This window comes from Cellulomonas wangleii, from assembly GCF_018388445.1.
Classification (GTDB): Bacteria; Actinomycetota; Actinomycetes; order Actinomycetales; family Cellulomonadaceae; genus Cellulomonas; species Cellulomonas wangleii.
Genome location: NZ_CP074405.1, coordinates 2005174 through 2235859, shown reverse-complemented (window position 1 = coordinate 2235859; position 230686 = coordinate 2005174). Strand labels below are relative to the sequence as shown.

209 protein-coding genes, 2 tRNA genes, 3 pseudogenes and 1 riboswitch (2 of these 215 running past the window's edge) are annotated in these 230686 nt (G+C 74.3%); of the genes and pseudogenes, 114 read left to right on the top strand and 100 right to left on the bottom strand.

Annotated elements, in window-relative coordinates:
• Window positions 1-16, bottom strand: partial view of a DUF5703 family protein gene (locus KG103_RS10285; RefSeq protein ID WP_207341216.1) — the start only. Its footprint begins 233 nt before the window's first position; only the first 16 of its 249 coding nucleotides appear in the window; the start codon lies at window positions 14-16; the stop codon falls past the left edge of the window.
• Window positions 17-118: 102 nt separating this feature from the next.
• Between KG103_RS10285 and KG103_RS10280 the strand changes: the two genes are divergently transcribed.
• Window positions 119-448 carry a primosomal protein gene (locus KG103_RS10280; RefSeq protein WP_207341217.1) on the top strand — a complete coding sequence of 110 codons (330 nt, stop codon included), beginning with the start codon at window positions 119-121 and terminating at the stop codon, window positions 446-448.
• Window positions 449-498: 50 nt separating this feature from the next.
• Here the strand turns inward: KG103_RS10280 and KG103_RS10275 are convergent, their stop codons facing one another.
• Entirely contained in the window at window positions 499-1455 is a 957-nt protein-coding gene (locus KG103_RS10275) for an aldo/keto reductase (protein ID WP_207341218.1), read from the bottom strand.
• A gap of 99 nt (window positions 1456-1554) precedes the next feature.
• On the opposite strand from KG103_RS10275, the gene KG103_RS10270 reads away from it, so the two are divergent.
• The gene (locus KG103_RS10270) at window positions 1555-2445 is read left to right on the top strand and encodes an undecaprenyl-diphosphate phosphatase (protein ID WP_207341280.1); all 891 of its coding nucleotides are present in this window, start codon (window positions 1555-1557) and stop codon (window positions 2443-2445) included.
• Window positions 2446-2448: 3 nt separating this feature from the next.
• Here KG103_RS10270 and KG103_RS10265 read toward each other — a convergent pair whose 3' ends face one another.
• Window positions 2449-2673, bottom strand: a complete 225-nt coding sequence (locus tag KG103_RS10265) for a CorA family divalent cation transporter (RefSeq protein ID WP_249670895.1) — start codon at window positions 2671-2673, stop codon at window positions 2449-2451.
• A gap of 449 nt (window positions 2674-3122) precedes the next feature.
• On the opposite strand from KG103_RS10265, the gene mshC reads away from it, so the two are divergent.
• Window positions 3123-4367, top strand: a complete 1245-nt coding sequence (mshC, locus tag KG103_RS10260) for a cysteine--1-D-myo-inosityl 2-amino-2-deoxy-alpha-D-glucopyranoside ligase (protein WP_207341219.1) — start codon at window positions 3123-3125, stop codon at window positions 4365-4367.
• A gap of 92 nt (window positions 4368-4459) precedes the next feature.
• On the opposite strand, the gene KG103_RS10255 is transcribed toward mshC, so the two are convergent.
• Window positions 4460-5317, bottom strand: a complete 858-nt coding sequence (locus KG103_RS10255; protein WP_207341220.1) for a PAC2 family protein — start codon at window positions 5315-5317, stop codon at window positions 4460-4462.
• 171 nt (window positions 5318-5488) lie between these two features.
• On the opposite strand from KG103_RS10255, the gene KG103_RS10250 reads away from it, so the two are divergent.
• A complete protein-coding gene (locus tag KG103_RS10250; RefSeq protein ID WP_256439576.1) occupies window positions 5489-6157 on the top strand; it encodes an HAD family hydrolase in 669 nt (222 codons plus the stop codon).
• Window positions 6158-6161: 4 nt separating this feature from the next.
• Here KG103_RS10250 and KG103_RS10245 read toward each other — a convergent pair whose 3' ends face one another.
• Complete coding sequence (locus tag KG103_RS10245) at window positions 6162-7031, bottom strand: RecB family exonuclease (RefSeq protein WP_372434909.1); 870 nt, start codon at window positions 7029-7031, stop codon at window positions 6162-6164.
• 256 nt (window positions 7032-7287) lie between these two features.
• On the opposite strand from KG103_RS10245, the gene KG103_RS10240 reads away from it, so the two are divergent.
• Entirely contained in the window at window positions 7288-8421 is a 1134-nt protein-coding gene (locus tag KG103_RS10240) for a site-2 protease family protein (protein ID WP_207341221.1), read from the top strand.
• 94 nt (window positions 8422-8515) lie between these two features.
• Window positions 8516-11185 carry a LuxR C-terminal-related transcriptional regulator gene (locus KG103_RS10235; RefSeq protein ID WP_207341222.1) on the top strand — a complete coding sequence of 890 codons (2670 nt, stop codon included), beginning with the start codon at window positions 8516-8518 and terminating at the stop codon, window positions 11183-11185.
• Between the two features lie 33 nt (window positions 11186-11218).
• On the opposite strand, the gene KG103_RS10230 is transcribed toward KG103_RS10235, so the two are convergent.
• On the bottom strand, window positions 11219-11446 hold the full coding sequence (locus KG103_RS10230; protein WP_207341223.1) for a hypothetical protein: 228 nt from the start codon (window positions 11444-11446) through the stop codon (window positions 11219-11221).
• A 270-nt stretch (window positions 11447-11716) separates the two neighbouring features.
• Between KG103_RS10230 and KG103_RS10225 the strand changes: the two genes are divergently transcribed.
• From KG103_RS10225 to dop, 4 genes are all read left to right on the top strand, one after another.
• Complete coding sequence (locus KG103_RS10225; RefSeq protein ID WP_207341224.1) at window positions 11717-12130, top strand: hypothetical protein; 414 nt, start codon at window positions 11717-11719, stop codon at window positions 12128-12130.
• Window positions 12131-12168: 38 nt separating this feature from the next.
• Window positions 12169-13218 carry a tRNA (adenine-N1)-methyltransferase gene (locus tag KG103_RS10220; protein WP_249670541.1) on the top strand — a complete coding sequence of 350 codons (1050 nt, stop codon included), beginning with the start codon at window positions 12169-12171 and terminating at the stop codon, window positions 13216-13218.
• Window positions 13219-13418: 200 nt separating this feature from the next.
• Window positions 13419-15053: a proteasome ATPase gene (gene arc / locus KG103_RS10215; RefSeq protein ID WP_207341225.1), complete on the top strand. Its 1635-nt coding sequence runs from the start codon at window positions 13419-13421 to the stop codon at window positions 15051-15053.
• Window positions 15054-15152: 99 nt separating this feature from the next.
• Complete coding sequence (dop, locus tag KG103_RS10210; RefSeq protein WP_307860945.1) at window positions 15153-16760, top strand: depupylase/deamidase Dop; 1608 nt, start codon at window positions 15153-15155, stop codon at window positions 16758-16760.
• A gap of 26 nt (window positions 16761-16786) precedes the next feature.
• On the opposite strand, the gene KG103_RS10205 is transcribed toward dop, so the two are convergent.
• Window positions 16787-21316 carry an SCO7613 C-terminal domain-containing membrane protein gene (locus KG103_RS10205; protein WP_207341226.1) on the bottom strand — a complete coding sequence of 1510 codons (4530 nt, stop codon included), beginning with the start codon at window positions 21314-21316 and terminating at the stop codon, window positions 16787-16789.
• A 196-nt stretch (window positions 21317-21512) separates the two neighbouring features.
• Here KG103_RS10205 and KG103_RS10200 point away from each other — a divergent pair, with 196 nt between their 5' ends.
• From KG103_RS10200 to hisF, 6 genes are all read left to right on the top strand, one after another.
• A complete protein-coding gene (locus KG103_RS10200; RefSeq protein WP_089799290.1) occupies window positions 21513-21707 on the top strand; it encodes a ubiquitin-like protein Pup in 195 nt (64 codons plus the stop codon).
• 6 nt (window positions 21708-21713) lie between these two features.
• On the top strand, window positions 21714-22544 hold the full coding sequence (gene prcB / locus KG103_RS10195; RefSeq protein ID WP_207341227.1) for a proteasome subunit beta: 831 nt from the start codon (window positions 21714-21716) through the stop codon (window positions 22542-22544).
• Entirely contained in the window at window positions 22541-23278 is a 738-nt protein-coding gene (gene prcA, locus KG103_RS10190) for a proteasome subunit alpha (protein ID WP_207341228.1), read from the top strand. Before prcB ends, prcA begins: the two co-directional genes overlap by 4 nt.
• 47 nt (window positions 23279-23325) lie before the next feature.
• Window positions 23326-24687 (top strand): Pup--protein ligase, encoded by a 1362-nt coding sequence (gene pafA / locus KG103_RS10185; protein WP_207341229.1) that lies wholly within the window; start codon window positions 23326-23328, stop codon window positions 24685-24687.
• A 160-nt stretch (window positions 24688-24847) separates the two neighbouring features.
• Complete coding sequence (locus KG103_RS10180; protein WP_249670540.1) at window positions 24848-25711, top strand: FKBP-type peptidyl-prolyl cis-trans isomerase; 864 nt, start codon at window positions 24848-24850, stop codon at window positions 25709-25711.
• Window positions 25708-26478: an imidazole glycerol phosphate synthase subunit HisF gene (gene hisF, locus KG103_RS10175; RefSeq protein WP_207341230.1), complete on the top strand. Its 771-nt coding sequence runs from the start codon at window positions 25708-25710 to the stop codon at window positions 26476-26478. Before KG103_RS10180 ends, hisF begins: the two co-directional genes overlap by 4 nt.
• Before the next feature lie 11 nt (window positions 26479-26489).
• Here the strand turns inward: hisF and KG103_RS10170 are convergent, their stop codons facing one another.
• Entirely contained in the window at window positions 26490-27122 is a 633-nt protein-coding gene (locus KG103_RS10170) for a TIGR03085 family metal-binding protein (protein WP_207341231.1), read from the bottom strand.
• Window positions 27123-27299: 177 nt separating this feature from the next.
• Between KG103_RS10170 and KG103_RS10165 the strand changes: the two genes are divergently transcribed.
• The 7 genes and pseudogenes from KG103_RS10165 (at window position 27300) to KG103_RS10140 (ending at window position 33798) form a co-directional block, all read left to right on the top strand.
• Window positions 27300-29168 (top strand): ABC transporter ATP-binding protein, encoded by a 1869-nt coding sequence (locus KG103_RS10165; RefSeq protein ID WP_207341287.1) that lies wholly within the window; start codon window positions 27300-27302, stop codon window positions 29166-29168.
• A gap of 35 nt (window positions 29169-29203) precedes the next feature.
• A complete protein-coding gene (locus KG103_RS10160; protein WP_207341288.1) occupies window positions 29204-31009 on the top strand; it encodes an ABC transporter ATP-binding protein in 1806 nt (601 codons plus the stop codon).
• Window positions 31010-31161: 152 nt separating this feature from the next.
• Window positions 31162-31311, top strand: a complete 150-nt coding sequence (locus KG103_RS10155) for a hypothetical protein (protein ID WP_207341232.1) — start codon at window positions 31162-31164, stop codon at window positions 31309-31311.
• 645 nt (window positions 31312-31956) lie between these two features.
• The gene (locus KG103_RS10150) at window positions 31957-32313 is read left to right on the top strand and encodes a hypothetical protein (RefSeq protein ID WP_207341233.1); all 357 of its coding nucleotides are present in this window, start codon (window positions 31957-31959) and stop codon (window positions 32311-32313) included.
• A gap of 374 nt (window positions 32314-32687) precedes the next feature.
• Window positions 32688-32795, top strand: a pseudogene (locus KG103_RS19175) (IS3 family transposase); the annotation flags it as partial.
• Window positions 32796-33123: 328 nt separating this feature from the next.
• A pseudogene (locus KG103_RS18870) lies at window positions 33124-33219 on the top strand (DUF2510 domain-containing protein); the annotation flags it as partial.
• Window positions 33220-33261: 42 nt separating this feature from the next.
• Window positions 33262-33798, top strand: coding sequence for a hypothetical protein (locus tag KG103_RS10140; RefSeq protein ID WP_249670907.1), 537 nt, complete (start codon window positions 33262-33264; stop codon window positions 33796-33798).
• Window positions 33799-34306: 508 nt separating this feature from the next.
• Here KG103_RS10140 and KG103_RS19170 read toward each other — a convergent pair.
• Window positions 34307-34414 (bottom strand): annotated as a pseudogene (locus KG103_RS19170) (FAD-dependent monooxygenase); the annotation flags it as partial.
• A 4-nt stretch (window positions 34415-34418) separates the two neighbouring features.
• Between KG103_RS19170 and KG103_RS19130 the strand changes: the two are divergent.
• The 16 genes from KG103_RS19130 (at window position 34419) to KG103_RS10055 (ending at window position 52703) form a co-directional block, all read left to right on the top strand.
• Window positions 34419-34754, top strand: a complete 336-nt coding sequence (locus KG103_RS19130; RefSeq protein ID WP_213319904.1) for an ATP-binding cassette domain-containing protein — start codon at window positions 34419-34421, stop codon at window positions 34752-34754.
• Window positions 34755-34825: 71 nt separating this feature from the next.
• The gene (gene hisI, locus KG103_RS10125) at window positions 34826-35311 is read left to right on the top strand and encodes a phosphoribosyl-AMP cyclohydrolase (RefSeq protein WP_256439575.1); all 486 of its coding nucleotides are present in this window, start codon (window positions 34826-34828) and stop codon (window positions 35309-35311) included.
• Complete coding sequence (locus KG103_RS10120) at window positions 35308-36885, top strand: anthranilate synthase component I (RefSeq protein WP_207342149.1); 1578 nt, start codon at window positions 35308-35310, stop codon at window positions 36883-36885. Before hisI ends, KG103_RS10120 begins: the two co-directional genes overlap by 4 nt.
• Window positions 36886-36944: 59 nt before the next feature.
• A complete protein-coding gene (locus KG103_RS10115) occupies window positions 36945-37490 on the top strand; it encodes a Trp biosynthesis-associated membrane protein (RefSeq protein WP_207342150.1) in 546 nt (181 codons plus the stop codon).
• A gap of 67 nt (window positions 37491-37557) precedes the next feature.
• Window positions 37558-37863, top strand: coding sequence for an HGxxPAAW family protein (locus tag KG103_RS10110; RefSeq protein WP_207342151.1), 306 nt, complete (start codon window positions 37558-37560; stop codon window positions 37861-37863).
• Between the two features lie 70 nt (window positions 37864-37933).
• Window positions 37934-38596, top strand: coding sequence for a DUF4190 domain-containing protein (locus KG103_RS10105; RefSeq protein ID WP_207342152.1), 663 nt, complete (start codon window positions 37934-37936; stop codon window positions 38594-38596).
• Window positions 38593-39048, top strand: a complete 456-nt coding sequence (locus tag KG103_RS10100; RefSeq protein ID WP_249670538.1) for a DUF2752 domain-containing protein — start codon at window positions 38593-38595, stop codon at window positions 39046-39048. Before KG103_RS10105 ends, KG103_RS10100 begins: the two co-directional genes overlap by 4 nt.
• A 46-nt stretch (window positions 39049-39094) precedes the next feature.
• Window positions 39095-39613, top strand: a complete 519-nt coding sequence (locus KG103_RS19075; RefSeq protein WP_207342153.1) for a DUF4190 domain-containing protein — start codon at window positions 39095-39097, stop codon at window positions 39611-39613.
• Window positions 39614-39923: 310 nt separating this feature from the next.
• Window positions 39924-40736: an indole-3-glycerol phosphate synthase TrpC gene (gene trpC, locus KG103_RS10090; RefSeq protein WP_207342154.1), complete on the top strand. Its 813-nt coding sequence runs from the start codon at window positions 39924-39926 to the stop codon at window positions 40734-40736.
• A 35-nt stretch (window positions 40737-40771) separates the two neighbouring features.
• Entirely contained in the window at window positions 40772-42049 is a 1278-nt protein-coding gene (trpB, locus tag KG103_RS10085; RefSeq protein WP_207342284.1) for a tryptophan synthase subunit beta, read from the top strand.
• Complete coding sequence (trpA, locus tag KG103_RS10080; protein WP_207342155.1) at window positions 42046-42882, top strand: tryptophan synthase subunit alpha; 837 nt, start codon at window positions 42046-42048, stop codon at window positions 42880-42882. The genes trpB and trpA overlap by 4 nt, the downstream gene beginning before the upstream one ends.
• Window positions 42879-43757 carry a prolipoprotein diacylglyceryl transferase gene (gene lgt, locus KG103_RS10075; protein WP_207342156.1) on the top strand — a complete coding sequence of 293 codons (879 nt, stop codon included), beginning with the start codon at window positions 42879-42881 and terminating at the stop codon, window positions 43755-43757. The genes trpA and lgt overlap by 4 nt, the downstream gene beginning before the upstream one ends.
• 152 nt (window positions 43758-43909) lie before the next feature.
• On the top strand, window positions 43910-48475 hold the full coding sequence (gene gltB, locus KG103_RS10070) for a glutamate synthase large subunit (protein WP_207342157.1): 4566 nt from the start codon (window positions 43910-43912) through the stop codon (window positions 48473-48475).
• Window positions 48468-49934, top strand: coding sequence for a glutamate synthase subunit beta (locus tag KG103_RS10065; protein WP_207342158.1), 1467 nt, complete (start codon window positions 48468-48470; stop codon window positions 49932-49934). The genes gltB and KG103_RS10065 overlap by 8 nt, the downstream gene beginning before the upstream one ends.
• 113 nt (window positions 49935-50047) lie before the next feature.
• Window positions 50048-51484: a pyruvate kinase gene (gene pyk / locus KG103_RS10060; protein ID WP_207342159.1), complete on the top strand. Its 1437-nt coding sequence runs from the start codon at window positions 50048-50050 to the stop codon at window positions 51482-51484.
• A gap of 202 nt (window positions 51485-51686) precedes the next feature.
• Window positions 51687-52703: an RDD family protein gene (locus KG103_RS10055; protein ID WP_207342160.1), complete on the top strand. Its 1017-nt coding sequence runs from the start codon at window positions 51687-51689 to the stop codon at window positions 52701-52703.
• Window positions 52704-52722: 19 nt separating this feature from the next.
• Here KG103_RS10055 and KG103_RS10050 read toward each other — a convergent pair whose 3' ends face one another.
• Window positions 52723-53571 (bottom strand): hypothetical protein, encoded by an 849-nt coding sequence (locus KG103_RS10050; RefSeq protein ID WP_207342161.1) that lies wholly within the window; start codon window positions 53569-53571, stop codon window positions 52723-52725.
• A gap of 150 nt (window positions 53572-53721) precedes the next feature.
• Here KG103_RS10050 and KG103_RS10045 point away from each other — a divergent pair, with 150 nt between their 5' ends.
• Complete coding sequence (locus KG103_RS10045; RefSeq protein WP_207342162.1) at window positions 53722-54288, top strand: cysteine hydrolase family protein; 567 nt, start codon at window positions 53722-53724, stop codon at window positions 54286-54288.
• Between the two features lie 737 nt (window positions 54289-55025).
• Here the strand turns inward: KG103_RS10045 and KG103_RS10040 are convergent.
• Window positions 55026-55106, bottom strand: a tRNA-Leu gene (locus tag KG103_RS10040).
• A 203-nt stretch (window positions 55107-55309) separates the two neighbouring features.
• On the opposite strand from KG103_RS10040, the gene KG103_RS10035 reads away from it, so the two are divergent.
• Both KG103_RS10035 and KG103_RS10030 read left to right on the top strand, forming a co-directional pair.
• Window positions 55310-55993, top strand: a complete 684-nt coding sequence (locus tag KG103_RS10035; RefSeq protein WP_372434922.1) for an ANTAR domain-containing response regulator — start codon at window positions 55310-55312, stop codon at window positions 55991-55993.
• Window positions 55994-56208: 215 nt separating this feature from the next.
• Window positions 56209-57498 (top strand): ABC transporter substrate-binding protein, encoded by a 1290-nt coding sequence (locus KG103_RS10030; RefSeq protein ID WP_207342164.1) that lies wholly within the window; start codon window positions 56209-56211, stop codon window positions 57496-57498.
• Between the two features lie 221 nt (window positions 57499-57719).
• Here the strand turns inward: KG103_RS10030 and KG103_RS10025 are convergent, their stop codons facing one another.
• From KG103_RS10025 to KG103_RS10010, 4 genes are read right to left on the bottom strand one after another with little or no spacing between them, the layout of a single operon-like run.
• Window positions 57720-58535 carry an ABC transporter ATP-binding protein gene (locus tag KG103_RS10025; RefSeq protein ID WP_207342165.1) on the bottom strand — a complete coding sequence of 272 codons (816 nt, stop codon included), beginning with the start codon at window positions 58533-58535 and terminating at the stop codon, window positions 57720-57722.
• A complete protein-coding gene (locus KG103_RS10020; RefSeq protein ID WP_207342166.1) occupies window positions 58532-59479 on the bottom strand; it encodes an ABC transporter ATP-binding protein in 948 nt (315 codons plus the stop codon). The genes KG103_RS10025 and KG103_RS10020 overlap by 4 nt, the downstream gene beginning before the upstream one ends.
• Window positions 59469-60455: a branched-chain amino acid ABC transporter permease gene (locus tag KG103_RS10015; protein ID WP_207342167.1), complete on the bottom strand. Its 987-nt coding sequence runs from the start codon at window positions 60453-60455 to the stop codon at window positions 59469-59471. Before KG103_RS10015 ends, KG103_RS10020 begins: the two co-directional genes overlap by 11 nt.
• A 12-nt stretch (window positions 60456-60467) precedes the next feature.
• Window positions 60468-61910, bottom strand: a complete 1443-nt coding sequence (locus tag KG103_RS10010; protein WP_249670537.1) for an ABC transporter permease subunit — start codon at window positions 61908-61910, stop codon at window positions 60468-60470.
• A 467-nt stretch (window positions 61911-62377) separates the two neighbouring features.
• Between KG103_RS10010 and KG103_RS10005 the strand changes: the two genes are divergently transcribed.
• Entirely contained in the window at window positions 62378-62914 is a 537-nt protein-coding gene (locus tag KG103_RS10005; RefSeq protein WP_249670536.1) for a GNAT family N-acetyltransferase, read from the top strand.
• Here KG103_RS10005 and KG103_RS10000 read toward each other — a convergent pair.
• A complete protein-coding gene (locus KG103_RS10000; RefSeq protein WP_207342169.1) occupies window positions 62830-63234 on the bottom strand; it encodes a PaaI family thioesterase in 405 nt (134 codons plus the stop codon). The two genes, KG103_RS10005 and KG103_RS10000, sit on opposite strands and share 85 nt — an antisense overlap.
• On the opposite strand from KG103_RS10000, the gene polA reads away from it, so the two are divergent.
• The 3 genes from polA to KG103_RS09985 all read left to right on the top strand — a co-directional run bounded on the left by polA (window position 63233) and on the right by KG103_RS09985 (window position 68178).
• Entirely contained in the window at window positions 63233-65980 is a 2748-nt protein-coding gene (polA, locus tag KG103_RS09995; RefSeq protein WP_207342170.1) for a DNA polymerase I, read from the top strand. The two genes, KG103_RS10000 and polA, sit on opposite strands and share 2 nt — an antisense overlap.
• 168 nt (window positions 65981-66148) lie before the next feature.
• Entirely contained in the window at window positions 66149-66520 is a 372-nt protein-coding gene (locus KG103_RS09990; RefSeq protein WP_207342171.1) for a DUF485 domain-containing protein, read from the top strand.
• Window positions 66517-68178, top strand: coding sequence for a solute symporter family protein (locus KG103_RS09985; RefSeq protein WP_207342172.1), 1662 nt, complete (start codon window positions 66517-66519; stop codon window positions 68176-68178). Before KG103_RS09990 ends, KG103_RS09985 begins: the two co-directional genes overlap by 4 nt.
• A gap of 4 nt (window positions 68179-68182) precedes the next feature.
• Here the strand turns inward: KG103_RS09985 and KG103_RS09980 are convergent, their stop codons facing one another.
• Window positions 68183-69010 (bottom strand): class I SAM-dependent methyltransferase, encoded by an 828-nt coding sequence (locus KG103_RS09980; protein ID WP_207342173.1) that lies wholly within the window; start codon window positions 69008-69010, stop codon window positions 68183-68185.
• Window positions 69011-69153: 143 nt separating this feature from the next.
• On the opposite strand from KG103_RS09980, the gene KG103_RS09975 reads away from it, so the two are divergent.
• From KG103_RS09975 to KG103_RS09920, 12 genes are all read left to right on the top strand, one after another.
• Window positions 69154-70803 (top strand): ABC transporter substrate-binding protein, encoded by a 1650-nt coding sequence (locus tag KG103_RS09975; protein WP_207342286.1) that lies wholly within the window; start codon window positions 69154-69156, stop codon window positions 70801-70803.
• A 16-nt stretch (window positions 70804-70819) separates the two neighbouring features.
• Window positions 70820-71824: an ABC transporter permease gene (locus KG103_RS09970; RefSeq protein ID WP_207342174.1), complete on the top strand. Its 1005-nt coding sequence runs from the start codon at window positions 70820-70822 to the stop codon at window positions 71822-71824.
• Window positions 71821-72759: an ABC transporter permease gene (locus KG103_RS09965; RefSeq protein ID WP_207342175.1), complete on the top strand. Its 939-nt coding sequence runs from the start codon at window positions 71821-71823 to the stop codon at window positions 72757-72759. Before KG103_RS09970 ends, KG103_RS09965 begins: the two co-directional genes overlap by 4 nt.
• Window positions 72756-74549: an ABC transporter ATP-binding protein gene (locus tag KG103_RS09960; protein WP_207342176.1), complete on the top strand. Its 1794-nt coding sequence runs from the start codon at window positions 72756-72758 to the stop codon at window positions 74547-74549. The genes KG103_RS09965 and KG103_RS09960 overlap by 4 nt, the downstream gene beginning before the upstream one ends.
• A 154-nt stretch (window positions 74550-74703) precedes the next feature.
• Complete coding sequence (locus tag KG103_RS09955; protein ID WP_207342177.1) at window positions 74704-75729, top strand: 6-phosphofructokinase; 1026 nt, start codon at window positions 74704-74706, stop codon at window positions 75727-75729.
• Window positions 75730-75941: 212 nt separating this feature from the next.
• On the top strand, window positions 75942-77417 hold the full coding sequence (gene rpsA / locus KG103_RS09950; protein ID WP_089799217.1) for a 30S ribosomal protein S1: 1476 nt from the start codon (window positions 75942-75944) through the stop codon (window positions 77415-77417).
• A 143-nt stretch (window positions 77418-77560) separates the two neighbouring features.
• Window positions 77561-78190: a dephospho-CoA kinase gene (coaE, locus tag KG103_RS09945; protein WP_207342178.1), complete on the top strand. Its 630-nt coding sequence runs from the start codon at window positions 77561-77563 to the stop codon at window positions 78188-78190.
• A 177-nt stretch (window positions 78191-78367) separates the two neighbouring features.
• On the top strand, window positions 78368-78814 hold the full coding sequence (locus tag KG103_RS09940; RefSeq protein WP_207342179.1) for a hypothetical protein: 447 nt from the start codon (window positions 78368-78370) through the stop codon (window positions 78812-78814).
• 66 nt (window positions 78815-78880) lie between these two features.
• On the top strand, window positions 78881-80983 hold the full coding sequence (gene uvrB, locus KG103_RS09935; protein ID WP_207342180.1) for an excinuclease ABC subunit UvrB: 2103 nt from the start codon (window positions 78881-78883) through the stop codon (window positions 80981-80983).
• 53 nt (window positions 80984-81036) lie between these two features.
• Complete coding sequence (locus tag KG103_RS09930; RefSeq protein WP_207342181.1) at window positions 81037-81474, top strand: VOC family protein; 438 nt, start codon at window positions 81037-81039, stop codon at window positions 81472-81474.
• A gap of 234 nt (window positions 81475-81708) precedes the next feature.
• On the top strand, window positions 81709-82770 hold the full coding sequence (locus KG103_RS09925) for a TerC family protein (protein ID WP_207342182.1): 1062 nt from the start codon (window positions 81709-81711) through the stop codon (window positions 82768-82770).
• Entirely contained in the window at window positions 82767-83810 is a 1044-nt protein-coding gene (locus KG103_RS09920; protein ID WP_207342183.1) for a TerC family protein, read from the top strand. The genes KG103_RS09925 and KG103_RS09920 overlap by 4 nt, the downstream gene beginning before the upstream one ends.
• A 93-nt stretch (window positions 83811-83903) precedes the next feature.
• On the opposite strand, the gene KG103_RS09915 is transcribed toward KG103_RS09920, so the two are convergent.
• Window positions 83904-84194 carry a YciI family protein gene (locus tag KG103_RS09915; protein ID WP_207342184.1) on the bottom strand — a complete coding sequence of 97 codons (291 nt, stop codon included), beginning with the start codon at window positions 84192-84194 and terminating at the stop codon, window positions 83904-83906.
• Window positions 84195-84317: 123 nt separating this feature from the next.
• Here KG103_RS09915 and KG103_RS09910 point away from each other — a divergent pair, with 123 nt between their 5' ends.
• Entirely contained in the window at window positions 84318-85481 is a 1164-nt protein-coding gene (locus tag KG103_RS09910) for an acyl-CoA dehydrogenase family protein (RefSeq protein WP_207342185.1), read from the top strand.
• 3 nt (window positions 85482-85484) lie between these two features.
• On the opposite strand, the gene KG103_RS09905 is transcribed toward KG103_RS09910, so the two are convergent.
• Both KG103_RS09905 and KG103_RS09900 read right to left on the bottom strand, forming a co-directional pair.
• Window positions 85485-86210: an MBL fold metallo-hydrolase gene (locus tag KG103_RS09905; RefSeq protein ID WP_249670534.1), complete on the bottom strand. Its 726-nt coding sequence runs from the start codon at window positions 86208-86210 to the stop codon at window positions 85485-85487.
• Window positions 86207-88126 carry a glycoside hydrolase family 15 protein gene (locus KG103_RS09900; RefSeq protein WP_207342186.1) on the bottom strand — a complete coding sequence of 640 codons (1920 nt, stop codon included), beginning with the start codon at window positions 88124-88126 and terminating at the stop codon, window positions 86207-86209. Before KG103_RS09900 ends, KG103_RS09905 begins: the two co-directional genes overlap by 4 nt.
• Window positions 88127-88274: 148 nt before the next feature.
• On the opposite strand from KG103_RS09900, the gene uvrA reads away from it, so the two are divergent.
• A complete protein-coding gene (gene uvrA, locus KG103_RS09895) occupies window positions 88275-91136 on the top strand; it encodes an excinuclease ABC subunit UvrA (protein ID WP_207342288.1) in 2862 nt (953 codons plus the stop codon).
• A gap of 101 nt (window positions 91137-91237) precedes the next feature.
• Here the strand turns inward: uvrA and KG103_RS09890 are convergent, their stop codons facing one another.
• Complete coding sequence (locus KG103_RS09890) at window positions 91238-91741, bottom strand: OsmC family protein (RefSeq protein ID WP_207342187.1); 504 nt, start codon at window positions 91739-91741, stop codon at window positions 91238-91240.
• A gap of 78 nt (window positions 91742-91819) precedes the next feature.
• Here KG103_RS09890 and uvrC point away from each other — a divergent pair, with 78 nt between their 5' ends.
• The 9 genes from uvrC (at window position 91820) to KG103_RS09845 (ending at window position 101195) form a co-directional block, all read left to right on the top strand.
• On the top strand, window positions 91820-93850 hold the full coding sequence (uvrC, locus tag KG103_RS09885; RefSeq protein WP_207342188.1) for an excinuclease ABC subunit UvrC: 2031 nt from the start codon (window positions 91820-91822) through the stop codon (window positions 93848-93850).
• A complete protein-coding gene (gene rapZ, locus KG103_RS09880; protein WP_207342189.1) occupies window positions 93847-94788 on the top strand; it encodes an RNase adapter RapZ in 942 nt (313 codons plus the stop codon). Before uvrC ends, rapZ begins: the two co-directional genes overlap by 4 nt.
• The gene (locus tag KG103_RS09875; RefSeq protein ID WP_207342190.1) at window positions 94785-95774 is read left to right on the top strand and encodes a gluconeogenesis factor YvcK family protein; all 990 of its coding nucleotides are present in this window, start codon (window positions 94785-94787) and stop codon (window positions 95772-95774) included. Before rapZ ends, KG103_RS09875 begins: the two co-directional genes overlap by 4 nt.
• A 99-nt stretch (window positions 95775-95873) precedes the next feature.
• Window positions 95874-96854 (top strand): DNA-binding protein WhiA, encoded by a 981-nt coding sequence (whiA, locus tag KG103_RS09870; protein ID WP_089799190.1) that lies wholly within the window; start codon window positions 95874-95876, stop codon window positions 96852-96854.
• A gap of 297 nt (window positions 96855-97151) precedes the next feature.
• Window positions 97152-98156, top strand: a complete 1005-nt coding sequence (gap, locus tag KG103_RS09865) for a type I glyceraldehyde-3-phosphate dehydrogenase (protein ID WP_207342191.1) — start codon at window positions 97152-97154, stop codon at window positions 98154-98156.
• Between the two features lie 168 nt (window positions 98157-98324).
• Entirely contained in the window at window positions 98325-99524 is a 1200-nt protein-coding gene (locus KG103_RS09860) for a phosphoglycerate kinase (RefSeq protein WP_207342192.1), read from the top strand.
• A gap of 3 nt (window positions 99525-99527) precedes the next feature.
• On the top strand, window positions 99528-100322 hold the full coding sequence (tpiA, locus tag KG103_RS09855; RefSeq protein WP_207342193.1) for a triose-phosphate isomerase: 795 nt from the start codon (window positions 99528-99530) through the stop codon (window positions 100320-100322).
• A 267-nt stretch (window positions 100323-100589) separates the two neighbouring features.
• The gene (secG, locus tag KG103_RS09850; protein WP_089799182.1) at window positions 100590-100835 is read left to right on the top strand and encodes a preprotein translocase subunit SecG; all 246 of its coding nucleotides are present in this window, start codon (window positions 100590-100592) and stop codon (window positions 100833-100835) included.
• Between the two features lie 12 nt (window positions 100836-100847).
• The gene (locus KG103_RS09845; protein ID WP_089799180.1) at window positions 100848-101195 is read left to right on the top strand and encodes an RNA polymerase-binding protein RbpA; all 348 of its coding nucleotides are present in this window, start codon (window positions 100848-100850) and stop codon (window positions 101193-101195) included.
• A gap of 131 nt (window positions 101196-101326) precedes the next feature.
• Here the strand turns inward: KG103_RS09845 and pgl are convergent, their stop codons facing one another.
• From pgl to tkt, 5 genes are all read right to left on the bottom strand, one after another.
• Window positions 101327-102814 carry a 6-phosphogluconolactonase gene (gene pgl / locus KG103_RS19125; RefSeq protein WP_207342194.1) on the bottom strand — a complete coding sequence of 496 codons (1488 nt, stop codon included), beginning with the start codon at window positions 102812-102814 and terminating at the stop codon, window positions 101327-101329.
• Window positions 102815-102874: 60 nt separating this feature from the next.
• On the bottom strand, window positions 102875-103792 hold the full coding sequence (gene opcA, locus KG103_RS09835; RefSeq protein ID WP_207342195.1) for a glucose-6-phosphate dehydrogenase assembly protein OpcA: 918 nt from the start codon (window positions 103790-103792) through the stop codon (window positions 102875-102877).
• Window positions 103789-105330, bottom strand: a complete 1542-nt coding sequence (gene zwf, locus KG103_RS09830) for a glucose-6-phosphate dehydrogenase (protein ID WP_207342196.1) — start codon at window positions 105328-105330, stop codon at window positions 103789-103791. Before zwf ends, opcA begins: the two co-directional genes overlap by 4 nt.
• Window positions 105327-106457 (bottom strand): transaldolase, encoded by a 1131-nt coding sequence (tal, locus tag KG103_RS09825; protein ID WP_207342197.1) that lies wholly within the window; start codon window positions 106455-106457, stop codon window positions 105327-105329. The genes zwf and tal overlap by 4 nt, the downstream gene beginning before the upstream one ends.
• A gap of 85 nt (window positions 106458-106542) precedes the next feature.
• Entirely contained in the window at window positions 106543-108711 is a 2169-nt protein-coding gene (gene tkt, locus KG103_RS09820; RefSeq protein WP_207342198.1) for a transketolase, read from the bottom strand.
• Between the two features lie 531 nt (window positions 108712-109242).
• Between tkt and KG103_RS09815 the strand changes: the two genes are divergently transcribed.
• From KG103_RS09815 to KG103_RS09760, 12 genes are all read left to right on the top strand, one after another.
• Complete coding sequence (locus KG103_RS09815) at window positions 109243-110121, top strand: heme o synthase (protein WP_207800332.1); 879 nt, start codon at window positions 109243-109245, stop codon at window positions 110119-110121.
• A 10-nt stretch (window positions 110122-110131) separates the two neighbouring features.
• Complete coding sequence (locus tag KG103_RS09810; protein ID WP_207342200.1) at window positions 110132-111064, top strand: site-specific tyrosine recombinase XerD; 933 nt, start codon at window positions 110132-110134, stop codon at window positions 111062-111064.
• Window positions 111065-111170: 106 nt separating this feature from the next.
• On the top strand, window positions 111171-112034 hold the full coding sequence (locus KG103_RS09805; protein WP_207342201.1) for a ParA family protein: 864 nt from the start codon (window positions 111171-111173) through the stop codon (window positions 112032-112034).
• Window positions 112018-112956, top strand: coding sequence for a segregation and condensation protein A (locus tag KG103_RS09800; protein WP_207342202.1), 939 nt, complete (start codon window positions 112018-112020; stop codon window positions 112954-112956). Before KG103_RS09805 ends, KG103_RS09800 begins: the two co-directional genes overlap by 17 nt.
• Window positions 112953-113633, top strand: coding sequence for an SMC-Scp complex subunit ScpB (gene scpB, locus KG103_RS09795; protein ID WP_207342203.1), 681 nt, complete (start codon window positions 112953-112955; stop codon window positions 113631-113633). The genes KG103_RS09800 and scpB overlap by 4 nt, the downstream gene beginning before the upstream one ends.
• A 134-nt stretch (window positions 113634-113767) precedes the next feature.
• On the top strand, window positions 113768-114508 hold the full coding sequence (locus KG103_RS09790; RefSeq protein WP_207342289.1) for a pseudouridine synthase: 741 nt from the start codon (window positions 113768-113770) through the stop codon (window positions 114506-114508).
• Window positions 114505-115614: a prephenate dehydrogenase gene (locus tag KG103_RS09785; protein ID WP_207342204.1), complete on the top strand. Its 1110-nt coding sequence runs from the start codon at window positions 114505-114507 to the stop codon at window positions 115612-115614. Before KG103_RS09790 ends, KG103_RS09785 begins: the two co-directional genes overlap by 4 nt.
• On the top strand, window positions 115596-116324 hold the full coding sequence (gene cmk, locus KG103_RS09780; RefSeq protein ID WP_207342205.1) for a (d)CMP kinase: 729 nt from the start codon (window positions 115596-115598) through the stop codon (window positions 116322-116324). The genes KG103_RS09785 and cmk overlap by 19 nt, the downstream gene beginning before the upstream one ends.
• Window positions 116321-117007, top strand: a complete 687-nt coding sequence (locus tag KG103_RS09775; RefSeq protein ID WP_207342206.1) for a lysophospholipid acyltransferase family protein — start codon at window positions 116321-116323, stop codon at window positions 117005-117007. Before cmk ends, KG103_RS09775 begins: the two co-directional genes overlap by 4 nt.
• A 78-nt stretch (window positions 117008-117085) precedes the next feature.
• Window positions 117086-118624, top strand: a complete 1539-nt coding sequence (gene der / locus KG103_RS09770) for a ribosome biogenesis GTPase Der (protein ID WP_207342207.1) — start codon at window positions 117086-117088, stop codon at window positions 118622-118624.
• 7 nt (window positions 118625-118631) lie between these two features.
• The gene (locus KG103_RS09765) at window positions 118632-119690 is read left to right on the top strand and encodes a hypothetical protein (RefSeq protein WP_207342208.1); all 1059 of its coding nucleotides are present in this window, start codon (window positions 118632-118634) and stop codon (window positions 119688-119690) included.
• Window positions 119691-119779: 89 nt separating this feature from the next.
• A tRNA-Pro gene (locus KG103_RS09760) sits at window positions 119780-119853 on the top strand.
• 304 nt (window positions 119854-120157) lie between these two features.
• Here KG103_RS09760 and KG103_RS09755 read toward each other — a convergent pair.
• The gene (locus KG103_RS09755) at window positions 120158-121060 is read right to left on the bottom strand and encodes a universal stress protein (RefSeq protein ID WP_207342209.1); all 903 of its coding nucleotides are present in this window, start codon (window positions 121058-121060) and stop codon (window positions 120158-120160) included.
• A gap of 308 nt (window positions 121061-121368) precedes the next feature.
• Between KG103_RS09755 and KG103_RS09750 the strand changes: the two genes are divergently transcribed.
• From KG103_RS09750 to KG103_RS09740, 3 genes are all read left to right on the top strand, one after another.
• Entirely contained in the window at window positions 121369-122151 is a 783-nt protein-coding gene (locus tag KG103_RS09750; protein ID WP_207342210.1) for a DUF899 family protein, read from the top strand.
• A gap of 93 nt (window positions 122152-122244) precedes the next feature.
• On the top strand, window positions 122245-123198 hold the full coding sequence (locus KG103_RS09745; protein WP_207342211.1) for a manganese catalase family protein: 954 nt from the start codon (window positions 122245-122247) through the stop codon (window positions 123196-123198).
• A gap of 153 nt (window positions 123199-123351) precedes the next feature.
• Window positions 123352-124032, top strand: coding sequence for a phosphoribosyltransferase (locus KG103_RS09740; RefSeq protein WP_207342212.1), 681 nt, complete (start codon window positions 123352-123354; stop codon window positions 124030-124032).
• Window positions 124033-124078: 46 nt separating this feature from the next.
• Here the strand turns inward: KG103_RS09740 and KG103_RS09735 are convergent, their stop codons facing one another.
• Window positions 124079-124717, bottom strand: coding sequence for a DUF2231 domain-containing protein (locus KG103_RS09735; RefSeq protein ID WP_207342213.1), 639 nt, complete (start codon window positions 124715-124717; stop codon window positions 124079-124081).
• 323 nt (window positions 124718-125040) lie between these two features.
• On the opposite strand from KG103_RS09735, the gene KG103_RS09730 reads away from it, so the two are divergent.
• The 9 genes from KG103_RS09730 (at window position 125041) to KG103_RS09690 (ending at window position 132308) form a co-directional block, all read left to right on the top strand.
• Complete coding sequence (locus tag KG103_RS09730) at window positions 125041-125787, top strand: succinate dehydrogenase cytochrome b subunit (protein WP_207342214.1); 747 nt, start codon at window positions 125041-125043, stop codon at window positions 125785-125787.
• 86 nt (window positions 125788-125873) lie between these two features.
• Entirely contained in the window at window positions 125874-127865 is a 1992-nt protein-coding gene (locus KG103_RS09725; RefSeq protein ID WP_207342290.1) for a fumarate reductase/succinate dehydrogenase flavoprotein subunit, read from the top strand.
• Window positions 127862-128611 carry a succinate dehydrogenase/fumarate reductase iron-sulfur subunit gene (locus KG103_RS09720; RefSeq protein WP_207342215.1) on the top strand — a complete coding sequence of 250 codons (750 nt, stop codon included), beginning with the start codon at window positions 127862-127864 and terminating at the stop codon, window positions 128609-128611. The genes KG103_RS09725 and KG103_RS09720 overlap by 4 nt, the downstream gene beginning before the upstream one ends.
• Window positions 128612-128662: 51 nt before the next feature.
• Complete coding sequence (locus tag KG103_RS09715) at window positions 128663-129238, top strand: MFS transporter (protein WP_207342216.1); 576 nt, start codon at window positions 128663-128665, stop codon at window positions 129236-129238.
• A gap of 11 nt (window positions 129239-129249) precedes the next feature.
• Window positions 129250-129984 (top strand): MFS transporter, encoded by a 735-nt coding sequence (locus KG103_RS09710; protein WP_207342217.1) that lies wholly within the window; start codon window positions 129250-129252, stop codon window positions 129982-129984.
• Entirely contained in the window at window positions 129981-130817 is an 837-nt protein-coding gene (locus KG103_RS09705; RefSeq protein ID WP_207342218.1) for an aldo/keto reductase, read from the top strand. Before KG103_RS09710 ends, KG103_RS09705 begins: the two co-directional genes overlap by 4 nt.
• A gap of 71 nt (window positions 130818-130888) precedes the next feature.
• Complete coding sequence (locus KG103_RS09700) at window positions 130889-131395, top strand: RNA polymerase sigma factor (protein ID WP_207342219.1); 507 nt, start codon at window positions 130889-130891, stop codon at window positions 131393-131395.
• Entirely contained in the window at window positions 131392-132021 is a 630-nt protein-coding gene (locus tag KG103_RS09695; RefSeq protein WP_207342220.1) for a methylated-DNA--[protein]-cysteine S-methyltransferase, read from the top strand. Before KG103_RS09700 ends, KG103_RS09695 begins: the two co-directional genes overlap by 4 nt.
• Before the next feature lie 11 nt (window positions 132022-132032).
• Window positions 132033-132308, top strand: a complete 276-nt coding sequence (locus tag KG103_RS09690) for a DUF2277 domain-containing protein (RefSeq protein WP_207342221.1) — start codon at window positions 132033-132035, stop codon at window positions 132306-132308.
• A gap of 41 nt (window positions 132309-132349) precedes the next feature.
• On the opposite strand, the gene KG103_RS09685 is transcribed toward KG103_RS09690, so the two are convergent.
• Both KG103_RS09685 and mqo read right to left on the bottom strand, forming a co-directional pair.
• Window positions 132350-132715, bottom strand: a complete 366-nt coding sequence (locus KG103_RS09685) for a hypothetical protein (protein WP_249670533.1) — start codon at window positions 132713-132715, stop codon at window positions 132350-132352.
• Between the two features lie 4 nt (window positions 132716-132719).
• Complete coding sequence (mqo, locus tag KG103_RS09680) at window positions 132720-134207, bottom strand: malate dehydrogenase (quinone) (RefSeq protein WP_207342222.1); 1488 nt, start codon at window positions 134205-134207, stop codon at window positions 132720-132722.
• Between the two features lie 250 nt (window positions 134208-134457).
• Here mqo and KG103_RS09675 point away from each other — a divergent pair, with 250 nt between their 5' ends.
• Entirely contained in the window at window positions 134458-134670 is a 213-nt protein-coding gene (locus KG103_RS09675; protein WP_207342223.1) for a hypothetical protein, read from the top strand.
• Window positions 134671-134750: 80 nt separating this feature from the next.
• Here the strand turns inward: KG103_RS09675 and KG103_RS09670 are convergent, their stop codons facing one another.
• From KG103_RS09670 to ligD (KG103_RS09655), 4 genes are all read right to left on the bottom strand, one after another.
• Complete coding sequence (locus tag KG103_RS09670) at window positions 134751-135857, bottom strand: App1 family protein (RefSeq protein ID WP_249670532.1); 1107 nt, start codon at window positions 135855-135857, stop codon at window positions 134751-134753.
• 83 nt (window positions 135858-135940) lie between these two features.
• Entirely contained in the window at window positions 135941-136519 is a 579-nt protein-coding gene (locus tag KG103_RS09665) for a Dps family protein (RefSeq protein WP_207342225.1), read from the bottom strand.
• A 108-nt stretch (window positions 136520-136627) separates the two neighbouring features.
• The gene (gene ligD, locus KG103_RS09660; protein WP_207342226.1) at window positions 136628-137509 is read right to left on the bottom strand and encodes a non-homologous end-joining DNA ligase; all 882 of its coding nucleotides are present in this window, start codon (window positions 137507-137509) and stop codon (window positions 136628-136630) included.
• Window positions 137510-137543: 34 nt separating this feature from the next.
• On the bottom strand, window positions 137544-138470 hold the full coding sequence (gene ligD / locus KG103_RS09655; RefSeq protein ID WP_207801546.1) for a non-homologous end-joining DNA ligase: 927 nt from the start codon (window positions 138468-138470) through the stop codon (window positions 137544-137546).
• Between the two features lie 98 nt (window positions 138471-138568).
• Here ligD (KG103_RS09655) and ku point away from each other — a divergent pair, with 98 nt between their 5' ends.
• The 3 genes from ku (at window position 138569) to KG103_RS09640 (ending at window position 141093) form a co-directional block, all read left to right on the top strand.
• Window positions 138569-139639: a non-homologous end joining protein Ku gene (gene ku / locus KG103_RS09650; RefSeq protein ID WP_207342228.1), complete on the top strand. Its 1071-nt coding sequence runs from the start codon at window positions 138569-138571 to the stop codon at window positions 139637-139639.
• Window positions 139636-140673: a PHP domain-containing protein gene (locus KG103_RS09645; protein ID WP_207342229.1), complete on the top strand. Its 1038-nt coding sequence runs from the start codon at window positions 139636-139638 to the stop codon at window positions 140671-140673. Before ku ends, KG103_RS09645 begins: the two co-directional genes overlap by 4 nt.
• A gap of 138 nt (window positions 140674-140811) precedes the next feature.
• Window positions 140812-141093 carry an HU family DNA-binding protein gene (locus KG103_RS09640; protein WP_207342230.1) on the top strand — a complete coding sequence of 94 codons (282 nt, stop codon included), beginning with the start codon at window positions 140812-140814 and terminating at the stop codon, window positions 141091-141093.
• A gap of 62 nt (window positions 141094-141155) precedes the next feature.
• Here the strand turns inward: KG103_RS09640 and KG103_RS09635 are convergent, their stop codons facing one another.
• A complete protein-coding gene (locus tag KG103_RS09635) occupies window positions 141156-141704 on the bottom strand; it encodes a DUF6328 family protein (protein WP_256439574.1) in 549 nt (182 codons plus the stop codon).
• Window positions 141705-141737: 33 nt separating this feature from the next.
• On the opposite strand from KG103_RS09635, the gene KG103_RS09630 reads away from it, so the two are divergent.
• Window positions 141738-142865 carry a threonine aldolase family protein gene (locus tag KG103_RS09630; protein ID WP_207342231.1) on the top strand — a complete coding sequence of 376 codons (1128 nt, stop codon included), beginning with the start codon at window positions 141738-141740 and terminating at the stop codon, window positions 142863-142865.
• An 82-nt stretch (window positions 142866-142947) separates the two neighbouring features.
• Here KG103_RS09630 and KG103_RS09625 read toward each other — a convergent pair whose 3' ends face one another.
• From KG103_RS09625 to KG103_RS09615, 3 genes are all read right to left on the bottom strand, one after another.
• Window positions 142948-144756, bottom strand: a complete 1809-nt coding sequence (locus KG103_RS09625) for a cellulase family glycosylhydrolase (RefSeq protein ID WP_207342232.1) — start codon at window positions 144754-144756, stop codon at window positions 142948-142950.
• Window positions 144757-144901: 145 nt separating this feature from the next.
• Window positions 144902-146806 carry a glycoside hydrolase family 6 protein gene (locus KG103_RS09620; protein WP_207342233.1) on the bottom strand — a complete coding sequence of 635 codons (1905 nt, stop codon included), beginning with the start codon at window positions 146804-146806 and terminating at the stop codon, window positions 144902-144904.
• Between the two features lie 269 nt (window positions 146807-147075).
• Window positions 147076-148170, bottom strand: a complete 1095-nt coding sequence (locus tag KG103_RS09615; protein WP_207342234.1) for a LacI family DNA-binding transcriptional regulator — start codon at window positions 148168-148170, stop codon at window positions 147076-147078.
• Window positions 148171-148193: 23 nt separating this feature from the next.
• Here KG103_RS09615 and KG103_RS09610 point away from each other — a divergent pair, with 23 nt between their 5' ends.
• Window positions 148194-150908 (top strand): substrate-binding domain-containing protein, encoded by a 2715-nt coding sequence (locus KG103_RS09610; protein WP_249670529.1) that lies wholly within the window; start codon window positions 148194-148196, stop codon window positions 150906-150908.
• A 101-nt stretch (window positions 150909-151009) separates the two neighbouring features.
• On the opposite strand, the gene KG103_RS09605 is transcribed toward KG103_RS09610, so the two are convergent.
• A complete protein-coding gene (locus tag KG103_RS09605) occupies window positions 151010-152770 on the bottom strand; it encodes a DEAD/DEAH box helicase (protein ID WP_207342235.1) in 1761 nt (586 codons plus the stop codon).
• Window positions 152771-153043: 273 nt separating this feature from the next.
• Window positions 153044-153451, bottom strand: coding sequence for a CoA-binding protein (locus KG103_RS09600; RefSeq protein WP_207342236.1), 408 nt, complete (start codon window positions 153449-153451; stop codon window positions 153044-153046).
• Window positions 153452-153637: 186 nt separating this feature from the next.
• On the opposite strand from KG103_RS09600, the gene KG103_RS09595 reads away from it, so the two are divergent.
• From KG103_RS09595 to KG103_RS09560, 8 genes are all read left to right on the top strand, one after another.
• Window positions 153638-154192 carry a CDP-alcohol phosphatidyltransferase family protein gene (locus tag KG103_RS09595; RefSeq protein WP_207342237.1) on the top strand — a complete coding sequence of 185 codons (555 nt, stop codon included), beginning with the start codon at window positions 153638-153640 and terminating at the stop codon, window positions 154190-154192.
• On the top strand, window positions 154189-155136 hold the full coding sequence (locus KG103_RS09590) for a DUF881 domain-containing protein (RefSeq protein ID WP_207342238.1): 948 nt from the start codon (window positions 154189-154191) through the stop codon (window positions 155134-155136). Before KG103_RS09595 ends, KG103_RS09590 begins: the two co-directional genes overlap by 4 nt.
• Window positions 155133-155465: a small basic family protein gene (locus KG103_RS09585; RefSeq protein ID WP_089799054.1), complete on the top strand. Its 333-nt coding sequence runs from the start codon at window positions 155133-155135 to the stop codon at window positions 155463-155465. Before KG103_RS09590 ends, KG103_RS09585 begins: the two co-directional genes overlap by 4 nt.
• Entirely contained in the window at window positions 155462-156748 is a 1287-nt protein-coding gene (locus KG103_RS09580) for a DUF881 domain-containing protein (RefSeq protein WP_207342239.1), read from the top strand. Before KG103_RS09585 ends, KG103_RS09580 begins: the two co-directional genes overlap by 4 nt.
• Window positions 156749-156935: 187 nt before the next feature.
• Window positions 156936-157406: an FHA domain-containing protein gene (locus tag KG103_RS09575; protein ID WP_207342240.1), complete on the top strand. Its 471-nt coding sequence runs from the start codon at window positions 156936-156938 to the stop codon at window positions 157404-157406.
• A gap of 7 nt (window positions 157407-157413) precedes the next feature.
• A complete protein-coding gene (gene ftsR / locus KG103_RS09570) occupies window positions 157414-158166 on the top strand; it encodes a transcriptional regulator FtsR (RefSeq protein ID WP_249670528.1) in 753 nt (250 codons plus the stop codon).
• 105 nt (window positions 158167-158271) lie between these two features.
• Window positions 158272-158778, top strand: coding sequence for a bifunctional nuclease family protein (locus KG103_RS09565; protein ID WP_207342295.1), 507 nt, complete (start codon window positions 158272-158274; stop codon window positions 158776-158778).
• A gap of 156 nt (window positions 158779-158934) precedes the next feature.
• On the top strand, window positions 158935-159516 hold the full coding sequence (locus tag KG103_RS09560; protein WP_089799047.1) for a MerR family transcriptional regulator: 582 nt from the start codon (window positions 158935-158937) through the stop codon (window positions 159514-159516).
• 187 nt (window positions 159517-159703) lie between these two features.
• On the opposite strand, the gene KG103_RS09555 is transcribed toward KG103_RS09560, so the two are convergent.
• Entirely contained in the window at window positions 159704-160468 is a 765-nt protein-coding gene (locus tag KG103_RS09555) for a ParA family protein (RefSeq protein WP_207342241.1), read from the bottom strand.
• 246 nt (window positions 160469-160714) lie between these two features.
• On the opposite strand from KG103_RS09555, the gene KG103_RS09550 reads away from it, so the two are divergent.
• The 4 genes from KG103_RS09550 to KG103_RS09535 all read left to right on the top strand — a co-directional run bounded on the left by KG103_RS09550 (window position 160715) and on the right by KG103_RS09535 (window position 163867).
• On the top strand, window positions 160715-160903 hold the full coding sequence (locus tag KG103_RS09550) for a hypothetical protein (protein WP_207342242.1): 189 nt from the start codon (window positions 160715-160717) through the stop codon (window positions 160901-160903).
• 45 nt (window positions 160904-160948) lie between these two features.
• Window positions 160949-161455, top strand: a complete 507-nt coding sequence (locus KG103_RS09545) for a GNAT family N-acetyltransferase (protein WP_249670527.1) — start codon at window positions 160949-160951, stop codon at window positions 161453-161455.
• A 285-nt stretch (window positions 161456-161740) separates the two neighbouring features.
• On the top strand, window positions 161741-163201 hold the full coding sequence (locus tag KG103_RS09540; RefSeq protein ID WP_207342244.1) for a phytoene desaturase family protein: 1461 nt from the start codon (window positions 161741-161743) through the stop codon (window positions 163199-163201).
• Between the two features lie 213 nt (window positions 163202-163414).
• On the top strand, window positions 163415-163867 hold the full coding sequence (locus tag KG103_RS09535) for a hypothetical protein (RefSeq protein WP_207342245.1): 453 nt from the start codon (window positions 163415-163417) through the stop codon (window positions 163865-163867).
• Window positions 163868-163900: 33 nt separating this feature from the next.
• Here the strand turns inward: KG103_RS09535 and KG103_RS09530 are convergent, their stop codons facing one another.
• Window positions 163901-164848 (bottom strand): aldo/keto reductase, encoded by a 948-nt coding sequence (locus KG103_RS09530; RefSeq protein WP_207342296.1) that lies wholly within the window; start codon window positions 164846-164848, stop codon window positions 163901-163903.
• A 378-nt stretch (window positions 164849-165226) separates the two neighbouring features.
• On the opposite strand from KG103_RS09530, the gene KG103_RS09525 reads away from it, so the two are divergent.
• The gene (locus KG103_RS09525; RefSeq protein ID WP_207342246.1) at window positions 165227-165571 is read left to right on the top strand and encodes an RNA polymerase-binding protein RbpA; all 345 of its coding nucleotides are present in this window, start codon (window positions 165227-165229) and stop codon (window positions 165569-165571) included.
• Window positions 165572-165725: 154 nt separating this feature from the next.
• On the opposite strand, the gene lnt is transcribed toward KG103_RS09525, so the two are convergent.
• From lnt to KG103_RS09480, 9 genes are all read right to left on the bottom strand, one after another.
• Window positions 165726-167294 (bottom strand): apolipoprotein N-acyltransferase, encoded by a 1569-nt coding sequence (lnt, locus tag KG103_RS09520; protein WP_207342247.1) that lies wholly within the window; start codon window positions 167292-167294, stop codon window positions 165726-165728.
• Between the two features lie 466 nt (window positions 167295-167760).
• Window positions 167761-169380, bottom strand: coding sequence for an amidohydrolase (locus KG103_RS09515; protein ID WP_207342248.1), 1620 nt, complete (start codon window positions 169378-169380; stop codon window positions 167761-167763).
• Window positions 169381-169444: 64 nt separating this feature from the next.
• Window positions 169445-172336, bottom strand: a complete 2892-nt coding sequence (locus KG103_RS09510; RefSeq protein WP_207342249.1) for a DEAD/DEAH box helicase — start codon at window positions 172334-172336, stop codon at window positions 169445-169447.
• 31 nt (window positions 172337-172367) lie between these two features.
• A complete protein-coding gene (locus KG103_RS09505) occupies window positions 172368-173282 on the bottom strand; it encodes a diacylglycerol/lipid kinase family protein (RefSeq protein WP_207342250.1) in 915 nt (304 codons plus the stop codon).
• Window positions 173279-174121 (bottom strand): twin-arginine translocase subunit TatC, encoded by an 843-nt coding sequence (tatC, locus tag KG103_RS09500; protein WP_207342251.1) that lies wholly within the window; start codon window positions 174119-174121, stop codon window positions 173279-173281. The genes KG103_RS09505 and tatC overlap by 4 nt, the downstream gene beginning before the upstream one ends.
• A gap of 49 nt (window positions 174122-174170) precedes the next feature.
• Complete coding sequence (gene tatA / locus KG103_RS09495) at window positions 174171-174458, bottom strand: twin-arginine translocase TatA/TatE family subunit (protein WP_207342252.1); 288 nt, start codon at window positions 174456-174458, stop codon at window positions 174171-174173.
• A 95-nt stretch (window positions 174459-174553) separates the two neighbouring features.
• Window positions 174554-174886, bottom strand: coding sequence for a hypothetical protein (locus KG103_RS09490; protein ID WP_207342253.1), 333 nt, complete (start codon window positions 174884-174886; stop codon window positions 174554-174556).
• Window positions 174887-174888: 2 nt separating this feature from the next.
• Window positions 174889-175875, bottom strand: coding sequence for a helix-turn-helix transcriptional regulator (locus KG103_RS09485; RefSeq protein WP_207342254.1), 987 nt, complete (start codon window positions 175873-175875; stop codon window positions 174889-174891).
• A complete protein-coding gene (locus KG103_RS09480; RefSeq protein ID WP_207342255.1) occupies window positions 175868-176926 on the bottom strand; it encodes a helix-turn-helix transcriptional regulator in 1059 nt (352 codons plus the stop codon). Before KG103_RS09480 ends, KG103_RS09485 begins: the two co-directional genes overlap by 8 nt.
• Before the next feature lie 73 nt (window positions 176927-176999).
• On the opposite strand from KG103_RS09480, the gene KG103_RS09475 reads away from it, so the two are divergent.
• The gene (locus tag KG103_RS09475) at window positions 177000-178157 is read left to right on the top strand and encodes a DUF3866 family protein (protein ID WP_207342256.1); all 1158 of its coding nucleotides are present in this window, start codon (window positions 177000-177002) and stop codon (window positions 178155-178157) included.
• 43 nt (window positions 178158-178200) lie between these two features.
• Here KG103_RS09475 and KG103_RS09470 read toward each other — a convergent pair whose 3' ends face one another.
• The 24 genes from KG103_RS09470 to pyrR form a co-directional block, all read right to left on the bottom strand.
• The gene (locus KG103_RS09470) at window positions 178201-178647 is read right to left on the bottom strand and encodes a PH domain-containing protein (protein ID WP_207342257.1); all 447 of its coding nucleotides are present in this window, start codon (window positions 178645-178647) and stop codon (window positions 178201-178203) included.
• Window position 178648: 1 nt separating this feature from the next.
• Window positions 178649-179497 carry an ATP phosphoribosyltransferase gene (hisG, locus tag KG103_RS09465; protein WP_207342258.1) on the bottom strand — a complete coding sequence of 283 codons (849 nt, stop codon included), beginning with the start codon at window positions 179495-179497 and terminating at the stop codon, window positions 178649-178651.
• A 62-nt stretch (window positions 179498-179559) separates the two neighbouring features.
• Window positions 179560-179823 (bottom strand): phosphoribosyl-ATP diphosphatase, encoded by a 264-nt coding sequence (locus KG103_RS09460; RefSeq protein ID WP_207342259.1) that lies wholly within the window; start codon window positions 179821-179823, stop codon window positions 179560-179562.
• A 46-nt stretch (window positions 179824-179869) separates the two neighbouring features.
• Window positions 179870-180343, bottom strand: coding sequence for a 6,7-dimethyl-8-ribityllumazine synthase (gene ribH, locus KG103_RS09455; RefSeq protein ID WP_207342260.1), 474 nt, complete (start codon window positions 180341-180343; stop codon window positions 179870-179872).
• Window positions 180340-181716, bottom strand: a complete 1377-nt coding sequence (gene ribB / locus KG103_RS09450; RefSeq protein WP_207342261.1) for a 3,4-dihydroxy-2-butanone-4-phosphate synthase — start codon at window positions 181714-181716, stop codon at window positions 180340-180342. The genes ribH and ribB overlap by 4 nt, the downstream gene beginning before the upstream one ends.
• Complete coding sequence (locus KG103_RS09445; RefSeq protein WP_207342262.1) at window positions 181713-182327, bottom strand: riboflavin synthase; 615 nt, start codon at window positions 182325-182327, stop codon at window positions 181713-181715. Before KG103_RS09445 ends, ribB begins: the two co-directional genes overlap by 4 nt.
• The gene (gene ribD / locus KG103_RS09440) at window positions 182327-183376 is read right to left on the bottom strand and encodes a bifunctional diaminohydroxyphosphoribosylaminopyrimidine deaminase/5-amino-6-(5-phosphoribosylamino)uracil reductase RibD (RefSeq protein ID WP_207342297.1); all 1050 of its coding nucleotides are present in this window, start codon (window positions 183374-183376) and stop codon (window positions 182327-182329) included. The genes KG103_RS09445 and ribD overlap by 1 nt, the downstream gene beginning before the upstream one ends.
• Window positions 183377-183544: 168 nt before the next feature.
• Window positions 183545-183678: riboswitch (FMN riboswitch) on the bottom strand.
• 124 nt (window positions 183679-183802) lie between these two features.
• Entirely contained in the window at window positions 183803-184474 is a 672-nt protein-coding gene (gene rpe, locus KG103_RS09435; protein ID WP_249670526.1) for a ribulose-phosphate 3-epimerase, read from the bottom strand.
• Between the two features lie 35 nt (window positions 184475-184509).
• A complete protein-coding gene (locus KG103_RS09430) occupies window positions 184510-186081 on the bottom strand; it encodes an RsmB/NOP family class I SAM-dependent RNA methyltransferase (protein ID WP_207342263.1) in 1572 nt (523 codons plus the stop codon).
• Window positions 186078-187049 carry a methionyl-tRNA formyltransferase gene (gene fmt, locus KG103_RS09425; RefSeq protein WP_207342264.1) on the bottom strand — a complete coding sequence of 324 codons (972 nt, stop codon included), beginning with the start codon at window positions 187047-187049 and terminating at the stop codon, window positions 186078-186080. Before fmt ends, KG103_RS09430 begins: the two co-directional genes overlap by 4 nt.
• A gap of 39 nt (window positions 187050-187088) precedes the next feature.
• Window positions 187089-189191 (bottom strand): primosomal protein N', encoded by a 2103-nt coding sequence (locus KG103_RS09420; protein ID WP_207342265.1) that lies wholly within the window; start codon window positions 189189-189191, stop codon window positions 187089-187091.
• Window positions 189192-189258: 67 nt separating this feature from the next.
• Window positions 189259-190458 (bottom strand): methionine adenosyltransferase, encoded by a 1200-nt coding sequence (metK, locus tag KG103_RS09415; RefSeq protein ID WP_207342266.1) that lies wholly within the window; start codon window positions 190456-190458, stop codon window positions 189259-189261.
• Complete coding sequence (coaBC, locus tag KG103_RS09410; RefSeq protein ID WP_207342267.1) at window positions 190455-191705, bottom strand: bifunctional phosphopantothenoylcysteine decarboxylase/phosphopantothenate--cysteine ligase CoaBC; 1251 nt, start codon at window positions 191703-191705, stop codon at window positions 190455-190457. Before coaBC ends, metK begins: the two co-directional genes overlap by 4 nt.
• Window positions 191706-191716: 11 nt before the next feature.
• Complete coding sequence (gene rpoZ, locus KG103_RS09405) at window positions 191717-191983, bottom strand: DNA-directed RNA polymerase subunit omega (protein ID WP_089798991.1); 267 nt, start codon at window positions 191981-191983, stop codon at window positions 191717-191719.
• A 131-nt stretch (window positions 191984-192114) separates the two neighbouring features.
• Complete coding sequence (gene gmk / locus KG103_RS09400; RefSeq protein ID WP_207342268.1) at window positions 192115-192681, bottom strand: guanylate kinase; 567 nt, start codon at window positions 192679-192681, stop codon at window positions 192115-192117.
• 100 nt (window positions 192682-192781) lie between these two features.
• On the bottom strand, window positions 192782-193093 hold the full coding sequence (gene mihF / locus KG103_RS09395; RefSeq protein WP_013117080.1) for an integration host factor, actinobacterial type: 312 nt from the start codon (window positions 193091-193093) through the stop codon (window positions 192782-192784).
• A gap of 204 nt (window positions 193094-193297) precedes the next feature.
• Window positions 193298-194128 (bottom strand): hypothetical protein, encoded by an 831-nt coding sequence (locus tag KG103_RS09390; RefSeq protein WP_207342269.1) that lies wholly within the window; start codon window positions 194126-194128, stop codon window positions 193298-193300.
• Window positions 194129-194476: 348 nt separating this feature from the next.
• On the bottom strand, window positions 194477-195331 hold the full coding sequence (gene pyrF, locus KG103_RS09385; RefSeq protein ID WP_256439573.1) for an orotidine-5'-phosphate decarboxylase: 855 nt from the start codon (window positions 195329-195331) through the stop codon (window positions 194477-194479).
• Window positions 195328-198678: a carbamoyl-phosphate synthase large subunit gene (carB, locus tag KG103_RS09380; RefSeq protein ID WP_207342270.1), complete on the bottom strand. Its 3351-nt coding sequence runs from the start codon at window positions 198676-198678 to the stop codon at window positions 195328-195330. The genes pyrF and carB overlap by 4 nt, the downstream gene beginning before the upstream one ends.
• A complete protein-coding gene (gene carA / locus KG103_RS09375) occupies window positions 198678-199892 on the bottom strand; it encodes a glutamine-hydrolyzing carbamoyl-phosphate synthase small subunit (protein WP_207342271.1) in 1215 nt (404 codons plus the stop codon). The genes carB and carA overlap by 1 nt, the downstream gene beginning before the upstream one ends.
• The gene (locus tag KG103_RS09370) at window positions 199889-200437 is read right to left on the bottom strand and encodes a PH-like domain-containing protein (protein WP_207342272.1); all 549 of its coding nucleotides are present in this window, start codon (window positions 200435-200437) and stop codon (window positions 199889-199891) included. Before KG103_RS09370 ends, carA begins: the two co-directional genes overlap by 4 nt.
• Complete coding sequence (locus KG103_RS09365) at window positions 200437-201741, bottom strand: dihydroorotase (RefSeq protein WP_207342273.1); 1305 nt, start codon at window positions 201739-201741, stop codon at window positions 200437-200439. Before KG103_RS09365 ends, KG103_RS09370 begins: the two co-directional genes overlap by 1 nt.
• The gene (locus tag KG103_RS09360; RefSeq protein ID WP_207342274.1) at window positions 201738-202787 is read right to left on the bottom strand and encodes an aspartate carbamoyltransferase catalytic subunit; all 1050 of its coding nucleotides are present in this window, start codon (window positions 202785-202787) and stop codon (window positions 201738-201740) included. The genes KG103_RS09365 and KG103_RS09360 overlap by 4 nt, the downstream gene beginning before the upstream one ends.
• Window positions 202784-203410 carry a bifunctional pyr operon transcriptional regulator/uracil phosphoribosyltransferase PyrR gene (pyrR, locus tag KG103_RS09355; protein ID WP_207342275.1) on the bottom strand — a complete coding sequence of 209 codons (627 nt, stop codon included), beginning with the start codon at window positions 203408-203410 and terminating at the stop codon, window positions 202784-202786. Before pyrR ends, KG103_RS09360 begins: the two co-directional genes overlap by 4 nt.
• 226 nt (window positions 203411-203636) lie before the next feature.
• Between pyrR and KG103_RS09350 the strand changes: the two genes are divergently transcribed.
• A complete protein-coding gene (locus tag KG103_RS09350; protein ID WP_207342276.1) occupies window positions 203637-205961 on the top strand; it encodes a putative bifunctional diguanylate cyclase/phosphodiesterase in 2325 nt (774 codons plus the stop codon).
• A 50-nt stretch (window positions 205962-206011) separates the two neighbouring features.
• Here the strand turns inward: KG103_RS09350 and nusB are convergent, their stop codons facing one another.
• From nusB to rpsD, 25 genes are all read right to left on the bottom strand, one after another.
• Entirely contained in the window at window positions 206012-206428 is a 417-nt protein-coding gene (gene nusB / locus KG103_RS09345) for a transcription antitermination factor NusB (protein WP_207342277.1), read from the bottom strand.
• Window position 206429: 1 nt separating this feature from the next.
• Window positions 206430-206993, bottom strand: a complete 564-nt coding sequence (efp, locus tag KG103_RS09340; RefSeq protein ID WP_089798971.1) for an elongation factor P — start codon at window positions 206991-206993, stop codon at window positions 206430-206432.
• A gap of 286 nt (window positions 206994-207279) precedes the next feature.
• Complete coding sequence (locus KG103_RS09335) at window positions 207280-207711, bottom strand: hypothetical protein (protein ID WP_207342278.1); 432 nt, start codon at window positions 207709-207711, stop codon at window positions 207280-207282.
• Window positions 207712-207727: 16 nt separating this feature from the next.
• On the bottom strand, window positions 207728-208396 hold the full coding sequence (locus tag KG103_RS09330; RefSeq protein WP_207342279.1) for a hypothetical protein: 669 nt from the start codon (window positions 208394-208396) through the stop codon (window positions 207728-207730).
• A gap of 66 nt (window positions 208397-208462) precedes the next feature.
• The gene (gene aroB / locus KG103_RS09325) at window positions 208463-209587 is read right to left on the bottom strand and encodes a 3-dehydroquinate synthase (protein WP_207342280.1); all 1125 of its coding nucleotides are present in this window, start codon (window positions 209585-209587) and stop codon (window positions 208463-208465) included.
• Window positions 209584-210147: a shikimate kinase gene (locus tag KG103_RS09320; protein WP_207342281.1), complete on the bottom strand. Its 564-nt coding sequence runs from the start codon at window positions 210145-210147 to the stop codon at window positions 209584-209586. The genes aroB and KG103_RS09320 overlap by 4 nt, the downstream gene beginning before the upstream one ends.
• 179 nt (window positions 210148-210326) lie before the next feature.
• Complete coding sequence (gene aroC, locus KG103_RS09315; protein ID WP_207342282.1) at window positions 210327-211544, bottom strand: chorismate synthase; 1218 nt, start codon at window positions 211542-211544, stop codon at window positions 210327-210329.
• A 134-nt stretch (window positions 211545-211678) separates the two neighbouring features.
• A complete protein-coding gene (locus tag KG103_RS09310) occupies window positions 211679-212461 on the bottom strand; it encodes a ribonuclease E domain-containing protein (RefSeq protein ID WP_207341960.1) in 783 nt (260 codons plus the stop codon).
• A 1-nt stretch (window position 212462) separates the two neighbouring features.
• The gene (locus KG103_RS09305; RefSeq protein ID WP_207341961.1) at window positions 212463-213161 is read right to left on the bottom strand and encodes a fimbrial assembly protein; all 699 of its coding nucleotides are present in this window, start codon (window positions 213159-213161) and stop codon (window positions 212463-212465) included.
• Complete coding sequence (gene pilM / locus KG103_RS09300) at window positions 213158-214216, bottom strand: type IV pilus assembly protein PilM (RefSeq protein WP_207341962.1); 1059 nt, start codon at window positions 214214-214216, stop codon at window positions 213158-213160. The genes KG103_RS09305 and pilM overlap by 4 nt, the downstream gene beginning before the upstream one ends.
• Before the next feature lie 76 nt (window positions 214217-214292).
• Window positions 214293-215090, bottom strand: coding sequence for a prepilin peptidase (locus tag KG103_RS09295; RefSeq protein WP_207341963.1), 798 nt, complete (start codon window positions 215088-215090; stop codon window positions 214293-214295).
• A 5-nt stretch (window positions 215091-215095) separates the two neighbouring features.
• Window positions 215096-216868, bottom strand: a complete 1773-nt coding sequence (locus tag KG103_RS09290; protein WP_207341964.1) for a hypothetical protein — start codon at window positions 216866-216868, stop codon at window positions 215096-215098.
• Entirely contained in the window at window positions 216868-217554 is a 687-nt protein-coding gene (locus KG103_RS09285; RefSeq protein WP_243657228.1) for a type II secretion system protein, read from the bottom strand. Before KG103_RS09285 ends, KG103_RS09290 begins: the two co-directional genes overlap by 1 nt.
• Window positions 217554-218885 (bottom strand): PulJ/GspJ family protein, encoded by a 1332-nt coding sequence (locus tag KG103_RS09280; RefSeq protein WP_207341966.1) that lies wholly within the window; start codon window positions 218883-218885, stop codon window positions 217554-217556. Before KG103_RS09280 ends, KG103_RS09285 begins: the two co-directional genes overlap by 1 nt.
• A gap of 96 nt (window positions 218886-218981) precedes the next feature.
• Window positions 218982-219407 (bottom strand): prepilin-type N-terminal cleavage/methylation domain-containing protein, encoded by a 426-nt coding sequence (locus KG103_RS19070; RefSeq protein ID WP_207341967.1) that lies wholly within the window; start codon window positions 219405-219407, stop codon window positions 218982-218984.
• Window positions 219408-219556: 149 nt separating this feature from the next.
• Complete coding sequence (locus KG103_RS09270; RefSeq protein WP_207341968.1) at window positions 219557-220783, bottom strand: type II secretion system F family protein; 1227 nt, start codon at window positions 220781-220783, stop codon at window positions 219557-219559.
• Window positions 220783-222279 (bottom strand): PilT/PilU family type 4a pilus ATPase, encoded by a 1497-nt coding sequence (locus KG103_RS09265; RefSeq protein ID WP_207341969.1) that lies wholly within the window; start codon window positions 222277-222279, stop codon window positions 220783-220785. The genes KG103_RS09270 and KG103_RS09265 overlap by 1 nt, the downstream gene beginning before the upstream one ends.
• 105 nt (window positions 222280-222384) lie before the next feature.
• Window positions 222385-224058 (bottom strand): GspE/PulE family protein, encoded by a 1674-nt coding sequence (locus KG103_RS09260; protein ID WP_207341970.1) that lies wholly within the window; start codon window positions 224056-224058, stop codon window positions 222385-222387.
• A 129-nt stretch (window positions 224059-224187) separates the two neighbouring features.
• Entirely contained in the window at window positions 224188-225036 is an 849-nt protein-coding gene (locus KG103_RS09255; protein ID WP_207341971.1) for a shikimate dehydrogenase, read from the bottom strand.
• The gene (gene mltG, locus KG103_RS09250; protein ID WP_207341972.1) at window positions 225033-226247 is read right to left on the bottom strand and encodes an endolytic transglycosylase MltG; all 1215 of its coding nucleotides are present in this window, start codon (window positions 226245-226247) and stop codon (window positions 225033-225035) included. The genes KG103_RS09255 and mltG overlap by 4 nt, the downstream gene beginning before the upstream one ends.
• Before the next feature lie 7 nt (window positions 226248-226254).
• The gene (gene ruvX, locus KG103_RS09245; RefSeq protein ID WP_207341973.1) at window positions 226255-226821 is read right to left on the bottom strand and encodes a Holliday junction resolvase RuvX; all 567 of its coding nucleotides are present in this window, start codon (window positions 226819-226821) and stop codon (window positions 226255-226257) included.
• Between the two features lie 4 nt (window positions 226822-226825).
• The gene (alaS, locus tag KG103_RS09240) at window positions 226826-229519 is read right to left on the bottom strand and encodes an alanine--tRNA ligase (protein ID WP_207341974.1); all 2694 of its coding nucleotides are present in this window, start codon (window positions 229517-229519) and stop codon (window positions 226826-226828) included.
• A gap of 87 nt (window positions 229520-229606) precedes the next feature.
• A complete protein-coding gene (locus tag KG103_RS09235) occupies window positions 229607-229990 on the bottom strand; it encodes a hypothetical protein (RefSeq protein ID WP_207341975.1) in 384 nt (127 codons plus the stop codon).
• Window positions 229987-230352 carry a DUF948 domain-containing protein gene (locus tag KG103_RS09230; RefSeq protein WP_207342125.1) on the bottom strand — a complete coding sequence of 122 codons (366 nt, stop codon included), beginning with the start codon at window positions 230350-230352 and terminating at the stop codon, window positions 229987-229989. Before KG103_RS09230 ends, KG103_RS09235 begins: the two co-directional genes overlap by 4 nt.
• Before the next feature lie 161 nt (window positions 230353-230513).
• Window positions 230514-230686, bottom strand: the 3' portion of a protein-coding gene (gene rpsD, locus KG103_RS09225; protein WP_089798933.1) for a 30S ribosomal protein S4. Its footprint extends 454 nt past the window's final position; only the last 173 of its 627 coding nucleotides appear in the window; the start codon falls outside the window, past its right edge; the stop codon is at window positions 230514-230516.

Sequence of the window (230686 nt, the reverse complement as noted above, 5' to 3'; positions counted from 1 at the left end):
CCGTGTCCTTCGCCATCGCCTCACCCCGTCCCGCCCGTCCGGGCCCGGCGTCGTGCCAGGAGCGCCCACGAGCGCCGATGCGCTGCCATTGTGCCCTGCGCGGCGCTACCGTCGTCGCATGACCGTGGACCCGCGTGCCGCCCTCGACCGTCTGGTCGCCGCCCTCGAGGCGCACTACGCCGCCGTCCTCGCCAAGCAGGGCGACGACGACCCGGTGGTGGACGACGCCTACGACGTCCTGGCCGACGCGTTCGAGGTCTACGACGACGCGCTGGGCACGGAGCACGGGGAGGCGACCCCGTTCTACCTCGCCGAGGAGGACGACGAGGACGACGAGGACGACGACGACCTCGACGAGGACGACCTCGACGACGAGGACGACGACGACCTGGACGAGCACGGGGAGGTCGACGACGACGACCTCGCCTACCCGCACGCGGGCGCCTGACCCGCAGGGGCGGACCGACCCGTAGGCCGGCGCCCGACGCCGGCGCGTCCTCAGCGCTCCGGGTAGCCGGCCGGCGGTGCGGTGATCTCGTCGAGGGCGACGACGATCTCCGGCGGCAGCCGCAGGTCGTCGACCGCGAGCGCGCCCCGCAGCTGGGTGGCCGTGCGCGCGCCGACGACCGCGCTGGCCACACCGGGTCGTGACGTCACCCAGGCGAGGGCGACCTCCAGGGGGGTGCGGTCCAGACCGGCGGCGGCGGTGACGACGGCGTCGACCACCCCGGCGGCGTCGGCCGTGAGGTAGGGCTGCACGAACCCTGCGAGGTGCGCGGAGGCCGCCCGCGAGTCCGCCGGGATCGTGCGCCGGTACTTCCCCGTCAGGACACCGCGACCCAGCGGTGACCAGGCCAGCAGGCCCGCACCGAGCGCCGTGCAGGCGGGCAGCACCTCACGCTCGACGCCACGCTGCAGCAGCGAGTACTCCGCCTCGACGCCCGCGAGGCCCGGGTCGTGCTCCAGCAGCGTCGCCGCCCGGGCCACCTGCCACCCGGCGTGGTTGGACAGCCCGACGTACCGCGCCTTGCCGACCGCCACGGCGTGGCGCAGCGCCGAGACGGTCTCCTCGAGCGGGGTACGGGCGTCAGGCGTCGCGAGCCACAGGTCCACGTGGTCCGTGCGCAGCCGCCGCAGCGAGCCGTCGAGGCTGTCCAGCAGCGCCCCGCGCGAGGCGTCGACGACGCCCCCGTCGGCGGTGCGCCGCACGCCCGCCTTGGTGCAGATGACGACGTCCTCACGCCCCGCGACGTCCCCGAGCAGCGTGCCCAGCAGCTCCTCGGCGCCGCCGTCGGCGTACGCGGCCGAGGTGTCGACGAGCGTGCCGCCGGCCTCGACGAAGTCGCGCAGCTGGTCGGCCGCCTCGTGGTCGTCGGTGTCCCGGCTCCACGTCATGGTGCCGAGGCCCAGGGACGAGACGCGCAGACCCGTACGGCCCAGACGGCGGTGCTCCATGGGGCGCCACCCTAGCCGCGTCCGCGGGTCCGCCCGGTACGCCGGGCCGCGCGCCACCGTCGCGGGGCACCGCTATCGTTGCGCCTCGTGGCGACGGGTATCGGGACAGGCGAGGCGATCCTCCTGGGGCTGGTCCAGGGGCTGACGGAGTTCCTCCCGGTCTCCTCCAGCGCGCACCTGCGCATCGTGGGTGAGCTGGTCGGGTCGGGCGACCCGGGTGCGGCGTTCACCGCGATCACGCAGCTCGGCACGGAGACCGCGGTCCTGCTGTACTTCCGCCGCGACATCAAGCGCATCGTGCTGGCCTGGTGGGCGGCGCTGCGGGGCGCGTACGGCACGGACTGGCGCTCGCGCGCCGGCATGCCGGCGGGGCGTCCGTCGGACCACGACGCGCTCATGGCCTGGTTCATCGCCCTGGGCACGGTGCCGATCGTGGTGCTGGGCCTGGCGTTCCAGGACGCGATCGAGCGCCCGTTCCGCAACCTGTGGCTGGTGGCGTTGACGTTGGCCGTCTTCGCCCTCGTGCTCGGCTGGGCCGACCGCCGGGGGGCCAAGACCCGCACGCTGGACGAGCTGACGCCACGCCACGCGCTGGCATTCGGGTTCTGGCAGGCCCTCGCGCTGGTGCCCGGCGTCTCCCGCTCCGGCGGCACGATCACCGGCGGGCTGCTCATGGGCTACACCCGTGAGGCCGCCGCGCGGTACTCGTTCCTGCTCGCCATCCCCGCGGTGTTCGGCTCGGGGTTCTTCCAGCTCGCCAAGAGCGTCGGCGACTTCGGTGAGGCGGGGACGCCCGGGTTCGGCGCCACCCTGATCGCGACGCTCGTCGCCTTCGCGGTCGGCTACGTCGTCATCATCGCCTTCCTCAAGATCGTGTCGACCTTCAGCTACACGCCCTTCGTGTACTACCGGCTCGGCCTGGCCGCGCTCGTCGTGGTGCTGCTGCTCACGGGCGTCCTCGAGCCGGTGACGGCGCCGACGAACGCCTGACGGCTACAGCCACCCGGAACGCCGGAACGCGCGCCAGAGCGCGAACGACGCGCCCGCCAGGAGCAGCAGCGCGAGCGCGTAGCCGAACGTCCACGACAGCTCGGGCACGTGGCGCCAGCTCATGCCGTGGATCCCCGCGACGAGCGTCGGCACCGCGATCATCGCGGCCCACGCGGAGATCTTGCGCATGTCCTCGTTCTGCCGCACCGGCACCAGCGCCAGGGGCACGTCCAAGCATGTCGCCCAGCCTCGCCCTGCTCGGGCATGACCACCACGCCGGGCACAGCAGGCGCGTCACCCACCCGGTGTGCACGTCGTTCGTCTTCGTGACGAAGGACACGGTCGGCACCGTGAGGGCGACCGTGCCGTGCGCCGCCCTGTCGACCCGCACGTGGGGGTGGCCGTCGATCCCGGCCGTGCCGCACGTGGTGGTCCAGGAGCTGCAGCGTCCTGTCGTCGGGCACGAGCAGCCGGGCGGCGTCGACCAGCGCGTCGGGCGACCCCGTCACCACCCAGGTCGCGGGTGCCGGTGCACCCGGCTGGGCGGGCACCGCCCCCGCGGCCTGTCGCCAGGCGCCCTCCTGCACGACCCCGGCACGCGTGCCCGGTGCGAGCGGCGCAGGTGGGGCACCGGCGGTGCGCGGGGACGCCGCGCGACGGCGGTTAGGCTTCCTGGCGTGCTCACCTGGCCCGCCCCCCAGATCCCTCGGCTGCCCGGGACGGGCGAGCCGGTCCGCGTCCACGACACGTCGTCCGGACAGCTGGTCGTGGCCGCGCCCGGCGCCGACGCCCGGCTCTACGTGTGCGGCATCACGCCCTACGACGCGACCCACCTGGGCCACGCCGCGACGTTCATCGCGTTCGACGTGCTCGGGCGTGCGTGGCGCGACGCCGGGCAGCGCGTGACCTACGCGCTGAACGTCACCGACGTGGACGACCCGCTGCTCGAGCGGGCGACGGCCACCGGGGTCGACTGGCGCGCGCTGGCCGCCGACCAGACGGCGCTGTTCGCGTCGGACATGGCCGCACTGGGTGTGGTCCCGCCCGAGGTGTTCCGCGGCGTCGTGGAGTCCGTGCCGCAGGTCGTCGACGGCGTGAACCACCTGCTGGCCCGTGGCGCCGCCTACCGGCTGCCCGCGCCCGACGGTGGCGAGGACGTCTACGCCGACCTGTCCGTGGACCCTGCGTTCGGGACGGTCGCACGGCTCGACCCCGCCACGATGCTCGCCCTGAGCGCGGAGCGCGGCGGTGACCCGGACCGACCCGGCAAGCGGTCCCCGCTGGACCCGCTGCTGTGGCGAGCGGAGCGTCCCGGCGAGCCGGCGTGGGACGCGCCCGGGCTCGGCCGTGGGCGGCCCGGCTGGCACATCGAGTGCTCGGTCATCGCACGCGACGCTCTCGGCGTGCCGTTCGACGTGCAGGGCGGCGGATCCGACCTGGTCTTCCCGCACCACGAGTGCAGCTCCTCGCACCTGCGCCTGCTGGACGCGGGGGAGTCCGCCCGGGCGCACGTGCACACGGGGATGGTCGGCTACGAGGGCCACAAGATGAGCAAGTCGCGGGGCAACCTCGTGCTCGTCTCGACGCTGCTGGCCCAGGGCGTCGAGCCCATGGCCGTGCGGCTCGCCGTGCTGGCCCACCGCTACCGCGACGACTGGGAGTGGACCGAGGCGGACCTGGCCGACGCGCAGCGGCGCCTCGTCACGTGGCGTCGCGCGCTGTCCGGCAACGGTGGGCCCGACGCCGCACCGGTCCTGGCCGAGGTGCGGGCCGCGGTCGCGGACGACCTCGACACGCCGCGTGCGCTCGCGGTGGTCGACGCGTGGGCGGCGACCGCGCTGGCGGGTGACGTGCCGTTCGACGAGGGCGCGCCCGGCGTCGTCGCGCGGACCATCGACGCCCTGCTCGGCGTGCGGATGTGAGCAGACCGCGGATGTGAGCAGACCGCGGATGTGAGCAGAACCGGGGCCGACGCGGCCGGGGGGCGCCCCGCGACCGGGGCGTCCAGCGGCGGTCAGCCGCCGGTGCCCTTGTCCCGGCGCCGCAGGTAGCGCTCGAACTCCTGCGCGATCGCCTCGCCGCTGGCCTCGGGCAGCTCCGCGGTGTCCTTGGCCTCCTCGAGCTGGCGCACGTACTCGCCGATCTCCGAGTCCTCGCCCGCCAGCTCGTCCACGCCGTGCTGCCACGCCGCGGCGTCCTCCGGCAGGTCCGCCAGGGGGACCGGCTCGCCGAGCAGGCCCTCGATGCGGTGCAGGATCGCCAGCGTCGCCTTCGGTGACGGGGGAGCCGCCACGTAGTGCGGGACCGCCGCCCACAGGGACAGCGCCTGCATGCCACGGGCCGCCGCCTCGTGCTGCAGGACCCCGACGATGCCTGTGGGGCCCTCGTAGGTGTTGGGTTCCAGACCCATCACCTCGCGCACGTGCCCGTCCTCGCTGGTCGCGTTCACGGGGATGGGTCGCGTGTGCGGCACGTCCGCCAGCAGGGCGCCGACCGTGACGATCGTCCGGACCCCCAGCCCGGCCGCGATGTCCAGGAGCTCGCCGCAGTACCGGCGCCAGCGCATCGACGGCTCGATCCCGTGCACGAGCACGACCTGCCGGCCGGAGCGGGGTGTCGTGGCGACCGCCACGGCCGTGGTGGGCCACGTGATCTCGCGCGTCCCTTCGGGTCCCATGCCGACGACGGGCCGGTTCACCTGGAAGTCGTGGTACTCCTCCGGGTCGAGCTCGTCGACCTGCTCGGCACCCCACACGTCGTGCAGGTGCTCCAGGGCCGCCGTCGCGGCGGCGCCCGCGTCGTTCCAGCCCTCGAAGGCCGCGAGCAGGACGGTCTCACGTGCGGGCAGGTCGGGGGCTGCGTGCTCGCTCACCGTCCCAGCCTAGGGTGCGAGCGGCGCACGGGCCGGACGACGGCGGGGCGTCGGACCCCGCCGGTACGCTCGTGCGACCGTCCACGCCCGCCCCCGCACCCCCCGGAGACACCCCTGAGCACCGTCACGAACCCGACCGGACCCGCCGCCGCGCAGGACGTGGGTGGCCCGGTGCTGCCCGCCGCGATCCTGTGGGACATGGACGGGACGCTCATCGACACCGAGCCGTACTGGATGGCCGCCGAGATCGAGCTCGTGGAGGCCCACGGCGGGGTCTGGACGCCGCAGGACGCGGTCGCGATGATCGGCAGCTCGATGGACGTGTCGGCCGGGCTCCTGCAGGCGGCCGGCGTGGCGCTCGACGTCGCGGAGATCGCGGACGCCCTCAACACGGCGGTGCGCGCGGCCGTCGCCGCGGGGATCCCCTGGCAGCCCGGCGCGCAGGAGGTCCTGCGTGCGCTGCACTCCGCCGGCGTCCCGCAGGCGCTCGTCACGTCGTCCTTCGGCGTCCTGGCCACGCCCTTCGCGGACGCGGTGGGCCTGTTCGACGTCGTCGTGTCGGGTGACACCGTCACGCGGCCCAAGCCGCACCCGGAGCCCTACCTCGCGGCGGCACGGGCCCTCGGGGTCGACGTCGCGGCGTGCGTCGCCTTCGAGGACTCGCGGTCGGGGCTCGCCTCGGCCGTCGCCAGCGGGGCGCGGGTCGTGGCCGTGGACTCCCACGTGGCGCTCGACCCGCCCGCCGGCGTGTCCCGCGCGTCGTCGCTGCTCCACGTCGACCTCGACGTGATCGCCCGCATCGCGGCGGGGGAGACCCTGCACCTGCGCGACGCGGACTGACCGCTCAGGCGGTGGGCACCGGCGTGACGCCGATCGCCCGCTCGACCGCACCGACGGGGACCTCGGGCGGCGTGCCGCCGAAGGCGGGGCACCGGTCGCGGAACGCGCACCAGTCGCACAGCCGGGACGGCCGCGGCCGCCAGTCGCCGGCGCGTGCCGTGTCCTCGATGCCGGCCCAGATCGACCGGACCCGCGCCTCGAGGGTGTGCATCTCCGGCTCGGTCGGCTCGTGGGTCACCACCACGCCGTCGCCCAGGTACGCCAGCTGCAGGCGCTTGGGCAGGACGCCCCGCGTGCGCCACACGACGTACGCGTAGAACCGCATCTGGAACAGCGCGGAGCCCTCGTAGCCCGCCCGCGGGGAGCGGCCCGTCTTGTAGTCGACGACCCGGACCCACCCGTTGGGGGCGACGTCCACCCGGTCGACCACGCCGCGCAGCTGGGGGCCGTCGGGCAGGTCGTGCCGCACCTGCAGCTCGCGCGCCCGCGGCTCCAGCCGCGTGGGGTCCTCGAGCGTGAACCACGTCGCGAGCAGGCGCTCGGCCTCGGCCATGAACTCCGCACGCTCGGCGTCGGTGGTGTGCAGCTCCCCGTACCGCGGGTCCCGCTCCAGCAGCTCGGCCCAGCGCGCGGGCAGGGAGGCGCACGCCGCGGCGAGCGTGCGCTCGGGCGCCGGCAGGTCGAACAGCGTCTCCAGCGCCGCGTGCACGAGCGTGCCCCGCGCCGCCGCGGGCGACGCCGGCTCGGGGAGTCGGTCGACCACGCGGAACCGGAACAGCAGCGGGCACTGCAGGAAGTCGTTCGCGCGCGAGGGGGACAGGCCGGGGGCGCGCCGCTCGGCGGGTGGGTCCACGACGACGACGTCGGGGACCACGGCCCCGGGCGCCGCACCGGTCTGCCGGCCCGTGCCGGGCGCACCCTCGGTGGCCCGCGGTCGGTCGGTGCCCTCGGCCTGCTCGATGTCCACGCTCACGCCACGAGGGTAGGCGCGCCCGCCGACACGACGGTCCGCACGACACCGCGGACACCCCTGCAGGCGGCGCCCCCCCGGGGGGGTCCCCGGCGCTGCGGGGACGCGACCTGCCCGGCCGCGAGCGGGTTCGCCGCGACCGCGACCGTAGGCTGGGCGCGTGAGCGCACCGCGACCCGACCGTCGGTCCGGCTGGGTGATCGGCCGCGTGGCCGGTGCACCCGTCGTCCTGGCCCCGAGCTGGCTGCTGGCCGCCGTGGTCCTGACGCTCGTCTTCACGCCCAGCGTGCGCACGTGGACCGGCACCGGCGGCGGGGTGCTGCCGTACCTCGTGGCCCTCGTGTTCGTGGTGCTGCTGTTCGCGTCGGTCCTGGTGCACGAGCTCGCCCACGGGCTCGTCGCCAAGGCGCGGGGGCAGCAGCCGCGCGAGTTCGTCCTGACGCTGTGGGGCGGGCACACCACGTTCGGCGGTGCGGCACCCACACCCGCCACCAGCGCGCTCGTCGCGGTCGTGGGGCCGGTCGCGAACCTCCTGCTCGCGGGCGGGTTCCTGCTGCTGGCCGACCACGTCGCCCCCGACGGCAGCGTGCTGCGGGCGATGGCCTGGGCCGGTGCCGTCGCCAACGGGTTCGTCGGGCTGTTCAACCTGGTGCCCGGCCTGCCGCTGGACGGCGGGCGCATCCTCGAGGCGGCCGTGTGGGCGGGCACCGGCGACCGCCACCGCGGCAGCGTCGTCGCCGGCTGGACGGGCCGCGTCGTCGCGGTGGGGGTCGTGCTGCTGGTCCTCGTCCGCCCGTACGTCACGGGTGGCACGCCCGACCTCGTCACCGTCGCCTGGGCCGCGCTGATCGGCGCGTTCCTGTGGTCCGGCGCGTCCGGCGCGGTGCGTGCCGGCCGCACGGGACGCGTGGTCGACGCGATGACGATCACCACCGTCGGGCGGCCGGCCGTCGCGGTCGGGGTCCGGTCGTCGCTGGCGCAGGCGCGGGCGACCGCCGCTGCGGCGCACGCCGCGGAGGTGGTCGTGATCGCCCCCGACGGCAGGCCGGCCGCGTACGTGGACGCCGACGCGGCCGCGCGCGTCCCCGCGGATCTCGCCGGCAGCACGGACGTCCTCGCGGTCGCCACCCCGCTGCCCATGGGCACCGTGGTGGACGGCAGCCTGACCGGCGACGCCCTGCTGGCGGCGCTGTCCCGCGCGTCCGCGAACGGACCCGTGATGGCGGCGGTCGTCGACGGCCGCGTGGTCGCGCTGGTGCGGACGGCGGACGTGGTCGCCGCACTGCGGCGCTGACGCACCGCCGGGGCGCGGCGCCGCTCCCGGGGGACACCACCGGGGCCGCGGGCTAGATTCGGCCCAGGATCGCGTCCAGCCCCGGGGGGACGGCATGACGACGACCGTGCGCACGTCGACGGCGACGTGCGACGCAGGGCGGCCGCCCGTCGGCAAGACGACGGCGCCGCACGCCCCGACCCTGCAGGTGGACAGGCCGCGGTGCACCGCCGCCCTCGCCGAGGCGCTCGCGACGCACGGCGTGACCGCCGTGACGGCCCCCGCCGGCTACGGCAAGTCCACGTTGGTCGGGCAGTGGGGCGCCGGCCACCCCGGGCCCGTGGCGTGGGCGAACCTCGACGGGTTCGACGACGTGCCGCGGCTCGTCCGGCTGCTGGCCACGTCCGTCGCGCTCGCGGTGCCGGCCACGCCCGCCGCGGACGCGCTGGACGCGGTCGTCGCAGCCACGCGGTCCGGCGCCGCCTCCGGCCCGACCGAGCTGCTGCTCGCCGCGCTCGAGCGGCTCGAGCAGTCCGTCGTCCTCGTGGTCGACGATGTGCACGAGCTGCCGCTGGAGAGCGTCCGTGCCGTCCTCGACCCCCTCGTCCGCTACCGCCCCGACCTCCTGCGCCTGGTCCTGACCAGCAGGTACGACGCCGTGCTGCCCCTGCACCGGCTGCGGGTGCGGGGTGCGTTGGGCGAGCTGCGCTCCGACCGGCTCGCGTTCACGCCCGAGGAGGTGGCCGCACTGGTCCGTGCCGGCGGCCACCGGGCCGACCCGCAGCGGGTCGCCCGGCTGCACGCCGTCACCCGCGGCTGGCCCGTGGCCGTGCGCCTGGCCCTCCTCGCGGGTGACGAGGACGGCATCGACGCGCGCCTGGAGGGCATGGAGGCGTCCCGGGTGCCGCTGACCGGGTACCTGGTCGAGGAGGTCCTCGGATCGCTGCCCGACCGGCTGCGCACGCTGCTGCTCACCGGCAGCGTCTGCGAGACGCTCGACCCCGCACTGGCGGAGCTTCTGGTGCCCGGTGGGGCGGCCGCGCTCGCGGAGTGCGTCGCGCGCGAGCTCTTCGTCACGCCCGTCGCCCGGGCCGGTCTGCCGGCGGTGTACCGGTGGCACGACCTGGTCGCCACGCACACCCGCATGGCCTTCGAGCGCAACGACCCTGCCGGTGCGGCCCGCGCGCACCGCGTGGTCGCCGAGCACCGGCGCCGCACCGACCCCGCCGCGGCGGTGCGCCACGCACTCGCCGCCGGCGAGGTGCCGCTCGCGGTCGAGGTCCTGGCGGACCAGTGGCCCGAGATGCTCGTGCGGGGGGACGCGCTCGTCGTCGAGCGGCTCGTCGACGCGATCCCCGTCGCCGTGTCCGCGACGCCCGACCTGCAGGTGGCGCTGGCGGCGGTCCGCACCCTGCGCAACGCGGCCTGCGCCGGAGGGCCGGACGGGGCGCCGGCGGTGGTCGTGCGGTGCGTCGAGCTCCTCACCGGCGGCGTGGGCGCACCGGAGGAGAGGACCGCGGCCGCGCGTGCGCTGCTCGCGGCGGAGCCGTTGCGCCCGTCGGACCGCGCCCTCGGCCTGTACCTGCTGGGGCGGGCCGAGGCGCAGCGGGCCGGCGACGCGACGTCCGCCGTGCAGCACCTCGCCGAGGCGCGGGACCTGGCCACGGCCCGCGGGTGGACAGCCGTCGCCGTCGCGTGCCGCGCGGAGACGTGCGTCGCACTTCTGCACGGCGACGACCCGGGCGAGGCGGGGCGGCTCGCGGCGGACGTCCTGGCCGAGGCGGCGGTCCACGGCTGGGCCGGCAGCGGCGTCACCGCGGGCGCCTCCCACGTCCTCGGCGTGCTCGCCTACTGGCGCGGGGAGTTCACGGCGGCGGTCGAGCACCTCGAGGAGGTGCTGCGGGCGACCGGCACGGCGCGTCCGGAGCCGACCGTCGCCGCGGGGGCGTACCTGGCACTCGTCGGGCTCGACGCGCACGACCCCGGTGTCCTCGCGCGGGCCCGGCACGCGCTGACGACCGTCGGCGACGGGACGGTCCTGTCGCCCGAGGTCCGGGACCTCCTGCTCGCTGTGCGCGCGCGCGACCGCGCGGCGCACGGCCGGTCGACCGAGGCGCTGGCCCTGCTCGCGGACGCCGCGGGCAGCGCGGCGCACGGGCCGCTGAGCCGGTGCTGGGAGGCCGAGCTGCGCCGCCTCGCCGGGGACGCCGCCGGGGCGTGCCGGGTGCTCGGCGGCCTGCGCGGGCAGGGCGCGTCGGGTGACCCCGCCGACGAGCGCGACGTGGGCAGCCGCGACGTGCCCGGTGGCGCCGTCCCCGGTGGAGACACGCCCGGCGGCGGGCACCTGCCGGTGCGCGTGCTCGCCGCGCTGGTGCGTGCCCGGCTCGCCCCGGACCGGCGCACCGCGCACGCGACGCTCGAGACGGCGCTCGACCTGGCCGCGCCGCTCGGGCTCGTCACGCCCTTCCTGGTCGACGACCCCGGCTGGCGCGCGCTGCTGTCGGAGCACCTCGAGCGGGCCGGGCGCCACGACGCCCTCGTGACGCGGGTCCTCGAACGGCTCGCCGACGCGCCGGCGATGACGCGCTCGTCGTGGGACCTGACCCCGCGCGAGCGGGACGTCCTGGTGCGGCTGCGCACCGCCGCCACGGCCGAGGAGATCGCCGCGGGGTTGTTCGTGTCCGTCAACACCGTCAAGACGCACCAGCGCGCGATCTACCGCAAGCTCGGCGTGGCGGGTCGGCGGGCGGCCGTCCGCACGGCCGTGGAGCGCGGGATGGTCTGACACGGGGGTGCGCGGCCCCGTGCCCCGCCGCGGTCACGCCGGCGGCCGCGGCGGGGGCACGTCGTCGGGGACGCGGTAGATCTCCGCGATGGTCAGGCCCAGGTCCGTGAGCAGCGCGACGAGGCCGGTCAGCGCCGCGGCGTCGGGCAGCCGGCAGGACAGCGCGGCACCGTCCGGTGTGGGCGCCGCCACGACGTCGGCGAAGTCCGCGAGCGACGCGAGGTCGTGCGCGGCCGACACGACGCGGATGTGGTAGAGCATCAGGCCTCCTCGCTCACGCGGACCGAGCCTGGCAGGGGTGTCGCGCGGAGACGTCATGCCCACCGGATGACGCCGTGCCCGGCCGCGCCTGCCGCGGTACCCGGGTGCCCCCGCCCGGACCCCTCCGTGCACCCGCGTGCGAGAAGCCCCGGGGCCCGCCGGCGCGCGGGGGCCGGGGGCGCGCTCATCCGCGCCGGGTGAGGCACGGCGGCGCGCCCCGGGTGACAGTGACAGCCGGAGCCCCGTGCGGGCGGACCCCAGGAGAGCGCCATGCGTCGTCCCCGTCTCGTCGTCGTCGTCCTGCTGAGCCCCGTGGCGCTGCTGCTGGCCCAGTGCTCGACCGGGACGCCCGAGGCGGCCACGACCCGCGCGTGCGAACGCGCCGAGGACCTCGCCGCCGCGCTCGCCTCGCTGGACGAGACGATCGGCGAGGGAGCCCCGCTCGCGGACGTCCAGGACGCGGCCCGGCGCGCCGAGGACGCGCAGGGCGCCCTGGACGACGCGGCCGAGGACCTCGCGCGGGAACGCGTCGACGCCCTCGACGCCGCATGGGAGCGGGTCGACGACGGGGTCGACGCGCTGGCGGACGACGCGGCCGTCACCGCCGGGGCCGACCGTCTGCGCGAGGACGTCGCCGCGGTCGAGGACGCGCGGGCGGACGTGGTGGCCGAGCTGGGCTGCTGAGACGGTGGGGCGTCGCGGGGCGCCTAGACTCGTCGCCCGTGACCTCCGACGACGCCGCCGTGCCCGCACCGACCGGGGCCGCCCAGCGGCGCGGTCCCTTCCGCGTCGGCGAGCGCGTCCAGCTGACCGACCCGCGAGGACGGCTGCACACCGTCACGCTGCACCCCGACGGCGCCTTCCACACCCACCGCGGCTACCTGCGGCACACGGACCTGATCGGCGCGAGCGAGGGCGTCGTCGTGCAGAACACGTCGGGCATCGCGTACCTGGCGCTGCGCCCGCTGCTGGCCGACCACGTGCTGTCGATGCCGCGCGGTGCCGCGGTCGTGTACCCCAAGGACGCCGGCCAGATCGTCACGATGGGCGACGTGTTCCCCGGCGCGACCGTCGTCGAGGCGGGCGTGGGCTCCGGTGGGCTCACGCTGTCCCTGCTGCGCGCGGTGGGCGACGGCGGACGCCTGGTGTCCATCGAGCGCCGCGAGGACTTCGCCGCGATCGCGCGCGGCAACGTCGAGACGTTCTTCGGCGGCCCGCACCCCGCGTGGGACCTGCGGCTCGGTGACCTGTCCGACGTGCTGCCCACGGCGGTGGAGCCGGGAACGGTGGACCGGGTGGTGCTCGACATGCTGGCGCCCTGGGAGAACCTCGACGCGGTGGCGACCGCGCTCGCACCCGGGGGTGTCCTGGTCTGCTACGTGGCGACGACGACCCAGCTGTCCCGCCTGGCCGAGGACGCACGGTCGGACGGCCGGTTCACCGAGCCCGAGGCGTGGGAGTCGATGGTGCGCGGGTGGCACCTCGAGGGCCTGGCCGTGCGGCCGCAGCACCGCATGGTCGGCCACACCGGCTTCCTGCTCACGACCCGCCGGCTCGCCGACGGCGTCGAGCCGCCGCACCGCAAGCGTCGGCCCGCCAAGGGGTCGTACCCGGTCGCCGAGGACGGCGCGCCCGTGACCGACCCCGAGCTGTGGTCGCCCGAGGCGATGGGGGAGCGCGAGACGTCCGCGAAGAAGATCCGTCGGGTGCGGCGCGAGCTGCACGTCGCCCCCGAGGACCTCGGGCCGCAGGGTCCCGCGACGGGGGACTGACCCCCGGTGGTGCGTCCCGGGTCCGTGCGTGCGGCGCGTCCCGGGGCGCGCCGTCCACCCTGCGGGACGCCCCCGGCCCGCGGGCCGCGACACGCGCCAGGTGTTGACACCTGCGGTTAGTGTCGTCTGACCAGCAGGCACAGCGGCGTGCACGGTGGACCGGAGGAAGGGCGCATCGCGCGGAACGGAGGCCGAGCACCATGACCGAACCGGCTGTCCCCGGACGTGACCTGCACCGCGAGCTTGCGGTGCTGGCAGCGAAGAACGAGCGCCTGAGCGAGGCGCTCGTGGCGGCGCGCGAGCAGATCCTCGAGCTCAAGCGGCAGGTGGACGACCTCGCCAAGCCGCCCGGCACCTACGCGACCTTCCTCGGTGCGCGGGAGGACGGGACGGTGGACATCGTCTCCGCCGGCCGCAAGATGCACGTGGGCGCGAGCCCCTCCCTCGACGTGCACCGGTTGCGCCCCGGCCAGGAGGTCATGCTCAACGAGGCGCTCACGGTCGTCGAGGCCGGCGGCTACGAGCAGGTCGGCGAGATCGTCACCGTCAAGGAGATGCTCGGCGAGGGCCGCGCGCTCGTCGTCGGGCGCGGTGACGAGGAGCGGGTCGTGCGCTTCGCCGGGCAGGTCGCCGACGGCGGCGTGCGCGTGGGCGACGCGCTGACGATCGACCCCCGCAGCGGGTTCGTGTTCGAGGTGATCCCGCGGGCCGAGGTGGAGGAGCTCGTCCTCGAGGAGGTCCCGGACATCGACTACGCGGACATCGGTGGGCTCGGTCCGCAGATCGAGGCCATCCGTGACGCCGTGGAGCTGCCCTTCCTGCACCCCGAGCTGTTCCGCGAGCACGGCCTCAAGCCCCCGAAGGGCGTCCTGCTCTACGGCCCCCCGGGGTGCGGCAAGACGCTCATCGCCAAGGCCGTGGCGCACTCCCTGGCCGCGACCGCCGCCGCGGCGCGCGGCGCCGACGTCGCGGACGCCCGCTCCTACTTCCTCAACGTCAAGGGCCCCGAGCTGCTCAACAAGTACGTGGGGGAGACCGAGCGGCACATCCGGTTGATCTTCGCCCGCGCCCGGGAGAAGGCGTCCCAGGGGCACCCGGTCGTCGTGTTCTTCGACGAGATGGAGTCGCTGTTCCGCACCCGCGGCACCGGCGTCTCCAGCGACGTCGAGACGACGATCGTGCCGCAGCTGCTGGCCGAGATCGACGGGGTCGAGCGGCTGGACAACGTCATCGTCATCGGTGCGTCCAACCGCGAGGACATGATCGACCCCGCGATCCTGCGCCCGGGGCGCCTCGACGTGAAGATCAAGATCGAGCGCCCGGACGCCGAGGGCGCACGGGAGATCTTCGCGAAGTACCTGACCGCGAACCTGCCCATCCACGACGACGACATCGCGGAGCACGGCGGGTCCGCGAGCGCGGCGGTCGAGGCGATGATCTCGCGCGTCGTGGAGCGGATGTACTCCGAGGCCGACGAGAACCGGTTCCTCGAGGTCACCTACGCCAGCGGGGACAAGGAGGTCCTGTACTTCAAGGACTTCAACTCCGGGGCCATGATCCAGAACGTCGTCGACCGCGCCAAGAAGTCCGCGATCAAGGACCTGCTGTCCACCGGGCAGCGCGGCATCCGCGTTGACCACCTGCTCGCGGCGTGCGTGGACGAGTTCAAGGAGAACGAGGACCTGCCCAACACGACCAACCCCGACGACTGGGCCCGGATCTCCGGCAAGAAGGGCGAGCGGATCGTGTTCATCCGCACGATCGTCCAGGGCAAGAAGGGCATCGAGGCGTCGCGGACCATCGAGAACGTCACGAGCACCGGCCAGTACCTGTGACGTCGCCCGCGTGAGCGGTCCGGCGGGGCGCCCGCGAGGCCGTGACCGCCTCGCGGGCAGCCGCGGCCCGTGGTCCCGGCGGCGCCTAGGGTGGACGGCGTGACCGTGCGCCGCGTGATGGGCATCGAGACCGAGTACGGCGTGCTGCAGCCGGGCCGGCCGCTGGCGAACCCCATGCTGCTGTCCAGCCACGTGGTGGCCGTGCACGCGGCTGCGCGCGAGGCGGGCCGCTCGCGGGCGCGGTGGGACTACGACGACGAGGACCCGTTGCACGACGCGCGGGGGTTCCACCTGCAGCGCGCCGCCGCGCACCCGTCGATGCTGACGGACTCGCCGACGGTCCCGGCGCCGTCGGGTGACGGCCCGCAGGCCATGCCACGGTCCGAGGGCGAGGAGTACGAGGACCCGGGCGCCGCGAACGTGATCCTCACCAACGGGGCGCGGCTGTACGTCGACCACGCGCACCCCGAGTACTCCTCGCCCGAGGTGACGTCCCCCCTCGACGCGGTGCGGTGGGACCGGGCCGGCGAGCTCGTCATGCTCGAGTCGGTGCGCCGGCTCGCGGCGAGCCCCGCCCTGCCCGACGTCACGCTGTACAAGAACAACGTCGACGGCAAGGGCGCCACCTACGGCACGCACGAGAACTACCTCGTCGAGCGCTCCGTCCCGTTCGCGGACCTGGTCGCGGGCCTGACGACGTTCCTGGTGACGCGCCAGGTCTTCACCGGCGCGGGCCGGGTCGGGCTGGGGCAGCGCGGCGAGCACCCGGGGTTCCAGCTGTCGCAGCGCGCGGACTACATCGAGGCGGAGGTGGGCCTGGAGACGACGCTGCGCCGTCCGATCGTCAACACCCGCGACGAGCCGCACGCCGACCCCACCCGCTGGCGGCGGCTGCACGTCATCATCGGCGACGCCACCATGCTGGAGCCGGCGACGTACCTGCGGCTCGGGACGACGTCGCTCGTCCTCTGGCTCCTGGAGCAGGCCACGGCGGGCGGCCCCGGGCGTCGAGCGGCGCAGCGCGTCGAGCGGCTGGCGCTGCGCGACCCGGTGCAGGCCGTGCACCGGGTCAGCCACGACCTCGGGCTGGGCGAGCGGCTCGAGCTGGCCGACGGGCGACGGCTGACGGCCCTCGAGCTCCAGACGGAGTACCTGGCGGCGGTCCGCGAGGCGCTCGACGCCGCCGGCGGCGCGCCCGACGACCAGACGCGTGACGTCCTCGCGCGCTGGGGGTCGCTGCTGGAGCGGCTGGGGACCGAGCCCGCGTCCTGCGCACGGGAGGTCGAGTGGCTCGCGAAGCTGCGCCTGCTCGACGGCATGCGCCGGCGGGACGGTCTGGCCTGGGACCACCCCCGCCTGGCCGCCGTGGACCTGCAGTGGTCGGACGTGCGCCCCGAGCGAGGTCTGTACCACCGGCTCGCGGCCGCCGGGGCGGTCGAGCTGCTGGTGACGCCGCAGGAGGTGGCCGACGCGGTGCGGCACCCGCCCCAGGACACCCGGGCGTACTTCCGCGGGGAGGCCGTGGCACGCTACGGCTCCGAGATCTCGGCGGCGAGCTGGGACTCGGTGGTGTTCGACGTGCCCGGCGCCCAGACGCTGCAGCGCGTGCCGATGCGGGACCCGTTGCGTGGCACCCGGGCGCACGTGGGGGAGCTGCTGGACCGCAGCCCGGACGCCCGCTCGCTGCTGGCGGCACTCGGCGGCTGACCGCCGTCGCGCGCGAGGTGGTCCGGTCAGCGCATCTCGCCGACGAACCGCACCGCCTCGCGGGCCTCCTGCACACGCTTCTCGTACGTCACCCCGAGTCCGAGGACGAGGGTGCCGCCCACCGCGAGCAGGATCCAGCCGTCGATCGCGGCGAGAGCCCCCGCCGCGATCGGGCTGAGCACCACGACCAGTGTCACGAGCACGGCTCCGGCGCCCAGCAGGAACGGGGCCTGCCGGCGGCGCGTCGCACCGGTGACGACCGAGGCCACGCCGAGCGCGAGGAGCAGGGTCGCCCGCCACCCCGCGGGCTCGGCCACGAGGAGCGTCAGCGGCGCCCCGAGCGTGAGCGCCAGCGGGACGCCGAGGTGGGCCCACGAGCCCTGTGCCGGGTCCCGCCGCAGGCGCTGGACCCCCAGGGCGAGCGTCAGGAGCCCGAGCACGGTCCAGGGGACGTCGGCCGGCTCCGGCCCGCCGCGCAGGGCCAGCACGGTGGTGGCGAGCGTCGCGGTGGTGACCCCCAGCACGGTGCCCACGCGGTCGCGGGCCCACCAGGCCAGGGCGGCTCCCGCGCCCAGCACGACGATCCCGCGCGCGGTGCCGAGTGCCGTCGCGTCCACCGCCACGAGCGTGGGGAGCGCGAGCAGACCGACCAGCAGGCACCGCAGCACGGCGTCCGCGCGCCGGCCGGGCCCTGTGCGGCGGTGCGCGAGCCCGACCCCAAACGTGAGGACGGCGACGCCCTCCACCGCGAGCAGCGGCGGGCCGACGGGGCCGGGCCGGTGCACGAGTGCCTCGGCCCACGGCCCCACGGTGGCCACCACGAGTGCGGCACCCGTGAGCACCGGGGCCACGTACCGCGCCGCGAGCAGTCCGCCGGCGCTCCGGACCGGGCCCTGCGGGTCGACGGGTGCGAGCTGCGGGTCCGCGGCCCCGGGGCTGCTCCCGCGGCGGCTCCGGGCCACCAGGGACAGCCCGAGGAGTGCTGCCGCCGTGGCCCACCACACGACCGGGCGTGCGTCGGGGGTCCGCAGGAGCACGGACGGGACGAGGGCGAGCAGGCCTGCCGCCACCCAGACGCGCGGGACGTCACCGCGGCGGGCGGTGAGCGCCGCTGTCGCGAGCGTCACCAGGCCCGCGGCCGCGAGGGGCAGGTCCGCCAGGGGCGGCACGCCGACGCCGGGGGCTCGCGCGACGAGGACTGCGGTGACCGTGGCGGTGGCCCCCGCGAGCAGGAGCAGGCCCAGGCCGGCCAGCCCGGCCCCGGCACCACCCGCGGACGTGTCACCGGCCGGGCCCGCCGCCCGGGGTCGCGACAGCGGCGCGCGCAGGCGCTGCCCGCTCACGCCGCCCCCGAGCGCGAGGGCGACGGCCGCAGCGCCGAGCGCGAGGGCGCGGACCGTCGCGGCCGGTCCTGCCGGCGCGGCGAGCGCGGCGAGCACCGTCGGGGCGGAGGCCGTGAGGACGACCGCCCAGGGTGCGGCCGTGTCGACGACCGCACGCACGCGGGGCGTGCGGGACGTCCCCGCGCACAGCAGCAGGGCGGCCGCCGCCGGCCACGACCAGACCTCCACGGCGACCGTGCCGTCCGGCAGCCACGGGCCGCTGACGACCGCGTCGGGGGCCACCGCCGCGACCACCGCGCGGGTGATCGGTCCGACGAGCAGCAGCAGTGCAGCCAGCCCTCCGAGCAGCTCACCGGCCGCCGGTCGACGCGGTGCGACGAGCACCGCGGCCGCGGTCACGGCGACGGTGACGCCCGCGGTGAGCAGGCCCCGGTCCACCCACCGCGTGCCCACCTCGAGCACGGCGGGCAGGAGGGCCGTCGGCAGGGTCGCCGACGCGAGCCCGGCGACCAGCAGACCGGCGGCACCGGGGCGGTCCCGCGCCACGCGCCAGGCGCCGACCCCGGCGACCACCAGGGCGGGCGGCAGCGTCCAGACCTCGACGACGGTGGCGTCGCGCACGCCCAGCACCGCCCACCACGCGCACGTCGCCAGGACCAGCGCCAGCCACCAGACCCGCGAGCGCCCCGGTCCCAGCGCCCACGCGGCCGCGCCGACGGCGGCGAGCACGAGCGCGACCGCCAGGGGCACCTGCCCCTGGACGGCCGCCGCGGCCAGGCCACCCGCCACGACCGCCGTCCCGGCCGCCTCGACCGCGACCCGTGCCGCGGGGGCGCCGCGCAGGCCCGCGGGTGCGGCCGCGGCCCACGCCACGGCGCCCACGAGCGTGACGAGCAGGGCCGTGCCCGTCGCGCCGGGCCGCCCCAGCGTGAGGTGGGCCGTGGCCACGACCAGCGCCGTGACGGGGGCAGCGGCGCCCGCTCCCGCGGTCATGTGGTCGGCACCCCACCGTCGGTCGTCGTGCAGCAGCACCACGACGAGCGCCACGGCCGCCGCGGCGGCGGCGAGGGGCGCGGCCGTGACGAGCACCGACAGGGCGCTCGGCCCGCTGCCGTGCGCTGCGGCCGCCTGCGCGGTCGCCGACGCCCACGAGACCGCGACCGTCACGCCCGCCAGCCCGAGGGCGGTGTCGCGCTCGGCGGCGGCGCCGGTGCCCAGGCGGTGCGCCAGCACCAGGAGCACGGCGGCCACCGCCGTGACCGCGAGGGCGAGCGCGGCGGCGACCGGCAGGCCGGCGGCCGTTCCCGCGGTCGTGCCGGCCGCCACGAGGAGGAGGGCGGCCGTGGCGGTCGAGGCGGCCCCCGAGCGTGCGGTTGCCGACCAGGTCCGTGCGTGGACGGCGATCGCCGCGGGGACGAGCAGCGCGGCGGCCGTCCACCCGGGGTGCGGCAGCGCACCGAGGACCGCGAGGACACCGGCGGCGACCGCCCCGGTGCGGACCGACGCCCGGCCGAGCCGCCGGGCGGTCGGGGGGGTGAGCAGCACCGCGGCGACCGCGCCGTGCGCGCCCACGGCGACGACCGGGGCCGCGGGTCCGACGGCCGTCAGGACGGGCACCACGACCGCGATCCCCACGACCACCGCACGCCAGGCGAGCGCCGCGGCCCGTGCGACGGTGCCCTCCTCCCACCGTGCGACGAGCACGCCGAGCGCGCCCGCACCCGCGAGCGCGCCGACGGCGGCGGCACCGACCGGCGGGACGCTCCCGGGGGCGGGGTCCCGCAGGAGGTGCGTCGTGGCGGCCGTCACGAGGACGGCGGCCGACCATGAGGCGGCCGGCGCCGTCGCCGCGAGCGCCGCGCGGGCGCCGGCGCGCACGTCGGCACGCCACGCCACGGGGACCACCGGGTCCACCCGCAGGAGCCCGGCGGCCGCGACGCACGTGCCGACCACGCCCGCGAGCGACGCCAGGACCGCGTCCGTCGCGCGGGTCGACCCGGTGACGCCGACCACGGCCGTGGCGAACGCGGCGGCGAGGGCCAGCGCCGTGGTCACGCCCCCGGCCCACGCCCAGGCGGCGCGCGCGGACGCCCGGGCGGTGCGCGGGCCGACTCCGCTGCGCGTGCCCGGGGGCGGTGCGACCGCACCGCGCGCCTCCACGACCACCTGGAGGGCCGACACCGCGGCGACGCCCGCGAGGACGGCCACGGCGGGCCACGCCGTCCCGGCCGGGCTCGTGACGGTGCCGACCAGCGCCGTCACCGCGGCCGCCGGCAGCAGTCCGGCGGCCGCGCCGTGCAGCACCGCCCGCTCCGCGCGCGAGTGCACCCAGGGCGCCACCGCACGCACGGCGGTCGACGCCGCGGCCAGCAGCAGCAGCGCGGCGGCCGTGGCGGCGTCCGGTGCGGTGAGCAGCCACGGGAGCGGCGTCAGCGGCACCAGCACGGCACCGGCCACCGCGCCCACGCGCAACCGTGACCGGACGCCCCAGGCCGTGAGCAGCCCGGCGCAGACGAGGGCGGACAGACCGGCCTGCGTGGCGGCGTCCCCGACGACGAGCGTCCCGGTCGCCCGGACCGCCCAGGCGTCCAGCAGGAGCAGCACGACCGCTACCGCGCCCACCGCCTCCGCGCCCTGCGGGAGGCTGCGCGCGCGCAACCACGACGCGAGTCCGAAGACCACCACGGTGCCGACGGCGACGACCAGCGCCCGGCCGCCGAGCCCCATCACGTCCCAGGCGAAGACGAGGAACGCGATGCTCGCCGCGACCAGCAGCGCCGCGCCGACGACCTGCAGGACGGTCTGCACCCGCCACGGCCGGCGTGGTGCGGCCGGCGGCACGGGCGGCCGGACGGCGCGCGGCACGGCGGGCGTCGTCGCAGCGGTCGGGACAGCACGCGCGCGGACCGCCGGTGCGGGTGCCGCCGGTGCCGGGCGAGGGCTCGGCGGGACGTCCGGCAGCGCCGCCCTGGCCGACCCGCGGCCCGTGGCCGTCCGCAGCTGCGCCGCCCGCAGCGCGGCGACCCGGTCCTGGCGCGCCCGCAGTGCACGGACCACGGCCTGGCTGTCCTGCCAGACCAGCGTCCCGTCCGGTCCGGAGACGTCGAGCGCGCACGCGCCGCAGCGGCCGGCGCTCAGCGTGGCCGCGCAGCCGGGGCACAGCGTCGGGTCCTGCAGCGCGCGCAGCACGCGGCCGTAGAGAGTCTCGGGCATGCGGGCATCGTGCCAGGCCACGGGCGCTGCGGAGCCGTCATCCACAGCTCGTGCGCGCGCTGGACCACCCGGGTGGCCCAGCGCGGGGGTCCGCGGCGGCGCGCCGTCCGTGTCGTGGTCACGGGTACGGCGACGGGGTGTTGGGCCTAGGGTGGTCGGGCGGGCACGCGCACGTGGTCGCAGGACGGAGATCACCATGGCTGGGCAGGATCAGGTCAGGCACGGTCACGAGGACGAGCCGGTCGACGAGCCGGCCCCGCCCGCCCCGTCGGCGGCCGGTGCGCAGGCCAGGGACGCCGAGGTCGACGCCCTGCTCGAGGAGATCGACGACGTCCTGGAGCAGAACGCCGAGCAGTTCGTGCGGGGGTTCGTCCAGAAGGGCGGGCAGTGAGCGCCGATGACCCCGAGCGACTCCTCCGGCCGGCTCCCGCACGCCTTCACGACCCCCGGCACGCCCTCGTTCGTCGACTTCCTGTCGGGGTACGCCCCTGACCTGCTCCCGGGACGCCGACCCGTCCCCGTGGGTGACCTGCAGACCCCGCACGCCACGACGATCGTCGCGCTGACCTTCGACGGCGGCGTGGTCATGGCGGGGGACCGGCGCGCGACGATGGGCTCGATGATCGCGAGCCGGCGCATCGAGAAGGTCTTCCCGGCCGACGAGTTCTCCGCCGTGGGCATCGCCGGCACCGCCGGTCTGGCCATCGAGCTGGTGCGGCTGTTCCAGCTCGAGCTGGAGCACTACGAGAAGATCGAGGGGAGCCTGCTGTCGCTCGACGGCAAGGCCAACCGGCTCGCCACCATGATCCGCGGCAACCTGGGGCTCGCCATGCAGGGGCTGGCGGTGGTCCCGCTGTTCGGCGGCTACGACCTCGACCTCGGCGTGGGACGGATCTTCTCGTACGACGTGACGGGCGGGCGCTACGAGGAGCACGGGCACCACGCGGTGGGCTCCGGGTCCGTGTTCGCGCGCGGCTCGCTCAAGAAGCGCTGGCGTCCCGACCTCGACGCGGACGCGGCGGTGCGTGTCGCCGTCGAGGCGCTCGTCGACGCCGCCGACGACGACTCCGCCACGGGTGGCCCCGACCGCTCCCGACGGATCTGGCCGGTGGTCGCCACCGTGACGCAGGCCGGCTACCTGCGCGTGTCGGACGACGAGCTCGCCGCGGCGGTGGACGTCGTGGAGAACGGCCGGCGCAGCGCCCGGCGTGACGGAGGTGCCGCATGAGCATGCCGTTCTACGTCTCGCCCGAGCAGCTGATGAAGGACCGGGCCGACTACGCGCGCAAGGGCATCGCGCGCGGCCGGTCCGTCGTCGTCCTGCAGTACGACGACGGCATCGCGTTCGCCACCGAGAACCCGTCGCGCGCCCTGCACAAGATCTCGGAGATCTACGACCGCATCGCGTTCGCCGCCGTCGGCAAGTACAACGAGTTCGAGAACCTGCGCGTGGCCGGCGTCCGGTACGCCGACCTGCGCGGCTACTCCTACGACCGCGTCGACGTGACGGCGCGCGGGCTGGCGAACGCGTACGCCCAGACCCTGGGCACCGTGTTCACCACGGAGTCCAAGCCGCTCGAGGTGGAGCTGGTCGTGGTCGAGGTGGGGCGCGAGCCGGCGGGGGACCAGATCTACCGCCTGTCCTACGACGGCTCCGTCACCGACGAGCACGGGTGGGTCGTCATGGGCGGGCAGGCCGAGCGCCTGGGCACCCTGCTGGGCGAGGAGTGGCGGCCCGGCATGACCCTCGCGCAGGTGCTGGGGCTCGCGGTGCGTGCCCTGGGTGGCACGGGCGAGGACGGTGAGCCCCGGGTGCTGGGCGCGGCGCAGCTCGAGGTCGCGGTGCTGGACCGCACCCGGCCCCGGCGGGCGTTCCGGCGGCTGACCGGTGCGCTCCTGGAGGACGTCCTGGGCGGTGCCGCCGCGCCGACGGGCGGCGGGGACGAGCCGGTCGCACCCTGAGGGTGTGTCCCGGCGGCGCCGGACCGACGAGCGACGGGGAGTGACGCATGGACAGACGCATCTTCGGCCTGGAGACCGAGTACGGGGTCACGTGCGCGGCGCAGGACGGTCGTGGCCTGTCCGCCGACGAGGTCGCGCGCTACCTCTTCCGGAAGGTCGTCGCCTGGGGGAGGTCCTCGAACGTCTTCCTGCGCAACGGCTCACGGCTGTACCTCGACGTCGGCTCGCACCCGGAGTACGCCACCGCGGAGTGCGACGACTGGCGCCAGCTGGTCACGCACGACCGCGCGGGCGAGCGGATCCTCGAGGGCCTGGTCGGCGACGCGCAGCAGCGGCTCGAGCACGAGGGCCTGCCGGGGCGGATCCACCTGTTCAAGAACAACACCGACTCCGCGGGCAACTCCTACGGGTGCCACGAGAACTACCTCGTGCGCCGTCAGGGCGACTTCGCGCGGCTGTCGGACGTGCTCGTCCCGTTCCTCATCACACGCCAGGTCCTCACGGGTGCCGGCAAGGTGCTCGCGACGCCGCGCGGGGCGGTCTACTGCCTCTCGCAGCGTGCCGACCACATCTGGGAGGCCGTCTCGAGCGCGACGACGCGCTCGCGCCCCATCATCAACACGCGTGACGAGCCGCACGCCGACGCCGAGCAGTACCGCCGGCTGCACGTGATCGTGGGCGACTCCTCGATGTCGGAGACCACGACGATGCTCAAGGTCGCGTCGACGGACCTGCTGCTGCGGCTCGTCGAGGCCGGCGTGACCATGCGCGACATGACGCTGGAGAACCCGATCCGCGCGATCCGGGAGATCAGCCACGACATGACCGGCCGGCAGCCCGTGACGATGGCGTCCGGGCGCACGGTCACCGCGATCGACCTGCAGGAGGAGTACCTCGCGCGGGTCTCGGACTTCGTGACGGCCGAGATGGGCCCGTCGCCGGAGACCAAGCAGGTGCTCGACCTGTGGGAGCGGGGGCTGCGGGCGCTGCGCACGGGCGACCTGACGCTCGTCGAGCGCGAGCTGGACTGGGTCATCAAGTACCGGATGATCGAGCGCTACCGCGCCAAGCACGGCCTGGAGCTGTCGGACGTGCGGGTGCAGCGGCTCGACCTGGCGTACCACGACATCTCGCGGACGGAGGGCCTGTACAACCTCCTCGCCGCCCGGGGGCTCGTCGAGCGGGTGACGACGGATCTGGACGTCTTCGAGGCGACGGCGGTGCCGCCGCAGACGACCCGCGCCAAGCTGCGCGGCGACTTCGTGCGTGCCGCGCAGGACGCGCGCCGGGACTACACCGTCGACTGGGTGCACCTCAAGCTCAACGACCAGGCGCAGCGCACGGTGCTCTGCAAGGACCCGTTCCGCAGCGTCGACGACCGGGTGGAGCGGCTCATCGAGTCGATGTGACGCAGCCGGTCGCCCGTCCGGACGGGCGGTGACCCGGACGTCGCGCCGCCGGGCCGCGCCGGGGTCGTACAGTGAGTCCCCGTCGACGGCGGACCCGTGTGCGCGGTCCGGTCCGGCACGACCGGTGGGACGACCTGGAGGAGGCACGGACGTGCGGTGGGTGGCTGCCCGACGCCTGGCGGTGCTGGCCGTCGTGGGCATGCTGGCTGCGTGCAGCGCGGTCGCCCCGGTCGAGCCGGAGGTGACGGTCACCGGGGCCGCGGGCGAGGCCCCGACGGTCACGTACCTGACGCCGCTCACGGTCGACGAGACCCATCGGGAGACGGTCTGGCCCGGCACGGGTGCCGAGCTCGTCGAGGGCGCTCCGGTCCTCATCGACTTCTGGCTGGAGAACGCGACGGACGCCAGCCTGGTCAAGGAGAGCTACTCGACCAGCCCGACGCCGCGTCTGCTGACGGCCGAGGACCTCGGCACGGACCTGTACGAGACCCTCAAGGGCCAGCAGGTCGGCGCGCGCCTCCTGCAGGTCGTGCCCGGCGGCGCGGGCGTGGACTACCCGACCGTGACGGTCCTCGACGTGCTCCCGACGCGGGCCGTGGGTGAGCCCGTCCCGCCGGACCCGTCGCTGCCCGTCGTCACCGAGGGCGGCGACGCCGGGTTCTCGCTGGCGCCCACGGGCGCGGCGCCCCCGGACGAGCTCGGGATCCAGCCGCTCGTGCGCGGCACCGGTCCCCAGGTCGCCGCGGGCGACGTCATCACGGTGCAGTACAGCGGGTTCGCGTGGGACGACGGCACGCTGTTCGACTCCACGTGGCAGCACGGGCTGCCCGTGTCGTTCCTGCTCTCCGACGTGCCGCCGTGGGCCGAGGGGTTGGTCGACCAGCCCGCCGGCAGCCGCGTGATGCTCGTCGTGCCCCCCTCGTACTCCCTCGGTGTCACCGACAGCGAGGAGCTCTCCGGGAAGACGGTGGTGTTCGTGATCGACATCCTGGCCACGGGCAACCCTGCGCAGGGTGCCTCGTGAGCCTCGCGCTGCGGGTCATCCCGTGCCTGGACGTCGACGCGGGCCGCGTCGTCAAGGGCGTGAACTTCGAGAACCTGCGGGACGCCGGTGACCCGGTCGAGCTGGCGCGCCGGTACGACGCGGAGGGCGCCGACGAGCTGACCTTCCTGGACGTGTCCGCGTCGTCGTCGGACCGCGAGACCACCTACGACGTGGTGCGACGCACCGCGGGCGAGGTCTTCGTCCCCCTGACCGTCGGTGGGGGCGTCCGCTCGCCGCACGACGTGGACCGCTTGCTGCGCGCCGGCGCCGACAAGGTCGGCGTCAACACCGCGGCGATCGCCCGGCCCGAGCTCATCACGGAGATCGCCGACCGGTTCGGCTCCCAGGTCCTCGTGCTGTCCGTGGACGCGCGACGCACGACCGGCGACGTGCGCACGCCGTCGGGCTACGAGGTGACGACGCACGGTGGGCGCCGCGGCACCGGGATCGACGCGGTGGAGTGGGCGCACCGCGCCGTCGAGCTCGGGGTCGGTGAGGTCCTGCTCAACTCGATGGACGCGGACGGCACCACCGCGGGGTTCGACCTGGCGATGATCGCCGACGTCCGCGCGCGGGTGAGCGTGCCCCTGATCGCCTCGGGCGGCGCGGGCACCGTCGAGCACTTCGTGGAGGCGGCCCGCGCGGGCGCCGACGCGGTCCTGGCGGCGAGCGTCTTCCACTTCGGCACGCTCACCGTGGGGCAGGTCAAGGACGCCCTGCGCGCCGCCGACGTCGTCGTGCGCTGACGGTCCCGCGGTCAGGGCCCGGTGAGCAGGTCCCGGACGGTCTGCACGTCGTCCGGGGCGCCGTCGACGGTCACGTCCGCGGCCTGCAGCCGGCCCGAGACGGCGAGCACGAGCTCGCCCACGTCGCCGCGCAGGACCACCGACCCGTGGCCGGCGCGGGGCCGGTGGACGGCCGAGCGGACGTCGTCGGTGCGGACGAGCACCACGCCGGGACCCAGGCCACGCAGCCGCAGCGGGGCCATCCGCACCAGCTGGGACCACAGCACCTCGGCCAGCCCCGCGGGCAGCTCGCGCGGCTCCCGGGTCCCGGACCCGCGGCGCACGTCCTCGGTGTGGACGAAGTACTCGGTGGTGTTCACGGCGTCGCCGGCCCACGCCAGCGGGCTCCAGCGCGGCGGGGGTGCGGCGAACCGGTCGACGAGCGCGGTGTACCCCGCGCGGTCCGCCGCGGTGTCCGCCAGGCGCTCGGTCGCCGCGGCGACGCCACCGCGCAGGGCGCCCGCGGCCGTGGCCGGGCTCTCCCGGAGCACCAGGTGGGCCGCGAGGTGCCGGGCCTGCCAGCCGGCGCACAGCGTGGGGTCGTGCGGGTCCGCGGCGCGCAGCGCGTCGGACAGCCAGTCGCGTTCGGTCTCGTGCCACGTCATGCCACCGGATCGTGCCACGTGCGGGTGACCTGTGCGCACGTCCCCGGCGCCGGTCGTGTCGCAGGCGGGCGTGTCGCAGGTGCGTGAGAGGATCCCGGGATCCCCTTTCCCGTCAGGAGTGTGAACGCCGTGCCCGCACGTCCCCGGCAGCCGGACGAGCCGCCCGCCGGCGGTGCCATGCTCCAGGGCTCCGCCGCGCGCCGCTCCGCCGCGCTGGTCTGGCGGGGCTTGCGCTCGCACCCGCGGACGCACGTGGCGGCCGTCGGGACGTCGGCGCTGTACGGCGGCCTGGTCGTCGTGGTCAGCCGCGTGCTGGGGGCGGCGACGGACCAGGTCGTCGTGCCGGCGCTCGAGGGCTCGGCCGAGGCGCAGGACCGGATCTGGCTCGCGGGCCTGACCATCGCGGTGGTGGCGCTGACGCTGGCCGTCACCGTGGCCGGGCGCCGCATCTTCGCCGGCATGGGTGTCGCGGACATCCAGGCGGACCACCGTCGGGCGGTCACCCGGCAGTACCTGCGGCTGCCGATGACGTGGCACCGGCAGCACCCGACGGGCCAGCTGCTGTCGAACGCCGGCTCGGACGTCGAGGCGGCGACCGGCGTGTTCAACCCGCTGTCGTTCGCGCTCGGCGTCGTCGTGATGATCGTGACCGCGACGGTGGCCCTGCTGCGCACCGACGTGTGGCTGGCCGCCGCCGCGCTGGTCGTGCTGCCGCTCGCGGTGATCGCCAACCTGGTCTTCCAGCGCCGCATGACGCCGGCCATCACGCGCGCGCAGCAGCTGCGCGCGGAGGTCGCGGACGTGGCGCACGAGAGCTTCGAGGCCGCCGCGCTCGTGAAGTCGCTGGGCACCGAGGACCGGGAGGACGAGCGCTTCACCGACCGGGCGCGCGCCCTGCGGGACGCGAACGTGCGCGTCGGGGTCGTGCGGGCCGTGTTCGACCCGGTCATCGACCTGCTGCCGAACCTGGGCACCCTGCTCGTCCTGCTCGTCGGCGCCCAGCGGGTCGCCGCCGGGGTGATCGGCACCGGTGACGTCGTGGCGGCGGCGTACCTGCTGACGATGCTGGCCGTGCCGGTGCGGGCGTTCGGGTGGGTGCTCGGCGAACTGCCCCGCAGCCTCGTCGGGCACGACCGCATCGCGCGCGTCCTCGACGCACCGGGCGTGCCCGTGCCGGGGCGGACGCCGTTGGCGGCGTCCGGTCCTGGCGCCGACGTCCGGCTGCGCGGCGTGCACCTGCGCGTGCCCGGTGAAGGTGGCGAGGTGGCGCTGCTGCGCGACTTCGACCTGCACGTCGCACCCGGCAGGACGCTCGCCCTCGTCGGCCCCACCGGGGCCGGCAAGTCCACGCTGGTCGGCCTGGTGCCGCGCCTGGCGGACCCGTCGGCGGGCGTCGTCGAGATCGACGGCACGGATGTGCGCGACCTGCGCCCGGCGGACCTCGCCGCCCAGGTCGGCTACGTGGGCCAGTCGACCTTCGTGTTCGAGGACACCGTGCGCGGCAACGTCACGCTCGCCGACGCCGGCGACCCCGACGCCCCCGACGACGAGCAGGTCTGGGCGGCCCTCGCCGCCGCGCACGTCGACGACGTCGTCCGTGCCCTGCCCGGTGGCCTCGACGCCCCGCTCGGCGAGCGGGGGGCCAACCTGTCGGGGGGCCAGCGTCAGCGGCTGGCCCTGGCGCGTGCCCTGGTGCGGCGCCCGCGCGTGCTGGTCCTCGACGACGCGACCTCCGCCGTCGACCCGCGCGTCGAGCGGGACATCCTCCTGGGCCTGCGGTCCGCGGACGGTGCCGCGGGTCCGACCGTGCTGCTCGTGGCGTACCGGATGGCCTCGGTGCTGCTGGCCGACGAGGTGGTGCACATCGAGGCGGGCCGTGTCGTGGACCGCGGCCCGCACGACGAGCTGCTGGTCCGCGACCCCGGGTACCGCGAGCTGGCCACCGCCTACGAGCGGGAGTCGCTGCGCCGTGCCCAGGAGCGGGCCGACGAGGACGCCGCGGCGTCGTGGTCGGACGACGTGCCGGCCGAGGGAGGACGCAGGTGAACGCGACCACGGAGCCGCAGCGCACGGACGCGCGGATGGCACCCGCGAGCACGCTCGGCGTGTGGGCGACCCTGCGCCGCGCGACGCAGGTGTCGCCCGAGCTGCTCGACGGCCTGACCGTCACGCTCGGCCTGGCCGTGCTGGCGGCCACCGCGCGGGTGCTCGTCCCGATCACCGTCCAGCAGACCGTCGACACGGCGATCCTCGCGCCGGGCGGCGTGGACGTGCAGCGTGCTGCCGTGCTGGTCGGCCTGGCGGCGATCGGGCTGGCGGTGGGCGCGGCGTGCTCGGCGCTGGTCAACGTGCGGCTCTTCCGGTCGAGCGAGTCCGGGCTGCTCACGCTGCGGACCCGCGCCTTCCGGCACGTGCACGACCTCTCGCTGCTCACGCAGAGCACCGAGCGCCGCGGCTCCCTGGTGTCCCGCGTGACGTCCGACGTCGACACCGTCTCGATGTTCGTGCAGTGGGGCGGCATCATGCTGCTCGTCTCGGTGCTGCAGATCCTCGTGGCCACGACCCTCATGGCCGTCTACTCGTGGCAGCTGACGCTCCTGGTGTGGGCGTGCTTCATCCCTCTGCTCGTGGTGCTGCCGCGCATGCAGCGCGGGGTGAACGCCCGCTACGCGGCGGTCCGCCAGGAGTACGGCGCCATGCTCGGGGCGGTGTCCGAGGCCGTCGTCGGCGCCGAGACCATCCGGGCCTACGGCGTCACGGCCCGCACGCAGCGCCGCATCGACGCCGCGGTGGCCGGGACCCGCCGGGCGATGGTGCGCGCGCAGAACCTGGTGTCGGTCGTCTTCTCCTCCGGGGTGCTGGTCGCCAACCTCGTGCTCGCGGTGGTCGTGGTCGCCGGCACGTGGCTCGGGGTGGCCGGCGAGCTCAGCGTCGGGCGTGTCCTGGCGTTCCTCTTCCTGGTGCAGCTGTTCACGGGGCCCGTGCAGATGGCCACCGAGATCCTCAACGAGCTGCAGAACGCCGTCGCCGGGTGGCGCCGCGTGCTGGGCGTCCTCGAGACGCCGGTCGACGTGCCCGAGCCGGGCGCGGACGCCGTGCCCAGCCCGCGCGGCCCCGCGGCCGTGACGTTCGACCACGTCGGCTACGCCTACCCCGGTGGTCCGCCCGTCCTGCAGGACGTGGACCTGCACGTCGCTGCCGGCACGTCCGTGGCGGTCGTCGGCGCGACGGGCTCGGGCAAGACCACGCTGGCCAAGCTCGTCGCACGGTTCATGGACCCGACGACGGGCGCGGTGCTGCTCGACGGCGTCGACCTGCGCCGGGTCGCCTCGGCCGACCTGCGACGCCGGGTGGTGCTCGTCCCGCAGGAGGGGTTCCTGTTCGACGCGACGCTGGCGCAGAACGTGGCCTACGGGCTGCGGGACGTCCCGCGTGCCGCGGACGGCACGGCCGAGCTCGACGCGTCCACGCTCGCGCGCGTGCGGCAGGTCGTCGACGAGCTGGGCCTGGACGCCTGGGTCGACGAGCTGCCGGCCGGGCTGGGCACGCCGGTGGGGCAGCGGGGCGAGCTGTTCTCGGCGGGGGAGCGTCAGCTGGTGGCCCTCGCCCGCGCCCGCCTCGCCGACGGCGACCTGCTCCTGCTCGACGAGGCGACGTCGGCGGTCGACCCCGTCGCCGAGGTGCGCATCGCCCGGGCGCTGCGCGAGCTCTCCCGCGGGCGCACGACGCTGACCATCGCGCACCGGCTGTCCACCGCCGAGGCGGCGGACCTCGTGGTCGTCGTGCACGCGGGCCGCGTGGTCGAGGTCGGGACGCACCCCGAGCTGCTCGCCCGGCGCGGTCACTACGCGGCGATGCACGCGGCCTGGGTCTCGCAGACCCGCTGACGCACGCGATATGGTCCCTCCGTCGAGTGGCGGTATGCGACCATCATCCGGAAATCGACGACGTGGACCGTGCGTCCCACAGGTGACCAACCCGCGACGGCCCGGAGGGGAGGCGCCTGATGGCCTCTGGCAGCGCGCGAGAGAACGGTGGGATGCTCCAGCAGTTCCGCAACACCGTGTCCCTCACGCGGAAGTCCTCGGCCAGCGCACGGCTGCCGAACTGCGACCGGGCACGGCTGGTCGCCGCCCGCGACCGCCTCGACAAGGAGGTCCGAGAGAGCCCGAAGGGCAAGCACCGTTGAGTGGATGGCTAGCGGCTAGGAGCCTCGGAAGCAGCAACGAGAGGTTCTGGTCCTGCCAGTGCGTTACTCCGCCGGTCCCACGTCGGCGAGGTGCTCCAGTAGCCCCCGCCATGCGACGTGCCCGCCCGCCCACGGAACGCGCCAGACGTCGACTGCACCCGTCACCATCGAGATGAGAGGTGCCACGCCGCTGCGGCGCTGAGGTTGTGAGCGCCAGGCGTGCCCGCCGACTTCCACCTGCTGGAAGACGTAGGTGCACTCCTATGACAGGCGTCGTGGCGGCTGGGGCTGTCGGGGTTACCAGGTGTCGCCCGGCAGTCGATCACCCGTGGGTGTCGAACTCTGACGCCTGGAGTCTCACCGGGTCGCATTGACCCATAGTCGACGGGCCCGGGACCTGGGCGCCCCGTTGAGGCAGGCGCGCGCCGAGACGTGGTGGCGCGCGGCGAGCGGCCGCCACGATGCACGCGGGCTTGAGTAGCGCAGGCACGCTGACGGCTGTCCGGCATGTTCTGCGGTGGATAGCCACACGTCCCGAGTCGCAGGAGTGTTCGACCCTGCCTTGCCGTTCCTGCTAGACAGTGCGCGCGTTCCGTGACCTCACGTGACACGCAACGACGCGACTGGCGCAACTCTGGAGCCGACATGCCCGCCGCTACAACCGAAGCCGCAACGGAACCGATCTGGACAGAAGCCTGGCTGGCTGACTTCCTGCAGTCATCCGGCTTCGCCGGCGTCCTGGCGGTCGCCGCCGCCTTCGTTGCCTACCTGGCCGCCAGGCACACCGCCAACAGGAACACGGCTGCAGCACGGGAGCTACAGGCTCGTGAGCGCTGGTGGACCATGTTCAACTGGATGCAGGACGAGATGGCGACACTAGATCTCCCGCGTGCAACGATGGTCGCGAGGGCCCTCGAAGCTGAGGCCAAGACCAGGTTCGAGCGCGAAGTGCTTGCAGCCACGATTCTCCGGTTCCTACTCACGCGGAGGGGGAGGCCATGACTCGGATGACTCGCCTTTGGCGCACCCGCGCCCAGGAGCCCAGCGAGATCTCCGTGGAGGTCACGGCCGACGATCCACGCGATCCCGAGTTGCCCTACCTGATGCAGCTCGCCGAAGTGGTCCGGCGCCTCGACCGTCAGTTGGAGCACGAGCGCGGACCGCTCCCGGTCGATCACGTGCGAGCCCCTCGACCCCGCTCCGCCCCCGCGGACTTGGGATAGACCAGCCCGCTGTACCGGCGCTGGGACGACCCGCGTCCATCACGAGCGACGCGCGGCGGTGATCTCAGGTGGGGCAGGTGCTCCCGACCCGCGCCCACGAGGGCGCTGGGCGGCGAACGTGGGGGCGATCCCTGACGGCACGCCGCGAACTGCGGCCTCTACGGGGTCAGCGAGGTCCGCGCCGAGCTGGTTCGCGAAGGGCACGGGGTTGCACGGTGCACGGTGCACCGGCTGATGCGCGCGGCCGGGCTGCGCGGGATCACCCGCGCGAAGGGACCCCGCACCACGATCCCTGGCATCGGCCCGGATACCCTGCCCGACCTGAAGCAACGCCATTTCGTCGCGACCGCGCCGGACCAGCTGTGGGTCGCGGACATCAAGTACTGCCGCACGTTCTCCGGCTCGTTCTACGCCCGCGTTCGTCACCGAGGTTTACTCCCGGCGCTTCGCCCTCGGCCGTGGGGTCCACGGTTGGGGTCTGCAGTGCTGGAGCAGTTGCTCATCGCCGCGAGTGCGGCTGACGCGCCACCTTGCGTCCGGCCATCAAGGTGCAGGTCGGTCATGCCGACTGAGCAGCGTGAGTACTCCGATGCGGACCCCGGCCGGCTGGTACACGGACCCAAGCGGACAAGTCGGTCAGCGCTGGTGGGACGGCCAGACCTGGACGACCCACGTCCGCGCGTACCCGTCTCCCGAAGGCGCAGTCCCGCTACCCCACGAAGCCATCGTGATCGCCGTCGGCGAACCAGTGCCGTCCGTGCCGACGCGGCCCGTGACGGGGAAGGTCGGTCTGTTCGGTCCGGTCGTCGGTGCGCTCGGCGCTGTTATCGCGTCGTCCGGCTACTTCATGACGTTCACGTCGATTACTGGAACGGTCTCCGACCCGGACGCGCCGAGTGACCCGATTGTCTTCAGTCTGGCGCAGGGCACCACAGCTGAATGGGTGCTGGGACTCTCGATCGCGGCCGCGCTCGCGCTCGCCGCCGCCGCGATTCTGCTTCCTCGCTGGAGGTCGTGGTTCGGCGCCGCAATGGCCGCAAGCGCCGCCGGCGTGACGTACACGATCATTCGAGTCACCGACCTCAAAGACGCGGTCCTGAGTGTCCAGGTCCTCGCCGAACCAGTCTTCCAGGGCGCCGCCGGGGTCGGGGCCGCGCTAGCGTACGTTTCCGCTGGGTGCTTGTGGGCCGCTGTCCTGGCCTCGGTGTGGGTGTTGGTGTTGCCGGCGGTGCGTCGGCGACTTGGCGCCCCGAGCGGCGGTTGAAAACCGGCCTTCAGGACACCCCCGGCAGCACCCTTGACGATGGAACGGCCCAGTTCGATAGGACAGACGTTCTGTGGTGCGTGGACGTCTTCGGCGGTTGCGGCTCGTCACGGAGCCCTAGGGGCCCGACGGAAACCGGACGGGAACCCGACGGAGCCGACCGCTAGTGCCACGCGAGCGGGTGTAAGTGTCGCCCCGTACGCGTGCACTACCTGGCGCCATTCCGTTGGGCGTCGACATGGCAGGCGCGTGGCGTCGCCACAGGTCAGCGCGTCGTCGTTGGCGCCGTTCGAGTGTCCTCAACGAGCTGCAGAACGCCGTCGCCGGGTGGCGCCACGTGCTGGGCGTCCTCGAGACGCCGGTCGACGTGCCCGAGCCGGGCGCGGACGCCGTGCCCAGCCCACGCGGCCCCGCGGCCGTGACGTTCGACCACGTCGGCTACGCCTACCCCGGTGGTCCGCCCGTCCTGCGGACGCGGCCGGTCGACATCACGGGCGTCGGACCCGTGAGACGGCAGCGCGTCGGCGCCGCGAAAGTCACGCAGGAAGTCGGCGTGCTTCTCCAGGACCGTCACCTCGACCCCGGCGCGTGCCAGCAGCAGACCGAGCACGGGCACGCCGGTGGGGCAGCGGGGCGAGCTGTTCTCGGCGGGGGAGCGTCAGCTGGTGGCCCTCGCCCGCGCCCGCCTCGCCGACGGCGACCTGCTCCTGCTCGACGAGGCGACGTCGGCGGTCGACCCCGTCGCCGAGGTGCGCATCGCCCGGGCGCTGCGCGAGCTCTCGCGCGGGCGCACGACGCTGACCATCGCGCACCGGCTGTCCACCGCCGAGGCGGCGGACCTCGTGGTCGTCGTGCACGCGGGCCGCGTGGTCGAGGTCGGGACGCACCCCGAGCTGCTCGCCCGGCGCGGCCACTACGCGGCGATGCACGCGGCCTGGGTCTCGCAGACCCGCTGACCCCGGCGCCGCGCCGCGGCAGGGCACGGACACGTCGCCGGCGGCCCCGCGGCGCGTGGCAGGATCGGCACGTGCCGCAGAACCCCCCGACCACCACGTCCGACGGCCGCGTCACGCGCAGCGACCTCGACCCTGCCGTCGCCGCGCGGCTGCGCCGTGACGACGCCGGGCTCGTCGCCGCGATCGTCCAGCAGCACGACACCCGCGAGGTGCTCATGCTCGGCTGGATGGACGACGAGGCGCTGCACCGCACGCTCACGACGGGACGGGTCACGTTCTGGAGCCGGTCGCGCCGGGAGTACTGGCGCAAGGGCGACACGTCCGGGCACGTGCAGCACGTGCGCGGCGTGGCCCTGGACTGCGACGGCGACGCGCTGCTCGTCACCGTCGACCAGGTGGGCGTCGCCTGCCACACCGGGACGCGCACCTGCTTCGAGGCGGGCGGCCCGCTGCCCGTCACCACGACGCCCGTCACCACGGCGACGCCGGGCACCGTGGAGCCGTCCCTGCCGACCGTCGGCGACGACACCGCCACCCTCCGAGGAGCCCAGCCGTGACCCAGCCGTCCGTCTCCGCCGCGCCGCGCGCGACCCCCACGGACCTGCCCTGGGGTGCGACGTGGCCGTCGCCGGAGGACTTCCGCGCGCTCGCGGCGGACCGCCGCGTCGTGCCGGTGGTGCGCCGGCTGCTGGCCGACGACGTCACGCCCGTCGGGCTGTACCGCACCCTGGCGGCCGGGCGGCCCGGCACGTTCGTGCTGGAGTCGGCCGAGTCCGACGGCACCTGGGGGCGCTGGTCGTTCGTCGGCGTGTCCTCGCGCGCGACCCTGTCCGTCCGCGACGGGCGGGCGTGCTGGTCCGGTGACGTCCCGGTGGGCGTGCCGACCGAGGGCGACGTGCTCGACGTGCTGGGCCGCACGCTGGACGTGCTGCACACGCCGCGGGTCGGCGGGCTGCCGCCGCTGACGGGTGGGCTGGTCGGCGTGCTCGGGTGGGACGTCGTGCACCACTGGGAGCCGACGCTGCCGCGGCGGGCGCCGGAGGAGCTGGACGTCCCGGAGGTGACGCTCGTGCTGGCGTCGGACGTCGCCGCCGTCGACCACGTCGACGGGTCGGTGTGGCTCGTGGCGAACGCCATCAACTTCGACGCCACGGACGAGCGTGTGGACGAGGCCTACGCCGACGCGGTGGGTCGGCTGGACGCGATGCAGGCGGCTCTGGGGCGGCCCGCACCGCCGGCGCCCGCCGTGCTCGACCCCGAGGCCCCCGTGCCCGTGCTGGAGTTCCGCAGCACGCGCGAGGAGTTCGAGGAGCAGGTCCGGCGCGGGCAGGAGGCCATCCGGGACGGCGACGTCTTCCAGGTCGTCCTCTCGCAGCGCCTCGACCTGGACTGCCCGGCCGAGCCCGTGGACGTGTACCGCGTGCTGCGCACCGTCAACCCCAGCCCGTACATGTACCTGCTCGCGTTGCAGGACGCGGACGGGCGGGACTTCGCGGTGGTCGGTTCGAGCCCCGAGACGCTGGTGAAGGTCAGCGACGGTCACGTCACGACGTTCCCGATCGCCGGGTCGCGTCCGCGTGGCGCGACGCCCGAGGAGGACCGGGCCCTCGCTGACGAGGTGCTGGCCGACCCGAAGGAGCGGGCGGAGCACATCATGCTGGTCGACCTGTCCCGCAACGACATGGTCAAGGTCTGCGAGCCGACGAGCGTCGAGGTCGTCGAGTTCATGGCCGTGCGCCGGTTCTCGCACATCATGCACATCTGCTCGACGGTGGTCGGCCGGTTGCGCGCCGGTGCCACCGCGCTGCAGACGCTCGTCGCGACGTTCCCCGCCGGGACGCTGTCCGGCGCACCGAAGCCGCGCGCGATCGAGCTGATCGACGAGCTCGAGCCCGCCCGGCGCGGCGTGTACGGCGGCACCGTGGGCTACTTCGACTTCGCCGGCGACATGGACATGGCGATCGCGATCCGCACCGCCCTGCTCCGCGACGGACGCGCCAGCGTCCAGGCGGGCGGTGGCATCGTGGCCGACTCCGTGCCGGCGCTGGAGTACGAGGAGTCGCGGAACAAGGCGGCGGCCGCCGTGCGTGCGATCCAGCTCGCGGCGCGGCTGCGCCGCGCCACGCCGTGACGGCGGCGCCGGCACCCGCCCCGGGACCCGGTGCGCGGGCACGCCGCGGCCGCTGGGTCGTGCTGCTGCTGGGCGCCGCGGGCCTCGTCGGCCTGGTGTCGGTGCCCACCTGGGTGCACGGCGAGGGTCGCAGCGCCCTCGAGGGCACCGTCGAGGTCGCCGTCGCGGGCTCCCGGGCGGCACCGCAGGCGCCGGCGGCCGCGCTGGTGCTGCTGGCCGCGGCCGGCGCCCTCGCGCTGGTCGGACGGGTGGGCCGGTGGGTCGTCGCGGGGGTGAGCGCCGCGGCCGGGGTGCTCGTCGTCGCCGGTGCCGTGGGCGTCCTGCGGGACCCGGCGGGCGCCGTCGTCGCCGCGGTCGCCGACGCGACCGGCGTCGCGGCGGCCGACCCGGTGGCCTCGTCGACCGCCTGGCCGGTGGTGGCGCTGGTGGTCGGCGCCGCGGTGCTGGCGCTGGCGGTGGCCCTCGCACGCGCACCCGGCGGGTGGGACCAGCGCTCCCAGCGCCACGAGCGGCCCGGACCGGGTCGTGCCGACCGCAACGCGAGCGGCGCGGTCGACGAGCGATCCGACTGGGACGCGCTCAGCCGGGGCGACGACCCGTCCTGACCAGCGCGTGGGTCGCCGGGCTCTCGGATAGGGTGAGCGGAAACCGAGCACGAAGGACGTACCGCCGATGGCCGATCACACGCTGGCCCACCGTTCCCAGAACGCCACCCGGACCGAGACGGTCCACCTGCCGCCGGCGACGCCGCCGACGAACCACGGGCGGACCCTCGCCGCGTGGACGACCACGTGGACGGTCGTGGCGGGCGGCGTGATCGCCGGCCTGGGGGTCGCCTTCACGATGATGTGGCTGTTCTGGGTCGGCATGGCCGTGATCGCGGGCGGGCTCGTCCTGGGCAAGGTCCTGCAGCTCCTGGGCCACGGCCAGGGTGGCGCAGCGACCCTCGCCCGCGCCCAGCGGCGCGGCGGCCACTGACCCCGCCGGAGGACTCCTCCGGTTCCCACCGGCCGGTTCCGCCGGCCACCACCGACGCAGGGAGAGCCGCATGTCGAGCCCCAACGACCCCCGCGACCCGGGCGCGCCCGACGAGCAGCCGGGCACCGGGCCGGGGTCACCCGACTCGCCGTCGCAGCCGTCCGGCGCCGACGTCCCCCCGTACCCGGCGGGTACCGGTCCGGACACCCCGGCCGCGCCCGGGTACGGCCAGCCCCCCGCGTACGGCCAGGGTCAGCCGCCCGCCTACGGTCAGCCGCCCGCCTACGGCCAGCCGCCCGCGTACGGCCAGGGTCAGCCGCCCGCCTACGGCCAGGGTCAGCCCCCGGCCTACGGTGGGCCCGCCTCCGGCCAGCCCGCGTACGGGCAGGCGCCCGGCTACGGGACGCCGCAGTCCACCGCACGCAACTCGCTCGGCGTCTGGTCGCTGGTGCTCGGCATCCTGTCGATCGTGCTGTGCTGCCTGGTGGTCGGCGTCGTGCCGGGTGCCATCGGCGTGTGGCTGGGCTTCAAGGGTCGCGCCGCCGCCGCGCGCGGCGAGGCCAGCAACGGGGGCCTGGCGCTGGCCGGCATCATCCTCAGCGTCGTCGGCATCCTGGCCAGCCTCTACATGATCATCAGCCTCTCCATCGGGCTGGCGGAGTACGGCGGCCTGGACGGCTTCCTGCAGTACCTCGAGGACGAGGTGGAGCGCCAGCAGCTGCAGGCGCCGTGACCGACCTGCGGCAGCCGGCGGTGGGCGCCGGGCACGCTGCCCCGTCGCCGCTGCGACGGGGTGCGCTGCCCCTCGTGCTCGCCGCCGCTGCCGCAGGGGCGGCGACCCTGCTGGTGGTGCGCTCGCCGTACGCGCCGCTGAGCTACGGGTTCTGCCCGTCGGTCCTCTTCCTCGGTGTGTCCTGCCCCGGCTGCGGTGGGCTGCGCGCGACGCACTCCCTGCTCACGGGCGACCTGGTGGCCGCCTGGCAGGCCAACCCGCTGTGGACCGTCGCCGCGCCCCTGCTCGTCGTCGCGTGGGGGATGTGGGCGGTGCGCCGCGTGCGTGGCGGCCCGCCCCTGTCCGCGCCGACGTGGCTGCCCTGGTCGGTCCTCGTCGCCGTCGTGGGCTTCGCGGTCCTGCGCAACGTGCCCGCACTCGTGCCGTACCTGGGCCCCGCACCGCTGCCCTGACGGCAGGGGGCACGCGCACCATCTCTCGACCGACCGGAGGTCGTCCATGAGCAGTCCCAGCGAACCCCTGGGCCCGCCGTACGGGCAGGAGGGCGCGTACGCAGCGCACGCGGTGCCCGCCGCGGACGCTCCGCGCACGACGGCGTCGGACCAGCAGCCGGTCGGCGCGTACCCGCCCGGCGCGTACCCGCCCGGCGCGTACCCGCCGTCCGCGACGTACCCGCCCGGTCCGTCCGCGCCGGCCCACGGGTACGCAGAGGGTCCACCGCGCCCGCCGTCGCCTCCCCGCAACGACCTCGCGGTGTGGTCGCTCGTGCTCGGGCTGCTGGGCGTGCTCGGGTGCGTGTTCTTCACCGGCGTCCCCGCGGTGGTCGTCGGCGGGAACGCACGTCGTGCCGTGGCCGCGGGCCAGGCGGACAACGAGGGCCTGGCGACGGCCGGCATCGTGCTCGGCTGGGTCGCGACCGCACTGGGTGTCATCGTGCTGGTGACCTTCGGGATCCTCCTGCTGCTGCCGCTGCTCTTCCTCGGGTTCGCCGTCCCGTTCATGGGCTCGGTGCCGTAGCCCGAGCCGTCGCCGTCGCGCTGGTCCGAGCCCTGACCGCCCGCCACGGTGCTCGGCCTGACGGGCCGTGTCGCCACCGCGGCCGAGCGGCACCGGCTGGTGGACCAGGGCCCGGACCACGCGCCGGACCACGCGCCGGACCACGGCCCGGACCACGGACGCGGCGGCGGCGGTGCGTCGTCGCCGGTCCCACACCTCGGGCGGGTGGGCCGAGGCGCTCCGCCGCCCGTCTACCATGGCTCGTCGGCGGCGGCCTCCGGGGAAGCCCACGGGCCTGCCGCACCAACCGGCCAGAGGGGATGATCGGTCGATGACCGTGCTGGACGACATCGTCGCGGGGGTCAGGGTCGACCTCGCCGCGCGCCAGGCAGCAACGCCCCTGGCCGAGCTCAAGGAGCGCGCCGCCCGGCGCGAGTCCGCGCTGCAGTGCGTCGCGCGGCTCAAGGTGCCCGACGCGGTCACCGTGATCGCCGAGGTCAAGCGCTCGAGCCCGAGCAAGGGTGCCCTCGCGGCGATCTCCGACCCGGCCGCGCTGGCCGCGGAGTACGAGAAGGGTGGCGCCGTCGCGATCTCCGTGCTCACGGAGCAGCGCCGCTTCAACGGGTCCCTCGCCGACCTGGACGCCGTGCGCAGCCGGGTGGACGTCCCGGTCCTGCGCAAGGACTTCGTGGTGTCGCCCTACCAGGTGTGGGAGGCGCGCGCCCACGGCGCCGACCTCGTGCTGCTCATCGTCGCCGCGCTCGAGCAGACGGTGCTCGAGTCGCTGGTCGAACGGGTGCACTCGCTCGGCATGACCGCGCTGGTCGAGGTGCACGACACCGAGGAGGTGGCCCGGGCGCTGGACGCCGGGGCCCGCGTCATCGGTGTGAACGCGCGCGACCTGCGGTCGCTCGAGGTGGACCGCACGACCTTCTCGCGGGTCGCCCCCGCGATCCCGTCCGACGTCGTCCGGATCGCCGAGTCGGGTGTGCGCGGACCGCACGACGTCATGGACTACGCCCGTGCCGGCGCGGACGCGGTGCTCGTCGGCGAGGCGCTGGTGACGGACGACGCACCGCGGCAGTCCGTCGCGGACCTCGTCGCCGCCGGTGCCCACCCCTCGCTGCGCGCGGTCCGGCAATGAGCGGCACCGCGGGCCGCGACGGCGCCCGCCGCCGCATGCGGGACGTCCTGCTGGGCGGGGGACCGCTCGCCACGCACGAGGGTCCGTACTTCGGGGACTTCGGCGGGCGGTTCGTCCCCGAGGCGCTCATCGCCGCGCTCGACGAGCTCGAGACCGAGTACCACAAGGCCCTCGCGGACCCGGCGTTCTCCGACGAGCTCGAGCGGCTGCACCGCACCTACACGGGCCGGCCCAGCCCGCTGACCGAGGTGCCGCGGTTCGCCCGGCACGTGGGCGACGGTGTGCGGGTGTTCCTCAAGCGGGAGGACCTCAATCACACGGGCTCCCACAAGATCAACAACGTGCTGGGCCAGGCGCTGCTCGTCAAGCGCATGGGCAAGCGGCGCGTCATCGCCGAGACCGGTGCCGGGCAGCACGGGGTGGCCACGGCGACGGCCGCGGCGCTGCTGGACCTGGAGTGCACCGTCTACATGGGCGAGGAGGACACCCAGCGCCAGGCGCTGAACGTCGCCCGGATGGAGCTGCTCGGCGCCACCGTCGTGCCGGTGACCATCGGCGCCCGCACCCTCAAGGACGCCATCAACGAGGCGCTGCGCGACTGGGTGGCGAACGTCGACTCGACCCACTACCTGCTCGGCACCGTGACGGGTCCGCACCCGTTCCCCGAGATGGTGCGCGACTTCCACAAGATCATCGGCGAGGAGGCGCGCGCGCAGATCCTCGAGGAGACGGGAGCGCTGCCCGACGCGGTCGTCGCGTGCGTGGGCGGCGGGTCCAACGCCATGGGCATCTTCAACGCGTTCCTCGACGACCCGCAGGTGCGGCTGTTCGGGTTCGAGGCCGGCGGCGCCGGCATCTCCTCCGGCCGGCACTCGGCGCGGTTCTCCGGCGGTGCACCCGGTGTGCTGCACGGTGCGCGCAGCTACCTGCTGCAGGACGAGGACGGGCAGACGCTGCCGAGCCACTCGGTCTCCGCCGGGCTGGACTACCCGAGCGTCGGCCCCGAGCACGCGTGGCTCCACGACACCGGACGGGCGCAGTACCGCCCGGTCACGGACGACGAGGCCATGGAGGCGTTCCGGCTCCTGTGCCGCACCGAGGGCATCATCCCCGCGATCGAGTCGGCGCACGCGCTGGCCGGCGCCATCCAGCTCGGCCGCGAGGCCCAGGGGTGGACGGACGGTGACCGGCCGCCGGTCGTCCTCGTCAACCTGTCCGGCCGGGGGGACAAGGACGTCGCGACGGCCGCCGCCTGGTTCGGGATCCTCGAGCCGGAGCCCGTCGTCAAGGCGGACGAGGGGGAGCAGCTGTGAGCGTCACGGAGGTGCGGTCGGCCACCGCGGAGCGGATCGACGAGCTCGCCTCCGGCCCGGCGCCGCGCGCGGCGCTGATCGGCTACCTGCCGGTCGGCTTCCCGTCGGTGCCGGGGTCCGCGCGCGCGGTCCGCACCATGGTCGACGCCGGTGTGGACGTCGTCGAGCTCGGCATGCCCTACACGGACCCGGTGATGGACGGCCCGGTCATCCAGGCCGCCGCGAACCGCGCGCTGGCCAACGGCACGCGCGTGCGTGACACGCTGCGCGTCGTCGAGGAGATCGCGTCGGCCGGTGCCCCGGTCCTCGTGATGACCTACTGGAACCTCGTCCTGCGGTACGGCGTCGACGCGTACGCCCGCGACCTGGCCGCGGCCGGCGGTGCCGGGCTCATCACGCCGGACCTCATCCCGGACGAGGCGGCGGACTGGATCGTCGCGGCCGACGCGCACGGTCTGGACCGGGTGTTCCTGGTCGCGCCGAGCTCCACCCCGGAGCGGCTCGCCTCGACCGTGGCCGCCAGCCGCGGGTTCGTGTACGCGGCGTCGACGATGGGCGTGACGGGGGAGCGCGCGACCGTGGGGGAGCGTGCGGAGCAGCTCGTCGCGGACACCCGCGCCGCGGGCGCCGCGCGCGTGTGCGTGGGGCTCGGGGTGTCCCGCCCGGAGCAGGCGGCGCAGGTGGCCGGCTACGCGGACGGCGTGATCGTCGGGTCGGCGCTCGTGCGCTCGCTGCTCGACGCGCCGGACGAGGCCGCCGGGCTGGACGCCCTCGCGGGCGTCGTGCACGGGCTCGCGGAAGGTGTGCGCTCGGCGCACCGGACCCCGCGATGACGGTGCTGCCGCTCTCGGTCCCGAGCCCGGGGCAGAGCGTGTGGCACCTGGGGCCGTTCCCGCTGCGCGCGTACGCGGTCGCCATCCTGCTGGGCATCGTCGTGGCCACGGTCATGACCCAGCGCCGCTGGAGGGCCCGCGGCGGTGACCCCGAGACGGTCCTCGACATCGTGTACTGGGCGGTGCCCTTCGGGATCGTGGGCGGTCGCGTCTACCACGTCATCAGCTCGCCCGACGCGTACTTCGGCCCCGGCGGCGACCCGTGGCGGGCGTTCGCCATCTGGCAGGGCGGGCTCGGCATCTGGGGGGCCGTGGCCCTCGGGGCGGTCGGTGCGTGGATCGGGTGCCGACGCCACGGTGTGCGCCTCGCACCGTTCGCCGACGCGGTCGCGCCGGGGCTCCTGGTCGCCCAGGGCATCGGCCGGCTCGGCAACTGGTTCAACCAGGAGCTGTTCGGCGGTCCGACGACCCTGCCGTGGGGGCTGCGCATCGACGACGCGCACCTGCCGGCCGGGTACGACCCCGGCACGCTGTTCCACCCGACGTTCCTGTACGAGATGCTGTGGAACTTCGGTGCCGCGGCGCTGCTGATCCTCCTGGACCGCCGGCTGCGGCTGGGTCACGGGCGGGTCTTCTGGCTCTACGTGCTGCTGTACACCGCGGGGCGCCTGTGGATCGAGCTGCTGCGCATCGACCCGGCCGAGACGGTGCTGGGGCTGCGGCTCAACGTCTGGACGTCGATCCTGCTCGGCCTGGTGGCGCTGGTAGCGTTCGTGGTGGTCGGGCGTCGGCATCCAGGACGCGACACGACCCTCCTGCTCACACCCCCCACGCGGCAGGACGACGAGGCGAACACCCCCCACGGCACCCGGTGACACCGGGTGCGTCGGACGTGATGTCGTCCGGCGCGGTCATCGCGACCGCCGCCCGGGCGGTATCGTCGCCTCACTGCACGGGCCGACGACGTCCCGGTACCCCCCATGTTCGTGCGACACCCCGGTCCCTCCGGGGACTGAGGACGGTGCTGATGTCGACGTCGCCCGAGAGCCCCGGCACCGCCCAGGCGCCGACCCGGCACGCGCTCTACGACCCGGCCGCCGAGCACGACGCGTGCGGTTTCGCCTTCGTCGCGACGCTGCGCGGCACACCCGGGCGTGACATCGTCGACGCCGGCCTGACCGCGCTGCTCAACCTCGACCACCGCGGTGCGGTCGGTGCCGAGGAGGACAGCGGTGACGGCGCCGGCATCCTCACCCAGATCCCGGACGCGTTCCTGCGCGACGTGGTCGACGCCGAGCTGCCCGCAGCGGGCTACTACGCGATCGGCATGGCCTTCCTGCCCGTCGACGAGGCGGAGCGGGCGCGCGCGGTGGCGGCGGTCGAGTCCGTCGCCGCCGAGGAGAAGCTCGAGGTCCTGGCGTGGCGTGACGTCGTCGTCACCGCCGACCTCGTCGGTCCGACGGCCCGTGCCTCGATGCCCGTGTTCCGCCAGCTGGTCGTGGCGGACCCGTCGCGCGAGCTGTCGGGGATCGCCCTGGACCGTCGCGCCTACCGCCTGCGCAAGCGCGCCGAGCGGGAGCACGGCGTGTACTTCGCGTCGCTGTCGGCCCGGACCATCACGTACAAGGGCATGCTCACCACGGGGCAGCTCGAGCCGTTCTTCGCCGACCTGTCCGACCCGCGGTACGCCTCGGAGATCGCGCTGGTCCACTCGCGGTTCTCCACCAACACCTTCCCGTCGTGGCCGCTCGCGCAGCCGTTCCGGATGGTCGCGCACAACGGTGAGATCAACACGGTGCGCGGCAACCGCAACTGGATGGCCGCGCGCGAGGGCATGCTCTCGTCGGACCTGCTGGGCGACCTCGCCCCGCTGCTGCCGGTCTGCACGCCGGGCGGCTCGGACTCCGGCAGCTTCGACGAGGTCCTCGAGCTGCTGCACCTGTCGGGGCGCTCGCTGCCGCACGCGGTGATGATGATGATCCCGGAGCCGTGGGAGAACCACGCGCAGATGGACCCGGCGACCCGCGCGTTCTTCGAGTACCACTCGACCCTGATGGAGCCGTGGGACGGCCCGGCCGCGATGACCTTCACCGACGGCACGCTGATCGGCGCCGTGCAGGACCGCAACGGGCTGCGGCCCGGGCGGTACTGGGTGACCGAGGACGGCCTCGTGGTCTGCGCCTCCGAGGCCGGCGTCCTCGACATCGACCCCGCGTCGATCGTCGCCAAGGGGCGGCTCGAGCCCGGCCTGTTCTTCCTCGTCGACACCGGCCAGGGGCGGATCGTCGCCGACGTCGAGGTCATGGCCCAGCTCGCGGCGCAGCGGCCGTACGCCCAGTGGGTGAAGGAGAACGCGGTCCACCTCTCGCAGCTGCCCGACCGCGACCACATCGCGCACTCGGCGGCGTCGGTCCGGCGCCGCCAGCGGGCGTTCGGGTACACCGAGGAGGAGCTGAAGATCCTCCTGTCGCCGATGGCGGCCGCCGGTGCCGAGCCGCTCGGTGCCATGGGCTCGGACACGCCGGTGGCGGTGCTCTCCAAGCGCCCGCGCCTGCTGTTCGACTACTTCACGCAGATGTTCGCCCAGGTGACGAACCCGCCGCTCGACGCGATCCGCGAGGAGCTGGTGACGTCCATCGGCGGCGCGATCGGGCCGGAGCCCAACCTGCTGGCCGACGGGCCGGAGCACGCGCGCAAGATCATGCTGCCGTTCCCGGTCATCGACAACGACCAGCTCGCCAAGATCGTGCACGTGGCCAAGCAGCCGTCGCTGGGCTTCCGCGCCACGACGATCCGCGGGCTGTACCGCGTCGACGGCGGCGGGGCGGCGCTCGAGCAGCGGCTCGAGGAGATCTTCGCCGAGGTCGACCGTGCGGTCGCCGACGGCGTCAGCTTCCTGGTGCTGTCGGACCGCAACTCCGACGCCGACCTGGCACCGATCCCGTCGCTCCTGCTGCTGTCCGCGGTGCACCACCACACGCTGCGCCGGCACACCCGCACGCAGATCTCCCTGGTGGTCGAGGCCGGCGACGTCCGCGAGGTGCACCACGTGGCGCTCCTCATCGGCTACGGCGCCGCCGCGGTCAACCCGTACCTGGCGATGGAGTCCGTCGAGGACCTGGCCCGCAGCGGGTACCTGCCGGGCGTGAGCCCGGAGAAGGCGGTGACCAACCTCATCAAGGCGCTCGGCAAGGGCGTCCTGAAGGTCATGTCGAAGATGGGCATCTCGACCATCGCGTCGTACCGCGGCGCGCAGGTCTTCGAGGCCATCGGCCTGTCCCACGCGCTCGTCGACCGGTACTTCACCGGGACGACGAGCCGGCTCGGCGGCATCGGCCTGGACGTCATCGCGGCCGAGGTCGCGGCGCGTCACGCCGACGCGTACCCCGCGAGCGGCAACCGGCAGGCGCACCAGCGGCTCGCGGTCGGTGGCGAGTACCAGTGGCGGCGCGGCGGCGAGGAGCACCTCTTCGACCCGGAGACGGTGTTCCGGCTCCAGCACTCCACACGCACCCGGCAGATGGACGTCTTCCGCGAGTACACCGCGCGGGTCGACGCGCAGTCCGAGCGGCTCATGACGCTGCGTGGCCTGCTGCGGTTCAAGGAGGGTGCGCGGCCGCCGGTCCCGGTCGACGAGGTCGAGCCGGTCAGCGAGATCGTCAAGCGGTTCAACACCGGCGCCATGTCCTACGGCTCGATCTCCGCCGAGGCGCACGAGACCCTCGCGATCGCGATGAACCAGCTGGGCGGCAAGTCGAACACGGGGGAGGGCGGCGAGGACCCCGACCGCCTGCACGACCCGCGACGCCGCTCGGCCATCAAGCAGATCGCGTCCGGCCGGTTCGGCGTGACGAGCGAGTACCTCACCAACGCCGACGACATCCAGATCAAGCTCGCGCAGGGTGCCAAGCCCGGGGAGGGCGGTCAGCTGCCCGGGCACAAGGTGTACCCGTGGGTCGCGAGGACCAGGCACTCGACGCCCGGCGTCGGCCTCATCTCGCCGCCGCCGCACCACGACATCTACTCGATCGAGGACCTGGCGCAGCTCATCCACGACGCCAAGAACGCCAACCCGTCGGCGCGGATCCACACCAAGCTCGTCAGCGAGTTCGGCGTCGGCACGGTGGCGGCCGGCGTGGCCAAGGCGCACTCCGACGTCGTCCTGATCTCCGGGCACGACGGCGGCACGGGCGCGAGCCCGCTGACGTCGCTGAAGCACGCCGGGACGCCGTGGGAGATCGGGCTCGCGGAGACGCAGCAGACCCTCGTCCTCAACGACCTGCGCGACCGCGTGGTCGTGCAGGTCGACGGGCAGCTCAAGACGGGCCGCGACGTCGTCGTCGGCGCGCTGCTCGGCGCCGAGGAGTTCGGGTTCGCCACCGCGCCGCTGGTCGTCTCGGGCTGCGTCATGATGCGCGTGTGCCACCTCGACACCTGTCCGGTGGGCGTCGCGACGCAGAACCCCGAGCTGCGGGCCCGGTTCACCGGCAAGCCCGAGTTCGTCGTCACGTTCTTCGAGTTCATCGCGCAGGAGGTGCGCGAGCACCTCGCGGCCCTCGGGTTCCGCTCCATCGAGGAGGCCGTCGGACGCGTCGAGATGCTCGACGCCCGCGACGCGATCGACCACTGGAAGGCGGAGGGGCTCGACCTGAGCCCCGTGCTGGCCGTTCCGCAGCCGAAGCCGGGCTCCGCGCTGTCCCACACCAGGGCCCAGGACCACGGTCTCGAGCGTGCCCTGGACAACCAGCTCATCGCGCTGGCGCAGGACGCGCTGGAGCGTGCCGAGCCCGTGCGCATCGACCTGCCGGTGCGCAACGTCAACCGCACCGTCGGGACCATGCTCGGGCACGAGGTCACCAAGCGGTACGGGGGCGCGGGGCTGCCCGAGGACACCATCGACGTCACGCTGACCGGCTCCGCCGGCCAGTCGTTCGGCGCCTTCCTGCCCCGGGGCATCACGCTGCGCCTGTTCGGCGACGCCAACGACTACGTCGGCAAGGGGCTGTCGGGCGGGCGGGTCGTCGTGCGCCCGGACCGCAGCTCGTCGCTGTCGAGCCCGCACAACGTCATCGCGGGCAACGTCATCGGCTACGGCGCCACGAGCGGGCAGATCCTGCTGCGCGGGCTGGTCGGTGAGCGGTTCGGCGTGCGCAACTCGGGTGCGACGCTCGTCGTCGAGGGCGTGGGGGACCACGCGTGCGAGTACATGACCGGCGGGACCGTGCTCGTGCTCGGCCCGACGGGCCGCAACCTGGGCGCCGGGATGTCCGGGGGTACCGCGTACGTGCTCGACCTGAACCCGGAGCTCGTCAACGTCGAGGCGGTGCGCAGCGGTGAGCTCGCGCTCGACCCGCTCGACGACGAGGACGTCGCCCTGGTCATGGACCTGCTGCGCACCTACGCCGAGGAGACCGGTTCGCTGGTCGCCGCCCAGCTGCTCGAGGAGCCGGACACCACGCGCGCCCGCTTCACCCGGCTGCTGCCCACCGAGTACGCCCGCGTCCGCACCGCGCTGGCCCGGGCCGAGGCCGACGGCCTCGACCCGAGCGCCCCCGGCGTGTGGGACAAGATCCTGGAGGTGGCCCGTGGCTGACCCCCGTGGCTTTCTGAAGATCCGGGAGCGCGAGCTCCCGCCGAACCGCCCCGTCGAGGTGCGGCTGCGCGACTGGAAGGACGTGCACGCGCACCTGGAGGAGGGGCAGCCGTTCCTCAAGGAGCAGGCCGGGCGCTGCATGGACTGCGGCATCCCGTTCTGCCACAACGGCTGCCCGCTGGGCAACCTCATCCCGGAGTGGAACGACCTGGTGTGGCGCGGGCAGTGGTCCGACGCGATCGACCGGCTGCACGCGACCAACAACTTCCCGGAGTTCACGGGGCGGATCTGCCCGGCGCCGTGCGAGTCGAGCTGCGTGCTGGGCATCAACCAGCCGCCCGTGACGATCAAGAACGTCGAGGTCTCGATCATCGACGAGGCGTTCGCCCGCGGGCTCGTCACGCCGCAGGTGCCGCAGCGCCTCACGGGGCACACGGTGGCCGTGGTGGGCTCGGGCCCGGCCGGTCTCGCGGCGGCGCAGCAGCTGACCCGTGCGGGCCACACGGTCGCGGTGTACGAGCGCGACGACGAGATCGGCGGCCTGCTGCGGTACGGCGTGCCGGACTTCAAGCTCGAGAAGATCCACATCGAGCGGCGGCTGGAGCAGATGCGGGCCGAGGGCACGCGCTTCCGGCCCGGTGTCGAGGTCGGCAAGGACGTCACGTGGGTCCAGCTCCAGGCGCGGTACGACGCCATCGTGCTGGCGACCGGTGCGACGGTGCCGCGGCGCCTCGACGTGCCGGGCCTCGAGCTCAAGGGTGTGCACGTCGCCATGGACTACCTGCACCAGGCCAACGCGCTCGTCGCCGGCAAGGACGTCGCCGACCCGATCAGCGCCGAGGGCAGGCACGTGGTCATCATCGGCGGCGGTGACACCGGCTCGGACTGCCTCGGCACCGCGCTACGCCAGGGGGCGGCCTCCGTCACCACGCTCGCGATCGGCAAGCGACCGCCGAGCGAGCGGCCCGAGAACCAGCCGTGGCCCACCGACCCCGTGCTGTACGAGGTCTCGTCCTCGCACGAGGAGGGTGGCGAGCGCGCCTACCTGGCGTCGACCGTCGCGTTCCTCGGCGACGACACCGGGCACGTGCGCGCACTGCGCCTGGCGACCACCGAGTACCTGCCCGACGGTCGGCGCGTGCCGACCCCGGGCACGGAGCGCGACATCCCGGCGGACCTCGTGCTCGTCGCGATGGGCTTCACCGGCCCGGAGACCGAGCAGCTGACCCAGCAGATCGGCGTCGACGTCACGCGACGCGGCGCGCTGGCACGCGATGAGGACTTCGCGACGAACGTCCCGGGTGTGTTCGTGGCCGGCGACGCCGGCCGCGGCCAGTCGCTCGTGGTCTGGGCCATCGCCGAGGGCCGAGCCGCCGCGGCCGCGGTCGACGCGTACCTGTCGGGCACCACCGAGCTGCCTGCACCGGTGTCGGCGAGCACCGTCGCCCTGCGCCCCTGACACCCGTTCCCCCGATCCACCCACCCGCTCCTGGTGGTCGTACCCGCAGGCCGGGCACGACCACCAGGACGTCCGGCCTGCAGCCGGAAACCAGGAAGGCATAGTCTCGAGTCATGCGTAGAGCCAAGATCGTCTGCACCATCGGTCCTGCGACGGAGTCGCCCGAGCAGGTCCAGGCCCTCGTCGACGCCGGCATGGACGTCGCGCGCCTCAACCGCAGCCACGGTGACACCGAGGTGCACAAGCGCGTGTACGACAACGTGCGCGCCGCTGCGAAGGCCTCCGGCCGCTCGGTGGCCGTGCTCGTCGACCTCCAGGGCCCGAAGATCCGCCTCGGCCGTTTCATCGAGGGCAAGCACGACCTCGCGGTCGGCGACGTCTTCACCATCACGACGGACGACGTCGAGGGGACCAAGGAGCGCGTCTCGACGACGTTCAAGGGCCTGCCCGGCGACGTCAAGCCCGGTGACCCGATCCTCATCGACGACGGCAAGGTGCTCGTCCGCGTGACGGCCGTCGAGGGCAACGACGTCGTCACGCGTGTCGAGGTCCCCGGCCCGGTGTCGAACAACAAGGGCCTGAACCTCCCGGGCGTCGCGGTCTCCGTCCCGGCCATGAGCGACAAGGACGAGGAGGACCTGCGCTGGGCCCTCAACGTCGGTGCCGACCTCATCGCGCTGTCGTTCGTGCGCACCGCCGCCGACTACGACGACGTGCGCCGGATCATGGAGGAGGAGGGCCGGGTCGTCCCGGTCGTCGCCAAGATCGAGAAGCCGCAGGCGGTCGAGAACCTCTCGGAGATCGTCCAGGCGTTCGACGGCATCATGGTCGCCCGTGGCGACCTGGGCGTCGAGCTGCCCCTCGAGCAGGTCCCGCTGGTGCAGAAGCGTGCGGTGGAGCTGGCGCGCCGCAACGCCAAGCCGGTGATCGTGGCGACCCAGGTGCTGGAGTCGATGATCACGAGCCCGCGTCCGACGCGCGCCGAGGCGTCCGACTGCGCCAACGCGGTGCTCGACGGCGCCGACGCGGTCATGCTGTCCGGTGAGACCAGCGTGGGCGACTTCCCGATCGAGGCGGTCCGCACCATGGCGCGGATCATCGAGAGCACCGAGGAGCTCGGCCGCGAGCGCATCGCGCCGCTCGGCTCGGTCCCCTCGACCCGCGGTGGTGCGATCACGCGGGCTGCCGCGGAGATCGGCGAGCGCATCGGGGTGAAGTACCTCGTGACGTTCACGCAGTCCGGTGACTCGGCGCGGCGGATGTCGCGCCTGCGCTCGCCCATCCCGCTGCTGGCGTTCACGCCGGTCGAGGACGTGCGCAACCGGCTCTCGCTGTCGTGGGGCGTCCAGACGTACCAGGTGCCCTCCGTCGAGAGCACCGACTCGATGGTGAGCCAGGTGGACCACACCCTGCGCGCCAACGGCCTGGCTGAGGTCGGCGACTACGTCGTCGTCGTCGCCGGGACGCCCGTGGGCGTCGTCGGCTCGACCAACACGGTCGTGGTGCACAAGATCGGTGACGAGGAGACGGTGCGCACGCGCATCGCCTGACGTCGTACGGGCCTGACGGCCGCCGTCTCCCTCCGGGGGGCGGCGGCCGTCGCGCGTCCGGCCGGGTGTCGCCGTGGCGCGGCATCGGACCACCCGCCCGTCGGGCGCACCCGACGGCGGCGTGCCCGCCCGTCAGGGCGAGATCCCGGACCGTCGCGCCGAACCGCAGACACGACGCGCGGCACCCTGGAATGCTCGCGTCATGTCCCTCGACGCTGCCGCACCCGACGTCCGTGCCACGGAGGGCGGGGTCCCGCGCTACGCGCCGTGGTCGCTGCGGGTGGTCGCCGTCCTCCTCGACTCGGCCCTGCTCGGGACCGTCACCTGGCTGGTCGCGCCGACGGCCTCGGCCCCGGAGCTGTGGCCGGGGCTGGGTCCCGACCCGGCCACCGGGTCGGAGGCGTCGACGACTGTGACCTCGTGGACCGTCCTCGCGGTGGTCGTCGGGCTGCTGCTGCTGCAGGGCTGGACGGGCGCGACGGTCGGGAAGCGGGCCGTGGGTCTCGTGGTGGTGCGAGCCGACGACGGACGACCGGCCGGGGTGGTGCGGACGCTGGTCCGCCAGCTCGCGCACGTGCTCGACGCGATCCTGCTGGTGGGGTACCTCCGGCCGTTGTGGGAGGGGCAACGGCGGACGTTCGCCGACTCGGTCACGGGGACCGTGGTGGTGGTGTCGCCCTGGCCGCCCGCGTGGCGGCCGGTGCCGCCGGTGGTCGGCAGGTGGGCGCGCCCCGTCGCGGGCCTGGTGTGCGGCCTGGGTGTCGTCGGGTTGTTCCCCTGGTCCGGAGGGTCGGCCGCCACGCCCGTCGACCAGCCGTGCGAGGTCGTCACGGGACCGGCGGGTGTGACGGCGCACGTCGAGTGGCAGGTCTACCGGTCGTGGGAGACGCGGTTCGGGGTCCGGCGTGAGCTGCCGGGGCCCGACTCGCCGTGGACCGTCACGTGGCGCGTGCCACCGGGGACGTCGTCCGACGAGGTCCGGGTGGACACGACGGTCACGGGGACCGGTGGCGCCACCGAGGGGCGCACCTGGCACGGCGGGACGACGAACACGTATCTCGAGGACGAGCTCACGATCCTCGGGGAGGTTGCCGTCGACCGGTTGCCGGCGGCGTCGGAGGTCCGCGTGGACAGCGAGCTGGTGGTCGACGGGACGCCGGTCGGCACGTGCAGCACGGTCGTGCGACCGGACCCGGTCCCGTCCGGCGCGGCCCCCTGACGGGTGGCGGCACGGTGGCTCAGGGCATCTGGCCGGGCACGCCGGGCCGGGTGGGCGCGGGGCGCGCGACGTCGACGCCCCAGAGCTCGACGGTCTGCAGCACCCAGTAGCCGGCGAACAACGCGACCAGGCCGGTCTCGAGGACCAGCACGGACTGCGTCCAGGTCGGCACGGTCGCGCGCAGCACCACGACGACGGCGAGCGTCACCAGCGTCGCGGTGGCCAGGAGCGCGTACGCGAGCGCCCACCGGGCGGAGGCTGTCCGCGACGTCGAGGCGTGGCGGAGCATCACCCCGACCACGGCGACGAACAGCAGGACCGCGGCCACGTCGTGCGCGCGGTCGATCACGGTGCCCGGCGCGACGAGGAGGGCGACCGCGAGCACGGCGACGGCCGCCCCGCCGGCCGCACCCACGACCCACGACCGCCGGGGCGGACCGCTGCGCGCAGCCACGACCGCCCGCAGCGTCCAGCCGATCGCACCGGCCACGACGAGGGCGGTGAGCCCGGTCCGTGCGTCGGCGAGCATCGCGGGGACCTCGACCGGCGCCGGCCCGTCACAGCCTGGCCCCGGTTCGGTGGGCGTCAGCGCGACGACGAACGCGAGGAGTCCCGCCACGTCGAGCAGGGCGTCCTCGACGTCGTCGGCGCCGGTGTACACCACGAGGACCGCACCCACCGCGCACAGCGCGCCGACGAAGGCGTCGTGCGCCCCGGTCCAGTAGTAGGCGCTCAACGAGTCGAGCCAGCAGCCGGCGCGCACGGACTCGCTGACGACGGCCGTGACGAGCAGCGCCGGCAGCACCACGACGGCGAGGCGCAGGCTCCGGTACGTCGAGCGCACGGCACGGCGCTCCACGTCGGACATCGCCCCTGGCTGCACGCCGTACCTCCCGGCCACACCCTGCCACCCGCCGTCCCCGTCCGCCCGGGGGCCAGTGCCGCCGGTCCTGTCGGTGGGCGGGCGTAGCGTCGCCGGCGTCGGGCACGGGGCCCGCCACGGAAGCAGGAGGACGCCATGACCACGCTGCAGAACCGCCCCCGGTCCGCGCTGCTCGTCATCGACACGCAGAACGGTGTCCTCGCGGGCGCCCACGACCGTGACGGCGTCCTGGGCAGGATCGCCGGCCTCGTCGAGCGGTCGCGCGCCGAGGGCGCCGACGTGCTCTGGGTCCAGCACAGCAGCGACGAGCTGCCCCTGGGCTCGGACGCGTGGCAGATCGTCCCCGAGCTCACGGTCGGCGAGGGCGAGCCGGTGGTGCGCAAGCTGTACGGCGACGCGTTCGAGGCCACCGAGCTGGAGGACCTGCTCGCCGCCCGCGGGGTGGGGCGGATCGTCGTCGCCGGGGCGCAGACCGACGCCTGCATCCGCTCGACAGCCCACGGCGCGTTCACGCGCGGGTACGACGTCACGCTGGTGTCCGACGCCCACACGACCGAGGACCTCACGCCGTGGGGCGCACCCCCGCCCGCCGAGGTGATCGCCCACACGAACCTGTACTGGGGCTTCGAGGCGGCTCCCGGCCGGACCGCCGGGACCGCGACGGCGTCCGAGGTCTCGCTGAGCGGGAGCGGTCCCGCCTGACGACGGGCGGGCTGTCCGGCGGGGGCTCCCGACGGCGGAGGCCGACGCCGCACCGGACGCGCCCCGTGGCCGGACCACCCGGTCCGGTGATCAACCCCACCTTCCTGGCGACCGATGACACGACGGGCCCCCGCCCGGGCGCGGCCCTTCGCGTTCGCCGGCGCCAGGAGGAGACCCGTGTCGCACGACCCCAGCGCGTCGGTGCCCGACCCGACGACCGCACCACCCGACGCCGTGCTGAGCCCCGACGGCACGCAGTGGTACGACTCGCGGTCGGCGTCATGGGTCCCGGTCCCGGTGCCCGGACCCGCGCCCCGGGACCTCAAGCCCCTCCTGGTCCCGGCAGGGCTGGCTCTCGCAGCCGGGCTCTGCTTCTGGCTCCCGGCCCTGGTGGCGGGGGACCAGCGGCTCGCCGACGCGCACGACAGGTGCGGTGCCGGTGTGCTGGGCGACGGCGGCCGCAGCCTGCGGCTGGACGGCCGGGGTGCACTGACGCACAGCGGGGAGGTCACCGAGGACGACATGCGGTGTGTGGCGCTCGGCGTGGAGCTGCCCGACCGGACGTGGACCGCGATGCTGGGGACGACGCCCGAGCAGGGCCGACAGGTCGAGTCCTGGGACGGCATCGAGGCGTCCTGGACCCACGACCCCGAACCTCGGGCTCGACGTCGTGCTGGAGCTGGAGTGACGCGGGGGCGTGGCGAGCAGCGCGCCGACGCGCCACCGCACGTGACGGGTGCCCCCGGAGGGACTCGAACCCTCACGCCTTGCGGCACTCGGGTTTGAGCCGAGCGCGTCTGCCATTCCGCCACAGGGGCCAGCGGCGCCCAATGTACCGGGCGAGCGGCCCTGCCCGCGGCCCGGTTCGCACGCGCCCGCGCGCCGTCCTGCGTACCCCCGCGTCGGAGGTGGATGTCGCGGCAGGTCGTCGTGGGCCCGCAGGACCCCGTGCGACACCACGTGACGGCGGCCACGGGCGGCTTCGCGCCACCACCGCCGGTCGGCGCACTACGCTGTGCTCGTGACCAAGGACGACAGCACCGAGCCCACGCAGGACGCGCCCCAGGCCGCGGACCTGTCCGCCGCCCAGGCCGCGCCGCGCGCGGCGACGTCCGCCTCGCGCCCGGCACGGCGCGCCGTGGTCGCCGAGGACGAGGCGCTCATCCGCATGGACGTCGTCGAGACGCTCACGGAGGCGGGGTTCGACGTCGTCGGGGAGGCCGGTGACGGCGAGCGCGCGGTCGAGCTCGCCACCGAGCTCAAGCCCGACGTCGTGGTCATGGACGTCAAGATGCCCGTGCTCGACGGCATCTCCGCGGCCGAGCGCATCGGCAAGGCGCACCTCGCGCCCGTCGTGCTGCTCACGGCGTTCTCGCAGACCGAGCTGGTCGAGCGGGCGCGGGACGCCGGGGCGATGGCCTACGTCGTCAAGCCGTTCAGCCCGGCCGACCTGCTGCCCGCGGTCGAGATCGCGATCTCCCGCTACGCCCAGATCACGGCGCTGGAGTCCGAGGTGGCCGACCTCGCCGAGCGCTTCGAGACCCGCAAGCGCGTGGACCGGGCCAAGGGCCTGCTGATGACGAAGATGGGGCTGACCGAGCCCGAGTCGTTCCGGTGGATCCAGAAGACGTCGATGGACCGCCGTCTGACGATGCGTGAGGTCGCCGACGCCGTCATCGAGCAGGTCGGCGGCGCCGCCTCCTGACCCTGCCCGAGCTCTTCCGCAACCGGACCGCGAGCCCGGTCGACGCCTCGGCGCCGACCGGGCTCGCGGCGTTCTTGGTCACAAGTGCACAACGACATCCGGGCGAGACATTGCCATTCACATGTCGGACACAAACGATGAGTACGTTCTCGCCACATTCGCCGGGTCCGTACGGGCCCAGGCCGGAGCAGTGCTCACAGAGGGGTACCACACGCATGATTCGTTCGACACGTGCAGGACGCACGCTGGCGGTCGCGGGCGTGCTCGCGCTCGCGCTGACCGCCTGCGCCGGAGGGTCCGACTCCGCTGACGAGCCGACGGACGGCGACGCCGGCGGCGGGAGCGGTGAGCCGCTGGTGATCGGCACCATCCTCCCCGTCACCGGGTCGCTCGCCCAGCTCGGCCCGCCCGAGATCGCCGGCGTGGACCTCGCGGTCAAGGAGATCAACGGCGCCGGTGGCCTCTTCGGCGCGGACGTCGAGGTGAAGCACACGGACTCGTCGGACGCGAAGAACGCGTCCGTGGCGACGGCCTCCGCCCAGGAGCTCATCTCCGGGGGCGTCTCGGCCATCATCGGTGCCGCGTCGTCCTCCGTGACCCTCAACATCGTCGACGACATCACCGGCGCCGGCATCGTCCAGGTCTCGCCGGCCAACACCGCGACGGACCTGTCCGGGTACAACGACTTCTACTTCCGCACCGCGCCGCCGGACAGCGTCCAGGGCGACGTCCTGGGCAACCTGATCGTCAGCGACGGTGCCAGCAACGTCGGCATCCTCGTCTTCAACGACTCGTACGGCACGTCGCTGCGCGACGTCGTCGAGGGCGTCGTCACCGACGCGGGCGGCTCCGTCGTCTACGGCACGTCGGGCCAGGAGTTCGACCCGGACGAGACGAACTTCGCCACCATCGTCGCCGACGCCATCGCCGCGTCGCCCGACGCGATCGCGATCCTGTCGTTCACGGACCAGACCCCGGCGATCGTGCGCGAGCTCGTCGCCCAGGGCTGGGACATGAGCAAGACGTACTTCGTCGACGGGAACCTGCAGAACTTCGGGACCGAGGGTGACGTCGGCTTCCCCGCGGGGACCCTCGAGAACGCTCAGGGCACGCTGCCCGGCGCGTACCCGTCGGAGGAGTTCCAGGGGCGTCTGCTGGAGATCGACCCGGAGCTGAAGGACTTCTCCTACGGCCCCGAGTCGTACGACGCGACCATGCTCGTCGCCCTCGCGGCCCTCAAGGGCGGTGCGTCGGACGGTGAGACCATCCAGGCCAACATGACGGCGGTCTCGGGCGCCGACGGCGGCACCGAGTGCACCGGCTGGGAGGAGTGCTCCCAGCTGATCGAGGACGGCGAGGAGATCGCCTACCAGGCGGCCTCGGGCGTCGGTCCGTTCAACGAGTCCAACGACCCGTCGTCGGCCTTCATCGGCATCTACCAGTTCGGCCCGGAGAACACCTACACGTTCAGCCGCTCCGAGGAGGGCGAGGTCCCCTCGAGCTGACGGGACGCCTCACGGACGCACGACGGCCCCCGGAGCTGCGGCTCCGGGGGCCGTCGCGCGCCCGGACCGCGTCGAGCGGGGACGAGCCGGCGTCGCACCGCGCGCGGCTCGCGTCGAGCGGGCACGAGCCGGCGTCGCACCGCGCCGCGGCACCACGACGTCCCTGACGGCCCGACCGGTCGCCGGCCCACCGAGGACCCGCCTGCCAGCGGGTGCGGCGGTCAGGCCCCGGACTCGCGCGTCTCCCGCTCGACGGCACGCGCGGCGTCCACGTCCGTCGCGAGGGTCCCCAGGTACAGCTCGATGACCTTCGGGTCGTGCATGAGCTCGCGGCCGGGCCCCGAGTAGGCGTTGCGGCCCTGGTCCAGCACGTACGCCCGGTCGCAGATCTGCAGCGCGCGGCGTGCGTTCTGCTCGACGATCACGACCGACACCCCGGCCTTGTTGATGCGCCGGGTGCGCAGGAACGCCTCGTCCTGCCGCACGGGGGACAGGCCCGCGGAGGGCTCGTCCAGCAGGAGCACCGACGGCTCGGGCATGAGGGCGCGCGCCATGGCGACCATCTGCCGCTCGCCGCCGGACAGGGCGCCCGCCCGCTGCTTGCGCCGGTGCGTCAGCTCCGGGAACAGGTCGAGGACCACCTCGAGCCGCTCGGAGAACTTCTGGGGCGCCTGGTACACGCCCATCTGCAGGTTCTCCTCGATGGTCAGGCTGGGGAAGACGTTGTTGGTCTGCGGGACGAAGCCGACACCGCGGCCCACCAGTGCGTCGGCGCGCAGGTTGGTGATGTCCTCGCCCTTGAGGGTCAGCCCGCCCTCGCGGATGCTCACCAGACCGAACAGCGCCTTGAGCAGCGTCGACTTCCCGGCCCCGTTGGGCCCGATGATGCCGACGAGCTCCCCGGGGTGCAGGACGAGCGAGCACTCCTGGAGGATGTTCACCCCGGGCAGGTAGCCGGCGACGAGCCGGTCCGCGTGCAGGAGCGGCTCACCCTCGGGGGCGCCGCGGTGCAGCGCCGGTGCGGCGGTCTCGGTCACGGTGCCTTCTCCTCGGGGGACGTGGTGACCTCGGCGGCCGCCTCGGCGTCGGCCTCGGCGTCGATCACGCTGCCCTCGTCGAGCAGGGTGTCGTCACCGAGGTCCATGTCGTGGTGGGCGCCGAGGTACGCGTCGATGACGGCCTGGTCGGCCATGACCTCCGAGGGCGGACCCTCCGCCACGACCTGGCCCTGCGCCATCACCACGACCCAGTCGGAGATGTGCCGCACCATGTGCATGTCGTGCTCGACGAACAGCACGGTCGTCCCCGTGTCACGCAGGTCGGTGATGTGGCCGAGCAGCGACTGGGTCAGCGCCGGGTTCACGCCCGCCATGGGCTCGTCGAGCATGACGAGCGTCGGGTCGGACATGAGCGCCCTGGCCATCTCGAGCAGCTTGCGCTGCCCACCGGACAGGGACCCGGCGAAGTCGTCCTTCTTGGCGTCGAGCTTGAAGCGCTCCAGCAGGGTCATCGCCTTGTCGGTGATCTCCCGCTCGCGGGGCGCCCACAGCGGCTTGACGAGGGCTGTGAACAGACCCTCGCCGGGCTGCGACCGCGCGCCGAGGCGCATGTTGTCCAGCACCGTCATGCGCGCCAGCGCCTTGGTCAGCTGGAACGTGCGCACCATGCCCGTCTTCGCGACCCGGGACGCGGCCACCCCGGCCAGGGGGGTGCCGTCGAAGTCCCAGCGGCCCGCGTCGGGCTTGTCGAAACCGGTCATGAGGTTGAAGAACGTGGTCTTGCCGGCGCCGTTCGGTCCGATGAGGGCCGTGATGACGTGCCGCTGGACCTCGAGGTGCTCGACGTCGACGGCGTTCACGCCACCGAAGCTGCGTCGCACGCCGTCGGCGACGAGCATCGCGTCGGCCTTCGGGGCGCCGGGGACGCGGGGGACGGGGGCGAGGTCGCGCCTCGCCTGCTGGACGACCTCGTCAACGGGCATTGATCGCCAGCTCCTTCTTGTCGCCCAGGATGCCCTGGGGTCGGAAGACGATGAGCGCCATCAGCGTCAGTCCGACGAGGACCCAGCCGATCTGCTCGATCTGCTGCACCGAGAGCGTGTCGGGGGGGATGACGCCCCGCAGGAACCCCCGCACGAAGACGAGCGACGCCCAGAACAGCAACGAGCCCAGCACGGGTCCCAGGACGGTGGCAGCGCCTCCCAGCAGCAGGATGGTCCAGGTGTTGAAGGTCACCGGGCGTCCCAGGGAGTCGGCCTGCACCGAGCTGGCCAGGACGAACACCACACCGCCCAGCGCACCGAAGACCCCGCCGAGCACCAGCGCCTGCAGCTTGTAGCCGTAGACGTTCTTGCCCAGTGCCCGCACCGCGTCCTCGTCCTCACGGATGCCCTTGAGCACGCGGCCCCACGGGCTGCGCACGAGACGCCACACGAGCAGGCACGCCAGCAGGACCAGGCCCCAGCCGACGATGCGCAGCCACCAGGAGTTGGACGTGTTCGTCGCCAGCGTGATCGGGCCGAGCGTCCATCGCGCGTCGGGGAACGGTGACGCGTCCTGGAACGCCGCCTTGAAGGAGTTGCCGGTCAGTCCCTCCGCGCCACCCGTCAGCTCGGTGAGCGCGGTCGACCGCCCGATCATGCGGACGATCTCGGCCGCCGCGATGGTGACGATGGCCAGGTAGTCGCCCCGCAGCTTGAGGGTGGGCAGCCCCAGGAGCAGGGCGAACAGGACCGCCGCCACGATCGCGACGAGGAACGCCAGCCACACCGGCGCGCCCTGGATGGTGGAGATGGCGAAGCCGTAGGCCCCGAGCAGCATGAACCCGGCCTGACCCATGTTGATGAGGCCGGTGAGCCCGAAGTGGATGTTCAGCCCGATCGCGGCGAGCGCGTAGGCGATCGCCGTCGGGCCGAGCATCTCGGTGAGGACGTTGGTGGCCAGTTGTCCGAAGTCCATGGCGATCTCCCGCTAGCCGATGCGCTCGGCGCGCCCGAGGATGCCCTGCGGTCGCACCAGCAGGACGAGGATGAGGATGACGAGCGCGCTCGCGTAGCGCATGTCGTTGGGCAGGACGATCGTCGACAGTTCCACCACGAGCCCGATGACCAGGGCCCCGATGACGGCGCCGAGCGGTGAGCCCAGCCCGCCGAGCGTGATGGCTGCGAACATCAGCAGCAGGAGGGTCGAGCCGAAGTTGAAACGGGTCGTGTTGAGGTAGAGCGACAGCAGCACCCCGCCCAGCGAGGCGAGCGCGGCCGAGACCACCCACACCCGGCTGATGACGGACTCCACCCTGATGCCGGTCGCCGCAGCGAGTGCGGGGTTGTCCGACACCGCCCGCGTCGCGCGTCCCATCCGGGTGCGGGCCAGGACGAAGGCGACCAGGGTGAGCACCACGACGGCGATGCCGACCGACACCAGCGACTGCGCGGAGATCTGCACCGGGCCGAGCTGCATGCGCTGGGAGATGGCCGACACCACGGGCTTGGGCTGCGCGCTGAAGAAGAAGAGGTACGCGGACACCAGCGCGAGCGACAGACCGATCGTGACGATCATCTGCTGGGTGATCCCGACGCCGCGCCGTCGCAGCGGGCGGAACAGGAACCGGTTGAGGAACCAGCCCAGGAGCGCGCCGGCGGCGGTGGCCAGGACGATGGCCAGCCACAGCGGCAGGTGCGCGCGCTGCACGGCGAGGAACGCGACCATGCCGCCGAGGGTCACCAGCTCACCGTGCGCGAAGTTCGACAGCCCCGTGGTGCCGTAGATGAGGTTGGCGCCGAGCGCCGCGAGCGCCAGCAGCAGGCCGAACACGGTCCCGGCCAGCAGGAGCTGGGCGTAGCGGTTCGTGCCGGGCGCGGCGGACGCCTCCGCGCTCGACTCGGCCTCGGCTCCCGCCTCGGCGTCGCCGGCCGCGGCGTCGGCGTCCTCCGGCGTCGCCGTCGCACCGGCGTCGTCCGTCGGCGTCGCCTCGGCGCCGGCCTCGGCCCCGGGCGGCAGCAGCTGCACGATCCGTCCGGCGGCACGTCCGAGCGCGACCGTGACGGTCGCGGGGTTGGCCGCCGGGTCCTTCAGCGTCGTGCCCGCCGGCAGGGTCGCCTCGTCCACCGTGACCGTGTAGTCGCCGGCGGCCGTGAGCGCGACCGACGCCTTCCCGGCGTCGTCCGTGGTCGCCTGGACCGGCTCGCCCTCGCCCTCCACGGTCAGGCCGACACCCGCCGCGGGTCCGGTGCCGGGCACCGTCACGGTCACGTTGAGGCACGCCGTGGCGTCGTCGGGACTGCAGGGGGCGGTCGCCGCGTGCGCCGGTCCGACGACGACGAGCGTCGACAGGGCGGTGAGGAGTGCCAGCAGCAGGCCGGCGGCTCCTCGACGCAGGGCGACGGATCGGTCCCGGCACGCGACTGCTCGCACGTCTGACCTCCGTCCTGGTGGGTCGGGCGCTGACGCCTCGGCGCCGCACGGTGGGATGGGCCCTCGCCCACGGTCAGCAGACGATAGGCAGGGATTGTGTCCTGTTCATTACGTATGCGCGAGGGTTGCCTACCGATCGGTAGTGAATCGCGACCGATCGGCGCGGCCGCGGCGGCCGGTCCCGGTGCTTTCGTCCCGGTTCACCGGGCTGGGGTGGATGCTCCCCCTAGGCAGACGTCGTCCGGTGGGCCATGATCGGTGCAGGGCGCACGGGCCGGGGGACGGTGCGCCAGGAGTCACGACCTCGTCCCGGGAGGCCCGCAGTGCGGCCAGGTGTACACGTCCGACCCGCCTCGTCGACGGACATCGAGGATCTCGTCGATCTCTGCCTGCAGGCGCGGAACGAGTCGGGTCTCGGTCGCCAGCTCTGCTCCGACGACCGCGAGCGCCTGAGCGCGCACCTCTCCGTGCTCGGTTCGGTGCAGGACGGGGTCGTGCTGGTCGCGACGTGCGACGGCGAGCCCGCGGGCATGGCCCTGTGCCGGCTGCTGGGGCCCGGGCTGCTGTCCGACGCGACGGTCCTCAGCCTGGACGCCGTGTACGTCCGGCCGCAGTCCCGCCGCCGGGGCCTGGGCCACGCGATGCTCCAGGCGGCCGCGGAGGTCGCCGAGGCGGCGGGTGCGACCGACGTCTACGCGGCGCCGCTGCCGGGGTCGCGCGGCATGCAACGCTTCCTGGCCCGGCTCGGGTTCGCCCCCGCGGCCGCGCACCGCGTCGTCAGCACCCCCGCCCTGCAGCGACGGCTCGCGCAGGACGTGCCGGTGACGGCCCGCCGGCCGGCGTCCCGGGGGCTCGAGGACCTCATCGAGCGGCGGCGACGGGCCCGCGCCCGTGCGGCCGGGGACGACGAGCGAGCCCGTCAGGCCGGGGCGTCGATGAGCATGCAGGTCAGGCGTGCGGTGCAGAGCCGCCGACCCTCGTCGTCCTCCACGACGACCTCGTAGGTCGCCAGCGACCGGCCGCGGTGCAGGGCGCGCGCGGTGCCGACGACCGTGCCGGCGCGCGCGGAGCGGTGGTGCGTGGCGTTGAGCTCGATGCCGACCGCCGCGCGACCCGCCCCGGCGTGGGCCGTCGCGGCCAGCGAGCCGAGGGTCTCGGCCAACGTCGCCGACGCACCCCCGTGCAGCAGGCCGTAGGGCTGGGTGTTGCCGCTGACCGGCATGGTGCCGGTCGCGCCGTCCGCGTCGACGTGCGTGATCTCGATGCCCATGCGGTGCAGGAGGGTGTCGACGGTCGGCGGGAGGGTGAAGGGGGTGTCGGACATGGCAGATAGGTTGGCACCCGTGAGTGCCGACCAGCCAACGACCCCCGGTTCGACGACCCCGCGACTGCTCCTCATCGACGGCCACTCGATGGCGTACCGCGCGTTCTACGCGCTGCCGGTGGAGAACTTCGCGACCTCGACGGGTCAGCCGACGAACGCCGTGTTCGGGTTCACCTCGATGCTCGCCAACCTGCTGCGGGACGAGGAGCCGACGCACGTGGCGGTCGCGTTCGACGCCGGCCGGACGACGTTCCGCACCGAGCGGCTGGAGTCGTACAAGGGCAACCGCGCCGCCACGCCCGAGCCGTTCCGCGGTCAGGTCGACATCATCAAGGACCTCCTGGCGACCATGCACGTGCAGGTCCTGGAGAAGCCGGGGTTCGAGGCGGACGACATCCTCGCCACGCTGACCGCGCGGGCCCGCGACCAGGGCATGCACGTGGCGATCTGCTCGGGCGACCGCGACTCGTTCCAGCTGGTGGGCCCGACCGTCACCGTGCTGTACCCGGTGCGCGGGGTGTCCGAGATGGCGCGCATGACGCCGGAGGCGGTCGAGGCGAAGTACGGGGTGCCGCCCGCGCGGTACCCGGACCTGGCGGCGCTCGTCGGGGAGACCAGCGACAACCTGCCGGGCGTCCCGGGCGTCGGCCCCAAGACCGCGGCCAAGTGGATCGGCCTTTACGACGGGCTGGCGGGCGTGCTGGCCAACGCCGAGCGCATCACCGGCAAGGCCGGGGAGTCGCTGCGGGCGAACCTCGAGCAGGTCGCGCTCAACCGTGAGCTCAACCACCTGCTCGACGACCTCGAGCTGCCGGTCGGCCCCGAGGACCTCGCCGTCCGCCCGTGGGACCGGGCCGCGCTGCACGAGATCCTCGACGGCCTGGAGTTCCGGACGCTGCGCGACCGGCTGTTCGCGATGCTGCCCGACGACACCCGTGACGAGCGCGTCGCCACGGCCGCGGCGCTCGATCTGGTCGAGACCGGCGTCGGCGGCCTGGGCGCCTGGCTCGACGCGCGTGCCGACGACGTCCTGGGGCTCGACGTCCGGGGGACCGGTGCCCCGGCGCGGGGTGACGCCTGGGGCGTGGCGATCGCCGACGGCGACGGTCAGGCCGTCGCCTACGACCTCACGGCGATCGACCCCGTGGACGACGCCGCGCTCGCGGCCTGGTTGGCGGACCCGTCGCGGCGCAAGGCCCTGCACGCCGCGAAGGAGGCCTGGCACGCGCTGGAGGGGCGTGGCCTGCCGCTGCGCGGTGTCACCTTCGACACCGAGCTCGCGGCGTACCTGTGCCAGCCGGACCGCCGCGCGTACGACCTGTCGGACCTCGCGATCGGCTACCTGCACCGCGAGCTGGTCGCAGCGGACGACTCCTCGGCCGGCCAGGGGGCGCTCGACCTGGAGGTGGACGGGGCTGACGAGGGGCGTCGGGCGGCCGTCCGCGCCGCCGCCGTGCGCGACCTCGTCGACGTGCTGGGGGGCGAGGTCGCCGACCGGGGCGCAGGGATGCTCCTGTCCGACATCGAGCTGCCGCTGCAGGACGTGCTGGCCCGCATGGAGCGCACCGGGATCGCGGTGGACCGCGAGGACCTGGCGTCGCTGGAGCGGGAGTTCGACGCGCAGGTGCAGGACGCGGCGGCGGAGGCCTACGCCGTCATCGGGCGCGAGGTGAACCTCGGGTCGCCCAAGCAGCTCCAGGAGGTGCTGTTCGACCAGCTGGGGATGCCGAAGACCAAGCGGATCAAGACCGGCTGGACGACCGACGCGGCGTCACTCACCGACCTGTTCGCCCGCACGGGGCACCCGTTCCTCGAGCACCTGCTCGCGCACCGTGACGCCATCCGGCTGCGCCAGACGGTCGAGGGGCTGCTGCGCTCGGTCGGTGACGACGGTCGCATCCACACGACGTTCCAGCAGACCATCGCCGCCACCGGACGCCTGTCCTCGGCGGACCCCAACCTGCAGAACATCCCCATCCGGACCGACGCCGGGCGTCAGATCCGGCGCACGTTCGTCGTCGGGCCGGGGTACGACACGCTGCTGACGGCCGACTACTCGCAGATCGAGATGCGCATCATGGCGCACCTGTCCGGCGACGAGGGGCTCATCGAGGCCTTCCGCTCGGGTGAGGACCTGCACAGCTACGTCGGCTCCCGCGTCTTCGGCGTGCCCACGGACGAGGTCACGCCCGCGATGCGCTCGAAGATCAAGGCCATGAGCTACGGGCTGGCGTACGGGCTGTCGTCCTACGGGCTGTCCCAGCAGCTGTCGATCGAGGTGTCCGAGGCGTCCGCGCTCATGGCCGACTACTTCGAGCGGTTCGGCGGGGTGCGCGACTACCTGACCAGCGTCGTGGACCGGGCCCGGGCGACCGGGTACACCGCGACGGTGCTGGGCCGCCGCCGCTACCTGCCGGACCTCACGAGCGACAACCGGCAGCGCCGCGAGACGGCCGAGCGGATGGCGCTCAACGCGCCGATCCAGGGCAGCGCGGCCGACCTCATCAAGGTCGCGATGCTGGGGGTGGACGGCGAGCTCACGCGGCGCGGGCTGCGTTCGCGGCTGCTCCTGCAGGTGCACGACGAGCTGGTGCTCGAGGTCGCCGCGGGGGAGCGCGACGAGGTGGAGGCGCTGGTGCGCGACCAGATGGGCCGCGCAGGCGACGGCCTGCCCGACGGGCCCCTGGACGTCCCCCTGGACGTCTCGGTCGGCGTCGGGGCCAGCTGGCACGCCGCCGGGCACTGACCGCAGGCGCCCCGGGCGGGCCCGCGATGTCACCGGTCCGTGTGACCCTCGTCGCGGTCCGCGACACGCGGACGAAGTTTCGTGCCCCGATGTCTGGATTCCGTGGGGTGATGTGCGCCACAGTGTCCACCTGGCGGCGACGGGGCCGCCCGGGCAGCGGAGGTGCATGTGTCCCAGAGTCAGACGGAGACCGACTACCAGCGCGTTCAACGATCGCCGGAGTTCCAGGACCTGCGGCGCAGGTTCCGCAACTTCGTGTTCCCGATGACCGCGCTGTTCCTGGCGTGGTACTTCCTGTACGTCCTGCTCGCGAACTACGCCCACGCGTTCATGAGCCAGCGGGTCGTCGGCACGATCACGGTGGGGCTGCTCCTCGGGCTCGGGCAGTTCGTCTCCACGTTCGCCATCACGATGGCCTACGCGCGCTGGGCGAACCAGAAGCAGGACGCGGTCGCGGAGAACCTTCGCGAGCACATCGAGTCCGGTGCCCTCATCGACGGCGCGGCCCCGGCCCGCCCCGCGGACGGGAGCCGCGCATGATCGCCGCCGGTGCACCCGTGGCCGCCGCTGCCGCCGACGGCGGCCAGGTCGGCGATCCCGTCGTCAACATCGCCATCTTCGGGGCGTTCGTCCTGGTGACCCTGGTGATCGTGTTCCGGGCGTCACGCAACAACAAGAGTGCCGCGGACTACTACGCGGCCGGCCGGTCCTTCACGGGGCCGCAGAACGGGACGGCGATCGCGGGGGACTACCTGTCCGCGGCGTCGTTCCTGGGCATCTGCGGTGCCATCGCCATCTACGGGTACGACGGCTTCCTGTACTCGATCGGGTTCCTGGTCGCCTGGCTCGTGGCGCTCCTGCTGGTCGCCGAGCTGCTGCGCAACACCGGGCGCTTCACGATGGCCGACGTGCTGTCGTTCCGGCTGAAGCAGCGTCCGGTGCGGCTCGCCGCGGCGCTGTCGACGCTCGCCGTCGTGTTCTTCTACCTGCTGGCGCAGATGGCGGGGGCGGGTGGTCTCGTCGCTCTGCTGCTGGGCATCGACGGTCCCGCGGGGCAGGCGCTCGTGATCGCCGTGGTCGGCGCGCTGATGATCCTCTACGTCCTCGTCGGCGGCATGAAGGGCACCACGTGGGTGCAGATCATCAAGGCGATCCTGCTGATCGCCGGCGCGGGCCTCATGACCGTGTGGGTCCTCGCGCGGTTCGGCTTCGACCTGTCGGCGGTGCTCCAGGGAGCGATCGACGCCGCGGGCGAGGGCGGTGAGACGCTCGTCGAGCCCGGCCGGCAGTACGGGGCCACGGCGCTGACGCAGCTCAACTTCCTGTCCCTCGCGCTGGCGCTCGTGCTCGGGACCGCCGGTCTGCCGCACGTCCTCATGCGCTTCTACACCGTGCCGTCCGCCAAGGAGGCGCGTCGGTCGGTGGTGTGGGCGATCTGGCTCATCGGCATCTTCTACCTGTTCACGCTCGTCCTCGGCTACGGTGCCGGCGCGCTGGTCGGGCCGGAGACGATCATGTCGTCGCCCGGCAAGGCGAACTCCGCGGCGCCGCTGCTCGCGTACGAGCTGGGCGGGGTGTTCCTGCTCGGCATCATCTCCGCGGTGGCGTTCGCGACCATCCTCGCGGTCGTCGCGGGCCTGACGATCACCGCTGCCGCGTCGTTCGCGCACGACATCTACGCGTCGGTCATCAAGCAGGGCCAGGTGGCGCCGGACGGCGAGGTGCGCGTCGCACGCATCACCGTCCTGGTGATCGGGGCACTGGCGATCGTGGGCGGGATCTTCGCGAACGGTCAGAACGTGGCGTTCCTCGTGGCGCTGGCGTTCGCGGTCGCGGCCTCGGCGAACCTGCCGACGATCCTGTACTCGCTGTTCTGGAAGCGGTTCAACACGTCCGGCGCGCTGTGGAGCATGTACGGCGGGCTCGTCTCGTGCATCGTGCTCATCGCCTTCTCGCCGGTGGTGTCCGGCAAGGTCGACCCGATCACGGGCGACAGCCTGTCGATGATCCGCGACACGTCGGTGGACTTCGCGATCTTCCCGCTGGAGAACCCGGGGATCGTCTCGATCCCGCTCGCGTTCCTGCTCGGGATCGTCGGGACGCTGCTGTCGAAGGAGCAGCCGCACCCGGAGAAGTTCGCCGAGATGGAGGTGCGCTCGCTCACCGGGGCCGGCGCCGAGAAGGCGACCAGCCACTGACGGGTCAGGCAGGGGGCCGGTGCGCCCGCACGATGAGCGTCCCGGGCAACCGGGCGCCGCGCACCGGCCCCCAGCCTCCCCACACGCGGTGGTGGCCCGCGGGCCACTCGGGCTCCAGGAGCCCGTCGACCACCAGCCCGGCGCCGACGACGTCGCCCACGTGGTCGGCCAGGGTCCTGTGGTACTCGGCGTACAGCACGCGCCCGTCCGCAGCCTGCTCGACGTAGGGCCGTCGGTCGAAGTAGGACCGGGTGGCCGTGAGCCCACCCTCACCGGGGTCGTCGGGGAAGGCCCAGCGCACCGGGTGGGTGACCGAGAAGACCCAGCGGCCGCCCGGGCGCAGCACCCGGGCGACCTCGGCGTGCACGCGGGCGGCGTCGGGCACGAACGGCAGCGCACCGAACGCGGTGAACGCGACGTCGAACGACGCGGACGCGAACGGCAGGGCACGGGCGTCGGCCTGCACGAGCGGCGTCCGGGTGCCCGTCTGCGCGTCGAGCCGCCGTGCTGCCGCGAGCATGCCCGCGGACACGTCGGTCGCGACCCCGTCGGCGCCGGCCTGCGTGCGCAGCCAGCGCGTCCCCTGGGCCGCCCCGGCACCGAGCTCCAGGACCCGGGCGCCGCGGACGTCGCCGAGCAGGTGCGCGTCCGACTCCCGCAGCCCTTCGGGGCACCACAGCAGGTCGGCGGGGCCGAGGAACGCGCCGTGCTCGTCGAGGTACTCCTGCGCGTTGGCGTCCCACCACCCGCGGGCGGCGCGTCCGCCCTGATCGTCCGGGACGTCCAGGTATCCGGCAGCGGCCAGCGCGTCGTCCGGCGATTCCTCCGACATCCTGCCAGTCTGTCCGATGCCGAATCCGTACCGGTGCGTAACACGCGCGTGACACGGCGCCCCTAGCGTCTGCCGGGTCCCGGGCGGCGTGGTGCACAACCAGGCCCTGACGAGAGGTGGCTGCAGTGAGGACCAGATGGCAGATGGTGGCCGGAGGGCTGGTGGTGGGGCTCGCCCTGACCGCGTGCGCCGCCAGCGACCGCGACACCGGTGGCGACGACGGCGCGACGGACGGAGGGCGTGACACCTTCATCTTCGCGGCGTCCGGCGACCCGTCCTCGCTCGACCCGGCCTTCGCCAGCGACGGCGAGTCGTTCCGCGTGGCGCGCCAGATCTTCGAGGGCCTGGTCGGCGTCGAGCCCGGCACGGCAGACCCCGCGCCCCTGCTCGCGGAGTCGTGGGAGGTCAGCGACGACGGCCTGGAGTACACGTTCGAGCTCAAGGAGGGCGTGACCTTCCACGACGGCACCGACTTCGACGGCGACGCGGTGTGCGCCAACTTCGAGCGCTGGAACAACTTCACCGGTGTCCTGCAGTCGGAGTCGCTCTCCTACTACTGGCAGAAGGTCAACGGCGGGTTCGCGAGCAGCGACGTCGAGAGCCTGAACGGCACCGGCAAGTACGAGTCGTGCGAGGCGCCCGACGCCGGCACCGCCGTGATCCACCTGCGCAGCCCGCTGCCGGAGCTGGTCTCGGCCCTGTCCCTGCCCGCGTTCGCCATGCAGTCGCCCACGGCGCTCGAGGAGTACGACGCGGACGGCGTGAGCGGCGACGGCGAGGCGCCGGTGCTGCCCGAGTACGCCACCGGGCACCCCACCGGCACCGGGCCCTTCGTGTTCGAGTCCTGGAGCCCGGGCGAGGAGGTCGTGCTCAGCGCCTACGACGACTACTGGGGCGAGCAGGGTCAGGTCCGGCGGGTCGTCTTCCCGATCATCTCGGACGCGACCGCGCGACGGCAGGCGCTGCAGGCCGGCGACATCGACGGGTACGACCTCGTCGGCCCCGCCGACGTGGTGGCCCTCGAGGAGGCAGGCTTCCAGATCGTCAACCGTGAGCCCTTCAACGTGCTGTACCTCGGCATGAACCAGGCCAACCCGGACCTGGCCGACGTGCGGGTCCGGCAGGCGATCGCGCACGCGATCAACAAGGAGGCGCTCGTCGCCCAGACGCTGCCCGAGGGCACCGAGGTCGCGACGAACTTCGTGCCGCCGTCGGTCGCCGGCTGGAACGCCGACGTCGCGACCTACGAGTACGACCCGGACAAGGCGCGCTCCCTGCTCGCCGAGGCCGGGAAGTCGGCGCTCACGATCGACTTCAACTACCCGACCAACGTGTCGCGGCCCTACATGCCGACGCCGGAGCAGGTGTTCACGGCGATCGAGGCGGACCTCGAGGCCGTCGGCATCACGGTCAACGCGGTGCCGGACCCGTGGAACCCGGAGTACCTCGACCGGATCCAGGGCGGCGCCGACCACGGGCTGCACCTGCTCGGGTGGACCGGCGACTACAACGACACCTACAACTTCATCGGCGTCTTCTTCGGCGGCACGTCGAACGAGTGGGGCTTCGACAACCCCGAGCTGTTCACGGCGATCAACGACGCGCGGTACGTCGCGGACCTCGACGCCCAGACCGAGGCGTACGAGGCGGCCAACGCGGCCATCCTCGACTTCCTGCCGGGCGTCCCGCTGGCCCACCCGGTGCCGTCGCTCGCGTTCAAGGCCGACGTCCAGGGCTACCCGGCGTCGCCGGTCCAGGACGAGGTCTACAACGTGATCACCCTGGGCGACTGAGGAGCTGCTCGACCCGATGACCCGACTGATCCTGCGGCGCCTCGCGCTGCTCGTCCCGACCCTGCTCGGGCTGTCGGTGCTGCTGTTCCTGTGGGTGCGTGCTCTCCCGGGGGGGCCGGCGACGGCCCTCCTGGGGGAGCGCGCGACCCCGGACGCCGTGGCACGCATCAACCAGCTCTACGGGTTCGACCGACCGCTGCCCCAGCAGTACGTGACCTGGCTGGGTCAGCTCCTGCAGGGCAACTTCGGCGTGTCGACCCGCACGGGGCGGCCCGTCCTCGACGAGTTCGTGGCCCGGTTCCCCGCGACGATCGAGCTGTCGCTCGTCGCGCTGCTCGTCGCCGTCGGCGTGGGCGTCCCGCTGGGCTACGTGGCGGCCCGACGCCAGGGTCGGCTCGTCGACCACGCCGCGGTCGTGAGCTCGCTGCTCGGCGTGACGATCCCCGTCTTCTTCCTGGCGTTCCTGCTGAAGTGGCTGTTCGCCGTACAGCTCGGCTGGTTCCCGTCCGCCGGGCGGCAGGACCCCGCCATGGTGGCGACGCACCCGACCGGGTTCTACGTGCTCGACGGGGTCGCGACCCGCGAGTGGGACGCGAGCTGGGACGCCCTGATGCACCTCGTGCTGCCGGCCCTCGCGCTGGGCACCATCCCGCTGGCGATCATCGCCCGGATCACCCGCGCGTCGGTGATCGACGTGCAGCACGCCGACTACGTCCGCACCGCCCGCGCCAAGGGGCTCGCGCCCTCCCACGTGCGCGGGCGCGTGATCCTGCACAACGCGATGCTGCCCGTCTCGACCACCATCGGCCTGCAGATCGGCCTGCTGCTGTCCGGCGCGGTGCTGACCGAGACCGTGTTCGCGTTCCCCGGCGTCGGCAAGTTCCTCGCCGACGCGGTGTTCAACCTCGACTACGCGGTGCTGCAGGGCTTCATCCTGCTCATCGCCGTGGTCTACGCCCTGGTGAACCTGGCGGTCGACGTGTCGTACGGCCTGATCGACCCGAGGATGAGGACCCGATGAGCGCACCCGAGGTCTACGAGGTCCCGCAGGCGCCGGTCGACGCCGGCGAGCTCGCGGAGGACCGCCGCGCGGGGGAGGCGCTGTGGCGCGTCGCGGCGCGTCGTCTGCTGCGCAACCCCGCGGCGATCCTCGGCGTCGTGATCGTCGTGGCGTTCCTGCTGGTGGCCCTGCTCGCCCCGGTGCTGGCGCCGTACGCGCCCGGTGCGCTGCCCGGCCGTGCCGACGTCCGCCCGACGTACATCCCCGGGCCGTCGGCCGCCCACCCGCTCGGCCTGGACCGGTACGGGGCCGACGTGCTGTCCCAGCTGATCTGGGGGGCGCGCGCCTCGCTGCTCATCGGTGTCCTGTCGACGCTGCTCGGGCTCGCGGGCGGCATGGTGCTCGGGGTGCTCGCAGGCGCGTTCGGCGGGTGGGTCGACTCGGCCGTCATGCGGCTGGTCGACCTCATGCTGGCCGTCCCCAGCCTGCTGCTCGCCGTGTCGATCGCCGCGGTGGCCGGGCAGACGCCCTCGTCGGTCGTCATCGCGATCGGCGTCGTCCAGGTGCCCGTGTTCGCGCGGCTGCTGCGGGGGTCGATGCTGGCCCAGAAGGGCCAGGACTACGTGCTGGCCGCCCGGTCCCTGGGCCTGTCACGGCGCACGGTCACCATGAGCCACGTCCTGCCCAACAGCGTGTCCCCGGTGATCGTGCAGGCCACGCTCCTGCTCGCGACGGCCGTCATCGAGGCGGCGGCGCTGTCGTTCCTCGGCCTGGGCGGCGGGTCGCCGACGACCGCCGAGTGGGGGCGCATGCTCGTGGCCGCGCAGAACGAGCTCGAGGTGGCACCACGGCTCGCGCTGTGGCCCGGCATCTGCATCTCCGTGACGGCCCTGGGCTTCACGTTGTTCGGCGAGGCGCTGCGTGAGGCCCTCGACCCGCGATCGAGGAGGCGATGAGCGTGACCGGCACACCGGAGCAGGAGGACGACCGGGGCGAGCCGCTGCTGCGCATCCGGGACCTCGAGGTCACGTTCCGCACGGAGTCCGGCACGGCCACCGCGGTGCGCGGCGTGTCGTTCGACGTCCACGCCGGCCAGACCGTGGCGGTCGTGGGGGAGTCCGGCTCGGGCAAGTCCACGACGGCCGCCGCCGTGATCGGGCTGCTCGCCGGCAACGGCTCCGTCACGGCGGGCTCGATCCTCTTCGAGGGCGAGGACCTCGTGGCGCTCGGGCCCGACGCGATGCACCGCGTCCGCGGCTCGCGCATCGGGATGGTGCCGCAGGACCCGATGTCGAACCTCAACCCGGTCCGCCGGGTCGGGTCCCAGGTGGACGAGACGCTCGAGGACAACGGCGTGCTGCGCGGCCGGGGCGTGCGCGCGCGCACGATCGAGCTCCTGGCCGAGGCCGGCCTGCCCGACGCGGAGCGGCGTGCGCAGCAGTACCCGCACGAGTTCTCGGGGGGCATGCGGCAGCGGGCGCTGATCGCCGTCGGCCTGGCCGCCCGGCCGCGTCTGCTCATCGCCGACGAGCCGACGTCGGCGCTCGACGTGACGGTGCAGCGCACGATCCTCGACGGGCTGACGGAGCTCACCGACCGGCTGGGCGTCGCGGTGCTGCTCATCACGCACGACCTGGGGCTGGCGGCGGAGCGCGCCGACCGGGTGGTCGTGATGTACCGCGGCGAGGTGGTCGAGGAGGGGGACGCGCACGCGATCCTCACGGCCCCGCAGCACGAGTACACGCGGCGGCTGCTCGCCGCGGCACCCTCCCTGACGTCGCGGCGCATCGAGCTCGCCCGTCACGGTGCCGACGTCCCCGTGCCCGTCGGTGCGGAGCCCGCCGCCGCGCGGACCGGCGAGCAGGAGGACGTCCGGCCCGCCGCGACCGGTCGCACCGCCGGGCCGGGAGCGTCGGCCCCGCACGGCGCCGAGGCTGCAGCGCCGCTCGTCGAGGTCGACCGCGTCAGCAAGGTGTTCCGGATCCGCGGCCGCGGGCTGCTCGGCCGGGGCGCGGACTTCACCGCGGTCGACGACGTGAGCCTGGTCATCCCCCGGGGGCGCACCGTGGCCGTGGTGGGGGAGTCCGGGTCCGGCAAGTCGACCGTCGCGCGGATGATGCTGGGGCTGCTGGCCCCGACGTCCGGCGCGATCCGGTTCGACGGTGTCGACGTGGCGCACCGCGACCGCTCCGCCGAGGTCGCGTTCCGGCGGCGGGTGCAGCCGATCTTCCAGGACCCGTACGCGTCCCTCGACCCGCTGTTCACGGTGTTCCGGACGATCGAGGAGCCGCTGCGGGCGCACCGCACCGGCGACCGCGCGCAGCGCCACGCGCGCGTCCGCGAGCTCATGGACCAGGTGGCGCTGCCCACCTCCCTGCTGTCGCGGTACCCGGCGGAGCTGTCGGGCGGGCAGCGCCAGCGGGTCGCGATCGCCCGCGCCCTGGCGCTCGAGCCCGAGCTCGTGGTGTGCGACGAGGCGGTCTCGGCGCTCGACGTCATCGTGCAGTCGCAGATCCTGCACCTGCTGGCCGGCCTGCAGGAGCGGCTCGGCCTGTCGTACCTGTTCATCAGCCACGACCTCGCCGTGGTGCGCCAGATCGCGGACGAGGTCTGCGTGATGCAGGAGGGACGGGTCGTGGAGAGCGGCACGGTGGACGACGTGTTCGACGCGCCGCGCACGGAGTACACCCGCACGCTGCTCGACGCGATCCCGGGGCGGGACCTCGACCTGGGGCGCAGCGCCTGACGCCCTACGCCCTGGTCGCGGGCTCCCACCGGGACCGAAGCCGCAGGGCGTCGCACGCGGGTCTCGCTAGTGTGGGAGGTGCGGCGCCGCGTCGGAGCGCGCCCGGCCCCCTGCTGTCCCGGCGGGACGGCCCCTGCGAACGAGGAGCTCCAGCGTGCGAGTCGGTCTGCTCACGGGTGGCGGCGACGTCCCCGGCCTGAATGCCGCGATCCGTGCGGTCGTCAAGCGGGGGGAGGGCGAGCACGGCCACTCCATCATCGGTTTCCGCAACGGGTGGAAGGGCGTCGTCGACGGGGACGTCATGCCGCTGACGCGCCAGCACATCCGCAACGTGCTGCCCACGGGCGGCACGCTCCTCGGCACGGCGCGGTACCACCCGCACGCCTCGGACGGCGGGCTCGACGCCGCACTGGCGACGCTCGAGGCGGAGCGCATCGAGGCGCTCATCTGCATCGGCGGCGACGGGACGCTGAACGCCGCGAGCAAGGTCGCCGAGGCGGGCGTGAAGGTCGTCGGCATCCCCAAGACGATCGACAACGACGTCTGGGGCACCGACGCCTCGATCGGGTTCGACACCGCGGTGAGCATCGCCACCGAGGCCATCGACCGGATCCACACGACGGCCGAGTCGCACAACCGCGTGATGATCGTCGAGGTCATGGGGCGCCACGCCGGCTGGATCGCCGTGACGTCGGGCATCGCCGGTGGTGCGGAGCTCGTGCTGGCCCCGGAGGAGCCGTTCGACATCGGTCGGATCGAGCGCTTCCTCAAGCACCGCCACCGCGCGCACGCGAGCTTCTCGATCGTCGTCGTGGCCGAGGGGGCCGTGCCCGCCGAGAACACGCCGATGCACTACGAGACGCAGATGGGCAAGTACGGCGAGATCGTCGCGGGTGCCATCGGTGAGCGGCTGAAGACCGAGATCGAGCAGCGCACCGGCTTCGACACGCGCGTCACGGTGCTCGGCCACACGCAGCGCGGCGGCATCCCCACGGCGGCGGACCGGATCCTGGCGTCCCGGTTCGGCGTCGCGGCGATCGACGCCGTGACGGCCGGTACCACCAACGTCATGACGGCCATCCGTGGTGAGGAGGTCGTGCTGGTGCCGCTCGAGGAGGTCGCCGGCAAGGTGAAGTTCGTCCCGCAGAACCTGCTGACGGTGGCGCGGGCCCTCGCCTGATCCGCATCCTTTGCCTGCACCGCCGCACACCCGATAGGGTGGACGGCGGTGCCGCGCGTGTTCATCGATCCCCGTGCGTACCGACTCGTCACCCCGCCCGGTTCCACTCCGCACGCGGGTGCGGCGGGTCGGCGTGACGGGCGACCGGCGCGAGGACCACGTCACCATTCCTGTCCGCACTACTTCCTGTCCGCATCGGAGCCCACCACTACATGAGCATCTCCACCCCCGCGAAGCCGGCCAGCCCGCAGGTCGCGGTGAACGACATCGGTACGGCCGAGGACTTCCTCGCTGCGATCGACGCCACCATCAAGTACTTCAACGATGGCGACATCGTCGAGGGCACCATCGTCAAGGTCGACCGCGACGAGGTCCTGCTCGACATCGGTTACAAGACCGAGGGCGTGATCCCCTCCCGCGAGCTGTCCATCAAGCACGACGTGGACCCCGGCGAGGTCGTCAAGGTCGGCGACGAGGTCGAGGCCCTGGTCCTCCAGAAGGAGGACAAGGAGGGTCGTCTGATCCTGTCCAAGAAGCGCGCGCAGTACGAGCGGGCGTGGGGCACGATCGAGAAGATCAAGGAGGAGGACGGCGTCGTCACCGGCACCGTCATCGAGGTCGTCAAGGGCGGCCTCATCCTCGACATCGGCCTGCGCGGCTTCCTGCCGGCCTCCCTCGTCGAGATGCGTCGCGTGCGCGACCTCCAGCCGTACGTCGGCAAGGAGATCGAGGCGAAGATCATCGAGCTCGACAAGAACCGCAACAACGTCGTGCTGTCGCGGCGTGCGTGGCTCGAGCAGACGCAGTCCGAGGTCCGCTCCACCTTCCTGCAGACCCTGCAGAAGGGCCAGGTGCGCCCCGGTGTCGTCTCGTCGATCGTCAACTTCGGTGCCTTCGTGGACCTGGGCGGCGTGGACGGGCTCGTGCACGTCTCCGAGCTGTCCTGGAAGCACATCGACCACCCGTCCGAGGTCGTCGAGGTGGGCCAGGAGGTCACGGTCGAGGTGCTCGAGGTCGACTTCGACCGCGAGCGGGTCTCCCTGTCGCTGAAGGCGACGCAGGAGGACCCGTGGCAGGCGTTCGCCCGGACGCACGCCATCGGCCAGGTCGTGCCCGGCAAGGTCACCAAGCTCGTCCCGTTCGGTGCGTTCGTGCGCGTCGAGGACGGCATCGAGGGCCTCGTGCACATCTCGGAGCTGGCCGTGCGCCACGTCGAGATCCCGGAGCAGGTCGTGCAGGTCGGCGACGACGTCTTCGTCAAGGTCATCGACATCGACCTCGAGCGTCGCCGCATCTCGCTGTCGCTCAAGCAGGCGAACGAGGGCTTCGACCCCGAGTCCGACGACTTCGACCCCGCGCTGTACGGCATGGCGGCGGAGTACGACGAGCAGGGCAACTACAAGTACCCCGAGGGCTTCGACCCGACGACGAACGAGTGGCTCGAGGGCTTCGAGACCCAGCGCGAGGCGTGGGAGGCCCAGTACGCGGCCGCTCACGAGCGCTGGGAGGCGCACCGTAAGCAGGTCGCCGCGGCGGCCCAGGCGGACGCCGAGGCCTCGACGTCCGAGTCCACGGGCAGCGGCCCGGCGCCGTCGACCTACTCGTCCGCCCCGGCGGAGGAGGTCGCGGGCACGCTCGCGTCGGACGAGGCGCTCGCCGCTCTGCGCGAGAAGCTCACCGGCAACTGAGTCCGCGCGGGTCCGCCCGCGACGGTCTGCACGGCGGACGGCCGGTCATCCCCTTGGGGTGGCCGGCCGTCGGCGTACCCGGGGGTGACACGCCGTCGGGCGGGGCGGTCGCGCCGCACGCGCCCGGCGGCCAGGATGGGGCGATGCAGAGGATCGGACTGACCGGAGGGATCGCGGCGGGCAAGTCCGTCGCGGCGCGCAGGTTCGCCGAGCGCGGAGCCGTCGTGATCGACGCGGACGTCCTGGCGCGGCAGGCCGTGGCCCCGGGCAGCACGGGCCTCGACGAGGTGGTCGAGGAGTTCGGGCCGGGGATCCTCGACGCGGCGGGCGACCTGGACCGCGCGGCGCTGGGGCGGATCGTGTTCGCCGACGCCGGGGCCCGCGCACGGCTGGACGCGCTCGTGCACCCCGTCGTCCGCCGGCTCGCGGCCGAGCAGGAGGCGGCCGCCGCCGCGCTCGACCCGGGGGCCGTGGTGGTGCACGACATCCCGCTGCTGGTCGAGACGGGTCAGGCGGAGGACTTCCACGTGGTCGTGGTCGTGCACGCCCCGGCGGTGCTGCGCGTCGAGCGACTCGTGCGGCTGCGGGGGATGGACCGGGCGGACGCGCAGGCGCGGGTCGCGGCGCAGGCACGCGACGAGGCCCGGCTGGCCGTGGCGGACGTCGTGCTCGACGGCACCGGCAGCGACGCGGACCTCGAGCGTCAGGTCGACGCGCTGTGGGAGCGGCTGGCCGTGGAGCGGGCCGACGAGCGGGCTGCCGACACCCTCTGACGTGCGCTGCAGGACGAAGGTCCCCCGTCCCGCGCAGCGCCCATCATCCCTTCGGGTGAATTGAACGACCGTCCACGCGAGCAGTACGGTTCCGACGCCGATCACTCGGACGGACGCGCGTCGTGCGCGTCCCGGGGCCGCGTCGGGCGGCCCCCGGGCAACGTAGCCGGAGGAACGATGGCCCTGCAGTCGGTCGGTAGCGGGTGGGAGGCGCGCCCGCTGCAGTCCAAGGCCTCGATGTCGGTGGCCACGGGGGCGCTGTCGGCCACCCAGGTGCTGGACATGGTCTCCCAGGCGGTCGCCGAGGTCGAGGACGAGAGCGGCTGGCTGCGGGTCGGTGAGCGCAGCGCGAACAAGGTGTCGGTGTCGATCCGGGACATGACCCGCGAGAGCAGCGAGCCGGTGCTGTTCTTCGACGTCGAGGTGGACCGTGCCGTCGGTCGGGTGACCGTGCGCACGCTCATCACCAGCTACGTCGTGAAGTCGTCCGGCATGAGCGCGCTGGTGCCCATGGCCAAGCGCCGGGTGGTCGGTTTCAACGCCTACCGGGCGTTCATGGACCGGTACGCGAGGATGCTGTCGAAGGCCGATCCCGCGGCGAACGTGTCGTTCAGCGGGGACTGACGCGCCGGCGGTGGCCCCCACCGGGGCCGCCGGGTCGTTGTCGGTGGTGCGACGTACGGTGTCCTCATGCGTCCCGTGACCGACCTGCAGCGGACCGTCGCGCCGTTCGAGGTGGTGTCCGAGTACACCCCGAGCGGTGACCAGCCGACCGCCATCGCCGAGCTCGCCGCCCGCGTGCGGGCCGGGGAGAAGGACGTGGTGCTGCTCGGTGCCACCGGCACGGGCAAGTCCGCGACGACGGCGTGGCTCATCGAGCAGCTGCAGCGTCCGACGCTCGTGATGGCCCCGAACAAGACGCTCGCGGCCCAGCTGGCGACCGAGTTCCGCGAGCTGATGCCCAACAACGCCGTCGAGTACTTCGTGTCGTACTACGACTACTACCAGCCCGAGGCGTACATCGCGCAGACGGACACGTACATCGAGAAGGACTCCTCGATCAACGAGGAGGTCGAGCGCCTGCGGCACTCGGCCACCAGCTCCCTGCTGACCCGGCGCGACGTGGTCGTCGTGTCCACCGTGTCGTGCATCTACGGCCTGGGCACGCCGCAGGAGTACGTCGACCGCATGGTGACCCTCGCGGTGGGGGACCGCATCGACCGCGACCAGCTGCTGCGCCGCTTCGTGACGATGCAGTACACGCGCAACGACATGGCGTTCACCCGTGGCACGTTCCGGGTGCGCGGGGACACGGTCGAGATCATCCCGGTGTACGAGGAGCTCGCTGTCCGGGTCGAGTTCTTCGGTGACGAGATCGAGGCGATCGCGACGCTGCACCCGCTGACGGGCGACGTCGTGCGCGCGGAGCAGCAGATGCACGTGTTCCCGGCGACGCACTACGTGGCGGGGCCCGAGCGCATGGAGCGCGCCATCGCCGGCATCGAGGCCGAGCTCGAGGAGCGGCTGGCGGAGCTCGAGCGGCAGAACAAGCTGCTCGAGGCCCAGCGCCTGCAGATGCGCACCACCTACGACATCGAGATGATGCGGCAGATCGGCTCGTGCTCGGGCATCGAGAACTACTCCCGCCACATCGACGGCCGGCCGGCCGGCTCCGCACCGAACACGCTGATCGACTACTTCCCCGAGGACTTCCTGCTCGTCATCGACGAGTCGCACGTCACGGTGCCGCAGATCGGGGCCATGTTCGAGGGCGACATGTCCCGCAAGCGCGCCCTGGTGGACCACGGGTTCCGCCTGCCGAGCGCGGTCGACAACCGGCCGCTGCGCTGGGAGGAGTTCGTGGATCGCATCGGGCAGACGGTCTACCTGTCGGCCACGCCCGGGGACTACGAGCTGTCCATGGCGGACGGCGTGGTCGAGCAGATCATCCGGCCCACCGGCCTGGTGGACCCGCAGGTGCTGGTCAAGCCGACCAAGGGGCAGATCGACGACCTCCTCGGCGAGATCAACGACCGCGTCGAGCGCGACGAGCGCGTCCTGGTCACGACGCTGACCAAGAAGATGTCCGAGGACCTCACCGACTACCTGCTGGAGAAGGGCGTCCGGGTGCGGTACCTGCACTCGGAGGTCGACACGCTGCGGCGCGTGGAGCTGCTGCGCGAGCTGCGGCTGGGGGAGTACGACGTGCTCGTCGGCATCAACCTGCTGCGCGAGGGGCTCGACCTGCCGGAGGTGTCGCTCGTCGCGATCCTCGACGCCGATAAGCAGGGGTTCCTGCGCTCCGGGAAGTCCCTCATCCAGACCATCGGGCGTGCGGCGCGCAACGTCTCCGGCCAGGTGCACATGTACGCCGACACCGTCACCCCGGCCATGCGCCAGGCGCTCGAGGAGACCGAGCGGCGCCGCGAGAAGCAGATCGCGTACAACCTGGAGCACGGGATCGACCCGCAGCCGCTGCGCAAGCGGATCGGCGACATCACGGACATGCTGGCGCGCGAGGACGCGGACACGGCCGAGCTGCTCGGCGGTGCCGGGCGTCAGGCCAGCCGCGGCAAGGCGCCCGTGCCCGGGCTCGGCTCGCGACCGGCTGCCGACGACCGCACGCGGTTGACCGGTGCCGCAGCGCACGACCTGGCCGACCTCATCCAGCAGCTCACCGAGCAGATGCACGCCGCGGCCGGCGAGCTGCAGTTCGAGCTCGCCGCGCGGCTGCGCGACGAGATCTCCGGGCTGAAGAAGGAGCTGCGGCAGATGCAGGCCGCCACGGCCTGAGCGTGCACCGCGACCGCGGTGGACCGGCTGGCACGTCCTGAGGAGGAGCACCGATGGACCGCAGGTTGCAGATCGTGTTCGACGCCCACGACCCCCTCGCGCTGGGGACCTTCTGGCAGGAGGCCCTGGGGTACGTCCGCGAGGCGCCACCCGAGGGTTTCGCGTCCTGGGAGGAGACGCTGCGCGCGTGGGGACTGCCGGAGGACCGCTGGAACGACGCGAACGCGATCGTCGACCCCGAGGGCTCCGGACCGCGGATCTTCCTGCAGAAGGTGCCGGAGGGGAAGACCGCGAAGAACCGCGTGCACCTCGACGTCGGGCTGCCCGGCGCGCCCGCCCGGCCCGGTGAGCGCCGCGTCGACGGGATCCGCGCCCGTGCGGGCGAGCTCGAGGCCCTCGGGGCCTCGCGGGTCCGCGAGCACGACGACGAGGTCCAGGGGTTCTGGATCGTCATGCAGGACCCCGAGGGCAACGAGTTCTGCCTGGTCTGAGTGCGCCCGCGACGCGCCGGCGACGCCGTCCACGGCACGGCCGGCAGCGGCGCGTCACGCTGACGTCACCTATAGTTCTCGGCGGAGGGGAGTACTCCCCACGACGTCATCGTCATCACGGTCGCCAGAGCTGCCGGCCCGGTGCGTCGGCCGCGCGCACGACCCGCACCGGGTGGAGACAGCGCAGGCGGAAGAGACCTCCGGTCATCAGTCGTACTCTCCGGAGGTTCTTCCGTGGTCGTTGAATTCTGGGTGTGGGCCGTCACCGTCGGCGTCATCCTCGCCATGCTCGCCGTCGACTACGTCGGGCACGTGCGCTCGCCGCACGAGCCCACCCTGCGCGAGTCCGCGTGGTGGTCGGCGGGGTACGTCGGCATCGCGCTCGTCTTCGGCGTCGTCGTCTGGGCGGTCTGGGGCTCCACCTACGGGGCGGAGTACTTCGCGGGGTACGTGACCGAGAAGAGCCTGTCGGTCGACAACCTGTTCGTCTTCGTCCTCATCATGGCGAGCTTCCGGGTGCCGCGGCTGTACCAGCAGAAGGTGCTGCTCATCGGCATCACCATCGCCCTCGTGCTGCGGACGATCTTCATCCTCGTCGGTGCGGCGATGATCGAGAACCTGTCGTGGATCTTCTACGTCTTCGGCGGCTTCCTGCTGTACACCGCCTGGACGCAGATCAAGGCGGGCTCCGCGGACGACGAGGAGTACCACGAGAACCCCGTCCTGCGCTGGACGCGGCGCGCGTTCCCGACCACGGACGACTACGTCGGCGACAAGATGGTCGTGCGCCGCGACGGCCGCCGCTTCATCACCCCGATGCTCATCGTGATGATCGCGATCGGCACGGCGGACATCATCTTCGCGGTCGACTCGATCCCCGCCATCTTCGGGCTCACGCAGGAGACGTACCTGGTCTTCGCGGCCAACGCGTTCTCGCTGCTCGGCCTGCGCCAGCTCTTCTTCCTCATCGACGGGCTGCTCGACAAGCTCGTGTACCTGTCGTACGGCCTCGGCGCGATCCTGGGCTTCATCGGTGCGAAGCTGCTCATCCACGCGATGCACACCAACGAGGTGCCGTTCATCAACGGCGGTGAGCACATCACCGCGATCCCGGAGATCAACACCTGGGTGTCGCTCGGCTTCATCATCGTGACGCTGACGCTCACGACGATCCTCTCGCTGCGCCGTACCCGCCGGGACGAGGCCGCGCGCGCCGTCGAGACCGCCCGCGCCGAGACCCACGGGCTGGCCGCCGAGAGCACCGACGGCGAGGACGTCGTCGACGGGAGGCCGTGACGCACGAGCTGCCTGCCGCCTTCGAGGCGGCCTCGCTGGTCGCCGTCGTGGCGATCCTGCTGCTCGACCTCGCGCTCGTGCGCCGGCGGCCGCACGTGCCGTCGGTGCGCGAGAGCGTCGTGTGGGTGCTGGTCTACGTCGGCCTGGCGCTCGTGTTCGCCGGGCTGGTGGCGCTCGTGGGCGGGCCCGCCCCGGCGGAGGAGTTCGTCGCGGGCTGGTTGACCGAGTACAGCCTGTCGGTCGACAACCTGTTCGTCTTCCTGCTGATCATGTCCAGCTTCGCGGTGCCCCGCGAGCAGCAGCAGCGCGTGCTCGTGGTGGGGATCATCGTGGCGCTCGTGCTGCGCGGCGCCTTCATCCTGGCGGGCGCCGCGCTCATCGAGCGCTACACCTGGGTGTTCTACCTCTTCGGGGCGTTCCTGGTGTGGACGGCCGTGCGGCTGCTGCGGGAGGGCGCGGGCTCCGGTGACGAGCCGTACGAGGAGAACCGGCTCGTGCGCGGCCTGCGACGCGTGCTGCCGATGTCGCCGACGTACGACGGCGGGCGCGTGCGCACCGTCCACGAGGGGCGCCGCGTGTTCACGCCGCTCGTCGTCGTGTTCGTGGCGATCGGGACCACGGACGTGCTGTTCGCGTTCGACTCGATCCCCGCGATCTTCGGGCTGACGCACGACCCGTTCATCGTCTTCACGACCAACGTGTTCGCGCTCATGGGGCTGCGCCAGCTGTACTTCCTGCTCGGCGGGCTGCTCGACCGGCTGGTGTACCTGCCGTACGGGCTCGCGGCGATCCTCGCGTTCATCGGCGTCAAGCTCGTGCTCGAGGCGCTCGCGACGAACTCGCTCGGGTTCGTCAACGGCGGCGAGCCGGTCCCGTGGGCGCCCGAGGTGCCCACGTGGGTGTCGCTCACCGTCATCGCGGGTGCGCTGGCCGTCGCCACGGTGGCCAGCCTCGTGCGCGCGCGGCGCGACCTGGCGGCGGCGCGGCGGCTCCCGCCCCCCGAGCCCGAGCAGCGGCCGGACGGGCCGGCCGCGTCCTGACGTCCGGAGCCTGCCGACGCCCCGGGCGCGTGCCCGGCAGGTCGTGGCTCAGCAGGCCGTGGCCGAGCAGGTCGTGGCTCAGGCGGTCGCGCCTCAGGAGGTCGCGGACCAGGGACCCAGGACCAGGTCCCACCCGCGCACGTCGGTCGCGGCGACGAGCCCCTCGCGCGCGAAGGGGTCCTGCGCGAGCAGGCCGCGCACGGCCGCCTCGTCGTCGGCGCGGAGCACCAGGAGCGCACCGGGGTCGCCGTCGGTGAACGGGCCGGACCCGAGCAGCACGCCGTCCTCGGCCTGCTGCGCCAGCCACGCCCGGTGCTCGGGGCGGACGGCGTCGCGGACCTCGGTCCGCTCGTCGTAGGTGTAGCGGACGGCGAAGATGCTCATGCCCGCATCCTGCCGGAGCGGGCAGCGCGCCCGCCACGGGCCGACGTCCGTCGCGACGGCGCCGCGGTGGCACAGTGGCGTCATGACGACGACCACCACTTCTCGCACGGTCCGGGACGGCCGATGAGCCGGCGGCTGCGCACCCTGCTGTCCGACGACCTGCTCGCCCGGGTCCACGCGCGTGCCGACGCGCACGACCGCGACAACACCTTCCCCCACGACGACCTCGCCGACCTCGTGGCGGCCGGGTACCTGCGGGCGTTCGTGCCCGAGCGCCTGGGTGGTGCCGGGCTCACCCTGGAGGAGGTGGCGCGCGAGCAGGTGCGGCTCGCGGCGGCCGCCCCGGCCACCGCGCTGGCCGTCAACATGCACCTCGTCGTCACCGGCCTGGCCGCGCTCCTGGTGGCCCGCGGCGACGACTCCGTGGAGTTCGTGCTGCAGGACGCGGCCGCGGGGGAGGTCTTCGCGTTCGGCAACTCCGAGGCGGGCAACGACCTGGTGATGTTCGGGTCCCGCACCCGGGCCGTGCCGCAGCCCGACGGCGGCTACCGGTACCACGGCACGAAGATCTTCACGTCGCTGTCACCGGTCTGGACGCGGCTCGCGACGTTCGGCCTGGACGACTCCGACCCGGCCGACCCGCGCCTCGTGCACGGCGTCGTCGCCCGGGAGGACGGCGGCGTCCAGGCGCGCGACGACTGGGACACGCTCGGCATGCGCGCGACCCAGTCGGCCACGACCGTGCTGGACGGTGCCTACGCGCCCGCGGACCGCGTCTACCGGCGGCTGCCGCCCGGACCGTCCGCGGACCCGTTCGTGTTCGCGTTGTTCGCCGTCTTCGAGACGCTGCTGGCGGCGGTGTACACGGGCATCGGGCGCCGGGCGCTCGAGCTCGGCGTCGGGCACGCCCGGCGGCGGACGTCGCTCAAGCACGGGGGCCGGTCGTACGCGCAGGACCCCGACATCCGCTGGCGCATCGCGGACGCGGCGCTCGCCCAGGACGGGGCCGAGCTGCAGGTGTTCGCCCTGGCGCGGGACGTCGACGAGCAGGCGGACCACGGCGCGCGGTGGTTCGCGCAGCTCGTGGGGCTCAAGGTGCGGGCCACCGAGACGGCACGCGTCGTCGTGGACCTGGCGCTGCGCGTGTCCGGCGGCGGGGCGTGCTTCACGGGCAGCGAGCTCGCCCGCCTGTACCGCGACGTGCTGGCCGGGATCTACCACCCGTCGGACGACGAGTCGGCGCACGCGACGGTCGCGACCTCGGTGCTGGGCCCGCCGGAGGACTGAGGGTCACCAGCCGCGGGCGGCCCACGCGGCGAGGTGAGGGCGCTCGGTGCCCAGGGTCGTGGCGTCGCCGTGACCCGGGTGCACGCAGGTGTCGTCCCGGTACCGGTCGAAGACGCGCGACGTGACGTCACCGAGCAGCTGCGCGAACCGCGCGGGGTCGCCCTGGGTGCCGCCCACGCCACCGGGGAACAGCGAGTCCCCGGTGAACAGGTGCGTGCGCCTGGCCACGGACCCGGGGGCCCGCGCGGGCAGGTCCTCGGTCAGTGCCAGGGCCACCGAGCCCGGGGTGTGGCCGCGCAGCGCCACGACGTCGAGGGTCAGGTGCCCGACCCGGACGTGGTCGCCGTGGCGCAGTCGCACCGTGACCGGGCAGCCGGTCGCCTCCTCGATCGCGTCCGCGTCGGCCGCGCCCGCGGCGACCCGGGCGCCCGTCACGGCGACGACGGAGGCCAGCGCACCCAGGTGGTCGCCGTGCCGGTGGGTGACCACCACGATGTCGAGCCGCGCCGAGCCCGAGCCCTCGCGGACGAGCGCGAGCAACCGGTCGGGGTCGGCGGGCGCGTCGACCAGCAGCTGGGCGCCCGAGCGCCGGCACGTCACGAGGTAGGCGTCGTTGTCCATCGGCCCGACGGACGCCGTGCGGATCTGCGCGTCGTCCAGCACCCGCACCCCGCTGGGACCACCGGGTTCGACGTGCCCCGTGCACGGACCCACGGGCAGCGCGGTCACGGGGTCACCGCCGCGGCCGTCACGGCCGCGCGCCGGGCGGCCGCCGCGTGGCTGTGCGCCGCGCGGACGAGCGCCAGGTGCGAGAGCGCCTGCGGCACGTTGCCGCGCATGTGCCGGCCGGCGGGGTCGTACTGCTCGGCGAGCAGACCCACGTCGTTCGCCAGCGGCACCACCGCGTCGAGCACCCGGCGTGCGCCGTCCACGTCGTCCCCCCGGGCCAGGGCGTCGGCGAGCCAGAACGAGCACGCGAGGAACGCGGCCTCGTCACCGCGCAGCCCGTCGTCGGTGCGGTCCGTGCGGTAACGGCGCAGCAGCCCCGGCGCGACCTCGAGCTCCTCCCGGACCGCGGCCAGCGTCCCGCGGGCGTGCGGACCGTCCGCGGGCACGAACCCGACCAGGACGACCTGCAGCAGCGACGCGTCGGTGTGCTCGGCGCCGTAGTGCTGCACGAAGCTGGCGCGCGCGTCGGACCACCCGTGGGCGAGGACGTCCGCACGGACCTCGTCGCGGGTGCGACGCCAGCGCTCCACGGGGCCGGGCAGGCCGTGCTGCTCGACGGCGTGCACCGCGCGGTCGAGCGCGGCCCACGTCATCACCTTCGAGTGCGTGAAGTGACGCGGCTCACCCCGCACCTCCCAGATGCCGCGGTCCGGCTCCCGCCAGTGCCGCGCCAGGTCGTCCACGAGCCGGCGCTGCAGCGACCACGTGTCGGAGGTCTCCGCGAGCCCCGCGTCGCGGGCCATCGCCAGCGCCGACATGACCACGCCCAGCACGTCGTGCTGCACCTGCCGCACGGCGCCGTTGCCCCGGCGCACCGGGCGCGAGCCGGCGTACCCCGGCAGGTGGTCGAGCTGCGTCTCGGGCAGCCGGCGCCCGCCGTCCAGCCGGTACATGATCTGCAGGTCCCGCGGGTCGCCCGCCACGGCCCGGGCCAGCCAGTCCCGCCACTGGGTCGCCTCGTCACGGAAGCCCTGCTCCAGGAGCGCCTCGAGCGTGAACGCGGCGTCGCGCAGCCAGCAGTACCGGTAGTCCCAGTTGCGCTCGCCGCCCGGTGTCTCGGGCAGCGACGTCGTGGGCGCCGCGACGACGCCCCCGGTGGTCGCGTCGGTCAGCAGGCGCAGCACCAGCAGCGAGCGGACGACGGCCTCGCGGTACGGGCCGTCGTACCCGCAGCCGCGTGCCCACAGGCCCCAGCGGGCGGCCGTGGTGTCGACCCGGCCGCTCACCGGCAGGCGCGGCGGCACGGGCTGCCACGAGTGGACCCAGGTGAGCGAGAGCTCGACGCTCTGGCCCGCGCGCAGCCTGAACCGGTCCCGGTGACGGCGGCCGTCGGCGCGAGGCAGGCGGTCCCCCCGCAGCACCAGGGAGTCGGGGCCGGCCACCGCGCGGATCGTGTCGCAGCCGTCGGCGTCGTCCTCGTGGCGCACCCACGGCTGCACGGCGCCGTACCCGAAGCGCACCACCCACTCGTGCTCGACCTCGACCTCCCCGGCCGTGCAGTCCAGGCGCCGGACCAGGTCCGCGCGTCCGTCGCCCGACGGCATGGCGTCGACCGCGACGGCCGTGCCCCGTGCGGTGCGGTAGGTCGTCTCGAGGACGAAGGAGTCGCCCCGGTAGCGCCGGGTCACGGAGGTGGCGTCCCGGACCGTCAGGAGCCAGCGGCCGTGCTCGGGCGTGCCCAGGAGTGCGGCGAAGCACGCGTCGGAGTCGAACCGGGGTAGGCACAGCCAGTCGACCGAGCCGTGCCGGGACACCAGGGCCGCGGAGTGGCCGTCGCCCAGCACGGCGTACTCCTCGACGGGGACCTGGTCGCCCAGCAGGAGGTCCTGCAGCGGGAGGTCACCGGGCAACGCGTCACCCGGCAGGAGGTCGTCCGGCGGGCTGCCCTCGGCCGTCGGGGTGTTCGGTGCGTCCATCGCCCTCAGCATGGCCCGCCCGCCCCGACGGCGCTCGCGGGCGGCCCGGGCGTGCGGGTGCGGTACCGCATCGATGCCCTGCTCGCACGTCGAACACGTGTGCGACTGTCGGTGGCCCGACGTAGACTCGTCGGCTGTGACCGATCCTCTGTCCGACCGTCTGCTGGTCCGTGGCGCCCGGGAGCACAACCTCCGCAACGTCGACGTCGACCTGCCCCGTGACGCCCTCATCGCCTTCACCGGGCTGTCCGGCTCCGGCAAGTCGTCCCTCGCCTTCGACACGATCTTCGCGGAGGGGCAGCGGCGCTACGTGGAGTCGCTGTCCGCGTACGCGCGACAGTTCCTCGGGCAGATGGACAAGCCCGACGTGGACTTCATCGAGGGCCTGTCCCCGGCGGTGTCCATCGACCAGAAGTCGACCAACCGCAACCCGCGCTCCACCGTCGGCACCATCACCGAGGTGTACGACTACCTGCGCCTGCTGTTCGCGCGCGCCGGGACCCAGTACTGCCCGGTCTGCGGGGAGCGCGTCACGGCCCAGACGCCGCAGCAGATCGTCGACCGCCTGCTCGAGCTGCCGGAGGGCACGCGGTACCAGGTGCTCGCACCGGTCGTGCGCGGCCGCAAGGGGGAGTACACGGACCTGTTCCGCGAGCTGCAGGGCAAGGGGTTCTCCCGCGCCCGCGTGGACGGCGAGGTCGTGCAGCTGGCGACGCCGCCGACGCTGGAGAAGAAGCTGAAGCACGACATCGAGGTGGTCGTGGACCGCCTGGTGTCGCGCGAGGGCGTGCAGCGCCGCCTCACCGACTCGGTCGAGACGGCCCTCGGGCTCGCCGGCGGCCTGCTCGTGGTCGAGCTCGTCGACGCCGACGCGGACGACCCGCAGCGCGAGCGCCGGTTCTCGGAGTTCCGCGCGTGCCCGAACGACCACGTCCTCACGCTCGAGGAGATCGAGCCGCGCACCTTCTCGTTCAACGCCCCCTACGGCGCCTGCCCGGAGTGCACGGGCATCGGGTCGCGGCTGGAGGTGGACCCCGAGCTCGTCATCCCCGACGACGACCTGTCGCTCGCGCAGGGGGCGGTCGCGCCGTGGGCGCAGACCTCGTCCGAGTACTTCCAGCGCGTGCTCACCGCGCTCGCCGCCGACCTCGGGTTCTCGATGGACACGCCGTGGCGTGCGCTGCCGAAGCGCGCCCGGGACGCGGTGCTGCACGGGCAGAACCACGAGGTGCACGTCCGCTACCGCAACCGGTGGGGCCGCGAGCGGCAGTACTCCACGGGGTTCGAGGGGGTCATCACCTTCCTGCAGCGCCGGCACGCCGAGACCGACTCGGAGTGGAGCAAGGAGAAGTACGAGGCCTTCATGCGGGAGGTCCCGTGCCCCACGTGCCAGGGCGCGCGCCTGAAGCCCGAGGTGCTCGCCGTCAAGGTCGGCGGCCGCTCCATCGCCGAGGTGTGCGAGATGCCGATCGACGAGGCGCGGGCGTTCATCGACGGTCTCGAGCTCGGCCAGCGCGAGCGGGCGATCGCCGCGCAGGTCGTCAAGGAGATCCAGGCCCGCCTGGGGTTCCTGCTCGACGTCGGCCTGGACTACCTCTCGCTCATGCGGCCGGCCGCGACGCTCTCGGGCGGGGAGGCGCAGCGCATCCGGCTCGCGACGCAGATTGGGTCGGGCCTCGTCGGGGTGCTGTACGTGCTCGACGAGCCCTCCATCGGCCTGCACCAGCGCGACAACCGCCGGCTGATCGACACGCTCACCCGGCTGCGGGACCTCGGCAACACCCTCATCGTCGTCGAGCACGACGAGGACACCATCCGAGCTGCCGACTGGATCGTCGACATCGGCCCGGGTGCGGGCGAGCACGGCGGCCACGTCGTGCACTCGGGGGACCTCGACGGTCTGCTCGCGTCCGCGGAGTCCGTCACCGGGGCGTACCTGTCGGGGCGCCGGTCCATCCCGATGCCGGCCGAGCGCCGGCCCGTGGACCGTGCGCGCCAGGTGACGGTCGTGGGGGCGCGCGAGAACAACCTGCGGGGCATCGACGTGTCCTTCCCGCTCGGGGTGCTGACAGCGGTCACCGGGGTGTCCGGCTCGGGCAAGTCGACGCTCGTGAACTCGATCCTCTACACGGTGATGGCCAACGAGCTGAACGGTGCGCGGCAGGTCGCCGGGCGCCACAAGCGCGTCACCGGGCTGGACCAGCTCGACAAGGTCGTGCACGTCGACCAGGGGCCGATCGGCCGCACGCCGCGGTCCAACCCGGCCACGTACACCGGTGTGTGGGACCACGTCCGCAAGCTGTTCGCGGAGACGACCGAGGCGAAGGTCCGCGGGTACACCCCCGGGCGCTTCTCGTTCAACGTCAAGGGCGGGCGCTGCGAGGCGTGCTCGGGCGACGGCACGCTGAAGATCGAGATGAACTTCCTGCCCGACGTGTACGTGCCCTGCGAGGTCTGCCACGGCGCGCGGTACAACCGCGAGACGCTCGAGGTGCACTTCAAGGGCAAGACCGTGGCCGACGTCCTGGCGATGCCCATCGAGGAGGCCGCCGAGTTCTTCGCCGCGGTCCCCGCGATCTCGCGGCATCTGCGCACGCTCGTGGACGTCGGGCTGGGGTACGTGCGGCTCGGGCAGCCCGCGCCGACGCTGTCGGGCGGCGAGGCGCAGCGCGTCAAGCTCGCGGCCGAGCTCCAGCGCCGCTCGACCGGGCGGACGATCTACGTGCTCGACGAGCCGACCACCGGCCTGCACTTCGAGGACATCCGCAAGCTCCTGGGCGTCCTGCAGTCGCTCGTCGACAAGGGCAACACCGTCCTGGTGATCGAGCACAACCTCGACGTCATCAAGAACGCGGACTGGGTCATCGACATGGGGCCCGAGGGCGGGTCCGGGGGCGGCACGGTCGTCGCGGAGGGCACCCCGGAGCACGTCGCGGCGGTCCCGCAGAGCCACACCGGCCGGTTCCTGGCCGAGGTGCTCGAGCCCGAGCGCGTCGAGGTGAGCGCCTGACGCGCTCGGCCCGTGACCGGCGGTGAGGTGGCGGTCGCGGGTCGACGACGACCCGGCGATGCGGGGGTCGGGCCCCGGGGTGCGGCTCGACGGACCGGTCGTCAGCCGGCGCCCACCACCACGGGCGCCGGCTCGTGGCGCACGGTGAAGTTCACCGACCGCGCGATGAAGCAGTGCTCGTGCGCGCGACGGTGCAGGTCGTCCAGCAGCGCGGCGTCGACGGCGCGGCCGTCCGGCAGCGTCGCCGAACGCACCACGACGCGCGGCCGCAGCACGACCTCGGTGAAGTGCCCCTGCCCGGCCGACTCGATGCGCATCGTCCCGGAGGCCGCGTCCTCGTAGCCGATCACGACGACGCCCGCCGCTGCGGCGAGGTGCAGGAACCACAGCATGTGGCACTGGGCCAGCGCCCCGACGAGCAGGTCCTCCGGCGACCACCGGTCCGGGGCGCCGCGGAAGTGCGGGTCGGAGGTGCCCGGCAGCGGGGGCTTCGCCCCCGACGACAACGTGTGGTCACGGCCGTACGACGTGTACGTCGACGTGCCTGCGGCCCCCGCGCCCGTCCACGTGAGGTCGACCGAGTACTGGTGCAGCAGCTGTGCCATGGACCGACCCTAGTGGTGCACGTCACGTCCCCGGGCGCCCGGCGGGCTGTGTGGGTGCGCCGAACTAGGCTCGGTGGCATGGCCGACCCCGCCACCTACCGTCCCGCGCCCGGGGAGATCCCCGACGCGCCCGGCGTGTACCGCTTCCGCGACGAGCACGGCCGGGTCGTCTACGTCGGCAAGGCCAAGAGCCTGCGCAACCGGCTCAACAGCTACTTCCAGGACATCGCCGGGCTGCACCCGCGCACGCAGCAGATGGTGACGACGGCGGCGTCCGTGCAGTGGACCGTCGTCGGGACCGAGGTCGAGGCGCTCGCCCTCGAGTACTCCTGGATCAAGGAGTTCGACCCGCGGTTCAACGTCAAGTACCGCGACGACAAGTCGTACCCCTACCTCGCGGTGACCATGGCCGACGAGGTGCCCAGGGTGCAGGTCATGCGTGGGGCCAAGCGCAAGGGCACCCGGTACTTCGGGCCGTACGCGCACGCGTGGGCGATCCGCGAGACGGTCGACCTGCTGCTGCGCGTGTTCCCCGTGCGCACGTGCTCCGCCGGTGTGTTCAAGCGGGCACGGCAGCAGGGCCGGCCGTGCCTGCTCGGCTACATCGACAAGTGCTCCGCGCCGTGCGTGGGGCGCATCGGCGTCGACGAGCACCACCGGCTCGCCCAGGACTTCTGCGACTTCATGGCGGGGGACACGGCCCGGTTCACCCGGCGGCTGACGCGCGCGATGAAGGAGGCGGCGGCCGAGCTCGACTACGAGCGTGCCGCGCGGCTGCGCGATGACATCGCGACGCTCGAGAAGGCCACCGAGCGCAACGCGGTCGTGCTGTCCGACGGCACCGACGCCGACGTCTTCGCCCTGGCCGGGGACGAGCTCGAGGCCGCCGTCCAGGTCTTCCACGTCCGGGACGGCCGCATCCGCGGGCAGCGCGGCTGGGTGGTCGAGAAGGTCGAGGACGTCGACGACGCGGCACTGGTCGAGCACCTGCTGCAGCAGGTGTACGGCGGCGAGGACCCCGAGGCCGCGTCGGCGTCGGTGCCGCGCGAGGTGCTCGTGCCCGTGCTGCCCACCGACGTCGAGCAGGTGCAGGCGTGGCTGTCCGGCCTGCGGGGCAGCCGCGTGCAGGTCCGCGTGCCGCAGCGCGGTGACAAGCGGGAGCTGGCGGCCACCGTGCTGCGCAACGCCGAGCACGCCCTCGCGCTGCACCGGACCCGGCGCGCCGGCGACCTCACCAGCCGCAGCCTGGCGCTGCGGGAGATCCAGGAGGCGCTCGACCTGCCGACGGCCCCGCTGCGGATCGAGTGCTACGACGTGTCCCACAACCAGGGCACGTACCAGTCCGCGTCGATGGTGGTGTTCGAGGACGGGCTCGCCCGCAAGAGCGAGTACCGCCTCTTCACGGTGCGCGGCCCGGAGGGTCAGGGCGCGCGCGACGACACGGCCGCGATGCACGAGGTCATCACCCGGCGGTTCCGCCGCTACCTGGCGGAGCGGTCCGACGCGCACGACCCCGAGCTCGGGGACGGCGAGGAGGACGACGCGCCGCGCAGCGGACCGGTCGACGAGCGCACCGGGCGGCCCGTGCGGTTCGCGTACCCGCCCAACCTCGTGGTCGTCGACGGCGGCCCGCCGCAGGTCGCCGCGGCCGCCGCCGCGCTGGCCGAGCTGGGCATCGACGACGTCGCGCTGTGCGGGCTGGCCAAGCGGCTCGAGGAGGTGTGGCTGCCGGGGGAGGAGTACCCGGTCATCCTCCGGCGCGCGTCGGAAGGGCTGTACCTGCTGCAGCGCGTCCGCGACGAGGCGCACCGGTTCGCCATCACCGCCCACCGCAAGCGGCGCAGCAAGGGCATGACCGTGTCCGTGCTCGACGACGTGCCGGGCCTGGGGCCCGCGCGCAAGGCCGCGCTGCTGCGGCACTTCGGGTCGGTGAAGCGGCTGCGCGCGGCGTCCGCCGAGGAGATCGCGACAGTCCCCGGCATGGGGTCCCGCACCGCCGAGGCGGTGGTCGCCGCACTCGCCGGGCCGGCGGACGACGCCGCTGCCGGTGCCCCGCCCGGCGGGTCCGGCACCGAGACCGCCGACGAGCCTGGCATCCTGGGCGCATGAGCGAGCCCTCGCCGATCACCGTGCCGGCGGGCATCCCCGCCCTCGAGGCGGCCGCCGAGGCGCCGGTCCTCGAGCAGCCCGAGGTCCTGGTCATCACCGGCATGTCCGGGGCGGGTCGTACCCGCGCGGCCGCGGTGCTGGAGGACCTCGGCTGGTACGTCGTCGACAACCTGCCCGCCCAGATGCTCACGCACCTGGTCGGCATGCTCACGAGCGGGCCCGTGGGCACCGGTGCCCGGCGCCTGGCCGCGGTGATCGACGTGCGCGGGCGCGAGTACTTCGCGGCGCTGACCGGGGTGATCGACCACCTGCAGGGCACGGGGATCGAGCTGCGCGTCCTGTTCCTCGACGCGTCGGACGAGGTGCTCGTCCGCCGGTTCGAGCAGGTGCGCCGGCCGCACCCGCTGCAGGCGGACGGCCGGATCCTCGACGGCATCGCCCGCGAGCGGGCCCTGCTCGCCGAGCTGCGCGAGCGGGCCGACACCGTCATCGACACCTCCGAGCTCAACGTGCACGACCTCGCCCGCGTCGTGCGGGCCGGTGTCGCGAGCCCGGCCGACGAGGTGCTGCACCTGTCCGTGCTGTCGTTCGGGTTCAAGTACGGCATCCCGCTGGACGCGGACCACGTCGTCGACGTGCGGTTCCTGTCCAACCCCTACTGGATCACCGAGCTGCGGCACCTGTCGGGACGCGACGCGCCGGTGCGCGACTACGTGCTGGGCCTGCCGGGCGCCACCGTGTTCGTCGAGCGGTACGTCGACGCGCTCGAGCCGGTGCTCGCGGGCTACCTGCACGAGGAGAAGCGCTACGCGACCATCGCGGTGGGCTGCACGGGTGGCAAGCACCGCTCCGTCGCCATCAGCGAGGCGATCGGTGCACGGCTGCGCGAGCGCGGGCACCGCGTCCAGGTGACGGCGAGGGACCTGGGCAAGGAGTGAGCACCCCGCCGAGCGCGCCCCGCGAGCCCGCGAACCCCGCCTTCGTCGCCCTCGGCGGCGGGCACGGCCTGGCGGCCTCCCTGTCGGCGCTGCGGCTCATGACGGACCGGATCACGGCCGTCGTCACCGTCGCGGACGACGGCGGGTCGTCCGGCCGGCTGCGCGAGGAGCTCGGCGTGCTGCCCCCGGGGGACCTGCGGATGGCGTTGGCCGCGCTGTGCGACGACTCCGAGTGGGGCCGCACCTGGCGCGACCTGCTGCAGCACCGCTTCGCCACCGACGGGCCGCTGGACCACCACTCGGTCGGGAACCTGCTGATCGTCGCCCTGTGGCAGCTGCTGGGGGACACGGTGGGAGGGCTCGACCTGGTGGGGCGGCTGCTCGGCGCGCGCGGGCGGGTGCTGCCCATGGCGGCCGTGCCGCTGGAGATCGAGGCCGACGTGCGGTGCGACGACGGCACGCTCGCGGTCGTGCGCGGGCAGACCCACGTCGCGGTGACGCCGTACCGGATCGAGCAGCTGCGGCTGCACCCCGCCGACCCCCCGGCGTGCCCGGAGGCGGTGAGCGCGGTGCGTGACGCCGACTGGGTCGTGCTGGGGCCGGGCTCCTGGTACTCGTCGGTGCTGCCGCACCTGCTGGTCCCCGAGCTGCGCGCCGCGCTCCACGAGACGCCGGCGCGCATCGTCGTCACGCTCAACCTCACGCCGGACGACGAGACGCAGGGCATGCGTGCCGTCGACCATCTCGCGGTGCTGCGTGCGCACGCGCCCGAGCTGCCCGTGCACGCGGTCGTCGCGGACCCGGGGTCCGTCGACGACGTCGGTGAGCTCGCCGACCTCTGCGCGTCGACGGGTACCCGCCTGCTCGTCCGGCAGGTCCGGCGGGGGGACCAGAGCGCGGTGCACGACCCGTTGCGGCTCGCGGCGGCGCTGCGCGACGTGGTCGAGGGCTACCTGGGCGACGTCGGGACCCCCGCCGGGCGCTGACAGGGCGCTGGTCGGGCGGCGCCCGGACCGCCGCAGGAGGTCGGAACCCGGGTCACGGGACGGTCACGACCACCCGGGTGTCAGTGGCAGGATGACGCCATGGCGCTGACGGCACAGGTGAAGGACGAGCTCGCCCGGCTGAAGGTCGACAAGACCTCCTGCCGGAAGGCGGAGATCTCGGCCACCCTGCGGTTCGCCGGCGGCCTGCACATCATCTCGGGCCGCATCGTCATCGAGGCGGAGCTGGACACCGGGATCGCCGCCCGGCGGCTGCGCCAGGCCATCGCCGAGGTCTACGGCCACGAGAGCGACATCATCGTGGTGTCCGGTGGCGGCCTGCGCCGCGGCAGCCGGTACGTCGTGCGCGTCGTCAAGGACGGCGAGTCCCTGGCCCGTCAGACCGGGCTGCTGGACAACCGTGGCCGCCCGGTGCGCGGGCTGCCGCCGCAGGTGGTGTCGGCCGGTGTCGGCGAGGCCGAGGCGGCGTGGCGCGGTGCGTTCCTCGCCCACGGGTCGCTCACCGAGCCGGGACGCTCGTCGTCGCTCGAGGTGACGTGCCCGGGCCCGGAGGCCGCCCTGGCGCTCGTGGGCGCCGCCCGGCGGCTCGGGGTGGCGGCCAAGGCGCGCGACGTGCGCGGCGTGGACCGCGTCGTCATCCGCGACGGCGACGCCATCGGCGCGATGCTCACCCGGCTCGGGGCCCACGACACGATGCTCGTGTGGGAGGAGCGCCGCGTCCGCCGCGAGGTGCGGGGGACCGCCAACCGCCTGGCCAACTTCGACGACGCGAACCTGCGGCGCTCCGCACGGGCCGCCGTGGCGGCGGGCGCCCGCGTCGACCGGGCGTTCGAGATCCTCGGTGACGACCTGCCCGAGCACCTGCGCCAGGCGGGCGAGCTGCGGCTCGCGCACAAGGAGGCCTCGCTCGAGGAGCTCGGCAAGCTCGCCGACCCGCCGTTGACCAAGGACGCGGTCGCGGGCCGGATCCGGCGCCTGCTCGCCACCGCGGACCGGCGTGCCGCCGAGCTGGGGATCCCCGACACCGAGGCCGGGCTCAGCCCGGATCTGCTCGACCTCTGACCTGCCCGCGCCTCGTGCCCGCGCGGCGCCGCCGTCGCGCGCTGCACGTCTCCGGCCTGCGGCGACGCGGTCGGCGGATCGTCCAGCATGCGAACGGCGCGGGAGGGTGGACCTTCGTCTCGGGCGAGCCCCGCGCCTCGGGGTATAGGCTCGAGTCATCCGATCGCAACGAGGACGCAACGCGCTGGGCACGTCCCGGCAGTGGTGGTCAGTGGCGGTCGGGACGCACAGCGGCGTGCGTGACCCGAACACCAACTGTGTGCGCCGGCATGGATCGGCGCGTGCCGAGGAGGGCAAGTGACCATCAAGGTCGGCATCAACGGCTTCGGCCGCATCGGGCGCAACTTCTACCGCGCCATCGTCGCCTCGGGGGCGGACATCGAGATCGTCGGGGTCAACGACCTCACCGACAACCACACCCTGGCGCACCTGCTCAAGTACGACACGGTCCTGGGCCGCTTCCCGCTGAGCGTGGACTACGACGACGAGAACATCATCGTCGACGGCAAGAAGATCCGTGCGCTGGCCGAGCGCAACCCGGCCGACCTGCCCTGGGCCGAGCTGGGCGCGGAGATCGTCATCGAGTCGACCGGCTTCTTCACGGACGCCACCAAGGCGAAGGCGCACATCGACGCCGGCGCCAAGAAGGTCATCATCTCGGCCCCGGCCAAGAACGAGGACGCCACCTTCGTCGTCGGTGTGAACCACACCGACTACGACGCTGCGGCGCACCACATCATCTCGAACGCCTCGTGCACCACGAACTGCCTCGCCCCCGTGGCGAAGGCGCTCAACGACGCGATCGGCATCGAGCGCGGCCTCATGACGACGATCCACGCGTACACGGGCGACCAGAACCTGCAGGACGGCCCGCACCGCGACCTGCGTCGTGCCCGTGCCGCCGCGCAGAACATCGTCCCGACGACGACCGGTGCGGCCAAGGCCGTCGCGCTCGTCCTCCCGGAGCTCAAGGGCAAGCTCGACGGGTTCGCGCTGCGCGTCCCGACGATCACCGGCTCGGCCACGGACCTGACCTTCACCGCCTCGCGCGAGGTCACGGTCGAGGAGGTCAACGCCGCGGTCAAGGCGGCCGCCGAGGGTGAGATGAAGGGCACGCTGAAGTACACCGAGGACGAGATCGTCTCCTCGGACATCGTCACCGACCCGCACCAGAGCATCTTCGACGCGAAGCTCACCAAGGTGAGCGGCGACCTCGTCAAGATCGTCGCCTGGTACGACAACGAGTGGGGCTACTCCAGCAGCCTCGTGAAGCTCACGGAGTACGTGGGCGCGCGTCTCTGACGTCGCTCACGCTCTGAGGCAGTCCATGCGTCCGCGTGCGCCGAGGCCACCGGCCCGGCGCACGCGGACGCTGCTGTGTCCGGGGCCGTAGCGCCCCACACCGTGCCCCCGCCCCGGCGGGGGCGACCCAGGCCGCCGGCCACGCCGGCGGCAGGTAGGTAGGAGACCATGAAGACCATCGACGACCTCGGCGACCTGCGCGGCAAGCGCGTGCTCGTCCGCTCCGACTTCAACGTGCCGCTCGACGGCACGACCATCACCGACGACGGCCGCATCCGCGCCGCCCTGCCGACGCTGCAGGCGCTGCTCGCCAAGGGCGCGCGTGTCGTCGTCGTGGCGCACCTCGGCCGGCCCAAGGGCACGCCGGACGCCAAGTACTCGCTCGCCCCCGTCGCCGCCCGCCTCGGCGAGCTGCTGGGCCAGCCCGTCGCGCTGGCCGAGGACCTCGTCGGCGCCTCGGCGAAGGCCACCGTCGCGGCGCTCGAGGACGGCCAGATCGCGCTGCTCGAGAACGTCCGCTTCGACGCCCGCGAGACCTCGAAGGACGACGCCGAGCGCGGCGCCCTCGCCGACGAGCTCGCGTCGATGGTCGACGCCTTCGTGTCGGACGGCTTCGGCGTGGTGCACCGCAAGCAGGCGTCGGTGTACGACGTCGCGCAGCGCCTGCCGCACGCCGTGGGCCAGCTCGTCCTGAAGGAGGTCGAGTCGCTGCGCAAGGCCACGGACGACCCGGCGCGCCCCTACGTCGTCGTCCTCGGCGGCTCGAAGGTCTCCGACAAGCTCGGCGTCATCGAGAACCTGCTGAGCAAGGCGGACCGCCTGCTCATCGGCGGCGGCATGCTCTTCACGTTCCTCGCGGCGCAGGGCCACTCGGTGGGCAAGAGCCTGCTCGAGGAGGACCAGATCGACCGCGTCAAGGGCTACCTCGCCACGGCGAAGGAGAAGGGCGTCGAGATCGTCCTGCCCGTCGACGTCGTCGTCGCCCCGGAGTTCAAGGCCGACGCCCCGGCGACGGTCGTCGACGTCGACGCCATCCCGGCCGACCAGATGGGCCTGGACATCGGCCCGCGGACCGCCGAGCTGTTCGCGTCGAAGATCGTCGACGCGAAGACCGTGGTCTGGAACGGCCCGGCCGGCGTGTTCGAGTTCGAGGCGTTCGCAGCGGGCACGCGTGCGGTGGCGCAGGCGCTCGTGGACGCGGGCAAGGCCGGCGGCTTCACCATCGTCGGCGGCGGCGACTCGGCTGCTGCCGTGCGGACGCTCGGCTTCGACGAGGCCGACTTCGGCCACATCTCCACCGGCGGCGGCGCGTCGCTGGAGTTCCTCGAGGGCAAGACCCTCCCCGGTATCGCTGTCCTGGAGGGCTGACACGTGGCGAGCACCCGTACCCCGCTGATGGCGGGCAACTGGAAGATGAACCTGGACCACCACCAGGCGACGCACACCGTGCAGAAGCTGGCGTGGACGCTGAAGGACGCCAAGCACGACTACTCGGCCGTCGAGGTCGCCGTGCTGCCGCCGTTCACGGACCTGCGCAGCGTCCAGACGCTGGTCGACGCGGACAAGCTGGAGATCGCCTACGGCGCCCAGGACGTCTCGGCGCACGAGTCCGGCGCCTACACCGGTGAGATCTCGCCGCTGTTCCTGGCCAAGCTGGGCGTCACGTACGTCGCGGTCGGCCACTCGGAGCGCCGGGAGTACCACCACGAGGACGACGCGCTCGTCAACGCCAAGGTGAAGTCGGCGCTCGGTGCCGGGCTCGTCCCGATCCTGTGCGTCGGCGAGCCGCTCGAGGTCCGCGAGGCCGGCGAGCACGTCCCGCACACCCTCGCGCAGCTCGAGGGCGCCCTCGCCGGCCTGTCGGCCGAGCAGGTCGCCGGTCTCGTCGTCGCGTACGAGCCGGTGTGGGCCATCGGCACCGGCAAGACGGCCACCCCGGAGGACGCGCAGGAGCTGTGCGCGGCGATCCGGGTCAAGGTCTCCGAGCTGTACGACCAGGCCACGGCCGACGCGGTCCGCGTGCTGTACGGCGGGTCCGTGAAGTCCTCGAACGTCGCCGAGATCATGGCGAAGCCCGACGTCGACGGCGCGCTCGTCGGCGGTGCGAGCCTCGACCCGGAGGAGTTCGCGAAGATCGCGCGGTACCAGGCGCACACCGTCGCCTGACCCCGTCGGGACCGGGGCGCGCCGCGGCGCGCCCCGGTCCCGCACGTCCAGGGACGGGGTGGTGGTGGATCACACCGCCCTGCGTCGCCTACCCTGTACCGCGGTCACCGTGTCGGCGCATCCCGACGACCACGGTGCGCACCGGAGCCTCGCTCCACGCACCACCTGCTGTACGGCACCACCTGCTCCACGGCACCACCTGCACCGCCGCCGATCGGCAACGGCGCACTGCTGCACCGAACCGCCCGAGTGAGGAACCCCACCGACGTGACTGGTCTTCGTATCACCCTCCAGGTGCTGCTGGTTCTCACCAGCCTGCTGCTCGTCCCGCTGGTGCTGCTGCACAAGGGCAAGGGCGGCGGCCTGTCGGACATGTTCGGCGGCGGCATCACCGCCGGCGCCGGCTCGTCCGGCGTCGCGGAGCGCAACCTCAACCGGATCACGGTGACCGTCGCCCTGCTGTGGACGGTCATGATCGTCCTGCTCGGCCTGATCGAGAAGTTCTCGGAGTAGGGAGACCTGGCCATGGCGAGCGGGAGTGCGATCAGGGGGTCGCGCGTGGGGGCCGGCCCGATGGGCGAGGCCGAACGCGGGGACGCCGCACCGCGCGTGTGGATCTCGTACTGGTGCTCGAACGGTCACGAGACCCGTCCGAGCTTCGCGGAGGAGGCCGCCGAGGAGGCGCCCGCCACGTGGGACTGCCCGCGCTGCGGGTTCCCCGCCGGCCAGGACCCGGACGCGCCGCCGGCGCCGAGCAAGAACGAGCCGTACAAGACGCACCTGGCCTACGTGAAGGAGCGGCGCTCCGAGGAGGACGGCGCCGCCATCCTCGACGAGGCGCTGGCCGCGCTGCGCGCCCGCCGCGGGCGCTGACACCACCCGGCCCACGACGGCGCCGCATCCCTTCCGGGGTGCGGCGCCGTCGGCGTCCGCGTCGGACCGCCCGGCACGCCGGCCGGGCACCGCGAACGGCCGCTGGTCACACGGCGCGTCGGCGCCGCACGTCAGCGCACCAGGAGCAGCGCGAAGCCGTCGTACCCCTTCTCGCCCACGGTCTGGACCACGGTGCCCAGCAGTCGCCCGTCGCCCGTCGCGCGCTCGACGAAGGCCCGCACGCCCTGCACCCGGTCGTCCGGGTGGTCCGCCTCGACCACGGCCCCGCCGCGCACGACGTTGTCGACGACCACCACGGTCCCCGGCCGGGCGAGCGCGACGGCGCGGTCCAGGTAGTCGGCCAGCTGCTGCTTGTCGGCGTCGACGAAGACGAGGTCGAACGGCTCGGTGCCGTCCGCGACGAGCCGGTCCAGGCTGTCCGTCGCCGGTCCCACACGGACCTCGACCCGGTCCGTCAGCCCGGCGGCCGCGAGGGACGCGCGGGCCACGGTCGCGTGCGCGTCGCTCAGCTCGAGGGTGAGGACCGTGCCCGTGGCGCCCACCGCCTGCGCGAGCCACCAGGTGCTGTAGCCCCCGAGCGTCCCGATCTCCAGCACCCGCCGCGCGCCGGACGCGCGCGCGAGCAGCTCGAGCAGGCGCCCCTGGGCCGCGCTGACGGCGATGTCCGGCAGTCCGGCGTCGGCGGCGGCCGTGCGGACCGCCGCGGCGGCCGCCGGCTCGGCGACGAGGGGTGCGACGTAGGCGTCGACGGCCGCCCACGCGCCGTCGGCCCCGGATGCGGTGCGGGGGCGCAGGCCCTCGGCGGCTCCGGCCGCCGGGCCGCTCCCGTCCCGGGGGGCGCCCGGCAGCGAGCTCGCCGCCGCGACGTCGACGAGCCACAGGGTGCGCTCGGTGCCGTGGGCCGCGGCGGCGGGGGTCGTGCCCACGTCGTCACCGGCCAGCGCACGGGCCACCGCAGGCGCCTTCTCGGTGCCTGCCGCCACCACCCACACCTCGCGGGCCGACTGCAGCAGGGGGAACGTCAGCGAGACGCGGTCGGGCGGCGGCTTGGGGGAGTCGTGCTCCGCGACGACCAGCAGGTGCGTCTCGTACAGCGCGGAGCGCCCCGGGAACAGGGACGCGACGTGGCCGTCGGGTCCCATGCCGAGGAGCAGCACGTCGAAGCGGGGCGCGAGCCCGTCGCCGGTGGCGTGCGCCCGCAGCTCGGCCGCGTAGCGACGTGCCGCGGTCGCGCCGTCCGGCACGTCGTCCGAGAGCGCGGGCACGGGGTGCACGTTGCCCGGCGGCAGGGCGTCGCCCAGCGCGTCGATCAGTGCCTCGCGGGCCTGGGTCTCGTTGCGGTCCGGGTCACCGGCGGGCAGGAAGCGCTCGTCGCCCCACCACAGGTGCACGCCCGACCAGTCGACGGCGTCCCGCACCGGGGAGACCGCGACGGCGCGCAGGGCGGCGACGCCGACGGTGCCGCCGGTCAGGACGACGTGCAGCGGTGAGCGGTGGGACTGCAGGTCGACGAGCCGCGTCAGCAGGCGCGCGGCGGTCGCCGCGGCGAGCACGTCGGCGTCCGGGTGGACGAGGACCTCGGGCGGGGCGGAGCTCATGGGTGTGTCCTCCGTGCCCGGACGCCGGGCGGTGTCGGGGCGCGGGGGCACCGCGCCGGGTCAGCCGTCGATGCGGGCGAGGCCCTTCTGCAGCACCTCGCCGTACACCTCGTCGGCGTCGAGCCGGCGCAGCTCCTCGACCAGGCACTCACGCAGCTGGCGGATCGGCAGCGCGATGCGGTGCTCGGGCTGGTCCGGCTGCCGCAGCGAGGCGGTCTTGCCGTCGGGGCGGTCCAGCACGATGTCGCCCGACGTCCGTTCGAGGCGGACCTGGGTGATCGCGGGGGCACCCGGCACGCGCTCGATCTCCACGGGGCAGCGCAGCGCCTGCGCGAGCCACGCCGCGATGAGGTCGACCGAGGGGTGCGTGCTCTCCCCGGTGACGACCGCGCGGTGCACCGGCTCGTACGGCGGCTGGTCCAGCGTCGCCGCGATGAGCCCGCGCCACAGCGTGGCACGCGTCCACGCGAGGTCCGTGTCCCCGTCGGTGTAGACCTGCGCGAGGTCGCGCAGCGCACGGCTGGGCCGGCGGCACGTCGTGGTGTCGGTGATGCGGCGCTGCGCCATCCGCCCCAGGGGGTGCTCGGCGGGGTTGGCGGGGACGTCGTAGGGCCACCACACGACGATCGGTGCGTCGGGCAGGAGCAGGGGCATGACCAGCGTGTCGATGTGCCGGACGACACCGCCCGAGACCCGCAGGACGATGACCTCGCTGGCGCCGGCGTCGCCACCGAGGCGGATCTGGGCGTCGAGGTTGGACTCGCGGTCGCTTGTGCGCTCGGTGATGACGATGATGCGGCAGGGGTGCTCGCGGCTGGCCGCGTTGGCCGCTGCGATGGCGTCCTCGGGGTCGTGCGCGTCGGCGTCGATGATGAGGGTGAGGACACGGCCGAGCGCGACCGCACCCCCCTCCTCGCGCTCCTGGATCAGCCGCCGGTTGATGGCCCGGGTGCTGGTGTCGGGCATGTCGATGATCACGGCAGCCTCCAGGCGCGCCCGTCACGGGCCATCATCTCGTCGGCCGAGGCGGGACCCCACGTGCCCGCCCGGTACTCGTCCGGCCTGCCGCGGGACGCCCAGTAGTCGATGACCGGGTCGAGGATCTTCCACGACAGCTCGACCTCCTCGTGCTGCGGGAAGAGCGGCGGGTCGCCGAGCAGCACGTCGAGGATGAGGCGCTCGTACGCCTCGGGGGAGGACTCGGTGAAGGCGTGGCCGTAGCCGAAGTCCATGGTGACGTCGCGGACCTCCATCGCGGTACCCGGCACCTTGGCGCCGAACCGCAGCGTGACGCCCTCGTCGGGCTGCACGCGGATGACCAGGGCGTTCTTGCCGAGCTCGGAGGCGGCGGTCGCCTCGAACGGCAGGTGCGGGGCCCGCTTGAACACGACGGCGATCTCGGTGACACGCCGGCCGAGCCGCTTGCCCGTCCGCAGGTAGAACGGCACCCCGGCCCACCGGCGTGTGTCGATGTCCACGCGGATCGCGGCGTACGTCTCGGTCGTCGAGTCGGGGTTGAAACCCTCCTCCTGCGCGTAGCCCACGACCTTCTCGCCGCCCTGCCAGCCGGCCGTGTACTGCCCGCGTGCGGTGTGCTTGCCCAGGTCGCGCGGCAGCCGCAGCGCCGAGAGCACCTTGGTCTTCTCGGCCCGTAGCGACGCCGCGTCGAAGGAGACCGGCTCCTCCATCGCGGTCAGCGCGAGCAGCTGCAGCAGGTGGTTCTGGATGACGTCGCGGGCGGCGCCGATGCCGTCGTAGTACCCCGCGCGGCCGCCGATGCCGATGTCCTCGGCCATCGTGATCTGCACGTGGTCGACGTAGTTGCCGTTCCAGATCGGCTCGAACAGCTGGTTGGCGAACCGCAGCGCCAGCAGGTTCTGGACCGTCTCCTTGCCCAGGTAGTGGTCGATCCGGAAGATGTCGTCCGGGTGGAACACCTGGGACACGATGTCGTTGAGCTCCCGGGCCGACTCGAGGTCGTGGCCGAACGGCTTCTCGATGACGACGCGCCGCCAGGTGCCCTCCTTCGGCTGCGAGAGTCCCGAGCGGGCGAGCTGCTGGCACACGACGGGGAACGAGCTCGGCGGCACCGAGAGGTAGAACGCGTGGTTGCCGCCCGTGCCGCGCGTCACGTCGAGCTCCTCGACCGTCTTGCTCAGCCGGTCGAAGGCGTCGTCGTCGTCGAACGTCCCCTGGACGAACCGGATGCCCTCGGACAGCTGGCGCCAGGTGGCCTCGCGGAACGGGGTGCGCGCGTACTCCTTGACCGAGTCGCGGACGACCTGCTCGAAGTCCTGCGTCTCCCAGTCCCGGCGCGCGAACCCCGTCAGGGCGAACCCGGGCGGCAGCAGGCCGCGGTTGGTGAGGTCGTAGACCGCGGGCATGAGCTTCTTGCGGGCCAGGTCACCGGTGACACCGAAGATGACCAGGCCGCTGGGCCCGGCGATGCGCGGAAGTCGCCTGTCCCGCGCGTCACGCAGCGGGTTCTGGTCGGGTCCGACCTTCGCGGGGCTCACCGGGCGGCACCGGCGTCGTCGGCGGCGCCCTGGAGGCCGGCCTCGACGGTGGTGAGCAGCTCGGCCCACGAGGCCTCGAACTTCTGCAGCCCCTCGGACTCGAGCTGCTCGGTGACGTCGTCGACGGAGATGCCCAGCGCCTCGATCCGGTCGAGGAGCGCGGCGGACTCGTCCTGCGTACCGGTGACGGTGTCGCCCAGGACCTGTCCGTGGTCGGCGACGGCCTCGAGCGTCTTCTCCGGCATCGTGTTGACCGACCCGGCCACGACGAGCTCGTCGACGTACTTGGTGTCGGGGTAGGCGGGGTCCTTCACGCCCGTGGACGCCCACAGCGGCCGCTGCGGCTTGGCACCGGCCGCGGCCAGCGCCTGCCACCGGTCGCCGGTGACGACGTCCTGGTACACGCCCCACGCGAGCCGCGCGTTGGCGACGGCGGCCCTGCCGCGCAGCGCCGCGGCTTCCTCGGTGCCGATCTCGTCCAGCCGCGGGTCGATCGCGGCGTCCACGCGCGAGACGAAGAACGAGGCGACGGACGCGATGGGCGCGAGGTCGAGGCCGGCCGCGTGCGCCTGCTCCAGACCGTCGACGAACGCGTCGAGCACCGCGCGGTAGCGCTGCAGGGAGAAGATCAGCGTGACGTTGACGCTGATGCCCTGCGCGAGCGCGGCCGTGATGGCCGGCAGGCCCTCGACGGTGGCCGGGATCTTGACGAAGAGGTTGGGCCGCTCGATCTCCGACCAGAGCGTCTGGGCCGTGGCCGTGGTCGCGGCAGTGTCGCGCGCCAGGCGCGGGTCGACCTCGATGGAGACCCGGCCGTCGACGCCGTCCGTGGCGTCGTACACCGGGCGCAGGACGTCGCAGGCGTCGCGCACGTCGTCCGTCGTGACCCGCAGCACGGCCTCCTCGACGGCCGCGCCGTCGACCGCGAGCGAGCGCAGCTGCGCGTCGTACGCGTCACCGTGCGCCAGCGCCGCGGCGAAGATCGACGGGTTCGTCGTCACGCCCACGACGCCGCGGGCGACGAGGTCCGCGAGCCCGCCGGACGCGATGCGCTGACGCGACAGGTCGTCGAGCCAGACGGCGACGCCCGCCTCACGCAGTGCCTGCAGGGGGGTGGTGCTGGTCATGGTCGTTCCCCTTCGTCCCACGAGGTGCATCTGCGTCCTGCGGGCGGCGGGGCCGGGCTGGAGCCGGCCCCGCCGCTGTCGACCGTCAGGCCGGCAGGTCGCCGGTCCCGGACTGCGCGGACGCGTCCGGACGGTCGGACGGGGCGTGCGCCCCACGGGCTGCCGCGATCGACTCGTGCGCCGCGGCCACGACGGCCTCGGCGGTGATCCCGAACTCCCGGTACAGCGTCTGGTAGTCCGCGGACGCCCCGTAGTGCTCGAGGGAGACCGCGCGACCCGCGTCGCCGAGGATCTTGTGCCACGACAGCGAGATGCCGGCCTCGACCGACACCCGTGCGCGCACCGTGGACGGCAGCACCGACTCGCGGTACTCGTCGTCCTGCTCGGCGAACCACTCGAGGCAGGGCGCCGACACCACGCGGGTGGCCACGCCGGCGGCCTCGAGGGTCTCGCGCGCCTCGACGGCGAGCTGCACCTCGGAGCCCGTGGCGAGCAGCACCACGTCGGGCGTGCCGGTCGACGCCTCGAGCAGGACGTACGCGCCCTTGGCGACGCCGTCGGTCGTCGCGAAGCCGTCCTCGCCGCGCGGGAACGTGGGCACGTTCTGGCGGGTCAGGACGAGCGCCACGGGACCGTCGGTGCGCTCGAGCGACGCCCGCCACGCGGCCGCCGTCTCGTTGGCGTCGGCCGGGCGCACGACCGCCAGGCCGGGGATCGCACGGACCGCGGCGAGGTGCTCGACCGGCTGGTGCGTCGGGCCGTCCTCGCCCAGGCCGATCGAGTCGTGGGTCCACACGTACGTGACGTTCACGCCCATGAGCGCGGCCAGGCGCACGGCGCCGCGCATGTAGTCGGAGAACGTGAAGAAGGTGCCGCCGTAGGGCCGCGTGAGGCCGTGCAGGCGGATCCCGGACAGGATCGAGCCCATGGCGTGCTCGCGGATGCCGAAGTGCAGCGTGCGGCCGTACTGGTCACCGGCGAACTCGTGCGACGAGCGGTGCGCCGGCAGGAACGACGACTCACCCTTCATCGTCGTGTTGTTCGACCCGGCGAGGTCGGCCGAGCCGCCCCACAGCTCGGGCAGCACGGGCGCGAGCGCGGACAGCACCTCACCGGACGCGGCACGCGTGGCGACGGCCTTGCCGGCGGGGAACGTCGGCAGCGCCTCGGTCCAGCCCTCGGGCAGAGCGTCCGCGCGCAGGCGGTCGAGGAGCGCCTTGCGCTCGGGGTTGGCCGCGGCCCAGGCGTCGAACGACTGCTGCCACGCGGCGCGGGCCGTCGCGGCACGGTCGGCCAGGCTGCGCGTGTGCGCGATGACCTCCGGGGCGACCTCGAAGGACTTCTCGGGGTCGAAGCCGAGCACCTCCTTCAGGCCACGGATCGCCTCGGTGCCCAGCTTCGAGCCGTGCGAGGAGTGGTCGTCCGTCTTGCCGGGGGTCGGCCACGCGATGAGGGTGCGCAGACCGATGAACGACGGCTTGTCGGTGACGGCCTTGGCCGCCTCGATGGCCGCGTTCAGCGCGTCCACGTCCTCGCGGTACTCGCCGCCGACGGTCCAGTCGACGTACTGCACGTGCCAGCCGTAGGACTCGTAGCGCTTGAGCACGTCCTCGGTGAACGCGATCTGCGTGTCGCCCTCGATGGAGATGTGGTTGTCGTCCCACAGCACGACGAGGTTGCCGAGCTCCTGGGTGCCGGCCAGCGAGGACGCCTCGCTGGTCACGCCCTCCTGCAGGTCGCCGTCGGAGGCGATGACGTACACGTGGTGGTCGAACGGGCTGGTGCCCGGCGCCGCCTCGGGGTCGAGCAGGCCGCGCTCACGGCGGGCCGCCATCGCGAACCCGACGGCCGAGGCGAGGCCCTGGCCGAGGGGGCCAGTGGTGATCTCGACGCCGGCGGTGTGGCGGTACTCGGGGTGGCCCGGGGTCTTCGAGCCCCACGTGCGCAGGGCCTCGAGGTCCTCGAGCTCCAGGCCGAAGCCACCCAGGTAGAGCTGGATGTACTGCGTCAGGCTGGAGTGGCCCGCGGAGAGGATGAACCGGTCACGGCCCAGCCAGTGCGGGTCCGTCGGGTCGTGGCGCATCACGTTCTGGTACAGCAGGTAGGCGGCCGGGGCCAGGCTGATCGCCGTGCCGGGGTGCCCGTTGCCGACCTTCTCGACCGCGTCCGCCGCGAGCACGCGGACGGTGTCGACCGCCCGCACGTCGAGATCGGACCAGCCGACCGTGGTGGCCAGGGGAGCCTTCGCGTTCACCGAACCTCATTCCCGTCCCGCACGCGCGGGGCGTCGTTCCGAGCGTCTCCGGACGTCTGCCGCATCGCGGTTCGTCCGGCTGGGGCCCCGCCGCGTCGTCGGGCGGGGAGGTCTGCTGACGGGGAGCCTATAGCGGACCCGCCTCCTGCCGCGCACTGGGTCCAGGAACGCGGCAAACGATTGCCACACCCGACCGACGCCGTGCGTCGGCCCGTCGCGGACCTCGTGCGACCGATCTCACGTCCTCCGGCGGCGCCGCGACCGGGTCGAACGTCCCGTGCGGGTGGCGGGGTGCGTACCATGGCCGACGGGACCTCGGTCCCGTCCGCCCACGCCCCGACGGGTGTCGGCACCCCCGATCCGACTCCCGAACGGAAACCGAAGCGCGTGCGCCTGTCCACCCCCGCGTCCCTCGACGCGAGCAGCCCCGGTGCCACGGTCGGCACGGTCGGCACGGTGGAGGGCGAGCCGCAGGGAGCGGGCGACGCCCCCGCCCTCGCGCCGGCCCCGGGCGGTCGGTGGTCCACGGCGCTGGGCACCGTCGCCGCGTACGTCGCGCTCACCAAGCCCCGCGTCATCGAGCTGCTGCTCATCACGACCATCCCCACGATGTTCCTCGCCGCGCGCGGCATGCCGCCGCTCGGCCTCGTCGTCGCCACGCTGGTCGGGGGAGCGGGTGCCGCGGGTGCGGCCAACACGCTCAACCAGTACCTCGACCGCGACATCGACGAGGTCATGAACCGCACCCGGCGCCGGCCGATCGTCACCGGGCGGATCACGCCGCGTGCGGCCCTGGTGTTCGGGCTGGTGCTGGGCGCCCTGTCGCTGGCGTGGCTCTGGTTCGTGGTGAACCCGCCGTCCGCCCTGTGGACCGCGTCGGCGATCCTCATCTACGTCGTCGGCTACACGATGATCCTCAAGCGGCGCACCCCGCAGAACATCGTGTGGGGCGGTGCGGCGGGCTGCATGCCGGTCGTCATCGGCTGGTCGGCCGTGACCGGCGGGGTGTCGTGGGAGGCGGTGCTGCTGTTCGGCGTCGTGTTCTTCTGGACGCCGCCGCACTACTGGCCGCTGTCGATGAAGTTCCGGCGCGACTACGCCGCCGCGGGCGTCCCGATGCTGCCGGTCGTCGCCGCCGACACCAAGGTCGCGCGCCAGATGATCGCGTACACGCTGGCGATGATCGCGTGCTCGTTGCTGCTGGTGCCCGTGGGTGGCATGACCTGGGTGTACGCCGTCGTCGCCGCGGCGCTCGGCGCCTGGTTCCTGTGGCTGTGCATCGGGCTGCTGCGCCGTGCACGCGACCCGCAGCACCCGCCGCTGCGCGCCATGACGGTGTTCCACGGGTCCATCACCTACCTGACCCTGCTGTCCGTCGCGGTCGCGGTGGACGTCTTCCTGCCGCTGTGACGTCGCGGACGTGGCCGACCGCCTGACCGCCGCGCTCGAGGGGTACCTCGCCCACCTCACGGTCGAGCGCGGGCTCGCCACCCACACGCTGGCGGCGTACCGCCGCGACCTGACGCGCTACGTCGAGCACCTGCGGGCGTGCGGACGCACCGATCCCGCCCAGGTCACCGAGCGCGACGCCGAGGACTACGTGCTGGTGATGCGCACGGGCTCCGACGGGCGCGCCGTCCTGTCACCGGCGTCGGCGGCGCGCAGCGTCGTCGCCATGCGCGGCTGGCACCGGTTCCTCGCGCTCGACGGACTGGCCCCCACCGACGCCGCGGCGGACGTGCGCCCGCCGCAGCAGCCCCGGCGGCTGCCCAAGGCCATCTCGGTGCAGGACGTGGGTCGACTCCTGGACGCCGCGGGCGTCGGTGACGGACCCGTCCCGCTGCGCGACCGCGCGCTGCTGGAGCTGGTGTACTCCACGGGCGCCCGGATCTCCGAGGCGGTCGGGCTCGACGTCGACGACCTGGACCTCACGCCGGACCGGGCCGCCGTGCGGCTGCTCGGCAAGGGCGGCAAGGAGCGCGTCGTGCCCGTCGGCTCGTACGCGGCGCGTGCCGTCGAGGCGTACCTGGTGCGCGGGCGGCCGGCCCTGGCGCAGGCGGGGCGCGGCACGCCGGCGATCTTCCTCAACACCCGCGGTGCCCGCCTCAGCCGGCAGTCCGCCTGGGCCGTCCTGCGCACAGCGGCGGAGAGGGCCGGCCTGGACGCAGCGCACCTGTCGCCGCACACGCTGCGGCACTCGTTCGCGACGCACCTGCTGGCCGGCGGCGCGGACGTGCGCGTGGTCCAGGAGCTGCTGGGGCACGCCTCGGTGACGACGACGCAGATCTACACGATGGTGACGCCCGACACCATGCGTGAGGTGTACGCGGCGAGCCACCCGCGAGCCCGGTGATGCGGATCGTGCGGCGCCCGGTCTGTCGCACCGGGTGCGGGCGCCGGGCTCGGGTAGGTTGTGCGCGAGGTGGGCCCGCACGGGCGACGGGGAGCAGATGGTGAGCATGAGCCAGGAGACGACCGAGCAGCAGCTCGACGCGGTGGGACGGCCGCTACCGGTGTTCCCCGTGCCCGCGCCGCTGGCGTCGCACGGTCCGGCGCGCGTCATCGCGATGTGCAACCAGAAGGGTGGCGTCGGCAAGACGACGACCACCATCAACCTGGCCGCGGCGCTGGCCGAGTACGGCCGCCGGGTCCTCATCGTCGACTTCGACCCGCAGGGTGCCGCCTCGGTCGGCCTGGGCATCAGCCCGCACGAGCTCGACCGCACGGTCTACAACCTGCTCATGGAGCGCGACGCCGACCTCCAGGACGTGCTGCGCCACACGGCGGTGCCCGGCCTCGACCTGCTGCCCGCCAACATCGACCTGTCGGCCGCGGAGGTCCAGCTCGTCGGCGAGGTGGCGCGCGAGTCCGTCCTGTCGCGGGTGCTGCGCCCCGTCCTCGACGACTACGACGTCGTGTTCATCGACTGCCAGCCGTCCCTGGGCCTGCTCACCGTGAACGCGCTCACGGCGGCGCACGGCGTGCTCATCCCGCTGGAGTGCGAGTTCTTCGCGCTGCGCGGCGTCGCGCTGCTCATCGAGACCATCGAGAAGGTGCGCGACCGCCTCAACCCGCGCCTCGAGGTCGACGGCATCCTGGCGACCATGTACGACTCGCGCACCCTGCACGCGCGGGAGGTCGTCGCGCGGGTCAACGAGGCGTTCGGGGACACCCTGCTGCACACGGTCATCGGCCGGACGGTGAAGTTCCCCGACGCGACCGTGGCCGCGGAGCCGATCACGCAGTACGCCCCGACGCACCCGGGTGCCGAGGCCTACCGCCGGCTCGCGCGCGAGCTCGTGGCGCGTGGCGACGCCGCCTGACGGCGCGCCCGGCACGCTGGACACCCCGCGCCCGTCCGACGGCGCGCCGGGGCAGGGGGCGCCGTCGGGGTCGTCCGGGTTCGAGGTCCACCTCGACGTCTTCAGCGGCCCGTTCGACCTGCTGCTCGGACTGATCGCCAAGCACCGCCTGGACATCACCGAGATCGCGCTCGCGCAGGTCACCGACGAGTTCATCGCGTACATCCGTGCCGCCGAGCGTGCCGCCGCCGCGGGCGGCAAGGACTGGGACCTGTCGCAGGCCAGCGAGTTCCTGCTCGTGGCCGCCACGCTCCTCGACCTCAAGGCGGCGCGACTGCTGCCCTCCGCGCAGGTCGAGGACGCCGAGGACCTGGAGCTGCTGGAGGCGCGCGACCTGCTGTTCGCCCGGCTGCTGCAGTACCGCGCGTACAAGGTCGTCGCCCGCGACCTGGGCGTGCGCCTCGAGGAGGGGGCGCGTCGGTTCCCGCGCGACGTGCAGCTCGAGCCGCACCTGGCCGCGCTGCTGCCCGAGCTCGTCTGGCAGCTGGGTCCGGACCGGCTCGCCGAGCTCGCCGCGCGTGCGCTGGCGCCCAAGCCGCCGCCGCCCGGGGTGGACGTCAGCCACCTGCACGCCCCGCTCGTCAGCGTGCGGGAGCAGGCCGCCCTGCTCGTCGACCGCCTGCGCCGCGACGGCGCGTCGAGCTTCCGGTCGCTGACGGCGGACGCCGACGAGCCCGTGGTGGTCGTCGTGCGGTTCCTGGCGCTGCTGGAGCTGTTCCGCGAGGGGGCCGTCGCGTTCGACCAGGTGGTGCCGCTCGGTGAGCTCACCGTGCGGTGGACCGGCAGCGAGGACGGTGACGTCGCCGTGTCCGACGACTTCGACCACGACGACCCGGGGGCGCCGGCCACGGACGCCCCGGGGCACGAGGAGGCCGGCGCATGAGCGCGCAGGACGCACAGGACACCGCCCCGCAGGCACCGGGCACCGCCCCGGACGCGGCGGACGCCGCACCCGACGAGCTCGCGTTCGACGTCGCGTCGCTGCCCGGCGGGGCGCTCGCGGCGCTCGAGGCCGTCCTCATGGTCGCCGACGAGCCGGTCCCCGCGGTGCGCCTGGCCACCGCGCTGGCGCTGCCCACCGCGCACGTCGAGGAGCTGCTGGCCACGCTCGCCGCCGAGTACCGCGGCGAGGGCGGCGGCCGGCCGCGCGGCTTCGAGCTGCGGCGTGCCGGCGACGGCTGGCGGATCTACTCCGCCGGTCCGTACGCGGACGTCGTGGGGCGCTTCGTGGTCGACGGGCAGACCCAGCGACTCACCCAGGCGGCGCTCGAGACCCTCGCGGTCGTGGCCTACCGCCAGCCCGTCAGCCGCGGGCAGGTCTCCGCCGTCCGCGGCGTCAACGTGGACGGCGTGATGCGGACCCTGTCGACGCGCGGTCTGGTGGCGGAGGTCGGGCAGGACGCCGCCACCGGCGCGGTGCTCTACGGGACCACGGGATACTTCTTGGAGCGGATGGGCCTGTCGAGCCTCGACGAGCTGCCCCCGCTGGCGCCGTACCTGCCGGACATCGAGTCCCTGGACGGCGTGGACACGACCGACGGACGAGAGGACGGACGATGAGCGGCACGGGAGCGCGTGGCCACCGGGGTGGCGGGCGCGCGGGAGGTACGGGACGCACGGGCGGCGGGACTCCGGGACGCGGGCCGCGTCGCACGGGCCGGCCGACGCGGCGGCCCGCCCAGGTCGCGGAGCCGATCGACGTGCACGACCCCGACGGCGTGCGGCTGCAGAAGGTGCTGGCCTCGGCCGGCCTCGGCTCGCGCCGGGCGTGCGAGCAGCTGATCGCAGCCGGTCGGGTGAGCGTCGACGGGCAGATCGTCACGGAGCTCGGCGTGCGGGTGGACCCGCTGACCGCCGTGCTGCACGTGGACGGCATGCGGGTGCAGCTGGACTCCTCGGTCGTCACGATCGCGCTGAACAAGCCGGTGGGCGTGGTCTCGACGATGCACGACCCCGAGGGGCGGCCGTCGCTGGCGCAGTACGTCGCCAACCGCGAGGAGCGCCTGTTCCACGTCGGACGCCTCGACGCGGACTCCGAGGGCCTGCTGCTGCTGACGAACGACGGCGAGCTGGCCAACCGGCTGGCCCACCCGTCGCACGGGGTGCCCAAGACGTACCTCGTCGAGGTGCAGGGCCGGGTCCGCGAGTCGCTGGGCAAGCAGCTCAAGGCCGGCGTCGAGCTGGAGGACGGCACCGTCACGGTCGACGAGTTCAAGATCGTGCAGGTCGCCAGCCACGCCAGCCTCGTCGAGATCGTCCTGCACGAGGGCCGCAACCGCGTCGTGCGCCGCCTGTTCGACGAGGTCGGCCACCCCGTCGACCGGCTCGTGCGCACCCGCATCGGCCCGATCCGGCTCGGTGACCTGCGCCCGGGTCGCACCCGCGTGCTCTCGAAGACGGAGGTCGGCTCGCTCATGACGGCGGTGGGCATGTGAGCGTCGCGACCGTCGGCCCGGTGCGCGTGGTCGGCACCGGGCTGCTCGGTGCGTCCGTGGGGCTGGCCCTGGCGCAGCACGGCGTCGACGTCCAGCTCGAGGACCCGTCGCGCACCGCCCTGGCGCTGGCGCGTGACGTGGGTGCCGGCACCCCGGCCGACGCGTCGTCGCCGGCCCCTGCGCTGGTCGTGGTCGCCGCACCTCCCGACGTGACCGCCGATGTCGTGGCGGCGTCGCTCGCGGCGCACCCGCAGGCCGTGGTCACCGACGTCGCCAGCGTCAAGGGGTACGTCCTGGCCGAGCTGCGCGCCGCCGGCGCCGACCTGACGCGGTACGTCGGGTCGCACCCGATGGCGGGGCGCGAGCGGTCCGGCCCGTCCGCCGCCGTGCCCGGGCTCTTCGTCGGCCGCCCCTGGGTCATCACGGACTCGGGGGAGTCCGGCGAGGACGCCGTGCTCGCCGTGCGGCACCTCGCCGTCGACGTCGGGGCCGTCCCGGTCGTGATGGACACGGACGAGCACGACGCCGCCGTGGCCGTCGTCTCGCACGTCCCGCAGCTCGCCTCCTCGCTCGTGGCGGCACGCCTGCGCGCCGCCGACGACGACGCCCTCGCGCTCGCGGGCCAGGGGCTGCGCGACGTGACGCGCCTCGCGGCGTCCGACCCGGCGCTGTGGACGTCGATCCTGGCCGCGAACGCCGCGGCGGTCCGGGACGTGCTGGTGGCGCTGCGGGAGGACCTCGACGTGGTCCTCGGTGCTCTCGACCTCGCCGCGGCGGCCACGGGGCCCGAGGACGTCGAGCTCGGCGCGCTGGCGACGATCGCCCGCGCGATCGCCGACGGGGGTGCGGGGGCCGCCCGGATCCCCGGCAAGCACGGCGGTGCGCACAAGCGGTACACCGTGGTCACCGTGCTGGTGCCGGACCGGCCGGGCGAGCTGGCCCGGCTGCTCGGCGACGTCGGCGCCGCCGGCGTGAACCTGGAGGACCTGCAGCTCGAGCACGCGGCAGGGCGACCGGTCGGCATGGCGTCGATCTCGGTGCTGCCCGGGCGTGCCGAGCACCTGGAGACCGAGCTGACCGCTCGGGGATGGAGGCTGGTGAGTTGAGCACCGTCGTGGCGGTGGACGGACCGTCCGGGTCGGGCAAGTCGAGCGTGTCGCGCGAGGTCGCGCGGCGGCTGGGGCTGGCCTACCTCGACACCGGGGCGATGTACCGGGCGGCGACCTGGTGGTGCCTGGACCAGGGCGTGCCACTGGGCGACGGACCCGCCGTCGCGGCGGCCGTGCGGGACCTGCCGCTGGTCATGGGCATGGACCCGGCGGCGCCGACGGTGACCGTGGGCGGCCGTGACGTCGGCGCGGCCATCCGCAGCACCGAGATCTCGTCGCAGGTCAGCGCGGTGGCGACCAATCTCGACGCGCGCGCCGAGCTGGGACGACGACAGCGTGAGCTCATCGAGGCCGAGCGGAGCGGCGGCTGGTCCGGCGGGCGCGGCGTGGTGGCCGAGGGTCGGGACATCACGACGGTCGTGGCCCCCGACGCCGACGTGCGGGTGCTGCTCACCGCCGACGAGGCCGCGAGGCTCGCGCGCCGGGCACGTGAGGTGCACGGGAGCGACGACGCCGCCGCGATCGCCGCGACCCGCGACCAGGTGGTGCGCCGCGACGCCGACGACTCCACGGTCGTGGAGTTCCAGGTGGCGGCGGACGGCGTGGTGACGGTCGACTCCTCGGAGCTGGACCTCGAGCAGACGGTCGTGGCCGTGCTCGGCGTGGTCGGGCGGGCAGGCGACCCCCAGGCACGAGCGCCCCGGTGAGCGCCGCGGGCGCGCGCCACGTGCCGTCGCCGGCCGGCCCCGCGTGGGGGCAGTGGGTGGGGCGGTTCCTGGCCCGGGTCGTGTGGGACACGCACGTCACGGGCGCCGAGCGCGTGCCCCGCAGCGGACCGGTGGTGCTGGCCGCGAACCACATCACCCTGCTGGACGGCCCGCTGCTCGTCGGAGCGGCACCACGGCCGCTGCACGTGCTGGTGAAGACGGAGCTCTTCCGCGGGCCGCTCGGGCTCGTGCTGCGAGCGGCGGGGCAGATCCCCGTCGACCGCGCCAACGGGCGTCCCGCGCTGCAGTCCGCTCTCGGTGTGCTGCGCCGCGGCGGTGCCGTCGGCATCTTCCCCGAGGGGACCCGCGGGCGCGGCACGGTCGAGCAGGTGCGTGCGGGGGCCGCGTGGCTGGCGGTCAACGGCGGCGCGCCCGTGGTGCCCGTCGCGATCCTGGGTACCCGGAGCACGGGGGAGTCCGCGCACGGGCTGCCGGAGCTGCGCCGCGACCTCGTCGTGGAGTTCGGCGACCCGATCGACGTCGGCGCAGACGGGCTGTCACGCAGGGAGGCCATCGACCACGCCGCGGCGTCGCTGCGCAGCGCGCTGAGCGAGCTGCTCGTGACCGCGCAGGCCCGGACCGGGGTCGAGCTGCCGGCGGACGACCCACGCTCGACGGCCTGACACGGCGGGGGCGCGCCGTGGTGCACGTCGCGACGTGACATGGCCGGACGAGTCGCCGCGGCAGGGGACAATGGACGCATGGACCAGCCCGACCCCACGACGACGCGCACCCCGGACGACGACCGCGGCGACCTCCTCGAGCCCACCGCGCCGCCGACCGACGACGCCGCGGCCGACGGCGACGACGAGGTGGCCCGCGAACGTGCGCTGCGTGCCGGCCTCGCCGAGTACGACCTGGCCGACGAGGACCTGGCCCTCCTGGAGGGCGAGGGACTCGAGGGTGACGCCCTCGAGATCGAGACGACGCTGCCGGTGCTGGCCGTCGTCGGGCGCCCGAACGTCGGCAAGTCGACCCTCGTCAACCGGATCCTCGGGCGCCGCGAGGCCGTCGTCGAGGACAACCCCGGTGTGACGCGTGACCGCGTGAGCTACCCGGCGGAGTGGTCCGGTCGCCGGTTCACGCTCGTGGACACCGGCGGCTGGGAGGTCGACGTCGCGGGGATGGACAAGCGGGTGGCGCAGCAGGCCGAGGTCGCCGTCGACCTCGCCGACGCCGTGCTGTTCGTCGTCGACGCGACGGTGGGCTCCACGGACACCGACGAGCAGGTCGTGCGCCTGCTGCGACGCTCCGGCAAGCCGGTCGTGCTGGTGGCGAACAAGGTCGACGGTCCGGCCGTCGAGGCGGACGCCGCCACGCTGTGGTCGCTCGGCCTCGGGCAGCCCCACCCGATCTCCGCGCTGCACGGCCGCGGCACCGGCGACCTGCTGGACGCGGCCATGAAGGCGCTGCCCACGGTCTCCGCGCACGCCGTGCCGCTGCCGGACGGACCGCGGCGCGTCGCGCTGGTCGGACGGCCCAACGTCGGCAAGTCCTCGCTGCTCAACAAGGTGGTCGGGTCCGAGCGTGTCGTGGTCGACCCGACCGCCGGGACCACCCGTGACCCGGTCGACGAGCTCGTCGCGCTGGGTGGCAAGCCGTGGGTGTTCGTCGACACCGCCGGCATCCGCCGCCGCGTGCACCAGACGTCGGGCGCGGACTTCTACGCCTCGCTGCGCACCCAGGCCGCGATCGAGAAGGCCGAGGTCGCGGTCGTCCTCGTCGACGCGTCGGAGTCGATGACCGAGCAGGACATCCGCATCGTCCAGCAGGTCATCGACGCCGGGCGGGCGCTCGTCATCGCGTACAACAAGTGGGACCTCATGGACGAGGACCGCCGCCCGTACCTGGAGCGCGAGATCGAGCAGCAGCTCGTGCAGGTGCAGTGGGCGCCGCGCGTCAACGTGTCCGCCAAGACCGGCTGGCACACCGACCGCCTGGTGCCGGCCCTGGAGCGGTCGCTGGAGTCGTGGGACACGCGGATCTCGACCGGGCGCCTCAACGCGTTCCTCGGCGAGCTGGTCTCGGCGCACCCGCACCCGCTGCGCGGCGGCAAGCAGCCGCGCATCCTGTTCGCCACGCAGGCCTCGACGCGCCCGCCGCGGTTCGTCATCTTCGCCAGCGGGTTCCTCGAGCCGACGTACCGCCGGTTCATCGAGCGCCGCCTGCGCGAGACGTTCGGGTTCGAGGGCACGCCCATCTCGATCTCGGTGCGCGTGCGCGAGAAGCGCAAGCGGTGACGCTGCGGTGAGCGACCGGCAGGCCGACCGCCGCACCGGCACGGCGACGCACGTGCTGCTGCGGCTCGGCCTGCCGCGCGACCCCCGCGCCACCCGGCACCTCGGCACGTTCCTCGTGGCCACGGCCGCGACGGTGCTGGTCACGCGCGCGTTCCTGGCGGCCACCGGGTACCCGCAGCTCGGTGGCGACGGCCTGCACATCGCCCACGTCCTGTGGGGCGGTCTGCTGATGGCGGTCGCGTTCCTCATGCTGCTGTCGTTCGCGGGGCCGGTGCTGCGCCCGCTCGGCGCCCTCGTCGGCGGCATCGGGTTCGGGCTGTTCGTCGACGAGGTCGGCAAGTTCGTCACGTCGGACAACGACTACTTCTACGAGCCGACCGCGGCGATCATCTACGCCACCGTCGTGGGCCTGGGGATCGTGGCCGAGGCGCTGCACGGCCGGCGGCCGCCCGACCCGCGCGAGGCGCTGGCGGGCGCCGTCGACGAGGCGGTCGCGGGTGTGGTCGGGGGCTTCACCCCGGCCGCGCGGCACCGCGCCGAGGCTCGTCTGTCCGACGCCGGTGACGTGCCCGGTGCGCGGGAGACCCGTGCGCTGCTGCGCAGCATCGACGAGGACCACGCCGAGCTGCCCGACCCGGTCGACGCGGTCGCATCGGGCGTCGTGCGCGTGCTGCACACCTTGGTCCGTGCCCGGTTCGTGCCGTGGCTGGCGGTGCTGGCGCTGGTGGGCACCTCCGGCGTCACCGTGGCCGGTGCCGTGGCCCGGTGGTGGGGCGGGGATGACTCCCCGGGCTGGGTGGTGGCCGGCGCGCTGGTCGCCGGCGCCGTGAGCGTCGCGCTGTGCCTGGTGGGTCTGGCCCGCGTCGGGCGGGACGCCGTCGACGGGTACCAGTGGTTCCGGCGCGCCGTGCTCGTGAGCCTGCTGGTCACGCAGTTCTTCCTGTTCCGGCTGTCGCAGTGGGACGCGTCGTGGGGGCTGCTGGTCGACCTGCTGGTGCTCGGCGTGGTCGCGGCCGAGCTCGAGGTCCTGCGGCGGCGGCGCGAGGAGCGCGACCCCACGGCGTGAGCCCGCACGCCTCCGCACCCGGAGGCGACGGGTGGTCGGGACAGGGGCGTCACGTGCGGTAGGCTTTTCGAGGCTTCTGCGGGAGCCATCGGGCTGTGGCGCAGCTTGGTAGCGCACTTGACTGGGGGTCAAGGGGTCGCAGGTTCAAATCCTGTCAGCCCGACGTGGAGAACGGCGATCAGCGGCTGTTCCGGGAGACCGGGGCAGCCGCTGATCTGCGGGGGTGCCCGTGTCGGGCGAGCCGTTCGACTCACCGGTGGTCCGCGAGCGACAGCCCCCGCACCCGCTGAGAGGGAAGCCCCGACGAACGGGGGCCGCCTCGGCGTGGACGAGCCGCTCGCGCTGATCCACGTGCTCGACGAGAGCGTCGACCCCGACGAGATCCAGCACCTCGCGACGGCGGAGGCGCTGTTCCTGCAGCGGTACGCCGCCTCGGGCGACCGTCCGGCTGACCCGGGCCGACGGTCTCAGGCCTCCGCCCGGCCGACCAGCACGCTCGACGCGGCCGTGCGGAGCACGTCGTGGCTCACGGAGCCCAGGAGCATGCCGCGGAACGCGCCCAGCCCTCGGCACCCGACGACCACCAGGTCGCTGCCGACCGACCGGGCGGCGAGGGCGTGCGCAGGGCTGTCCTCGACCACCTCGACGTCGACCTGCAGACCGGGGTGCTCCTCCCGGAGGTCCTGCGCCAGCCGGGACGCCGCGTGGTGCGCGGCGCCGGCCTCGTCCGGGGGCAGCGGGACGGGCGCGTCATGGGTGCCGTACGGGTCCTCGACGGTCGGGCGTGCGTGCACCAGGACGAGCGGGACCTCGCGGGACGACGCGGCACGTGCGGCGGTCCGTGCCGCGGCGAGCGAGGTCGCGGAGCCGTCCACGCCGACGACCACCGGTCCGGCAGGTCCGTCCGCGGCGGCCTGGCGGACCACCGCGACCGGGACGGGTGCGTGCGCGGCCACGTGGCCCGCCACGCTGCTCAGCCGCGACCCGTCGGCCCGGCCGCTCGCGCCGATCACGAGCAGCTGGGCTCCCTCGGCGGCGGCGAGGATCGCCGGCACGGCCGCCCCCTGGACGGCGCGCGTGTCGACCCGCAGCCCGGGGTGCGCGGCGGTCGCACGTTCCCGCTGTGCATCGAGGTAGGCCTGCGCGTCGCGGTCCAGCCCCAGAGGGATGAAGGGCGCGTACCACCCCAGCGGCGAGACCTCGTACGGCTCCTGCCACGCGTGGACGAGCAGCACGTCCGCGCCGCGCCGCTCGGCCTCCTGCAGGCCCCACCGCAGCGTGTGCGCGCTGTGCGGCCCGCCGTCGAGAGCGATGACCACCGGTCCGTCCGCCACCATGACCGCCTCCTGCTCGAGTGGCCGAGAACGCATCCTTCTTCAGGTTACGCCCGTGGTGGTACGGGCGGTCATGACCTGGGACCTACCACCACGAACCGGTCCCGGAACGCGCCGGGTCCGCCCGTCGACGTCGCGGCCTTCCCGACGGTGCCGGTCGCCGACGGGGGAGCGGCGACCGCGGCGTCGGCGCGGTCCTGAGGTCGCCCCGGCCGCTGCGTGACGTCGAGCAGGTGGGCCAGGTCGTCAGGCGATGAGTTCACCACGTGCCGCCGGTCAGACCTGGTGACCGTCGACGGACGCCGGGCCCCGCTGCCCGGCACGGACAGCCCCGCGGAGACATCATGACAACGCTGAACGACGCACCCACCACCTCACGCCCGGGCCGGCCGCCTGTGGTCGACCGGGCCACGTGGCAGGCCGCGCGTGACGAGCTCCTGGTCCGCGAGAAGGCCCACACCCGCGCGGGCGACGCGCTCGCGGCGGACCGTCGACGGCTGCCGATGGTCGAGCTCGCCCCCGACGTCCAGGTCGTCGGACCCGGGGGTCCGGTGCCGTTCCGCGATCTCTTCCAGGGGCGCGACGAGCTCGTCGTCTACAAGCACATGTGGCACGACGGCGCGCCGCACCAGGGGCAGTGCGAGGGCTGCACGGTCACCGCGTGGCAGCAGAAGGACGCCGTCTACCTCAACGCCCGCGGGGTGTCGTTCGCGATCCTGACCACCGGCCCGTGGGACGAGGTCGCCCCGTACGTCGACTTCATGGGCTACACCCAGCCCTGGTACTCCGTGCGCGGACTGGACGAGCCCGTCGGCGGTGAGATGGGCCACCTCACGTGCTTCCTGCGCGACGGGGACCGGGTCTACCTGACGTACGACACGACGGGCCGCGGCACCGAGGTCGCCGACTCGTCGTTCGGGCTGCTCGACCTGACGCCCTACGGCCGTGGCGAGGCGTGGCAGGACAACCCCGACGGCTGGCCCGAGGGGAACGGTCCCTGCTGGTACTGGAGGGCCGACGCCGACGGCAACGCGGGGTGGGGGCCGACGACCCGGCCCGTGCCGCAGTGGACCCGTCCCGGCGCGACCGCGGTGGACACGCTCGGGCGGCACGGCCACCACCACTGACGTCCGACGGCGGCACGCGGGGCGGCCCAAGATGCCGAACCCGACAAAGGGGAAGAAGGTGGAGGCCCACCGGACCACAGGAAGAGGCTCGCCATGTACCTGCACGTCCAGCGCCTGATCAACGAGATCGTCCCCGACGAGCCGGACCCGGCCGCCGCCAACGCGCTCCAGGAGGGGCTCGGCGGACAGTTCGGCGAGATGCGGACGATGATGCAGTACCTGTTCCAGAGCATCAACTTCCGGGGCCCCTCCGGCAAGCCCTACCGCGACCTGCTGCAGGGCATCGGGACGGAGGAGATCAGCCACGTCGAGCTGATCGGGACGACCATCGCCCGGCTCCTGGACGGTTCGCCCCGGTACCAGGGCAAGAAGACCGACCCGCTCGACAAGCCCGGCGCCGACGGGGCCACGCCCCTGGGGATCGCGCTGGACGAGAGCAACATCCACCACTACCTCGTCGCGGCCCAGGGTGCGCTCCCGGTCGACGCGGCCGGCAACCCGTGGAGCGGGTCGTACGTCTACAACTCGGGCAACCTCGTGCTCGACCTGCTCTACAACCTCATGCTCGAGTCGACCGGCCGTCTGCAGAAGTGCCGGATCTACGAGATGACGGACAACAAGACCGCCAGGTCGACGATCTCGTACCTCATCGTCCGGGACCAGGCGCACGAGAACGCCTACGCCCGCGCGTTGGAGACCCTCGGCGTCGACTGGGGCAAGCTCCTGCCCATCCCCAAGACGAGCGCGGAGAAGTTCCCCGAGGTCAAGAAGCTCCTGGACCTCGGGCTCCAGAGCAAGCAGTACTCCTTCGACCTCACCGCGGCGTCGGAGGCGGGCAGGATCTTCCAGGGCATGTCGCCGTCGAACGACGGCACCCAGCTCGACGCCAGCGAGCAGGCGCCGGCCGGTGTGCCGATGACCATCGCCGAGGAGCGCTTCGAGGAGTTCGCGCCCGGCCTGGACCCCGAGCTCCTCGCGCTGATCCAGGCGACGGCCGACATCGAGATGGCCGAGGTCCAGCCGATCTACGGGCCGCTGCCCGCCTAGGGCACCCGGCACGCGGCACCCCCGGATCGTCGGGTCCCGAGGACCCGGGGGTGCCGACGACGGGCCCGAGACCGCCGGGCACGTCACGTGCGGGCGCGCACGTGACGTGCGCGGACGTCGCGGTGCTCCGGTGCGGCGTGGGGGAGTGGGTGCATGGCCGCGAGCACGAGACCGTACGCGGACCGGGCCGCGGCGGGGCAGGATCTCGCGGGGCACCTGGCGCACCTCGCGGGCGAGCGCGTCGTCGTGCTCGCGCTGCCCCGCGGCGGGGTCCCGGTCGCCGCGCCCGTCGCGCAGGCGCTCCGTGCGCCGCTCGACGTCGTCGTCGTCCGCAAGCTCGGCCTGCCCGGCCACCCCGAGGTGGCGATGGGTGCGATCGCCGGGATCGGTGACGACGTCGAGCTCGTCCACGAGCACCGGATCGAGGTGCGCGGGAACGTCACCGCCGAGGAGTTCCGCCACGTGCACCGTGCCGAGCTCGTCGAGCTGCGGCGTCGGGAGATCGCCTACCGCGGCACTCGTCGCCCACCGGGTGTGACCGGGCAGGTGGTCGTCCTCGTCGACGACGGCATCGCCACGGGGGCGACCGTCCGTGCCGCTGTCGCCGCGGTCCGCCGCCACGAACCAGAGCGCATCGTGGTCGCCGTCCCCGTGGGGCCCGCGGAGGCCGTGGCAGCGGTCGCCCAGACGGCCGACGACGTGGTCTGCGTGCGCCGGCCGCGGCGCTTCCGGGCGGTGGGGCAGGAGTACGTGGACTTCGCGCCGCCCTCGGACGACCAGGTGCGTGCTCTGCTCGCCGGCGCCGGGCCGGCGCGCCCCCGGCACGACGGCTGACGGAACCGGCGGCCCGGCGCCGGTACGGGCGCTCGCGGGCGCGCGGTCAGGCGTCCGGGGTCGTGCTGGGCGGTCCCGGGGCGGGCGCCACGTCCACCTCGTCCGCATCGGGCACCGTGCGGGTGGTCGCCGGCCCGCTGTGCCGGCGCGGCGGTGAGCCGAGGCGGAACGACATGTGACCACCCAGGTACCCGCCGGCCGAGACCACACCCGTCGCGAGCAGCGAGGCCGCCACACCGGCCGAGTGCGCCCCGCGGCGCCGCAGCACCCAGGACCCGGCGTACAGGCCGAGCGCCACGGAGTTGAGGGCGGCGTGCGCGGCCCCGACGCGCTGCGTGCGGCGGCCGGACACGGCCCAGTCGGCCAGCCCGGTGAGGGAGGTCGGCAGTGCGGCCAGGACGCCGAGCCCGAGCAGCCGTTCGGCATGGGGTCGGGCCGAGTCGCCCCCCACGAGGTCCAGCGTGGTGGCGGACATCCACAGGCCCAGCGGCAGGTCGGTCATCAGCGGGTGGAGCGCGTGCCCGAGGTCCCGACCGTGCAGCCGTGCAGCGAGCCCGGGTCGACCCTCCAGCGCGGCCGCGACGCGGGGCTGCCAGCGCTCGATGACGGCGTCGAACGCGTCCGAGCGCTCGAGGGCGCGGGTGGCGCGCAGCGCGGGGGACGTCCGGTCGTCGGTGTCGCTCATCGGGGGACCTCCGTGGGTGGTGACGGGTCTGCTCCGGTGGTCGTCGAGCATTGCACGACAGGGCGACGCCCGCCCGGGCAGCGTCGACGCCCGTCGGGCCGGGCCGTGACGGGCCCGGGGACGGGCCGGTGGGTGGGTCGAGAGGGCTGATAACGGAACCTGGCGCCCATGAAGGCACAGGAAGACGACAAAACCAGCCCGGAGTCCGAGAGGGGAGCCGTCCAGCGGGGGACTCCAGTCCCACCTCGGCTCCCGCGCGGGATGGAAGCCTCGAGGCGCTGGACGCCCGCACCGGCGGCGCGTCCGTGACACGGAGGTCAGCGGTGGCAGTACCGACCAGCACGCGTCCTGAGCCCGACCGCGTCCCCGCCGTCGCCCGGCCCGCCCCGAACCCGCCGGCGCGCCCGGCGACCTGGGTCCTCAAGGCGGTGATGGCCGTCACCGGCCTCGTGCTCGTGGTGTTCGCCGTCGTGCACCTCGTGGGGAACCTCAAGATCTTCCTCGGCCCCGAGCAGCTCGACGGCTACGCCCACTGGTTGCACGAGGACCTGCTGGCCCCGCTGGTGCCGCACGGCTGGTTCATCTGGATCTTCCGCGCCGTCATGGTGACGAGCCTCCTCGCGCACGTCGCGGCCGGCGTGGTGCTGCGGCGCCGGGCACGCACCGCCCGTGGGCCGCACCGCCGCCAGGGGCTGAGGGGACTGCGTGGGTTCCAGGCGCGCAGCATGCTCGTCACGGGCGCGGTCCTGCTCTTCTTCATCGTGTTCCACGTCCTCGACATCACGACGGGCACACGTCCCGCCGCGACCGACGAGTTCGTCGCCGGGCAGGCGTACGCGAACATCGTCGCGTCCTTCCAGCGGCCGGCCGTCGCCGCGTTCTACGTCCTGGCGATCGGGACCCTCACGCTGCACCTTGCGCACGGGCTGTGGAGCGTGGTGAACGACCTCGGGGCCACGGGACGCAGGCTGCGCGCCACGGGCGCGGCGCTCGCCGGCGGCGTGGGCCTGCTGATCCTCGTGGGCAACCTGATCATCCCGGTCGCGGTCCTGACGGGGCTCGTGGCATGAGCGGCACCGACACACCCCGCACCGACACACCCGGCACCGACGCGATGGGCACCGACATGACCGGCAGCGACATGACCGGCAGCGACATGACCGGCCAGGCCACGGACGGTGCGGCACCGACGCTCACCCCCGAGGACGTGCGCCGGGTCGGTGGGCAGCTCGACGGCCGCGTGCCCGAGGTGCCGGCCGAGCAGGCGTGGGACGACCGCCGGCTGCGCTACGACCTCGTCGCGCCCGCCAACCGCCGCAAGTTCACGGTGATCGTCGTCGGCACGGGCCTCGCCGGCTCGGGCGCGGCGGCCGCGCTCGGCGAGCTCGGGTACCAGGTGGAGTGCTTCACGATCCACGACGCACCACGGCGTGCGCACTCCGTCGCCGCGCAGGGGGGCATCAACGCCGCCCGCGCGCGCAAGGTCGACAACGACTCGGTGCACCGGTTCGTCAAGGACACCGTCAAGGGCGGCGACTTCCGCGGCCGCGAGGCGGACGCGTACCGGCTCGCGCAGGAGTCGGTCCGCGTCATCGACCACATGAACGCGATCGGTGCGCCGTTCGCCCGCGAGTACGGCGGCCGGCTGGCGACGCGGTCGTTCGGCGGCGTGCAGGTCTCCCGGACCTACTACACCCGTGGCCAGACCGGCCAGCAGCTGCAGGTGGCCGGCGCCAACGCGCTCCTGCGTCAGGTGGCCCGGGGGACCGTCACCCTCCACACACGCCAGGAGATGCTCGACCTGATCGTCGCCGACGGGCGCGCCCAGGGCATCGTCGTCCGGGACCTCGTCACGGGGGAGGTGCGGGCCGTGACCGCGCACGCGGTCGTCCTGGCGACCGGTGGCTACGGCAACATCTACTGCAAGTCGACGCTCGCCAAGAACTCGAACGCCACGGCCGCCTGGCGCGCCCACCGACGCGGCGCCCACTTCGCGAACCCCGCCTTCATCCAGTTCCACCCCACCGCCCTGCCGCTGATGAGCGAGTGGCAGTCCAAGACGATCCTGATGTCGGAGTCGCTGCGCAACGACGGGCGGATCTGGGTGCCCGCACGCGCGGGCGACGACCGCGCCCCGGCGGACATCCCCGAGGACGAGCGGGACTACTACCTCGAGCGGCGCTACCCCACGTACGGGAACCTCACGCCCCGGGACGTCGCGTCGCGTGCAGCCCGTGAGCGGATCGACGCGGGCCACGGCGTGGGGCCGCTGAGGAACGCGGTGTACCTCGACTTCGCGGACGCCGTGGCACGGCTCGGGCGCGACACCGTGGTGTCGCGGTACTCGAACCTCTTCCACATGTACGAGCAGGCCACGGGCGACGACCCGCTGCGCACACCGATGCGGATCGCGCCGGGTGCGCACTTCGCGATGGGCGGGCTGTGGTCGGACTACGACCTGATGACGTCGGTCCCCGGGCTGTTCGTCGGGGGTGAGGTCGGCTGGGGCTACCACGGCGCCAACCGGCTGGGCGCCAACTCGCTGCTCTCGGCGTGCGTCGACGGCTGGTTCACCCTGCCGTACGCGGTGCCGGGCTACCTGGCGCCCCTGCTGGGGTCGGACGTGCTGGCGCCGGACCACGAGGCGGTCGTGAACGCGCTCGAGGCGGTGCGCGCCCGGACGCAGCGGCTGCTGAAGAACGACGGCACGCAGGGTCCCGACCGGTTCCACCGCCGTCTGGGGGAGATCCTCTACCGCTGTGCCGGGGTCACCCGGACCCCCGAGGGTCTGGCCCAGGGCATCGCCGAGATCCGGGCGCTGCGCGAGGAGTTCTGGCGCGACGTCCGCGTGCTCGGCGAGGGGTCGGCCCTCAACCAGGAGCTCGAGCGCGCGGGGCGCGTCGCGGACTACCTGGAGATGGCCGAGCTGCTGTGCGTCGACGGGCTGGACCGTGACGAGAGCTGCGGCGCCCACTTCCGCGCCGACCACCAGACGCCCGACGGCGAGGCGCTGCGCGACGACACCACGTGGTGCCGGGTCTCCGCGTGGGAGTCCCCGGCCACCGACGCCCCCGACCAGCGGTTCGTGCGGCACGACGAACCACTGACGTTCCAGGCCGTGCCGCTGCAGACGAGGAACTACGCGTGAAGCTCACCCTGGACGTCTGGCGCCAGCCCGACGCGGCATCGCCCGGTGCGTTCGAGACCTACGTCGTCACCGACGCGACCCCCGAGATGACCCTGCTCGAGCTGCTGGACCGGCTGAACGACCAGCTCGTGGTCGAGGGCCGCGAGCCGGTCGCGTTCGAGTCCGACTGCCGCGAGGGCATCTGCGGGTGCTGCGGCGTGAACGTGGACGGCCGGCCGCACGGCCCGGAGGGCAACACGCCGTCCTGCGAGCAGCACGTGCGGTCCTTCGCGGACGGCGACCGCGTCGTGATCGAGCCGTTGCGCTCGGCCGCGTTCCCGGTCGTCAAGGACCTCGTGGTCGACCGGTCGGCGCTGGACCGGGTGATCCAGGCGGGCGGCCACGTCGCGGTGGACGCGGGTACCGCACCGGACGCGGACGCGACCACCATCGACCACCAGACCGCGGAGATGGCACTGGACTTCGCCGCGTGCATCGGGTGCGGGGCGTGCGTCGCGGCCTGCCCCAACGGCTCCGCGTCCCTGTTCACCGGCGCCAAGCTCACCCACCTGGCAGCCCTGCCGCAGACGCGTGCCGAGCGGGGTCGCCGGGCCGTGGCGATGGTGGACCAGATGGAGCACGACTTCGGGCCGTGCTCGACGTACGGCGAGTGCGCGCTGGTCTGCCCGGCGGGCATCCCGCTGAGCGCGATCGCGGCGGTGGGCAAGGAGCGGATGCGGGCGTTCCTGCGGGGTCGCGCGACCTGAGACCGGGGGAGTGCGCTCGGCGTGGCAGCACGGCGCCGCTAGTGTCGTGCCGTGACCCCGTCCGACGGCCCGCCGGCGCCCAGCACCGCGCGGCCCGGTCCGGGCGGTGGTGACCTCGTCGACGTGCCGCGCCTGCGTCGGCGCACCCTGACCGTCCTGGTGGCCGCGCAGGTCTGCGGCGGGCTCGCCGCCGGGTCGGCCGTGTCGGTCGGCTCGTTGCTCGCGGTCGCGCTGTCGGGGTCGTCGACGTGGGCGGGCGGGGTGACGACCGCGACGACGCTCGGCGCGGCGCTCGCGTCGCTGGGCCTCGCGCGCCTGGCGACGGCCCGGGGGCGGCGTGCGGCGCTGTCGACCGGCCTGGCGCTGGCGGCGCTCGGGGCGACGCTCGTCGTCGTGTCCGTCGTCCTGTCCGCGTTCGCGCTCCTGCTGGTGGGCAGCGTCCTGCTGGGGGTCGGGGCCGCCGTGAACCTGCAGTCGCGCTTCGCGGCGACGGACCTCTCGACGCCCGCGACGCGCGGCCGCGACCTGTCGCTGGTCGTGTGGACCAGCACGGTCGGCGCGGTCGTGGGCCCCAACCTCGTGCACCTCGACGGTGCCGTCGGTCGGCTCACCGGCTGCCGCCGCTGACCGGTGTCTTCGTGCTGGCCGGGCTCGGCATGCTCGTCGCGCTGCTCGTCGTCCAGGTGGGGATGCGGCCCGACCCGCTGGACGTCGCGGGGCGGGCCGAGGGGACGGTGCGCCGGCACGTGCCGGTGCGGGTCGCCGGTGCCACGCTGCGCCGCCACCCCCGGGCCCTCGCCGGCGTCCTGGGCGTGGTCGTCGCCCACGCCGTGATGGTCGCGGTGATGTCGATGACGCCCGTCCACCTCGCGGAGCACGGCGGGTCGGTCGAGCTCGTCGGCCTGACGGTGAGCCTGCACCTGGCCGCGATGTTCGCGCTCGCGCCGGTCATGGGCACGCTGGTCGACCGTGCCGGTGCGCAGCCCGTGCTCCTCGCCGGTCTGGTGGTCCTCGTGGTGGCCACGGCGGTCTGCGGCCTGGCGGGAGGGGACGCCCTGGGCGTGACGGTCGGGCTCGTGCTGCTCGGCCTGGGCTGGTCGGCCGCGACGGTGGCGGGCTCGGCGGCGGTCGCCGCGGACGTGACGGGCGTCGAGCGCGTCGCCGTCCAGGGGCTGTCCGACGCCGCCATGTCGTTCGCCGGAGCCGTCGGCGGTGCCCTCGCCGGTGTGTGGCTGGACCTGGTCGGGTACGGCGGGCTGAGCGCGGTGTCGGGGGTCGTCGCGACGTTCGGCGTGCTCGTGGTGCTCGCCCCGCACCGTGGCGGGCGGTCCCCGCGCGCGGATGCGGACACCGGTGCGAGGGTGACCCCATGACCTCTCCCACCATCCCCCTGAACAACGGCATCGCGATCCCGCAGGTCGGTTTCGGCACCTTCCAGGTCAAGGCCGAGGAGACGCAGCGCACCGTCGAGGACGCGCTCGAGGCCGGGTACCGCCACATCGACACGGCGGCCGGCTACTACAACGAGGCGGGCGTCGGCGCCGCGGTGCGGGCGTGCGGCCTGCCGCGCGACGAGGTGTTCGTGACGACGAAGCTGCGCAACGGCGACCAGGGCTACGAGCAGGCCCTGCGCGCGTTCGAGGACAGCCGCCGTGCGCTCGGCCTGGACGTCGTCGACCTGTACCTCATCCACTGGCCGGTGCCCAGCAAGGACCTGTACGTCGAGACGTGGCGGGCCTTCGAGAAGCTGCTCGCGGACGGTGCCGTCCGGGCGATCGGCGTCTCGAACTTCCTGCCCGAGCACCTCGAGCGGCTGCTGCGCGAGACGGACGTCGTGCCCGCCGTCAACCAGGTGGAGGTGCATCCGACCTTCCAGCAGCGCGCGACGCAGGACGCCTCCACGCAGCACGGCGTCGCCGTCGAGGCGTACTCGCCGCTGGGACAGGGCAAGGACCTCCAGGCCGACGCCGTGACGTCGGTGGCGGAGCGGCTCGGCGTCACCACGGGCCAGGTGGCCCTGCGCTGGCACGTGCAGGCAGGACGCATCGTCATCCCCAAGTCGGTCACGCCCGAGCGGATCCGCTCCAACCTCGACCTGTTCTCCTTCGACCTCACGGACGAGGACGTCGCGGCCATCGACGCGCTGGACAGCGAGGAGCGCATCGGCGCCGACCCGGCCACCGCCGCCTTCACCCAGATGCGCTGACCTGCACGCGCTGACCCGCGCCCCGCCGGACCTCACGTCACGGCGGGGCGCGGCGTCTGCACACTGTGGGGATGACCGGACCGTTCGAGGACGTGGTGCGCGCGCACGGGGGCACCGTGCTGCGCGTGTGCCGCGCGGTGCTCGGGCCTGGCGACGCCGACGACGCGTGGTCCGAGACGTTCCTCTCCGCGCTGCGCGCCTGGCCGGCCCTCCCACCCGACGCGAACGCCGAGGCGTGGCTCGTGACGGTGGCGCGGCGCAAGGCGATCGACGAGCTGCGCCGCCGTGCCCGGCACGCGACGCCCGCCGCCGAACCGGGCGCGCTGGGCGGCGACCCGCTGGTCGCACCCACGCCGCTGCCCGGCGACCGTGACCTCGACCTGTGGCGCGCGGTCGGCGCGCTGCCCGCCAAGCAGCGGCGCGCCGTGGTGCTGCACCACCTGGGCGGGCTCCCGTACGCCGACGTCGCGGCGCTCGTGGGTGGCAGCGCCGCCGCGGCCCGGCGTGCCGGCGCCGACGGCGTGGCCGCGTTGCGCCGCACGTACGGCACGACCATCGACGACGGGGGCCAGCCATGACGACCGACCGGACGACACGCGCCGGTGAGGAGCAGGCCACGCTGCGCCGCCTGCACGCCCGACTCGTCGCCGAGGCGCAGGCCGACGGGTTGCTCGACGTCACCTACCGCGTGGTGGACTCGCCGGTGGGCCGCCTGCTGGTCGCGGCGGGGGAGACCGGGGTGCTCCGGGTCGCGTTCGAGGTGCAGGGCCACGCCGCGGCGCTCGACGACCTGGCCGCCCGCGTGGGCCCGCGGGTCCTGGAGGGCGGCGCCCGGCTGGACCCGGTGCTGCGCGAGCTCGACGAGTACTTCGCCGGCCGGCGTCGCACGTTCGACGTGCCGGTGGACCTGCGGCTCACGCGGGGGTTCCGCCGTGACGTCGTGGCGGCTCTGACCGCCGTGCCGTACGGCGCGACCGCGTCCTACCGGCAGGTCGCCACGGCGACGGGCCGGCCCGCCGCGGTGCGCGCGGTCGGTACGGCGTGCGCGCTCAACCCGGTGCCGCTGCTGCTGCCGTGCCACCGGGTGGTGCGCTCCGACGGGTCGCCCGGCCGCTACGCCGGGGGCGAGGCGGCCAAGCGCACGCTGATCGGCCTGGAGCGGGCGGGCGCCGACCCTCTCGCCACGGGACCCGCCGAGGCGTAGGTTCGGCAGGCATGTGCCGGAACATCACGACGTTGCGCGGCCTGGAGCCGCACGCCACGGACGCGGAGATCGAGGCGGCCGCCCTGCAGTACGTGCGGAAGGTGACCGGCGTGCAGCAGCTCTCCGACGCCACCCGCGGGCCGGTCGAGGCGGCGGTCGCGCAGATCGCGCACATCACCGCCCACCTGCTCGACGAGCTGCCCGAGCGCCGCCGGCCTCCGGCGACGGTGCCGCCGCTGCGCCGCCCCGAGGTGCAGGCGCGCATCGCGGCGCGCCAGGGGGGCTGAGGCCGGCCGCGACGTCCGCACGAGGCCGCAGGGTGCGCCGGTCAGTCGTCCGTGCTGCCCGGCGTCGGCACCAGGCGGGGGATGCCCGCCGGGGCGACGGCGGACAGGGCGAGGAACCGCGCCTCGGCGCGGTGCAGGCGGATGTGCTCGTCGAGCGACCACCCGGGACCGTTCGTCAGCGTCATGCCGCAGGCGCACCCGATGGTCACGGCGCCGTCCTCGTCCACGACGACCTGACCCACCGTCGTGTGGTCGGTGAACGCCCGCACCTTGGCGTGGCGCATCGGCGCGCTGACGGGCTCCGGCAGCGTCTCCTGCGGGTCGGTCGTCCGCTCGCCGTCGGTCAGGTCGTCGGCGGGACGACCGAGGTCGGGAACGTCGGGGCCGGGAAGGGCGTGGTCGGGCACGGACTCAGTGTCCGCCCGTGAGCGTCCCGTCGTCCACGAGCTGACGCTCCATCGCCGCGTCCCACTCGCCGCCGCCCAGGCTGGGCATCAGCTGCTGCAGCTGCGGACGCCAGGCGTCGGCACGCTCGGGGAAGCACCGGTCGAGCAGGTCCAGCATGGTCGCCACCGCGGTCGACGCGCCGGGGGACGCGCCCAGCAGACCGGCGATCGAGCCGTCGGCCGACGCCACGAGCTCGGTCCCGAACTCCAGCACACCACCGCCCTTGCCGCGCTTGATGACCTGGACGCGCTGGCCCGCCGTCACCAGCTCCCAGTCCCGCGGGTCGGCGGTCGGCATGTACGCGCGCAGCGTGCGCAGCCGCGCGGTGTCGCCGGCGGTGACCTCGCGGATCAGGTACGTGAGCAGGTCGACGTTGCGCAGGCCGACAGCGATCATCGGCACCAGGTTGGTGGGTCGCACCGAGCGCAGCAGGTCGGTCCAGGAGCCGCGCTTGAGGAACTTCATGCTCCAGCCGGCGTACGGGCCGAACATCAGCGCGCGGCGCCCGTCGACGACGCGCGCGTCCAGGTGCGGGACCGACATGGGCGGCGCACCGATCGCGGCCTTGCCGTAGACCTTCGCGCGGTGCTGGTCCACCACGTGCGGTGCGGTGGTCCGCAGGAACTGCCCGCTGATCGGGAAGCCCGCGTACCCGCGGATCTCCTTGATGCGGCTGCGCTGCAGCAGGTGCAGCGCACCGCCGCCCGCGCCGACGAAGACGAACCGGGCGGTGAGCGTGCGCGGCGGACGACCGTTCCAGCGCCGGTCCGCCACGGTGACCCGCCAGCGCCCGTCGCGCAGGCGCTTGAGCCGCGTGACCTCGCTGCTCGTGTGCAGGGTGGCCCCGCGCCGGACCGCGTCGGCGAGCATGGCGCGCGTCAGCGACCCGAAGTCGACGTCCGTGCCCCAGGCGGCGCGCGTGGCGGCGACGGGCTCGTCGTCCGCCCGGTCGGCCATCAGCAGGGGCGCCCACCGGGCGATGACGGCCGGGTCGGTCGTGAACTCCAGGTCGGCGAACAGCCGGTGCGCGCGCAGCGCCTCCCAGCGGCGGCGCAGGAACTCGACGTCCTGCGCCCCGCGGACGAACGTCAGGTGCGGGGTCGTGGTGACGGCGTCCTCGCCGCCGGGCAGCCGGCCCGCGGCGGCCAGGTGGTGCCACAGCTCGCGCGACAGCTCGTACTGCTCGTTGATCGTGACGGCCTTGGTCACGTCGACCGTGCCGTCGGCGCGCTGGGGCGTGTAGTTCAGCTCGCACAGCGCGGCGTGGCCGGTGCCCGCGTTGTTCCACGCGTTCGAGCTCTCGAGCGCGGGGGAGTCCAGCCGCTCGTGCACCTCGATGCGCCAGCCGGGCTCCAGCGTGCTCAGCAGCGACGCGAGCGTCGCGCTCATGATGCCGCCGCCCACCAGCAGGACGTCGACGTCGGCCGCGGTCTCGTGCTCTCCAGGTGCCACGCCGCGATGCTAGGTCGACGTCGAGAGACCTCCCAGCACAAGTCATGTGATGTTTGTCTCGTGGGACTTTCGTCACATGCGCGCCGCTGACCTGCGGCGCAGTCGCTGTCGGCCGACACGGGGACGTCGGACGCGACGCCCCGACCCCGGTCGTGCCCGACGAGGGCGACACGCCGCGCGGACGCCCGACACGCGCACGCCGCGCGCCGAGCGGGTGCGCGACCCGCCCGGCGCGCGGTAGAACCGGTGCATGAGCTCGAACCGCGCGCGCGACCTGACGTCCGACCCCGCAGCCCACGGCCTGGCCGACCAGCCCCTCACCCAGGCGGACCTGGACGCGGCCGACGCCCGCACGGGGGGCGACCCCGCGCGGGCCCCGCGCTCGCTGCGCGCCGCCGAGCTCGAGCCCGACGACGAGGCGATCGCCTCGAGCGACGACTGGGACGACCCCGAGCGGCTCTGAGGTCCGCGCCGGCGCCGGCATCGACCGCCGGCGTCCCCGCCGGGATCGCCGGCGGCAGGCGCCGGCGATCCCGGCGGAGGTCAGCGCGCGAGCCCGGCCTCGCGCGCCCGCTGCAGCAGCTGCTCCCCGTCCTCGCCCGTGAGGACGTCGAGACCGGGTTCCTCGTCCGCCCGCTCCTCGGACTCCTCCTGCTCGGGGGTTGCGACGGGCATGCCGTGCGAGAGCACGTGCTCACCGGGCGTCAGCTGGCGGATGAGGACGGCCTCGACCCGGTCCGGGTGGTGCTCCACGGCCCCGGCGTAGATCTGCGGGTCGTGCTGCCCGTCGTCGCCGACGAGCACCCACCGCACCTGCGGCAGGTCGGTGAACAGGCGGCGCAGCTCGGCCACCTTGTGCCGCGGGCCGCTGCGGAAGAGCCCGGTGTTGGTCGGTCCCCAGTCCGTCAGCAGCAGCGGCCCGGCCGGGTAGTCGTGGCGCCGCAGGAACCGGCCGATCGCCGGTGCCGCGTTCCACGCCCCGGTGGACAGGTACACGACAGGGGCCCCGGGGTGGTCGGCCCGCAGGGCGTGGTACAGGCGTGACATGCCGGGGACGGCCTCGCGCGCGTTCTCGTGCCGCACGAAGACGTTCCACGCGGCGACCAGGGGACGCGGCAGGCGCGTGACCATGACGGTGTCGTCGATGTCGCTGACGATGCCGACCGTCGGCTCCGGGCCCACCACCACGACGCGCGCCGTGGTCCGGGCGTCGTCCACCGACGTGAGCGTGATGTCGTGCCAGCCGGGCGGGAGGTCGGCGTCGACCATGGCGTCGACGTACCCGCCGCGGTCCGTGGTCAGCCGGTGCTTGCGGCCCCCCACCTCGACCTCGACCGGCGCGCCGGCCACGGGTGCGGTGAAGAACGAGCGCCACCCGCGGACGGTCGGTGCGGGCCGCTCACCGGTCTGGGCGCCGCCACCGGCGTCCGGCAGGTCGCGCTGGCGCACGGTGGGGGAGGCCAGCAGGGTGCGGGCGAGCACCCGCACCTTGCCGCCGGAGCCGTACCCGGCGTACCCGACGACGCGGACCGTCCAGCCGCGCCGCCGCAGCACGCGGGCGAGCACGGCGTCGAACCGGTCCTCGAAGCGGGCCGCCACGTGCAGCCGCTGGACCGGGCTGCCGTCGGGGTTCTCGAGCCGGGGCGTCACGCGTCCTGCGCGCAGCCCGTCGTCCTCCTGGCCACCCGGACCGGCGGGTGCGGCAGGCGCGGACGCCGCGGCGTGCCGGGGCGTCACTGGGCGCTGTCGGAGGTCGTGGCGGACTTCGCGGCCGCGGCGGCGCCCTTCTCGGTCGACGCGCCGGCCGTCGACAGGGCACCACCGGAGGACTCGAGGTGGGCGCGGACGAACCAGTGGAACAGCTCGAGCTCGCTCAGGTGCCCGACCAGCAGGTCGTTGGTGACGGTGTCCAGCTCCTCGGTGTCCGCCGCCGCCCTGCGGTGGTCCGTGATGACCCCGACGTACACCGCGTCCAGCGCGCCGAGGTGCTCGGTCGTGCTCGCACGGCCGATCGCGTAGTCGTCCCAGGTGCGCGCGGCGACCAGGGCGCCCGGTGTGCCGACAGGCGCCACGCCGAGCGTCGCGATGCGCTCGGCCGTCGCGTCGACCATCAGCCGGACGGCGTCGACCTGGGGGTCGAGCATCTCGTGCACCGCGATGAAGTGCGGGCCGACGACGTTCCAGTGGACGTGCTTGAGCGTCAGCGCCAGGTCGTTCAGCGCGTGGAGCCGTTCCTGCAGGATCGCGGCCACCCTCGCGCCGTCCTCCGGCGTCAGCGACGGGACGGTGTACTTCGGGAGATCGCGGGACATGGCACTCCTTCGCAGACGCACCGGGCCCGTCCGGCCCGGGGTGACGTCCACGCTGCCAGGACGCGCGACCCCCCGCCATCGGAGCCGGTGGGCGGGTGTGCGTCCTGGTCAGGGGTCGAAGGGGTCGCCGTCGCGCGCGAGGCGGTCGGCCGCCTCGTCGGCCGTGAGCTGCCGCAGGCCGGGACCGATCTCGTCCCAGTCGCGTGGCGCCGCGACCGTGGGTCGGTCCCGGCCACGCAGCGACCACGGCGTGATCGTCGTCTTGGCCGGGTGGTTCTGCGACCAGTCCAGGAGAACCTTCCCACCGCGCAGGTCCTTGCGCTGCACCGCCACCACGAGGTCCGGGTGCTCGCCCGCGAGCGCGTGGGCCAGGTCGTGCGCGAGCTCGCGCACCTCGGTCGCGGGACGGGGCCGGGGCAGCGGCGCGTAGAGCTGCAGCCCTTTGGACCCGGAGGTGACGGGCACCGTGCGTGACAGGCCCTGGGTGCGCAGCCGCTCGGCCACGAGGTGCGCGACGCGGGCGCACTCGTCGAGGCCGGCTCCGGGGCCGGGGTCGAGGTCCACGACCAGGCGGTCGGCGCCCCGCAGGCCCCCGCGCGGTCCCACGGTCCACTGCGGGGTGTGCAGCTCGAGCGCGCCGGAGTTGGCGGCCCACATGAGCCCGGCCAGGTCGTCGATGAACGGCAGGTCGAGGGTCGTGCCCTCGTCGTCCGTGCCGGGGGACGCGGGCAGACGCTGGTGGCGCAGCCAGGGCGGGGCGCCGCGGGGGACGTTCTTCTCGAAGAACTTCTCGCCGCCGACGCCCTCGGGCCACCGGATGCGCGTGACGGGCCGGTCCCGCAGCTGACGCAGGATCGCCGCCTCGACGCGCACGAGGTAGTCCATGACCTCGGCCTTGGTGGTGCCCGTGGCGGGGTAGAGGGCCCGGTCGAGGTGGGTCAGGCGGACGGGTCGGCCGCCGACGTCCACGGTGCGGCGCTCTGCGCTCATGCGGTCGGCGTCTCCTCGGTCCTCGGGGCTGTTCTCAGGGCTGCTCCCACGGGTCGGCCGTGGTGTCGGTCCGCACCCCGCGGACGACCGGCTGGCGGAGGCGTCCGGTCGGCGTGCGACCCAGGTAGAGGATGTCGGTGACGACCACCGGGTCGCACCAGATCGTGCCGCGGGCGTCGACGGCGGGCACGTCGTCAGCGAACGGGCTGGTGGCGCGTTCGAGGGGGGCGAGCCGCTCGCGCATGGCGCGCGCGGCGGGTCCGGCGAGACCGGAGCCGGCACGGCAGAGGTAGCGCAGGGCGCCGGTGGCGTCCGGGGCACCCAGCAGCACCGCGCCGAGGCGTCCCGTCCCGGTCGACTCCGGGCGCCAGCCGCCGACGAGTGCCGTGCGGGTGCGCCGGTGCGCGGACTTCACCCAGTCGGGCGACCGCCGCCCGGGTCGGTAGGTGGAGCCCGTGCGCTTGGCGACGACGCCCTCGAGCCCGTGGGCGGCGGTGACCTGCCAGAGGTCGTCCCCGTCGTCGTACCAGGGGGAGACCTGGACGTGCTCCGGCAGGGGCAGGCTCTCGAGGACGGCGCGCCGCGCGGTGAGGGGCAGGGGAGCGAGGTCGCGGCCGTCGTGGCGCAGGACGTCGAACACGAGGTAGGTGACGGGCCGGGCCGCGGCCAGGGCCTCGGCGCGCCGGACGTCGCGCACGTGCATGCGCTCGGCGAGCGCCGGGAACGACGGCCGGCCCGCGTCCATGAGCACGACCTCCCCGTCCAGCAGGACGTCGCCCAGGTCGGCCAGGTCGCGCAGCTCGGGGTACGCCGGGGTGACGTCGCGCTCGTTGCGGCTGGCCAGCCGCACGGTGCCGTCGCGCACGTCCGCCAGGACACGGACGCCGTCCCACTTGACCTCGTAGACCCAGTCGCGCCCGTGCGGCAGGGCGGCCGGTGCGGGCGCAGGGGTGGCGAGCATGGGCTCCACGGGTCCATCCTGCCCGTGGACGGCGCAGCGGTCGCGTGGGGCGGCCCGTGGGGGAGCGGTGCTGTCGTCACGACGAGGGAGGACGTGCCGTGCGGGCGATCTGGAAGGGCGCCGTGGCCTTCGGCCTGGTGAACGTGCCGGTGCGGCTCTACGCCGCGACGGGGGAGCACGAGGTCCGGCTGCACCAGGTGCACCGCGAGGACGGTGGCCGCATCCGGTACCGCAAGGTCTGCAGCGTCGACGGCGAGGCCGTGGAGTGGTCGGACATCGCGAAGGGCTACGAGACGGAGGACGGTGAGCTCGTGGTCCTCACGGACGAGGACTTCGAGCAGCTGCCCCTGGCCACCGAGCGCGAGATCGAGGTGCTCGAGTTCGTGCCGGCCGACCAGGTCGACCCGATCATGCTGCAGAAGACGTACTACCTGGAGCCGGACCGCACGGCCGCCAAGCCGTACGCGCTGCTGCGCGGTGCGCTGGAGGAGACGGACCGGGTGGCGGTGGTGAAGGTCGCGATCCGGCAGCGGGAGTCGATGGCGGTGCTGCGGGTGCGGGACAAGGTCATCGTGCTGCAGACGCTGCTGTGGCCCGACGAGGTGCGGGAGGCCGACTTCCCGGTGCTCGACGACGACGTCACGGTGCGCCCGCAGGAGCTGACGATGGCGTCCTCGCTGGTGGAGTCCCTCGCGGGGGACTTCGACCCCTCGCAGTACGAGGACGCGTACGTGGCGGCGCTCGAGCAGCTGATCGCGACCAAGGTGTCGTCGGGCGACACGCAGGTCCGGCCTGCCCCGCCCGAGGAGGAGTCGAGCGAGGGCGGTGGCGAGGTCGTCGACCTGCTCGCGGCCCTGCAGCGCTCCGTCCAGAAGGCGCGCGCGGCCCGGGGCGAGGACGCCGACGACGCCCCCGCCGAGAAGGAGAAGCCCGCGGCCCGCACGCGCGCGACCTCCGGCACGCGCTCGCGCACGACGAAGGACACCGCCGGCGAGGCGTCCCCGGACAAGGACACGAAGGGTCGTGGCCGCAAGGGCGGCACGGCGACGAGCGGCAAGGGTGACGAGGCGACGAGCGGCACGGGCGTCAAGCGCCGGTCCGCGGCGACCAAGGAAGGGGCCGACGAGCAGGCCGCGCCGCGGCGGCGGGCGCGCAGCAAGGCCTCGTGAGCGCGCAGGACGACCAGGATCGGGCCGTCGCGGCGCTGCGTCGCATCGCCTTCCTGCTCGAGCGCGAGCAGGCGGGCCGGTACCGGTCGGAGGCGTACCGCGCGGCAGCCCGCACGGTGGAGCGGCAGGACCCGGCGCGCCTGGCGGCCCTCGCCGCGGCCGGGTCCCTCACGGACCTGCCCGCCGTCGGCAGCAGCACCGCCGGGGTGGTGTCACGGGCGATGGCCGGACGTGCCGTGCCAGCGCTCGACGAGCTGGAGGCCCGCGCGGCCGAGCAGGACGCGGGCCTCTCGCCGGAGGGCGCAGCCCTGCACGCCGCGCTGCGTGGCGACCTGCACACCCACACGGACGCCAGCGACGGGTCGGCCCCCCTGCAGGAGATGGTGCTGGCTGCCGTCGGGCTCGGACGCGACTACCTGGCCGTCACGGACCACTCGCCCCGGCTCACGGTCGCGCACGGGCTGTCCGCCGCGCGGCTGCGCGCCCAGCTGGACCAGATCGCCGCCCTACGCCCGGCGGTCGCCCCCTTCGAGGTGCTCAGCGGCATCGAGGTGGACGTCCTCGAGGACGGCACGCTCGACCAGGACCCCGACCTGCTCGACGAGCTCGACGTCGTCGTGGCGTCCGTCCACTCGAAGCTGCGCATGGACCGGGCGGCGATGACACGCCGCATGATCACCGCGGTGCGCGACCCGCGCACCGACGTGCTCGGGCACTGCACCGGCCGGCAGGTGGGTGCCAAGCACCGGCCGCCGAGCGACTTCGACGCCCGCGCCGTCTTCGACGCGTGCGCCGAGCACGGCGTGGCGGTCGAGATCAACTGCCGCCCGGACCGGCTGGACCCGCCGCACGAGCTGCTGCAGGTCGCGGTCGACGCCGGGTGCGACGTCACGATCGACTCCGACGCGCACGCGCCCGGCCAGCTCGACTGGTTGCGGGTGGGCTGCGAGCGCGCGGCGGCCCACGGGATCGGCCCCGAACGGGTCGTCACCACCCGTCCGGCGCACGAGGTGCGGCAGCGTGCACGACGCTGAGCGCCGATACCGGCCGCGTCGGCGGGCTGTGCACGGGTGACGCGGCTAGGGTCGGTGGCCGTGCGCACGCTCGACGTGCCGCACCGTCCCGGCCCGTACCCGGCCGGGGAGCGAACCGAGTACCGAGGAGCACACTCCGTGAGCGTCAACCGCACCGAGCTCGTCCAGGCCGTCGCCGCGAAGGCCGGGCTCACCAACGCCGACACCGACAAGGCGCTCAAGGCCCTGCAGGAGGTCGTCGTCGAGCAGCTCGCCGCCGGCGGCGGCGTGTCCATCCCGGGCTTCCTCGCGATCGCGCGCGCCGACCGTGCCGCGCGCACGGGCGTCAACCCGCAGACCGGCGAGAAGCTGGAGATCCCGGCGGGCCACCGCGTGAAGATCACGGCCGGCAGCGCCCTCAAGCGCGCCGTCCAGGACTGAGTGACGAACGGCCCCGGACCGCACCGATCGGGCGCGGTCCGGGGCCGTCGTCGTCCCCGCGGTCAGGTCGTGCTCGGCTCCGCACGGCGCGCGATGAGCCGGGGCAGCACCAGCCAGGCGAGCACGATGACGAGCAGCAGCCCGCCGCTGACGACCCGCCCCGCCGTCCGCGACAGCACGACGTCGAACAGCAGCATGGTCGCTCCCGACAGCACCAGTGCGAGCGCCGCCAGCCCGGCCCGGGCGAACCAGTGCGCGGCGTCCACCAGCTGCGGCTTGAGCCGACGGCGGAAGAGCAGCCGGTGCAGGCTGACCGGCGCGACGATCAGCACGGTGGCCAGCGCCGCGAGCACGACGAGCACCAGGTAGACGTCGCGCTGGTAGTCGTCGAGGTCCCCGAACCGGGACTGGAAGGGCAGCGTCAGCAGGAACCCCGTGAGGATCTGCGTACCGGTCTGCGTGACGCGCAGCTCCTGCAGCAGCTCGTCCCAGTTGCGGTCCATCCGCTCGATGTACGTCTCGTCGCGTCCGTCCGGCCCGGTGCCGCGGTCGTCCGCGGTGTCCGTGCCTCGGGCGTCGGCGGAGCGGGCGTCGCTGCCGGTGCGTGCCATGCGGGCTCCTCTGGTGGGTGGGCTGCACGGATCATGCCGGTCCGGGGACGGTCGTGCACGCCCGGGCGCGGCACTGTCCGGAGAGTCGGGGACACTGGGGGCGTGAACGATCCGCACGCGCCCGGCACCCGACACTTCGCCTCCGACAACTACGCCGGCGTGCACCCCGAGGTGCTGGCGGCCGTCGCGGCCGCCAACGTCGGGCACACGCCCGCCTACGGGGACGACCCGTGGACCGAGCGCCTGCAGGAGGTGGTGCGCGCGCACCTCGGCGACGCGGCCGTCGCCTACCCGGTGCTCAACGGCACCGGCGCCAACGTGGTGGCGCTGCAGGCGATGCTGCCCCGCTGGGGCGCCGTGGTGTGCGCCGAGACCGCGCACGTCAACACCGACGAGAACGGCGCGCCCGAGCGTGTCGGCGGACTGAAGCTGCTGACGGTGCCGACGCCGGACGGTCGCCTCACGCCCGACCTGGTGGCGCGCCAGGCCTGGGGGTTCGGCGACGTGCACCGCGCGCAGCCCGGGGTCGTCTCCCTCACGCAGGCCACCGAGCTGGGCACCGTGTACACGCCGGACGCGGTGCGTGAGCTGTGCGACCAGGCCCACGCCCTGGGCATGCGGGTGCACGTGGACGGGTCCCGGATCGCCAACGCGGCGGCGCACCTGGGGCTGCCGCTGCGTGCTCTGACCACCGACTGCGGTGTCGACGTGCTGTCCCTCGGTGGCACCAAGAACGGGCTGCTGCTCGGCGAGGCCGTGGTCGTCCTCGACCCCGGCGCCGTCGACGGCGTGGAGTACCTGCGCAAGGCAGGGATGCAGCTCGCCTCGAAGATGCGGTTCGTCTCCGCGCAGCTGGTCGCGCTCTACGAGGGCGACCTGTGGCTGCGCTCCGCGCAGCGTGCCAACGCGATGGCGGCCCGCCTGCGCGCCGGGCTCGACGCGCTCGGGCTGGACATCACCCTGCCGACCGAGGCCAACGGGGTGTTCGTGCGGCTGCCGCGGCCGGTGGCGGCCGCCCTGCGGCGCACGTGGCGGTTCTACGACTGGGACGTCGCCGACGGCACGGTGCGCCTCATGTGCGCGTTCGACACCACGGAGCAGGACGTCGACGACCTCCTCGCCGCGCTGGGCGAGGCGCTGGGAGGCACCGCGGCGTCGTGACACGCGGTCGGCTGCCGCACCCGGGGTGCGGCAGTCGACCGGGGTCATCGGTGCACGGGACGCACCGACGTGCCGGGCAGGCTCAGCCGACCGTGCACCGGGCACCGTTCAGCGCGAAGCCCGTCGGCGTGCCGGGGGTGCCGCCGTGCGAGGCGTTGAAGCCGATCTCCGCCGTCCCACCGGCTGCGAGCGCGCCGTTCCAGGCGGCGTTGGTCACCGTGACCGTGGTGCCCGACTGCGACCAGGTGCCGCCCCAGCCCTGCGTGACGGTCACGCCCGCCGGGGCGGTGAAGGTCAGCGTCCACCCCGACAGGGTGCTGCCGGTGCTGGTCAGCCGCACGGCGCCCGACAGGCCCGTGCTCCACGAGCTCGCGCTGTAGGTCACCGTGCACGCCCCGGTCGGCTGGGTCGTCGGGGTGGCCGACGGACCGGGGGTGGCCGACGGACCGGGGGTGACCGACGCGGACGGCGTCGGCGTGACGCTCGGGGTCGGCGTCGGGCTGACCGTCGGGGTCGGCGTGGGGCTGACCGTCGGCGTGGACGTGGGCGTGATCACCGGCGTCGACCCGGTCCCGGTGGCCTGCGACAGGGAGATGCCGGTCGTGCTGCCGGCGCCGCCGAGCGGGACGTCGTGGTCGAGCCCGACGAACTTGCCGTCCTGCTGCCACAGCGCCGGCTCCAGCAGCGCGTACTTCTCCTCGTCCCAGGTCTCCCAGTCGTACCCGAGCAGGCCCCCGGTGTCCCCGGAGTTCGGGTTCAGCACCCAGAAGGTGTGGCTCAGGCGCCGGTCCACGATGAGGTCACGCAGCGCGAGCATCCACTTCTCGTTCTTCCCGCCGTCCATGAAGCCACCCCACTCGCCGATGAGCAGCGGCGCGATGTCCTCCTTGTGCAGGTACAGCCAGTTGGGGTCCCACACGTCGCGCTCGAGGCTGGCACGGTCGAAGTCGCCCGTGAACCACGGCTGCTCGTACACGAGCGGTCCGTAGTCGTGCGGGGAGTACACGAGCTGGTCCTGGTTCGCGCCCAGGTCGATGGGGAAGTCGCGCACGCCGCGCAGGTTGCCGCCCCACCACGTGCCGTAGTAGTCCGTCAGGCCCTTCGAGGTCCAGGACACCCCGGGCTTGGGGTAGATCTCGATCCCCTCGACGAAGACCAGCCAGTTCGGGTTGATCGCGAGCACCTTGCGCGACGCGGTCTCGGCGAAGTGCTTGAAGTTGTCCTTGTCGGTCGAGCCGTCCCACTTGGCGCGCTCGGTGTCGCCCTGGGTGCCGTGCGGCTCGTTCTTGATGTCCGCACCGATGATCGTGTCGTCGTTGTTCCAGCGGGTCGCGGCCCACTCCCAGCCCTCGTACACCTTCTCGGTGGTGATGTCGCCCTTCCACCACGTGGGGTAGACGTGCCCGGAGTTGTCGGCCTCGGCGCTGTGCACGTCGAGGAAGACCTTGATGCCGTACTCCTCGCACATGTCGAGCCACTTCTCGAAGACCTGCAGGCTGTTGAGGCCGGCGAGCTCCGGGTTGGCGAACTCGTTGACGTTCGGCTTGGTGAAGGTGCCGGCCTTCCACTCCAGCAGCAGCTGGGTGGAGATGGGCACACGGACGACGTTGAGGCCCCGGGCTGCGATGTCGCGCGTCAGGGTCCGCATGTTCGCCGACCACAGTCCGTGGAAGACGCGTTCGGTGGCGTTGAACCCGAACCAGTTGACGCCGGTGAGCCACACCTCCTTGCCGGAGGCGTCGACGATCGTGTTGCCCTGCACGTGCAGCCAGTCGGCGGTCGGTGCCGCCTGCGCCGGTGCCGCGGACAGGGCGAGCGGGAGGGTGAGGGCGCCGGCGGCGACGAGGCTGCCGAGCGCGGTGCGCAGGCGGCGCACGCGGGAGGTGGACACGGTTCTCCTGGGGAGTGCGCGAGGGGAGCGGTGCGGGAGTGCGGGGGCGGTGGCCCCTCGCCGCCGAAGGGGCCCTCCCGGACTGGTCCGGGAGGGCCCCTTCGTCATGTCGGGCGCGTGCGCGCCCGGCTCGTCAGCCGATCGGTCAGCCGATCGTGCAGGTGGCGCCGTTCAGCGTGAACGCGGTCGGCGCGGTGTTCGTGCCGGAGTGCGAGCCGTTGAAGCCGATGTCCACCGAGCCGCCGGCGGCCAGCGTGCCGTTCCAGGCCGCGTTGGTGGCCGTCACGGTCGAGCCGGACTGCGACCAGGTCGCGCTCCAGCCCTGCTGGACCTGCTGGCCGTTGGCGAAGGTGAACTTCAGGTTCCAGCCGCTGAGTGCGGACGAGGACCGGTTGGTGACCTTCACCGAGGCCGTGAAGCCGTTGTTCCAACTGTTGGCCGTGTAGGTCACGGAGCAGGCGCCGGCCGGGTTCGCGGTCGGCGACGGCGTGACCGGCGGCGGCGGCGTGGTGACCGACGGGCTGGGCGTGACCGGCGGCGGCGGCGTGGTGACCGACGGGCTGGGCGTGACCGGCGGCGGCGGCGTGGTGACCGACGGGCTGGGCGTGACCGACGGGGTCGGGCCGGGGGTGGCGCCGCTCGTCGGGATGACCGGGTAGGCGTTCTTGACGAGTGTCGTGAACTGGGCCTCGAACCACTGGCCGGCCAGCGGGGCGTCCGGCGTGGCGCCGGTCAGGTTGTTCGCCAGCTTGGACGCGACGTAGGTCGGGTCGCACATGCGGTCGAAGCTCTTGCCCTGGTCGTTCGGGATCTCCTTCGACGCACCGTCGGACTCGCCCGGGGGCTTGATCCAGACGTACGCGTCGAGGTGGGCGGCGGCCGGTGCGCTGGAGGGCGTGGCCACGGGCAGCTCCCCGATGCCGGCACCGAGCGGGTTGCACCAGGCGCCGCGGTGGGTGCGGCGGTCGATGCGCGACTCGTTCACGTACGTCTCGAGGTTCGTGCTCGTCGAGACCTTCGTGGGACGGTCCGGGCCGCCCCAGCCGTTGCGGGACGTGTCGATGAGCATGCCGGTCGAGGACGGGAAGCCCTCGGCCACGAGCAGACGGTGCAGCTGCGCCGTCCACGCGTGCTCACCGAAGTCGGAGTTCCACTCGTAGAACTTCGAGGAGCGGACCGGGTTGCCGCCGACGTTCAGCGTCGGGTCCGGGAGGAACGGCTCGGCCAGCGGCGTGCTGTTGGCCGTGTTCGTCACGAAGCCGTCGATGGACGCGAAGCCCTTCTTGGTGGACTTGGCGACCTCGGCGAAGAGCTTGGCGGTCGGGCCCGAGTTCGAGTCCCAGCCGAGCCAGCCCGAGTGGGCGGCATCGAGGTACGTGTAGACGTTGTCGAGCGTCTTCAGCTCGTCCAGCGCGTACTTGACGCCCTCGCGGTAGTACGGCGCCGAGGCCTGGCAGGTGGCCTCGGACATGTTCGTGACGAGGTTCGGCAGCGAGTCGGGCTCGATCGTCGCGGCGATCCGGATGTCCGCGTACTTGGAGTCCGAGAGCAGGTCGACGATGGGGTCGATGTACTCGGTCTTGTAGCGCGCGAGCCCCGCGTCGCTGGCCGGCAGCTCGCCGTTCGACGCCAGCGCGAAGCAGTCACGGCCGGGCAGGTTGTAGATGACGAGGTTGAAGACCAGGGGAGTGCTGCCGGTCTTCTGCTTGACGGCCTCGTCGAGGTGGAACTTCAGGCCGTTGCCGTCGGCGTTGCCGTTGATGGCGCTGATGCGGTCCATCCAGACGGCGGTCGGCTGCTTGGCGACGGTGCGCATCTGGGCCGCGAGCGTCGGGTCGCCGGCACGTGTGGCAGCGCTCTCAACCGTCGCTGCCCACGTGGGGTTCACGTACTGCTTGGCGCCGGCGTAGGGGTTGTCGACGTGGGCCTCGGCGGCGGTCGCCATCGTGCTGCTGAGCGTCAGGGGCACCGCGACGAGCGCCGTTGCCGTCGCGACGGTCGCGACGGCGCGCCAGCGCCCTCGTTCCGTTCGATTGCCGTGTGTGGACACGCGGGTCCTCCGGGGGGTGGTCGGGAGCACCCGGCCCTCGGCGGCGACGGGTGCGAACCGCCGCGGACGCAGTCCACGACGACTGTGGGGAATCCATCACGCGGACGGCACGGGTCGTAGGGGTGCAAATCGTTTAGGGAAGTCGCCGTTACCAGATCGTGACCTTGCTGGGCGGGTTCGCAGACGGGCGTAAGCGCAGGTCAGGCGCCAGGTGAACGTGCACATCCCGCGGCGCCGGTACCGGGCGGGCCCGACACCGGGCGGCGCGGTCAGCGGGACCGCGGCCCGGTGCTGCCTCGCACGGCCAGACCGCCGACCTCGATCAGGCGCACCGGCGCACCCTGGGCGTCGAGGACCGTGAGGACGGCCTCGCCGACCGCCGTGCCGAGCTCCGCCTGGACGGACGGCAGCGACGTGATCGACGGCGTCGCCAGCCGGCACAGCGCGGAGTCCGACAGCGCGACGACCGAGACGTCCCACGGCACCGCCAGCCCCGTGCGGCGCGCCACGTCGAGCGCCGCCACCGCCATGTGGTCGGTGTCGAAGACCACCGCGGACGGCGGCCGGTCCCCGGTCAGCAGGCGCCGGCAGGAGGCCGCCGCCTCCTCGGGGGAGCCGCCCGTCGGCTCGTGCGTGAGCACGCCGCCGCCCGCGTCCAGCGCGCGCTCGAGGCCCGCGACCCGCGAGCGCGTGCGGTGCAACGACGCCGGGCCGGTCACGGCGCCGACGTGGCGGTGGCCGAGCTCGATGAGGTAGCGACCCACCCGCTCGGCCGCCTGCTCCTCCTCGACGCGGACGTTCGCCACCTCGCCCGGGACGTCGCCCGCGCCGACCACCACGGCGGGGATCCGCAGCCGGCGCAGCGCGTCCAGCCGGGGGTCCTCGGTCCGCACGTCCGTCACGACCATGACGTCGAACCGGCGCTCGGCCCACCACTCGCCGTACAGCGCCACCGCCGCCGGCAGGTCGTCGACCACCTGGAGGACCAGGGCCAGCCCACGCGTGGCGAGGACGTCCTGCAGCGCGACGACGAACTCCAGGACGTGCGCGCCGTAGCCCACCGCGCCGGTGAGGCCCCGGTCGACCACGAGCCCGACCGCCCGCGGCCCGCTGCGCATGGACCGCGCGGCCGCGCTCGGGCGCCAGCCGAACTCGTCGGCGACGCGCAGCACCCGTTCTCGTGTGGCGGCCGAGACACCGGGGCGTCCGTTCAGCGCGTACGACACGACGGCGATGGACACCCCCGCGGCCTTGGCGACGTCGGTGATCGTCGGTCGGCGGGCGCCAGGGCCGCCGAGAACGGGCTGTGCCCCGGTCGTCGGAGAGACAGCATCTTTGCCGGTGTCATGTGCAGGAGTGACCACGATCACCTAGTGTTGCGCCCGATGTGGGTCAAAAGCATCAGCTCGACTCCGACGGTGTGGGCGAGGTGTGGCAGATGGTGACGGTCCGACGCGGGGTTCCCGCCACGGTGCGTCGGACGATCGGAGTCCTGTCGCCGGTCGTCGGAGGGTTCTACTTCGGCGCACTGATCGCCGGCGTCGCCCGGGCTGCACGGGGCGTGGGGCACCGCGTGGTGGCCGTCCAGACCTACCCCGCGGGCCTCGACCGCGAGCGCTACCCCGAGGAGTCGGTGCTCGACACCCCGGTGGCGCTGGGTGCGGTCGACGGGCTCGTCGTCATCGGCAAGGCGCTGAGCCCGGAGCGGCTCGCGGCCGTGCGCGAGTGGGGCGTCCCGGTGGTCCTCATCAGCGAGGACCCTGCGCACCCCGACGACCCGGTGGTCGTGCCCGACAACGTCGGTGGCGTCCGCGCGGCCGTCGAGCACCTGATCTGGCACGGGCACACGGCCATCGGGTTCCTCGGGAACCTGGGGCAGCGCGACATGCGCGAGCGCTTCGCGGCCTACCGGACGACGCTGGCCGAGCACGGCATCGACTCCGACGACTCCTGGTGGTACGAGGCGTCGGACAACCAGGAGCAGGGCGGCGTCGACGCGGCCGCCCGGATGCTGCAGGCCGGGACACCCACCACCGCCGTCATCGCCGCGACCGACCGCAACGCCGTCGGGTTCCAGCGCGCGCTGCGCTCGCACGGGCTCGTGCTGCCGCGTGACCAGGCGGTCGTCGCGTTCGACCACGCCGACTCCGGTGCGCGGGTGAGCCCGCGGCTGTCGACCGTGGACGCGCACTTCGGGCGCGTCGGGGAGCACGCCGTCGGGCTGCTGCTGGCGCGCATGCGCGGCGACGACGTGGTGCCGGGGGAGCACCGGGTGCCGTCGTCCCTGGTGGTGCGTGAGTCCTGCGGGTGCACCGAGGTCACCTCGCCCGGGCAGGAGGGCGGGGACGTCACCGGGTCCGAGCTGCTGCGCCGGCTGGCCGACTCCGCGTTCGCCGGCCCGGCCGGCTCGGCCGTGTCGCGGCGCACCGGCCCCGACGCCCGCGAGACGTGGTGGCGTGCCGTGGAGGAGCCCGTCGAGGTCGCCGCCGAGCGTGGCGTCTCACCGGCGCCGGCCGCGCTCGGTCGCCTGTCGGACCTCACCGCGGCGCTGCAGCCGCACCCCGAGGCGCTCGAGCAGATGGTGGCGGTGCTGCGCACGGTGGAGCGGCGTCGCGTCGAGTCGCTCGACGAGGCCCGCGCCGGGCACGAGCCGGCGGTGCGCCGCGCGGTCACCGACGTGCTGCTCGCGGTGACCAAGGGGTGCACCCGCGCGATGCTGGCCCGCAGCGGTCAGCTCGAGCGCACGATCGTCGACCAGTACGAGGTCGACATGGACCTGCTGCGGGGCGACGGCGCCAGCCCGCGTGCGCTGGGGTGGCTGCCGCGCGGGGTGCGCGGTCACGCGTGCCTGGGCCTGTGGGTCGGCACGGACCGCGGCCCCGGGGACCGGGAGATGGAGATCGTCGGTGTGCACGACACCAGCGGGACGCTCTCGCGGCTCGTCGGGGTGCGAACCACCGCGAGCCAGTTCCCGCCCCCCGCGCTGACGCGGGCGGGCACCGTGGGGTCCAACGAGCTGACGTTCGTCGTGCCGGTCACGTTCGGCGGCAGCGACTGGGGCCTGCTCGCGATCGACGGGACGGTCGAGACGCGGGCGACGCAGCCGCGGGACCGGTTCAACCACTGGGCCGCGCTGCTCGCCGTCGCCCTCGACCAGGAGCGGCTGCTGGGATCGCTGCGCGAGCAGCGCAAGGCGCTGGAGCAGGCGGCCGCCCGCGAGCGGGCGCTGGCCGACACGGTCCGCGAGAGCGAGGAGCGGTACGCGCTGGCGTCCATGGCCGCGCACGACGGGACCTGGGACTGGGACGTCTCGGCGGGCGCGGTGTACTACTCGCCGCGGTGGAAGCAGACGCTCGGGTACGCCGAGGACGTCATCGGGGACCAGCCGTCGGAGTGGCTCGAGCGCGTGCACCCCGCCGACCGCGACGAGCTGTCCGCCGCGATCGCCGCGCAGCTCGCCGGGTGCGGGACGCCCCTGGAGCTCGAGCACCGGGTGCGGACGCAGTCGGGGGACTACCGCTGGATGATGTGCCGCGCGGTGACCGTCCTCGACGACGCGGGGTGCCCGTCGCGGCTCGTCGGGACGCTGGTCGACGTGACCGAGCGCAAGGAGGCCGAGATCGCCCTGCAGCGCGACGCCCTGCACGACCCGGAGACGGGCCTGGTGAACCGGCTGCTGTTCCTCGACCGGCTGGGGGCCGCGCTGCTGCGGTGCCGGCGGTCGGCCGCGTACGACTGTGCCGTGGCGTTCGTCCGCGTCGTGGACGGCGGCGCGGTCCAGCGCGACGAGGACCACGCCCCGGACGTCCACCGCGAGGTGGTGCGTCAGCTGCGCCGTCCCCTGCGGGAGGGCGACACGACGGCACGCACGGGGGAGGACGACTTCGCGATCCTGGTCGACGACGTCGGCGCCGGCGGGATGCCGGACCGGCTCACCGAGCTGCTCGAGCGGCTGCGGCGGGAGATCGGCCCGCGCATCGCCATCGGGGTCATCGGGTCGGTGCGCGGCATGCGGGACGTCACCGAGGTGCTGCGCGAGGCCGACATCGTCCTGCTGCGCGGGCAGGCGCGCAGCGACCCGCGGAACACCGCCGTCCGCTGACGCCGCCGCACGGCCACCGCACCACGGACGACGGACGGGGCGTCACCTCACGGTGACGCCCCGTCCGGACGACCTTGTGCCGGCGTGCGCCGGCGGTCGGGTCAGGCGTGCGTGCGGTGCGTCCGCTCGCCGCGCGACGGGCCGCGCGACGCCTGCGGCCCGGTGTCGAGGCGGATCCGCAGCGGGCGTCCGGCGACCCGCGTGCGGCCGAGGCGGTCGACGACGTCGGCGCTCAGCCCGTCCGGGATGTCGACGAGCGCGAAGCTGCCGAAGATGTCGATCTTGCCGACGTCCTTGCCGGTGAGGCCACCCTCGCCGGTCAGCGCGCCGACCAGGGCGCCCGGCTGCAGGCCGTCGCGCTCGCCGATCGAGACGCGGTAGCGGGGGCGCCCGCTGGGCCCGGTGGTCCCGGGACGCCGACGCGGGCCGGCCCCGTGCCCGCCACGCACCTCGTCGGTGCGGGCCTCGCGGGCGCGGCGCATCGCGTCGTCGAGGTCCTCGACCTCGGACGCAGCACCGGGCCCGGTGTCGCCGACGGCCAGCGCGGTGACCGCGGTCAGCACGTCGACCGGGTCGAGGTCGGGGTTCGCGGCGAGGTGCTCCACGACGGCCTGGCGCACGACCTCCAGGCGACCGGCGGCGAGGCGCTCGGCGGTCCGAGCCAGCATCGCGGTCGCACGGTGCGCGCTGACCTCCGCCGGCGTCGGGATGGCGATCTCGGTGAGGGTGACGCGGATGGTCCGCTCGATCTGCCGCAGGCGGGACCGCTCGGCAGGGGTGATGAACGTCAGCGCCTCACCGGTGCGGCCGGCGCGGCCGGTGCGGCCGATGCGGTGCACGTAGGACTCCGCCTCGCGGGGCAGGTCGAGGTTCACGACCAGACCGATGCGCTCCACGTCGAGCCCGCGGGCGGCGACGTCGGTGGCCACGAGGACGTCGAGCGCGCCGGAGCGCAGACGCTCGACGATCCGCTCACGGTCCGACTGGGCGACGTCCCCGGAGATGTGCGCGGCGGCGATCCCGCGCTGCAGGAGCGCGTTGCCCATCTCCTCGGCGGCCTCGCGGGTGCGCACGAAGACGATGGCGGCGTCGGCGTCGCTGACCGCGAGCACGCGGGCCAGCGCACCGGCCTTGTGACGGTAGGGCACGACCGCGAAGGACTGCTTCACCGCGTCGACCGTGGACGACTGCCGCGTCACGGACACCGAGACGGGGTCCTTGAGGTGCTTGTCCGCGACCCGGCGGATCGGCGTCGGCATCGTCGCCGAGAACAGGGCGACCTGCCGTCCGGCCGGCGTGCCGGACAGGACCTTGTCGACGTCCTCCGCGAAGCCCATGCGGAGCATCTCGTCGGCCTCGTCGAGCACGAGGAAGCGCACGTCCTCGAGGCGAAGGGTCCGGCGCTCGATGTGGTCGATGACGCGACCCGGGGTGCCGACGACGACCTGGGCACCGCGGGCAAGGGCCCGCTGCTGCGGGACGAACGGTGCCCCGCCGTACACGGGCACGACCTGCAGGCCCGGCATGTCGGCGGCGAACGAGGTCAGCGCGTCGGCGACCTGCATGGCGAGCTCGCGGGTGGGGGTCAGCACGACCACCTGCACCGCGGCGAGCTCGGGGTCGACCGCCTGCAGGAGCGGCAGGCCGAACGCGGCGGTCTTGCCGGTGCCGGTCTGGGCCACGCCCACGACGTCGCGGCCGGACAGCAGGGCGGGGATGGTGCGGGCCTGCACCGGGGTCGGCGCGGTGAACCCGAGGCGGGTCACGGCGCTGAGGATCTGCGGGGCGAGGCCGAGCTCGGCGAACGTGCTCGTGTCGGCCTCGGAGGTCGTGGGCATGGCAGAGGGCAGGGGGGTGCTCATGGATCACCGTTCGGTGGCAGTGGGGGAGAGCCGGGCGTCGTCAGACGACCCGGACGTCGCTCACCCCGAACCAGACCACGCACCGCCAGGGGCGGCGCACGCAATGTGCACGAGACGGGAGGTGGCTGCCGGCTGACCGGCGGACCGCCCTACGAGAGGGGATGCGACACGACTCCAGATGTCCCGGACACTCTACCCACAGGGTGGGCGAAGCGGGGGGTCAGGACGGGTGACGTCGAACACGCACCCCTGACGCACCGGCGCAGGACCAGGTCAGCCGAGGCCGCGGGCCCTGCCCTCGATCGCCGGGCACGCGTCCTCGACGACGACCAGGCCCGCGGCGCGGGCGCGCGCGACGGCCTCGTCGGCGTGGACGCCGAGCTGCAGCCACACCGCGCGTGCGCCGACGGCGACCGCCTCGTCGACCACCGCCCCCGCGCGTGAGCTGTTGACGAAGACGTCGACGACGTCGGGCGGCTCCGGCAGGTCGGCCAGCCGTCGGACCCCTGGCGCACCGTGGACGGTGGGGGCGCTGGGGTGCACGGGCACGATCGTGTGGCCGAGGCGCTGCAGGTACGCGGACACGCCGTAGGCGGCACGCTCCCGGTTGGTCGACAGGCCCACCACCGCCCACGTGGCGGGGGTGCGCAGCAGGTCGTCGATCAGGCGGGCGTCGTCCATCCCCCGAGCGTGCCACCGCGTCGGCGGGCTCGCCCCGGGACCCGCGCGGGCGCGCGCCGGGTGTGCGCACGGATGCTCGCGGGCCGCGCGACGCGGCTCGGGACATAGGATCGCGCCAGGACGACGACGGGGGAGAGGGTGACCCAGGACCCACCGGTCAGCACGCGTGTGCTCACGGTGCCGAACATGATCAGTCTCGTGCGGCTGCTCCTCGTGCCCGTCTTCGCGTGGATGGTCGTCGAGGGGCACGACGCCTGGGCGCTGGCCGTGCTGCTCGTCTCCGGTGCCAGCGACTGGCTCGACGGCGTGCTGGCGCGCCGCATGAACCAGGTCACGCGGCTGGGGCAGATGCTGGACCCGGCGGCTGACCGCCTGTTCATCCTCGTCACGCTGCTCGGTCTCGCGTGGCGCGACGTGATCCCGGTGTGGCTCGTCGTGGTGCTCGTGGCGCGTGACGTGGTGCTGGGCGTCATGCTGGTCGTGCTCGCCCGGGCGGGGCACCCGCCGCTGCGCGTCCACCTGGCCGGCAAGGCCGGGACCTTCGCCATCATGTACGCGTTCCCGCTGCTGCTGCTCTCGGAGTGGCCGTCCCCGGTCGGTGACGTCGCGGGCGTGCTGGGGTGGGCGTGCGCACTGTGGGGGGTCGCCCTCTACTGGTTCGCCGGCGCGCTGTACCTCGCGCAGGCGGGCTCCGTCCTGCACCGGGACGCGCGTGACGGGCGTGCCGCGAGGACCACGTGAGCCCCCGGCACGCGGAGGCGGGGCCCGTGCGCGAGGCCGACGCGTCGATGACGCTGCTCACCGAGGTCGACCGACGACCGCTCGACCCGGGGTACCAGGAGGCCGCCGACCGCCGGGCGGCCGGCACGGCTCCGCGCCGGACCGTCCTGTCCGCGATCGCCCTGCTGGTCCTCGCCGTGGCGCTCGGCATGTTCGCCACGACGTCCGCGACGGCGCTGCGGCGGCCCGCGCCGGCGGCGCTCGAGGCGCGCGCGCTGCTCGAGGCGGAGATCCGCGAGCGCACCGCCCAGGCGGACGAGCTGCGGCTGATCAACGCCGACCTGTCGGCGCAGATCGCGCAGCTGCAGGGCCGGGCGGCGGCCACCGACGACCCCGAGCTGTTCGCGCAGCTGCAGCACGACGCGGTCCCGGCCGGGGTGGTGCCGGTGTCCGGGCCGGGTCTGCGCGTCGTCGTCACGGACGGCGACGAGGAGACCGTGGCGGACGACATCGGCGCCCTCGTGCTCGACGTCGACCTGCAGATCCTCGTCAACGGGCTGTGGGCGGCCGGGGCGGAGGCCGTCGCGCTCAACGGTGAGCGGGTGATCTCCACGACCGCGATCCGCAGCGCCGGGGACGCCGTGCTCATCGACAGCACGCCCCTGAGCAGCCCGTACACCGTCGAGGCGATCGGCGACGCCGCCACGATGCAGACACGCATGGCGCGGCAGTACACGGGGCAGCACCTGGCGTCCCTCGCCGGCTACGGCATCGACGTCCGGGTGTCCGCGCAGCGTCTCCTCGAGCTGCCCGGACGCGGTCAGCTGACGCTGCGCTCCGCGCGCGTCCTGGAGAGCGGCGACCCGGACGCCGGCGGCGCCACGTCGACGGCGTCGCAAGGCCCTGGGCCGACGCCTTCCGATGTGGCAGGGTCGGGGGGTCCCGACGGAGAGGAGGCGCCGTGATCGCGGTGATCGGGCTCGTGCTCGGCGTCGTCGCGGGGCTCCTCATCGAGCCGACCGTGCCGGCGAACCTCCAGCCGTACCTGCCGATCGCGGTCGTCGCGGCGCTCGACGCGCTGTTCGGCGGCCTGCGTGCCTACCTCGACGGGATCTTCGACGAGCGGGTGTTCCTCACCTCGTTCCTCTCGAACGTGGTGGTGGCCGCACTCATCGTCTTCCTCGGTGACCAGCTCGGCGTGGGCTCGCAGATGACCACGGCCGTCATCGTGGTGCTCGGCATCCGCATCTTCTCCAACGCCGCGTCGATCCGCCGGCACCTGTTCAAGGCATGACCGGCGCCGAGCCCGACCGGCCGCAGGACGCCGGGTCCGCGGACGAGGCAGGTCAGGTCCCGGTGCGTGACGGCGGGACGCGTGACGACGACCTGTGCGACGACGGTCCCGTCATCGACCCGAGGGACCCGCTCGGGCTGGGCGACCTCGGTCCGTCCGACGCGACCGGCACGCCGCCGCCGCTGGCCGCTCCGACGCCGCTGGCCGCGCCGGGTCAGGACGCCTCGGGTCAGGATCCGGTAGTCCTCGACGAGCCGGGTACCGACGAGCCCGTCCCCGACGAGCCGGGTACCGACGAGCCCGTCCCCGACGAGCCGGGTACCGACGAGCCCGTCCCCGACGAGCCGGGTACCGACGGCCACGGTCCCGACGGGCAGGGGGAGGGCGCACTCGGGGAAGGTGCGCCCGGGACCTCCGACGCCCCGCACCTGCCACCCGCGACGGACGCCCGGACCAGGGCAGCGGAGGCCGCTGCCCCCGCCGACGCCGGCACGTCGGCCGCCCCGCCCGCGGGCGCGACCGTCGACGACGCGCGCGGGGGAGCCGTGGGTGCGCGGCCCCCGCGGTCGGGCTGGGCTCGCCTCGGTCACGCCATGCGTCCGCGCACCACGCAGGGCCAGCTCATCACGGCGGGCCTGTGCGCCCTGCTGGGCTTCGCGCTCGTGGTGCAGGTGCGCCAGACCACGGACACGCAGCTGGGCGCGCTGCGGCAGAACGACCTGGTGCGGCTGCTCGACGAGACCACCACCCGCACCGACGAGCTCGAGCAGGAGTCCCGTGACCTGCAGCGCGAACGGGACGAGCTGCTGTCCGGGTCGGACCGCCAGCAGGCCGCGCTGGATGCCGCTCGACGCACGGCCGCGATGCAGGGGATCCTCACGGGTCGCCTGCCCGCCACGGGTCCCGGAGTGCGGATCACGCTGACGGAGCCGGACGGCGAGATCCGCCCCACCACCCTGCTCCACGTGCTCGAGGAGCTGCGCAACGCGGGCGCGGAGGCGATGGAGCTCAACGGGCAGCGGATCACGGCGAGCACCGCGGTGACCGGCGTCCGCGGCGCGATCGAGGTCGACGGCACCGTCATCACCTCGCCGTTCCGCTGGACGGTGATCGGTGATCCGGACACGATCGCGCCGGCGCTCGAGATCCCTGGTGGCGCGCTGGCGCGGGTGCGCAGCGACGGTGGGCGGGGCACCGTCGAGAAGGCCGACCGCGTGGACGTCGAGGCCGTCCGCGAGCTGCCCGACCCGGTCCACGCCACGCCGGACACCGACGAGGGATGACGGTCGCGCGCCGCCCCCCCTGGCGGTGCGTCGCGCCCTCCACCGCGTCCCCGGGGGTGATCGTCACCCGACCGGCGGTGCCGGTGTGCTGCGCACTCGCGCCGTGACCGCATAGGGTGAGTGGGCAAGGCTGGGTCGACGGCGAGCGCGCTCGCACGGGTGCCCGCGACCGACACGGGAGGTGCGCATGAGCGACGATCGACGGGCGCCGGGTGGCGGGCTCCCCGCCTACCGGGGCGACGGCCCGGACACGACGGTCAGCTTCGGCTCGCTGGACCCGGCCGACACCGAGGCGCCTCCGGTCGGGCTGACGTCCGACGAGGCCGCGGCGGTCCAGGCGCTGCCTCCCACCTCGGCCCTGCTCCTGATGCAGCGCGGCCCGAGCGCCGGTGCACGGTTCCTGCTCGACGCCGAGCGGACCACCGCCGGCCGTAGCACGAGCGCCGACATCTTCCTCGACGACGTGACGGTGTCGCGCAAGCACGCGGAGTTCGTGCGCGACGGGAACCAGTTCGTCGTGCGGGACATCGGCTCCCTGAACGGCACGTACGTCAACCGCGAGCGGATCGACGCGGCCGTGCTGCGCCCCGGGGACGAGGTGCAGATCGGCAAGTACCGGATGACGTTCCACCCCAGCCCCCATCGTGACGCGTCCTGACCGCGCTGTGAGCGCTGCCCTCGAGCAGGAGGGCGACGTCGAGGACGGGGACCTGGCCGTCGAGCCGTGGCCGCGCGGGATCTCGCGGCGTGCCTCGATGCGCATCTCCGACGTCCTGGCCGCGCTGCACATCGAGTTCCCGACGGTCACCACGTCCAAGCTCCGGTTCCTCGAGGAGCAGGGACTGGTCGCGCCGGTGCGGACGCCCGCGGGGTACCGGCAGTACTCCCCGGCGGACGTCGAGCGGCTGCGCTTCGTGCTGCGTCAGCAGCGCGACCGGTACATGCCGCTGAAGGTCATCGGGGAGCGGCTGGCGGCCCTCGACGCGGGTGAGGACGCCGAGCCACCCGCGCGCGCACGGCTCGCGACGCGTGACGGGGTCGTGCCGGACACCACCCGGCTCACGGCGGAGCGGCTGGCCCAGGAGGCCGGCGTCGACGCCGAGCTCGTCGCCGACCTGGTCACCCAGGGCGTCCTGCGGCCCGGCCCCCGCGGCGTGTTCGACCCGTGGGCGCGCGAGGTCGTCGCGGTGGCCGCCGCGTTGGCGGACCACGGCATCGACCCGCGCCACCTGCGCACGTTCCGTGCGGCGGCGGACCGCCAGGCCGACCTCGTGGACCAGGTCGTCGCCCCGTGGCGCGGTCAGCGCAGCGTGTCGGCGCGCGCGCGGGCGGGCACGCTCGCCGCCGAGGTGGGGGAGCTGTGCGCCCGCATGCACACCGCCCTGGTGCGCTCCTCGGTCCACGAGATGGCGCCCTGAGCCTCCCCGCGTCCGTGTGACCGCGGGCGCCACCCCTGTTCCGCTCCCGGGCAGACGTCGCGCCCTGCGCGACGTAGCGTGGGGGTCGTGGGCGTGGAACCCGAGATGGTGCCGGTCGAGGTCGTCGGCGTGCGTACGCACCTGGCCGACGACGAGATCGTCGTGCTGCTCCTGGACCCCGACGCCGCGCTGCTCGTCCCCATCCTCATCGGGCCGGCGGAGGCGTCGGCGATCGCGTCGGCCCAGGCCGGGATCGTGCCCCCACGGCCGATGACGCACGACCTGCTGCGCGACGCGCTGGTGGCGGCGGGTGCCCCGGTCGACCACGTGGAGATCAACCGGCTCGAGGACGGCGTGTTCCACGCGGCGCTCGTGCTGTCGTCGGGTCGGCACGTGGACGCGCGTGCGTCCGATGCGATCGCGGTGGCACTGCGGTTCGGCTGCGACGTGCTGTGCTCGGCGGAGGTGGTCGCCCTGGCCGGCGTGGAGATCCGGCCGGCGGCCAGCGAGGAGGACATGGCGCAGTTCCGGGAGTTCCTGGACCACGTCTCGGCCGAGGACTTCGAGATCGGCCCTGATCCCGGCCCGGAGGGCGGGGCGCGGGGCGGTTGAGCCGTCCGGGTGGTGACCTTCGACGTCGACCTGAAGGTGAGGCGATCGACACCGACACGCCGGGGGCGTTCGTTGCGCCCCCGTCATGCCGGGCCTAGCGTTGCCGACGTACCAGTACAGCGCGGACGCCCTCGGGCGCCGCCGAGGGAGGGCCCCGTGATCCGCAACGAGAGTGCCGACGACACCGGCGCTGTCCCTCAGCACGCGCAGGGCCTGCTGTTCGACGACGACCTGCCCGACCTCGACGTGACGACCGGGTACCGCGGGCCGACGGCCTGCCGTGCCGCCGGCATCACGTACCGCCAGCTCGACTACTGGGCGCGCACCGGGCTCGTGGAGCCGTCGGTCCGCCCCGCGACGGGGTCCGGCACGCAGCGGCTCTACTCGTTCCGCGACATCCTCGTGCTCAAGGTCGTCAAGCGGCTGCTCGACACGGGCGTGTCCCTGCAGCAGATCCGCGCGGCGGTGGGCCACCTGCGCGAGCGCGGCGTCGAGGACCTGGCGCAGATCACCCTGATGTCCGACGGCGCGAGCGTGTACGAGTGCACGTCGGCCGACGAGGTCATCGACCTCGTCCAGGGCGGTCAGGGCGTGTTCGGCATCGCCGTGGGTCGTGTCTGGCGCGAGGTCGAGGGCACGCTCGCCGAGCTCCCGCGTGAGCGCGCGGACGACGACGCCCCCGCCGCCACGGGCCACGACGAGCTCGCCCAGCGTCGCCGGGCCCGCACCGCCGGCTGACCCGTCCGCCGCACCGCGCGGACCGTCGCGTTGTCGCGGAGGTCCGTCCGCGTCTGGTCGCTCGCCGGCACCGTCCGGTGGCTGCGTGGCCTGCGTGCGACAGCACATGGCTGCCTCTGGTGCGCTGGGCCGGGCGTCGCCGCGGGGGAGCCGGCGGGGTCGGGCAGCGGGGGAGCGGTCGTGCCCGTCAGCGACGCGGTGCCCGCAGGGCCCGGTCGAGGAGCTGGTCGAACACGTCGGCCAGCTCGGCCGCCGCGGCGCCGGGCCACACGTGCACCGGCTGCGCGGCGCCCTGTGCCTGCTGCAGCGCAGCGCGTTCGGGGATGCTCGGTGTCAGCACCAGCGGTCCGTAGAGCGTCTGGAGCTCCTGCAGGCGGTAGGCCTGCTCGACCGAGCGCGCCCGCACGCGGTTGACCGCGATGCCGAGCGGCTGCAGCGACGGCGCCGGCCCGCGGCGCAGCTCGTCGATGGTCCGCATCGCGCGGCCGACCGCCATGACGGCGAACAGACCGGGCTCGGTGACCACCACGGCACGGTCGCACGCCGTCAGGCCGGTGCGCGTGAGCCCGCCGAGCGACGGCGGGCAGTCGATGAGGACGAGGTCGTACCCGGCGACCCAGGACAGCGCGTAGCGCAGCCGGTCGGCATCGGCGTCGTCGACGCGGTCGTGCATGACGGACCGCTCGGAGCCGACCAGGACGTCGAGCCCGTGGTCGGCCCACGACGACGGGGCCGTCGCCGCCGCCACGGTCTGCGCGGACGGTGCGTCGAGCACCGACGCGACGTCGCCCTGTGCGGCCGCCGTCCCCAGCGCCATCGTGGAGTCGCCCTGGGGGTCGAGGTCGACGACGAGGGTGCGCAGACCCCGTTCGAGAGCCGCCGAGGCGAGCCCCAGCGTCACGGAGGTCTTACCCACTCCACCCTTGAGGCTGCACACACCGAGGACGAGCACGGCGCCCACCGTAGTCGGACGCGTCGCCCGTCACGAAACCCCTGCCCGACACGCGGCCACGCAGGTGGGTGCGCACGCTGCCGGGTCGGTGGTTGTGCGGTGGTCTGACACCGGATGCCTGGTTCCGTCGGGGACCGGCCCCGCCGCGGTGGCTTCCCCCGCGGTACGGCGGCAGGGGAGGGGAGCCCTCGCCTCGCCGGGTCGGGCATGCCCGGTTAGCGTGGGCGCCGCCGGAAGGAGACCGACATGACCGAGTCGTTCGACGACACGCAGGTGCCCGAGCTGGAGTACGACGAGACGATCCCGCCGCGTCCCGAGGAGGAGGTCGCCGACGCCGCCCGGGCCGTCCCGGACGCGGCCGGCCACGGGGGAGACGGGGCACGCCAGGCGGTGCCCGCGGACCCGGACGAGCCGACGGCACGCGAGGTCGGTTGAGCGCGCCTCGACACCGGTGCCCTGCGGATGGGGCATGCTGACGGCGTGCTGATCCGACGCGTCGACGAGGACGACTGGCCGACCGTGCGTGACATCCGGCTGCGGGCGCTGCGCGAGTCGCCCGACGCGTTCGGGTCGTCGCTGGCCCGCGAGGAGCTGTTCGCCGAGTCGCACTGGCGCATGCGACTGCGCACGAGCTCGACGTGGGTCGCGCTGGACGAGCAGGGCACGCCGCGCGGCCTGGTGTCGCTGGTGCAGGAGCCGGGCTCACCGGACGACGACCGGCACGTGGTGTCGCTGTGGGTCGCGCCCGAGGTGCGTCGGCGCGGGATCGGCTGGTCGTTGCTCGACGCCGTGGTGCGCGCCGGTGCCGCCGACTCGGCCCGGACCGTCTCGCTGTGGGTCGTGGACGACAACGCGTCGGCCGTCGACCTGTACGTGCGCGCCGGCTTCGAGCGCACGGGTGAGCGTCAGGTGCTGCCGCGTGACCCGCAGCGCACCGAGGAACGGTACGTCCGCCGCACGGACGTCCTCGGACTCGCCGGGCGCTGACCGGGAAGCGTCTGCGCTGACGCACGGCCACGCCGACCCGAGCGGTCCGCGACGAGCGGACAGCGGGGGACGTCGCGGCGGGCGCAGGCGGTGTGGAAAACCGCTCGCTCAGGCTGTTCTGACATAATGTACATTATCGGCGTTTGCCCGCACGTCCCGCACGCACGGTTCGACACCGTGCGGCGGCCGCGGTCTGCACGCCGCCGCCGCACGACACCTCCGGTGGCACCGGCTGCCCGGGATGGTTGAATCGCGAGGTCAGACGTCGACCCGAAGGGGCTCACCGTGGATGTCGCCGTCGTCGGCTCCGGCCCGAACGGCCTGGCCGCGGCCGTCACGATGGCCCGTGCCGGGTTGGACGTCACCGTCCTCGAGGCGCAGCCGACCGTCGGTGGCGGTGCCCGCACGCTGGACCTGGGACTGGCCGACGGTCTGGTGCACGACGTGTGCTCCGCGGTGCACCCGATGGCCTGGGCGTCACCCTTCTTCCAGGCGATCGGCCTGGAGCGCCGTGTCGAGCTGCTCGTCCCGGAGGCGTCGTACGCCCAGCCGCTGCCCGGCGGCCGGGCCGGTGTGGCGTGGCACGACCTGGAGCGCACCGTGGCGGGCCTGGGCGCGGACGGGCCGGCGTGGCGTGCGCTCGTGGGTGCGCTGTCCGGGCATGCGTCCGACGTCGTCCGCGTGGCGCTGGGTGACAAGCGCAGCGTCCCGACGGGACTGGTCCCGCGCGGCGTCGCCACGGCCGCGCGGTTCGGCCTCGGGGTGCTCGAGCAGGGCTCGGCCGCGTGGGGCCTGCGGTTCCGCGACGAGGTCGCGCCCGCGCTGCTGACCGGTGTCGCCGCGCACGCCATCACTCCCCTGCCCAGTCCGGCCGCCGCCGGGACCGCGCTGCTGCTGGCGTCCCTCGCGCACGCCGGACAGGGGTGGCCGATCCCCCGCGGCGGGTCCGGTGCGGTCGTCGCCGCCCTCGTCGACGACCTGCTCGCCCACGGCGGCACCGTCGTGGCGGACCATCCGGTGCGCAGCCGGCGTGACCTGCCGGACGCCCGGTGCGTCCTGTTCGACACGACGCCCCGGACCCTGCTCGAGGTGCTCGGTGACGAGCTGGCACCGGGGCGGCGCAGCGCGCTGGAGCGGTACCGGCACGGGGACGGCGCCGCCAAGGTCGACTTCGTCCTGTCCGGGCCGGTGCCCTGGGAGCATCCCGACGTGGCCCGGGCCGGCACCGTCCACGTGGGCGGTACACGCCCGCAGATGGCGCGCGCCGAGGCCGAGGTGCACGCCGGACGCCACGCCGACCTGCCGATGTGCCTGGTCAGCGACCCGGCCACGGTCGACCCCGGCCGCGTGCGTGGCGGGTTGCGACCGCTGTGGACGTACGCGCACGTGCCGGCGGGGTCCGACGTCGACGTGACGGAGGCGGTCACCCGCCACATCGAGCGCTACGCCCCGGGCTTCCGCGACGTCGTCGTCGCGTCCCGGTGCGTCCCCGCGGCGCGGATGGCCGACCACAACGCCAACTACGTCGGCGGGGACATCGCCGCCGGTGCCGTGAGCCTGCGGCAGATCATCGCCCGCCCCACGGCCGCCGCGGACCCGTACGCGGCCGGTGCCGACGGGGTCTACCTGTGCTCCGCCGCCACCCCGCCGGGGCCCGGGGTGCACGGCCTGGGCGGGTGGTTCGCGGCGCGGCGGGCGCTGCGCCGCGAGTTCGGGATCCGGGTCCGACCCCTCGCCGGGGCCTGATCCCCCGCTGCGTCCGGACCCGGGCGCGCCGTGGACGTCAAGCGCGGCGCGCGACGTGCCGATCGTCCCCGCGTGACGAGTCCCGCGCACGGGCACCGTGGCACGCCGCACGGGTGCGCCCCGAACCGACCACAGACCCGGTGCCGCCGTGCCGCGTCCACGGCCGGTCCGTCGGCGCGCCCGCACCCCGCGCCGCACGGCCAGGGTCGAGGCATGGACACGCCCGACGCGGCCGGCTGGGCCGCCCCCGGTCCCGACGACGACCTGCCCGTGCTGCCGGCGCACCCGCTGCGCGACGTCGACGACATCCTCGCGGCGATGCTGTCGCTCGTGGGCCCCGAACGCGCCGGGCCGCCGGCGCTGTGGCTCGCGCTGCTCGACGCGGACGGCACGATGCTGCCCGTCGTGCTGCCCCTCGTCGGCATCCCCCTGCACCCCGACCCGGCGCAGGTCCGGCAGGTGGTGGTCGCACTGGCGGACATCCTCACCCACGACGCGCCCGACGGGTCGGTGGCCGTGGCCGTCGTGCGGGCGGCCGGTGGTGACCGCGGGTCGTTGGAGCGCGCGTGGGAGCACGCCCTGCGCACCACGACCGCGGACCACGGCGTGCGGCTCAGCGCCGTGGTCGCGATCGGCGAGCACCGCGCACGCGTGCTCGGCCCGTGAGGTCGTGCCCTGAGGCCTGCTCGTGGCCGCAGGTCACACCGGACCGGGCGCGGCCTCGTCGATGGCGGCGAGCTGCTCGAGCGTCGGCTCCCACAGCGCCGCGGCCACGTTCGCACGCACCTGCTCGGGCGTGCGGGCACCCGAGATGATCGACGCCACGGCCGGCTGCGCCGCCAGGCCGCCGAGCGCCACCGTGGGTAGGTCGACCCCCCAGTCGGCAGCGAGCGCGGCGAGCGCCTCGATGCGGTCGAAGTCCGCCGCGGCCAGCCGCTGCGGCATACGTGCCAGCCGGCTGCCCGCCGGCGCCGCCTCACCGCGGCGGTACTTGCCCGTCAGCAGGCCGGATGCGAGCGGGACGTACGGCAGGATGCCGACGCCCACGTGCTCGGCGGCCGGCACGAGCTCGGCCTCGGCGCCGCGGTCCAGCAGGTTGTACCGGTTCTGGGCGGAGACGAACGGAGTCGTCCCGGCGGTCCGTGCGACCCAGTCGGCGTCGACCACCTGCCAGGCCGCGAGGTTCGAGGACCCCAGGTACCGGACCTTGCCCTCGACGACGAGCTCGTGCAGCGCGGCCAGCGTCTCCTCGACCGGGGTGCCGGGGTCGGGTGCGTGCAGCTGGTACAGGTCGACGTGGTCCGTGCCCAGCCGGCGCAGCGAACCCTCGATCGCCCGGCGGACGTACCGCCGGGACCCGCGCGCGCCCCAGTCGGCGCCGTGCAGGCCGCGCACGTCCATCCCGAACTTGGTCGCCACGACGACGTCGTCGCGGTGGACCCGCAGCGCGGCGCCCAGCAGCTCTTCGCTCTGCCCCGGCACTCCCCCGTACACGTCGGCGGTGTCGAACAGGGTGACGCCCGCGTCGAGCGCAGCCCCGACCACCGCCCCCACACCCTCGGGGTCCAGCGTCGCGCCGAACGTGTTGCACCCGAGGCCGGCCGTGGAGACCGTCAGTCCGCTGTCGCCCAGCCGGCGGTACGTCATCGTCATGGCGCCCACCCTAGGGACCCCCCGACCCGCGCGCCGCGGGGACGGGCTCGCCGCCCGGGAGCGGTCCGCAGGACGCAACGCAGCGCCCGAGCGTGCCGCGCGGCTCGAGGTGGGCACGTCGCCCACCGGGGTGCCGCCGTCCCCCGTCCGGCGCTCCCCCGACGCGCGACGGGCGCCGGTTCCTGACAGGGTGGGGTCTCCACCACGACGTGCGTGCGCCGCACGGAGGGGTGTTCACCAGACCTTCACGGTCGGCCGGAACATCGGGGTACCCGGCCGCGTTGACAGTCAGGTAGCAGAACGATTCGACTCACGATCCGGCAGGGCCCACCACGAGCGGGTCCACCGGGACGACACGGCACGGAGGTCCACATGGCCAACAGGTCCCTGCGCGGCATGCGCATCGGGTCCCACAGCATGGAGACCGAGGAGGGCGTCGACTTCGCCCCTCGGCTCCAGGCGCACTACGACTGCCCCAACGGCCACACCATCATCCTGCCGTTCTCCGTCGAGGCGGACGTGCCGGTGGTCTGGGAGTGCCGCTGCGGTGCCGAGGCTCTGCTGCGCGACGCGGCGCAGCCCGAGGCCAAGGCCGGCAAGCCCCCGCGCACGCACTGGGACATGCTCCTCGAGCGGCGCACGGTGAACGAGCTGCAGGAGCTGCTCGACGAGCGCCTCGGCCTGCTGCGCGCGGGCAAGCTGCGCCGCAGCGCCTGACGACGCGCACCGCACAACCCGACGACGCCCCGGTGGAGACACCGGGGCGTCGTGCTGCGTCGGCCCGGCGGTGCGGTCCCACGACGATGACGGCCTCTTCCGAGGCGATGCGGCCACCGGCGCCCGGCGGTGCCCAGGAGCGTCGACGGAGGTCTCAGGCGGGGCCGTCGGGCCGCTCGGCCCGCGGCAGCCTGGCCGCGCCCACCATGCCCGCCAGGACCACCCACACGGCGAGCACGTCGGCGACCAGCGCCGGCCAGTCGCCCGCGCGCGTCGCGGGCGTCAGGGACTCGCGCAGCGGCAGGTTCGCGATCATCTCGGCGTCGGTGAACAGCTCCGTGCGCTGCGTGACGACACCGTTGGGCTCGATGACCGCGCTCACGCCGACCGTCGAGATCTGCACGGTCGCGCGTCCGTGCTCGATCGCACGCAGCCGCGACATCGCCAGCTGCTGCGTGGACTCGTCCGACCAGCCGAACGACGCGTTGTTGGTCTGCACCACGAGCAGCTCGCCACCCTCGCTGACCGCGTCACGGACGATGGCGTCGTAGGCGACCTCGAAGCAGATCACGTCACCCACGACCACGGTGCGGCCCAGGCGGGACGACTCGACCGGGATGACGCCGGGCTCGGTGCCGGGCAGCATGTCGCGCGACACCAGGTCGACGGCGTCGGAGAAGTGCCGCACGAACGAGCGCATCGGGATGTACTCGGCGAACGGCGCGGGCCGCTGCTTGGAGTAGCGGGCCACCGGCCCCTCCCCCGGCTGCCACAGCAGCGCCGTGTTGTACCGGCCCCCGGCATCGGGGTACTCCACGGTGCCCACGAGCACCGGTGCACCCACCTCCTGCGCGACGCCGTCGATGAGGCCCGCTGCCTCGGCGTCGACCTGCGGGTCGATGTCCGTGCCGTTCTCCGGCCAGAGCACGAGGTCCAGGTCGCCCGGCTGGACGTCCTCGAGCAGCGCCCGGGTGCCGGCGACGTGGTTGTCGAGGACCTGACGGCGCTCGCCGAACGCGTCGAGCTTGCCGGGCTCCGGCACGTTGCCCTGCACCGCCCCGACCCGCAGGGTCCCCTGCTGCGCGACGGTGTCCAGCGGGATGAGCAGCGACCCGACGACCAGGGCACCGCCGGCGGCCAGGGCACCGGCGGTCCGACCCAGGGCGACCTGCCCCGCCGCGAGCACGGCCCGTGCCAGCAGCACGCCGAGTGCTGCGACGACGGCGCTGAGCACCGGGGTGCCGCCGAGCCACATGTACGCGGACAGCGACGAGTCGGCCTGCGAGAACGCGAGCCGACCCCACGGGAAGCCTCCGAACGGCCAGGCGGAGCGCAGCTCCTCGACGCCGACCCACAGCACCACGAACGCCGCGAGCTGCCACGCGCCGCTGCGCCAGACCGCGTGACCGCGCCTGGCCCAGGCCCACGCGGCGCCGAAGAGCGCCACGTAGCCTGCCTCGAACACCGTCAGTGCCAGCCACGGGACCGGCCCGACCGCGTCGTTCGCCCACGTGATCATGGGCCCGAAGCACGTCAGGCCCCACACGAGGCCGACCAGGGCGTTCCAGGCGGCGGAGTCGCGGCGCAGCGCCAGGTACAGCAGTGCCATGCCCACCGGGGCCAGGAGCGACAGGCCGGGCTCCGGGAAGGCGAGACGCGTGACCAGGCCGCCCGCGGCGGCCAGGACGAGCGTCAGCCAGCGGGCGGACGGTGGGACGGGCACCGCAGCAGCGTACGTCAGCCTCCGGAGGGGCCCTGTCGAGGCCCCGGTGACGACCGGGGACCGCACGGCCGGCCCGACCGACCGGCCCGCGCGCCCTTCGTACCGGCGAGGACGAGTCCTGCCGTTTTCTGTTGAGCGCGCGGACCCGGTCGGAGCTCGGACCGTGCGGCACCGGTCAGTGGCTCGTGGGTCCCCCTCCGGTGCCCGCAACGACGGGCCACTGCGAAACTACCCGTCTGACCCACCCTGTCAAGGGGACGTACGGCCAGGTCAGCGAGATCGGCGCAGGCCAGCACGGGTCCGTGGGTCCGCGCGCACTCCCCCCGCGCGGCGTGTCGCCCGCGTGTCGGCCATGCGGGCGATCTGGACGGTTCACCGGCTGCGCGAGCGGCGCCGTTTTTCACCCAGGGACGTCGCCGGCGCGGTGTCTCACGGACCCCCACCGGACCGAAGGCCGGCGGCCGCGTCAGCCCAGCGCGTCGTGCAGGACGACGCCTGCGCGCACCGTGCGCAGGCAGCGCGGCGCCGGCTCGTCGGGGCCGAGGTCCGGCAGCAACGGGCTCCCGGCACGCGCGTCGGCGCTCCACGTCGACGTGCGCGACGCCTGGACCACGAGGTGCTCGGCCTGCCACACCGCCAGGTGCGCGGGCGCACCGACCCGCAGCTCACCGGCACCGCTGTGGTCGAGCCCTGCCAGCCGCCATCCGCCGCGGGTCGCGGCCCGGAACGCCGCCCGCGCGCTGATGCGCTGGTCGGCCTGGTGGTGCGCCGATGCGGCCCGCACACCACCCCAGGGGTCGAACGGGGTGACGGGTGTGTCCGATCCCAGGGCGAGCGGCACGCCGGCGGCCGCGAGGTCGGCGAACGGGTTCAGCGCTGCCGCCCTTCCCTGGCCCAGCCGTGCGGCGTACATGCCGCCGGGGCCGCCCCACGTCGCGTCGAACGCCGGCTGCACCGACAGCCGCAGGCCCAGCAGCAGGATCTGCGCGAGCGAGTGGGCGTCGACCATCTCGGCGTGCTCGACGCGGTGGCCGGCGGCGGCGATCGCCGCCGAGCCCTCGACGTCCGCCGCGGCCCGCATCCCCAGCAGCAGCTCGTCCAGCGCGCGGTCCCCGATGACGTGGAAGCCGGCCTGCGACCCGGCCCGCGTCACTGCGGTGACGTGGTTCGCGATCTGCTCGGCGGTCAGGTGCAGGGTCCCGGACGTCCCCGGCGCGTCGGCGTACGGGTGCCGCAGGGCCGCGGTGCGCGAGCCCAGGGAGCCGTCGACGTTGAGGTCGCCGCCGATGCCCGTCAGGCCGGGCAGGTCGGCCAGCAGCGCGCGTGCGTCGTCGACCGTGACGCACGCCTCGGCGCGGTAGCCCACGACGAGCGGCAGGGCGGACGCCGCGTCCGCGGTCGTCGTCAGCAGCTCACGCAGGCCGTCACGGGTGTCGACGTGGGGCGCGGACTGCTCGTGGACCGCCACGATCCCGGCGGCCGCCGCCCGCCTCAGCGCGTCGCGGTACAGCGCGGTGCGCTCCTGCGCGTCGACCGCGAGAGCAACATCGCGGGCCGCGTGGTGCGCGGCCCCGACCACCAGGCCGTCCTGGGACCACCCGGGCAGGTCCCGCAGGCCGGCCAGGTCGGCCAGCGCGCTCGACACCACCGCCGAGTGCACGTCCACGCGGGCGAGGTACACGGGCAGACCCTGCCCGGCGGCGTCGAGCTCCGCCCGGGTCGGCGCCCGACCCTCGGGCCACGCGCCCTCGTCCCAGCCGGTGCCGTGCACGACACGGCGGTCCCCCGCCCCGCGCCGCGCGGCGACGGCCGCGACGGCGTCCAGCACGGCGGGCAGGGAGGCGCCGGTCAGGTCGAGCCCGGCCGCCGCGAGGGCGGTCTCGAGCAGGTGGACGTGCGCGTCCACGAACGCGGGCGCGACCAGCGCACCGCCCAGCTCGACCACCTCGTCGACGCCGGCGACCAGGCCGTCGGCCGTGTCGTCGGAGCCGAGCCAGGCGACGACCCCGTTCTCGACGAGGAGCGCTTCGGCGAAGGGGTCGGCCGGGGAGTGCACGACGCCGTGCCGGTACAGGGTCGAGCTCACATCAGCACACGATAGGGCCACGGCGGGCCGGTTGCGGTCCGCACACCGGCGACGGCCGCGGGCCTCAGACCGCCGAGTACGCCACGACGCCACGACGCACGGCCGCGACCGCCCGGCCCGCCGTCGTGCGCAGCCGCTCCGTCGGCGCCGCGCCGGCGACCTGGTCGAGCACGTCGACGACCTGCTTGCACCAGCGCACGAAGTCGCCGGCAGCCAGGTCGGTCCCCCGCAGCACGGCATCCAGGCTGCGCCCGGCGGCCCACCGGTGGATCGGCTCCACGAGCCCCAGGTCCAGCGGCTGGATGGTGTCGAGGCGCGCCCCGTGCTCCAGGTCCTCCAGCTCGGACCACGCGCGAACCGCGGCGTCGAGCGCGTGGCCCAGCCGGCTGTCCGGGCCCCCGGGCACGCGAGGCTCGGTGTCCTCCTCGCGGCGCGACCGGTAGACGATCGTGGAGACCGCCGCGGCCAGGCCCGGTGGGTCCAGCTCGTCCCACACGCCACGTCGCAGGCACTCCGCGAGCACCAGGTCGTTCTCCGCGTACAGGCGGCGCAGCCAGCGGCCGTCGTCGGTCACGCGCAGCGCCCCGGTGTCGTCCGTGGCGAGGTAGCCCAGGGTGCCCAGCACGTCGCAGATGCGGTCGAACACCGCCGCGATCGAGCCCGTGCGCCCCGAGATGCGACGCACCAGGGCGGCGTGCTCGTCACGCAGCCGCTCCCACCGCTCCGCCCAGCGCGCGTGGTCCTCGCGGTCGGGGCACCGGTGGCAGGGGTGCGCGCGCAGGCGGCGCCGCAGCGACGCGAGCTCGGCGTCCTCCGTGGCCGCCGACCGGGCCTCGGCACGCCGCCCTCCCCCTCGGGCGGGCGAGGGCACCACGTCGAGCTCGTCCAGCCGGGCGCGCAGGCGCGCGGCCAGGTCACGCCGCGCGGCGGGCACCCGTACCTCGAACCGTCCCGGTACCCGTAGCCGACCGACCGTCCGCAGGCCCGTCCCGACGTCGGCGACGGTGAGCCGACGCACACGTCGGTCCGTGGTCAGCACGGTCGGGCGCGGGCCGTCGAACCCGCCACCGCCACCGGGGTCCACGACGACCGCGTGCTCGGCGCGGCGACCGACGGGGATCTCGACCACGTCGCCCACGTGCAGCCCCTCGAGCGTGCGGGTGACGTCGGCCCGCCGTGCGGCCGCCGCCGCCTTGGCCATGCCGCGCTCGCGGTCGGTGATGGCGCGGCGCAGGGTCATGTACTCGGCGAAGTCCCCCAGGTGGCACGACATGGCCTCGGCGTACCCCTCGAGGGCCTCGGCGTGCGTCTGCGCCTGGCGTGCCAGGCCCACGACGCCGCGGTCGGCCTGGAACTGGGCGAACGACGTCTCGAGCACGTCGCGCGCCCGCTCCCGGCCCACCTGCGCCACGAGGTTCACGGCCATGTTGTACGTCGGACGGAACGACGAGCGCAGCGGGTAGAGCCGCCGCGACGCCAGCCCTGCCAGCTGGACGGGATCCAGCCCGGGGTGCGCGACGACGACGGCGTGCCCCTCGGTGTCGATGCCCCGGCGCCCGGCGCGGCCGGTGAGCTGGGTGTACTCCCCCGGCGTCACGTCGACGTGCGCGCTGCCGTCCCACTTGACCAGCTTCTCGAGGACCACGGAGCGTGCCGGCATGTTGATGCCCAGCGCGAGGGTCTCGGTCGCGAACACGACCTTGACCCACCCCCGCGAGAACAGGTGCTCCACCGTCTCCTTGAACAGCGGGAGCATGCCCGCGTGGTGCGCGGCGACGCCGCGCGCGAGGGCCTCGACGAAGGCGTCGTACCCGAGCACCCCCAGGTCCTCGGGCGGGATCGCGGCGCACCGCTCCTCGACGACGCGACGGATCTCGGCCTGCTCCCGCGGGTCGGTGAGGCGCACCCCCGCGGACAGGCACTGCTGCACGGCCGACTCGCAGCCCACCCGCGAGAAGATGAAGACGATCGCGGGCAGGAGACCGGCCTCGGCGAGCTCGTCGACGACCACGAACCGCGGCGGCGGGCGCAGGCCCGGCCCGGGCCGGTGGCCGCCGCGTCCCCGGTGCCCGCGGTCGCGCGGGCCGCGCTGGTCGCGCACACCGGCCGGCTGGCGCCGCAGGAGGTGCGTCAGGTCCGGGTTGATGGGCGGGTCGACGCCGGGCGCCGTCGGGTCGACGTGCCCGGCGTACAGGTCGAGCAGCTGGTCGCCCACCAGCACGTGCTGCCCCAGCGGCACGGGGCGGTGCTCGCTGACCACCACCGTGGTGTCGCCGCGCACGGTCGCCAGCCAGTCGCCGAACTCCTCGGCGTTGGACACGGTGGCAGACAGGGACACCAGCTGCACGTCGTCGGGCAGGTGGATGATCACCTCCTCCCAGACCGGACCGCGGAACCGGTCCGCCAGGTAGTGCACCTCGTCCATGACGACGTAGCCGAGTCCCTGCAGCGCCGGCGACCCCGCGTACAGCATGTTGCGCAGCACCTCGGTCGTCATCACCACGACGTCGGCGTCGCCGTTGACGGTCGTGTCCCCCGTGAGCAGGCCGACGCGCTCGGCGCCGTGGACCCGCGCCAGGTCCGCGTACTTCTGGTTCGACAACGCCTTGATGGGCGTCGTGTAGAACGCCTTGCGTCCCGAGGCGAGGGCGAGGTGGACGGCGAACTCTCCGACCACCGTCTTGCCGGCACCGGTCGGCGCCGCGACGAGGACACCGCTACCGCGCTCCAGGGCCGCGCACGCCTCGACCTGGAAGTCGTCCAGCGGGAAGTCCAGGCGGGCACGGAACGTGCCGAGCTCGCCACGCTCCGCGGCGGCCCGGCGACGCGCGGCCGCGTACCGCTCCGCGGGCGACGGCTCGTGGTCGGGCTCCCGCGGGGGCTGCGCGGTGGACGGGCCGCCGGACCGGCTGGGCTCGGCGGACGCGGCACGGGACGGTCGGCGACGTGGGGGCACGGGCCCACCCTAGGCACGCCCCGGCGGTGCGCTACCGGAGCACGCCGAGCGCGCCCGGCACCACCTCGACGAGCAGCGGCAGGGCGTCCACGCGCTCACCGTCCGCGAACGCGACCGGCGGTGCCGGGCCGAGCGCGGGGGCCGGCTCGACCAGCACGCGCCGCCCCCGGAGCACCTGCACCCGCGGGTCGTCGACGTGCTTGCCGCGGTAGATCCGCGGGAACACCCCGAGCGCCTGCCTGCGGGTCAGCGGTCCCGCGAGCACGACGTCGAGCAGGCCGTCGTCCGGGACCGCGTCGGGCGCGATGGGCAGGCCGCCACCGAACCAGGGCGTGTTGGCCACCGCCACGACCGTGCCCGCCGACTCCCAGACGACGTCGTCGACCTGCACGCGGTACCCGTACGGCCGGAAGGCGGCCAGCTCCGGGGGCAGCGCTCGCAGGTAGCGCGCGTGGCCCCGCGGCCACGTCAGGGCGTTCGCGCGCGCGTTGACGGCCGCGTCGAGCCCGCAGGACAGGACGCCGGCGCACCAGGTGCCCCGGGACCCGTCGGGCGGGCCGGCACGCAGCGCGTCGACCCGCTGCGGTGCGTCGCGCAGCGCACGGTCGATGACGGCGACCGCCCGGTCGACGTCGGCGCGCGGCAGCCCGAGGGCGCGCGCCACGTCGTTGCCGGTGCCCACCGCGACGATGCCCAGCGGCACGTCGGTGCCGGCCACGACGTCGACACCGAGGTGCACCATCCCGTCCCCGCCGACGACGACGAGCGCGTCGAGCCCGACCGTGGCTGCCTGCCGAGCCAGGTGCGTGGCCTGCGCGAGCGTCGGCGCCGACAGGTCGTGGACCACGTGCCCGGCGCGCTCCAGCAGCCGGTGGGCGCGTCGTCCGACACGGGTTCCCTGACCGGTGCCGGCGACGGGGTTGACGACCAGCCCGACCGTGCTCATGCGGTGCCGGGCGTGGCGTCGGTGCGCGCGCCCGGCCCGGTGGCGTCCCGGGTGGCGTCGTCAGGAGTCGTCTCGTCGGGCACGGTGCCGTCCAGGCGCGGCAGGCCCTGCGCGACGAGTGCGCGGTCCAGCCGGCGGTCGTGCAGCAGGCACACCCCGAGCGCACCGAGGAAGAGCAGGCAGATCGGCACGGCGACGACGAGCATGGAGACGGCGTCCGGGGTGGGGGTCGCGATGGCGGCGAAGACGAACGCGAGGACGATCGCCCACCGCCACCCCGCGGCCCACGTGCGCGCGCGGACGAGCCCGGCGAAGGTCAGGGCCACCATGACGACCGGGAGCAGGAACCCCAGGCCGAAGGCCAGGACGATCCGCATGACGAACGACAGGTAGAGCTGGGCGTCGACCCAGTTGGTCGTCTCCGCGGGCGCGAAGGCGGTGAACAGGCGCACCGCGTTGGGCAGCGCCCACCACGCGAGCCCTGCGCCGGCGAAGAAGAGCGGCACCCCGACGGCGATGAACCCGACCGCGTAGCGGCGCTCCTTGGACGTCAGCCCGGGGGTGATGAAGGCCCACAGCTGGTACATCCACCAGGGCGCGGTAAACAGCACCGCGAGGAAGAGGGAGACCTTCACCTGGACGTCGAACGCCGTCGCCACGCCCTGGAAGTTCAGCGACACGCGGTCGTCGCGGGCGTCGGCGGCGTCGAGGATCGGCTGCTGGAGCAGGTGGAAGACCGGCTCGTAGAGGAACCATCCCCCGACCGCGCCGACCACCAGGCCGAGCACGATCAGCACGATCCTGCGACGCAGCTCGCGCAGGTGCTCGCGCAGCGGCATGCGGGCTCCGGGGTCCGCCGCGCGTCGGGGCTTGCGGCTCACCGGCCGGTCAGGCGCGCGGCGGTGCGGCCGGCGCCGCGGGCGGCGGTGGGGGCACGTCACCGGCAGCCGGGGCGGTACCGGTGGTGGTGCCGGTCACCGGGTCGACGTCGACCACGGGGTCGGGGGTCGTCGTGCCACGGCGCCCGTCGTCCGCGAGGTCCTTGACCTCGTTCTTGAAGATCTTCATGGACTGCCCGATGCTCTTGGCGAGTCCCGGGAGCCGGTTCGCCCCGAAGAGCAGCAGGACCACCACCAGGACCATGATCACGTGCACGGCGCTGACGTTCCTGAGCATGACGACCCCTCTGTGGTCCGTTGTCCTGCGGCGAGTCTACGGGGTGGGCCTCCGGAGTCGAAGCGCTTCCGCACGCCGTCCGGGAGCGATTCGCCTCACCCGAACCAGCGGGTCGACGCATCGGCGACCGTGGCGCGGTGCCGCTCGCGGCGGCGCAGCCGGTGCTCCCGGCGGACGGCCCGCAACAGCTCGACCCGGTCACGCAGCTCCTGCGGGTCACGCCCGAGGGCCGGTCGGACCTCCACCCCGGCCGCGCGTGCCTGCTCCTCGAGCTCGGCGGTGCGGGCGGAGAGGCGGTCGGCCACCTCGCCCGCCCGCGCGAGCTCGTGGCCCAGGGCGACCGCCGCGTGCCACAGCCGCCGGCCGATCAGGAACGCGCCGGCCAGCGTCGCCAGGACCAGGACCGTCCACACCGTGAACCAGAACACCGTCAGCACTCCCCCGCGGTCGTCTCGAGCAGCGGCGCGTAGGCCGCCAGGGCGCCGCGGGCGGTCGCGGCCACGTCGTGCGCGACGTGCGCGGGCCGCACGTCGAGGACGTCGTCCGCCACCTGCAGCAGCAGGTGGCGGATCCAGGCGGGCTGCACCACACGCAGCTCGACCTCGAACGCCCCGTCGGCCAGCTCGCGCGTGCGCTCCACCGGGACCGTCTCGGCGACCCACCGCGCCCGGCCCGCCAGGCGGACGGTCACGAGCTCGCCGGACGCGTCGGGCTGGAACACGTCGGCGTCGGCGGCGACCGGGTGCTCCTCGGCCGGGACGTCGAGCACCTCGGCGTCGACGATCCGGTCGACACGGAACAGCCGCTCGGCGTCGGCCGCGAGCGACCACGCCAGCAGGTAGGAGTGCTCGTCCTCGCTGACCAGGCGCACGGGGTCCACGTCCCGCTCGGTGACGACGTCGGACGCGTCCACGTACCGCAGCCGCAGGCGGCGGCGTCCGGACAGGGCCGCGCCGACCGCGGCGGCGACCGCCGGCACGGCGCCGACCTGCAGCTCGACGTCCACCGGGACCCCCGCGGCCGCGTCGCCCGTGGCGGCCTGCACCTTGGCGAGCACGGAGTCCAGCACGGCCGCGCGCTCGGCGTCCATCGCGGGCCGCAGCGCAGCCAGGGAGCGCAGCGCGGCCAGCAGCGCGACGCCCTCGCGGGGGCCGAGGCGCAGCGGTCGCGTCACCCCGCGCCCCTCGGTGAGCCGGACGACGCCCTGCTCGTAGGAGGACGCGTCGAAGTCGATGAGGTCGTCCGGCAGGTACCCCGGCGTGCCGGTCACCCACAGGGTGTCGACGTCGGCCATGACCTGCTCGGGGGTGACGCCGAACTGGGCGGCGACCTGGTCCACGGGCACGTCCTCGTGCCGCTCGAGGTAGGCGATCATGCCCAGCATCCGCACCAGGCGGTCGCTCGCGCGCTCAGGCACCGCGTGCCTCCTCGGCGTCGGCGCGGTGCGGGGCCTCGTGGTGCGCCGGACGCGCGTCGAGGGTCGCGGCGACGCGCAGCATGCCGACCACGGCGTCGCGCACCTGCGGCGGGTCGAGCACGACGACGGCGTCGCCGTACCCGACGACCTCCTCGGCGAGCTCCCAGTCGACCCGGAACGGCACCGCCAGCAGGTCGCGCCCGGCGAGGACGTCGTCGGCACCGGTGGGCAGCGTGACGTCGGTCGGGGCCTGCGTGGCCCGCGCCCGCAGCGCACCGGCCCGCCCGGGGGTGACCGCGAGCAGGGCCGTCTGCTCCGGTCCTGTGGCACCCCACGTCCGCGCGGCGTCGGCGAGCTCGTCGGCGGTGGGCGGCGGGAAGCCGCCGGGCTCTCCCGCCGGTCGCACGGGTCCGCGGATGCGGGACAGGCGGAACGAGCGGCTGGCGCCGCGGTCGAGGTCCCGGGCGAGCAGCACCCAGCCGCCGCGGCGCGCCAGCAGCCGCCACGGCTCGACGCGCCGCTCGCGCACCTCCCCGGTGGTGGCCGCGTGGTACGTGAACCGCACGGCCTGGCGGTTCTGCACGGCGTCGACGAGCGGGGCGAAGGCCTCGCCGCCCGCGCGCACCCGCGGGGCGAGGCCGGCGACGAGGTCGTGGGCCTCGGGTGCCGTGCCCACGGCGCGCAGCTTGGTCAGCGCGCGCGTCGAGTCGGCGCGCAGCGACTGGTCCTGCCAGACCTGGGCGGCCAGAGCCAGGACCCCCAGCTCGGCGGCCGTCAGCTCGATGGGCGGCAGCGACCAGTGGGCGGTGTCGATGCGGTACCCGACGTCGTCGCCGTGCCCGGCGTGCGTCACGGTGAGCACCGGGACGCCGAGCTCGCGCAGCGTGTCCTTGTCGCGCTCGAACATCCGCTCGAACGCGTCGTCGGAGCGGGCGTCGCCGTATCCGGCCACGGAGGCGCGCACCTGCTCCTTGGTCATGCGCCCGGTGGTGTTCACCAGAGCGATGACGAGGTTGAGCAGGCGCTCGGCGGGCGGGATCGCGGGGGGCATCGGGCACCACGGTAGTCGTCCGGAGGCGCCCGGGCGGCGCGGGACGCTCCCGCCGCGCCGGTAGCGTGGGTGCGTGATCGCGTGGCGTGCGGGAGTCGTGACGGAGTGCCGGGCCCGGTGGGACGGCGCGTGCGAGTCGACGGTGGCGATCGAGGGCGAGGACCGAACCGTGCGGGCGCTGTCCTACCCGCACCTCGTCGGCGAGGTCGTGCCGGGTGCGCGGGTGCTGCTCAACGCCACGGCGCTGCTGCGCGGGCTCGGTACCGGCGGGTACGCCCTGGTGGTCGCCCGCACCGACTCGTTGGTGCCCGACCCGCTGCCCGGTCCCGGTCACCTGGTCAAGGCGCGGTACACGCCCCTGCAGGCGATGGTCCTGGGGGTGGACGACCAGGAGTCCGCGCACCACGAGGTGCTGCGCGAGGCCGACGACCTCGCCGGGCTGCCGGTGGTCGTGGCCGACCTGCACTCGGCGCTGCCGGCGGTGGTCGCCGGTGCCCGCGCCGCGGCCGACCGTCTCGGGCGTCCGGCGCCGCGGGTGGCGTACGTCATGACGGACGGCGGGGCGCTGCCGGCCTGGTTCTCCCGCGCGGTCGACGGCCTGCGCTCGGCGGGGTGGCTGCAGGCGTGCGTGACGGTGGGTCAGGCGTTCGGTGGAGACCTGGAGGCGGTGACCGTCCACACGGGGCTGCTGGCCGCGCGGCACGTGGTCGGCGCCGACCTCGTGGTCGTCGCGCAGGGGCCCGGCAACCTCGGGACGGGCACGCGCTGGGGGTTCTCGGGGGTCGCCGCCGGGGAGGCGCTCAACGCGGCCGGTGTCCTGGGCGGGCGGCCCGTCGCGTCGCTGCGCGTGTCGGGAGCCGACGCCCGCGACCGGCACCTGGGCGTGTCCCACCACTCGCTGACGGCGTACGGCCGCGTGGCGCTGCTCCCGGCCGACGTCGTCGTGCCGGAGTTCGCCCCGGACCTGCCCGGCACCCCGCAGGACCTCACCGCCGACCCGGACCCCGCGGCGTGGGCCGCCTTCGGGGCGCGCGTCGCGGCGCAGGCGGACGGGATCACGGCCCCGGCGGGGCGGCACACCGCGGTGCGGGTCGGCGCGGGGACGGCCCTGCTGGACGCCCTGCGCACGTGCCCCGTGCGGCTGTCGACCATGGGTCGGGGCCTGGACGCCGACCCGGCCGCGTTCCTCGCGGCGGCCGTGGCCGGCGCGCACGCCGTGACCGCGGGCTGACGCGGCGCCGCCGGCCCGGTGGACCGACCCGGCCGTGGCCGGGTCAGTCGTCGGCGGTCGTGGCGCTGCGGCGTGCGACCAGCGTGGCCAGGCGGCGCGCCTCCCGCTCGGCACGCTCGCCGTCGGCGCGCTGCACGCCCATGACGGCCAGGGTGTCCCCGTCCGCGAGGTCGAGCTGCACCCAGGGCCGGCCCTGGCCGAACCGCACCGAGACGATCTGCGCCCAGGTCACGTGCGTGGTGACCAGGAGGTTGCGCACGCGCAGGCCGGTCGCGTCCGGGACCGCGCTGACGGAGGCCTGCCGCCAGCAGAACCACGCGATCGCGAGGGCGAACAGCACGAACGCCACCTGGTCGAGCGGCGAGAGCCCGGGCATGACGGCGACGAGCAGGACCGTCAGGGCGAGCACGGCCACCGCGACGCCCAGCGTGACGGCGCGCGCGAGCCGCGGCCGGAAGGGTGCGTCGAGCCGGTCGTCGTCGGGCGTCACATCAGATCCGGCAGGCGAGGATCGACGTCACGAGGATCGCGCGGGCGCCCACGTCGTACAGGGCGTCCATGACGCGGTTGGTCTGGTTGCGCGGCACCATCGCCCGCACGGCGGCCCACTGGCCGTTGTGCAGCGGGGACACCGTGGGCGACTCCAGGCCGGGGGTGATGGCGACGGCCCGGTCCACCAGCTCCAGCGGCACGTCGTAGTCCATGAGGACGTACTCGCGGGCGGTGAGCACGCCCTGCAGCCGGCGGGTGAGGATGTCCAGGCCCGCGGGCTGGTCCACGTCGGCACGCCGGACCAGGACGGCCTCGGAGCGCAGGATCGGCTCCCCGAAGACCTCGAGGCCGGCGGCGCGCAGCGTCGAACCGGTCTCGACGACGTCGGCGATCACGTCGGCGACGCCGAGGCGGATGGCCGACTCGACCGCGCCGTCGAGCCGCACGACCGCGGCGGGCTCGATGTCACGCTCGCGCAGGTAGGCGCCCACGAGCTCGGCGTAGGAGGTGGCGACCCGCAGCCCGGCGATCTGCCGGGCGTCGGTCAGCCGGCCGGCGGTGCCGGCGAAGCGGAACGTGGAGCGGGCGAAGCCGAGCGGCAGGTGCTCGACCGCGGACGAGGCGGAGTCGATGAGCAGGTCGCGGCCGGTGATGCCGACGTCGACGGTGCCGGCACCGACGTACACCGCGACGTCGCGCGGGCGCAGGAAGAAGAACTCCACGTCGTTGTCCGGGTCCGGCAGGACCAGCTCGCGCGAGTCGCGGCGCTGCCGGTACCCGGCCTCCCGGAGCATGTCGACGGCGGGCTCCGACAGGGAGCCCTTGTTGGGGACGGCGATCCTCAGCACGGTGTCCTCGGGTGGTTCGGTGGGTGTCGGTGGGCGGTGCGTCCGGCTGCGGCCGGGACCCCTCACAGGTGCGTGTACACGTCCTGCAGCGTCAGGCCCTTGGCGAGCATGAGCACCTGCAGGTGGTACAGCAGCTGGGAGATCTCCTCGGCGGCGCGCTCGTCGGACTCGTGCTCGGCCGCCATCCAGACCTCGGCCGCCTCCTCGACGATCTTCTTGCCGATCGCGTGCACACCGGCGTCCAGCTCGGCGACCGTGCCCGACCCCTCGGGGCGGGTGACGGCCTTCTGGGACAACTCGGCGTACAGGTCCTCGAACGACTTCACGAGCCGAGCCTAGACGTCCGCCCGGCCCCAGCCGCACACGGGTCCGTCATGCGTCGCCCAGCGCACGCAGCGTGAGCGCCGTGGCGACCGCCGCCTGCGCGGCCTCGGCGCCCTTGTCCTCCCGCGAGCCGGGCAGCCCGGCGCGGTCGAGCGCCTGCTGCTCGTCGTCGCACGTGAGCAGCCCGAACCCGACGGGGATGCCGGTGTTCAGGCCGACCTGCGTCAGGCCCCAGGTGGCGGCCTGGCACACGTAGTCGAAGTGCGGGGTGCCGCCGCGGATGACGACCCCGAGGGCGACGACCGCGTCGGCCGTGCCCGCGGCGCGCTGCGCGGCCACGGGCAGCTCGAAGGAGCCGGGGACGCGCACCGTGGTGACGTCCTGCACACCGGCCTCGGCGAGCGCCCGCTCGGCGCCGGCGACCAGGCCGTCCATGACGGTGGTGTGCCAGCTCGCGGCGACGACGACGACCTTCAGGCCGCGGCCGTCCAGGTCCAGGGTGGGTGCGCCTGCGCCGCTCATGCCAGCTCCTCCAGGGGTTCGAACGTGTGGTCGGTCGTGTCGGCGCCCGCGGGTGCGGGGCCGGCGAGGACGGGGGCGACGTGCACGGCGGGTGCCACGGCCGGGGCGCCGTCGGTCGTGGGGTCGTCGAGGTGCAGCGCGTGGCCCATGCTGACGGCCTTGGTGCGCAGGTACGCCTCGTTGTGCGGGGTGCGTCCCACCTCCAGGCCGCGCACCTGGGTGACCTCGATGCCGTGGGCGCGCAGCCCGGCGACCTTGGCCGGGTTGTTGGTCAGCAGGCGGACGCGCCGCACGCCGAGCGCGGCGAGGATCGCCGCCGCCGCGCCGTACTCGCGCCGGTCGGCGGGCCACCCGAGGTCGACGTTCGCCTCGATCGTGTCGCGACCCTCGTCCTGCAGGGCGTACGCGGCGACCTTGGCGAGCAGCCCGATCCCGCGGCCCTCGTGCCCGCGCAGGTAGACGACCGCGCCGCCCTCCGCGGCCGCGATCTGCAGCGCCGCGTCCAGCTGCGGGCCGCAGTCGCACCGCGCGGAACCGAAGGCGTCACCGGTGAGGCACTCGGAGTGCACGCGCACCGTCGGCTCGGCGGCCAGCCCCGAGGTCGAGACGAGCGCGACGTGCTCGTCGCCCGTGCGCAGGTCGCGGAACCCGTGGATGCGGAAGTCGCCGTGGCGTGTGGGCAGGTACGCCGTGTGGGTGGCGTGCACGCGCGGCGCGAGGGCGGCCGGCTCGACGGGCTCCGGCTCCGTGTCGCCGTGGGCGAGCCGCCAGGCCCGCAGGTCGGCGATCGTCAGGAGCACCAGGTCCTCGTCGGCGGCGATCGCGGCCGCGTCCGGCAACCGCATCATGCTGCCGTCGTCGTGCACGAGCTCGGCGATCGCGGCGACGGGCTCCAGGCCGGCGAGCCGGCACAGGTCCACCGCGGCCTCGGTGTGCCCCGCACGGTGCAGCACCCCACCGGGCACGGCGCGCAGCGGCAGCACGTGCCCGGGGCGGATCAGGTCGGTGCGGCCCGAGGCGGGGTCCGCCAGGACCCGCAGCGTGCGGGCGCGGTCGGCGGCGGAGATCCCCGTGGTGACCCCCGTCGCGGCGTCGACGGTGACCGTGTACGCGGTGCGACGCGGGTCCTGGCTGTGCGGGACCATGAGCGGCAGGTCCAGCGCGTCCGCACGCTCCCCGGTCATCGGTGCGCAGAGGTAGCCCGAGGAGTGCCGGATGGTCCAGGCGACCCACTCCGGCGTCGCGGACTGCGCCGCGAGGACCACGTCGGCCTCGTTCTCACGGTCCTGGGAGTCGGAGACGAGCACCGGGCGCCCGGCACGCAGCGCGGCGAGCGCCTCCTCGACCGTGCCCAGACGGATGTCGGCGCTCACCGGGTCACTCCCGCCGTGGCCAGCAGCCGCTCGGTGTACTTCGCGAGCACGTCGACCTCCAGGTTGACCCGCGCCCCGGGCGCGAGCGCCCCCAGCGTCGTGACCTGCAGGGTCGTGGGGATCAGCGACACGCCGAACGTGTCGTCGCCCACGTGCGTCACCGTCAGCGACACCCCCTGCACCGTGATGGAGCCCTTCTCCGCCACGTAGCGCGCCAGCGCCGGCTCGAGCCCGATCTCCACGTCGTCCCAGCGGGGGCCGGGCTGGCGGGACCGCACGACGCCGACACCGTCGACGTGCCCCTGCACGACGTGCCCGCCGTACCGGCCGCCGACGGCCAGTGCCCGCTCGAGGTTGACGGCGTCCCCCGGGGCGAGGTCGCCCAGCGCGGAGCGACGCAGCGTCTCGGGCATCACGTCGGCGACGAACGTGCCGTCGCCCGGCAGGTCCGCGACGGTCAGGCACACGCCGCTGACCGCGATCGAGTCCCCGGGCCGCGCGTCGGACGTGACCAGCGGTCCGCGCACGCGCAGCCGCGCGTCCGCCTCGTCCCCGGCCCCGTGCTCCAGCGCGACGACCGTGCCCTGCTCCTCGACGATCCCGGTGAACATCAGTGCTCCTCCTCGGTGGACGGACGTGCGGCCGGGGCGGGTGCCTCGTCGGCCGGGGCGTTGCGGACCGTGGCGACGACGAGCACGTCGGGCCCCAGCGGGACCACCGTGCTCGGCTCCAGGCGCAGCGCCTGCGTGATGGTGGTGATGCCGAGGTCGCCGACCGCGGCCGGGCCGGCGCCCAGCAGCACCGGGGCGACGTACGCGTGGACCTCGTCGACCAGGCCGGCCGCGAGGAACGCGGCGGCGAGCGTCGGGCCGCCCTCGACCAGCACGTGGCGCACCTCGCGCTCGTGCAGCACGGCCAGCACCTGCGCGGGGTCGTGGGTGCGCACGGTCACGAGCTCTCCCCCGGGGCCCCGCAACCGGCTGCCGGCGGGCACGTCGCGATGACCCACGACGACCCGCAGCGGCTGGTGCTCGACGAGCGAGCCGTCCTCGGTCCGCGCCGTCAGCGACGGGTCGTCGGTCAGCGCGGTGCCCGTGCCCACGACGATCGCCCCGACGTCCGCGCGCAGCGCGTGGGCGTGCCGGCGTGCCACGTCCGACGTGATCCAGCGGCTCGTGCCGTCGACGGCCGCGATCCGCCCGTCGAGCGTGGTGGCGGTCTTCAGGGTCACGAAGGGGCGACCGTGGCGCACCGCGGGCAGCCAGGCGCCCAGCGCGGCCAGGCCCTCGTCGGCCAGGACGCCCGTCAGGACGTCGACCCCGGCCTCCCGCAGGCGGCGCGCTCCCCCGGCGGCGACGGGGTTGGGGTCCTCCACGGACACCACGACCCGCGCGATCCCGGCCGCGAGCAGCACCGTCGAGCACGGGCCGGTGCGCCCGGTGTGGTCGCACGGCTCGAGGGTCACCACCGCCGTGGCGCCGTGCACGTCGGCACCGCGCTCGCGGGCGTCGGCCAGCGCCGCGACCTCCGCGTGCGGGGTGCCCGCACCGCGGTGCCAGCCCTCCCCGAGCACGGCGCCGTCGCGGTCGAGCAGGACGCACCCGACACGGGGGTTGGGGCCCATCGGTCCGCGGTGCGCCAGCTCGAGCGCCCGGCGCATCGCGGTGACCTCGCGCGGGAGCGCGTCCTGCGGGCCCGGAACGGTCAGGTCGCGCGCGGTGTCCTGCGTCGTCGTCCGCGTCACCGTCCACCTCCGTCGCCGTCAGGGCTCCGGGGCAGCACGGGCGGAGGACCGTACCGTCACGGCACGCCCCAGGGCGCACCGCGCACGCGTCTCCTCCCATCCGGACTTTCACCGTCGGTCCCGGAGTTCCACCAGGTCAACCGCTCACCCCTCGCGGGGATCACGGGTCGCGGACTGTCACCGCCGGCTCGGACTTTCACCGACCCCGGAGCACGTGTGTGTTCGACAACGATGATGCCACACGGGGCATTCCCGCCGGGCCGCTCGCCCGCGCCCGGACCTGCGGCGTCGGACGCGCAGGGCCCGGTCCGCAGGGCCCGTCGCGAGGTCGGTCCGGCGACCTCAGGCCTGCGTCGTGGGGCGTTCGGCCAGCGCCCGCAGCGCCGCGATCTCCTGTGCGGGGTCCGCCGCCCCGTAGACGGCCGATCCGGCGACGAACACGTTCGCCCCGGCGCGCGCGATCCGCCCGATGGTGTCGCGCGAGACGCCGCCGTCCACCTGGATCCACGTGGCCGCCCCGGCCGCGTCCACCGCGGCGCGCGCCCGACGCACCTTGGCCAGCGTGCCCTCGATGAACGCCTGCCCCCCGAAGCCCGGCTCGACCGTCATCACGAGGATCATGTCGACCTCCGCGAGGAGGTCGAGGAACGGCTCGACCGGGGTCGCGGGGCGCAGCGCCACCGCGGCGCGCACGCCGCCGGCCCGCAGCTCGCGCGCCAGGCGCACGGGCGCCTGCGTCGCCTCGGCGTGGAACGTCACCGACGCGGCGCCCGCCTCCGCGTACTGCGGGGCCCACCGGTCGGCGTCCTCCACCATGAGGTGCACGTCCAGCGGCAGCGGGCTGACCTGCGCCAGCCGCCGCACCACCGGCAGGCCGATCGTGAGGTTCGGCACGAAGTGCTGGTCCATCACGTCGACGTGCGCGTGGTCCGCCGACGCGATCGCCTGCAGGTCCCGCTCGAGGTTCGCGAAGTCGGCGGACAGGATGCTCGGGTTGATCAGCACGGGTGGCACGAGCACCACGCTACCGACCCCGCCGACCGCCGCGCTCAGAGCCGCCGCAGCAGCGTCAGGTGCATCGCGTCCGTGCCGTGCACGTGCGGCCACAGCTGCACGTCGGTGCGCCCCGGCACCGGCTCCCACACCGGCGCGACACCGGCCAGGACGGGCGCGGCGTCGACGACCTCCGCGGGCGTGCCGGCCCGTGCGGCGGCCCGCAGCCCGTCGAGCACCACCAGCTGCGTCTCGGCCAGGTGCGGCGAGCACGTCACGTACGCGACCACGCCCCCGGGACGCACCGCGGCCAGCGCCGACGCCAGCAGCGCGCGCTGCAGGGCACCGAGCGTCGCCAGGTCCGCCGGCGTGCGCCGCCAGCGCGACTCCGGTCGCCGGCGCAGCGCACCCAGGCCGGTGCACGGGGCGTCGAGCAGCACACGGTCGTAGGAGTCGGGCTCCAGCTCCCCCACCGTGCGCCCGTCCCCCGTGCGCACCTCCTCGACGGCGTCACGGGGCACCGCCCGCAGCGCCTGCTCGACAAGCCGGGCGCGGTGCGGCTGCACCTCGTTGGCGACCAGCCGGGCCCCCCGCTCGGCGGCCAGGGCACCCAGCAGCGCCGCCTTGCCGCCGGGTCCCGCGCACAGGTCCAGCCAGCGCTCGTCGCGCCCCTCGACGGGAGCCGCGGCGAACGCCAGCGTCACGAGCTGCGACCCCTCGTCCTGCACCCCGGCCAGGCCGTCGCGGACGGCCGGCACCGCGCCCGGGTCTCCGCCGGTCAGCACCAGCGCCGTCGGCGCCAGACCGGCCGGCACGGCGTCGACCTGCTCCGCCAGCCCCGCCGGCGTCACCAGCCCGGGACGCGCCACCAGGGTCACGCGAGGTGACGCGTTGTCCGCCTCCAGCAGCGCCGCCAGCTCGTCCGCCGAACGACCCGACCCGACCAACGACTCGCGCAGCGCCCGGACCACCCACGCCGGGTGGCTCTCCACGGCCGCCAGCCGCGCCACCACGTCGTCACCCGTGGGGTCGGCGGCGTCCGCGACCCGCGTCAGCCACACGTCCAGGGGCTGCTCGGCCACCCGGCGCAGCACCGCGTTGACGAACTGCGCCGCACCGGCCCCGACGCGCTCGCGGGCCAGGCCCACCGTCTCGGAGACCGCCGCGTGCGGCGGCACCCGCATGCCCAGCAGCTGGTGCGCACCCATGCGCAGCACGTCGAGCACCGGCGGGTCCACCTGGGCGAGCGGACGCGACGACGCCTGCTCGAGCACGGCGTCGTACCGGCCCCGCAACCGCAGGGTGCCGTACGCCAGCTCCGTGGCGAACGCCGCGTCACGCCCGGCGATGCGACGCTCGCGCAGCAGCGGCGGCAGCACCAGGTTGGCGTACGCGTCCGAGTCCGCCACGGCCCGCAGGGTGTCGTACGCCGCACCGCGGGCCGCGTCGCCCTGCCGCGTACGCTGCGACGGCGCGGCCGTGGTGCGCCCCGCGCGACCCTGCACCCGCGCCTCACCGCGCTGTCGGCCCCGCGCGTCGCGTCGCGCGTCCTGGCCGCTGCCGTCGCGCCGCGGGCGGTCGTCCCGCCCGGCACGGTCGTCACGACGCGGACGGTCCTCCCGGGTCATCGGGCACCCCCCTCGGTGACTGCGGCCTCCTGCGGCACACTGCCCAGGACGGTCGCCGCCTCGAGGCGCGCACCCCGCGCCCAGTCGGCCGCGGGCATCGGACGCTTGCCCGGTGCGGTCACCTCCCCCAGGCGCACGGCACCGGCGCCCGTGCCGACGAGCACCTCCCGCTTGTCCGCACGCACCTCCCCCGGGCGCAGGTCCGTCACCTCCGGGACCGGGCGCACCGGCCCCACGCCGAGGCGCTGCCCGTCCGGCAGGGTGGTCCACGCGCCGGGGGCCGGCGTGCAGCCCCGGATCCTCCGGTCGACGGCGGTCGACGGGTGCTCCCAGCGCACCCGCGCGTCCTGCACCGTCAGCTTGGGCGCCAGGCTCACCCCGTCCGCCGGCTGCGGCACCGGCTCCAGCACGCCCTCCTCGAGGGCGTCCAGGGTCCGCACCAGCAGCTCGGCCCCCGCCACGGACAGCCGGCCCAGCAGGTCGCCGGACGTGTCGGTGGGGCGGATCGTCTCGGTGAGCGTCCCGTACACCGGCCCCGTGTCCAGCCCTTCCTCCAGCCGGAACGTCGAGGCCCCTGTGACCTCGTCACCCGCCATGACGGCGTGCTGCACCGGCGCGGCCCCGCGCCAGGCGGGCAGCACCGAGAAGTGCAGGTTCACCCAGCCGTGCCGCGGGACGTCGAGCAGCGTCGGCGGCACGAGCACCCCGTAGGCCACCACCGGTGCCGCGTCCACACCCAGCGCGGTGATCTCGGCGACCACCTCCGGGTCGCGCAACGTCCGCGGGGTCAGCACCGGCAGACCGCGCTCGCGGGCCAGGGCGCCGACGGGCGACGGCTGCAGCGTGCGTCCCCGCCCGACGCGCGCATCGGGCCGGGTCAGCACCGCGACCACCTCGTGCCGGGAGGCCAGGAGGGCCTCGAGGGAGGGGACGGCGGCCGCGGGACTCCCCGCGAAGAGCAGACGCATGGGTTCGATCCTAGGTCGGGTCACCCCACGCGCCGTGCGTCACAGCACGTCGGCGGGGTCCATCTGGACGCGGACGGTGCCGCCCTCCCGGCGCGCGCTGCGGATCGCGACGGACGCTGCGACGGCGGCCGCCAGCGTCGCCCCGTCGGCCGGGGGCACGCGCAGCAGCGTGCGCACCTCGGGCTCCAACGCGGCGCCTCGGTCGTCCTGCGGCACCGGCACGGGTCCGAGCACCTCCAGCACGGGGACGTCGACGCGCGTGACGACCGCGGCGACCGCGTCCCGCGTGCCGGTCAGCGAGGCGACCCGGACGGCCGGCGGCAGCCGGAGCTCGGCCCGCTCGTCGAGCTCGCGTTCAGCGAGGCCCGCGGGGTCCCAGCGGACGAGCGCCTGCGTGGGGCGCACGGCACCGTCCCCGACGAGGAGCACCTGCCCCTCGGGGCGCACGAGCGCGGCCGCGCCCAGCCAGCGGCGCAGCGCGTCGACCTCCGCCCCCAGCCGCTCCCCGGCGCTGGCCACGGCGGCGTCGAGCAGCACGGCGGCCGCGTAGCCGCCGGGGGCGTGCGGCTCGGCACCCGGCGTCGCCACGACGAGCGCCGGCCGGTCGGGCACCTCGGACAGGACGCCGCCGGCCGCGCGGGCGCCGGACACGCGCACCGTGGTGCCGGGGAACGCCCGGCCGAGCTCCTCGGCGGTGCGCTCGGAGCCGACGCGGACCGACCGCAGGGCAGCGGCACCGCACTCGTCGCACCGCCAGCCCGTGGCGAGCCGGCCGCACCAGCCGCAGGACGGCGGACCGTCGCCCGACGTCAGGCCCAGCGGTCCGTGGCACGTGGCGCACCGCGCGGGCGTCCTGCACCGGCCGCACGCGACGACGGGGACGTACCCCGCACGCGGCACCTGGACGAGGACGGGGCCGAGGGCGAGGGCGTCCCGCAGGACGCGCCACGCCGGCGCGGGCAGCCGGGCGGCCGCCGCGGGCCCCTCGCGCGCCAGCTCCACGCTCGTCAGCGCGCGCACGCGCGGCGTGCGGGCTCGCACCCCGGCACGGTCGGCGGACACCTCGTGCGCCCAGCCGGTCGCGACCAGGTGCTGCGCCTCGACGGTCCGGGCGTGGCCACCGACCAGCAGGGCGGCACCCTCGAGCTCGGACCGCAGTGCCAGCACCTCGCGGACGTGCGGGTACGGTGCGCGCGGCTCGGCGTGCTGCAGGTCGCCGTCGTCCCAGCACACGACCAGGCCGAGGTCCGCCACGGGCGCGAACGCCGACGCCCGTGTCCCGACGACCACCCGGGCGCGTCCCCGCAGGGTCGCGAGGAAGGACCGGTACCGGGCGGCGGGGCCGTCCTCGGCGACCAGCCGCGTCACGGGGCCGCCCTCGGACACGTCCGTGAGCCCCGTCTCACGCAGCGCGGTGCACACCCGATCGACGTCCCGTGCGTCGGGCACCACGACGAGCGCGCCACGGCCCCCCAGCAGGGTCGTCGCCACCGCCTGGGCCACGGCGGCTGCCCAGCGGTGCTCACCGGTGCCGGGCAGCGCCGTCCACACGGCCCGCGGCGCACCGCCCGCCAGGACGTGACGCAGGAACGCCGGACCGCCCCGGTAGGCCTCCCAGGCGGGCGCACCGGGCGCGGGTGCGGCCACGACCGCCCCGGCGACGGCCTCGCCGGAGTCGGGTGCGTCGACCTCGCCCTCCACGCGTGCGTGCCGCGGCGGGACCGCGAGCCGCAGCACGTCGGCCAGGCTCCCCGCCCACCGGTCGGCGACCGCGCGCGCCAGCCGCGCGACCGCGGGCGCGACGACGGGCTCGGAGGACACGACCCGCCGCAGCGGCAGCAGGCGTCCCTCATGGTCGGCCTGCTCGACGCGCTCGAGCAGCCACCCGTCGACGTCCTGGCCGGCGAACCGGACCTTGACCCGGACACCGGGGCGCGCCGCGTCGTCGAGCGTCTCGGGCACCAGGTACTCGAACGGGCGGTCGAGGTGCGGCGGTGCGAGGTCGACGCAGACCCGCGCCACGGGCAACCGGGCGGCCGGCCCGGGCGGCGCGGCGACGCGGCGCCGGCGTGGTGCGGCAGGCACCTCGAGCCCGGCCAGCGCCGGCTGCTCGGGGGTGCTCGCGCTGGTCACGCGGTCCATCCCACCACGGCGCCGGGTGTCCGCGTGGCGCTCGTCCGAGCCACCGCCGTCGGACGGCCGGGCGCGGTCAGCCGACGGCCGACAGCAGGTCGGCCGTGCGGTCGGTGCGCTCCCAGGTGAACTCCGGCAGGTCACGACCGAAGTGGCCGTACGCCGCTGTGCGCCGGTACACGGGGCGCAGCAGGTCGAGGTCGCGGATGATCGCCGCGGGGCGCAGGTCGAAGACCTCGCGGATCGCCGCGGTCAGCCGGTCCTCGGGCACCGTGCCGGTCCCGAACGTCTCGACGTACAGGCCCACGGGGTGCGCCTTGCCGATCGCGTAGGCGACCTGCACCTCGCAGCGGCGCGCGAGGCCCGCGGCGACGACGTTCTTGGCGACCCACCGCATGGCGTACGCCGCCGAGCGATCGACCTTGGACGGGTCCTTGCCGGAGAACGCACCACCGCCGTGGCGCGCCATGCCGCCGTAGGTGTCGACGATGATCTTGCGTCCCGTCAGCCCGGCGTCGCCCTGCGGGCCGCCGATCACGAACTGGCCGGTGGGGTTCACCAGCAGGCGGTGGCCGGAGGTGTCGATGCCCGCGTCGGCGAGCACGGGTGCCACGACGAGCTCGGCCACCTGCGCGGCGAGGGCCGACTCGTACAGGTCGGGCTCGTGCTGCGTGGACAGCACGACGGTGTCGAGGGACACGGGCCGGTCGCCCTCGTAGCCGACCGTGACCTGCGTCTTGCCGTCGGGCCGCAGGCCGCGCAGCGTGCCCTCCTTGCGCACCTGGGCGAGGCGCTCGGCCAGCCGGTGCGCCAACCAGATCGGCAGGGGCAGCAGGGAGGGCGTCTCGTCGCTCGCGTACCCGAACATCAGCCCCTGGTCGCCGGCACCCTGCAGGTCGAGCGGGTCGAGGTCCGCGGCGTCCTGGCGGACCTCGATGGCCTTGTCGACACCCGCGGCGATGTCGGGCGACTGCTGGCCGATGGAGACCGACACGCCGCAGGAGTCGCCGTCGAAGCCGATGAGCGAGGAGGTGTAGCCGATGCCGCGGACCACCTCGCGGACGATCTGCGGGATCTCGACGTACGCGCTGGTCGTGACCTCACCGGCGACGTGCACCAGGCCGGTGGTCACCATCGTCTCGACCGCGACGCGAGCCGTCGTGTCCTGCTCGAGGATGGCGTCGAGGATCGCGTCGGAGATCTGGTCGCAGATCTTGTCGGGGTGGCCCTCCGTCACGGACTCCGAGGTGAACAGGCGGAGAGGCGTGGAGGTCATGCCCGAAGCGTAGCCGCGCCGCCGGGGCGTGGTGAGCGGATGTCCACCACCGGGACCACGGTGTCCCACACGGCGTGGGCGACCTCGCCCTTGGTGCCCGCCGCCTGTGTGACGACGTCACCCGCCCGGTCGAGCACGGTGATCTCGTTGGTCGTGGTGCCGAAGCCGCGCCCGTCGCCGACCGCGTTGACGACCAGCAGGTCGGCGCCCTTGCGCAGCGCCTTGGCGCGGGCGTGGTCGAGCACGGTGCCGGTGGCGTCACCGGTCTCGGCTGCGAAGCCGACGACGACCTGGTCGGTGCGGGGCGGGTCCGTGACGAGCTCGCGCAGGACGTCGGTGGTCTCGACGAGCCGGAGCACCGGGTCGTCCCCCGACTTCTTGAGCTTGGCGTCGGCGACGCTCGCCGGGCGGTAGTCCGCGACGGCGGCCGCCATGACGACGACGTCCGCGTCGCGCGCGGCCCCGCGGACGGCGCGCCGCAGCTCCTCCCCCGTCTCCACGGGCACGACCTGCACGCCGGCACCGGCCTCGGTCAGGACGTCGGCGGCGACGTTGGCCGCGACGAACGTGACCTCGGCACCGCGCTGCGCGGCCGTCCGGGCCAGCGCCGCGCCCTGGCGTCCGGACGACCGGTTGCCGAGGAACCGGACCGGGTCCAGGGGCTCGCGCGTGCCGCCGCCGGACACCACGACACGGCGACCGCGCAGGTCCTGCTCGACGGGCGGCTCGAGCAGCCGCAGCGCGGCGGCCGCGATCACCTCGGGCTCCGGCAGGCGTCCTGCCCCGGTGTCGGTGCCCGTGAGGCGGCCGACAGCGGGCTCGAGCACGTGGACGCCGCGGGACCGCAGCGTCGCCACGTTGGCGACGGTGGCCGGGTGCTCCCACATCTCGGTGTGCATGGCCGGCGCCAGCAGCACCGGGCACCGCGCCACCAGCAGGGAGGCTGTCAGCAGGTCGTCGGCCCGGCCGGCTGCGGCACGGGCCAGCAGGTCGGCGGTCGCCGGGGCCACCAGGACGAGGTCGGCCGTCTTGCCGACGGCGACGTGCGCGACCTGGTCGACGTCCTCGAAGACGTCGGTCGTGACCGGCTCGCCCGACAGGGCCTCCCAGGTCGCACGGCCGACGAACTCCAGCGACGCGCGGGTGGGCACGACGCGCACGGCGTGGCCCTGCTCGCGCAGGATCCGCAGGAGCAGGACCGCCTTGTACGCGGCGATCCCGCCCGCGACCCCGAGGACGATGCGCATGACGGGGAGGCTCAGGCCTCCGCGACGGGCTCGGACGTGAGCAGCCCGGCGTCGATCTCGCGCATGGCGATGGAGAGCGGCTTCTCCTGCGGGCGGGTCTCGACGAGAGGGCCGACGTACTCGAGCAGGCCCTCGTTGAGCTGGGCGTAGTACGCGTTGATCTGCCGCGCGCGCTTGGCCGAGAACAGCACGAGCGCGTACTTGGAGTCGGCGCGCTCGAGGAGGCGGTCGATCGGCGGGTCGGTGATGCCCGTGGGGGCGGCAACGGTTCCGGACACGGAGGACTCCAGTCCTGTCGGATGGCTGAGCGGGTCTGAGGCGCCGTCGGCACGAGCCCCGGGTGGGAGGTGGGCGTCGAGCGGCGCAGTCGGTCCCATCGTACCTGGTCCCGCGCGTCGCCCGGGAACCCTCAGGCGTCGACGCCCATCAGCCGCACGAGCTCGTCCGTGGCGCGGTGCACGTCGTCGTTCACGATGACGTGGTCGAACTCGGGCTCCGCGGCGAGCTCGACACGGGCCGTCTCCAGCCGCCGCTCGCGCTCCTCGGCGCTCTCCGTCCCGCGCCCGACCAGCCGGCGGACCAGCTCGTCCCAGGACGGCGGCGCGAGAAAGACGAAGCGCGCGTCCGGCATGGTCCGACGGACCTGCCGCGCCCCCTGCAGGTCGATCTCCAGCAGCGCGGGCTCACCGGCCGCGAGCCGCTCGAGGACGGGCCCCCGGGGGGTGCCGTACCGGTTGCGGCCGTGGACGACGGCCCACTCGAGCAGGTCGCCGTGCTCGACCATCTCCTCGAAGCGCTCGGGCGACACGAAGTGGTAGTGCAGTCCGTCGACCTCGCCGGGGCGAGGGTCGCGGGTGGTCATCGACACCGAGAGCCACACCTGCGGGTAGCGGGCGCGGATGTCGGCCGAGACCGTCCCCTTGCCCACGGCGGTCGGTCCGGCGAGCACGGTGAGCCGTGCCGGCTGCTTGGTCATGGGTGGTGCACCGCTCCAGGTTCCGGGGATGGCGTCCGGTTCGTCCCGGACGTGCGACGGCGCCCCGCCCGGTGTCGGGCGGGGCGCCGTCGCAGGACGCTCAGCCGAACCGGTCGACGAGCGCCTTGACCTGGTGCGGACCGAGGCCACGCACCCGGCGCGTCTCCGAGATGCCGATCTCGGACATGATCGCACGGGCCTTGACCTTGCCCACACCGGGCAGGGACTCGAGGAGCGCGGCGACCTTGAGCTTGCCGATCGTCTCGTCCTGCTGCCCCTGCTCGATCACCTCGGACAGGGAGCCCTGCGAGTACTTGAGGCGGTTCTTCACCTCGGCACGGGCCTGCCGCGCCGCGGCAGCCTTCTCGAGCGCGGCGGCTCGTTGTTCGGGAGTCAGCGGAGGAAGAGCCACGCGCTTCACCTTCTCGTCACTGGGCCGGAGATCCTGGTCGCCGTTGCGCGGGATCTGACACGAAACTAGCGACGGTACTGCCGGTCGGCAACGCGGGGGCGTGGTGTGTCGCCCGCGACCTGCGCCGACGCGCGCCCGCGCGGCCCCGCCGCAGGTCGTGGGACCGTCGCCGGGCGGGCCGGTGAGGTCGTCGGCCTGCGCTCGTCACGCGGTCGCAGGGCGGGCGAGCGCGCGGACGTGCGCGACGGTGCAGGTGGCGAGGCGCGGGTCGGCACCGCTGAGCACGTCGACGACCTCCTGGAACGCCTTGCGCAGCCCACGTGCGGTGATGGGCATGCCCACCGGGGCGACGACGCCCGTGCGGGGGTGCGTCGACGGGTGCGCACGCACCCACAGCTGGGGCGGCGGGCTCCCCTGCAGCGTCCCGACGAGCTCCTCGCGGGCCACGAGCCAGGCTCCCAGTGCGTGCCGGGTCGGCTCCCCCACCGCGTAGCACGCACCTGCCAGCGTGAGAGCGGAGCGGTCGGGCGCCACCTCGGCGAGGAGCGCACGGCCCAGGTCGCGCTCGGGCGCGCCCGTCTCGGCCAGCAGGAGCGCGTGCGCCCGGAAGCGGACCCACACGTCGTGCGACACGCCGTACGGACGCCCGCCGACCGCCCGTGCCAGCAGGAGACGGGCGGCGGACGTGTCGCGTGTCACCGCGGGCGTCGCCGGCCGGCGCAGGGTGCGCACCGCGGACTCCGCGGTCGGGGCGTCGAGCAGACGGTGGTCGAGCGCGAACCGCACGAGTCCGCGCGCCGCGGTCGCCCGCTGCCGCACCGACGCCGGTGACGGCTCCTTCCCGGCCGCCGTGGGCGACGCGAGCCACAGACCGAGAGCCGGTCCTCCGAGGACGTCGGCGAGCTGGTCGTCCCCGCACGTCGCGGCCAGGTCGCTCAGCGCCCACCGGTACGCCCGCGCCGTGCTCGGGTGCAGGTCGCCGAGGGTGGCGAGGCACCGGGCCACCGCCCGTCCCACCGTCGTCTCCCCCGCCACGGGACGGACGGTACCGGGTGCCGCGGACGCGGGGGTCCCACGAGGTCGCGCCACCGCGGAGCCCGGTGGACGCAGCGGCGGGCCGGTCGGCGTGTCGTCCAGTCCTTGCGGGCCGCCGTCAGGCGGCCCTCGTTGTCGATCGCTGAGGCGGCTTCCGGGGCGCCAGGTTCCGTTATCAGACATCGCGCCTGACCGGAACGAAGGCACGACCGCGAGGCACGCGAGCCTGGCACCGCCCCCGCACCGCCCCCGGGAAGGCATCGGGAAGGCACCGGGCGTCCACGTGCCCGTCCGACGGCATGCCGAGGGGCGGCCACCACCCCCGGTGGCCGCCCCTCGTGCGGTGGCTCAGCGCAGGGCTGCAGCGGCCTCCGCGGCGGCCCGACCGGCCGCGTCCCGCAGCGCTCCGACCTCGGGGCCGGCACGCAGCACTCCCCTGCTGGACGACGCGAGGACCTGCCGCCGGGCGTCACCGAAGACGGCCGCCAGCTCGCGCGCACCGGCCCCCTGCGCCCCCACCCCGGGCGCCAGCAGCGGCCCGTTGACGGCCGCCAGGTCGACGCCCGTCGCGCGGGCCGCGTCCCCGATCGTGGCGCCCACGACCAGCCCGACCGAGCCCAGCGGCGACGCACCCTCGTTCAGCGCGGCGGCGCGCGCGGCGACCGCGGCCGCCACCGTCACGCCGTCGGCGGTGCGGGCGTGCTGCACCTCGGCGCCCTCCGGGTTGGAGGTGAGGCACAGGGCGAACAGCCCGCGTCCCGTCGCCAGGGCCAGCTCGACAGCCGGACCCAGCGACCCGAAGCCGAGGTACGGCGACACCGTCAGGGCGTCCCCCGCCAGCGGCGAGCCGTCGCTCAGGTACGCGTCGGCGTACGCGCCCATGGTCGACCCGATGTCCCCCCGCTTGGCGTCGACGACCACGAGCGTCCCGGTGGCACGCCCCGCCGCGACCACCTCCTCGAGGACCGCCAGGCCGGCCGAGCCGTGCCGCTCGAAGAACGCGGCCTGCGGCTTGACCGCCGCGACCCGGCCCGCCACGGCGTCCATCACGCGCAGCGAGAACTCCCGCAGCCCGGTGGCGTCGTCCGGCAGGCCCCAGTCCCCCAGGAGCGATCCGTGCGGGTCGATGCCGACGCAGAGCGGTCCGTGCTCGTCCATCGCCGCCGCGAGGCGGGCACCGAACGGGACGGGACCGTCGCTCACGCGTCGACCCCGGCGTGGGCCGCCGCGGCCAGGGCGGCACGACGCGCCGCCGCGGCCGCGTCGTGCTCCTGCAGGCTCGTGACCGCGAACGGCCCGGACTGCAGCGCCTCGATGGCCTGCACCGCGGCACCGAGCTGCTGCACGGTGGTGACGATGGCCTTGTCGGCGGCCGTCGTGGCGGCGCGGATCTCGTAGCCGTCGGCGCGCGCGCCCTGCCCGGACGGCGTGTTGACGACCATGTCGATCTCACCGGCCGTGATGAGGTCGACGATCGTGGGCTCGCCGCCCGGGCCGCGACCCGCGGAGTGCTTGCGCACGACGCTCGCGCGGATCCCGCTGCGCCGCAGCACCGCGGACGTCCCCTCCGTCGCGAGGATCTCGAACCCGAGCTCCACGAGGCGCTTGACGGGGAACACGATCGACCGCTTGTCGCGGTCCGCCACGGAGATGAACACCCGGCCGCCGGTGGGCAGCCCGCCGAACGCCGCGGCCTGCGACTTGGCGAACGCCGTGGGGAAGTCCACGTCGAAGCCCATGACCTCGCCGGTCGAGCGCATCTCGGGGCCGAGGACCGTGTCGACGACCGTGCCGGCGGCGGTCCGGAACCGCTTGAAGGGCAGCACCGCCTCCTTGACGGCGATCGGCGCGTCCAGGTCGACGACGCTCGCGTCGGTCGGGGGCAGCACCCCCTCCGCGCGCAGCTGGGCGATGGACCGCCCGGTCATGACCAGCGCGGCGGCCTTGGCCAGCGAGACGCCGGTGGCCTTCGACACGAACGGTGCGGTGCGCGACGCGCGCGGGTTGGCCTCGAGCACGTAGAGCACGTCGGACACGAGCGCGAACTGGATGTTCAGCAGCCCGCGGACCCCGACACCGCGGGCGATCGCCTCGGTGGAGGTCCGGATCCGCTCCAGCTCGGCCACCGACAGCGTCACGGGCGGCAGGACGCACGCCGAGTCGCCGGAGTGCACGCCGGCCTCCTCGATGTGCTCCATGACACCGCCGAGGTACAGCTCGGTGCCGTCGTACAGCGCGTCGACGTCGATCTCGATGGCGTCGTCGAGGAACCGGTCGATCAGCAGCGGCGGCAGGCTGCCGCCGCGGTCGCCGCCCAGCTGCTCCGCGATCGCCCGCTCGACGTACTCGGTGAGCTGCGCCTCGTCGTAGACGATCTCCATGCCGCGCCCGCCCAGCACGTACGAGGGCCGCACGAGCACGGGGAACCCGATGCGCCGGGCCGTCTCCTTCGCCGCCTCGAGGTGCGTGGCGGTGCCGAACGCCGGGGCGGGCAGACCCGCCGCGGCGAGGACCTCGCCGAACTCCGCACGGTCCTCGGCGGCGTCGATCGCCTCGGGCGAGGTGCCCAGGATGGGCAGGCCGGCGTCGGACAGACGCTGCGCGAGGGACAGCGGCGTCTGGCCGCCGAGGGTCACGATGAGACCGGCCACCGGCCCGGCGGCCAGCTCGGCCTCGTACACCTCGAGCACGTCCTCGAAGGTCAGCGGCTCGAAGTACAGGCGGTCGGCGGTGTCGTAGTCCGTGGAGACGGTCTCGGGGTTGCAGTTGACCATGACGGTCTCGTACTCGTCCTTGAGGGCGAGCGCGGCGTGCACGCACGAGTAGTCGAACTCGATGCCCTGGCCGATGCGGTTGGGCCCCGAGCCCAGGATGAGGATCGCGGGGCGCTCACGCGGGGCGACCTCGGTCTCCTCGTCGTACGACGAGTAGTGGTACGGCGTGCGGGCCTCGAACTCGGCCGCGCACGTGTCGACGGTCTTGTAGACCGGCCGCACGCCCAGCGCCCAGCGCGTGCGCCGCACGGCGTCCTCGCTGGTCCGCCGCAGCGACGCGACCTGCACGTCGGACAGGCCGTGGCGCTTGGCGTGCGCCAGCACGTCGGCGGTGAGCGCCGGCGCGTCGGCCGTGGCCTGCGCGACCTCGTTGACCAGCTGCACCTGGTCGAGGAACCACGGGTCGATGCCCGTGCGCGCGTAGACCTCGTCGACGCTCACGCCGGCGCGCAGCACCTGCTGCACGTCGACCAGGCGACCCTCCGTGGGCCGCGAGATCGTCGAGAGCAGGGTGTCGAGCTGCTCGCCCGTCGCCGGCTCCCCGTCCCAGTGGAACGTCGAGCCGCCCTTGTCGATGGACCGCATCGCCTTGCCGAGCGCCTCGGCGAAGTTGCGACCCATCGCCATGGCCTCGCCGACGGACTTCATGGTCGTGGTGAGCGTGTCGTCCGCCGCGGGGAACTTCTCGAACGCGAACCGCGGGACCTTGACCACGACGTAGTCGAGGGTCGGCTCGAACGACGCCGGGGTGGAGCCCGTGATGTCGTTCGGGATCTCGTCGAGCGTGTAGCCCACCGCGAGCTTGGCGGCGATCTTGGCGATCGGGAAGCCCGTCGCCTTGGACGCCAGGGCCGAGGACCGCGACACTCGCGGGTTCATCTCGATGACGATGACGCGACCCGTGTCCGGGTGCACCGCGAACTGGATGTTGCAGCCACCGGTGTCGACGCCGACCTCGCGGATGACGGCGATGCCGATGTCCCGCAGCCGCTGGTACTCGCGGTCGGTCAGCGTGAGGGCCGGCGCCACCGTGATCGAGTCACCGGTGTGCACGCCGACGGGGTCCACGTTCTCGATCGAGCAGACGACCACGACGTTGTCGTGCTTGTCGCGCATCAGCTCGAGCTCGTACTCCTTCCAGCCGAGGATCGACTCCTCGAGGAGCACCTCGGTGGTCGGCGAGTAGTGCAGGCCCTGACCGACGATCCGGCGCAGGTCCGCCTCGTCGTACGCGATGCCCGAGCCGAGCCCGCCCATGGTGAACGACGGGCGCACGACCATCGGGTACCCGAGGTCCTCGGCCGCGACCAGCGCCTCGTCGATCGTGTGGATGATCGCCGAGCGCGCCGACTCCCCGCCGCAGACCTCGACGACCTGCTTGAACTGCTCGCGGTCCTCGCCCTTCTGGATCGCGGGGATGTTGGCGCCGATGAGCTCGACGTCGTACTTCTCGAGCACGCCGGCCTCGTCCAGCGCGATCGCCGCGTTGAGCGCGGTCTGCCCGCCCAGAGTGGGCAGGATCGCGTCGGGGCGTTCCTTGGCGATGATCGACGTGAGGACCTCGGTGGTGATCGGCTCGACGTAGGTGGCGTCGGCGAACTCGGGGTCCGTCATGATCGTGGCGGGGTTGGAGTTGACGAGGACGACCCGCAGGCCCTCCTCCTTCAGGACGCGGCACGCCTGCGTCCCGGAGTAGTCGAACTCGCAGGCCTGGCCGATGACGATCGGGCCGGACCCGATGACGAGGACGGACTTCAGGTCGTCGCGACGGGGCATCAGGCGGCGCCCTTCTCGGTGGTGGCGGCGTCCGGCGTCGAGCCGTCGCGGTGCGTGGTCATGAGGTCGAGGAAGCGGTCGAACAGGTACGCGGCGTCGTGCGGACCCGCCGCGGCCTCGGGGTGGTACTGGACCGAGAACGCCGGCAGGTCGAGCGCCTCGAGGCCCTCGACGACGTCGTCGTTGAGGTCGACGTGCGACACCCGCACGCGGCCGTAGCGGCCGCCGTCGAAGGGTGCGACGGTCTCCGCGTCGAGGGGGGCGTCCACGGCGAAGCCGTGGTTGTGCGCGGTGATCTCCACCTTGCCGGTGGTGCGGTCGACGACAGGCTGGTTCACCCCGCGGTGCCCGTAGCGCAGCTTGTAGGTGCCGAACCCGAGGGCGCGGCCGAACAGCTGGTTGCCGTAGCAGATGCCGAAGAACGGGATGCGGCGGTCGAGCACGCCCCGCAGCACGTCGATCTCGTGGCGCGCGGCCGACGGGTCGCCCGGGCCGTTGGAGAAGAACACGCCGTCGGGCCCGACGGCGAGCACGTCGTCGATCGCCGACGTCGCGGGCAGCACGTGCACCTCGACGCCGCGCTCGGCGAGCCGCTGCGGCGTCATCGACTTGATGCCCAGGTCGACCGCGGCGACGCGGGCCCGCGGCTCGGCCAGCGGCTGCCCGTCCGGACCGAGCGCCGGCACGACGTACGCCTCGTCGACGCTGACCTCGCCCGCCAGGTCCGCACCGGCCATCACCGGGGCGGCCAGCACCTCGTCGACCAGCTCGTCGACGGGCCGCCGCTCCCCCTCGGGCCGCACCAGCGCGTCGCCCGAGAAGATGCCGGCACGCATGACGCCGCGCTCGCGCAGGTGACGGGTCAGGGCACGGGTGTCGACGTCGCTGATGCCGACCACGCCGTGCGCGACGAGCTCGTCGTCGAGGGTGCGGCGCGCCCGCCAGCTCGACGAGCGGCGCGCGGGGTCCCGCACGACGAACCCGGCGACCCAGATGCGGCGCGACTCGGCGTCCTCGTCGTTGACGCCGGTGTTGCCGATGTGGGGCGCCGTCATCACGACGATCTGCCGGTGGTACGACGGGTCGGTCAGGGTCTCCTGGTACCCCGTCATGCCGGTGTTGAAGACGATCTCGCCGAGCGTCCGCCCGGTCGCGCCGTAGGCCCGCCCGGTGAACGTGCGGCCGTCCTCGAGGACGAGGATCGCGTCGCTCATGCCTGCTCCTCCTGCGCCGTGGGCGGCGCCGTCTCGGTGTCGGTGGGCGCTGCCAGGGTGCGGGCCGCGGCGAGCAGCGCGGGACGCGCGTCGTCGTGGCGCACCTGCAGCGCGGTGTCGATGGCGGTGCCGGTCGTCGCGTCCGGGACCCAGGTGAGGACCACCAGCTCGTCGCGGCCGACGAACTTGCCGGCCTGCCCGCTGCTGGTCCCCACGGCACGCAGCGCACCCGCGGGCACCCACACGTCGGCGGCGCCGGTGCGGGTGAGCAGCACGCCGTCCGCGTGCACCTGCACCAGCGCGGGGCTGCGCACGCCCAGGTCGTGCGCGACGACGCGGTCGAGCCAGTCGCCGGCGCGTGTCGAGGAGACGTAGACCGCCTCGACGGGCGCGCCGACGGGCGCGCCGGGAGACGCGGGGACCGTCGGGACGCTCGGCACCAGGGCCGCGGTCCGCCGGCCACGTGCCTGCCAGCCGCGCCACATGCCCCACAGACCCAGCACCGCGAGCGCGGCGAGGATCGCGACGGAGGCCCAGACGGGCATCAGGCGTGCACCCCTGCCGGGACGAGGGCGCCGTCGAGGACGGTCGGGCGTCCCCGCAGGAACGTGGCGACCACCCGCCCGGGCAGCTCCTGCCCGGCGAACGGGGAGTTGACGCTGGCCGTGGCCTGCTGCTCGGGGACGACGAGGCGGCGCGCGTGGGGGTCGACGAGGGTGAGGTTGGCGGGCTCCCCCACGGCGATGGGCCGACCCTGGCCGGGGACGCGCCCGATGCGGGCGGGGGCGGTGGACATGACGCGGGCGACGTCGGCCCAGGTCATGCGGCCGGTGTCGACCATGGCGGCCTGGACGACGGACAGCGCGGTCTCCAGCCCGGTCATGCCGAAGGCCGCGGCGGCCCACTCGCAGTCCTTGTCCTCGCGGGGGTGCGGGGCGTGGTCGGTGCCGACGGTGTCGATGGTGCCGTCGGCGAGGCCCTGGCGGACCGCCTCGACGTCGTCGGCGGTGCGCAGCGGCGGGTTCACCTTGAAGCGGGGGTCGTAGCCGCGCGCGTGCTCGTCGGTCAGCATGAGGTGGTGGGGCGTGACCTCGGCGGTGACGTCGATGCCGCGGGCCTTGGCCCAGCGCACGATCTCGACGGAGCCGGCGGTCGACAGGTGCAGGACGTGCAGCCGGGAGCCGACGTGCTCGGCGAGGAGCACGTCGCGGGCGATGACGGCCTCCTCGGCGACCGCGGGCCAGCCGGTGAGGCCGAGCTCGGCGGACACGACGCCCTCGTGCATCTGGGCGCCCTCGGTGAGCCGGGGCTCCTGGGCGTGCTGGGCGACGACGCCGTCGAACGCCTTGACGTACTCCAGGGCGCGGCGCATGACGACGGGGTCGTGCACGCACTTGCCGTCGTCGGAGAAGACGCGCACCGCGGCGGCGGACCGGGCCATGGCGGAGAGCTCGGCGAGCCGCTCCCCCGCGAGCCCGACGGTGACGGCGCCCACGGGGTGCACGTCGCACCAGCCGGCGTCGCGGCCCAGGCGCCAGACCTGCTCGACGACGCCCGCGGTGTCCTGCGTGGGGGTGGTGTTCGCCATGGCGTGCACGGCGGTGAAGCCGCCGAGCGCGGCGGCCCGGGTGCCGGACTCGACGGTCTCGGCGTCCTCGCGGCCCGGCTCGCGCAGGTGGGTGTGCAGGTCGACGAGCCCGGGCAGCAGCACCAGGCCCTCGGCTGCGACCACGTGGGCACCGGGGCGGCGGGCCTCGGCGCCGATCGCGGCGACCACGCCGTCGGCCAGCAGGACGTCCGTGGGCTCGCCGCCCAGGGGGCGGGCGCCGGTCAGCAGGTGGGTCGTCACGCGTGCGTCCTCGTCTCGTCCGTGCGCACGTCGGTGCGCTCCTGGTGGTCCCCCGTGCGCCCGGCGGGTGCCTCGCCGCGGGCGGTGTCGCCGCCCGCCAGCAGCAGGTACAGCACGGCCATGCGGACCGCGACGCCGTTGGCGACCTGCTCGACGATCACGGCGCGCGGCGAGTCGGCCGCGTCGGCCGAGATCTCCAGGCCCCGGTTCATGGGTCCGGGGTGCAGGACGACGGCGTGGTCGGGCAGCATCGCCAGGCGGCGTGCGTCCAGCCCGTAGTTGCGGGTGTACTCCAGCGGGCTGGGGAAGAACCCGCCGCCGGCGCTCGACATCCGCTCGCGCTGGACGCGCAGCATCATGACGGCGTCGGGTCCGGTGGCCAGGACGTCGTCCAGGTCGTAGGACACCTCGGCGGGCCAGGCGTGCACACCGACGGGCACGAGCGTGGGCGGTGCGACCAGCGTGACGCGGGCACCGAGGGTGCGCAGCAGCTGCACGTTGGAGCGGGCGACCCGGGAGTGCAGGACGTCCCCCACGACGGCGACGTGCGCACCGGACAGGTCGCGGCCGGTGACGTCGGCGCGGCCACCGTCACCGACGAGGTGGCGGCGCAGCGTGTACGCGTCGAGCAGGGCCTGGGTGGGGTGCTGGTGCATCCCGTCGCCGGCGTTGACGACCGCACCGTGGGTCCAGCCCGCGTGGGCCAGGGTGTGCGGCGCCCCGGACGCCTGGTGGCGGATGACCACGGCGTCGGCGCCCATGGCCTGCAGGGTCAGCGCGGTGTCCTTGAGCGACTCGCCCTTGGACACGCTCGAGCCCTTGGCGGAGAAGTTGATGACGTCGGCCGAGAGTCGCTTGGCGGCGGTCTCGAACGAGATGCGCGTGCGGGTGGAGTCCTCGAAGAAGAGGTTGACGACGGTGCGCCCGCGCAGCGTGGGGAGCTTCTTGATCTCACGCGCCTGCGTGGCGGCCATCTGCGCGGCGGTGTCCAGGACGAGGACGGCCTCGTCGAGCCCCAGGTCGGCGGCCGAGAGCAGGTGCCTCATCGGGTGGCCCCCTCGATGACGACGCGGTCGTCGCCGTCGGTCTCCGCGAGGAGCACGCGGACGCGCTCGGCGGTGGCCGTGGGCAGGTTCTTGCCGACGTAGTCGGCGCGGATCGGCAGCTCGCGGTGGCCGCGGTCGACGAGGACGGCGAGCTGGACCGCGCGGGGTCGGCCCAGGTCGCTGATCGCGTCGAGGGCGGCGCGGATGGTGCGTCCCGAGTACAGGACGTCGTCGACGAGGACGACGACCTTGCCGTCGATCCCGTCGCCGGGGACGAACGTGTCCCCGATGGTGCGGGTCGGCTGGTGGGCCAGGTCGTCCCGGTGCATCGTCACGTCGAGGCTGCCGACGAGGTCGGCGGCGTCGGCGTGCTCCACCTGCGCGAGCCGCTGCGCGAGCCGGCGGGCCAGGGGCAGGCCGCGCGTCGGGATGCCCAGCAGGACGACGTCGTCGACGCCCTTGTTGCGCTCCACGATCTCGTGCGCGATGCGGGTCAGCGCCCGTCCGACGTCGTCGGGTCCGAGGACCGTGGTGCCGGTGCCGGTGGGCGTCGGTCCGGCGGCCGTGGGGTCCGCGCCGGGGGCGGGACGTCCGGGTCCGGACGTGGGTGTGGACGTGCTCATGCGTGCGACTCCTTCCCCGCCTCACAGGACGGGCTTAAAGGGAGGTTGCTCGACGTACCACCCTACCGTGGCCGGGGGCGTGCGGGACCGAGGTCCCGCGTGACGCGCGGCACGCCGGGACGGTCGGGGCGCGACCCGCCGGTGCACGGTCCCGGGGACCGCCGGCCCCTGCCCCGTCACCCGGATGCCGTTCATGTGAGGCCCCGGCGCGGCCGATGTACCCGACATGCTCGGCGACGTCCCCCTGTGGACCACCGTCCTGCAGTTCCTGGCGGCCGGCCTCATCGTCGGCTTCTGCGTGCTGCAGTGGGTCTGGTGGCGTGGTGCGCTGCGCTCCGACGGGTCGTCGTGGGCGCTGGCGTTGTCCGTGGCCATGGCCGGCATGGTGCTGGTGGCAGGCCTGCACGGCATCGCCGTGGGGGCCGAGCTGCGCGAGGCGCTGTCGTTCCTGCACGGGCAGCTCGTCGGGGTGGTCGCGCTGCTGTGCCTGCCCGCGACGCGCGCGTTCGGCAGGACGGGCCCGCGGCTGCGACCGTGGGTCGTCACCGCCGCGGTGCTGCTGGCCGTCCGCACGGTGCTGTGGTTCCTCGCGTTCGGGCCCGTCGACGCACCGGGCGTGCCCACCGGGCGGCCCGTCGCCGTCGCCCTGCTGTTCCTCGTGCTCGCCCTGGTCGTGGGGTACGTGGTGATGGCGCTGGGTGCGGTGCGGCTCAACGCGCTGGGCGTGCTGCTGGTGGTGGCCGCGGCCGGGTCGTTGACCATGCTCACCGCGGGCATCCTGCTCGGGGGCCAGCCTCTCGGTGCGCTGCTGGCCGGGCTGTGGCCGCTGCCGCTGGCCGTGGGGCTGGAGTCGTTGGCGTCGGTGCGGCTGCGTCGGTCGCAGCAGACCGCACGGCGGCGCGAGCTGATGCGGGACGCGCTCGCGCAGGTCACCAACAACGCCTGGTTCCACCGCGATCCCGACGCGCTGCTGGTGCAGGCCCGCGACGCCGCCCGGGAGGTGCTGGAGGACCCGACGATCGAGGGGTCCCTGCGCCCGCTGCAGCGTGACCGGTTCGTGGTCGACCTGTTCCCCGAGGCCCCGGACCGGCTGGCGCCGCACGAGCGGACCTTCCTCATCGACCTCGGCCTGGTGGTGTCGTCGGCAGCCGAGCGGTACACGCTCACCGAGCGGCTGTCGCGCGCGGCCGTGACGGACACCCTGACGGGCCTGCCCAACCGGCGGGCCGTCGACACCCACCTGCTCGAGGTGCTCGAGCGGGCCGCCGTCGAGCGCACCCGGGTGACGGTCGTGTACTGCGACATCGACGGCTTCAAGGACGTCAACGACCGTGAGGGGCACGCCGCGGGCGACGAGCTGCTGCGACGCACCGCCGACTACCTGCGCACGTGGGTCGACGACGACACGTACGTGGCGCGGCTCGCCGGGGACGAGTTCGCGGTGATCGTGGCGCGGGCGCCCGGTGACGAGGAGCTCGCCGACCTGGCGCGGCGGGTGCGCAGCGGGTTCGGCGCGCGGGTCGGCACGGTGGTGGGCCCTCGCCTGACCTGCGGCGTCGCGACCTGGAACCCCAGCGACGTGGTCGACGCGGACACGCTGCTGCGGCACGCGGACGCCGCGATGCTCGAGGCCAAGCGCACCGCGTCGGGGCACCGCGTGTTCGACCCGGCGCTGCGGGCCCGCGCCGAGGACGCCCGCCGGCTGCGCTCGGCGCTGGAGCGGGCGGTCGAGGAGGACCGGATCACCGCGTACTTCCAGCCGATCGTCGACACCCGCACCCTCGAGGTCGTCGGCCTGGAGGCCCTGGCCCGGTGGCAGGAGGACGGTCACCTGGTCCTGCCTGAGCACTGGCTGGCCCTCGCGGAGCAGACGGGGCTGATCGTGCCCATCGGGCGCTCGATGATCCGCCAGGCACGCCGCGCGCTGGACCGCCACCACATGCCGGTGGCCGTGAACCTGTCCGCGCGCGAGCTGCACGAGCAGGACGTCCTCGAGCGCATCGACACGGCGTGGTCCGGCGGGCCGTGGGAGCACCTGACGATCGAGATCACCGAGAGCACGATGCTGCGCACGTCGTCCGCGGTGCCGGTGCTGTCCGAGCTGCGGGCCCGCGGGGCGCGGATCGCCCTCGACGACTTCGGCACCGGGTTCAGCTCGCTGGCGCGGCTGGCACGGCTCCCGGTCGACGTGCTGAAGATCGACAGGTCGTTCGTGCGGGAGGTCCGCACGCCGCGCGGGGCGGGGCCGGTGCGGGCGATCGTCGCACTGGCCGAGCACCACGGGCTGGACGTGGTCGCCGAGGGCGTGGAGTCCGCAGGCGACCTGCAGGCGCTGGTCGAGCTCGGCGTGCCGCAGGCGCAGGGCAACTTCGTCGGACGGCCCGCACCGGGACTGCCCGTGCGTGGGGCCCGCCCGCTGCCCCGCCCGGCCGCGGACGAGCTGGTCCGGCGGGTGGAGCCGCACCTGCCCGGGCGGCGGGTGCGCACCGTGCCGCGTCCGCTGCGCATGATGCAGGGCGCCCTGGGCGACGCGACGCCCGAGCACCTGTGAGGTGCCCGGGCGTCGGGTGAGGTGTGCGGCCGCGTGGGCCGCCGGCCGGGTCAGGCCAGCAGGGTCGGCTTGAGCGCCACGAGGCGGCCGAGCAGGCCGTTGACGAAGGCCGGCGAGTCGTCGGTCGACAGCTCGCGCGCCAGGGAGACGGCCTCGTCGACGGCGACGGCGTCCGGGACGTCGTCGTTCCAGAGGATCTCCCAGGTGCCGATGCGCAGCAGCGCGCGGTCGACCGCCGGCATGCGCGCGACCGTCCAGCCGTGCGCGTGGGTCGCCAGCAGCTCGTCGATGCGCTCGGCGTGCGCCAGGACGCCCTCGACGATGTCGACGGAGTACTGCGGCAGCGACGTCTCGGCACCCGGCTCCACGACGCGGCGCGACAGGAGCTCCGCGACGGGCAGGTCCCGCTGCTCCGCCTCGAACAGCACGTCCAGCGCGCGCTTGCGCGCCTTGGTCCGGGCGCCCACGTCAGTCGTTCACGCGGCCGAGGTACGACCCGTCGCGGGTGTCGACCTTGACCTTGGTGTTGGCCTCGAGGAACAGCGGCACCTGGATCTCGTAGCCGGTCTCGAGCGTGGCGGGCTTGGTGCCGGCCGACGAGCGGTCGCCCTGCAGGCCGGGCTCGGTGTACGTGACCTCGAGCACCACCGAGGGCGGCAGCTCGACGTACAGCGGGACGCCCTCGTTGGTCGCGACCAGCGCGGTCTGCGACTCGAGCATGAAGTTGGCGGCGTCGCCGACGGTGGCGGCCGGCACGTGGAGCTGGTCGTACGTGTCCGTGTCCATGAACACGAAGTCGTCGCCGTCCTTGTACAGGTACTGCATGTCGCGCTTGTCGACGTTCGCCGTCTCGACCTTGATGCCGGCGTTGAAGGTCTTGTCGACGACCTTGCCCGACAGCACGTTCTTCAGCTTGGTGCGCACGAACGCGCCACCCTTGCCGGGCTTGACGTGCTGGAACTCCACGACGGTCCACAGCTGGCCGTCGATGCGCAGCACGATGCCGTTCTTCAGGTCGTTGGTCGTCGCCACGAGCGTCGTTCTCCCGGTCGGTGGTGGTGCGCGCCGTGCGGCGCGTCCGGAGCACAGCGCCCCGCGGGACGGCTGCCGGCCACGGAGCCGCCGGGCGGGTCGCCCCACCGTGTCCGGCTCGCTTCGCCCGGCCGGGCCTGTGCACGAGGTGCACGGACCGGCCGCAGGCCGTCGACCATCCTAGCGCCCGCACCGGGGGTCCACCCACGGGGGCGCCTCGGTGCAGCAGCGCCGTCGGGTGGGACGGTCGGGTGGGACGGCCGGGCGGGACGGTCGGGTGGCACGGTCAGCCGAGCAGCAGGCGCACGGCGGCCATCCCGCAGACCGCCGACCACAGCAGGGAGGCCAGCGTGCCGATGACGAAGCGCTCGGACGCGCCGGGGTTCTCCCGCAGCTCGGGGTAGCGGCCCAGGCCCTTGACGGCGACGACGACCGCGACACCCTCGGGGACCCCCGCCAGCAGGCTGCCGGTCACGGCGAGCCGCTCCAGGACGCCGATCCACGTCCCGCCGCGCAGGACGATCTGGGCGCCCTCCCCGTTCGGGCCGTCGCTGACCCGCAGGGGCTCGAGCAGGACCGGGCCGTGGGTGCCGCGGTGCCGGCCGGCGTCCCGGGAGCGCGACGCGAGGCGCAGCACGACACGGGTGACGAGCCAGCCGCCGAGGGCGGACACGAGCAGGGCGCCGGCCCAGATGCCGGCCACGAGGGCGGGGTGCACGGGACCGACCCTGACGTCACCCGGCGGCGCGCGTCAACAGGCGCGCCGCAGCGGGACGCGCGGCGACCTCCTCGGCCCACAGCGCGGTGCGCAGGCGCTGGCTGACGGCCTGCTGGGTGACCCCGAGCGCGGCGGCGACGACGTCCTGCGCCGGCGGCTCGTCGCGGCCAGTGGGACGGGGGCCGGCGGGACGGGAGCCGGCGGCGTGGGCCGTCACGCCGCCCACCGGGGCACCGCCGGCGCGCAGCGCGTCGACCGCCGCCCAGCCCGCCGGGGTGCGTCGGACGGTCAGGGCACCGAGGAGCACCAGGACGCCGTCGGCGTCGGCGGCGGCCTGCGCGTCGGCCCCGCGCACCGCCACCGGGACAGGGCGCTGGCGGCTCTTGGCCGCCTCGACCGCCTCGCGCGCCAGCACGAACGCGGGGCCGGCACCCTCGCGCGGCGAGGCGGGCAGCGGCTCGTCGACGGCGCCGGCGCCGATCCCCACGCTCCACCCGCCGTCGCGCAGCACGCGCAGCGCGGTGTCGACGACCACGTCGGGGTCGTCCAGCACGCCCTGCACCTCGTCGCCGACGGTGCGCTCGAACCCGCGGACCACGGGCACGTCGGCCAGGTCGGCCAGCAGCTCCGGGACGCGGTCGGTGCCCGTGCGGCTGCCCCGTTGGTCGATGGTGAGGACGAACATGACACAAGACTCTCACCTTGTTCGGCTCTCCACAACGTCTGAACGTTGTAGACGCCACCACAAGGGTCAGAGCAGGATGCCGGTGCCCCGCTCGGGCTCGGTGGCGATCTCCGCGTACGCGGCGGCCAGCAGCGTCGGGTCCGGGCCCTCCAGACGCGCGGGCCGGGCCAGGCCGTCCAGCACGACGAACCGCAGCAGGTCCCCGCGCGTCTTCTTGTCCCGGCGCATCGCGGCGAGCAGCTGGTCCCACCGGTCGCCCCGGTACCCCGTGGGCAGGCCGAGCGACGTCAGGACGCTGCGGTGCCGCGCGACGACGTCGTCGTCCAGGCGGCCGGCGAGGCGCGCGAGCTCGGCCACGAACACCATGCCCACCGACACCGCGGCCCCGTGCCGCCAGCGGTACCGCTCGACGTGCTCGACCGCGTGCCCGAACGTGTGCCCGTAGTTGAGGATCTCGCGCAGCCCGGCCTCGCGCAGGTCCTGCCCCACGACGCGGGCCTTGGTGCGCACGGCGCGCTCGACCAGCTCGGCCAGCACCGGGGACGACGCGGCCGCCACCGGGTCGCGCAGCAGCGCGGTGTTCTCCTCGACGAGCTCGAGGATCCGCGGGTCGTCGATGAACCCGCACTTGACGATCTCGGCGAGCCCGGCGACGAAGTCGTACGGCGACATCGACTCCACGGCCGCCAGGTCGCACAGCACGCCGGCCGGCGGGTGGAACGCGCCGACCAGGTTCTTGCCCTCGGCCGTGTTGATGCCGGTCTTGCCGCCCACGGCGGCGTCGACCATGCCCAGCACCGTGGTGGGCACCTGCACGACGCGCACACCGCGCAGCCACGTGGCCGCGACGAACCCGGCGAGGTCGGTCGTCGCTCCCCCGCCCAGGCCCACGACGGCGTCGGAGCGGGTGAAGTCCGCCTGCCCCAGCACGCCCCAGCAGAACGCCGCCACCTGCGCGGTCTTCTGCTCCTCGGCGTCCGGCACCTGCGCCAGGTACACCTCGTACCCCGCGGCGAGCAGGTCCTCGCGGACCGTCTCCGCCGACGTCGCCAGCGCCGCCGGGTGCACGACGAGCACGCGCCGCACGCCCTCGCCCAGCATCGCCGGCAGGTGACCCAGCAGGTGCCGGCCGATGACGACGTCGTACGGCTGCTCCCCCGCGACCGTGACGACCGCCTCGCCGCCGCTCACGCGTCGGACCCCGTGGCCGACGGCGCGCCCAGCGCGTCCTCGACCGCCACCGCCACCTCGGCGGGCGTGCGCCCGTCCGTCGACACCCGCACCGTCGCGACCTCCTCGTAGACCGGACGCCGGGCGTCCATGAGCGCCTGCCACTGCGCGCGCGGGCTGCCGACCAGCAGCGGGCGCGACTGGTTGAGCCCGACGCGCGGCGCGGCGTGCGCCAGGCTCACGTCGAGGAAGACGACGGCACCGCCGGCGTCGCGGTAGTCCCGCAGCGCCGCGCGGGTGCCCTCGTGCAGCACCGCACCGCCGCCGAGCGCCAGGACGCCGTCGTGCTCCGCCAGCGCGGTCGCGACCGCGGCACGCTCCAGCTCGCGGAAGTGCGGCTCGCCGTCCTCGACGAACACGTCGGCGACGGACTTGCCCGCCACCTTCTCGACGTCGGTATCGGTGTCGCGGACCGCCAGCCGCCAGCGCCGGGCCAGCGCGGCCGCGACCGTCGACTTGCCGGCTCCGGGGGGGCCGACCAGCACGAGACGGGGACCGGGGGTGGGGGTTGCAGGGGGCACGGGCGGCAGCCTAGCCGCGCGGCCGTCGGCGTCCCGCGCCGTCCAGCGGACGGGCGACGGGCGGTGCCGTCCGGCGGACGGGCGATGGGCGATACCGTCCGGCGGACGGGCGGGGCGCAGTGCCGGCCAGCGGACGGGCAGCGGGCCGCGCGGTGCGTGACCGCGCGACCCGGCCCCGGTCAGGTCAGGAGCTCAGGCACCGCGTCGAGGTACGCCTCGAGGTTGCGACGGACCTCGGCGACGCTGTCGCCGCCGGTCTTCTCCAGCAGCGTCTGCGCGACGACCAGCGCGACCATCGCCTCGGCGACCACGGCCGCCGGCGGGACCGCGCACACGTCGGAGCGCTGGTGGTGGGCGGTGACGGGCTCCCCCGTCGCCGTGTCGACCGTCGCCAGGGCGCGCGGGACCGTCGAGATCGGCTTCATCGCCGCACGCACGCGCACGACCTCGCCGTTCGACATGCCGCCCTCGATGCCGCCGGCACGGTTGGTGCGCCGCACGATCCGCCCGGACGCGTCGCGCTCGATCTCGTCGTGCGCCTGCGACCCGCGGCGCGTCGCGGTGCGGAAGCCGTCGCCGACCTCGACGCCCTTGATCGCCTGGATGCCCATGAGCGCGGCCGCGAGGCGCGCGTCGAGCCGGCCGTCGGCCTGCACGTACGTGCCGACACCGGACGGCAGCCCGTGGACCAGCACCTCGACGACGCCACCGAGGGTGTCGCCGTCCTTGTGGCACTGGTCGATCTCGGCCACCATCGCCGCGCTCGTGACCGGGTCGAAGCACCGCACCGGGTCGGCGTCGAGCGTCGCGACGTCGTCCGGCGTCGGGGCCGGTGCGTCCTCGGGGACCGCGACCGGACCGATCGCCACGACGTGCGACACCAGCCGCACGCCGGCGACCTGCTCGAGGAACGCCGCCGCCACCGTGCCCAGCGCGACCCGCGTCGCCGTCTCACGGGCCGAGGCCCGCTCGAGCACCGGACGGGCGTCGTCGAAGCCGTACTTGCGCATGCCCACCAGGTCGGCGTGGCCGGGACGAGGACGCGTGAGCGGCCGGTTGCGCGCGATCTCCCGGACGTCACCGGTGCCGGCGTCGACCGTCAGCGCCTCGGGCGGCACCGGGTCGGCCGACATCACGTCGGCCCACTTGGGCCACTCGGAGTTGGCGACCTCGATCGCGACCGGACCGCCCTGCGTCAGACCGTGGCGCACGCCGCCCAGCAGACGCACCGCGTCCTGCTCGAACTTCATGCGCGCACCGCGCCCGTACCCGAGACGACGCCGCGCGAGCGCGGCCTGGACGTCGGAGGTCTGCACCCGCACACCGGCAGGCAGACCGTCGAGGATGCCGACGAGCGCGGGACCGTGCGACTCACCGGACGTCAACCATCGGAGCATGAGGGGGATCCTCCCACGTCGTGGTGCGCCGGCCCTCGACGCGTCCACGGCGGGCGGCCGTGGCGCGACGCGTCGAGGACCCCGGGCGCACCGGCGCCGCCGACCGCGAGGGGCGGTCGGCGGCGCCGGGGTCGTCAGTTGGCCGCGCTCATCCGCGGCGGGGTCGCGGACGGGAGCGGTGCGAGCGTCGGCTCCTCCGTCGGGGCAGGCGTCGTGGTCGGCGCGAGCCCGTACAGGTAGCCGGTGATCTTCAGCTCGATGTCCCCCTCGGCGGTGGCGGGGCGCCCGTTGCGCCCCTCCTCCTCCTTCTGTCCCTCGCCGTCGAGCGCGGTGACGAGGTACAGCCGCTCCGGGCCGTTCTGGAGCTGGTCGACGAAGGCCGACACGTTGGCGGCGGGGCCCAGCACGATGACCTCGAGCGCCATGCCCACGAAGCCCTCGACGGGCACGAAGCCGGCCGGGACGGTCTCGGTGGCGGCGGGCTCCGCACCGTCCTCGGCGCCCTCGGCGCCCTCGGACGCCTCCGGCTCCTCGGCCACGGCGGGCGCGGGCGCCTCGACCTCGACCGGGATGACGAGCTCGGGCTCACCGGCCACGTAGCCGATGAAGGCCACGCCCGTCGCCTCGGCCGTGGCCTGCACGGTCCGGATGTACTCCGCGAGCTGCGCCTGCGGGGGGATCTGCCGCCCGATCGCGGCCAGCTCGGCCTTCGACGCGTCGAGCTGGGCGAACTGCTGCTCGAGGCGGTCCAGGTCGGCCCGGAGCTGGACGTTGCGCGTGTCGGACGCGTCAGCGGCGTCGTGCGCCGTCGAGGTCGCGGCGAGCGTCGGGGAGATCCCGACGAACCAGGTCGCGACCAGGATGAGCAGCGCGACGACGACCGTGCCGCCGACCCATGTCGTGGACTTGCCGGCCATGTCAGTCCTCCCCGCTGAAGCGCGACGCGTACGCGAGGGGACTCACGGCGACGCTGCTCGAGTACACGTACACCGTCTCCTCGTTGAACTCCTCGACGTTCGCGAGGCTGACCCAGGCGTCGTGGAAGCCCGGCACGCTGTTGAGACCATCGATCCAGGCGGCGGTGTCCACCATCAGCGTCGACCTCGCCTCGAACCTGATCGTCGAGACCGTCTCGGACGCGAGGGGGTGCGCCGGCGGGGCCGGCGCCAGCTGCGGCGTCGCGCCGTCCATGACGAGGTTGGTCAGCGTCACGCCCTCGGGCATGACGGTGCCGATCGCGCCCAGGTACGGTGCCCAGAGGATCTCGGTCGACATGCCGAGCTCACGCGCCCCGCGCGCCCTGTCGAGCTCACCGAGCACCACGGGCACCTCGGCGTACTGCTGCTGCGCCTTCAGCAGGCGCGTGGTCTCCTGCTCGGCCCGCGCCGCACGGTCCTGTGCGCTCGACAGCTGCGTCAGCGTCGCACCGTAGAGCGCACCGGCGAGGGCGAGCACGGCGACGAGCACCAGCGCCAGACGGCGCTTGAGCCGTCCCAGCGCGTACCGGTCGGCGTACTGCTGCGGCAGCAGGTTGACCTGGTAGGTCTGCGGGATCATCACGGCACTGCGCCCGGTGTCGCGCGCACCGGGGAGCGGACGCTTCAGGAGGGTGCTCATGCTGCGACTCCCATGGCCAGACCCAGCGCGATCGCGAGGGTGTGCTGCTGCCCGGCGAGTGCGGTGCCCGCGGAGCCGCTCTCGATGCCGGCGAACGGCTGTCCGGGACTGACCGGCAGGCGCGTGGCCGTGGACAGGTACTGACCCAGCCCGGGCAGTGCCGACCCGCCGCCGGTGAGCAGCAGGTGCTCGATCGTCGCACCCGGGTGCGTGCTGTTGTAGAAGACCATGGTGTTGCGGACCGCCTCGACCAGCGCGGACACCACGGTCATGACCTGCTCGGCCGCACGCTCGGTCTCCGGACCCTGCGAGAACCCGACGCCGATCGACCGCTTGGCGACCTCCGCCTGGTCGAGCGGGATCGCGAGCGCGCCGGCGACGGCCTCGGTGACGTCCTGACCGCCGGACGGCAGCATCCGGACCATGCGCGGGACCCCGCGCGCGACGACCGCGACCGTGGTGACCCGGGCGCCGACGTCGACGATGGCGATCGTGTGGTCGACCGCGTCGCCGCGGGCCATGGCCCGGGCGAGCGCGAACGCGCTGAGGTCGACGACGATCGGGCGCAGGCCCGCCGTCTCGACCGCCGCGGTGTTCGCCTGCACGGTGTCCTTCGTCGCCGCGACGAGCAGGCCGTGCATCACCTCTCCCCCGTCGCCGGTGCGCAGGTCGACGGGCAGGAAGTCGAGGATCGCGTCGTCGACGGCCACGGGGATGAGGTTCTGCACCTGGAACGGCAGCGAGGAGCGCACCTGCGCCATGGGCATGGCGGGCAGGTCCAGGTCACGGACGACGACGCGCTGGTTCCCCACGCCGAGGATCACGCTCTTCGAGCCGAACTTGTGCTCCGCCCACAGCCGCTTGATGGTGCTCCCGACCGTCGTGCGCTCGACCACCTCGCCCTCGCGCACGGCACCCGGCGGCAGCTGCGCCACACCGACCCGGACGAGTCGGGGCCGCGCGCGGGCCGACGACCCACCGCTCCCGAACTCGACCTCCGCGGCCCGGACATGGGTGGTCCCGATGTCCAGTCCGATCACACGCTTCCTGGCCACGTGGCATCCCTTCGCGCGTCCGACGACTCTGGGTCTATCGGACGACGGACGCCCGGTCTTGAGCGTCCGACGGGGTTCAGCCGCCCAGCGTCGCGCGGAGGTAGGCGTCCCAGATCTGCTGCCCCGCGACGACCCCGATCGTGGCGCCCAGGAGCATCCAGGGCCCGAACGGCACCTGCGACTTGCGGCCGGCCCGGCGCAGGACGACCAGCCCGAGGGCGAAGACCCCGCCGCACAGGAACGCCGCGAAGGCGCCCACGACGAGGGGTCCCCAGCCGAACCACGCGAGGACCATGCCCAGCACGCCCGAGAGCTTCACGTCACCGAAGCCCATGCCGCGGGGGTAGATCATGACCAGGGCGAAGTAGAACGTCCACAGCGCCGCCATGCCGATGGCCGCGCGCAGCAGCGCGTCCCACTGCCCGGTCCCCGCGCTGGCGAGGGCGAGCAGGACCCCGACCACGACGTAGGACGGCAGCACGATCCTGTCGGGCAGGCGGTGCACGTCGAGGTCGATGAGGGTCAGGGCGACGCCGATGGCGATGAGGTACCACACGACCGGCAGGAGCCACAGCCCGTCGGGACGGCCCAGCAGCCACCAGGTCCCCAGGACGAACAGGACGCAGGTCGCGAGCTCGACGGCCGGGTACCGCACGGAGATGGGCTCGCCGCAGTCCCGGCAGCGTGCCCGCAGCAGGAGCCACGACACGACGGGCACGTTGTCCCGCGCCCGGATGGCGTGCCCGCAGGACGGGCAGGCGCTGGCCGGTCGCACCACCGACTCGTCCCGGGGGACGCGCCAGACGACGACGTTGAGGAAGGAGCCGATCGCCAGCCCCAGGAGGGCGGCGATCCCCAGGAGGATCACGGGCACCGGCGTCAGCTCGCCGACCCGTCGGCGTCGAACGCCGGCTCCACCTCGACCCACACGTTGACACCGTAGGTGGTGGTCACGGGTGAGAGGAACTTCGGTGGTGCCGTGTACCGGAACCGCTCGTCGTAGTTGTAGTCCTTGCCGTACCCCGTCGACATCGACGCCCCGGTGCCGGTGCCGACCGGTCCACGGAACTTCTGCGCGATCGCCCCGTTGACCGTCAGCGTGCCGCGGTTGCTCGACCCCTTGTCGTAGTTCTGCACCATGAAGGTGTGCGCGACGGACAGGATGGCGGCGTCGATGCGCCGGTTCTTGGCGTTCAGCGGCTGGTTGGAGCTGTTCACGGGGTTCCAGACCCACACCGCGTTGTTGCCGATGAGGCCCAGCATGTCCTCGGCGGGGTCGTCGTACACGATGTCGTCGGTCACGTAGATGTAGTTCTCCGCCGCGACGGTGGCGTTGCCGCTCAGCCTGCCCGAGATGAACACGTCACCGCTGCGGCACCCGTACGCGGCGGTGAAGGGGACCTTCTCGCTCGAGCGCGGGTAGCCGATCGAGTTGCCGTTGGTCACGCAGTCGTTGGTCGATCCGGTGCCCGGGAAGGGGGGCCGCTTGCTGGAAGGGCTGGAGTCCGTGCGGTTCACGTTGCCGCTGGCGTTGGGCACCGTCTGGACGTAGACCACGAGGTTCGACGGGACCGGGATCCTCTGGCCCACGTACTTGCCGCTGGCGCGCTTGGCCAGGCCGGTGTCGCCGGGGACCCCGCACTTCACGGGGTGGGTCCCGTGCGATGCCGTGGCGTTGACCTGCGTCTCCTTGGTCCACGGCGAGATCACCGTCATGGTGCCGTCGGAGTGGAACGTGATCGACGTGGGCCCGGTGTACAGGCACCCGGGGTTCGGCACCTCGAGCGGCAGGTCGTGGCGGACCTCCTTCATCAGCTGCGCGTTCGTCGGGGGCATGCCGATGGACCCGATGTTCTGCGGGTCGCCCGGCAGCAGGAAGGTCGGCGAGGATCCCGACTTCACGTAGTTCGGACCGCTCGCCGCCTTGTAGGCCGTGGTGACCTTGCCGTTGAACTTGGCCGCGCCGTTGGTCGTGATCGCGTCGTTCGTGTGCAGCGGGCCGTTGATCTCGTCCGCGCCGCCGAAGTTGATCGTCGTGCACCCCGGTCGCGGGCTCGGGTAGCGGATCGCGCAGTTCACCGCGCTGCCCGGGGACAGGGCCTGGGGGTCCATCACCTCGAAGTCCGTGAAGTACAGGAAGTCGATGAACCCCTTCTGCTTGATGTCCGCGACGATCGAGCGGGTGTCGCCGCCCGCCCGGCCCGTGGAGCGGATGCGCAGGGTGCCGTCGATGTAGAACTGGGAGTTGTCGACCTCGTAACGGAACGCGGCCTGCCCGTCGCTGCCGGGCACCGTGGCCCAGGTGCCGGAGGTGCCGATGCCGAAGGCGGGGTTGGCGGACGCGCCGCCGGGCAGCGAGACGCGCGAGCTGGACCCGGTCTGCACGGTGAACGGCGCGGCCGGGTTGCCGTAGGCGAAGTACCCGAGGTCGTTCGCGAGCCGGCTCTCGTACTCCTCGACGCCCGCGTAGGCCGCCGCCAGCGCGGCGTTCCACCCCTCGTCGCGCTGCGACTGGCGAGCCGCTCCCACGCTCGTCGTGATGCCGGCCACGACCAGGGCGCTCAGCAGGAACGTCATCCCGAGCACGACGACCATCGCGGCACCCCGCTCGCGCTCGTCGACGGGGACACGCAGCACTCGGGACAACGTCATCACGGCCTCACTCGAGAGATGCCCCGGTTGGGGATGCCGACGGCATTGTGGATCTGGACGGGATCGGCGCGCTCCGTGTCGTCCGCCTGGACCGTCAGGGTGACCCGGACGGCGGCGATCGAGCGCAGCTGGTCGGTGGTGAACCCGCTCGCGGGGATCGTCAGCGGCGTGTTGCTCGCGTCGAGGTACTGGAACAGCGGGTCCGCACCCACGGGGATCAGGCGGGCGATCGGACGTGTCTGCGTCGGGGCGCCCGTCGCGACGAACGACCACGGTGCGGCGGTCGACGTCGCCGCCCACCGCGTCTCGACGAGGCGTCGCTGCGCGTCGATCGAGAACCGGACCTTCACCGGCTTCGGGCTCGTGGCCTGCGTGTCGATGTACGCGAACATCGTCAGGGCGTTGGCCCCGGCCTCGACGAAGACCGGCGAGGGTGCCGCGCCCCCGCCGAGGAGCCGCAGCTCGGTGCCCGAACGCACCACGCGGGTGAGCTCCTTCATGCCCGCCGCGGCGACCGTCGTCGAGTCGGCCGCCGCCCGGTCGCGCGAGAACGTCTGCGAGAACGAGGAGACGAGTCCCAGGATCAGCGCGCTCAGGAAGCCCAGGAGCATCGTGGTCACGAGCACCTCGGGCAGCGTCATCCCGCGGTCCCCGGCCGCCAGCAGGCGCCGGCGCAGGCCGCGCATCACGGCAGCACCGCCGTGCGCGGGTCTAACGTCACGACGCTGCCGGCCACGGTCGTGCGTTCCGGCACGGCCGGGGCGGGCACCACGATCTGGGACGCGGAGATGTTGCTCTTGGTGCCGGAGGAGCTGCTCGACTGCTGCAGCCGCCAGGACCCGTACGGCAGGGCGATGCTCACGCCCGAGCCCGTGAGGACCTCGCCGAACGAGTAGGTCACCGCGCACCCGGGGTCCTCCGAGGTGGCGTGCAGCCACCGCCCGCCCCCGGGCGTCACGCGCACCACGCCCATCGGCACCGACATCGCGGCGGTCCCGCCGGGCGGCGCGGCGACGGGGTCGGGCAGCGTGCCCACGAGGGGCACCGGTCCGCTCGTGTCCTCGGGCCAGGCGCGGGGGTCGGCCAGGTCGCACGTCCCCGCGAACGGTGCGTACCCGGACGTGAAGGGGTGGAGCTTGTAGGTCTGGCTCGTCCCCCCCGGTCCGCCGAAGGGGACCACGGCGGCGTTGCCGTACGTGTTGGTGAAGGTCGTGCGGAAGTTCGTGCTCGTCGGCAGGCGCGTCCCGGCCGGCGCACCCGGCGCCATGGTGGCCGTGAAGGTGGCGACCTCGTCGAGCTGGAAGCCGACCGATGCCGTGGACCCCGCCGCGACGACGACGGACTGCGTGGGCGCCGCGAGCTGCGCGTCGTTGACGTGCTCCGCGCGCTGCACGGTCACGGTGTACGTGCCGGGGTTGACCTTGAGGATGTACGTGCAGCCCTGGGAGTCCGTCGGGCTGATGACCGAGCCCACGCCGGGCGACGCCGTGACGGCGACCCCGGCGTTGCCGGTGCCGTCGGCGCGCAGCACCGAGACGAGGATCGTGCCCTTGGTGGGGTCGTTGATGTGGTCGTCCGGGGTCAGGATCGTGTCGCTGCGCGCGGGGTTCACCCCGTCGCGCATCCCGCCCCAGGTGACGGTGACGTTGACCCGCTTGTACCGCAGCGAGCCGCTGCCCGTGCCGGCGCCGCACGTGAACTCCGCGCCGGGGTCGGACACCCACTGCGTCGTGCGGTTCACGGTGTACTCGTCGCCGTTGAGGTGCACGGTGCGGGTCTCGTCGAGCATCGCGAACAGGTCCGCGGCGTCCCGCGCGAGGTCGATCTCCTCGGCGGCCAGGTTCGCCGCGACGGCGCGGGCCCGGGCGTCGCGCGTCAGGCTGAGAGTGCTGATGAGGGAGTACGCCAGGCCGGTGCTCACGAGCGCGAAGATCATCATCGCGACGAGGAGCTCGGGCAGGCCCATGCCGGCGTCACCGGAGCGGGCGCGCTGCCAACGGTGCCACCAGGTGAGCACAGGTCCTCCGGTTGCCTCAGGGACGGGTGGTTCGACGACTCAAGGGTGTGGGGCGCCGCGTGCGCGACGCCCCACACCCCTGGGGCTAGCTCAGGGTCACTCGCCGGACTCCTCTTCGATGACGCCGGTCGCGCTGTCGTACGTCCAGGACTTGGCGTCCAGGTTCGCGTGCACGGCCGACAGCACGAAGCCGGTCTCGGTCGCCGCGTCGACGGACACCGTGACGTCCTGGGTCGCGTTGTAGCCGTTCGCGCCCAGCGACACCTCGTCCGCGTCGCCCTCGACCAGGTTCTCGTACGAGCCGTTGTTGCCCACGGCGTACGTCTCGGCCGCGATGGCCGCGTTCTTCAGGTCGGACTCGACCTGCGCGACCCAGCCGCGGGTGCGCTGGCTGAGGAACGCCGGGATGGCGATCGCGGCGAGGATGCCGATGATGATGATGACGACGAGGAGCTCGATGAGCGTGAAGCCCTTCTCACCCTCGGCGCGCTTCTGCATGGTGGTACGGACGCGAGCCATCATGTGCTGGTCCCTGCTTTCGGTTTCGGTGTCCATTGCCGGGCCTGCGACCCGGCGGTTCGGTCGTGCACCACGGACATCGACGCTGGTCAGGGGGCACTTGAGAGGTCGGCTGAGGTTCACCCGGACGGCCGCGGCCGTCCGGGTGAACCTCACTGCACCAGCTCGAAGATGCTGAAGATCGGCATGTAGAGGGCGACGATCATGCCGCCGATGATGACGCCGAGGACCGCGATCATGAGGGGTTCGATGAGCGAGGTGAGCTGCTCGGTCGTGGCCGCGACCTCCTCGTCGTAGAAGACCGCGATCTTCTTGAGCATCTGCTCCAGCGCACCGGCGTCCTCACCGGTGGTGATCATCTGCACGACCATCGGCGGGAACACGGCGTGCTTGGCCAGCGGCGTCGACATCGGCTGGCCCTGCCGCACGCCCTGCTGGATGTCGCGCACCGCGACCTCGATCGTCCAGTTGCCGGACGTCTCCCCCACGATGTCCAGGGCCTGCAGGATCGGGACGCCGGCACCCAGCATGGTGCCGAAGTTGCGGGTGAACCGCGCGATCGCGACCTTGCTGAACAGCGGGCCGAACACGGGGGTCCGCAGCGTGAGGGGCTGCACGCGGGAGCGGATCGCGTCGTCATTCTTGTGCTTGCGCCACCACACCGAGAAGGCGATGCCCAGCACCGCCAGGAGGGGCGCGAGCCACTTCATGACCCCGGAGAGGAACACGAGGAACTGCGTGGGCGCCGGCAGGGATCCACCCAGGTCGCTGAACATCTTCTCGAACACCGGGACGATGAACAGCAGCATGCCGACGACGGCGAGGATCGCCATGGCGAACACCACCACCGGGTACGTCATGGCGGACTTGATCTGCGCGCGGAGCTTGACCTCGGACTCGTAGTTCTCCGCGACCGAGGTGAGCGCGTCCTCGAGGAACCCGCCGATCTCGCCCGAGCGGATCATGTGGATCATCAGCGGAGGGAAGACCTCCTTGTGCTTCGACATCGACTCCGACAGCGCACCGCCGGTCTCGACGTCCGAGCGCACCGTGCCCAACGCCTTGGCCAGCGGCTTGCTCTCCGTCTGCTCCGAGAGGATCGACAGGGCCCGCAGCAGCGACAGACCCGCGCTGATCATCGTCGCGAGCTGGCGCGCCATGACCGCGAGGTCCTTGAGCTTGACGCGGTCGCCGAACCCGGGGATCGACAGCTCCGTCTGCAGGCCGGTCGTCGAGACCTCGTGGATCGCGATCGGCGCCATGCCCATCGAGCGCAGCCGGTTGGCGACGGCCTCCTCGTTCTGGGCGTCGATCCTGCCCTTGACGACCTTGCCGCTGCGGTCGGACAGCTCGTACTCGTACGTGCGCATGACAGCCATCAGTAGCCTCCCAGGCTCGCACCGGACGCGTTGCCGAAGGCGTTGGCCTGCAGGGTCGAGGCGCCCTGGTTGACCTTGGCCGTGCGGCCGACCAGCTTGTTGAAGTCCTCGACGTGGTGCGCCTTCTCCAGGCCGACCTCGTAGGTGATCTTGCCGCGCTTGACCAGCTCGGCCAGGTGCTGGTCCATCGTGTGCATGCCCTGGTCGGCACCCGCCTGCATCGCCGAGTAGATCTGGTGGGTCTTGCCCTCGCGGACCAGGTTCCGGATGGCGGGCGTGGCGATCATGACCTCGGTGGCGACGACCCGCCCCGTCCCGTTGGCCTTCTTGGCCAGGGTCTGGCAGACGACGCCCTGGATCGCGGCCGCGAGCTGCGTGCGGATCTGCGCCTGCTGCCCGGAGGGGAAGACGTCGATGACGCGGTCGATGGTCTGGGCGGCGTCCTGCGTGTGCAGCGTCGCGAAGACGAGGTGCCCGGTCTCGGCCGCGGTCAGCGCGACCGAGATGGTCTCGAGGTCGCGCATCTCACCGACGAGGATGATGTCCGGGTCCTGGCGCAGCACGTGCTTCAGCGCGTTGGCGAACGAGTGGGTGTCGGCACCGACCTCACGCTGGTTGACGATGCACTTCTTGTGCCGGTGCAGGAACTCGATGGGGTCCTCGACCGTCATGATGTGGTCCTCGCGCGTCCGGTTCGCCAGGTCGATGATCGACGCGAGCGTGGTGGACTTGCCGGACCCGGTCGGCCCCGTCACCAGGACCAGTCCGCGCGGCAGGCCGGCGAACGAGCCGACCGACGACGGCACGCCCAGGTCCTCCAGCGGCTTGATCTCGTACGGGATCACGCGGAACGCCGCACCGACGGACTCCCGCTGCTGGTACAGGTTCACGCGGAACCGCGCCAGGCCGCGCACGGCGTGGGAGAGGTCCAGCTCGAGGTTCGCCTCGAACTTCTCGCGCTGCTTCTGGGTGAGGAACGCGTACAGGCTGCGGCGCAGCGGCTCGGGCGTCATCACGCCGAACTGCTCGAGCGGGCGCAGCGCCCCCGAGATCCGGACCATCGGCGGCGTGCCGGCGGTGAGGTGGACGTCGGAGGCACCCAGGCGGTGCATCTCGTGGAGCACCGCGTCGATGGCGACGTCGCCCTGCTCCGCGACGCGCGTACCGCCACGCGACGGACCCGACGGTCCGGCGCCGCCTGCCGGGGCGGGGCCGCCGGCACCCCCCGCGGCGGGTCCGCCGGGCGCTCCGGCGGGCGTCAGGACGCGCGCCGCGGGCTGGTGCGCGGGCGGGGGCACGCTGCCCGCGGGGACCCCCGGGTAGCCCCGGGACGCGTGCCCGGGGGGCGGCCCCGCGGGCACGTGGCTCTGCGAGGGCATCGGCTGGTACGTCGCCGAGCCGTACGTCCCGGGCGGTGCTGCCTGCGGTCCGGCCGGCCGGTACGGCGGCAACGGCCGAGAGGGCTCCCCGGACGCTGCCCTGTAGGTCTCACTCACGACGTCTGCCTCCCACGGTCCACGCACGGGTGCCCGCGGGCGACGCGGGTCCGCCCATGGCATCGGCCCGGGAGGCGCGCGACTTGAGTGCCGGCGCGCCTGCGGTCAGGCCACGACGCGCAGGATCTCCTCGATGGACGTGTCGCCGGCCGCGACCTTGTACCAGCCGTCCTCGCGCAGCCGACGCATGCCCTGCTTGACGGCGGTCGCCCCGATGTCGGCCGACGACGAGTGCGCCACGGCGTGGCGCTCGATGTCCTCCGTGACCTGCATGACCTCGTGCAGCGCGAGACGCCCCTTGTACCCCGTGCGCGAGCACGCGACGCAGCCGGTGGGCCGGTACAGCTCGGGCAGCGGCTCTCCCGCCACCCACGGGAAGCGGGCCGCCTCGAGCTCTGTGGGCGTCGGCCGGTACGGCTCCTTGCACTTCGCGCAGAGCCGGCGGGCGAGCCGCTGGGCCACCACGCAGTCGAGGGCTGACCCGACCAGGAACGGCTCGATCCCCATCTCCGTCAGTCGCGTCACGGCCGACGGGGCGTCGTTGGTGTGCAGGGTGGACAGGACGAGGTGACCCGTGAGCGACGCCTCGATCGCGATCTGTGCCGTCTCGTGGTCGCGGATCTCACCGAGCAGGACGACGTCGGGGTCGGACCGCAGGATCGAGCGCAGCGCCGCGGCGAACGTCAGGCCGGCCTTGGGGTTGACCTGCACCTGGTTGATCCCGGGCAGGCGGTACTCGACGGGGTCCTCGACGGTGATCACGTTGATGTCCGGCTTGGAGACCGCGTTGAGCGTGGCGTACAGCGTCGTCGACTTCCCGGACCCCGTGGGGCCGGTCACCAGGATCATCCCGTAGGGCTTGGTGTAGGACTCGCGGTACGTCTGGTAGTTGTGCTCGAGGAACGACAGGTCGCGCAGGTCGAGGCTCGCCGTGGAGTTGTCGAGGATGCGCATGACGATCTTCTCGCCCCACACGGTGGGCAGCGTCGCCACGCGCAGGTCGATCTTGCGGCCGTTGTGGGTGACGGACATGCGCCCGTCCTGCGGCTTGCGCTTCTCCGCGATGTCGATGTCACTCATGATCTTCACGCGGCTGACGACGCCGCCGGTGATGTTCTTGGGGGCGCGCTGCGTCTCGTGCAGCACGCCGTCGATCCGGTACCGGACCCGCAGGTCGTGCTCGGTCGGCTCGATGTGGATGTCGGACGCCCGGTCGGTGATCGCCTGGGTCACGAGCAGGTTCACGAACCGCACGATCGGTGCGTCGTCGTCGACGACGTCGCCGATGCGGTTGAGGTCCGCCTCCGGCTCCGGCGTCTCCTCGACGAAAGCCGAGGACAGGTTCTCCATCTCGCCGTCCGCGCGGCAGAACCGGTCGATCGCCCGCAGGACGTTGTCGTAGGTCGCCACCACCGGGATGACCCGCATGCCCGACAGCGTGCGCACGTCGTCGACGGCCACCACGTTGCCGGGGTCGGCCGTGGCCAGGACGATCGCACCGTCGCGCAGGGCGACCGGCAGCACGGCGTGCCGTCGGCAGACGCTCTCGGAGACGAGAGCCACGGCGTTGCGGTCCACGGGGTAGTCGTCGAGGTCGACGAACTCCATGCCCACCTGGGCGGACAGCGCCCGCACCAGCTGCGCCTCCGTGAGCATCCCCAGCTCGACCAGCGTGCGTCCCAGCGACGTCCCCATCACGGTCTGCTCGTCGATCGCCGCCAGCAGCTGCGCCTCCGTCACCAGACCCTCGGTCAGCAGGATCTCCCCGAGCTGCTTCACGCGCACGCCTCCTCGTCCGGGGACCGCGTTGGGCCCCTGGACGGCATCGGCAGCGCGTCGGCACGTCTGAAGCCCTGCGGCCCACCGGTGCCGCCGTGCACGCCCGTGGTGGCGCGTGCGAGTGACGCGTCAGCCGACGGGTGCGAGCGCCCCGCTCAGCGCGACGTCCATCGCCGCCACGGGCGCCGTGCGCCCGGTCATGAGCCGCACCTGCTCCGCCGCCTGGTGCAGCAGCATCCGCTCACCGCCCACGACACGGCCCCCGCGTGCGGCCCACGCGGCGGACAGCGCCGTGGGGCGCGGGTCGTAGCAGACGTCGAGCAGCGCACCGCCGACGCTCGCCGGCAGCGCCGCCGCCAACGGGTCGGCCGCGTGCGCGGGCAGCGTGCTCACGACCACGTCGCAGCGCCCGACCTCCCCCGCCGCGTCGTCCAGCCGGCACAGCCGCGGTTCGACACCCATCCGGTGCGCAGCGCGCAACAGGGCCCCGGCGCGGGCCTGGGAGCGCACGTAGACGCGCGGTGTGGGGCAGCCCAGCTGGGCCAGCGCGGCCAGGGTGGAGGACGCGGTGGCGCCCGCCCCGACGACGGCGGCCGTGGCCACTCCCCCGGTGACCCCCGCCTCCCCCAGCGCGGCGACGATCCCGTGCACGTCGGTGTTGGCTCCCGTGAGCATGCGCCCGGCACCCGAGCCCTGCGGCAGCACCGTGTTGACGGCGCCCACCACCTCCGCGAGCGGCTCGACGTGGTCGAGCAGCGCGATCACGGTCTGCTTGAGCGGCATCGTGAGGCTCAGGCCGGCCCAGGAGTCGTCGAGGTCCGCCAGGAGGGCGGGCAGCGCGTCCTGCGTCACGTCGACGGCGTCGTAGCGCCAGCCGTCGAGCCCGAGCGCGGTGTAGGCGGCTCGGTGCAGCACGGGTGACAACGAGTGCGCCACGGGGTGCCCCAGCACCGCGGCGCGACGGGCGGCGGACGTCACCCGGAGTGCTCCGCCTGCCACTGGCGCAGCAGCGCGACGTTCTCCTGGTGCTCGTCGTACGTCTCGGCGAACCGCGTCTCCCCGGTCTCGAGGTCGATCGCGACCCAGAACACCCAGTTGCCGGGCGCGGGGTTCAGGACCGCGTCGATCGACACGGTGCCCGGCGAGGCGATCGGAGTCGGCGGCAGCCCCATGTGCTTGTAGGTGTTGTACGGGTTGGACGGGTCCTGGGTGTTCTCCCGCGTGAGCTGCGTGCCGGAGATGCCCAGGCCGTAGGCGACGGAGGCGTCGATGTCGAGCGTCATGCCGCGGTCCAGACGGTTCTGGATGGCGCGCGCCATGATCGGCCGGTCCTCGTGCATCTTGGCCTCGCGCTCCACGAGCGACGCCTTGGTCAGGACCTCCTGCCACTGGTCCTGCGGGACGCCCTTGGCGGTGAGCGTCTCGACGGTCTTGGCGACCATCGTCGCGAGCACCGCGGCGGCGGACGTGTTCGGCTCGACCTGGTACGTCGACGGGAACAGCCAGCCCTCGACCTTGCCGCCCGCCTCGGCCGGCAGACCGATCGCGGCGGGGTCGCCCTCGGCCGCGGCGCGCAGGTCCTCGATCGGGATGAGCGTGACCTTGTTGATGCGGGTGTAGATGTCCTCGGCGGAGAAGCCCTCGGGGATCGTCACCTTCATCGAGACCCGGCTCTTCGGGTCAAGCAGGGCCCGCACGGCGTCCTCGGCCTTCATCTCCAGCAGCAGCTGGTACGAGCCGGGCTGGATCCCGTCCGCGTCCGGGTTGTTGTCGAACGCCTCGCGGAACGCACCCTCGGACGCGACGATGCCGGCGGCGTGCAGCGTGGTGGCGATGGCCGCACCGGAGTCGCCGGGGCTGATGACGATCGTCGGCGCACCCGGCCGGCCGGGTCCCTGGTAGTCCGTGACCTCCGTGGACTGCGCCGAGCCGCCGAACAGCGAGCCGCCCATCAGCGAGAGCACGACGTAGCAGGCGCCCGCCACGAGGACCAGCGCGACCACCAGCACGGAGATCGTCCGGCGGCGGCGCTGCTTGCGCAGGCGCTCCTCGCGCTTGCGGCCGGACGCGCGGGAGCGTCGACGCGGCTCGGGCGCGCCGGGCGCGGGCGCGGTCCGGTCACCGCCGAACAGCTCGCTCACGCTCTCGTCCGACTTCACCGGGGCCCACCACTCCGTCTGGTTGCTCACCTGCGCGTCACTCCACAGTCGTCGTGCCGTCGCCCGCAACCCCCCGGCGCGCCGTCGCGGATCGGCCGGGGTCCACCTCGACCCGTTCCCCGGGCCGACGACCCGTGGATCTCTCCGTGTCCAGCGCGTGCTGCAGGATCACCACCGCGGCCGCCTGGTCGACGACCTGCCGGTGGCGGCGTCCGGATCGGCCGGCCGCCTGAAGCGCCTGATGCGCGGACACCGTGCTCATCCGCTCATCCACGAGCCGGACCTGGACGGGCCCGACCGCGTGCGCCAGTGCGACAGCGTACGCGCGCGCGAGGCCCGCCGACGACCCCTCGGCGCCCGAGAGGTGCCGCGGGAGCCCGACGTACACCACATCGGCACCCCGCTCGCGCGCCTCCTGCGCGATCGCGGCGACGTCCGCGGCGGTCGAGGCCGGCTTCCCGGCGGCACGCGCCAGCGTCGCCACGGGCGTCGCGAGCGTGCCGTCGGGGTCGCTCGAGGCGACCCCGACGCGCACGGACCCGACGTCCACCGCCAGCCGCACGGCGCGCGTCACGGCGTCGCGGTCGTCCCGGTCGCTCGGCACGACGTCAGCCCCGGACCGCCGCGACGACGCCGTCGAGCGCCTCGGTCAGCCGGGCGACGTCGGTGCCACCGCCCTGCGCCACGTCGTCCTTGCCGCCGCCCCCGCCGCCGAGCACGCCGGACGCGGTCCGCACGAGCACGCCGGCACGGTGGCCCGCCTCCCGCGCCGCCGCGTTCGTCGCGACGACGACCACAGGACGGCCCTTGGCGACACCGCCGACGGCCACGACCACGGGCGACGCCTCACCGAGGCGGCCCCGCACGTCGAGCGCCAGGGTGCGCAGGTCGTCGGGCGCGGCGACCTCGCCCGCGTCGTGCGCGACGACGAGCGCGGTGCCGACCTGCGAGGCGCCCGCGGCGAGCGTGCCGGCCGCCGCGAGGAGCTGTGCCTGGCGCAAGGCGGCCAGCTGCTTCTCGGACTCGCGCACCCGCATCAGCAGGGACGACACACGGTCCCCGAGCTCGTCGGGACGCGCACCGAGCAGCCCGGAGAGCTGGCTGACCAGCGCACGCTCCTTGGCCTGGTACCCGTAGGCCGAGTCGCCGACGAGGGCGTCGACGCGGCGCACGCCCGACCCGATGGACGACTCCCCCAGGAGCGTCACCAGGCCCAGCTCGCCGGAGCGGCGCACGTGGGTGCCCGCGCACAGCTCGCGCGACCAGTCCCCGCCGATCGACACGACGCGGACCTCGTTGCCGTACTTCTCGCCGAACAGCGCCATCGCCCCCAGGGCGCGCGCCTCGTCGATCGCCATGACGCGGTCGGTCACCTCGAGGTCGTCCTGCAGCCGCTCGTTGACGCGCCCCTCGATCTGCGACAGCGACGAGCCGGGCACGCCGGAGCCGGAGCGGAAGTCGAACCGCAGGCGGCTCGGAGCGTTCTCCGACCCGGCCTGCGTCGCCCTGTCGCCCAGCTCCTCGCGCAGCGCCTTGTGGACCATGTGCGTCGCGGTGTGGGCGCGCGCGATCGCACGCCGGCGCGCGGTGTCGATCGTCGCGGTGCCGGCGTCGCCGAGCGTGAGCGTGCCGTCGACGAGCCGGCCGTGGTGCACCGACAGGCCCTTGATCGGCGCCTGCACGTCGTCGACCTCGACGATGCCGCCGCCCTCGAGGCTGATCGTGCCGGTGTCGGCGAGCTGACCGCCCGCCTCGGCGTAGAACGGCGTCACGTCGAGCACGACCTGGACGTGCGCCGGCGCGGTGGCCGCCGGTGCGGGCACGCCGTCGACGAGCAGGCCCACGACCTTCGACTGCGCCGTCGTGTCCGTGTACCCGACGAACGTGACGGGCCCGCCCTTCTCGCTGCTCAGCGCCTGGTGCAGCTGCTGGTAGGCGCTCGTGTCGGTGTGGCCGGTCTTCTTGGCCAGCGCGTCCGCGCGGGCACGCTCACGCTGCGCCTGCATCAGGGTGCGGAAGGCCTGCTCGTCGACGCTGACGCCGTGCTCGGCCGCCATCTCGAGCGTGAGGTCGATCGGGAAGCCGTAGGTGTCGTGCAGCGCGAACGCCTGCTCGCCGGTCAGGACGACCCCGTCCTGACGGCCGGACGCCTTCGCCTTCGTGACGGCGCCCTCGAAGATCGTCGTGCCGGCCGTCAGCGTGCGCAGGAACGCGTCCTCCTCGCCGTACGCCACCTGCGAGATCCGGTCGAAGTCCCGCGCGACCTCCGGGTACGACGCGCTCATCAGGTCGCGGCTGATCGGCAGCAGCTCGGGCAGCGCGGCCTCCTCGACGCCCAGCAGGCGCATCGAGCGCACCGTGCGGCGCACGAGCCGGCGCAGCACGTAGCCGCGTCCCTCGTTGGACGGCGAGACGCCGTCCCCGATGAGCATGAGCGACGAGCGCACGTGGTCACCGATCACCCGCAGCCGCACGTCGTCCTCGCCGCCCGCGCCGTAGCGGCGGCCGGTCAGCTCGGCGGCACGCTCGATGACGGGGAAGACCTCGTCGATCTCGTACAGGTTGTTCTTGCCCTGCAGCAGGTACGCGATGCGCTCGAGCCCCGCACCCGTGTCGATCGCCTTGCGCTCGAGCTCACCCAGCAGCGGGTAGCTCTTCCCCCGCCCTTCGCCGCGCACGAACTGGTCGAAGACCAGGTTCCAGATCTCGAGGTACCGGTCGCCACCGGGGTCGACCGTGCCGCCCTCCGCCTCGGGGCCGAACTCCGGTCCGCGGTCGTAGTGCCACTCCGCGCACGGGCCCGCGGGGCCGGGCTGGCCCGTGTCCCAGAAGATCTCCTCGCGCGTGAGCCGCACGATGTGACGCGGGTCGACGCCGACGCGCACGAGCGCGTCCGCGGACTCGGCGTCCTCGTTCCAGATCGTCACCCAGAGCCGGTCACCGTCGAGCCCGAGCCCGCCGGACTCCTGCGCCCCGGTGAGGAACTCCCAGGCCAGCTCGATGGCACCGGTCTTGAAGTAGTCGCCGAACGAGAAGTTCCCCATCATCTGGAAGTACGTGCCGTGCCGCGTGGTGCGGCCGACGTTCTCGATGTCGTTCGTGCGGATGCACTTCTGCACGCTCGCCACCCGGGGCCAGGGCGCGTCCTGCGTGCCGAGGATGTACGGGATGAACGGCACCATGCCGGCGATCGTGAAGAGGATCGACGGATCCGGGGAGATGAGCGGCACGGACGGCACGATGGCGTGGTCCTTGCTCGCGAAGTAGTCGAGCCAGCGCTGGCGGATCTCGGCGGTGCGCATGTCGTCCTCGTCAGGTGCGGTCCGCCGCCGGGGGGCGGCGGACGGTTCGGGTGGGCCGGGTACGGCCCGGGTGGTGCGGGCTCACGCTCAGAAGAACGGGGCGCGCTCGTCGTCGTCGGGGTCCGTGGTGGGTTCGTCGGCCCACCCCCGGGCGCTCAGGTCGGCGGCCAGGCCCCCCGCGGCCGGTCGGCCGAACGCCTCGCGCAGCTCGGCGCGGTGCCGCGGGGCGTTGGACCGCACGGTGTCGACGTCGACGTCGCCGACGAGCGCCTCGAGGAGCTCCGCCTCGCGCTCGGCGACCCCGCTGCGGAAGTCCTCGCGCGCGGCGCGCAGCGCCTGGCCCACCCGCACGGCGCCGGCGACGGCCTCGGTGGAGCCCGCGGGCGCGTAGTGCGTCACCAGCCGGCGGCCCTGCCGCACGACCACGACCGTGAGGGCCACGCCCACGCCGACCCAGAACAGGCGCCTCATCGCACGCCACCGCCGGCACGCAGCCCGGCCAGGGCCCGGCGCACGCCGTACGAGAAGGCGGCGACCTTGAGCAGCGGGGCTCCGACGGTCGCCGTGACCAGCGACGTCAGGGCGGAGACGTTCTCCCCGACCTGGGCCGCGGCGGTGGTGACGGTGTCGACCTTGTCGATCTGCGTCGCGGAGGACGCGACGACGCGTGCCGTCTCGTCCAGCACCGGCAGCGCGTGGTCGGTGATCTCCTTGACGGAGGTGCGGGTCTCGTCCAGCACGTCGGCGAGCCGCAGCAGGGGGCGCGCGATGAACCCGACCAGAGCCACGAACGCGATCGCGGCGATGAGCCCCGCGACGTCACCGATCGACACCATGTCCGACACTCCTCACGCCTGGTTCCTCGTCCGGGTCCGGACCACGTCACCCTACCCGCGCGCTGCTCCCGCACCACGCGCGGCGCGTGCGTGCGTCGTCCGGACGCGCGGACGCCCCGCCGGCACAGGTGCGCGGCGGGGCGTCCGTGGGGAACGGGTCAGCGGGCGTAGTACTCGACGACCAGCTGGACCTCGCAGGTCACGGGGACCTCGGCGCGCTTGGGGCGGCGCACCAGCGTGGCGCTGAGCTTCTCGAGCTGGACCTCGAGGTAGCCCGGCACGGCCGGCAGCACGTCGCGGTGGGCGCCGGCGGCGGCGACCTGGAACGGCA

Excerpts from the sequence above, each read along its gene's own strand:
- alaS (WP_207341974.1), bottom strand. The coding sequence starts at position 229,519 with ATGCGCACCGCCGAGATCCGCCAGCGCTGGCTCGACTACTTCGCGAGC.
- KG103_RS09975 (WP_207342286.1), top strand. The coding sequence starts at position 69,154 with ATGGTGGCCGGAGGGCTGGTGGTGGGGCTCGCCCTGACCGCGTGCGCC.
- KG103_RS09290 (WP_207341964.1), bottom strand. The coding sequence starts at position 216,868 with ATGACGTTGTCCCGAGTGCTGCGTGTCCCCGTCGACGAGCGCGAGCGG.
- KG103_RS09370 (WP_207342272.1), bottom strand. The coding sequence starts at position 200,437 with ATGCCCGTCTGGGCCTCCGTCGCGATCCTCGCCGCGCTCGCGGTGCTG.
- KG103_RS09445 (WP_207342262.1), bottom strand. The coding sequence starts at position 182,327 with ATGTTCACCGGGATCGTCGAGGAGCAGGGCACGGTCGTCGCGCTGGAG.
- ligD (WP_207801546.1), bottom strand. The coding sequence starts at position 138,470 with ATGCTCGCCACCCCTGCGCCCGCACCGGCCGCCCTGCCGCACGGGCGC.
- KG103_RS09970 (WP_207342174.1), top strand. The coding sequence starts at position 70,820 with ATGACCCGACTGATCCTGCGGCGCCTCGCGCTGCTCGTCCCGACCCTG.
- KG103_RS09860 (WP_207342192.1), top strand. The coding sequence starts at position 98,325 with ATGAAGACCATCGACGACCTCGGCGACCTGCGCGGCAAGCGCGTGCTC.
- tatC (WP_207342251.1), bottom strand. The coding sequence starts at position 174,121 with ATGCCGCTGCGCGAGCACCTGCGCGAGCTGCGTCGCAGGATCGTGCTG.
- KG103_RS10150 (WP_207341233.1), top strand. The coding sequence starts at position 31,957 with ATGCCCGCCGCTACAACCGAAGCCGCAACGGAACCGATCTGGACAGAA.
- KG103_RS09695 (WP_207342220.1), top strand. The coding sequence starts at position 131,392 with ATGACGACCGACCGGACGACACGCGCCGGTGAGGAGCAGGCCACGCTG.
- rpsA (WP_089799217.1), top strand. The coding sequence starts at position 75,942 with ATGAGCATCTCCACCCCCGCGAAGCCGGCCAGCCCGCAGGTCGCGGTG.
- KG103_RS09550 (WP_207342242.1), top strand. The coding sequence starts at position 160,715 with ATGACCGAGTCGTTCGACGACACGCAGGTGCCCGAGCTGGAGTACGAC.
- KG103_RS09285 (WP_243657228.1), bottom strand. The coding sequence starts at position 217,554 with ATGCGCGGCCTGCGCCGGCGCCTGCTGGCGGCCGGGGACCGCGGGATG.
- KG103_RS09910 (WP_207342185.1), top strand. The coding sequence starts at position 84,318 with ATGAGCCGGCGGCTGCGCACCCTGCTGTCCGACGACCTGCTCGCCCGG.
- uvrC (WP_207342188.1), top strand. The coding sequence starts at position 91,820 with ATGGCCGACCCCGCCACCTACCGTCCCGCGCCCGGGGAGATCCCCGAC.
- coaBC (WP_207342267.1), bottom strand. The coding sequence starts at position 191,705 with ATGCGCATCGTCCTCGGGGTCGCGGGCGGGATCGCCGCGTACAAGGCG.
- KG103_RS09525 (WP_207342246.1), top strand. The coding sequence starts at position 165,227 with ATGGCCAACAGGTCCCTGCGCGGCATGCGCATCGGGTCCCACAGCATG.
- KG103_RS09930 (WP_207342181.1), top strand. The coding sequence starts at position 81,037 with ATGGACCGCAGGTTGCAGATCGTGTTCGACGCCCACGACCCCCTCGCG.
- KG103_RS09750 (WP_207342210.1), top strand. The coding sequence starts at position 121,369 with ATGACAACGCTGAACGACGCACCCACCACCTCACGCCCGGGCCGGCCG.
- KG103_RS10200 (WP_089799290.1), top strand. The coding sequence starts at position 21,513 with ATGGCTGGGCAGGATCAGGTCAGGCACGGTCACGAGGACGAGCCGGTC.
- carA (WP_207342271.1), bottom strand. The coding sequence starts at position 199,892 with ATGAGCGACGCGATCCTCGTCCTCGAGGACGGCCGCACGTTCACCGGG.
- KG103_RS09360 (WP_207342274.1), bottom strand. The coding sequence starts at position 202,787 with ATGAGGCACCTGCTCTCGGCCGCCGACCTGGGGCTCGACGAGGCCGTC.
- KG103_RS09575 (WP_207342240.1), top strand. The coding sequence starts at position 156,936 with ATGAGCGACGATCGACGGGCGCCGGGTGGCGGGCTCCCCGCCTACCGG.
- KG103_RS10050 (WP_207342161.1), bottom strand. The coding sequence starts at position 53,571 with ATGTCCGACGTGGAGCGCCGTGCCGTGCGCTCGACGTACCGGAGCCTG.
- KG103_RS09305 (WP_207341961.1), bottom strand. The coding sequence starts at position 213,161 with ATGAGCACCCTCCTGAAGCGTCCGCTCCCCGGTGCGCGCGACACCGGG.
- KG103_RS19070 (WP_207341967.1), bottom strand. The coding sequence starts at position 219,407 with ATGATGGCTCGCGTCCGTACCACCATGCAGAAGCGCGCCGAGGGTGAG.
- KG103_RS09805 (WP_207342201.1), top strand. The coding sequence starts at position 111,171 with ATGAGCCAGGAGACGACCGAGCAGCAGCTCGACGCGGTGGGACGGCCG.
- KG103_RS10205 (WP_207341226.1), bottom strand. The coding sequence starts at position 21,316 with ATGCCCGAGACTCTCTACGGCCGCGTGCTGCGCGCGCTGCAGGACCCG.
- prcB (WP_207341227.1), top strand. The coding sequence starts at position 21,714 with ATGACCCCGAGCGACTCCTCCGGCCGGCTCCCGCACGCCTTCACGACC.
- trpC (WP_207342154.1), top strand. The coding sequence starts at position 39,924 with ATGACCGTGCTGGACGACATCGTCGCGGGGGTCAGGGTCGACCTCGCC.
- coaE (WP_207342178.1), top strand. The coding sequence starts at position 77,561 with ATGCAGAGGATCGGACTGACCGGAGGGATCGCGGCGGGCAAGTCCGTC.
- lgt (WP_207342156.1), top strand. The coding sequence starts at position 42,879 with ATGACGGTGCTGCCGCTCTCGGTCCCGAGCCCGGGGCAGAGCGTGTGG.
- KG103_RS10160 (WP_207341288.1), top strand. The coding sequence starts at position 29,204 with ATGGCACCCGCGAGCACGCTCGGCGTGTGGGCGACCCTGCGCCGCGCG.
- polA (WP_207342170.1), top strand. The coding sequence starts at position 63,233 with ATGGCAGATAGGTTGGCACCCGTGAGTGCCGACCAGCCAACGACCCCC.
- pyrR (WP_207342275.1), bottom strand. The coding sequence starts at position 203,410 with ATGAGCACGTCCACACCCACGTCCGGACCCGGACGTCCCGCCCCCGGC.
- KG103_RS10165 (WP_207341287.1), top strand. The coding sequence starts at position 27,300 with ATGCTCCAGGGCTCCGCCGCGCGCCGCTCCGCCGCGCTGGTCTGGCGG.
- pafA (WP_207341229.1), top strand. The coding sequence starts at position 23,326 with ATGGACAGACGCATCTTCGGCCTGGAGACCGAGTACGGGGTCACGTGC.
- KG103_RS09535 (WP_207342245.1), top strand. The coding sequence starts at position 163,415 with ATGGACACGCCCGACGCGGCCGGCTGGGCCGCCCCCGGTCCCGACGAC.
- KG103_RS09690 (WP_207342221.1), top strand. The coding sequence starts at position 132,033 with ATGTGCCGGAACATCACGACGTTGCGCGGCCTGGAGCCGCACGCCACG.
- cmk (WP_207342205.1), top strand. The coding sequence starts at position 115,596 with ATGGAGGCTGGTGAGTTGAGCACCGTCGTGGCGGTGGACGGACCGTCC.
- pyk (WP_207342159.1), top strand. The coding sequence starts at position 50,048 with ATGCGTAGAGCCAAGATCGTCTGCACCATCGGTCCTGCGACGGAGTCG.
- KG103_RS09595 (WP_207342237.1), top strand. The coding sequence starts at position 153,638 with ATGATCAGTCTCGTGCGGCTGCTCCTCGTGCCCGTCTTCGCGTGGATG.
- KG103_RS10030 (WP_207342164.1), top strand. The coding sequence starts at position 56,209 with ATGATTCGTTCGACACGTGCAGGACGCACGCTGGCGGTCGCGGGCGTG.
- KG103_RS09270 (WP_207341968.1), bottom strand. The coding sequence starts at position 220,783 with ATGGCTGTCATGCGCACGTACGAGTACGAGCTGTCCGACCGCAGCGGC.
- arc (WP_207341225.1), top strand. The coding sequence starts at position 13,419 with ATGACCGAACCGGCTGTCCCCGGACGTGACCTGCACCGCGAGCTTGCG.
- KG103_RS10155 (WP_207341232.1), top strand. The coding sequence starts at position 31,162 with ATGCTCCAGCAGTTCCGCAACACCGTGTCCCTCACGCGGAAGTCCTCG.
- KG103_RS10275 (WP_207341218.1), bottom strand. The coding sequence starts at position 1,455 with ATGGAGCACCGCCGTCTGGGCCGTACGGGTCTGCGCGTCTCGTCCCTG.
- KG103_RS09605 (WP_207342235.1), bottom strand. The coding sequence starts at position 152,770 with ATGAGCACCCCCCTGCCCTCTGCCATGCCCACGACCTCCGAGGCCGAC.
- KG103_RS09940 (WP_207342179.1), top strand. The coding sequence starts at position 78,368 with ATGGCCCTGCAGTCGGTCGGTAGCGGGTGGGAGGCGCGCCCGCTGCAG.
- KG103_RS10230 (WP_207341223.1), bottom strand. The coding sequence starts at position 11,446 with ATGCTCTACCACATCCGCGTCGTGTCGGCCGCGCACGACCTCGCGTCG.
- KG103_RS09745 (WP_207342211.1), top strand. The coding sequence starts at position 122,245 with ATGTACCTGCACGTCCAGCGCCTGATCAACGAGATCGTCCCCGACGAG.
- KG103_RS10105 (WP_207342152.1), top strand. The coding sequence starts at position 37,934 with ATGTCGAGCCCCAACGACCCCCGCGACCCGGGCGCGCCCGACGAGCAG.
- KG103_RS09310 (WP_207341960.1), bottom strand. The coding sequence starts at position 212,461 with ATGGCCGGCAAGTCCACGACATGGGTCGGCGGCACGGTCGTCGTCGCG.
- rapZ (WP_207342189.1), top strand. The coding sequence starts at position 93,847 with ATGAGCGAGCCCTCGCCGATCACCGTGCCGGCGGGCATCCCCGCCCTC.
- KG103_RS10015 (WP_207342167.1), bottom strand. The coding sequence starts at position 60,455 with ATGGACTTCGGACAACTGGCCACCAACGTCCTCACCGAGATGCTCGGC.
- KG103_RS09700 (WP_207342219.1), top strand. The coding sequence starts at position 130,889 with ATGACCGGACCGTTCGAGGACGTGGTGCGCGCGCACGGGGGCACCGTG.
- KG103_RS09725 (WP_207342290.1), top strand. The coding sequence starts at position 125,874 with ATGACCGGCCAGGCCACGGACGGTGCGGCACCGACGCTCACCCCCGAG.
- KG103_RS10110 (WP_207342151.1), top strand. The coding sequence starts at position 37,558 with ATGGCCGATCACACGCTGGCCCACCGTTCCCAGAACGCCACCCGGACC.
- KG103_RS09635 (WP_256439574.1), bottom strand. The coding sequence starts at position 141,704 with ATGGCACGCACCGGCAGCGACGCCCGCTCCGCCGACGCCCGAGGCACG.
- der (WP_207342207.1), top strand. The coding sequence starts at position 117,086 with ATGGACCAGCCCGACCCCACGACGACGCGCACCCCGGACGACGACCGC.
- KG103_RS10020 (WP_207342166.1), bottom strand. The coding sequence starts at position 59,479 with ATGCCCGTTGACGAGGTCGTCCAGCAGGCGAGGCGCGACCTCGCCCCC.
- KG103_RS10235 (WP_207341222.1), top strand. The coding sequence starts at position 8,516 with ATGACGACGACCGTGCGCACGTCGACGGCGACGTGCGACGCAGGGCGG.
- KG103_RS09740 (WP_207342212.1), top strand. The coding sequence starts at position 123,352 with ATGGCCGCGAGCACGAGACCGTACGCGGACCGGGCCGCGGCGGGGCAG.
- KG103_RS19075 (WP_207342153.1), top strand. The coding sequence starts at position 39,095 with ATGAGCAGTCCCAGCGAACCCCTGGGCCCGCCGTACGGGCAGGAGGGC.
- ribH (WP_207342260.1), bottom strand. The coding sequence starts at position 180,343 with ATGAGCGGCGCAGGCGCACCCACCCTGGACCTGGACGGCCGCGGCCTG.
- KG103_RS09430 (WP_207342263.1), bottom strand. The coding sequence starts at position 186,081 with ATGACCCGGGAGGACCGTCCGCGTCGTGACGACCGTGCCGGGCGGGAC.
- ligD (WP_207342226.1), bottom strand. The coding sequence starts at position 137,509 with ATGAGCGCAGAGCGCCGCACCGTGGACGTCGGCGGCCGACCCGTCCGC.
- KG103_RS09735 (WP_207342213.1), bottom strand. The coding sequence starts at position 124,717 with ATGAGCGACACCGACGACCGGACGTCCCCCGCGCTGCGCGCCACCCGC.
- KG103_RS09630 (WP_207342231.1), top strand. The coding sequence starts at position 141,738 with ATGCCGGTCCGGGGACGGTCGTGCACGCCCGGGCGCGGCACTGTCCGG.
- KG103_RS09600 (WP_207342236.1), bottom strand. The coding sequence starts at position 153,451 with ATGGACGACGCCCGCCTGATCGACGACCTGCTGCGCACCCCCGCCACG.
- KG103_RS10280 (WP_207341217.1), top strand. The coding sequence starts at position 119 with ATGACCGTGGACCCGCGTGCCGCCCTCGACCGTCTGGTCGCCGCCCTC.
- KG103_RS09900 (WP_207342186.1), bottom strand. The coding sequence starts at position 88,126 with ATGGACGCACCGAACACCCCGACGGCCGAGGGCAGCCCGCCGGACGAC.
- KG103_RS10225 (WP_207341224.1), top strand. The coding sequence starts at position 11,717 with ATGCGTCGTCCCCGTCTCGTCGTCGTCGTCCTGCTGAGCCCCGTGGCG.
- metK (WP_207342266.1), bottom strand. The coding sequence starts at position 190,458 with ATGACCTCCACGCCTCTCCGCCTGTTCACCTCGGAGTCCGTGACGGAG.
- KG103_RS09965 (WP_207342175.1), top strand. The coding sequence starts at position 71,821 with ATGAGCGCACCCGAGGTCTACGAGGTCCCGCAGGCGCCGGTCGACGCC.
- KG103_RS09675 (WP_207342223.1), top strand. The coding sequence starts at position 134,458 with ATGAGCTCGAACCGCGCGCGCGACCTGACGTCCGACCCCGCAGCCCAC.
- uvrB (WP_207342180.1), top strand. The coding sequence starts at position 78,881 with ATGCGTCCCGTGACCGACCTGCAGCGGACCGTCGCGCCGTTCGAGGTG.
- KG103_RS09705 (WP_207342218.1), top strand. The coding sequence starts at position 129,981 with ATGACCTCTCCCACCATCCCCCTGAACAACGGCATCGCGATCCCGCAG.
- prcA (WP_207341228.1), top strand. The coding sequence starts at position 22,541 with ATGAGCATGCCGTTCTACGTCTCGCCCGAGCAGCTGATGAAGGACCGG.
- tatA (WP_207342252.1), bottom strand. The coding sequence starts at position 174,458 with ATGCTCAGGAACGTCAGCGCCGTGCACGTGATCATGGTCCTGGTGGTG.
- KG103_RS09505 (WP_207342250.1), bottom strand. The coding sequence starts at position 173,282 with ATGAGCACGGTCGGGCTGGTCGTCAACCCCGTCGCCGGCACCGGTCAG.
- gltB (WP_207342157.1), top strand. The coding sequence starts at position 43,910 with ATGTCGACGTCGCCCGAGAGCCCCGGCACCGCCCAGGCGCCGACCCGG.
- pgl (WP_207342194.1), bottom strand. The coding sequence starts at position 102,814 with ATGAGCTCCGCCCCGCCCGAGGTCCTCGTCCACCCGGACGCCGACGTG.
- fmt (WP_207342264.1), bottom strand. The coding sequence starts at position 187,049 with ATGCGTCTGCTCTTCGCGGGGAGTCCCGCGGCCGCCGTCCCCTCCCTC.
- scpB (WP_207342203.1), top strand. The coding sequence starts at position 112,953 with ATGAGCGCGCAGGACGCACAGGACACCGCCCCGCAGGCACCGGGCACC.
- aroC (WP_207342282.1), bottom strand. The coding sequence starts at position 211,544 with ATGCTCCGATGGTTGACGTCCGGTGAGTCGCACGGTCCCGCGCTCGTC.
- whiA (WP_089799190.1), top strand. The coding sequence starts at position 95,874 with ATGGCGCTGACGGCACAGGTGAAGGACGAGCTCGCCCGGCTGAAGGTC.
- KG103_RS09330 (WP_207342279.1), bottom strand. The coding sequence starts at position 208,396 with ATGTTCGTCCTCACCATCGACCAACGGGGCAGCCGCACGGGCACCGAC.
- KG103_RS09565 (WP_207342295.1), top strand. The coding sequence starts at position 158,272 with ATGGTGCCGGTCGAGGTCGTCGGCGTGCGTACGCACCTGGCCGACGAC.
- KG103_RS09580 (WP_207342239.1), top strand. The coding sequence starts at position 155,462 with ATGACCGGCGCCGAGCCCGACCGGCCGCAGGACGCCGGGTCCGCGGAC.
- KG103_RS09915 (WP_207342184.1), bottom strand. The coding sequence starts at position 84,194 with ATGAGCATCTTCGCCGTCCGCTACACCTACGACGAGCGGACCGAGGTC.
- trpB (WP_207342284.1), top strand. The coding sequence starts at position 40,772 with ATGCGGGACGTCCTGCTGGGCGGGGGACCGCTCGCCACGCACGAGGGT.
- KG103_RS09755 (WP_207342209.1), bottom strand. The coding sequence starts at position 121,060 with ATGCGTTCTCGGCCACTCGAGCAGGAGGCGGTCATGGTGGCGGACGGA.
- KG103_RS09235 (WP_207341975.1), bottom strand. The coding sequence starts at position 229,990 with ATGAGGCGCCTGTTCTGGGTCGGCGTGGGCGTGGCCCTCACGGTCGTG.
- KG103_RS09480 (WP_207342255.1), bottom strand. The coding sequence starts at position 176,926 with ATGCCCCCCGCGATCCCGCCCGCCGAGCGCCTGCTCAACCTCGTCATC.
- KG103_RS10000 (WP_207342169.1), bottom strand. The coding sequence starts at position 63,234 with ATGTCCGACACCCCCTTCACCCTCCCGCCGACCGTCGACACCCTCCTG.
- KG103_RS09985 (WP_207342172.1), top strand. The coding sequence starts at position 66,517 with ATGATCGCCGCCGGTGCACCCGTGGCCGCCGCTGCCGCCGACGGCGGC.
- KG103_RS10055 (WP_207342160.1), top strand. The coding sequence starts at position 51,687 with ATGTCCCTCGACGCTGCCGCACCCGACGTCCGTGCCACGGAGGGCGGG.
- KG103_RS09350 (WP_207342276.1), top strand. The coding sequence starts at position 203,637 with ATGCTCGGCGACGTCCCCCTGTGGACCACCGTCCTGCAGTTCCTGGCG.
- KG103_RS09530 (WP_207342296.1), bottom strand. The coding sequence starts at position 164,848 with ATGACGTACCGCCGGCTGGGCGACAGCGGACTGACGGTCTCCACGGCC.
- KG103_RS09980 (WP_207342173.1), bottom strand. The coding sequence starts at position 69,010 with ATGTCGGAGGAATCGCCGGACGACGCGCTGGCCGCTGCCGGATACCTG.
- gmk (WP_207342268.1), bottom strand. The coding sequence starts at position 192,681 with ATGACCAAGCAGCCGGCACGGCTCACCGTGCTCGCCGGACCGACCGCC.
- ribD (WP_207342297.1), bottom strand. The coding sequence starts at position 183,376 with ATGCGCCGGGCGCTCGAGCTGGCGCACCGCGGACCGATGGGCCCCAAC.
- KG103_RS09890 (WP_207342187.1), bottom strand. The coding sequence starts at position 91,741 with ATGGCACAGCTGCTGCACCAGTACTCGGTCGACCTCACGTGGACGGGC.
- KG103_RS09845 (WP_089799180.1), top strand. The coding sequence starts at position 100,848 with ATGGCGAGCGGGAGTGCGATCAGGGGGTCGCGCGTGGGGGCCGGCCCG.
- KG103_RS10170 (WP_207341231.1), bottom strand. The coding sequence starts at position 27,122 with ATGACGTGGCACGAGACCGAACGCGACTGGCTGTCCGACGCGCTGCGC.
- carB (WP_207342270.1), bottom strand. The coding sequence starts at position 198,678 with ATGCCCCGTCGCGACGACCTGAAGTCCGTCCTCGTCATCGGGTCCGGC.
- KG103_RS09420 (WP_207342265.1), bottom strand. The coding sequence starts at position 189,191 with ATGGACCGCGTGACCAGCGCGAGCACCCCCGAGCAGCCGGCGCTGGCC.
- KG103_RS09960 (WP_207342176.1), top strand. The coding sequence starts at position 72,756 with ATGAGCGTGACCGGCACACCGGAGCAGGAGGACGACCGGGGCGAGCCG.
- KG103_RS09665 (WP_207342225.1), bottom strand. The coding sequence starts at position 136,519 with ATGTCCCGCGATCTCCCGAAGTACACCGTCCCGTCGCTGACGCCGGAG.
- tal (WP_207342197.1), bottom strand. The coding sequence starts at position 106,457 with ATGACCAGCACCACCCCCCTGCAGGCACTGCGTGAGGCGGGCGTCGCC.
- KG103_RS10045 (WP_207342162.1), top strand. The coding sequence starts at position 53,722 with ATGACCACGCTGCAGAACCGCCCCCGGTCCGCGCTGCTCGTCATCGAC.